Source organism: Oenococcus sp. (assembly GCF_047725585.1).
Taxonomy (GTDB): Bacteria; Bacillota; Bacilli; order Lactobacillales; family Lactobacillaceae; genus Oenococcus; species Oenococcus kitaharae_A.
Map to the genome: position 1 here is coordinate 228,598 of NZ_JBDNNF010000002.1, position 180,857 is coordinate 409,454.

Annotated in this window: 174 protein-coding genes, 2 tRNA genes and 1 other RNA gene (1 of these 177 running past the window's edge); 110 read left to right on the forward strand and 67 right to left on the reverse strand. The window is 42.3% G+C overall.

The annotated features are described in order from the left end of the window. Positions 1-141, reverse strand: the beginning of a protein-coding gene (locus ABF487_RS03580; protein WP_415634500.1) for an ArnT family glycosyltransferase. The gene continues 1,857 nt to the left of window position 1, outside the view; the window shows 141 of its 1,998 coding nt (coding positions 1-141); the start codon lies at positions 139-141; the stop codon falls past the left edge of the window. A gap of 209 nt (positions 142-350) precedes the next feature. Between ABF487_RS03580 and ABF487_RS03585 the strand changes: the two genes are divergently transcribed. Genes ABF487_RS03585 through ABF487_RS03615 form a run of 7 tightly spaced genes read left to right on the forward strand, consistent with a single transcriptional unit; the run spans position 351 to position 6,451 of the window. Then, the gene (locus ABF487_RS03585) at positions 351-1,013 is read left to right on the forward strand and encodes a VTT domain-containing protein (protein WP_415634501.1); all 663 of its coding nucleotides are present in this window, start codon (positions 351-353) and stop codon (positions 1,011-1,013) included. Beyond that, complete coding sequence (locus ABF487_RS03590; RefSeq protein WP_415634502.1) at positions 1,006-1,653, forward strand: phosphatase PAP2 family protein; 648 nt, start codon at positions 1,006-1,008, stop codon at positions 1,651-1,653. Before ABF487_RS03585 ends, ABF487_RS03590 begins: the two co-directional genes overlap by 8 nt. 32 nt (positions 1,654-1,685) lie before the next feature. Beyond that, complete coding sequence (locus ABF487_RS03595) at positions 1,686-2,372, forward strand: response regulator transcription factor (RefSeq protein WP_263778791.1); 687 nt, start codon at positions 1,686-1,688, stop codon at positions 2,370-2,372. 1 nt (position 2,373) lies between these two features. Beyond that, positions 2,374-3,786 (forward strand): sensor histidine kinase, encoded by a 1,413-nt coding sequence (locus ABF487_RS03600; RefSeq protein ID WP_263778792.1) that lies wholly within the window; start codon positions 2,374-2,376, stop codon positions 3,784-3,786. 28 nt (positions 3,787-3,814) lie between these two features. Next, entirely contained in the window at positions 3,815-4,300 is a 486-nt protein-coding gene (locus ABF487_RS03605) for an FMN-binding protein (protein ID WP_415634503.1), read from the forward strand. A gap of 5 nt (positions 4,301-4,305) precedes the next feature. Then, positions 4,306-5,151: an FAD:protein FMN transferase gene (locus tag ABF487_RS03610; protein WP_415634504.1), complete on the forward strand. Its 846-nt coding sequence runs from the start codon at positions 4,306-4,308 to the stop codon at positions 5,149-5,151. After that, on the forward strand, positions 5,144-6,451 hold the full coding sequence (locus ABF487_RS03615) for an FAD-binding oxidoreductase (protein ID WP_415634505.1): 1,308 nt from the start codon (positions 5,144-5,146) through the stop codon (positions 6,449-6,451). Before ABF487_RS03610 ends, ABF487_RS03615 begins: the two co-directional genes overlap by 8 nt. Before the next feature lie 30 nt (positions 6,452-6,481). Here the strand turns inward: ABF487_RS03615 and ABF487_RS03620 are convergent, their stop codons facing one another. The 5 genes from ABF487_RS03620 to ABF487_RS03640 form a co-directional block, all read right to left on the reverse strand. Next, complete coding sequence (locus ABF487_RS03620; protein WP_263778796.1) at positions 6,482-7,282, reverse strand: substrate-binding periplasmic protein; 801 nt, start codon at positions 7,280-7,282, stop codon at positions 6,482-6,484. After that, the gene (locus ABF487_RS03625) at positions 7,279-7,956 is read right to left on the reverse strand and encodes an amino acid ABC transporter permease (protein ID WP_415634506.1); all 678 of its coding nucleotides are present in this window, start codon (positions 7,954-7,956) and stop codon (positions 7,279-7,281) included. Before ABF487_RS03625 ends, ABF487_RS03620 begins: the two co-directional genes overlap by 4 nt. Then, positions 7,957-9,177, reverse strand: coding sequence for an argininosuccinate synthase (locus tag ABF487_RS03630; RefSeq protein WP_415634507.1), 1,221 nt, complete (start codon positions 9,175-9,177; stop codon positions 7,957-7,959). Between the two features lie 125 nt (positions 9,178-9,302). Then, positions 9,303-10,622: an argininosuccinate lyase gene (gene argH, locus ABF487_RS03635; protein WP_415634508.1), complete on the reverse strand. Its 1,320-nt coding sequence runs from the start codon at positions 10,620-10,622 to the stop codon at positions 9,303-9,305. A 212-nt stretch (positions 10,623-10,834) separates the two neighbouring features. Next, positions 10,835-15,358, reverse strand: coding sequence for a glycoside hydrolase family 70 protein (locus tag ABF487_RS03640; RefSeq protein WP_415634509.1), 4,524 nt, complete (start codon positions 15,356-15,358; stop codon positions 10,835-10,837). A gap of 328 nt (positions 15,359-15,686) precedes the next feature. Between ABF487_RS03640 and ABF487_RS03645 the strand changes: the two genes are divergently transcribed. The 21 genes from ABF487_RS03645 to holA all read left to right on the forward strand — a co-directional run bounded on the left by ABF487_RS03645 (position 15,687) and on the right by holA (position 33,054). Continuing rightward, positions 15,687-16,547 (forward strand): bifunctional 5,10-methylenetetrahydrofolate dehydrogenase/5,10-methenyltetrahydrofolate cyclohydrolase, encoded by an 861-nt coding sequence (locus tag ABF487_RS03645; RefSeq protein WP_415634510.1) that lies wholly within the window; start codon positions 15,687-15,689, stop codon positions 16,545-16,547. Next, a complete protein-coding gene (locus ABF487_RS03650; RefSeq protein ID WP_415634511.1) occupies positions 16,544-16,816 on the forward strand; it encodes an ACT domain-containing protein in 273 nt (90 codons plus the stop codon). The genes ABF487_RS03645 and ABF487_RS03650 overlap by 4 nt, the downstream gene beginning before the upstream one ends. Positions 16,817-16,827: 11 nt before the next feature. Further along, entirely contained in the window at positions 16,828-18,171 is a 1,344-nt protein-coding gene (locus ABF487_RS03655) for a PFL family protein (RefSeq protein WP_415634512.1), read from the forward strand. A 9-nt stretch (positions 18,172-18,180) separates the two neighbouring features. After that, positions 18,181-18,957 carry a pyrroline-5-carboxylate reductase gene (gene proC / locus ABF487_RS03660; RefSeq protein WP_415634513.1) on the forward strand — a complete coding sequence of 259 codons (777 nt, stop codon included), beginning with the start codon at positions 18,181-18,183 and terminating at the stop codon, positions 18,955-18,957. Beyond that, the gene (proB, locus tag ABF487_RS03665) at positions 18,944-19,744 is read left to right on the forward strand and encodes a glutamate 5-kinase (RefSeq protein ID WP_415634514.1); all 801 of its coding nucleotides are present in this window, start codon (positions 18,944-18,946) and stop codon (positions 19,742-19,744) included. Before proC ends, proB begins: the two co-directional genes overlap by 14 nt. Beyond that, positions 19,737-20,996 carry a glutamate-5-semialdehyde dehydrogenase gene (locus tag ABF487_RS03670; protein ID WP_415634515.1) on the forward strand — a complete coding sequence of 420 codons (1,260 nt, stop codon included), beginning with the start codon at positions 19,737-19,739 and terminating at the stop codon, positions 20,994-20,996. Before proB ends, ABF487_RS03670 begins: the two co-directional genes overlap by 8 nt. Positions 20,997-21,032: 36 nt before the next feature. Continuing rightward, on the forward strand, positions 21,033-21,785 hold the full coding sequence (locus tag ABF487_RS03675) for a glycerophosphodiester phosphodiesterase family protein (protein WP_415634516.1): 753 nt from the start codon (positions 21,033-21,035) through the stop codon (positions 21,783-21,785). Next, positions 21,775-22,545: a tRNA (adenosine(37)-N6)-dimethylallyltransferase gene (locus ABF487_RS03680; RefSeq protein ID WP_415634517.1), complete on the forward strand. Its 771-nt coding sequence runs from the start codon at positions 21,775-21,777 to the stop codon at positions 22,543-22,545. Before ABF487_RS03675 ends, ABF487_RS03680 begins: the two co-directional genes overlap by 11 nt. 71 nt (positions 22,546-22,616) lie before the next feature. Continuing rightward, complete coding sequence (locus ABF487_RS03685; protein ID WP_007746566.1) at positions 22,617-22,949, forward strand: MerR family transcriptional regulator; 333 nt, start codon at positions 22,617-22,619, stop codon at positions 22,947-22,949. Continuing rightward, entirely contained in the window at positions 22,949-24,292 is a 1,344-nt protein-coding gene (gene glnA, locus ABF487_RS03690; RefSeq protein WP_263778812.1) for a type I glutamate--ammonia ligase, read from the forward strand. Before ABF487_RS03685 ends, glnA begins: the two co-directional genes overlap by 1 nt. A 68-nt stretch (positions 24,293-24,360) precedes the next feature. After that, entirely contained in the window at positions 24,361-25,065 is a 705-nt protein-coding gene (locus ABF487_RS03695) for a hypothetical protein (RefSeq protein WP_263778813.1), read from the forward strand. Next, positions 25,065-25,991, forward strand: coding sequence for a hypothetical protein (locus tag ABF487_RS03700; RefSeq protein ID WP_263778814.1), 927 nt, complete (start codon positions 25,065-25,067; stop codon positions 25,989-25,991). The genes ABF487_RS03695 and ABF487_RS03700 overlap by 1 nt, the downstream gene beginning before the upstream one ends. Before the next feature lie 37 nt (positions 25,992-26,028). Further along, a tRNA-Arg gene (locus tag ABF487_RS03705) sits at positions 26,029-26,102 on the forward strand. Positions 26,103-26,109: 7 nt separating this feature from the next. Continuing rightward, positions 26,110-26,622, forward strand: coding sequence for a hypothetical protein (locus ABF487_RS03710; protein ID WP_415634518.1), 513 nt, complete (start codon positions 26,110-26,112; stop codon positions 26,620-26,622). A gap of 122 nt (positions 26,623-26,744) precedes the next feature. Beyond that, positions 26,745-27,047, forward strand: coding sequence for a 50S ribosomal protein L21 (gene rplU, locus ABF487_RS03715; RefSeq protein WP_263778816.1), 303 nt, complete (start codon positions 26,745-26,747; stop codon positions 27,045-27,047). Between the two features lie 10 nt (positions 27,048-27,057). Further along, a complete protein-coding gene (gene rpmA / locus ABF487_RS03720) occupies positions 27,058-27,375 on the forward strand; it encodes a 50S ribosomal protein L27 (RefSeq protein ID WP_263778817.1) in 318 nt (105 codons plus the stop codon). A gap of 49 nt (positions 27,376-27,424) precedes the next feature. Then, positions 27,425-28,513, forward strand: a complete 1,089-nt coding sequence (locus ABF487_RS03725) for a M24 family metallopeptidase (RefSeq protein ID WP_263778819.1) — start codon at positions 27,425-27,427, stop codon at positions 28,511-28,513. Position 28,514: 1 nt separating this feature from the next. Then, complete coding sequence (locus ABF487_RS03730) at positions 28,515-29,021, forward strand: phosphoesterase (RefSeq protein ID WP_263778821.1); 507 nt, start codon at positions 28,515-28,517, stop codon at positions 29,019-29,021. A 182-nt stretch (positions 29,022-29,203) separates the two neighbouring features. Beyond that, on the forward strand, positions 29,204-29,785 hold the full coding sequence (locus ABF487_RS03735) for a helix-hairpin-helix domain-containing protein (protein ID WP_415634609.1): 582 nt from the start codon (positions 29,204-29,206) through the stop codon (positions 29,783-29,785). A gap of 118 nt (positions 29,786-29,903) precedes the next feature. Then, positions 29,904-32,066, forward strand: coding sequence for a DNA internalization-related competence protein ComEC/Rec2 (locus tag ABF487_RS03740; protein ID WP_415634519.1), 2,163 nt, complete (start codon positions 29,904-29,906; stop codon positions 32,064-32,066). Then, positions 32,053-33,054 carry a DNA polymerase III subunit delta gene (gene holA, locus ABF487_RS03745; protein WP_415634520.1) on the forward strand — a complete coding sequence of 334 codons (1,002 nt, stop codon included), beginning with the start codon at positions 32,053-32,055 and terminating at the stop codon, positions 33,052-33,054. Before ABF487_RS03740 ends, holA begins: the two co-directional genes overlap by 14 nt. On the opposite strand, the gene ABF487_RS03750 is transcribed toward holA, so the two are convergent. From ABF487_RS03750 to lexA, 3 genes are all read right to left on the reverse strand, one after another. After that, positions 33,051-33,875, reverse strand: coding sequence for a CPBP family intramembrane glutamic endopeptidase (locus ABF487_RS03750; protein ID WP_263778824.1), 825 nt, complete (start codon positions 33,873-33,875; stop codon positions 33,051-33,053). The genes holA and ABF487_RS03750 overlap by 4 nt on opposite strands. A gap of 82 nt (positions 33,876-33,957) precedes the next feature. Then, positions 33,958-34,046 (reverse strand) — tRNA-Ser (locus tag ABF487_RS03755). Between the two features lie 50 nt (positions 34,047-34,096). Then, on the reverse strand, positions 34,097-34,735 hold the full coding sequence (gene lexA / locus ABF487_RS03760; protein WP_263778825.1) for a transcriptional repressor LexA: 639 nt from the start codon (positions 34,733-34,735) through the stop codon (positions 34,097-34,099). Between the two features lie 128 nt (positions 34,736-34,863). Between lexA and ABF487_RS03765 the strand changes: the two genes are divergently transcribed. Then, complete coding sequence (locus tag ABF487_RS03765; RefSeq protein ID WP_007746548.1) at positions 34,864-35,169, forward strand: DUF896 domain-containing protein; 306 nt, start codon at positions 34,864-34,866, stop codon at positions 35,167-35,169. A gap of 3 nt (positions 35,170-35,172) precedes the next feature. Beyond that, complete coding sequence (locus ABF487_RS03770) at positions 35,173-35,379, forward strand: YneF family protein (RefSeq protein WP_263778826.1); 207 nt, start codon at positions 35,173-35,175, stop codon at positions 35,377-35,379. Between the two features lie 30 nt (positions 35,380-35,409). On the opposite strand, the gene ABF487_RS03775 is transcribed toward ABF487_RS03770, so the two are convergent. Then, entirely contained in the window at positions 35,410-36,033 is a 624-nt protein-coding gene (locus ABF487_RS03775; RefSeq protein WP_263778827.1) for a lysophospholipid acyltransferase family protein, read from the reverse strand. Positions 36,034-36,053: 20 nt separating this feature from the next. On the opposite strand from ABF487_RS03775, the gene ABF487_RS03780 reads away from it, so the two are divergent. The 18 genes from ABF487_RS03780 to ABF487_RS03865 all read left to right on the forward strand — a co-directional run bounded on the left by ABF487_RS03780 (position 36,054) and on the right by ABF487_RS03865 (position 54,553). Beyond that, entirely contained in the window at positions 36,054-37,046 is a 993-nt protein-coding gene (locus ABF487_RS03780) for a methyltransferase (protein WP_415634521.1), read from the forward strand. A gap of 134 nt (positions 37,047-37,180) precedes the next feature. Beyond that, complete coding sequence (rpsB, locus tag ABF487_RS03785; protein ID WP_263778829.1) at positions 37,181-37,975, forward strand: 30S ribosomal protein S2; 795 nt, start codon at positions 37,181-37,183, stop codon at positions 37,973-37,975. Between the two features lie 43 nt (positions 37,976-38,018). Further along, the gene (gene tsf / locus ABF487_RS03790; protein ID WP_415634522.1) at positions 38,019-38,897 is read left to right on the forward strand and encodes a translation elongation factor Ts; all 879 of its coding nucleotides are present in this window, start codon (positions 38,019-38,021) and stop codon (positions 38,895-38,897) included. Between the two features lie 4 nt (positions 38,898-38,901). After that, a complete protein-coding gene (pyrH, locus tag ABF487_RS03795; RefSeq protein WP_263778831.1) occupies positions 38,902-39,633 on the forward strand; it encodes a UMP kinase in 732 nt (243 codons plus the stop codon). After that, positions 39,633-40,175 (forward strand): ribosome recycling factor, encoded by a 543-nt coding sequence (frr, locus tag ABF487_RS03800; protein ID WP_415625277.1) that lies wholly within the window; start codon positions 39,633-39,635, stop codon positions 40,173-40,175. Before pyrH ends, frr begins: the two co-directional genes overlap by 1 nt. Further along, positions 40,175-40,930 (forward strand): isoprenyl transferase, encoded by a 756-nt coding sequence (locus ABF487_RS03805; protein ID WP_415625278.1) that lies wholly within the window; start codon positions 40,175-40,177, stop codon positions 40,928-40,930. The genes frr and ABF487_RS03805 overlap by 1 nt, the downstream gene beginning before the upstream one ends. After that, entirely contained in the window at positions 40,927-41,727 is an 801-nt protein-coding gene (locus ABF487_RS03810; RefSeq protein ID WP_415625279.1) for a phosphatidate cytidylyltransferase, read from the forward strand. Before ABF487_RS03805 ends, ABF487_RS03810 begins: the two co-directional genes overlap by 4 nt. Continuing rightward, a complete protein-coding gene (locus ABF487_RS03815) occupies positions 41,724-42,995 on the forward strand; it encodes a M50 family metallopeptidase (protein WP_415633061.1) in 1,272 nt (423 codons plus the stop codon). The genes ABF487_RS03810 and ABF487_RS03815 overlap by 4 nt, the downstream gene beginning before the upstream one ends. A gap of 4 nt (positions 42,996-42,999) precedes the next feature. After that, positions 43,000-44,712 carry a proline--tRNA ligase gene (locus ABF487_RS03820; RefSeq protein ID WP_263778835.1) on the forward strand — a complete coding sequence of 571 codons (1,713 nt, stop codon included), beginning with the start codon at positions 43,000-43,002 and terminating at the stop codon, positions 44,710-44,712. A 4-nt stretch (positions 44,713-44,716) separates the two neighbouring features. After that, on the forward strand, positions 44,717-49,030 hold the full coding sequence (locus ABF487_RS03825; RefSeq protein WP_263778836.1) for a PolC-type DNA polymerase III: 4,314 nt from the start codon (positions 44,717-44,719) through the stop codon (positions 49,028-49,030). 67 nt (positions 49,031-49,097) lie between these two features. Further along, positions 49,098-49,292, forward strand: coding sequence for a 30S ribosomal protein S21 (gene rpsU, locus ABF487_RS03830; RefSeq protein WP_002817109.1), 195 nt, complete (start codon positions 49,098-49,100; stop codon positions 49,290-49,292). A gap of 55 nt (positions 49,293-49,347) precedes the next feature. After that, positions 49,348-49,797 (forward strand): GatB/YqeY domain-containing protein, encoded by a 450-nt coding sequence (locus ABF487_RS03835; protein WP_263778857.1) that lies wholly within the window; start codon positions 49,348-49,350, stop codon positions 49,795-49,797. Next, positions 49,794-50,780, forward strand: a complete 987-nt coding sequence (locus ABF487_RS03840) for a PhoH family protein (RefSeq protein WP_263778858.1) — start codon at positions 49,794-49,796, stop codon at positions 50,778-50,780. Before ABF487_RS03835 ends, ABF487_RS03840 begins: the two co-directional genes overlap by 4 nt. Beyond that, on the forward strand, positions 50,773-51,234 hold the full coding sequence (ybeY, locus tag ABF487_RS03845; RefSeq protein ID WP_415625282.1) for an rRNA maturation RNase YbeY: 462 nt from the start codon (positions 50,773-50,775) through the stop codon (positions 51,232-51,234). The genes ABF487_RS03840 and ybeY overlap by 8 nt, the downstream gene beginning before the upstream one ends. Next, positions 51,218-51,655 carry a diacylglycerol kinase family protein gene (locus ABF487_RS03850; protein ID WP_263778860.1) on the forward strand — a complete coding sequence of 146 codons (438 nt, stop codon included), beginning with the start codon at positions 51,218-51,220 and terminating at the stop codon, positions 51,653-51,655. Before ybeY ends, ABF487_RS03850 begins: the two co-directional genes overlap by 17 nt. After that, positions 51,656-52,585 carry a GTPase Era gene (era, locus tag ABF487_RS03855; RefSeq protein ID WP_415625283.1) on the forward strand — a complete coding sequence of 310 codons (930 nt, stop codon included), beginning with the start codon at positions 51,656-51,658 and terminating at the stop codon, positions 52,583-52,585. Further along, complete coding sequence (gene recO, locus ABF487_RS03860; RefSeq protein WP_415633057.1) at positions 52,585-53,355, forward strand: DNA repair protein RecO; 771 nt, start codon at positions 52,585-52,587, stop codon at positions 53,353-53,355. The genes era and recO overlap by 1 nt, the downstream gene beginning before the upstream one ends. A 37-nt stretch (positions 53,356-53,392) precedes the next feature. Next, positions 53,393-54,553 (forward strand): ArgE/DapE family deacylase, encoded by a 1,161-nt coding sequence (locus tag ABF487_RS03865; protein ID WP_415634523.1) that lies wholly within the window; start codon positions 53,393-53,395, stop codon positions 54,551-54,553. Between the two features lie 88 nt (positions 54,554-54,641). Here ABF487_RS03865 and pepI read toward each other — a convergent pair whose 3' ends face one another. Continuing rightward, entirely contained in the window at positions 54,642-55,520 is an 879-nt protein-coding gene (pepI, locus tag ABF487_RS03870; protein ID WP_415634524.1) for a proline iminopeptidase, read from the reverse strand. A gap of 427 nt (positions 55,521-55,947) precedes the next feature. On the opposite strand from pepI, the gene glyQ reads away from it, so the two are divergent. The 7 genes from glyQ to pepT all read left to right on the forward strand — a co-directional run bounded on the left by glyQ (position 55,948) and on the right by pepT (position 65,121). Further along, on the forward strand, positions 55,948-56,922 hold the full coding sequence (glyQ, locus tag ABF487_RS03875) for a glycine--tRNA ligase subunit alpha (RefSeq protein ID WP_415634525.1): 975 nt from the start codon (positions 55,948-55,950) through the stop codon (positions 56,920-56,922). Beyond that, positions 56,909-57,718 carry a hypothetical protein gene (locus ABF487_RS03880; protein ID WP_415625288.1) on the forward strand — a complete coding sequence of 270 codons (810 nt, stop codon included), beginning with the start codon at positions 56,909-56,911 and terminating at the stop codon, positions 57,716-57,718. The genes glyQ and ABF487_RS03880 overlap by 14 nt, the downstream gene beginning before the upstream one ends. Positions 57,719-57,721: 3 nt before the next feature. Next, complete coding sequence (glyS, locus tag ABF487_RS03885) at positions 57,722-59,794, forward strand: glycine--tRNA ligase subunit beta (protein ID WP_415634526.1); 2,073 nt, start codon at positions 57,722-57,724, stop codon at positions 59,792-59,794. 134 nt (positions 59,795-59,928) lie between these two features. Beyond that, entirely contained in the window at positions 59,929-61,791 is a 1,863-nt protein-coding gene (gene dnaG, locus ABF487_RS03890; protein ID WP_415634527.1) for a DNA primase, read from the forward strand. Beyond that, positions 61,784-63,139 (forward strand): RNA polymerase sigma factor RpoD, encoded by a 1,356-nt coding sequence (gene rpoD, locus ABF487_RS03895; protein WP_415625291.1) that lies wholly within the window; start codon positions 61,784-61,786, stop codon positions 63,137-63,139. Before dnaG ends, rpoD begins: the two co-directional genes overlap by 8 nt. 69 nt (positions 63,140-63,208) lie before the next feature. Next, positions 63,209-63,901: a tRNA (adenine(22)-N(1))-methyltransferase gene (locus tag ABF487_RS03900; protein WP_415634528.1), complete on the forward strand. Its 693-nt coding sequence runs from the start codon at positions 63,209-63,211 to the stop codon at positions 63,899-63,901. After that, positions 63,898-65,121 (forward strand): peptidase T, encoded by a 1,224-nt coding sequence (pepT, locus tag ABF487_RS03905; protein WP_415634529.1) that lies wholly within the window; start codon positions 63,898-63,900, stop codon positions 65,119-65,121. The genes ABF487_RS03900 and pepT overlap by 4 nt, the downstream gene beginning before the upstream one ends. Positions 65,122-65,134: 13 nt before the next feature. Here the strand turns inward: pepT and ABF487_RS03910 are convergent, their stop codons facing one another. Continuing rightward, positions 65,135-65,332 carry a YjzD family protein gene (locus ABF487_RS03910; protein WP_415625294.1) on the reverse strand — a complete coding sequence of 66 codons (198 nt, stop codon included), beginning with the start codon at positions 65,330-65,332 and terminating at the stop codon, positions 65,135-65,137. 77 nt (positions 65,333-65,409) lie between these two features. Between ABF487_RS03910 and ABF487_RS03915 the strand changes: the two genes are divergently transcribed. The 22 genes from ABF487_RS03915 to topA all read left to right on the forward strand — a co-directional run bounded on the left by ABF487_RS03915 (position 65,410) and on the right by topA (position 87,022). After that, the gene (locus ABF487_RS03915) at positions 65,410-68,295 is read left to right on the forward strand and encodes a DNA polymerase III subunit alpha (RefSeq protein ID WP_415634530.1); all 2,886 of its coding nucleotides are present in this window, start codon (positions 65,410-65,412) and stop codon (positions 68,293-68,295) included. 64 nt (positions 68,296-68,359) lie between these two features. Next, complete coding sequence (gene pyk / locus ABF487_RS03920; RefSeq protein ID WP_415634531.1) at positions 68,360-69,793, forward strand: pyruvate kinase; 1,434 nt, start codon at positions 68,360-68,362, stop codon at positions 69,791-69,793. Positions 69,794-70,047: 254 nt separating this feature from the next. Then, entirely contained in the window at positions 70,048-70,956 is a 909-nt protein-coding gene (xerD, locus tag ABF487_RS03925; RefSeq protein WP_263778877.1) for a site-specific tyrosine recombinase XerD, read from the forward strand. 19 nt (positions 70,957-70,975) lie between these two features. Then, on the forward strand, positions 70,976-71,725 hold the full coding sequence (locus ABF487_RS03930; RefSeq protein WP_415634532.1) for a segregation and condensation protein A: 750 nt from the start codon (positions 70,976-70,978) through the stop codon (positions 71,723-71,725). Further along, complete coding sequence (scpB, locus tag ABF487_RS03935; protein ID WP_415634533.1) at positions 71,722-72,318, forward strand: SMC-Scp complex subunit ScpB; 597 nt, start codon at positions 71,722-71,724, stop codon at positions 72,316-72,318. Before ABF487_RS03930 ends, scpB begins: the two co-directional genes overlap by 4 nt. Beyond that, entirely contained in the window at positions 72,319-73,029 is a 711-nt protein-coding gene (locus ABF487_RS03940) for a pseudouridine synthase (protein ID WP_415633046.1), read from the forward strand. Further along, positions 73,026-73,586 carry an ECF transporter S component gene (locus ABF487_RS03945; RefSeq protein WP_263778880.1) on the forward strand — a complete coding sequence of 187 codons (561 nt, stop codon included), beginning with the start codon at positions 73,026-73,028 and terminating at the stop codon, positions 73,584-73,586. The genes ABF487_RS03940 and ABF487_RS03945 overlap by 4 nt, the downstream gene beginning before the upstream one ends. A 26-nt stretch (positions 73,587-73,612) precedes the next feature. Continuing rightward, complete coding sequence (locus ABF487_RS03950) at positions 73,613-74,593, forward strand: LysM peptidoglycan-binding domain-containing protein (protein ID WP_415634534.1); 981 nt, start codon at positions 73,613-73,615, stop codon at positions 74,591-74,593. Continuing rightward, the gene (gene cmk, locus ABF487_RS03955) at positions 74,583-75,254 is read left to right on the forward strand and encodes a (d)CMP kinase (RefSeq protein ID WP_415625299.1); all 672 of its coding nucleotides are present in this window, start codon (positions 74,583-74,585) and stop codon (positions 75,252-75,254) included. The genes ABF487_RS03950 and cmk overlap by 11 nt, the downstream gene beginning before the upstream one ends. A 27-nt stretch (positions 75,255-75,281) precedes the next feature. Continuing rightward, entirely contained in the window at positions 75,282-76,610 is a 1,329-nt protein-coding gene (gene der / locus ABF487_RS03960; RefSeq protein ID WP_415634535.1) for a ribosome biogenesis GTPase Der, read from the forward strand. A 162-nt stretch (positions 76,611-76,772) separates the two neighbouring features. Continuing rightward, positions 76,773-77,048, forward strand: coding sequence for an HU family DNA-binding protein (locus ABF487_RS03965; protein ID WP_007746485.1), 276 nt, complete (start codon positions 76,773-76,775; stop codon positions 77,046-77,048). Positions 77,049-77,095: 47 nt separating this feature from the next. Further along, on the forward strand, positions 77,096-78,340 hold the full coding sequence (locus tag ABF487_RS03970; RefSeq protein ID WP_415625301.1) for a tetratricopeptide repeat protein: 1,245 nt from the start codon (positions 77,096-77,098) through the stop codon (positions 78,338-78,340). Continuing rightward, positions 78,337-79,536: a CCA tRNA nucleotidyltransferase gene (locus ABF487_RS03975; protein WP_415634536.1), complete on the forward strand. Its 1,200-nt coding sequence runs from the start codon at positions 78,337-78,339 to the stop codon at positions 79,534-79,536. Before ABF487_RS03970 ends, ABF487_RS03975 begins: the two co-directional genes overlap by 4 nt. Beyond that, positions 79,502-80,014: a dihydrofolate reductase gene (locus ABF487_RS03980; RefSeq protein ID WP_263778886.1), complete on the forward strand. Its 513-nt coding sequence runs from the start codon at positions 79,502-79,504 to the stop codon at positions 80,012-80,014. Before ABF487_RS03975 ends, ABF487_RS03980 begins: the two co-directional genes overlap by 35 nt. Positions 80,015-80,022: 8 nt before the next feature. After that, positions 80,023-80,871, forward strand: coding sequence for a DegV family protein (locus ABF487_RS03985; RefSeq protein ID WP_263778887.1), 849 nt, complete (start codon positions 80,023-80,025; stop codon positions 80,869-80,871). Then, on the forward strand, positions 80,872-81,774 hold the full coding sequence (locus ABF487_RS03990) for a GDSL-type esterase/lipase family protein (RefSeq protein WP_415625302.1): 903 nt from the start codon (positions 80,872-80,874) through the stop codon (positions 81,772-81,774). Beyond that, complete coding sequence (locus ABF487_RS03995; protein WP_263778889.1) at positions 81,759-82,343, forward strand: YpmS family protein; 585 nt, start codon at positions 81,759-81,761, stop codon at positions 82,341-82,343. The genes ABF487_RS03990 and ABF487_RS03995 overlap by 16 nt, the downstream gene beginning before the upstream one ends. Then, positions 82,340-82,570 (forward strand): YozE family protein, encoded by a 231-nt coding sequence (locus ABF487_RS04000; RefSeq protein WP_415625303.1) that lies wholly within the window; start codon positions 82,340-82,342, stop codon positions 82,568-82,570. Before ABF487_RS03995 ends, ABF487_RS04000 begins: the two co-directional genes overlap by 4 nt. Continuing rightward, positions 82,567-83,415 (forward strand): ribosome biogenesis GTPase YlqF, encoded by an 849-nt coding sequence (gene ylqF / locus ABF487_RS04005; RefSeq protein ID WP_415634537.1) that lies wholly within the window; start codon positions 82,567-82,569, stop codon positions 83,413-83,415. Before ABF487_RS04000 ends, ylqF begins: the two co-directional genes overlap by 4 nt. Before the next feature lie 4 nt (positions 83,416-83,419). After that, complete coding sequence (locus tag ABF487_RS04010; protein WP_263778892.1) at positions 83,420-84,052, forward strand: ribonuclease HII; 633 nt, start codon at positions 83,420-83,422, stop codon at positions 84,050-84,052. 25 nt (positions 84,053-84,077) lie between these two features. Beyond that, positions 84,078-84,965: a DNA-processing protein DprA gene (gene dprA, locus ABF487_RS04015; protein WP_415634538.1), complete on the forward strand. Its 888-nt coding sequence runs from the start codon at positions 84,078-84,080 to the stop codon at positions 84,963-84,965. A gap of 35 nt (positions 84,966-85,000) precedes the next feature. Then, on the forward strand, positions 85,001-87,022 hold the full coding sequence (gene topA / locus ABF487_RS04020; protein ID WP_263778894.1) for a type I DNA topoisomerase: 2,022 nt from the start codon (positions 85,001-85,003) through the stop codon (positions 87,020-87,022). 51 nt (positions 87,023-87,073) lie between these two features. Here topA and ABF487_RS04025 read toward each other — a convergent pair whose 3' ends face one another. Beyond that, positions 87,074-87,643 (reverse strand): hypothetical protein, encoded by a 570-nt coding sequence (locus ABF487_RS04025; protein ID WP_415634539.1) that lies wholly within the window; start codon positions 87,641-87,643, stop codon positions 87,074-87,076. 138 nt (positions 87,644-87,781) lie between these two features. On the opposite strand from ABF487_RS04025, the gene xerC reads away from it, so the two are divergent. Further along, positions 87,782-88,705, forward strand: a complete 924-nt coding sequence (gene xerC, locus ABF487_RS04030; protein WP_263778896.1) for a tyrosine recombinase XerC — start codon at positions 87,782-87,784, stop codon at positions 88,703-88,705. Beyond that, positions 88,698-89,585 (forward strand): aldose 1-epimerase family protein, encoded by an 888-nt coding sequence (locus ABF487_RS04035; protein WP_415634540.1) that lies wholly within the window; start codon positions 88,698-88,700, stop codon positions 89,583-89,585. The genes xerC and ABF487_RS04035 overlap by 8 nt, the downstream gene beginning before the upstream one ends. On the opposite strand, the gene plsY is transcribed toward ABF487_RS04035, so the two are convergent. Beyond that, on the reverse strand, positions 89,568-90,188 hold the full coding sequence (gene plsY / locus ABF487_RS04040; RefSeq protein WP_415634541.1) for a glycerol-3-phosphate 1-O-acyltransferase PlsY: 621 nt from the start codon (positions 90,186-90,188) through the stop codon (positions 89,568-89,570). The genes ABF487_RS04035 and plsY overlap by 18 nt on opposite strands. Positions 90,189-90,268: 80 nt before the next feature. Between plsY and parE the strand changes: the two genes are divergently transcribed. The 7 genes from parE (at position 90,269) to ABF487_RS04075 (ending at position 98,287) form a co-directional block, all read left to right on the forward strand. Further along, positions 90,269-92,290 (forward strand): DNA topoisomerase IV subunit B, encoded by a 2,022-nt coding sequence (gene parE, locus ABF487_RS04045; protein WP_415634542.1) that lies wholly within the window; start codon positions 90,269-90,271, stop codon positions 92,288-92,290. Then, a complete protein-coding gene (gene parC / locus ABF487_RS04050) occupies positions 92,290-94,719 on the forward strand; it encodes a DNA topoisomerase IV subunit A (RefSeq protein ID WP_415634543.1) in 2,430 nt (809 codons plus the stop codon). Before parE ends, parC begins: the two co-directional genes overlap by 1 nt. After that, positions 94,720-95,640, forward strand: coding sequence for a manganese-dependent inorganic pyrophosphatase (locus ABF487_RS04055; RefSeq protein WP_415634544.1), 921 nt, complete (start codon positions 94,720-94,722; stop codon positions 95,638-95,640). It begins immediately after the preceding gene. Between the two features lie 99 nt (positions 95,641-95,739). Continuing rightward, entirely contained in the window at positions 95,740-95,904 is a 165-nt protein-coding gene (gene rpmG / locus ABF487_RS04060; protein ID WP_007746456.1) for a 50S ribosomal protein L33, read from the forward strand. Then, positions 95,904-96,173, forward strand: a complete 270-nt coding sequence (gene rpsN / locus ABF487_RS04065; protein WP_007746454.1) for a 30S ribosomal protein S14 — start codon at positions 95,904-95,906, stop codon at positions 96,171-96,173. Before rpmG ends, rpsN begins: the two co-directional genes overlap by 1 nt. An 82-nt stretch (positions 96,174-96,255) precedes the next feature. After that, positions 96,256-97,005, forward strand: a complete 750-nt coding sequence (locus ABF487_RS04070) for a gamma-glutamyl-gamma-aminobutyrate hydrolase family protein (protein ID WP_415634545.1) — start codon at positions 96,256-96,258, stop codon at positions 97,003-97,005. Then, positions 96,995-98,287, forward strand: a complete 1,293-nt coding sequence (locus tag ABF487_RS04075) for an APC family permease (protein ID WP_415634546.1) — start codon at positions 96,995-96,997, stop codon at positions 98,285-98,287. The genes ABF487_RS04070 and ABF487_RS04075 overlap by 11 nt, the downstream gene beginning before the upstream one ends. Positions 98,288-98,326: 39 nt before the next feature. Here ABF487_RS04075 and ABF487_RS04080 read toward each other — a convergent pair whose 3' ends face one another. Next, entirely contained in the window at positions 98,327-99,643 is a 1,317-nt protein-coding gene (locus ABF487_RS04080; RefSeq protein WP_415634547.1) for a C1 family peptidase, read from the reverse strand. Positions 99,644-99,744: 101 nt separating this feature from the next. Here ABF487_RS04080 and udk point away from each other — a divergent pair, with 101 nt between their 5' ends. From udk to ABF487_RS04100, 4 genes are all read left to right on the forward strand, one after another. Then, entirely contained in the window at positions 99,745-100,380 is a 636-nt protein-coding gene (gene udk / locus ABF487_RS04085; RefSeq protein ID WP_415634548.1) for a uridine kinase, read from the forward strand. Between the two features lie 102 nt (positions 100,381-100,482). Then, complete coding sequence (locus ABF487_RS04090) at positions 100,483-101,364, forward strand: diacylglycerol/lipid kinase family protein (protein ID WP_415634549.1); 882 nt, start codon at positions 100,483-100,485, stop codon at positions 101,362-101,364. A gap of 114 nt (positions 101,365-101,478) precedes the next feature. Further along, positions 101,479-101,760, forward strand: coding sequence for a hypothetical protein (locus ABF487_RS04095; protein WP_415634550.1), 282 nt, complete (start codon positions 101,479-101,481; stop codon positions 101,758-101,760). Positions 101,761-101,770: 10 nt separating this feature from the next. After that, positions 101,771-102,568, forward strand: coding sequence for an alpha/beta hydrolase family protein (locus tag ABF487_RS04100; RefSeq protein WP_415634551.1), 798 nt, complete (start codon positions 101,771-101,773; stop codon positions 102,566-102,568). Positions 102,569-102,620: 52 nt separating this feature from the next. Here the strand turns inward: ABF487_RS04100 and ABF487_RS04105 are convergent, their stop codons facing one another. Then, positions 102,621-103,946 (reverse strand): MFS transporter, encoded by a 1,326-nt coding sequence (locus ABF487_RS04105; protein ID WP_415634552.1) that lies wholly within the window; start codon positions 103,944-103,946, stop codon positions 102,621-102,623. A gap of 545 nt (positions 103,947-104,491) precedes the next feature. On the opposite strand from ABF487_RS04105, the gene ABF487_RS04110 reads away from it, so the two are divergent. The 3 genes from ABF487_RS04110 to ABF487_RS04120 all read left to right on the forward strand — a co-directional run bounded on the left by ABF487_RS04110 (position 104,492) and on the right by ABF487_RS04120 (position 108,002). After that, a complete protein-coding gene (locus tag ABF487_RS04110) occupies positions 104,492-104,854 on the forward strand; it encodes a MerR family transcriptional regulator (RefSeq protein ID WP_415634553.1) in 363 nt (120 codons plus the stop codon). A gap of 24 nt (positions 104,855-104,878) precedes the next feature. Beyond that, the gene (locus tag ABF487_RS04115) at positions 104,879-106,048 is read left to right on the forward strand and encodes a DUF2075 domain-containing protein (RefSeq protein WP_415634554.1); all 1,170 of its coding nucleotides are present in this window, start codon (positions 104,879-104,881) and stop codon (positions 106,046-106,048) included. A gap of 277 nt (positions 106,049-106,325) precedes the next feature. Further along, on the forward strand, positions 106,326-108,002 hold the full coding sequence (locus ABF487_RS04120; RefSeq protein ID WP_415634555.1) for an ATP-binding cassette domain-containing protein: 1,677 nt from the start codon (positions 106,326-106,328) through the stop codon (positions 108,000-108,002). 202 nt (positions 108,003-108,204) lie between these two features. On the opposite strand, the gene ABF487_RS04125 is transcribed toward ABF487_RS04120, so the two are convergent. Next, positions 108,205-110,742 carry a M1 family metallopeptidase gene (locus ABF487_RS04125; RefSeq protein ID WP_415634556.1) on the reverse strand — a complete coding sequence of 846 codons (2,538 nt, stop codon included), beginning with the start codon at positions 110,740-110,742 and terminating at the stop codon, positions 108,205-108,207. 206 nt (positions 110,743-110,948) lie between these two features. On the opposite strand from ABF487_RS04125, the gene ABF487_RS04130 reads away from it, so the two are divergent. Continuing rightward, on the forward strand, positions 110,949-111,290 hold the full coding sequence (locus ABF487_RS04130) for a toxin-antitoxin system HicB family antitoxin (RefSeq protein ID WP_007746431.1): 342 nt from the start codon (positions 110,949-110,951) through the stop codon (positions 111,288-111,290). 9 nt (positions 111,291-111,299) lie between these two features. Next, positions 111,300-112,112, forward strand: a complete 813-nt coding sequence (locus ABF487_RS04135) for an SPFH domain-containing protein (RefSeq protein WP_415634557.1) — start codon at positions 111,300-111,302, stop codon at positions 112,110-112,112. A 31-nt stretch (positions 112,113-112,143) separates the two neighbouring features. On the opposite strand, the gene ABF487_RS04140 is transcribed toward ABF487_RS04135, so the two are convergent. After that, the gene (locus ABF487_RS04140; protein WP_415634558.1) at positions 112,144-113,058 is read right to left on the reverse strand and encodes a 1,4-dihydroxy-2-naphthoate polyprenyltransferase; all 915 of its coding nucleotides are present in this window, start codon (positions 113,056-113,058) and stop codon (positions 112,144-112,146) included. Between the two features lie 113 nt (positions 113,059-113,171). Here ABF487_RS04140 and ABF487_RS04145 point away from each other — a divergent pair, with 113 nt between their 5' ends. Beyond that, entirely contained in the window at positions 113,172-114,176 is a 1,005-nt protein-coding gene (locus tag ABF487_RS04145) for a polyprenyl synthetase family protein (RefSeq protein WP_415634559.1), read from the forward strand. On the opposite strand, the gene cydC is transcribed toward ABF487_RS04145, so the two are convergent. The 15 genes from cydC to uvrC all read right to left on the reverse strand — a co-directional run bounded on the left by cydC (position 114,156) and on the right by uvrC (position 132,905). Then, complete coding sequence (gene cydC / locus ABF487_RS04150; RefSeq protein WP_415634560.1) at positions 114,156-115,913, reverse strand: thiol reductant ABC exporter subunit CydC; 1,758 nt, start codon at positions 115,911-115,913, stop codon at positions 114,156-114,158. The genes ABF487_RS04145 and cydC overlap by 21 nt on opposite strands. Further along, on the reverse strand, positions 115,894-117,642 hold the full coding sequence (gene cydD / locus ABF487_RS04155; protein WP_415634561.1) for a thiol reductant ABC exporter subunit CydD: 1,749 nt from the start codon (positions 117,640-117,642) through the stop codon (positions 115,894-115,896). Before cydD ends, cydC begins: the two co-directional genes overlap by 20 nt. 11 nt (positions 117,643-117,653) lie before the next feature. Further along, positions 117,654-118,673 (reverse strand): cytochrome d ubiquinol oxidase subunit II, encoded by a 1,020-nt coding sequence (gene cydB / locus ABF487_RS04160; RefSeq protein WP_415634562.1) that lies wholly within the window; start codon positions 118,671-118,673, stop codon positions 117,654-117,656. Next, the gene (locus ABF487_RS04165; protein WP_415634563.1) at positions 118,670-120,115 is read right to left on the reverse strand and encodes a cytochrome ubiquinol oxidase subunit I; all 1,446 of its coding nucleotides are present in this window, start codon (positions 120,113-120,115) and stop codon (positions 118,670-118,672) included. The genes cydB and ABF487_RS04165 overlap by 4 nt, the downstream gene beginning before the upstream one ends. A gap of 21 nt (positions 120,116-120,136) precedes the next feature. Beyond that, the gene (locus ABF487_RS04170; RefSeq protein WP_415634564.1) at positions 120,137-121,309 is read right to left on the reverse strand and encodes an NAD(P)/FAD-dependent oxidoreductase; all 1,173 of its coding nucleotides are present in this window, start codon (positions 121,307-121,309) and stop codon (positions 120,137-120,139) included. Positions 121,310-121,452: 143 nt separating this feature from the next. Continuing rightward, entirely contained in the window at positions 121,453-122,871 is a 1,419-nt protein-coding gene (gene pepV, locus ABF487_RS04175; RefSeq protein WP_415634565.1) for a dipeptidase PepV, read from the reverse strand. Further along, the gene (locus ABF487_RS04180) at positions 122,864-123,784 is read right to left on the reverse strand and encodes a proline iminopeptidase-family hydrolase (RefSeq protein ID WP_415634566.1); all 921 of its coding nucleotides are present in this window, start codon (positions 123,782-123,784) and stop codon (positions 122,864-122,866) included. Before ABF487_RS04180 ends, pepV begins: the two co-directional genes overlap by 8 nt. After that, positions 123,781-124,440, reverse strand: coding sequence for a M15 family metallopeptidase (locus ABF487_RS04185; protein WP_007746412.1), 660 nt, complete (start codon positions 124,438-124,440; stop codon positions 123,781-123,783). Before ABF487_RS04185 ends, ABF487_RS04180 begins: the two co-directional genes overlap by 4 nt. Before the next feature lie 50 nt (positions 124,441-124,490). Further along, the gene (locus ABF487_RS04190; protein ID WP_415634567.1) at positions 124,491-125,252 is read right to left on the reverse strand and encodes a serine hydrolase; all 762 of its coding nucleotides are present in this window, start codon (positions 125,250-125,252) and stop codon (positions 124,491-124,493) included. Then, entirely contained in the window at positions 125,243-126,328 is a 1,086-nt protein-coding gene (locus ABF487_RS04195) for a dipeptide epimerase (protein WP_415634568.1), read from the reverse strand. Before ABF487_RS04195 ends, ABF487_RS04190 begins: the two co-directional genes overlap by 10 nt. 46 nt (positions 126,329-126,374) lie before the next feature. Beyond that, positions 126,375-126,902 (reverse strand): adenine phosphoribosyltransferase, encoded by a 528-nt coding sequence (locus ABF487_RS04200; protein WP_007746406.1) that lies wholly within the window; start codon positions 126,900-126,902, stop codon positions 126,375-126,377. Continuing rightward, positions 126,892-128,760, reverse strand: a complete 1,869-nt coding sequence (gene recJ / locus ABF487_RS04205; protein ID WP_415634569.1) for a single-stranded-DNA-specific exonuclease RecJ — start codon at positions 128,758-128,760, stop codon at positions 126,892-126,894. The genes ABF487_RS04200 and recJ overlap by 11 nt, the downstream gene beginning before the upstream one ends. After that, a complete protein-coding gene (gene rnz, locus ABF487_RS04210) occupies positions 128,753-129,733 on the reverse strand; it encodes a ribonuclease Z (RefSeq protein ID WP_415634570.1) in 981 nt (326 codons plus the stop codon). Before rnz ends, recJ begins: the two co-directional genes overlap by 8 nt. A gap of 7 nt (positions 129,734-129,740) precedes the next feature. Then, positions 129,741-131,057 (reverse strand): GTPase ObgE, encoded by a 1,317-nt coding sequence (gene obgE, locus ABF487_RS04215; protein WP_415634571.1) that lies wholly within the window; start codon positions 131,055-131,057, stop codon positions 129,741-129,743. Between the two features lie 18 nt (positions 131,058-131,075). Next, complete coding sequence (gene uvrC, locus ABF487_RS04220; RefSeq protein WP_415634572.1) at positions 131,076-132,905, reverse strand: excinuclease ABC subunit UvrC; 1,830 nt, start codon at positions 132,903-132,905, stop codon at positions 131,076-131,078. Between the two features lie 38 nt (positions 132,906-132,943). Between uvrC and ABF487_RS04225 the strand changes: the two genes are divergently transcribed. Further along, on the forward strand, positions 132,944-133,630 hold the full coding sequence (locus tag ABF487_RS04225) for a DUF1361 domain-containing protein (protein ID WP_007746395.1): 687 nt from the start codon (positions 132,944-132,946) through the stop codon (positions 133,628-133,630). 14 nt (positions 133,631-133,644) lie between these two features. After that, complete coding sequence (locus ABF487_RS04230) at positions 133,645-133,806, forward strand: hypothetical protein (protein ID WP_007746394.1); 162 nt, start codon at positions 133,645-133,647, stop codon at positions 133,804-133,806. Between the two features lies 1 nt (position 133,807). Here the strand turns inward: ABF487_RS04230 and ABF487_RS04235 are convergent, their stop codons facing one another. Beyond that, positions 133,808-134,212, reverse strand: a complete 405-nt coding sequence (locus ABF487_RS04235) for a MarR family winged helix-turn-helix transcriptional regulator (protein ID WP_007746389.1) — start codon at positions 134,210-134,212, stop codon at positions 133,808-133,810. A 108-nt stretch (positions 134,213-134,320) separates the two neighbouring features. Between ABF487_RS04235 and ABF487_RS04240 the strand changes: the two genes are divergently transcribed. After that, the gene (locus ABF487_RS04240; RefSeq protein WP_415634573.1) at positions 134,321-135,961 is read left to right on the forward strand and encodes an Rqc2 family fibronectin-binding protein; all 1,641 of its coding nucleotides are present in this window, start codon (positions 134,321-134,323) and stop codon (positions 135,959-135,961) included. 41 nt (positions 135,962-136,002) lie between these two features. Here ABF487_RS04240 and ABF487_RS04245 read toward each other — a convergent pair whose 3' ends face one another. From ABF487_RS04245 to ABF487_RS04255, 3 genes are read right to left on the reverse strand one after another with little or no spacing between them, the layout of a single operon-like run. Continuing rightward, positions 136,003-136,908, reverse strand: coding sequence for an RluA family pseudouridine synthase (locus ABF487_RS04245; RefSeq protein WP_415634610.1), 906 nt, complete (start codon positions 136,906-136,908; stop codon positions 136,003-136,005). Continuing rightward, entirely contained in the window at positions 136,883-137,299 is a 417-nt protein-coding gene (locus ABF487_RS04250) for an EbsA family protein (RefSeq protein WP_415634574.1), read from the reverse strand. The genes ABF487_RS04245 and ABF487_RS04250 overlap by 26 nt, the downstream gene beginning before the upstream one ends. A 23-nt stretch (positions 137,300-137,322) precedes the next feature. After that, positions 137,323-138,453: a THUMP domain-containing class I SAM-dependent RNA methyltransferase gene (locus ABF487_RS04255; protein WP_415634575.1), complete on the reverse strand. Its 1,131-nt coding sequence runs from the start codon at positions 138,451-138,453 to the stop codon at positions 137,323-137,325. A gap of 142 nt (positions 138,454-138,595) precedes the next feature. Between ABF487_RS04255 and ABF487_RS04260 the strand changes: the two genes are divergently transcribed. Continuing rightward, complete coding sequence (locus ABF487_RS04260) at positions 138,596-140,299, forward strand: NAD(P)/FAD-dependent oxidoreductase (protein ID WP_415634576.1); 1,704 nt, start codon at positions 138,596-138,598, stop codon at positions 140,297-140,299. A gap of 56 nt (positions 140,300-140,355) precedes the next feature. On the opposite strand, the gene rnpB is transcribed toward ABF487_RS04260, so the two are convergent. Then, an RNA gene (gene rnpB / locus ABF487_RS04265) (RNase P RNA component class B) lies at positions 140,356-140,729 on the reverse strand. 118 nt (positions 140,730-140,847) lie between these two features. On the opposite strand from rnpB, the gene pepF reads away from it, so the two are divergent. Beyond that, positions 140,848-142,644, forward strand: coding sequence for an oligoendopeptidase F (pepF, locus tag ABF487_RS04270; protein ID WP_415634577.1), 1,797 nt, complete (start codon positions 140,848-140,850; stop codon positions 142,642-142,644). Further along, entirely contained in the window at positions 142,634-143,215 is a 582-nt protein-coding gene (locus ABF487_RS04275) for a C39 family peptidase (protein ID WP_415634578.1), read from the forward strand. The genes pepF and ABF487_RS04275 overlap by 11 nt, the downstream gene beginning before the upstream one ends. Positions 143,216-143,226: 11 nt before the next feature. On the opposite strand, the gene ABF487_RS04280 is transcribed toward ABF487_RS04275, so the two are convergent. Further along, a complete protein-coding gene (locus ABF487_RS04280) occupies positions 143,227-143,793 on the reverse strand; it encodes a DUF1273 domain-containing protein (RefSeq protein WP_415634579.1) in 567 nt (188 codons plus the stop codon). Between the two features lie 22 nt (positions 143,794-143,815). On the opposite strand from ABF487_RS04280, the gene recU reads away from it, so the two are divergent. Further along, positions 143,816-144,418 (forward strand): Holliday junction resolvase RecU, encoded by a 603-nt coding sequence (gene recU / locus ABF487_RS04285; protein ID WP_007746374.1) that lies wholly within the window; start codon positions 143,816-143,818, stop codon positions 144,416-144,418. Then, positions 144,411-146,906, forward strand: a complete 2,496-nt coding sequence (locus ABF487_RS04290) for a penicillin-binding protein (RefSeq protein ID WP_263778957.1) — start codon at positions 144,411-144,413, stop codon at positions 146,904-146,906. Before recU ends, ABF487_RS04290 begins: the two co-directional genes overlap by 8 nt. 45 nt (positions 146,907-146,951) lie before the next feature. Here the strand turns inward: ABF487_RS04290 and ABF487_RS04295 are convergent, their stop codons facing one another. From ABF487_RS04295 to ABF487_RS04310, 4 genes are read right to left on the reverse strand one after another with little or no spacing between them, the layout of a single operon-like run. Beyond that, a complete protein-coding gene (locus ABF487_RS04295) occupies positions 146,952-147,653 on the reverse strand; it encodes a DnaD domain-containing protein (protein ID WP_415626160.1) in 702 nt (233 codons plus the stop codon). A gap of 1 nt (position 147,654) precedes the next feature. Continuing rightward, positions 147,655-148,962, reverse strand: coding sequence for an asparagine--tRNA ligase (gene asnS / locus ABF487_RS04300; protein WP_007746370.1), 1,308 nt, complete (start codon positions 148,960-148,962; stop codon positions 147,655-147,657). A gap of 18 nt (positions 148,963-148,980) precedes the next feature. Further along, positions 148,981-149,493 carry a hypothetical protein gene (locus ABF487_RS04305; RefSeq protein WP_415634580.1) on the reverse strand — a complete coding sequence of 171 codons (513 nt, stop codon included), beginning with the start codon at positions 149,491-149,493 and terminating at the stop codon, positions 148,981-148,983. A 40-nt stretch (positions 149,494-149,533) separates the two neighbouring features. Continuing rightward, the gene (locus ABF487_RS04310; RefSeq protein WP_415634581.1) at positions 149,534-150,994 is read right to left on the reverse strand and encodes an exonuclease domain-containing protein; all 1,461 of its coding nucleotides are present in this window, start codon (positions 150,992-150,994) and stop codon (positions 149,534-149,536) included. Between the two features lie 36 nt (positions 150,995-151,030). On the opposite strand from ABF487_RS04310, the gene mvk reads away from it, so the two are divergent. The 4 genes from mvk to ABF487_RS04330 are packed head-to-tail and all read left to right on the forward strand — an operon-like array spanning position 151,031 to position 154,731. Continuing rightward, positions 151,031-151,951 (forward strand): mevalonate kinase, encoded by a 921-nt coding sequence (gene mvk / locus ABF487_RS04315; RefSeq protein ID WP_415634582.1) that lies wholly within the window; start codon positions 151,031-151,033, stop codon positions 151,949-151,951. Next, positions 151,951-152,895, forward strand: coding sequence for a diphosphomevalonate decarboxylase (gene mvaD, locus ABF487_RS04320; RefSeq protein WP_415626162.1), 945 nt, complete (start codon positions 151,951-151,953; stop codon positions 152,893-152,895). The genes mvk and mvaD overlap by 1 nt, the downstream gene beginning before the upstream one ends. Beyond that, positions 152,888-153,640 carry a mevalonate kinase gene (locus ABF487_RS04325; RefSeq protein WP_415625342.1) on the forward strand — a complete coding sequence of 251 codons (753 nt, stop codon included), beginning with the start codon at positions 152,888-152,890 and terminating at the stop codon, positions 153,638-153,640. Before mvaD ends, ABF487_RS04325 begins: the two co-directional genes overlap by 8 nt. Next, a complete protein-coding gene (locus tag ABF487_RS04330) occupies positions 153,637-154,731 on the forward strand; it encodes an alpha-hydroxy-acid oxidizing protein (RefSeq protein WP_415634583.1) in 1,095 nt (364 codons plus the stop codon). The genes ABF487_RS04325 and ABF487_RS04330 overlap by 4 nt, the downstream gene beginning before the upstream one ends. 5 nt (positions 154,732-154,736) lie before the next feature. Here the strand turns inward: ABF487_RS04330 and ABF487_RS04335 are convergent, their stop codons facing one another. The 15 genes from ABF487_RS04335 to ABF487_RS04405 form a co-directional block, all read right to left on the reverse strand. Next, the gene (locus ABF487_RS04335; RefSeq protein ID WP_415634584.1) at positions 154,737-156,107 is read right to left on the reverse strand and encodes an RsmF rRNA methyltransferase first C-terminal domain-containing protein; all 1,371 of its coding nucleotides are present in this window, start codon (positions 156,105-156,107) and stop codon (positions 154,737-154,739) included. Continuing rightward, positions 156,100-157,065, reverse strand: coding sequence for a lysophospholipase (locus ABF487_RS04340; protein ID WP_263778970.1), 966 nt, complete (start codon positions 157,063-157,065; stop codon positions 156,100-156,102). The genes ABF487_RS04335 and ABF487_RS04340 overlap by 8 nt, the downstream gene beginning before the upstream one ends. Beyond that, entirely contained in the window at positions 157,058-159,379 is a 2,322-nt protein-coding gene (locus tag ABF487_RS04345; protein WP_415634585.1) for an ATP-dependent RecD-like DNA helicase, read from the reverse strand. The genes ABF487_RS04340 and ABF487_RS04345 overlap by 8 nt, the downstream gene beginning before the upstream one ends. A 65-nt stretch (positions 159,380-159,444) precedes the next feature. Continuing rightward, a complete protein-coding gene (locus ABF487_RS04350) occupies positions 159,445-159,783 on the reverse strand; it encodes a DUF1831 domain-containing protein (RefSeq protein WP_007746351.1) in 339 nt (112 codons plus the stop codon). Between the two features lie 35 nt (positions 159,784-159,818). Further along, entirely contained in the window at positions 159,819-160,493 is a 675-nt protein-coding gene (locus tag ABF487_RS04355; protein WP_415634586.1) for a 5'-methylthioadenosine/adenosylhomocysteine nucleosidase, read from the reverse strand. Positions 160,494-160,507: 14 nt separating this feature from the next. Continuing rightward, positions 160,508-160,819: a hypothetical protein gene (locus tag ABF487_RS04360; RefSeq protein WP_415634587.1), complete on the reverse strand. Its 312-nt coding sequence runs from the start codon at positions 160,817-160,819 to the stop codon at positions 160,508-160,510. 38 nt (positions 160,820-160,857) lie between these two features. Then, complete coding sequence (locus tag ABF487_RS04365) at positions 160,858-162,279, reverse strand: NCS2 family permease (protein ID WP_263778974.1); 1,422 nt, start codon at positions 162,277-162,279, stop codon at positions 160,858-160,860. A gap of 9 nt (positions 162,280-162,288) precedes the next feature. Continuing rightward, positions 162,289-162,942, reverse strand: coding sequence for a histidine phosphatase family protein (locus ABF487_RS04370; protein WP_415634588.1), 654 nt, complete (start codon positions 162,940-162,942; stop codon positions 162,289-162,291). A gap of 60 nt (positions 162,943-163,002) precedes the next feature. Beyond that, positions 163,003-163,911 (reverse strand): fructokinase ScrK, encoded by a 909-nt coding sequence (scrK, locus tag ABF487_RS04375; protein WP_415634589.1) that lies wholly within the window; start codon positions 163,909-163,911, stop codon positions 163,003-163,005. 114 nt (positions 163,912-164,025) lie between these two features. After that, complete coding sequence (locus tag ABF487_RS04380; RefSeq protein WP_415634590.1) at positions 164,026-164,802, reverse strand: matrixin family metalloprotease; 777 nt, start codon at positions 164,800-164,802, stop codon at positions 164,026-164,028. A gap of 90 nt (positions 164,803-164,892) precedes the next feature. After that, the gene (locus tag ABF487_RS04385; protein ID WP_415634591.1) at positions 164,893-165,432 is read right to left on the reverse strand and encodes a dihydrofolate reductase family protein; all 540 of its coding nucleotides are present in this window, start codon (positions 165,430-165,432) and stop codon (positions 164,893-164,895) included. A gap of 115 nt (positions 165,433-165,547) precedes the next feature. Then, positions 165,548-166,141 carry a type IV toxin-antitoxin system AbiEi family antitoxin domain-containing protein gene (locus ABF487_RS04390; protein WP_415634592.1) on the reverse strand — a complete coding sequence of 198 codons (594 nt, stop codon included), beginning with the start codon at positions 166,139-166,141 and terminating at the stop codon, positions 165,548-165,550. A gap of 149 nt (positions 166,142-166,290) precedes the next feature. Continuing rightward, the gene (locus ABF487_RS04395; RefSeq protein ID WP_415634593.1) at positions 166,291-166,620 is read right to left on the reverse strand and encodes an AzlD domain-containing protein; all 330 of its coding nucleotides are present in this window, start codon (positions 166,618-166,620) and stop codon (positions 166,291-166,293) included. Then, on the reverse strand, positions 166,607-167,314 hold the full coding sequence (locus ABF487_RS04400; RefSeq protein WP_415634594.1) for an AzlC family ABC transporter permease: 708 nt from the start codon (positions 167,312-167,314) through the stop codon (positions 166,607-166,609). The genes ABF487_RS04395 and ABF487_RS04400 overlap by 14 nt, the downstream gene beginning before the upstream one ends. Before the next feature lie 161 nt (positions 167,315-167,475). Next, the gene (locus ABF487_RS04405; protein ID WP_415634611.1) at positions 167,476-167,958 is read right to left on the reverse strand and encodes a DUF6622 family protein; all 483 of its coding nucleotides are present in this window, start codon (positions 167,956-167,958) and stop codon (positions 167,476-167,478) included. Positions 167,959-168,389: 431 nt separating this feature from the next. On the opposite strand from ABF487_RS04405, the gene ABF487_RS04410 reads away from it, so the two are divergent. Beyond that, positions 168,390-169,658, forward strand: coding sequence for an MFS transporter (locus ABF487_RS04410; protein WP_415634595.1), 1,269 nt, complete (start codon positions 168,390-168,392; stop codon positions 169,656-169,658). Positions 169,659-169,709: 51 nt separating this feature from the next. On the opposite strand, the gene ABF487_RS04415 is transcribed toward ABF487_RS04410, so the two are convergent. Both ABF487_RS04415 and ABF487_RS04420 read right to left on the reverse strand, forming a co-directional pair. Continuing rightward, complete coding sequence (locus ABF487_RS04415; protein WP_415634596.1) at positions 169,710-170,504, reverse strand: hypothetical protein; 795 nt, start codon at positions 170,502-170,504, stop codon at positions 169,710-169,712. Continuing rightward, complete coding sequence (locus ABF487_RS04420; protein WP_415634597.1) at positions 170,497-171,681, reverse strand: hypothetical protein; 1,185 nt, start codon at positions 171,679-171,681, stop codon at positions 170,497-170,499. The genes ABF487_RS04415 and ABF487_RS04420 overlap by 8 nt, the downstream gene beginning before the upstream one ends. Before the next feature lie 216 nt (positions 171,682-171,897). On the opposite strand from ABF487_RS04420, the gene ABF487_RS04425 reads away from it, so the two are divergent. Next, complete coding sequence (locus ABF487_RS04425; RefSeq protein WP_415634598.1) at positions 171,898-172,284, forward strand: MmcQ/YjbR family DNA-binding protein; 387 nt, start codon at positions 171,898-171,900, stop codon at positions 172,282-172,284. On the opposite strand, the gene ABF487_RS04430 is transcribed toward ABF487_RS04425, so the two are convergent. From ABF487_RS04430 to ABF487_RS04460, 7 genes are all read right to left on the reverse strand, one after another. Continuing rightward, positions 172,264-173,616 carry a 5-methylcytosine restriction system specificity protein McrC gene (locus ABF487_RS04430; RefSeq protein WP_415634599.1) on the reverse strand — a complete coding sequence of 451 codons (1,353 nt, stop codon included), beginning with the start codon at positions 173,614-173,616 and terminating at the stop codon, positions 172,264-172,266. The genes ABF487_RS04425 and ABF487_RS04430 overlap by 21 nt on opposite strands. Beyond that, positions 173,606-175,384 (reverse strand): McrB family protein, encoded by a 1,779-nt coding sequence (locus ABF487_RS04435; RefSeq protein WP_415634612.1) that lies wholly within the window; start codon positions 175,382-175,384, stop codon positions 173,606-173,608. The genes ABF487_RS04430 and ABF487_RS04435 overlap by 11 nt, the downstream gene beginning before the upstream one ends. Before the next feature lie 163 nt (positions 175,385-175,547). After that, positions 175,548-177,158, reverse strand: a complete 1,611-nt coding sequence (locus tag ABF487_RS04440) for a type I restriction-modification system subunit M (RefSeq protein WP_415634600.1) — start codon at positions 177,156-177,158, stop codon at positions 175,548-175,550. 17 nt (positions 177,159-177,175) lie between these two features. Continuing rightward, positions 177,176-178,771 carry a type I restriction-modification system subunit M gene (locus tag ABF487_RS04445; protein ID WP_415634601.1) on the reverse strand — a complete coding sequence of 532 codons (1,596 nt, stop codon included), beginning with the start codon at positions 178,769-178,771 and terminating at the stop codon, positions 177,176-177,178. Continuing rightward, positions 178,758-179,606 (reverse strand): Kiwa anti-phage protein KwaB-like domain-containing protein, encoded by an 849-nt coding sequence (locus tag ABF487_RS04450; protein ID WP_415634602.1) that lies wholly within the window; start codon positions 179,604-179,606, stop codon positions 178,758-178,760. The genes ABF487_RS04445 and ABF487_RS04450 overlap by 14 nt, the downstream gene beginning before the upstream one ends. After that, positions 179,603-180,166 carry a hypothetical protein gene (locus tag ABF487_RS04455; protein ID WP_415634603.1) on the reverse strand — a complete coding sequence of 188 codons (564 nt, stop codon included), beginning with the start codon at positions 180,164-180,166 and terminating at the stop codon, positions 179,603-179,605. The genes ABF487_RS04450 and ABF487_RS04455 overlap by 4 nt, the downstream gene beginning before the upstream one ends. 15 nt (positions 180,167-180,181) lie before the next feature. Next, on the reverse strand, positions 180,182-180,814 hold the full coding sequence (locus ABF487_RS04460; RefSeq protein WP_415634604.1) for a restriction endonuclease subunit S: 633 nt from the start codon (positions 180,812-180,814) through the stop codon (positions 180,182-180,184). Positions 180,815-180,857 lie beyond the last annotated feature (43 nt).

Sequence of the window (180,857 nt, forward strand, 5' to 3'; positions counted from 1 at the left end):
TCGCGACATCGAACCGACAGCTGCTGTATAGAAAGGATTGGCATTGCCAATGCGATTCAAATTAAAGAGATAAAGAAATGCTGCTAGGCATAAAATAATCAGTAAAATATAATCGATTTTTTTAATTTTTTCACGTTCCATCTCTGACTCACGAACATTCTAGCTTTTACTGCCTGGTTTTTCACCTATAATCTGCTGATGATTTATCAGATTTTGGCTGGATCAACAAAAATTGTAAATCTGATAAAATCTCATGAAACTTTCAGCTAAAAGCGGCTGAAGATCTGTGTTAGGCCCATTAGACTGAAGATATCAATCAGTTGATTGATCGAAAGGTTAGGTAACTGCGATTGGCAACAGCACTTTTTTTAAATCTTCTAAATGTTAACAAGCTGCTCCCAGGTTTGATGGGGCCATATAGTCTACTAATTTACAGTCTGCTTTTTTTAATTATTTTTGTCGAGACAGGTCTCGTCTTCGTGCCGTTTTTACCGGGCGATTCGATTTTATTTTTATCAGGAAGTTTAGCCGCTTTGGATGGTGGATTGAATTTGCCAGGGATCATCTGTGGTTTTATTATTGCGGCTATCCTCGGTGATTTTGTCAACTTTGAATTAGGGCGGCATTTTGGTCAACGGATTACGAAATCACCAAGACTAAAAAAGCTTATTAAAGAAAAAAGTTTGAAAGCCTCAGAACGTTTTTATGCTAAATATGGCAAGGCAGCTATTTTCCTTGGCAGGTTTGTTCCGATTGTGAGGACGATTGTGCCTTTTACAGCCGGCATGAGCAGAATGCCGTATCGCAGTTTTTCTAAATTTAATATTATCGGTGCCGTTTCATGGATTTTAATCATGACTCTCAGCGGTTTTTTCTGGGGCAACATCCCCGTTGTAAAGAATAATTTCCAGTTTGTGATGATTGCGATCATTGTGATTTCTCTCTTGCCGATTTTTCTGGCACAGCTCAGAGCACGTTTGACAGCTGCTAGAGGTGGCAGTCGGCATGATTGACCGTTTAACAAGGCTTGATAAAAGCCAATTATTAATCGGTTTTGGCGGATTTGCGATTTTGATGCTGACTGTGCTGGCTCAGAGCCGTCTTTTGAGGCAGCTGGATCTGCAAGGAATACGCTTGATCAGCTTTAATCACAATCCATCATTGATTACGATAGTGAACACGATTAGTTTCTTTGGCAGCCCGCCTGTTTCGATTATCTTGTCTTTTTTGATTATTGTTTTCGTACTTTGGCGCCGGCAGCGATACATTGAGGCTGTGTGGGCGACCATGCTGCTGTTATCAGGCAACGCGGTTTGTTTCTTATTAAAAGAACTGGTTAGGCGGCCGCGGCCTGTGATGATGCTGATCAAAGATACTGGATTTTCATTTCCTTCTGGCCATGTTTTCAGCACTGCTTTGTTTGTCTTTCTTGTTTGGCACTTTATGGTCGCGAACTTGAAAAAACAACGCATGCGGGAAATGGCTAGGATAGGATTAATTATCTGGCTGTTGATTATTGCCTTGAGTCGAATATATCTGCAGGTTCATTTTCCTAGCGACGTTCTGGCTAGCGTGCTGCTTGCTTTGGGCATGGCAGCCTTTACAAAACAAGGATTAAAACCCTTAAGCAGATCAGAACGTATTTCTGTTTGATAAATAATTTAAAATCATAAAAGGAGTTGATTGTGACAAAACCTGTTATTTTAATCATTGAAGATGAAGAAGCAATTGTCGCTTATTTAAAAACTGAATTACAGTTTGAGGACTATGATGTATTGACTGCCACTGATGGTGAAAGCGGCTTTGATATTTTTGAGCAGAATGCCGATCGTGTCAGCGTCATTTTGCTGGATTGGATGCTGCCGCGCCGAAATGGCTTGGAATTGCTGCGACGGATCAGAAAGTCAAAAAGCCAAGTACCGATTATTCTGATGACAGCCAAAAGTGATGTTGGTGATAAAGTCGCTGCCCTGGATTCAGGTGCTGATGATTATATTACCAAGCCCTTTGAAATTGAAGAATTGCTGGCAAGATTGCGAGTGGTGCTCAGACGCGAGCAGCAGCCGGCTAAGCGGCGTTTTCAGGTGGCGGATCTAATTTTGGATCTAGACGCGCATCGTGTATTTCGTGCAGGATTGCCAATCAATCTGACACAAAGAGAATTTCAGCTACTGACTTATCTGATTGAAAATGTGGGCAAGGCGGTTAGCCGGGACAATCTGCTGGACAATGTTTGGGGTGAAGATTTCGGCGGCCAATACAATACAGCAGATGTTTATATCAGATATTTGCGTCAAAAAATCGACAAAAATTTTCAACCTAAATTAATCCAAACCGTACGCGGTGTTGGTTATGTGTTGAGAGCAGATTAAAGTGACGAAAATCAGACAATCTTTTAAGAACTTTCTTGAAAAAATCAGGCCGTTAAAGAACAGCAGCGCGGCCATTATGACCTCTTCTTATATGTTTTTGCTGGTCATGATTACGCTGGGGATGGGTGTTTCGTTGCCAGCTGTGCTGGGTTATCAGTTGGTACAGAATCAGTCTCAAGAGGCTAGTCAATATTTGCAAAGTTTACAAAAGACAAATATTGATTCGGCTCACGACTGGCGGATTTGGATGCGAAACAACGTTTTTGATAATGAAACCATTTTTATCAAAGCCCAATCACACACAAACAAAGTTTTTTATTCCGAGCATGCTGCCCGAGTTGCTAACAAAAAGCATCACGCCTTGTTTTTTTCAAAACACTATCTGCTGGATATGAGAACTTGGTACGATTTTGACTCATATCATTTCTACTTCACGCAAAGTGCAACTCAATACGGCAACCATTTCACGGTCTGGATTAATTTATATAAAGTCGTAGATATTATCAAGATTACTTTGAGTACGGTTCTGATCGTGATTGCCTTATTGCTGATATTTGGTATTTGGCGTGTTTGGCAGCTGTCTCAGTCTTTAACGCGCTCGTTGAGTGAAGTCAGCACAGCTATCAAGCACAACAGCCAGGATCTGACAGGGGACGGCAAGGAACCTGATTACCGTTTGCCAGAGCCAGCCACGCCGATTGAAGTTCATGAATTGGCAAGCTCCTTTAATCAATTGCTAGACGCTTTATCAGAAAAGGAAAAGTTGGAGAAGCAATTTGTCTCCGATGCTTCTCATGAATTGAAAACGCCGATTGCCGCTATTAATGGGCACTTGAAATTGATTGCACGTCGTGGGAAACAACACCCGGAAATTATTGCTGATTCTCTGAAATATATTTCATCAGAAACGCAGCGGATGCAGCATTTGGTCGAAAATTTATTGAATTTATCGCATGCACAAGGAAATCCATTGGAGATCACACTCGTTGATATTGGCGCATTGCTGGCTGATATTAGCGATAATGCTGCATTTGGACAAACAATCAAGACTGATTTTCCAACAGACATTTATGTTAAGGCTGATTTGGAACAATTGCGGGAAATCCTGCTAGCTTTACTGGAAAATGCCAGCAAATATAGTCCGAAGAAATCTACGATCACCATTTCTGCCTGGCAGAAAGAGGGCCAGACACATATTTCTGTTGCTGACCAGGGGCAGGGGATTTCGCCTCAGGAACGAGAGAAAATATTTGAGCGCTTCTATCGGGTCGATACCTCGCACAGCAATCAGGTACCTGGTTCCGGACTGGGATTAGCCATTGTCAAAAAACTGGCCGATCGACAAAACATTCAGATTCGTATTTCAGATAATCACCCGCATGGAACAATTTTTGAACTGATTTTGCAGGGATAGTTTAAAAAAGTAGTGAAGGAAATTAAACATGTTAAAAAAACTAACTGCATTTATTATCAGTATTATTTTGGCAGTGGCCATTGCCATTGATGGCTATCTGCTCTTCTTTAAAAAAGCTGATCCCCGCACGGTGACAACACAGGCAAACACAAATAGCCAGGCGGTTCCAGCTTCATCATCATCTGTCAGCAGTAGCAGCAGCGGTTCGGCAGTGCCGTCATCTTCAGGTGCATACCGAGATGGGAGCTATACAGGCAGTGCGGTTCGTATTCGCTGGGGAAGAGTTCGGGTACGCGTTTTAATTAAAAACGGCAAAATTGCCAGTGTCAGTACGCTCGAATATCCAAATACCAATCCACACGACCAAAGAGTCAGCCAAATTGCTTTGCCAACTTATGAGAGTGAATCGGTTCAGGCTAATTCGTCTAAAATTCAGGCCGTCAGTGGTGCAACTGAGACTTGGCAGGGATTTACGAAGTCTTTGCAGAACGCTTTAAACCAGTCTAAAGGATGATACTCATGCCGCTATACTCAAAACAAATTCAAAATCGGACCATGCTGACTGTTGTGTTCCATGAAATGACGATTCCTTTTACGGTTCAGGTTATCGTCGCACAACCATCAACCAGGGCGAATAGACTTGTGCTAAAGCAGTCGTCAGCCATCCACGATTATATGAAACATATTGATCGGGTGTTTTCACCATTTCGCGAGGATTCTGAGCTGACAGCTTTTAATCAGGGAAGTTTGATGTTTGAGAACACTAGTCAGGACTTTCAAACCGTTTATGCCATCAGCAGCTGGGCCGAGGAAAAAACAAATCATTTATTTTCAGCCGATTATGCAGGCAGACAGCAATATGATCCGACTGGTCTCGTCAAAGGCTGGGCGATCGAACAGGCTGCTAAACACTTTTTATTTACACTGCTGGCCGAAGACGATTTTATTGCTGCAAACTTAATTGGCGGCGGCGATATGCAGTTTGCCACTCGTCCCGGTAGTGATTGGGTCTGGCAGCTGGCAATTGCCGATCCCTTCGATACCAAAAAAATCATGGCCAAGCTGGCCATGACATCTGGTGCCATTGCCAGTTCAGGGACGGTTGAGCGTGGTCAGCATCTGATTAATGTTGCTCAACACCGCGCGATTGGCACGCAAGCGAGCGATATTATCAGTAGCAGCGTGATTAGTCATTCTTTAACAGAGGCTGATATCTGGGCAACCGCAATCGCGACCACTAGTATTTCGGATCATAGTTGGCTGAAAGAACTTGATGGCTCTGGTATGAGAATCAGCTATGGCAAATCCGCTGAGCGTTGGCAGAATAATCGGATTGTCGATCAAAAGGAGTTAATTTATGCTTAAAAGTCATCGCTATTTATTAGGGTTGTTCTGGTCAGCAGCTATCTTCCTATTGCCTCTGCCGTTGTTACAGGCATTGGCTTTAGGCTTGCCAAGCTCCTCTTCAGCAATCCTCGGTATTCAGTTGGGCACAATTGCCTATATCTGGATGCTGTTTGTTATTTTTGTCAGCACTAAACCCAAATGGCTGGATCGTTTAATCGGATTGCCATCCATGTATTTTGTCCATGCTTTTCTTGGCTTGAGTTTAATCGTTTTAGCTTATTTGCATACCAAAATGTCGCCATCTGATGGTTTAATCAAGTTAACCGGAGACTTAGGCCTCTGGATCATGCTTGCCGTGGCTGCCTATTCATTGTTGTTTTTGAGTGATTGGCTAACGGCACGTGTCCAGTTTTTACGGACGATTGTGCGTTTCTTTGAAAAGAATCTATTTCATCATGAGGTCACGATCTGGCTTCACCGTCTAAATATTGTCGCAACATTCTTTGTCTTTATTCATGTTCTGCTGATTGGCTATATCATGCAGATCCAATCTTTTGCCTGGCTTTTTATCTTGTACTCGCTCTTTGTTTTTTCAGCCTATACGATCTTCTTTATTCGCAAATTCCGTGGCTATAGCCGGGCAAACGTGGCTCAAGTTAAGCACTTGGCATCGCGCATCACACAAATCACACTTAAATTCAACTCAGGCCATCAACGAATTTTAAACAACTACCGCCCAGGGGATTATCTCTTCATTGCTTTTCCAGAAATAGCCGACATGAAGGAACTGCATCCATTTTCTTTTGTTAATTTTGATGCAGCTGCTCGTGAGGTAACATTAGCAATTCGTGCGGATGGCGATTTTTCCAGCCGAATTGCCCAGTTGCGAGTTGGCGAGACTGCCAGAATTGATGGTCCATACGGCACTTTGGATGATCGCATGCGAGAATTAACAGCTGACGGCCAATCGGTGGTTATGCTGGCCGGTGGTACGGGTGCCTTTCCTTTGATTAACCTGGCCATGCAATATGCGAGCAGCAAGGAAATTTATTTTATTTGGACTGTCTCAGATGAAAAAGAATTAGTTTATCGGCAGCTGTTGCAAAAGATAGCTGCAGATAATCCGCGTTTCCACTACTTTGAATCCATACATCGCTTGAATTTGGACAAACTATCTCAGATTGTGCCAAACAGCGTTCGTGATCAAGCGACTTTTCTCATGTCAGGCTCCAATCGGATGATGATTGGTTATCGCGGTCTACTTCGCCAATACGGTATTCGTGCCCGACGTATTTATTATGAAAAATTCAACTTTTAAAAAACCAAGCATATGCTTGGTTTTTGTTTGTCATTGATATGCGGCGACTTTTTTGCCCATCCATTTTGTGGCGAGTTTTTTAAGCGTCCCATTCTTTTTATATAATTTTATTTTCTTGTTGATTGCTTTTTGAAGTTTTGGCTCCTTGTTCTTTGGAAATGCAATTGAGAACGTGTTTGGCTGACTCAGTTTTAATTCTTTATTTGTAAATACGTAGTAGCTATAGCCTTTGTGGCTTTTGATCAAATCTTGTGCTTTAGTTTGATCCATGATAGCACCTTGAACGCTGCCATTCCATAAATCTTGTGCAACAAGCGTACCTGTGTCTAGTGCTGTGACTTTTGCACCCATTTTTTTGACCTGATCGACATACTGTGTGTTAAAGACGGCTGCTACTTTCATATTTTTTAAATCTTTAGCGGATTTTATTTTGATATTTTTTGGATGAAGAATAGCAGTTTTGGCGTTGAAATAATGTGTTGAGAAATTGACATTCTTTGCCCGCTCAGGCGTTGCTGTCATGCCGGAAATAACCATGCCAGCACGGTTGGACTGCAGATAGCCGATCAAACCGCTGAAGTCAGTTTCTTGTAAGCTGAATTTAAATCCCAAATCTTTTGACAGTTTTTTCAACAGATCGATATCAAAACCGACGATTTTCGAATTACCTGCCGAATCGACGACTTTATTTTCAAAGGGTGGGAAATTTGGACTTGTCGCAACTTTGATCGTTTGTCCGCTGAAAGGTTTCTTGGCTTGGCTCGAAAGTGTGAATAGGGTGGTGAAGGCCAACAGGGCCGTAAAAATTAAGAGAGAAAAACGTTTAATCATTTTGATTTATTTAAATTCCTTTCGAGTTTGTTAGAAAAGTTAGTCAAAATCATGACGAGAATGTAGTAGATAATTGCAACGATGATGAAGGGTTCAAAGGCTAAGTAAGTACCTCCTTGAGCTGTCATGCCAGCACGCATGAGGTCCATCATACCGACTGTTGAGACTAAAGAAGTATCTTTTAAGAGACTGATTGCCTCGTTGACCATGGCCGGCAGGACAGATTTTAATCCTTGCGGGAGAACAACATAGAAGAAAGATTGTCTATAATTAAAACCTAGTGAGCGTGCCGCTTCTGTCTGACCGATGCTCACAGCTTGGATGCCGCCACGCAGAATTTCTGAGATATAAGCAGCTGAATTCAAAGACAAGGCGACCAAAGCTGAGGAAAAAGCATTGACGTTAAATCCGACAATTTGTTTAGCACCAAAGTAGATGAGAAATATTTGCACTAAAAGCGGGGTTCCGCGAAAAACAGATGTATAGAAGCGTGCAAACAAGCTCAGCCAAGGAACTTTAATTACTTTAACTAGGGCCAAAAGCAAGCCTAGTGCTAATCCGATCAATAAGGCTAAAATTGTTAATTGCAAAGTATTGAACAACCCATTGATAAAAATCTTGCGATATGGCCACATTTTTGCGAAATCTAAAGCCGCCAGACTAACCGGTATCATTTAAATTTCTTCTTTTTCTTTTGAATGAACGTGGTTCACTTGCTCGTAAACAGTCGCTGGCAGCGTGTACAGTTTCATAAAGCCGACTGCAGCCTGTTCGTCAAAGGAGTTGGCCGATGTATAAGTGGCCAGTTTCTCAGAGTAAAGAGAATTGTCTTCCGACTTTCTGGCAACAGCGGTGGCAGAACCTTTAAACAGCTTCATCTTGACAACGCCATTGACAACTTTTTGTGTTTCATCAATGAAAGTATTCAGTGCATCGAATAACGGTGAGACCCACATGGCGTTATAAATCAAGTTGGCAATCTTTTGTTCGATGATTGGCTTGAAGTGGGCAACATCGTGTTCCAAGGTGATATCTTCCAAGTCCTTATGAGCTGTCATGATGACAGCCGCTGCAGGTGCTTCATAAATTTCACGAGATTTGATGCCGACTAGTCGGTTTTCGACATGGTCAATCCGGCCGATACCGTGTGATCCAGCTAAAACAGACAATTTGCTGATCAAATCAGATAGTTTCATCTGCTGTCCATTCAAGGCGACAGGCAGGCCATTCTTGAATTCAATATCGACAAAATCGGCTTTATCTGGCGCATCCTCGACGGCAACAGTCAAAGCATAAGCATCAGCTGGGGCTTGATTCCAAGGGTTTTCCAAAATGCCGGCCTCGTTGGAACGGCCCCAAAGGTTTTCATCAATCGAGTAAGGGGAGTCAAAATTGATTGGCACGGGCACATCATGCGTATGGGCGTACTGGATTTCTTCTTCTCTGGACCACTGGAAATCACGAATCGGTGCCTCGATATGCATTTCCGGATCAAGAGCATGGATCGCAGCTTCAAACCGCACCTGATCATTGCCTTTTCCTGTCGATCCATGAGCAATCGCTACGGCATTATTTTCATGAGCAATCTCGACGAGTTTTTTGATAATTAAAGGCCGGGAAAGGGCAGAGAGCAATGGGTATTCGCCTTCATAAAGCGCGTTTGATTTGATAACCTTGCTGACAAAATCATCGGCGAATTCATCTTTAGCATCAATCACGATTGATTGAACGGCGCCGATTTTCAGAGCTTTTTCCTGAATGGCATCCATCTGTTTTCCGTGCTGGCCAACATCCAGTGAAACGGCGATGACGTCATATCCTTTATCTCCGAGCCAAGGGATAGCCACTGAGGTATCCAATCCGCCGGAATAAGCTAAAACAATTTTCTTTGACATAATAGTCTCCTTATAATGAAGCATTTTTAGTATTTTTTTGACAACGCCTATTTAATCAGGCTCGCTTGAATTTTCAGTTGGGCATCGTCGTCGTCGGCTAATCCAAGCCGCTAAGAGGGGAGAAATCATAACATCTCCTTTTTGATGCCTTTAGTCATCGACTGACTGACATCCAAATATTCATAGATATCGTCCTGAATGATCGGGCTGCATTGCTGCAATTCTTTTAGGGTCAAATCTTCCAATTTTTTATGAGCCTGTTCAGCCATCAGGACTGCTTGTCCCACGACGCCATGAGCGTCTCTGAAGGGCATGCCTTTTTGCACGAGGTAATCAGCCATATCGGTCGCATTGAGAAAACCATTCTTCACAGCGGCGGTTAATTTATTAGAATTGAGTTTCAGCGTCAGGACTATTTTTTTCATCAGCAGCAGCATGTGCTCAATCCGATCAAAGGCTGGTAAAAAGGTATCTTTATCCAGCTGCATATCTTTGTTGTATGCCAGCGGCAGACCTTTCATGAGGATCAGCATTTGGTTCAGCTGGCCGATGATTAAGGCTGAACTGCCGCGGACTAATTCTGCTGAATCAGCGTTCTTCTTTTGCGGCATCATCGAAGAGCCGGTCGAAAGCGAATCATCAAAGACCACATAATTGAATTCCTGACTGGCGAAGATAATTAATTCTTCGGATAGGCGGGAGAGATGCATGGCCATGATAGAGAAATCAGCTAGAACCTCGATGATGTAATCCCGGTCTGAAACGCCATCAATAAAGTTGTCAACGGGTTTTTTAAATCCAAGCAGGTCGGTTGTCAGCTGGCGGTCAATGTCATGCGTTGTTCCTGCAATTGCACCAGATCCGAGCGGGTTTTCGTCCATGACATCAATGGCGTTTAACAGCCGTTTTTTATCCCGTTTTAGCATTTGTGCATAGGCGCCGAGGTAATATTTGAAAGTCACGGTCTGCGCTTTTTGCAGATGTGTGTAGCCTGGCATAATTTGCGGATTAGCATTGCCTTTATCAATGAAAGCTTGAATCAAAAGGTCAATTTCTGAGATCACACCCTGCAGACGGTTTTTGATATACATTTTTGTATCAACGGCAACTTGGTCATTTCTCGAACGTGCCGTATGCAGTTTCTTACCGGCCGCGCCAATTTTTTCTGTCAGAACACTTTCGACAAAGCTATGAATATCTTCAAAACCTGTATCAGGTATTTTCAAACTGCCAGCTTTAATTTCACTGAGAATTTCTTTTAAGCCTGCGACAATGGCATCGGAATCTGATTGACTGATAATGGCTTGTTTGCCAAGCATCGTCGCATGTGCAATTGATCCTAAAATATCTTCTTGATACATCAGTTTGCCTTGTGGCAAAGAGTTATCAAACGCGGTCATGTCCGGATCTTCGGACTTTACAAAACGTCCACCCCATAATTTCATTTATCTATTCTCCTAAATTTTGAGTACAAAAAAACAACTAATTTCGTGCTGAACAAATGCACAAGAAAAGTTGTTTTATCGTCGGATAAGTTTAGAAGAGATAAATGAAGTTGTGAATGATTTCGCCTTCATGATGTAACTTGAGTTTTAGTATACATGCTTTTCAGAAGAAAACAATATTTTTTTAAAACTTTTTTCATTTTCTCGAAAAATTAAATGATTTGACCGTTTCCAAACTTGTCGTCAAAATAATAAGTCTGTTGTGTAACAGGATCCGTCTGCGAACCGCCTTTTAGTTGGATACCATCTTGGCCAAAATATTGGACTTGACCATTGATATTCTGAAAACCAGTGACCGGCTGGCCGCTATCATCGGCATAATACCAATGAATTTTGTCTGGGGAGAAGTAATCATTTGTGACCATTGCACCATTCGTACCGTTGAAGTAGTGTTTTTCGCCGCTATTAGGATCCTGGGCAAATCCGTCTTTGATCTGAGTGAAGTCATCTCGAAAATAATTAGTGAGACCGTTGATAACCCGCATGCCGCGCACCGCCTCACCATTTTCATCCAGATAGATCCAATTACCATCAGATCGGCGCATGAAACGATTTGTGATCATTTGTCCGCTGATATCGTCAAAATACTGCAAATGGCCATTGATCGTTTGAAAACCAGTCACAATCTGCCCTTGGCTATCAGCGTAGTACCAAAGATGGCTATCGCCTTGATAACTGCCGGCCGTATTATCGTCAGGTGTGAAACTGCTGGAGGCACTCGTATAAATGAAATCGCCTTTAACTAAATCGCCGGTGAGGGCATTGAAGTAAAAACGCTGACCAGATTGGTTCGTGTAAAAGGCGTCTTTCATCTGCTGACCATGATCATCGAAGTAAAGCTGACGACCATTGATTGTTTGCAAACCGGTAACAGCCAACCCGTCAGCACCAAAATAATAGTAGCGGCCATTTTCGCTGCCTTTGAATTCGTTAACAGCCATATTGCCATTGCCGCTCTCAAAGTAACGCATCCGGCCGTCGCTGCCCAGAATAAAGGCATCTTTAGCCTCTACGCCGCTGGATTTGAAGAATTGCCAATGGCCATCAATTTGAGCCAATTGATTTGCCAGCATGATACCGTTCTCGTCAAAACGGAAACTATTGCCGTTTGTATCAGTCACATACTGATTAGCAACTTGTCGGCCTCTTTGATCGTAGTAATAGGTCTCGCCACGGTCATTTTGGACAAAAACATTTTGTGCTTCAACGCCGTTAGGGAAGAAAAGATAGTGTTGGCCATTGATCGTTTGAGGCCCGGTCACCATATGGCCAGTGTTGTCAAAATAATAGTAGTTGCCGTCATCGCCTTGGACAAAAGCATTTTTGGCTTGATAACCACTGGTCGAGAAAAAGATAATGCCTTGATCATCTTGGGTAAAGCCAGTTTCACCAGGTTGATTAGTCAATTGTTTAGGCAGAAAAGCTTCGTTTTCATCGTTTGAAACAACTTTAAAGTATTGATCTGTGCCTGAATCGCGCAGGACGTAATAAGCACCGCGCCCCTGGATGTTGGAACCATTGAAGTATTTGGCCGACCATTCAGTAATTTTTTGACTAGGATCAATCGTTTGACCGGTTGAAATTTGTGTTTTCGTAAACAAATCTGGATAAAGCTGCTGAAGTTTCTCCAGGAAAGCGCCGCCGAATTTTGTTTGATACTGCCCGCCCCCATTTGTATAAGCCAAGTAAAGATCGTTTTGCAAATCGGATCCAGCGATCAGCTGACCATAGGAGTCAGTTCGGTTGACTGTAATAATTTCCGGGTTTTGCAGATTATAAATTTGGTCGGGTACCCAATCGGCCATGACCTGGATGTTGTTGGCATGCAGGGCTTTGATAGCCGCTCTTAAGTCATCGACATCGCCGTATTTTGTCGGCGTATCAAAGCCTACATCATAGCGGTCGGTAAAGGCATAGCCGTTTTGAATGATTGAATCAAGAAAACTGCTGTCGCTGCTGGATCTGTACTGCGGTGCCAATTGGAAGCTGGTGATTCCCCAATCTTTAAACAGACCGGCGTTCTCGGTGATTTTCACGTTCGTAAAATTGTCGTGCTGTTCAGCGGTCGGGATCGACTGGAAATTAGAAAAGCCTTCAAAAATCACGTTGCTGTCCAGTGCAGCGTTTGAATGATACACACTGCCATCAACACTAGCGGCCGAATCAGCTGTTGTTCTGGCATCTTGATTGTCAGCAGCACCGACAGGCACCCAAGCAGATAGGTAACCAGAAACTTCTGGATTCAAATAGCCGGCCAGTTCTGCTGCAGTAAAGATCAAATCACCATTTGCGTCTGTATATTTCACCGGTGCTTGAAGATCTGTATCAAAGTTCTCTAATCCAGACTCAGTAGTCAATAGTAGGGCGCGGAAAGCCTGATTTTTGTGGGCGGCACCCATGTGCAGGACAACCTGATCATTTTCAGCTAGTTTCAAATGAGAATTATTGCTGACGATCACGCCAATACCTTCTTGACGCGTTTGATTATCTCCTGAATCACTGGCTAACATAGCATTTTGGCCAAAACGAACACTGGTCAGAATGTCGTTTTGATCAACGGCCATGCTTTGTCCACCGGCGGCATATTTGACTCTGGCCTTTAAAAGGGTACTAATAGCATCAAAGTAAGGCGACTTGTTTGCCATGTAATCGCCATCGTCTGTGTACATATCACCGTAATAGACACGCGGAACGGTATCTTTGTTGGTTAAAAGCATTGCATATGCGCTGGGGATGTTATATTGTGTGTATTTTTTAACATCTGACTTCATGTCGGCGTTATAGACTTCAAAAGCTGCATTAAGCTGATCGGTCGTTGGAATCAAGCCGCTGCCGGAATTGGGATACAGATCTGAAATGATTTGCGCAATCACGGTTTGGACTTCCGAATCATGTGCGCGAACAAAAGAATAGTTGGCAACAGCCTCGTTATCCGTCGAGTCGTTGGCGCGGTTGACTAAGTAGTAATCCATAAAACGCTGCATCGTGCCGCGGATATTGTCCGGTTTGGTCAAAGACCAGATCAGCTGCGTGTGCATATAATCGTCCATGGTCAGCTGCGGATAGCCTTGGGCTTTCATATATTCGGGGTCGTTGTGACTCCAGTCTTCCAAAATAGATAGATGCTGATTGGTCGTTAAGTCGTTTGAACCGCTCTTAAAAGCATCTTTGAAATAAGCGGCTGCAATTTGCAATAAGTCAGCATCGACATTATCAACAGCGTCAATACGGATGCCGTCAAAGTTAGCATCAGGATCATCAGCGGTGATTGATCCAAAATTCAAGAGATAATAAAGCCAATTGAGCTGTTCGGCCTGGACAACAGGATTGGAGTTATCGACATCGTTGGCTAATAATAATTCAAAGCCGCCAAGAGAAGCATCTGTATCGTATTGTGGGGTTCCAGTTTGGTTTGTAGGTGTTCGGTTTAACAGCCGGAAGTTGGAATTTGAGTCCGGTGTCAAAGGGCTGTTCACAAAAGTCAAGGCGCCGCCTTGCAGATGATCGCTGCCGGGATCTTCGCTCTCGCCATTCCAAGAAGGCTGCTGGTTGATAAAAGTCTGCAGCAATGTTTTTAGCCAGTCTGTTGATCCTTGCTGACTAATCTTCTTTTCGATCTCGCCTTGTACAGATTGGGCTGCGTGATTCAATAAAAGCTGGTCGTCAGCGATTTTGAAATCTTGATCATTGGTAATGAATCCCTGAGTTTTCATGAAATTCAGATAGTTAACCTCAGTTTGCTTGTCGGGCCACCAAGTTGTCAGGATCGGACGGAACTCGTCAGCACGCGAGGCGCGCCAGTTAACACCATCATCAAGAATATCAGCCGGACGATACCAGGCCTCAGCGGTTAAATAGCCATCAATATTTGTAAAACTTTCGCTTTTGGCCGAGTAAACAGCATTATGAGCTGTGAAATCATCATTCTGCGCCGTAAGTCCTTCTTTAATACTGGACACATTCGTGTTGGTCAATGCACCGGTCGTTTTGTCAAAGTAGAGAACTTGATTGTCAAACACGCCGGAATAGCCTTTTCTTAAATAGCCGTCCTGATCAAAGTAATAGCTTTGTCCTTGGATCGTTTTAACACCGGTTGCCATCTGGCCATTTTCATCAAAATAGAAAATGTTGCCTTGCTTATCTGTAGCATAGTTATTGACTGTTTCCTTGCCATCTGCTTCGAAGTGATGCAGGTCATTATTAATGATTTTAAAGCCTGTTACAGCATTGCCGCTTTGACTATCGAAATAATAGCTTGAGCCGTCCACTGTTTCAAAACTGCCTTTAATCTGAATGCCTTGTTCATCAAAGAACTGCAAACTGCCGTCAATGGTCTGCAGGCCTTTGACAAATTGGCCGTCGCTGCCCATGTAAAACCAGTTTCCCGCCTGTTGAACGTAGTGGGGTACGATTGCTGCTGGAGTTGGGCTGACAGTTTGAGAGATCTCGTCTGTTTCCGGCTGTTCTGCGCTTTGCGATGTCGGCTCGCTTTGATCAGCGGCCGCTGTCAAAGGAGCGACTGATTGCGCAGTTGTGTCTTCCTGATTCAAGTCGTCTGCCTGAACCGTGATAAGATTTGAGCCAGCAGCCATCATAAAAACGGTCGTGCTGGCTACAATCCAATTTTTTCCTGATTTATAGAGCTTTTTTCGATCTATTCTTGCCTTTCTTTCCACTATAAAATTCCTCTTTTCCATTTATGGGCCGAATCAGCTTCAGCCGAGTCCCTTCATCTGGGCTTGAACCAGCAGGTTCCCATTTTTTGAACCACAAAGAGATGCAAAACTTAAAGGTCAAAGTATTGGACAGCTTTAATGAAAAGTAAAGACAGTCTTAATTTTTTGTTAAAAAAATAACTTAATTTTCTACAATGATTTATTAGTCAATTAATATTGAATCTATCTGTGCCAATTTCGGACGAGCTAATATTGTGGCGAGCCAGGCTTTGTTTGAAAAAATGACATTTCTCCCTTTGAGACTGGATTGATATGCGATAATTTACGCATGGTTCAAATACTGGATGGTAAAAGTGTTTCCAAAAAAATCCTTGAAAAGGTGAAAGCATCTGTCGAGCAGGCCGATTTTCCTGTCAAGCTTGCGACGATTTACGATCAAAGCGATGCCGGCAGCAGCATGTATGTGGCTATGAAAATCAGACGAGCCAAGCAGGTTGGTATTGCTTCTGAAGAATTCAAAATTGATGATTCTTGGAGAACGGCCAGTCTATTGACCTTGGTTAAGCGATTAAACGATGATCCGACTATTTCCGGTATTCTGGTACAATCGCCGCTGCCTGCCTCGATTAATGAATCCGATATTTTTAATGCGATCGCGATTCAAAAAGACGTGGACGGTTTGTCTGCTTTAAATCAAGGCTTGTTGTTTGAAAATGCTAGCCAGAATTACCTGATCCCTGCGACACCGGCTGGTGTGATCAAACTGCTTGAAAATTATGATTTTGATTTTGCAGGTAAAAATGCATTGGTCATCGGGAGATCAGTTTTGTTTGGCCGTCCAATGAGTATTGCCTTGACCAATCACGATATGACCGTGACATTGGCTCATTCCAAAACCAGTCGCGCGACTTTACAGAGATTGGCTGAATCCGCTGACTTGATTGTTGTGGCAGTTGGCAAGGCGAATTGGTTTGATCTGCCTAATTTAAAATCTTCGGCGGTAGTGATTGATGTTGGTGCCAATAAAGTTGCCGGTAAAGCGGTCGGAGATGTTGATTTTGAAAAAATTGCAGCTCAAGTGGCTCAGATTACACCGGTACCAGGCGGTGTCGGACCGATGACAATCGCCACTTTGATTCAGCACACATTTTTACTAGCGGCGTTACAGCAAAAAGGAGAAGTTAGATGAAAAGAGCAGTTGTGACTGTCATAGGAAAGGATCGCCCTGGGATTATTGCTGGCGTTTCAAAGACCTTAGCCGAAAAACAAGCCAATATCCTTGACGTTTCCCAGACTTTGATGGGGACTATTTTTACGATGAGTATGCTGATTGATATCACTGAGATTGATGCTCAATTTGATGACTTGCAGAACAGCCTCAGGCAGACCGGTGAGGTATTAGGCGTGACTGTCCACATTCAAAGAGAAGAAATCTTCAATTCAATCTCACAAATTTAGTCGAGGGACTCATGGATATAAAAAAAATTAATGAAACAATCCAGATGATTTCTGAAGAACATTTTGATATCCGGACTGTCACGATGGGTCTCTCTTTGTTAGATTGTATCGGTGCAAATGGTCAGCAGACGGCTGAAAAAGTTTACGAGAAAATCATTAAAAAAGCTGGTAATTTGGTGGCAACTGCAAGGCAATTGGAGCGGGATTTCGGTGTGCCGATTGTTAACAAACGAATTTCTGTGACGCCGATTTCGCTACTGGCCGGAAACTCTGATTATGCCGGATTATTAGCTGTCGCACATAGTCTGGACCGGGCGGCCGCTGCTGTAGGCGTTGATTTTATCGGCGGCTATTCAGCACTGATTCAAAAAGGCACAACACCGAGTGAAAAAATGCTGATTGAAAGTTTACCAGAGGTACTCTCAAAAACTAATTTGTTAATGTCTAGTATTAATGTTGCTTCGACCAAAGCAGGCATTAATCTGAATGCCATTCGTAAAATGGGCGAGACAATCAAAGATATTGCCCAACAAGATCCGCTGGCAAATGCCAAACTGGTTGTTTTTGCGAATGCCGTTGAAGATAATCCTTTCATGGCTGGTGCCTTCCACGGTGTTTCAGAAGATGATGCTGTCATTAATGTCGGTGTCTCTGGACCGGGTGTTGTCAAACGCGCTTTGGAAACGGTTCGTGATCAGCCGATTGACGTTGTCGCTGAAAAAATCAAGACCACGGCTTTTAAAATCACGCGGATTGGGCAGCTGATTGGTACTTTGACTGCACAAAAATTGGGCCTGCCTTTTGGCATTGTTGATTTAAGTCTTGCGCCGACCCCAGCGCGTGGCGATTCTGTCGCTGAAGTGTTAGAGGAAATTGGTTTAGAACAAGTTGGTACGCAAGGCACAACCGCTGCTTTAATGCTGTTAAATGATGCGGTTAAAAAGGGCGGCGTTATGGCCAGCCAACGGGTAGGTGGTTTGAGCGGCGCCTTTATTCCTGTTTCTGAGGATGCTGGTATGATTGATGCAGCAGTCGCTGGTACTTTGACAATCAGCAAGTTAGAGGCAATGACGGCCGTTTGTTCCGTTGGCCTTGATATGATTGCTATTCCGGGCGATACACCTGCCACGACCATCTCAGCTATGATTGCTGACGAGGCGGCCATTGGCGTACAAAACAATAAGACCACGGCTGTGCGTGTGATTCCAGTTCCAGGTAAAGGCGTTGGCGACGAGATTGATTTTGGCGGCCTGCTTGGCCGCGCGCCGATTATGCCTGTCATCAATCGGTCTTCAGAGAAATTTATTAGTCGAGGAGGGCACATTCCTGCTCCGATTCATTCATTTAAAAATTAAGGAGGTTATATGATTTACGGTTTTTTGGGTGCCGGGCATTTAGCTGCGACAATGATTAAGGGGCTAATTAAAAGCGGTGTCTCTCCGGAAAAAATTTTGGTTAGCTCGCCGCATTCCGCACAACGATTATCTACTGAGATTGGTGTTGTTTCCGTTTCTGAAAGTGAACTGATTGAAAAATCGGATCTGCTTGTTTTTGCTTTCTTGCCGCAGCAGCTCAGTACAATTATACAGACAATCGGTACAGACAAGTTTTCTGACAGATTGATTGTTTCTCTATTGGGTTCCACGACTGTTTCTCAGCTTCAAAATCTTCTGCCCGCTGCCAGAATTGTGCGCGCCATGCCTAATATCAACGCTGAATTTAACAGGTCAACCACAGCTGTTGTGGCGGCACCTTCTGCAAGTGATCACGATAGACAGTTGGTGGACACATTTTTTGCCAAGATCGGGTCGCTAACAGAATTGCCTGAGGAATTGTTCCTGGCTTTTTCTGCGATTGCCGGCTCCGGTCCTGCTTTTGCTGCTTTGTTCTTAAAGGGACTGCAGCTGTCCGGAATCAAGCTTGGGCTTTCAAAAAAAGATAGTCTCAAAATTGCGGCCGATATGGTATTGGGATCAATGGCCGCCATTCAAAAAGGCAGTCAGCAGCCTGATCAGGTTATTAAAGCTGTGGCATCGCCCGGCGGCAGCACTGCTTTAGGCGTTGCTTCTTTTGAAGCTGACAATTTTGTGGGCGTGATTGAAAAAGCGATTAAAAAAACGGCTGGTTATGGTCAAAAATAGGGGCAAAGGTTGGAAAAGGATTGTCGTTAAGGTTGGCACATCGACGATCGTTTTAAAAAACGGCAAGATCAATCTGCCTGTTATCGGTCAACTTGTTCAGACGCTTTGTGCCTTAAGGAATTCCGGTAAAGAGGTGATCTTTGTGACCTCTGGTGCGATTGGTGTTGCTTTGAATCAACTTGGGCTTAAAAAACGACCGGCTGCCATCCCGGAACAACAAGCTTTGGCTGCAATTGGACAGGCAAATCTGATGGCCATTTACAACCAGACCTTCGCTTTTTATCACCAGCTGACCGGTCAAATTCTACTCACTTACGATGTTTTTGATAATCCAAAGATGCTGGATAACATGTTAAACGTCTTGGGCGAACTACTGCAATTGAACGCTATTCCGATTATTAATGAAAATGATGTGATTGCCGTTGATGAGATGGACCATAAGCATTCATTTGGCGACAATGACCGTCTAGCTGCAATGGTCGCTAACGCCATTGATGCCGATGCCCTGATTATTTTGTCGGATGTGGATGGCCTTTATGATAAAAACCCGCATCTTTTTTCTGATGCTAAAAAAATTTATCAAGTTAGATCTGTTGATGATCACATTTTGGCGCTTTCTTCAGGCAAGAGTGATTTAGGGAAAGGCGGCATGCAGACTAAACTAAAAGCGGCTGAGTTATTATTGAAGCATAATAAAGAAATGCTGCTGTTATCAGGCTCTCAACCGGCAGATATTTTGGCGGCGCTTTCTGGTAAGGAAATCGGTACTTTGTTTAGCCATGAATGACATATTACATACGCAAATGATTGACATTGGGCAGCGAGCCAAAACAGCGGCACTTGCTTTGGTTCGTTTGAATTTCGCCCAGAGAAATGCAATTTTAAGTGCTTTTGCAGACACAATTTTGGCAAACAAGGCAGAAATTCTGCGAGTTAATCAGCAAGAATTAGACGAGCATCATCATGATTTAACACTAGCTATGCAAAACAGACTGGCGCTGGATTCAAAAAAAATCACCAATATCATCGAATCCTTGCAGGCACTTATTAGAATAGATGATCCGCTCGCTGGCAGAGACCAAGAATGGCAGGCCGCGGCTGGGTTTAAAATTTTGAAAAAAATTGTGCCGCTGGGCGTGGTTGCCATGATTTATGAAGCTCGGCCGAATGTCACGATCGATGCTGCAGCACTAGCGATCAAGTCGGCTAATGCAGTCATTTTGCGTGGCGGTAAAGAAGCAATCCAGACAAATAGCTTGTTAGCACACATCTTAAGAGAGACCATCTCAAAGCTCGGTTATAATCCAGACATGGTTCAGTTGATTTCAGATAGCAGCCATGCTTCTGTCGATGAGCTTCTGCATGCTAGAAGCTTCGTAGATGTTTTGATTCCTCGAGGATCACGCCAATTTATTAATCATGTAGTTGAAAATGCCAGTGTGCCTGTGATCGAAACCGGTGCTGGCAATGATCATATTTTTGTTGATGAATCGGCAGACCAGCAGCAGGCTATTGGAATTATTCTCAATGCTAAGACACAAAGTCCAGCTGTGTGCAATGCTGCCGAAAAGCTCTTGATCCACAAAAATATCGCTAAAGAGTTTCTTCCAAAAATTGTTAGTGCATTAAAAGCGGCCGGTGTTGAAATCCGTGCTGATGCACAGGCATTGCAGCTGGACCCGACTCTTATTCCAGCGAGTGCTGAGGATTGGGATATAGAGTATAACGATCTGATTATGGCTATTCACATAGTGGACAGCCTTGACGAGGCCATTTCCTGGATTAGCAAACATACGACTCATCACACTGAGGCAATTCTGACTCAAGATCCCGCACATGCCGCCGCTTTTATGAATGATATCGATGCCGCTGTAGTGATGTTAAATGCATCCACACGTTTTACAGATGGTTTTGAATTTGGTTTTGGATCGGAAATTGGTATCAGCACACAAAAGCTCCATGCCAGAGGCCCAATGGGCCTTAAAGCATTGACAAGTTACAAGTATGAAGTTTTCGGCCACGGCGAGACACGGAAGTAATTTTTCAAGAAAAGTAATCAATGGTATCCTGATTTGGTGAACACTTTAGTCTTTGCGCATCGTGGTTATAAACTGGTTGCGCCGGAAAATACGCTGCCAAGTTTTAAGGCCGCTTTAAAATACCCGATCGATGGTTTGGAAATTGATTTACATATGACTGCCGACGGCGAATTGGTTATCATTCACGACGAGACAGTCGATCGGACTTTTAATGGGCAGGGTTATGTTAAAGACATGACTCTAGCGCAATTACGAGCTTTGGATTTTGGCAGCTGGTTTTCTGAACATTTTAAGGGCATACAAATTATGCGTTTTCAAGATTTTCTTGATTGGCTAGCAGATATTAATTACAAAGGCGTGTTATTAATTGAATTGAAGACGGATCATGTTGATTATCCAGGCATCGAAGAACGTGCCTTAGAAGCAAGCCGGCAACATCAAGGTGCATGGTCGGTCATATTTCAATCCTTTAACCCCAAGACTTTACAGAGGCTTTACCAGCTGGATACCCATTTACATATCGACCGTCTCTCTTTTGTTCCAAATCCAAAAGACTTTTTGGCTTGTCATGCAGACAGAATCCAACATATCAATTTGGACCTGCGTTTTGCACTGAATCGCTTGCTTCTGAAGTATTTTAATAAGGGCCAAAAGTTCGTACCGTGGGTAGTGGACGATCAGCGTTATCTTGAAAGAGCCTTTAGGCAGCCCCTATCAGCAGTTATTACGAACCAAGTTGCCCGTGCAACTTTATTACGGGATAAAATCCAGGGAATATATGAATCCTGACAGCAAACAAAAGATTGTCGTTGTTTTAGGGCCTACTGCTAGCGGAAAGACGTCCCTTGGTATCAAAATCGCTCAAGCTCTAAAAACAGAGATTATTTCGACAGATGCGGTTCAGATTTTTCGTGGACTTGACATCGGCAGTGCCAAACCAACAGCTGAAGAACTGTCCGAAGTTAAACATTCCTTCATCAATATTAAGAATGCAGATGAAAGTTATAACGCGCACGAATTTATGATTGACGCGCGACAAAAAATTGCGGCACTTTCGAGAAATGGACAGCTTCCCATCCTAGTCGGCGGTTCCGGCTTTTTTGTACAAACAGTAATTGGTGATCGGCGCTTGGCTGATCAAGATCATCCGATAGTCCCGCCAAAAGCCGGCATTGAGAATCGCCTCTATCAGGCCTTACTGATTGGGTTGACAATGCCGAGAGAAATTTTATATGACCACATTAATCGGCGTGTCGATTTGATGTTTCAGCAAGGGCTTTCTCAAGAAGCTGAGAAGCTGCTGATACAGCCGGGGGATTTTCAGTCGAAAAAAGCGATTGGTTATCGCGAGTTCAAGGATTATTTTTTCGGAAACCAGTCCCTGGACCGGACAAAAGAATTGATTAAACAAAATACACGCCATTATGCCAAACGGCAATTAACTTTTTTTAAGAACCAGTTTCCGGATATTCAATGGTTTGATGCGGTACAAACTGCCAAAAATAGCCAAAAAATCATTGATCTTGTTAAAAAATTCAACCAGTCATAGACCAATGTCAGTTTTCCTAACATTTTTCCCGAAAGGCAGCTATAATTTTAGTTAGATATTCTTAGTAAGAAATGATTGATGAGCGATTAAAAAAAGATTTAGCGATTTTGCCGATCAGTACGGTTCGCGCACTGACGAACCTTTCTGATAGACAAATTCGCTATTACGAAAGTCAGGATTTGCTTACTACGAAAAGAGGTAAAGGTGGACAAAGGCGTTTTTCTTTAAATGACGTCGAGCGTTTAATCGAGATTCGTACGATGATGGAGTCTGGGGATAGCCTGAAGGATATTCATAGTCTTTATGAGACGAACCGCGTGAATAGCCGGCGTGATGAGAAGAAAGATTTTGTTCATTCTTTGGAAAACGAATTTTTGAAAATCGGAAGGTTGGAAAAGCATTAATGGCAAAATTAACGAAAGCAGCAATAAAAGAGGCAGTTAAGGAAGAAGGTGTCGATTTCTTAAGAGTCATGTTCACAGATGTCTTCGGCATGATTAAAAATGTTGAAATTCCCGTCAGCGAACTTGACACGGTTCTTGACAACAATTTATTGTTTGATGGATCTTCTATCGATGGTTTTGTTCGAATTGAAGAGTCTGATATGTACTTGTATCCCGATTTGGATACCTTTAAGATTTTGCCGGACACAATGACTGGCGAGCATGATGGCAAGGTTGCGATGATTGTCGCAAATGTTTACACAAGCAGTCGTGAAGTGTTTGAGGGCGATCCGCGTAATAATTTGATTCGTGTGCTTCGTGAGATGAAAGCAGACGGCTTTTCTGATTTCAATGTTGGTACTGAGCCAGAGTTCTTCTTGTTTAAAGTCGGTGAAGACGGCAAACCAACGATGGAGCTCAATGATAACGGCGGTTATTTCGATTTGGCACCTCTTGATCTTGGGGAACATGTCCGTCGTGAAATTGTCCTGACTTTGGAAAAGATGGGATTCGAAGTTGAAGCTGCTCATCACGAAGTTGCTCCAGGACAGCATGAAGTTGATTTCAGATATGCAGATGCTGTCACAGCTGCCGATCATATCCAGCTTTTCAAGCTCATCGTCAAGACAGTCGCACGTAAATACGGCTATTATGCTACTTTTATGCCAAAGCCAATTGCAGGTATTAATGGTAATGGTATGCACACGAATATGAGTCTCTCAAAAGACGGCAAAAACGTTTTTGATGATCCCACAGATAAATTAGGTTTGTCTGAGACTGCTTATCATTTCTTAGGCGGCCTGTTGACTCATGCTGAGAATTTTGTCGCGATTACCAATCCGACAGTCAATTCTTTCAAGCGTCTAACACCAGGATTTGAAGCACCCGTTTATATCGCTTGGTCCGCTTCTAACCGTTCACCGATGGTTCGTATTCCAGCATCTCGTGGTGCAGCCACACGTCTGGAATTACGAATGGTAGATCCAACAGCCAATCCATATTTGGCTTTTGCAGTCGTTTTGGCTTCTGGCCTTGACGGTATTGAAAAGAAAATTACGCCTGAGCATTCTGTTGATAAAAATATTTTCCGCATGGATGCCGATGAACGACAAAAGGCCGGGATTAAAGATTTGCCGGATACTTTGCTTGCGGCCGTACAGAATTTAGAGCAGGATGAAGTTGTTACAGCTGCTATTTCCAAGCGTATTGCAGATACTTTTGTCGAAGCTAAGAAGCTCGAATATCAGTCCTATCGCGCATCTGTCTCGAAGTGGGAAATCGATCAGTATCTGGAAACGTTCTGATTGTTTAAAAGAAAATAATATTTATTAAACGTCTGTTCAAAGGCGTTTTTCTTTGCAAAAATTAGGGTATGACAAAACAGTTGAATCTTCATTTAGTAGCGGAAAATAAAATTCCACTTTTGAATAATCTCATTAATAACAAGATTGATTATTTGACATCAATTAAAAAAGCAATCTCTGAAAGTGATTATTTGTCAATTTATGAGTTACTTGATTCGGCGCGTTTTAACGAGAAAATTAGACATTGGCAGCACGCGGATCCAAATTATTTTTTGAGCAACATGACCGAAACAATTCAACCTGAATTGGCCGAATTTTTGGTTCCTAAACTGCTTGCTTATCTGCAGATTTATTTTCCCTTCTTCTTCTTTAGAGAGGTCAAGACCGGCGTTTATGAGATCTTATTTGGCAGGTGGCCATCGGCGCGCACTTTTGGTATTTTGGATGTTATTCGGATTGAGTTCATCTTTAACGACCCGGTCATAAATGAATTGCGAGATTTCATGGATGACCCGTCTTTTGTTCAAAATAGGGATGACCAATTGAAGGAGCTTCATCGGGCGAACCGGATTTATGCAGGCAAGCCGGGGATTGTTTCCGAACAGAGTATGCAGGAAAATCAGACCGAAATTTTACGCCTGCAAAAGACTCAGGCAGTTTTGGAACTTGAGCAGGAACAGATTGAGAAACATTTTGGCAGTTTTTCGCACTTTTTAGAGCAGGCAGGCCATCTGTATGTTGACTATCTGAATTTCTTGAATAAGGAAAATTAATGGCAAATCAGGATAATTCGTTCGCACAATTAGCAATATTTCAGCAGCATCTTGACCTTGACAGCAGTCGTGTTGCTGCTTTGAGCCATGCTTTGAAACGCTTTTTAAGTGCACAGAACCCGGTTGACAACATTCGCACGATCAGAGATCTGATGCAGGTACAGCTCCAGTTCGGCCCATTGGCTGAATTTGCACCTTTGTTTCGATTTGACGATGGTTTTTGGCTGTCCGAACTATTTATCAAACTGCTTTCTTTTAAAGACAATGATTTTTTTTCGACACTGGATGGCCAAAATAAGTTATCGGTCGGTTTGCGTTCTCGTATTTTGCCAAATTTTGAATTTATCTTTGTGCCGGCTGCAATAGCGGCTGGGGGTTTTTATCTGCAAGAGGCCAATTTACAGATCAGAATTCTATATTTTGATATTTGCCATCAGCGTCTCTTTATCGAGCCTAATGGTCTTTTGGCTCTTTTTACATCCGAGATTGGTCAAGGGCTCAGTACTAGACAGCTGGGGTTAACCATCCAAACGTTGAATGATCTGGCAGAAGTATTGCTCGAAGACCAGTTCGTGCTGGATTTAAATTTAATTCAGATGGAGAATGATGCCCAGCTGGAAATAAATAAAGCGGATTTGCCAGTTGCCGTCAGCGACAAACTTTTTATTTTAGCACAAGCAAATCAGGTAGATATTGTTGCGTTGGATGACGGTTTTTTGTTAAACTTGAACAGCAGCTTGAAATTATATTTTACAGAAGTTGTTGATCGCATTGGCCATGCCCAGTGGCGGTTTCGAGTATCCGATAAGGATGATTCTGAGACATTTTTATCTGTCTTGTTAAAATATGCTTGGTTTCGGAATTGGTATTGGGATAATATTCAGGATTTGCAAATTGCCTATCGCGATGAGTTTTTCTTGGGTTAGTGTGAAATGGTCGCATTTTTGACTATACTAAAAGTACGCGGAAGTGGCTCAACTGGATAGAGCATCGGAGTTCTAATCCGCAGGTTGTGGGTTCGAGTCCCACCTTCCGCATTAAATTATGAAAAAAAGTTTTTGGATTTTAGCATCGGTTGTTGTGGTTCTGCTGGTTGCAGCGTATTTTTTGTATCCGCGGGCTTCTTTTGGCGGTGTTCAGATGTCTGAGAAACAGTACAGACAGGTTCAGCGTTCAAAGGAAAATATTGATACCTTACTGACGGATCTTGGCAAATATCGGCCAACTCAAAGCTCGACGGTCACAAAAATTAAGCAAGATGTTGATCGCCTGATCTCTGAAAACGGCCAAAACTTATCGACTGCGGATTTTGATAAATTAGAGGCTGCTGCGGGTGACAAAGGTGGTATACTGGCCACAATTGAAGCGGCTCAAAAAGGCCGGTATTTGATTGACGGTGATATTGCATCGGTACTCCACGCTAAATTTTCCGTGATTGTTCAGCAATCCGCTAAATCTGCGACCGAGTCGGATTCACAGGCGGCCCAAGTTGCTTCACAGATTCAAAAAGATTTGAGTGTCGATTCCCGGCTTTATAAGTTAGGGATCAAGAGCTAAACGTTGACCTGAAAGGGTCTTTTTTGATACAATGAACGAGTTGTTGCAAAGCTTCAACCACTCTAAAGCGGTAATTAAGAGACCTAGTCCACCGCCACGGTGAGTATAAGAGGAGGCCGTTAATGGCTAATAAGTACGCAGTTATCGAGACTGGCGGCAAGCAGTATCGTGTAGAAGCAGGGGACGCTATCTTCATCGAGAAACTTGAAGCCAACGAAGGCGATAAAGTTGTTTTTGATAAAGTTTTGCTCGCAAATGGCGAATTTGGCGATCCATATGTAGCTGGTGCACAGGTTACTGGCACTGTTGCTAAACAGGGCAAAGAGAAAAAAGTTGTTACCTTTAAGTACAAGGCTAAAAAGCACGGCCATGTTAAAAAAGGTCACCGTCAACCATATTCTAAAGTATTGATCGAGAGCGTTTAAGGAGGACGACATGTTTGAGAAGTTAGAAAATCTAATTAAATTAGCCCACCATAAGGGAGGCGGATCATCTTCCAACGGTCGCGATTCTGCAGGACGTCGTCTTGGTGCAAAGCGTGCTGATGGACAGGATGTTTTGGCCGGCACAATCATTTACCGTCAACGTGGTACACATATTTACCCAGGTAATAATGTTGGTCGCGGTGATGATGATACTCTTTATGCTTTAACAGATGGCGTTGTTCGTTTTGAACGCAAGGGCAAGGCACAGAGACAAGCATCTGTTTATTCTAGAGAAGAATATCAGTCAAAATTAGAAGCAGTTGATTAAAATTTTTTGTGAGTAGCGGTTTACCGCTATTTTTTTTAGGCAGGTATCTATGAAATATGATTTTGAGAAAAGAATAGAGAAATTAAGAAAGTTATTCGATGTGTTGAAGGTAGATGCCATGACAATTTATCAGGGCACTAATATTGAATATCTGACAGGCTTTGATGCAGGCTCAGGCGAGGGCATGTTCAGCTTGGACCGGACGCACGCGCTGCTTGTTACTGATGGCCGTTACGAAGAAGCCTTGACCGGAAATTTGCCTGATGGGGTTGACCTAAAAATTACGAGAGATTATTACGGTGATACTGCTAAAGCACTGAACAAGTGGCAAGCAGACACGGTAGGTTTCGAAGAGAATCTTCCCTTCAACGTTTTTGATTTTCTGGATAGCGAATTAGATTCTAATTTCGTCCCAACACCTGCGCCAATAGAAGCTTTGCGCGAAATCAAGGATGCTGATGAGATTGAAAATCTTCGTCAGGCGACTCGGCGATCGGTAGCTGCGTTTAACCAATTACTAAATTGGATCAAGACGGGACAAACTGAAAGAGAAATTGCAAACCAACTGGATTACTTTGCGCGTAAAGAGGGGCTTGAAAAAACTAGTTTCGATACAATCGTTGCTTCCGGGGAAAATTCTGCCAAGCCTCACGGCACCGCTAACGAACGTCGAATTAGACAGGGTGATTTGCTGACAATTGATTTTGGCTACTACTATCACCATTACACTTCTGATATCACAAGAACACTGGCCGTAGGACCCATCAACGACAAATTGCGAAACATTTACGAAATTGTTAAAGAGGCCCAAAAACGTGCTATTGCAGCAGTTAAACCTGATGTTTCACTCAGTGATGTTGACTTGGCTGCTCGTGCTTACATCTCGTCAAGGGGGTTTGATAAAGAATATAATCACGGTGGCGGCCATGGCGCAGGACTTGATATTCACGAAGGCCCGGCAGTGTCTCCTAGGTCGACAGACGAAGCCGTGATCGGCCAGATGCTGACAATTGAACCAGGAATATATCTTTCCGGACTAGGCGGCGTGCGTATTGAGGATGATATTCTAGTTACCAAAAACGGCTTTGAAAACCTCACTGGCGGTATTACACGCGACTTAATCACAATCGAGAACTAACATGACTATTAGATTAGATTATTTAGTATTTTATATTGGCAACATTAGTTATGGTTTTGACTATGTGTACACAAAAAGAATTAATGGGCACGCTTTTTATGTCCGCCGACAGCCGCAAGAAGAGATTGCAGATATTTTGGACGAAAATTTTGATTTCTATAATCCGCATATCGCTGAGGATACACATGCAGCTTTTAACTGGAAATATGACGAAAAATTCACGGATTTAAGCCGTGTTTGGGATCACTATTCAGATGTAGTACTAGGTTTTATAGAGCCTTGGGAAGCTGATTATCGTGCGCCAGTCGATTATAATTCCGATAAGAATGTCGAGTGGGGTATTCGTTTTCACTCACGAAACTTAAAGGGCGAACAACTAATTTATGGTGTTAATGCTTATCCTGAGCGCTTTGACGATTTCGTTAATTATTTACGATCGTTCGACCCAGAAACACCCACCAAAGTACCGGACAATCTGCCTTACACACAGGGGCGCTTCGCTAATTAATTCATAAAAACACATCTCAACTCGTACAAATAAGTATGAGCGATTTTTTAAAAACATATATCACTAAAATCAAAGGGATAAACCCTAAAATTCTATGGACATGTACTGGGCTAGTTTTAGTCTTTAGTACGTGTTTTTTGTTTTATCTGATTCCGAATTCTAAAGCTGAACATGACTCTGTGATGATATCATCGAGCTCGGCGCAGGCATATTCCGCGCTGAGCTCAAGTACTAACTCAGCCGAGGTCCAGCGAAAAAATGAAAAGAAGCAGCCAGTTCAGGATCGATTGGTTTTCTTTGTTGATGTTAAAGGCGCGGTTTTGCATTCACAGGTAGTCAGAATGACAAGCGGGGAAATTATCCAATCGGCCATTAATCGAGCTGGCGGTGCCAATGCAGATGCTGATTTGAATCAGTTGAATTTAGCTGCAGCAGTTGTTGCTGGGCAGGTCATCTATGTTCCAAAGAAGGGCGAGGAGATACCGGAACAGTTTGCAGCCTCATCTGTTAATTCCAATGCCTCTGCCAGTGCAGGATCTTTGGAAGTAAATGCTAGAAATTCGAGTGATACCAAAATTGATTTAAATCAGGCTGATGCCGAACGTTTGCAAACTATTAGCGGAATCGGTGAGAAAAAAGCTGATGATATTATCAAATATCGTGATGAACATGGTCGTTTCAAGACGGTTGAGGATTTGAAAAATGTTGCTGGTTTTGGCGATAAGACTGTTGAAAAATTGAAAGACTATGTCACGGTTCAGTAAATCAGTTCTGCAAAATGGCTTGATTTTGTCATTACTGCTTGCTGCAATAAGTGGTGTTTTTTTCAATTGTTGTCTTTTAACTGTTGGATTGTTATTAGCTGTTATTGTTAGAATTCTGATGGGAAAATCTGTGCAAACAGTGATTGCAGCTTTATTAGTTTCTCTATTATTTTTGCTGCGATTTTCTTGTTTTCAATCCGCTTTTGAAGCGAAAACATTGCCTAATAGTGATCAAGCAAGCTTACGTTTACGTATTTTCGCTGATGACATAACCATTGATGGCGACCAGCTTAGGGCAAGAGCCTTTGATCAGCAGCATAAACAAAAGATTCTGCTTTATGTAACTGTTGGATCTGAGGATGAAAAACATTTTTGGGAAGCCAACCAAAAAAATTTGAATTGTTTGGTTAATGGACGAATTTCTAAACCCATGCGGTCAACTAATTTTCGGCAATTTGATGTTCGCAGTTACTTTCATACACAGTCGATCAGCAATCAGATCAGTAGGACTCGTTTTGAAAAAATATCTGTTTTTCGGTCGGCCAATCCATTTGACTGGATTATTTCGACCACACATCATCTGCGAAAATTACTCATTAATCAGTTGAACCAGCTCCCCAGCCCATTGTCGGATTATGCTAAGGCACTTTTGATAGGTGATTTAGATAGTGATTTTTATGATCGCTATCCAGGCGTCACGAACCTGGGCCTGATTCATTTATTTAGTATTTCCGGCTTTCAGGTCAGTTATTTTGCAGTTCTTTTAAAAAAATTTTTGAGAAAACTCCATATGACTAAAGATCACAATACAATCATGACTGCTTTTTCCCTACCGATATTTTTTATTTTTGCTGGAGGAGTTCAATCCTTGGTTCGCCCCGTTGCCTCAGCTGAATTATCTTTGGGGGCGACTTTGATGAAAGTACGCGTAAGCAAAGAGCTTATTTGGTCTGGCACATTGATGATCGGACTTTTCGTATCGCCGATGATTTTGTTCAATATTGGCGGTCAGCTTTCTTACTTGCTCAGTTTTGCATTGATGTACACCTATCGGCTTGGATCTTTTAAAACGAGTCTATTTATGAGCTTAGTTAGTATGCCAATTGTGTTGGCTGCAAAATATTCTTGGCATCTTCTTAGTATGCCGGCAAATTTTATTGCTATTCCTCTTTTTGGGATCTTCATTCTGCCACTAATCTTTTTAGCTATGCTGGTACAAATTATTTTTCCGGCCGCTTTAGGCTGCTTGAATTTTGTGATTCAGCTTTTTACTGAGAGTGTCGAATGGCTGGCACTTTTGCCAGGTCAAATATATTTTGGCAAACTAGCTGACTTTTTAGTTATTCCGTTAATCTGCTTGATATTCGTACTTTTTGACGAGAAAAAGATTCGTCGGCGCATCGCGACAGCGCTGTTTTCCGCAATTCTAGTCACTAGTTTCCTTATCATTCATTTGCCTAAAGAGGGTGAATTAATGACTTTTGATATCGGCCAAGGGGATTCTGCATTTCTTCGCACGCCTCGTAATCGGCAGACTGTTCTCATTGATACGGGCGGTCGAGTTGGCTTGCCTAAAAAACCCTGGCAGATTACAAAGGGTGGCGTTAACCAGGGGCAATCTATCATTGTCAATTATCTGCAGTCAATTGGCGTCGGCCATCTGGACTATTTGGTGCTGAGTCATGGGGACATGGATCATATCGGTAATGCAAAAGACATTTTGAAATTAATGGCTGTTAAGCGTTTACTGATTCCGGCTGGAATGCGGAGTACTGATCCCTTTAAAATTCAGCTTCAGCCTTTTATTAAAAAGGGAACAGAAGTTATTGAAGTAACCAATTTATCCAATCTGTCAGGGTTTCCTTTTAAAATATTGCATCCCTTTGGGCAAGGTAAAGCTGAGAATGAGGATTCCATCGCACTGTGGACGACTTTGGGTCCGCTAAGATTCTTCACTGCTGGAGATTTACCGAAAGAAGGTGAGATTCAGATCGATGAAAAGTTTCCGGGACTAAAAGTTGATCTGCTAAAATTGGGGCATCACGGTTCCAATACCTCCAGTGATGCGCAGGTCCTGAAAAAATGGCAAGTGAGCTACGGCTTGATTTCAGCGGGTCGGCATAATCGCTATGGTCACCCCAAAGCAGAGGTCATTTCTTTGATGGATAGACTTCATGTTCATGTTTTTAACACCCAGACTAATGGTGCAATCCGTTTTCGTTATACTGAGCATAAGGGCTTTTTTGAGACTTTTACGAGAGATTTTGATGACACCGAATGATTTTAGTACACAATTAAAAAAACAAGGCATTCTTCCAGCTGTTCTTTTGTTTTCTGGCCAGGAGGTTTTTTTAGCCCAGCAAAGTCTTAAAAAAGTCGAGCAGTCAATTGAGACAAATTTTCGAGCTTGGGATTTTGTTAGAAGTGATATGAGAGATCAGTCTGTGCCGGTTGTTTTGCAAGATGTCTCGACGATGTCTTTTAGCGGTGAACGGCGTTTCGTTATCATGGATCAACCTGTTTTTTTGTCTTCTAAAGGCAGTTTGGAAAAACAGGATGAAAAAAATTTTTTGAATTATCTTCAGAATCCTGAATCGGAAAATACGTTAATCGTCAATACAGTCGGTATCGATATTGATAAACGAAAAAAAATTGTCAAAGCTCTTCTCAAAAGCGGGGAAAAGGTTAATTTTGAGCCATTGCCTGAGAGAGAGGTTTTTAAAATTGTCAAACGGCATTTGTCACTAGCTCATGTTTTAATGGCTGACGATGTTATTAACTACTATCTGCGCCGCTTAGCCTTTGACCTGCGATTGGTCATGACTAATTTGGACAAACTAATACTTTTTGGTGTTTCAGGGAAAGCAATTGGGCAAGAGGAGATTGATCAATTAGTCACTGCTGAATTGAATGAATCTGCTTTTGATCTCGTCACTGAGATTAACCGGCGCCATTTGGATAAAGCCTTGCAACTGTACGTTAATCTTATTGATCGAGGAGAGGCACCTATTCGAATCAATGCGCTGCTTCAGTCCCAGTACCGCCTTTTGATTCAGGCTAAAGCTCTATCAATCAATGACACACAACTTGCTCAAAAACTTAAAATACATCCGTATAGGGCAAAATTAGCTAATCAAGCTGTCAGTGTCCAAACGATGCCGCAATTGTCGAATGCCTACTTGGATTTAGCTAAAATTGATTTTCGACTCAAGTCGACAACATTAGATCCAACGATGTTATTTGAAATGTTTCTTTCAAACAATGTTTAGAACCATTTTTTAGATATCTCGTTCAGATTCTCCTTCTTGAATAGGCGAAATGTGTAGTACAGAAAAATGATCAGTAGTATGGCTTGAAAAGCAAACTGAGTCGCGGTTACTTTGGGATTACCCAAGCCGAAAATGGCTTGCGGATTGGCTGCAAAAGCTAAACCATCGATAAGAGCGTGTATCAGGATCGTGACTGATAGATTCTTACTGAATATGTAGGCGGAGGCGAAAATGAGCCCGAGTGCAAACACATAAATCATTTGAATTGCTGTCACGGCTATACTGGCCGAAAAAAGATTAATCAAATGCAGGCCAGCAAAAAACATCGCTGACAATAAATTGGCTGCTAAGAAACTAAATGTACGGCTTCCTTGAGATAACAGGTTTCCCAGCATTAGTCCACGCGCGGCATACTCTTCAAAAATGCCGACCGAGAGCGAAACTGCTAGGGCAGTAAAAAGTTCGAAGGGGCTTAAATGGTGACTTTGGCTTGAAAACACGAGCAAGTTTATCAAAACGAATAAGATACTAGGGGAAGCTACTTTTAGTCCAAGAAAGAAACTGTGATTAAAAAAAGAAACTCTGATTTTAAAAAAGAAATGATTAAACAAGAAAATGAACAGAATGGCAAATGACTCGCCTAGAATTGCCAACCAGCTTAACAAAAAAGGATCCCGATTTACCGCAAGCGTACTGTTATAAAATAACAAGCGGTAAACAGAAATAAGAATTGAGCCCAGGATTGAACCAAGGATCAAAGAAATAATCGTCGAGAAAAAAATTAAAAAGGATTTTAAGAGTACGTCTCTTTTACTTTTCACTTCAGTGCATTGCTCCCTTTTTAAGTAATAGACAAATATTGGCTCAAATAATATCTGATTTGTCTGTTTGAGAGAAATTGGAAGGAGACACGGGGATTCGAACCCCGGCGCCGACTCTACATCGGTTCGGCGGATTTCGAGTCCGCTGCATTACCGCTCTGCCATATCTCCGAGCTACAAAAACCATTCTAACAAATAAGCGGCTTTTTCAGCAATAAAGTTTAATAAATTGAATTACGATACAGACCAACAACTTTGCCCAAAATGGCAACGTTATGAACAATAATCGGCGCCATCGTGTCATTTTCAGGCTGTAAGCGATAGTGCCCAGCTTCTTTAAAGAAACGCTTGACTGTGGCTTCGCCTTCGCCATTACCAAAGTCACTGGTCATGGCCACAACAATATCACCATTGTCTGCATAATCTTGTTTGCGGACGAAAACCATATCGCCATCTAAGATACCGATATTGATCATCGACGTTCCTGAAACTCGCAAAACAAAAAGATCACCTTCAAAACGTTCAAGATCATCCGGAAGGGGGAGAAACTCGGTGGCATTTTGTTCGACGGCCAGGATAGGCATACCAGCGGTCACAATTCCGATAACCGGTACTTTACCGGGTGTTACGGGGACACCGAGAGCCCTAAGGCCCTTTTCGGTAATTTCGATAGCACGCGGTTTGGTTGGATCTTTGTGTAACAACCCATGCTTTTCCAGACGTTCGATATGACCGTGAACAGTTGAAGTAGATGAAAGCCCAACCGCTTCGCCGATTTCACGCACAGTAGGGGGATACCCTTTTTCGTTCTGTTTTTCGTATATATAGCGGAGCACACCGAGTTGTTTTGTTTCAGTCATTTGAATCCCTTCCTGCTAAGATATTGCTATATGCAATTATAACCAAACATTTCAAGTAAAACAAACACATGTTCGTTAAATTTAAGAAAATCATTATTTTTTGTATAATGCAAGTATGGAGATTTCTGATGACAGATAATTCAAGATCCGAAGAGGAACATAATGAACCGAAATTCATCGTTGACGAAGATGAGCAGGCTGCAAATGAGGCTTTGAGAGCGAGAATTAACGAATTGGCTGCAAAGCAAAAGACGGCTCAAGGATTGACTGAGTCAGAGAAAGAAGAGCAGAAAACACTTCGAGCAGCTTTTTTGGCAAATTTTCGTAAAGCTTTTCGATCTCAGGTTGAAATGATGCAGATTTTCGATAAGAATGGTAAAGAAGTTACTCCTAAAAAGGTAATTGATATTCAAAAAAAGAAAGGATTGAGATAGAAAATGGACTGGATATGGTTTGTACTGATTGGACTGGTTATTGGTTTTGCAGCGGGAATGATTGTTTCTCGTTTTACACTGAAAAGTTATCTTAAAAAGAATCCACCAATCAATGAGCAGATGCTTCGTCAGTTGGGTGCTTCGATGGGCAGAAATTTGAGCCAAAAGCAGATCAACCAGATGATGGCGCAAATGAAAAAAAATTATTAAAAAAACAAACCCAGTTTGAGGTTTGTTTTTTTATTCTTGATTCTTTTTTTCCGGATGCTGGTCAACATAATGCCAATCTTTATCAATTTGCTGATCAAGTTGGGCAAACGCAGCCTGCATTTTCGGAATTGTTTCTTCAATTGAATCTTTTCGGCCGACCTTGATAACTGGTCCGAAGGCAATCGTCGTTGATCCCCGCCGAAAGAGGCCTTTAAAGCTTAACGGTCCTTGGTAGACAACTGGCAGAAGACTTTTACCGGACATCTTTGCGATTAGTACCGCTCCACCTTCTAGCTGAGATGAGTGTCTGGAACCCGAAGGGAAAATCATGAAATTGCGACTGCCGCTTTTCAATTCTTTGACGGGAATTTTAATCGCTGATGGGCCTGGATTTTGTCGGTCAACGGAGAATACGCCAACTTTTTTAAGAGCCCAAGCGAAAAGTTTGTTTTTAAAAAGCTCCTTCTTCCCCATGAAAATAAATTTCTTGGGCAAAAGAGCGATCGCAAACCACAAGGGATCCCACCATGTGCGATGTGGTGCGACAAGAATGAATTGTTCATTTTCAGGGATATTGGCGCGGCCTTGAATGTTCAGTTTGCCATTTATTATCCAGCGAATAGCTTGAATGATTCGAAAAAGGAACACGTACATGACTATTATTATATAGAGAAATGGCAAAAAACATCTTACAATCACAGGAAAAAATTGAAAACGTCACAGATTCACTCAAAATTATTCAGAACAATTCTCTGCCTAAGTTCGGGATTGATGCTTTGATTCTGGCTGATTTTATTGATGGAAGCCATTCTCAAAAGCAGAAAGCTGCTGACTTTGGATCCGGCAGCGGCATCATCGGGTTGGCTTATGCACGCAAAAGCAGCGGCAAAATTTCTTTGATTGAAATTGATTCAGAATTATGCGAGTTAGAAAAAAGATCAGTCCAATTGAATAATCTTGAAGATCGGGTTCAAAGTTTCCGAGCGGATGTCAACCAGCTTGCTGACATTTTTCAACTGAATTCGCTGGATTTGATTATGTCCAATCCACCGTATTTTGACGAGAGAAACTATGCCTCTAAAAGTCCCGATCCGTCCCGATCCCTTGCAAGACACGGTTACAACTTTAATTTACAAACGCTTTTTACACAGTCAAAAAAATATTTGAAATCAAAGGGCAAACTATATTTTATATACCGTGCTGAAAAAATGGCTGATATTTTTAGTGTGGCAATTGAAAACGGATTCGGCATTAGCAAAATGCGTTTTGTCTATGGCAAGGCCGACAGTCCAGCCAAAATGATTCTTGTTAAAGCTATCAAACAGGCCAGCAATGCGAAAATTCAAATTGAGAAACCGCTTGTTATTTATACTCAACGGGATAATTACGTGCCTGAAATTAAGGAGCTGCTTCAAAAAAGAGACTACTATTTTTACGTGATTCAGACTGCAGATAATTATCTTTACGCAGGAACGAGCGATGATGTTGACCGCCGTTTCGCTGCTCACCAGGCAAAGAAAGGCGCAAAATTTACCAAAGTTGATAAACACCACCCTTTGACTTTGGTCTATCGCGAGAGGTTTTCAAGCAAACACGAAGCCCTGAGCTTTGAAAGCCGCTTTAAACGCTTTACCCGGGCGGAGAAGGAACGGTATATAGGCTTGTAATTACCCCGCTATTCAGGTAAACTATTAAACGGCATTCGCCAATACACAGCGGGAATAGATGCTTTGCCTGTTGCTCTTAGGAGTCGGCAAAGCAGTAGAAGTTTCTGCAAGGACAAAAACATTAGGAGGCCAAAATGGCTGCAATTTCAATGAAAGAACTTTTAGAGGCCGGCGCGCACTTCGGTCATCAGACTAGGCGCTGGGATCCAAGGATGGATGAATATATCTTTACCTCTCGTAATGGTATTCATATCATCGATTTACAAAAAACTTTACGTATGGCAGATGATGCCTATAACTGGGTCAAAGGCGAGGCAGCCGATGGCGCAAACTTCTTGTTTGTCGGGACTAAAAAACAAGCTACCGAAGCAATCGAAGAAGAAGCAAAGCGCGCCGGCGTTGCCTACGTTAATCATCGTTGGCTCGGTGGTACTCTGACTAACTGGAATACGATCAAAACACGTATTAACCGGTTAAAGGAACTGAGAGCTGCTGAAGAAGATGGTTCATTTGACAAGCTTCCTAAGAAAGAGGCTTCTCAGTTGGGTAAACAAAAAGCAAAGTTGGAAAAGTTCCTTGGTGGTATTGCAGACATGGAAGACATTCCTGATGTTATGTTTGTGGTTGACCCAAAAACAGAAGAAATCGCTGTTAAAGAAGCACGCACGTTAAATATTCCAGTCGTAGCAATGATTGATACTAATGGAAACCCAGATTTAGTTGACGTTAAGATCCCTGCCAACGATGATGCGATTCGTGCGGTTAAATTAATCACTTCAAAGATGGCAGACGCCATTATTGAAGGTCGCCAGGGACAAGATGCTGGCGAGGCTTCCGTTGAAGAAGGCTTTGCTGATGCTGCTGACGAGCAGGCGGCTTCAAGTCAGCCTGTTGATACAGAAGACAAAGAAGTTTCATCAAACAACTAAAAATAAGTCGCCTTTTTAGGCGATTTTTTATGAGGTAAAGAAAATGGCACAAATTACTGCAGCACAAGTTAAAGAACTGCGCGAAAAAACCAGCGCAGGCATCATGGATGCAAAAAAAGCACTCGTTCAGGCTGATGGCGATATGACAAAAGCTATCGATCTATTGAAAGAGCGGGGCGTGGCTAAGGCAGCAAAAAAAGCGGATCGTGTGGCTGCTGAAGGCATGACCTATGTTGCCGAAGAAGACAATCGTTCAGCGATTGTTGAATTGAATTCGGAAACTGATTTCGTTGCCAGCAATGATCAATTTTTGGCACTTCTGCACACGGTAGCAGCAACGATTCTCAAAAATAAGCCGGCAGATCTAAAAACGGCTTTGGCCCTGCCGCTTAACGGTGGGACGCTTAATGACGAAATCGTACAGACTTCTGCACACACTGGCGAAAAGATTACGCTTCGTCGCTTTAGCTTGATCGAGAAAAAAGATGACGAAGTTTTTGGTAATTATTCACATCTTGGCGGTCAGATTTCAGTCATTGCTTTGTTAAAGGGCGGTAACGCTGCAGTTGCAAAAGATATTGCGATGCATATCGCAGCTATTGCACCGAAGTATCTTAGCAGAGAAGATGTGCCAAGCGAGGTTGTTGAACACGAAAAGGCAATCCAAATGAAGGCCGATGATTTGGGCAGCAAACCTGACAGCATCAAAGAAAAGATTGTTGAAGGCCGTTTGGGCAAGTTTTTGGATGAGCTTGCATTGCTGAACCAGCCCTTCGTCAAAGGTGATGGCGAAACAGTTGCAGAGTATTTAAAGCAGCAAGGTGCTCAAGTTGAATCTTTTGTCCGTTACCAAGTTGGAGAAGGCATTGAGAAACAAGAAACGAGTTTAGCTGAAGAAATTGCTAAACAGATAAACGGGTAATTCTATGGCTGAAGTAGAATTTCATCGTGTATTGCTCAAACTTTCAGGGGAAGCTCTAGCCGGTCAATCAGGAATCGGGATTGATTTGCCAACAGTTCGACGTGTTGCAAACGAATTAGCTGATATTAAGAGGACATATCCGGAAATCCAAATTGCGATTGTCAATGGTGGTGGCAATTTGTGGCGTGGGGAACCAGCTGCTGAAGCCGGTATGGATCGGGCAAGAGCCGATTATATTGGTATGCTGGGTACAGTCATGAATGCCTTATCTTTAGCTGATAGTTTGGAACAGGCAGGTGTGGATACGCGTGTTTTGACAGCAATCGAAATGAGACAAATTGCTGAGCCTTACATTCGCGGACGTGCAATTCGTCACTTAGAAAAAGGCCGAATTGTCATTTTTGGTGCTGGGACCGGATCGCCGTATTTTTCAACAGATACAACAGCAGCGCTTCGAGCCGCCGAAATTAATGCTGATGCGATCTTAATGGGCAAAAATGGGGTTGATGGCGTTTATAATGCTGATCCGCGCAAGTTTGCCGATGCAGTGAAGTTCAGCGAGTTAACCTATGATGAAGTTTTGCAAAGAGGCCTCAAGGTTATGGATTCGACCGCTGGTGCTATGGCCAAGGATACCGATATGCCTTTGGTTGTATTTAATTTAAACGAGCCTGGCAATATTAAGAAGGCCATTGAAGGACAAAATATCGGAACAGTAATTAAAGGATCCAGATAATGATTGATCTAGCAGATTTAAAAAATAGAATGGCAAAGGCCAGTAAAGCTTTTCAAAATGAGTTGGTCAACATTCGTGCCGGTAGAGCAAATCCAAATATGCTTAATAAAATCCAAGTTGAATATTATGGTGCCCCGACGCCATTAAATCAACTCGCTAGCATACAAGTTCCGGAAGCGCGGATATTACTGATTACCCCTTATGACAAAAGCTCATTAAAATCCATTGAACAGGCTATTTTTGCCAGCGATCTCGGTCTAACACCCCAAAACGATGGCAATGTGATCCGTTTGACGATCCCTATTCTGACTGAAGATGGCCGTAAAGATTTGGTCAAACAAGTCAAAGCAGAGGCTGAAAAAGCAAAAGTTGCCAGTCGAAATATTCGTCGAGACTTTATGAATGATTTAAAAAAAGACAAGGATTTGTCCGAAGATCAGCGCCATAAAGCTGAAGAGGATGTCCAAAAAGTAGCCGATTCTGAAATAAAAGATATTGATCAAATTGCGGATAACAAAGAAAAAGAATTAATGGAGATTTGATGGTTTTTTTTAATGCAGCGAGTTCTAAGGAAAACGATCAGCTGATTCCCAAGCACGTTGCAATTATTATGGACGGTAATGGGCGCTGGGCTAAACGTCAACATCAGGCGAGAGTTTTCGGACATAAAGCCGGTATGGAAAATGTGAAGAAGATTGCGCTTGTTGCTAATCAACTGGGAGTCAAAGTATTGACTCTTTTTGCATTTTCGACGGAAAATTGGGGCAGGCCGGCTACAGAGGTGAACTATTTAATGCGCTTGCCAATAGATTTTTTTAATCTATTTGTACCCGAGCTAATTGAAAATAATATCAAGGTTGAAGTGATCGGTGAAGTTGATGGCCTACCTGACAAAACACGGTTAGCTGTCGAAAAAGCCATTGTAGACACCTCACAAAACACTGGCATGATTTTAAATTTCGCTTTTAATTACGGTGGCAGAAGAGAAATTGTGGATGCCGCACAATCAATTGCACGCCAAGTCCAAAAAGGGCTTATTCAACCGGACCAGATTAACGATCAACTGTTCCAAGAAAATCTCTTAACGAGCCAATTGGGAGATTTGGCTAATCCTGATTTAATTATCCGAACATCCGGAGAGAAAAGAATTAGCAACTTTCTGCTTTGGCAGGCGGCCTACTCTGAATTTGTTTTTTCAGAAAAATTGTGGCCAGATTTTTCTGGGGAGGATTTTAAATTAGCATTGGCCAGTTTTGGAAAACGTGATCGGCGCTTTGGTAAGATAAAAGAATCATGAGAACTCGAATTATTACAGCAATTGTTGCTCTGGCCATTTTCGTTCCTTTCGTTGTTTACGGGGGTATTCCTCTAACTATCCTGATTTCCTTATTAGGCGTAATTGCAGTAGGCGAACTGCTATTCATGAAAAAACGGCTGCTTGTCAGCTTTGAGGCCCTGGTCTCATTTGTAGCTGTTGTGGTCACTATTTTACCGAATAGTTTCTGGCGCTTGCTACCCGCTCCGACTTTCTTAAATCCAAGAACTTTAATATATTTGTTTATTTTCTTATTACTGTTGACAACGGTCTTGTCAAACAACAAGTTAAGTTTTGATGACGCTGGTGCTTTGTCACTGGGTGTTTTATATATAGGTTTTGGTTTTCATTTCTTTTTACAGGCAAGGGCTGAAAATTGGATGGCATTCGTTTTTGGACTGATTATCGTTTGGCTGACGGATAGTTTCGCGTACATAATTGGCAGGAAATTAGGCAGACACAAACTGATACCTAAAATTAGTCCTAACAAGACTTGGGAAGGTTCTATTGGGGGAACTGCTGTAGCAACGATTGTGGCAATTATTTTTGCAGAAAGTACCCATTTTGCAACTCATTTTTCACTGTTTGAAATTGTACTGGCTACTCTCATTCTTTCGATTGCAGGCCAATTTGGAGATTTGATTGAATCAGCCTTAAAACGGTATTTTGGTGTCAAAGATTCCGGTACTCTCTTGCCGGGTCACGGCGGTATTCTCGATCGTTTTGATTCCATGCTGATCGTCATGCCGATTATCGTTTTGATTGGACTAACAGCATGAATTTAACTTCGATTGTTGCTTTTATCTTAGTTTTTGGACTGATTGTCACTGTTCATGAATTTGGTCATTTCTTTGCTGCAAAAAAATTTGGTGTTGTAGTTTACGAGTTTTCAATAGGCATGGGTCCCAAAATTTTTGGAAAAAATTGGCATGGCACCAACTATGTCTTGCGGATTTTGCCTGTTGGCGGGTATGTTTTAATGGCAGGTGCTGATCAGCAAAATGAGTATCTTGAGGATTTACGACCAGGAAAATTAGTGAAACTTAGATTTTCTGATGATACACAACAAATAGTTAATCAAATCGATATTTCGGATTCGCCAGCTGATTCTAGTACGCAGCTGATGAGAATTAAGGAACTGGATATTAACCAGGCTTTTGTTATTTCCGGAACTATCAATGAGAGCCAAAATTTAGATGCGAGCTACCATTTGGCCGAAGAAACACAAATCAAAATTTCTGAAGATCGTATATTCGAATTAGCTCCCAGAAATCGACAATTGCCAAATATCGCAATCTGGAAACAAGCAATTGTTAATTTTGCTGGACCTTTGATGAATTTTTTGCTTGCTTTTGTTTTATTTATTGGTTTATCAGCTGCATTGCCTCGTGTGCCATTATCCAATGGACAAATTAATCCAATGGCTGGTTATCCTGCTGCAAAACAGGGCCTCAAAAAGGGTGATGTGATTACGCGAATCAATACTCGATCAGTACATAGTTGGAATCAATTGACACAAGCAGTAACGTCAGTGGGAGATCGACCTATTAAGGTGACTTTTAGAAGGGGCAATCAACAGCTGACTGTGTCTATCCAGCCTCGCCGGGCGGTTGAATCGGGACAGACAAGATATCTGCTGGGTGTGGAGCAGGATACAGGATCAAGCTTAACGCAGCGAGTTAATTATGCTTTTTCAAGTTTTTACCAAGGAGCAACAACGATTGGATCTGCATTTTTGCACTTGATCACACATCCTAGCTTAGACCAGTTAGGAGGTCCTGTGGCAATTGCACAAACGACCAGTAGTGCGGCTGCCGCTGGATTCCTAAGCGTTGTAAGTCTCACGGCGTTTCTAAGTTTGAACATTGGCATTTTTAATTTGATCCCAATTCCAGTCTTAGATGGCGGGAAACTTCTGCTGAATTTAATTCAAGCTATTCGCAGAAAACCTCTGTCTGAGAAGACTAATCAAGTTGTCATGATCTCGGGTGTTGTATTTATAATTTTATTAATGATCGCAGTTACGATTAATGATTTATTGAGGTAAAGAAATGAAACAATCCAAAATGTTTATACCCACTGAGAAAGAAGTTCCCAGTGACGCACAAGTGCAAAGCCATATCTTGATGCTTCGTGCCGGATTTATTCGACAGTTAGCAGGTGGCATATTTGCTTATCTGCCATTAGCAGACCGCGTGATTAACAAAATTGAAACCATTATCCGGCAGGAAATGGACAAAATCGATGCCAATGAAATGCTGATGCCGGAAATGATTCCGGCTGAGTTGTGGAAGAGCTCGGGTCGATTTTATACATATGGTCCTCAAATGTATCAACTCAAGGATCGGCAGGCTCGTGACTTTATCATGGCACCAACACACGAAGAGACGTTTACACGGATTTTTGCTGATGAGATCAAATCTTACAAGAAATTGCCTTTGATTGTGTATCAGATTCAACAAAAGTTCCGAGATGAGCTGCGTCCAAAAAACGGTTTGCTAAGAGGCCGTGAATTCATTATGAAAGATGCCTATTCTTTTTCGGCTGATCAAGCGGGTTTGGATCAGGCTTACGATGCAATGGAAGCGGCTTACAAGACGATTTTCAAACGCGTAGGGTTAAACTATCGTGAGATCATTGCTGATGCTGGTGATATGGGCGGTAAAGCGTCGGCTGAATTTCAGGCAATTGCTGACACTGGTGAAGATGTTATTGCTTATTCCGATCAAGGCAACTATGCGGCAAATATTGAAATGGCGGAAACTTTTTTTGAAAGCAAAAAACCGTCTGAAGCAGCTGGAGAACTTCACTTGGTCGATACCCCGAATACTCGGACGGTTAGCGATGATGCTAAACTGCTGCAGGTCTCTGAGCATAAAATTGCTAAGATGATCGTTTTCAAGGCTGATGATCAATTGGCGGCAGTTTTGCTGCCGGGAGATGACGAGGCTAATGAGATTAAGGTTAAGAATTTCTTGAATGCAGATTCTTTGGTTGAGGCAAGTGAAGAAGATGTATTGAAGACGTTTGGAGCTCATTTTGGTTCGCTTGGCCCAATAGGCGTAACTTCCACAAAATTACGTATTCTGGTTGATCAAACAATCGGCAATGAGGCAAATTGGTTTGTTGGAGCGAACCAAGACGGCAAGCACTATGCTAATTTCAATCTCGACCGAGATTTAACGAATTTTGAGATCGGCAGTTTTCGGACTGCTAAGGAAGGTGAACTTGCGCCTGATGGGAAGGGCAAGTTAATTTTCACAAAGGGAATTGAAATCGGACATATTTTCAAACTTGGTACATTTTATACAAGCAAAATGGGTGGCCAAATTCAAAACGACCAAGGAAAGTTAACTGATATGATCATGGGTTCATATGGTATTGGTGTTTCACGTCTCTTGTCAGCAATTTCTGAACAATCAAATGACGACAAAGGCTTTATTTGGCCAAAATCCGTAGCACCTTTTGATGTACATGTCATTATTATGAATACGAAAGATGCGAATCAACAAGCGCTAAGTGCAGAAATTGAAACAAAGATACAAGCAGCCGGATTTGAGGTATTGGTGGACGATCGCAAAGAACGGCCAGGTGTTAAATTTGCTGATTCAGATTTAATCGGCATCCCAATCAGAGTTGTAGTAGGCCGCGATGCGCCTGATAAATTTGTTGAAGTTAAGGCAAGAAGCGAGGAAACCTCCGAAAAAATTTCTGCAAATGATCTTGTTTTGTATCTAAAAAATAAATTTAGTGAACTAAAATAACAGCATGAATGAAAATGACTCTAAATTAAAAATCCTTTTGAAACAAATCGGACATGGCGAAGATCAGCTATCTGAGAAATTAGATGGCGCAGCACTTCAAAGTGTTTTAGTTGATCCAGATGAACGACAGTGGGTTTTTATTTTTACTTGTGACCATTTTCTGCTTCCCACAGTTTTAGGCCGTCTGATTATCGATACCAAGGATATTTTTCTGAAAGAAAATATACATTGTATTTTTCAATTCAAAGTTGCGGAGAAAGTTGGCTTGGCCCAGTTGGGCGAATATTGGCATCTTGTCCTTTCTATTTTGGATAAAAATACGCCTTTCACAAACGAAATTTCAGCTGGTATCAATTTTGCAGATACTGGGAGTGGTATTGAAGCACTGCTAACGACACAAGCTGGCGTATCCTACTTTAGAAATTTGCATGCAGATATTATCGATACCTATAAGAAATTAGGTGTAGATCTTCCTTTCACTTTTAATGTTGATAGTGAAATGCAGGCTGAAATTCAAGAACAGTTCGAAACATCTCAGGCCGCTGAAATACACGAATCGGCCGCCTCAGTTGCACAATCAGCGGCACCGCAAATAAGTACGAACGTCCTTTTAGGCAATGCCATCCCAAATTCGAGTAAATTGACACCCATCGATCAAGTATCCGACGGGGATAATGTTGTTGTCGAAGGGTACGTTTATAAATCGGATTATCGTGAGACGCGACGCGGCGGCGCAATTTTAACGATTGAAGTGACAGATTATACGAATTCGATTTCAGCAAAAGTCTTCTCGCGGAATGCAAAAGATAATGCAGTATTGAAAAATATTCCTTCACAGATCTGGGTGAAAATTCGTGGTCGTGTTGCCGTGGATGATTTTATGGGCGGTGAGCTATCTTTGAATATTAACGATTTACAAACTGTTAAAAAAGAAGCCGACAGTGACCCCATTCCAGAAGGAAAAGAGCATCGTATTGAGTTGCATGCCCATACGACAATGACGGCTTTAAACGCTGTCAATTCAGCTAGTCAATTATTTGACCAGGCTGCACAATGGCATCAACCTGCTTTGGCTATTACGGACAATGCGGATGTACAAGCTTTTCCTGAAGCAGCTGCGGCCAGCGCCAAGACTGGTGTTAAGGCAATTTATGGTTTGGAAGCTAATTTTGTTGCTGATGGTGAACCAATCGCAATTAATACGCAGCATGAAAAATTAGACGATTCGGAATATACCATTTTCGATATTGAAACAACTGGTTTGTCGGCTGTTTCAGATAAAATTATTCAGTTATCTGCGGTCAAAATGAAACACGGTACCGTGTTGGATACTTTTGACGAATTCATCAACCCGGGTTTTCCTTTATCTGAACAAACAATCAATCTGACAGGAATTACTGATGATCTTGTTAAGGACAGCAAACCCGAGGCCGAAGTACTGCGCTTGTTCCAGGATTTTTATAAAGGGACCATCTTAGCTGGACACAATGTTATCCGTTTTGATTATGGCTTTGTTAATCACGCCTTAGCCCAACATCAGCTGCCTAAAATTGACGCCCTGGTTTTGGATACTTTGAATCTGGCTCGTTGGCTGTATCCAAATTTCGGTCGCTACACCCTAGATTTCTTGTCCAAAAAATTCAATGTTAATTTGGAACACCATCATCGTGCGATCGACGATTCAACGGCTACTGGCATGCTGCTGCACCTGTTTTTAAAAGAAGCCGAAGAGAAGTACGATGTCGTCTACGATGAACAATTAAACGAGCATACAGATGATCATGACAGCTGGCGTCAAACACGGCCGACTCATTTGTCAATTCTTGTTCAAAATCAGACCGGCTTGAAAAATTTATATAAATTGGTTTCCGAGTCGAATGTCAATTACTATTATCGTGTCTCACGTGTGCCTAAAAGCCTGTTGACAAAATATCATGAAGGACTGTTGGTTGGGTCAGGTGATGTTTCTGGAGAATTGTTTGATACGCTTGCGCGTGAAGGACTTGACAAGGCTAGTGAACTAGCTGACCGGATCGGTTTTGATTATATCGAAGTACAACCCTTGGAGAATTATCAGCCGCGGATTGAGTCGGGATTTATTAAGGATGATGAGACGCTACGGCAAATTATTCGTGATTATGTCAAATTAGCTGATATGTTGAAAAAGCCATTAGTTGTTACCGGCGATGTACATTATGTTGGCGAGAAAGACCGCATTTATCGGACAATTCTGCTGAATTCCAAAATTGCTCGGTCATCAGCAGGCGGTGAAACACGCTATCGCTTAGCCGATTTATCGATGAAAAAAACGCAGCATCTGTTAGATGAATTTAGTTTTCTTGGTGAAAACAAGGCGTATGAGATTGTTGTCGAGAATAGCCACAAGATTGCCGATAGTATCGATGATGTTCAGCCTTTGAAAAAGGGGCTGTCAACACCGAAAATTGAGGGGTCAGAAGAAATTCTGAGACAAAAGACTTTTGCGCGTGCCAAAGAAATGTATGGCGATCCATTGCCGGATATTATCCAAAAACGACTGGATCGTGAGTTGAACGCGATTATTGGTAACGGTTACGCGGTTATTTATGTCATTTGTCAGCGTTTGGTCGATAAGTCTAATAAAGATGGCTATATCGTCGGTTCGCGTGGATCGGTTGGCTCGTCACTGGTTGCGACGATGATGGGTATTACTGAAGTCAATCCTCTACCACCGCATTATCGTTCCAGAAATGGTAATTATACTGAGTTCGTTGATGATGATACGATTTCATCAGGTTTTGATTTGCCGGAAAAGCGCAATCCAATTGATGGGACACTCCTAATTGGCGATGGGCAGAATATTCCATTTGAGACCTTCCTAGGTTTTAAAGGCGACAAAGTCCCAGATATTGATTTGAATTTCTCTGGCGATTATCAGCCAATCGCACATAACTATACAAAAGTCATGTTTGGTGAAAACAATGTTTTTCGTGCCGGGACAATTGGTACCGTTGCTGAAAAAACAGCTTATGGCATGGTGAAAAATTATGAGGAATCGGAGCAGATTCATTACCGTAAGGCTGAAGAAGACCGCTTATCTGACGGTATTACGGGTGTTAAACGAACAACTGGCCAGCATGCCGGTGGTATTATCATTATTCCAGCTAATCATGACGTCTATGATTTCACGCCAATTCAGTTCCCAGCTGATGACACAAAGTCTAACTGGAAGACGACCCATCTGGATTACCATTCCATTCATGATAATGTTTTGAAAATGGATATTCTGGGTCATGATGATCCAACCTTACTGCGAGCATTACAGGATATGTCCGGCATTGATCCAAAAACGATTCCTGTTAATGATTCAGGCGTTCTATCTTTGTTTACATCGACAAAAGCACTTGGCGTGACTGCAGAGGAAATTATGTCCAACACAGGCACTTTGGGTATTCCAGAATTTGGAACCAACTTTGTTCGCGGTATGCTTGAGCAGACAAAACCGCATAATTTTGGTGAACTACTGCAGATTTCCGGATTGTCTCACGGAACCAACGTTTGGAATGGTAATGCTGATGAATTGATTAAAGCCGGGCAGGCCAACATCGGTACTGTTATCGGAACCCGTGATAAGATCATGACTGATTTAATGTCCTTTGGCCTCGACTCGTCTGATGCCTTTCAGATTATGGAAAAAGTGCGTAAAGGCAAGGGCATTTCCGATGAACACATGGCCATTTTAAAAGCACATCCAAAAGTACCAAACTGGTATATCGAATCGATGCAGAAGATTCAATACATGTTTCCTCGTGCACATGCCGCAGCCTATGTGACCTCGGCGCTGCGTATCGCTTACTTTAAGGTCTATTTCCCGGCTATTTATTACGCAGCTTATTTCTCTGTCCGCGCTAAAGATAAGACGCTGGATGCTGTCGGGATTACGCAAGGGAAAAACAAAGTTCAAGCGCTCGTGAAAAGCTACCGCAGCCGTTACAATGATTTGAATAAAGAAGAATCGAAAACACTTGCCATTTATGAGATTGCCAATGAAGCCTGGCAGCGCGGCATCGAGTTTAAAATGGTTGATCTCTACGAATCTGAAGCTTTTGATTGGAAAATCAAGGGAAACCAAATTATTCTGCCATTTATCACATTGCCTGGCCTGGGCGATAACGTGGCTAAAGCCATCGTTGCAGCTAGAGCCGAACACGACTTTATTTCTAAAGAAGATTTGGCTAAACGCGGCTCTGTTAACAAGACTTTGATTGATTTCATGGATCAGAATCATATGCTGGATGGCATGACAGATGCCAACCAAATGGATTTGTTTGCCATTTAAGCTCAAAAATGTCATAATTATTAGGTCATACGCAAGTAAATCGGACACGAAAGGAGGGGGATATAACATGGCAAGTATTATTGTTCGTCATAATGAATCGTTTGATGATGCACTTCGTCGTTTCAAGCGCGGTGTCGCAAAAGACGGTACCCTTCAGGAAGTTCGCAAGCGTGAGTTTTATGTCAAGCCTTCTGTGGCTCGCAAGTTAAAGAGCGAGGCCGCACAAAAGCGTGCTCGTAAGCGTGCTCGCAACGATCATTAATTTGGAAACGGCCGCAAGGCCTTTTTTAATATAATTACTAATAACTAGGAGTGAAATGAGTTTAACAAGCGATATTCAAGCAGCCATCATTACAGCCATGAAAGCCAAGGATAAGGAAACGCTCAGCGTTTTACGAATGACTAAGGCTGCAATTTCAAATAAACAGATCGAATTAGGGCATGACCTGTCTGATGACGAGACTTTGGCCGTTCTGGCAAGTGAAGTCAAGTCTAGAAATGATTCAATTACCGATTTTAAAAAGGGCAAACGGCAGGATTTAGTCGAAAAAACTGAAAATGAAATTAAAGTTCTGGCCAAGTATATGCCTGTACAATTAACTGAGGCAGAATTAGATAATCTTGTTTCTCAAACAATTCAACAGCTGAATGCGACTGGTTTGCGAGATATGGGTAAAGTAATGGGCGCCCTTTCAACTAAGACTAAGGGTCGCGCAGACGGTGCTAAAGTTGCATCGCTCGTGAAAACAAAATTAGGAGCTCAATGAGTCAGATAATTAACCGCGAATTTCCTTTAGAAAGTCCCGAACAACTGCAAAGTATCGTCGGCAATCAAGACAAGTTTCTCACGATTTTAGAAGAGGGCTTTAATGTCGAAATCAGTCAGCGAGCCAATTCAATTATTGTTAAGGGACCAGAGGAACACGTCCAAGCCGCACAAGACGTGATTTTAGTTTTGGTCAAATTGATAAAACGGCATATTCAGATCGGGCCATCAGATATTGCCAGTGCTATCACTATGCAGAAAAAGGGCACTTTGGAGTATTTCACAGAGCTTTATTCGGATACGTTAATTAACGATGCGAGAAATCGTCCGGTCCGTGTCAAAAACATTGGACAGCGTCAGTATATTCAATCGATTAAAAAGAATGAGATTACTTTCGGCATCGGACCGGCTGGAACAGGTAAGACCTATCTAGCTGTTGTTATGGCAATTTCATCTTTGAAAAAAGGAGATGTTGACCGCATCATTATCACGCGTCCAGCTGTTGAGGCGGGGGAATCCTTAGGCTTTTTGCCTGGTGATTTAAAGGAAAAAGTCGATCCCTATCTTCGCCCGATTTATGATGCTATGGACGCTATCATCGGATCTGAACAAAGCAGCCGTTTATTAGAGAGGGGGATTGTTGAAGTAGCACCCCTAGCCTATATGCGTGGCCGTACCTTGGACAATGCTTTTATTATTTTGGATGAGGCGCAAAATACGACGCCGGCACAAATGAAAATGTTCCTCACGCGGCTCGGATTTAATTCGCGTATGCTGATTAATGGTGATATCTCACAAATTGATTTGCCTAAGGGGTCAAAACAGTCTGGTCTGATTCAGGCTCGTCGGATCTTAGAAGGTGTTAAATCAATCGGCATGGTTGAATTTACGCATGATGATGTTGTGCGTCACCCATTGGTAGGATTAATTGTTGATGCCTATGAGCGAGATGAAAAGAGAAGGGAACAGAAAAAAGATGCTTGATGTTGTTGTGCTAGACGACAAACAAGAAGAAGTGAACAATGATGATGCGGCTCTCGTGAAGGATGTTTTGCAGCATGCAGCAGTCTTTATGAAATTGGATCACGATTATGAGATGTCTGTGAACTTTGTCAACGATGAAGAAATTCACAAAATTAATAAACAATATCGTGATACCGACCGCGCCACAGATGTGATCTCTTTTGCTCTAGAAGAGGCGGACCGCATTCACATCGAAGGTGTCCCCGAGGAACTTGGCGATCTTTTCATAAGTTTGGATCATGCTAAACATCAATCAGAAGAATATGGTCACAGTTACAATCGAGAGTTGGCTTATTTGGCGGTACATGGTTTTTTACATCTTTTAGGTTATGATCATACTAAAAGCCAGGCAGCAGAAGACGAAATGTTCGGTTTACAGGATGCGATTTTAGAGGAATATGGGCTTACAAGATAAAAAACCGTTGTGGCCAAACAGAAAAACATATCAACGCAACAAGAATTTTTTTGCTGCGCTTTTTAATGCATTTAACGGGATCTGGATCATGCTGAGCCGGGAACGGAATTTTCGTATTCATATCGTGATTGCACTTGCTGTTTTGTGGATTGGTATTCAGTTTCATCTATCACGTTCAGACTGGCTGTGGGTGACGATTGCCGTCTCTTTTGCGATCATTGCAGAAATTTTGAATACAATCATTGAGGCAATTGTTGATTTAACTGTAGGCGACCGTTATGATGATCTTGCAAAATTAGCCAAAGATGTCGCAGCAGCTGGTGTTGTGTTTGCCGTTATCATTGAATTTGCAATCTTGGCCATTATTTTGCAGCCTTATCTCTGGCATTGGCTTGGCATACATAATTTATTTAATTATTAAATGGAGACTAATTTGGAAAAAGACTTTAAATCTGGCTTTGTGGCAATTATCGGCAGACCGAATGTCGGCAAATCAACTTTACTAAATTATATCGTTGGACAAAAGATTGCCATTATTTCAAGCAAGGCACAAACGACACGCAATAAAATAGCCGGCATTTATACAACCGACAGTGCTCAAGTTGTATTTTTGGATACACCAGGTATTCATAAGCCACATAACAGCCTAGACCAGTATATGGAGAAGGCAAGTCTTGGTGCGCTGAACGAGGCTGATGCGGTTTTGTTTGTGGTAGACGCGTCTGAGAAACGCGGTCTTGGCGATGACTTTATTATTAATCGTTTAAAACAAATTAAGAACACACCGATTTACTTATTGGTCAATAAAATCGACCTCATCAAGAATAAGAATGATCTGTTTAACACGATTAACAGCTACAACGTTAATGCGATCGATTGGTCAGAAGTCTATCCTATTTCGGCTTTATCCGGCGAACAGGTTCCGGATTTGGTTGAAAATATTATTAGCAAATTGAATCCCGGACCACAGTATTTTGATAAAGACCAAGTCACTGATCATCCGGAAAGGTTTTTAGTTTCAGAATTAATCCGAGAAAAAATTCTGCAGCTCACAGAACAAGAAGTCCCTCATTCAATTGCGGTTGTGATTGATTCGATGAAAAAAGATGGTGAAAATGCCAAACTGCACATTCAAGCTTCAATTATTGTTGAACGTGCTTCGCAAAAGAATATTATTATCGGCAAGCAGGGACGCATGATTAAAAGAATTGGTCAACTTGCTAGAAAAGATATCGAATTATTGCTTGGTGATAAAGTTTATCTGGAAACTTGGGTTAAAGTCGAACCCCGTTGGCGCGAACGGCCACAAGCACTACAGGAACTGGGCTATAATTCCAAACAAGACAACTAATGGATGATAGATTTTCCGGCATCGTTATTGGCGTGCGCGACTATTCGGAAAATGATTCGCTCATCAGAATCATCAGTCCAGGGATCGGTATCAATACCTATCTCTGCCGCGGCAGCAAAAAAGCCAAGAGCCAAATGAAAATTGTGACTCAACTTTTTGCGCACGGTGTTTTTTTTGGCAGATTACCCAAAAATAAGGGTCTTGGTTACTTAAACTCGATTGATCAAGCCGGTTTGTACCAACAGATTTCATTAGATATTCTTTTAAACGCCTATGCCAGCCATATTGCCGAACTGCTGACGGCTGCTTTTGAGGAGCACGATCCAATTGATCATTGGTACCAAATGCTCGTCGCCGGTCTTGAAAAGATTAATTCAGGTTTGGATCCTCAAATCATGGCTAATATTTTTGAAATTCAATTGTTGACTGTTTTTGGCGTTCAACCCAATCTGGTTGATGACCCAATTGATCATACTCGACAAGGCGAATTCGACTTCTCAGAAAAATATAATGGCATATTGGCCAAACAGCATTTTGCTATGGATGAGCATCGTTTGCATGCCGATCCAGCTGCTATTTACTATCTAAGGCTGTTTTCTCGTTTGGACCTTGAAAAAATCCATTCAATCAAAGTTTCGGACAAGATTAAGCGTAGCCTGCAGCGTGTGATTAATTTAATTTATGATCGTCAAATCGGCTTGAAAACACGGGCTCGCAGTTTTATCGAACAAATGAACGGCTTAGAGATTAAACGCACAAATAATGACTGAACTGATACAATAATCTGAAAATGAAGGGAATTATTATATGGTTTTAGCAGATTCAAAAAAAATTGAGATTTTTCAAAAAATTGTTCAGTTCAAAACGGATAACAGAAACGAAGCAGCTGTGGCTTCCTACATTAGCGACTTATTTTCAGGCTATGATAATGTCCAAAGTCATTTTATCCAGGCTGATACAGGCAGAAAGTCATTGGTTTTGACGATTAAAGGTAAAAAACCCGGCAACAAGGTACTGGCATTTTCCGGCCACGAGGATACGGTCTCGGCTGGTGATTTGTCGACTTGGACACATGACCCATTTAAGGCTGAAATTCAGGAGAATATCTTGTATGGCCGTGGTGCCGATGATATGAAAGGTGGATTGTCGGCATTGACATCTGCTGCTTTAGCGATTGTCACAGCCGGATCGAATTTTAGCGGCAGCCTTAAATTAATCGGGACAGTTGGTGAGGAGACTAGCGAAATTGGTGCCAAACAAGTCACGCAAAGCGGTGCCTTAGATGATGTGACGGCTTTAATTCTCGGTGAACCGCGTAAGGAATTTCAGATCGGCTACACAAACAAGGGCGTGATCGATTATCGTGTCTTTGCCACTGGAAAAAGCGCTCATTCTTCCAGACCTGAAAATGGCATCAATGCCATTAACGCTTTACGCCAAGTAATGGATCGATTCGATACATACTTTAAGAGTTTGACACAAAAAAATGAGATTTTAGGTTCATTTACAAATGCCTTTACAACGATCGAAGGTGGCAAACAGTTGAACCAGATTCCTGATTCTGCTGTTCTAGGCGGCAATATGCGGACAATTCCTGAAGTCAGCAATGATGAGATTATTCAGTCACTAGACAAAATTATCGACCAGTTGAATCAGACTTCAGCTGCAAAGCTGAAATTAGAAATTGTTTTTCCGGAACTGCCTTTGCCGGTTCAGAAGGTAAGTGATTTTACACGTTTAGCTCAAAAAGTGATTCAGGAAATCAGCGGTTTTCCTGGGAGTTTGGTAGCTGGTTCGGGTGCTAATGAAGCCTCTGAATACATCAAGGGAAATGCCAAATTCCCAATTTTGATTTTCGGTCCGGAATCCGATGATTGTGCCCATGCTGTTGATGAGCATTTGGATTTGAAAGTTTATCTCCAGGCGGCTGCCATATATGAAAAAATCGCTATAGATTATTTGCAATAAAACACTAAATAAATCATGAAACAACGACCCTTAAAGAATCAAAAAGCCCACAATCCGTTCATTGCAGATCGTGGGTTTTCAATAATCTCTAATCGTTTGCTTTTAACCAATTATCCAGCACAGAAATAAATTCATCGTGCTGATCCAATAATGCTAAGTGACGGCTGTTTGCGAACAAATGCCACTTCGCTCCGGGAATATGGTCGTAAACAGACTTAGCAATCAGTGGCGTGCACAAATCATCTGTTCCATTTGTGACTAGTACTGGTACGTGAATTTTATGCAAGTCATCGGTCACATCATAGTCGCTGATAGTGCCGTTTTCCGTAAATTCGTTGGGACCTTCAGCAATCAGGCTGGCACGTTTCCCGTTAGTTTTTCGGCGGAGCGGTTCCGGTGAATTTTCATCCGGGTCATCCCAACAATAACGTTCCATGTAACGTTCGTTGGCAGCCAGATATTTTGGCCCAGAAAAGTTACCAGTCCGTTCGGCTTGGGCAATCGCTTGGCGGTCTTCGTAGCTCAAGTAGGAAATTAATCTATGTTGTTCTTGCGTCCAAAGTTTGATAGAAGCTGGCGAGCCATCAATCATGACACTCTTGACGCCAGTCTGGTCGTACTGAGCGAGGTAGAGCATTTCCAGCATCCCGCCCCAGGATTGCCCCAGCATATGTAATTCATCTAGATGCAGGTATTTGCGCAGGGCAATCAGTTCTTGGACCCATGTCTCTTTGACATAGACGGATTCATCCTCCGGCAATGAAGACTTGCCGCAGCCGACTTGGTCGTACATGATCAGTTGCCGGTCACTAGTTTCAGCGTAGTCGTCCAGCAGTTCGAAATAGTTATGCGAGGACCCGGGGCCGCCGTGAATCAGCAGCAAGGGTGCCTTGCCGTTGGTTTCGCCGACTATGCGGTAGTAAGTCTTGAATCCGTGAAAGGGCATGTAGCCTTCTTCAATTTTCATGAAATCGATCCTCCCTTGATCAAAATGTCGTTTCATGTTTGACTCTACGCTTCCAAGCGCGTCAAGCCAAGACTAGAACACGGGATAATCTTGTTTTTCGCCATCAAGGTTCAAACGGGAAATGTTGCAGACTTAGCTGCCTACTACATTCATAAAAACGATGTCAATAAATTGGCTGTAGGGCTTATTAGGCTGCTATTCACCATTGTTTTAATTTTTTGAAAATAGTATTATTTGTTTGTATTCAAACATGTGTTGAGGCATTGTGGCGATTGTTGAGTGTGTTTGGAAGTAAAGTGTCGTCATTTTTGGCGGAAGTCAGGTGGAACCGCGTGCAAGCGTCCTGGCAGCATCAATGTGCTGTCGGGATTTTTTTTGTTTTCAAAGTCAGCCGCTGGCATCATAATTGAACGAGGAGTAATCGTTAATGACAAAAAAATTATCAATGCAGGATGTAATTCTCACACTTCAAGGATATTGGGCAAGTCAAGGCGCAAACCTCATGCAGGCTTATGATAATGAAGTTGGTGCAGGGACACAAAGCCCCTATACATTTTTAAGGGCAAACGGGCCGGAGCCTTGGCACGCCGCTTATGTGCAGCCTTCGAGACGTCCTGCTGATGGCCGGTATGGCCAAAATCCTAATCGCTTATTTCAGCATCACCAATTTCAAGTCGTGATGAAACCTTCTCCGGAAAATATCCAAGAGCTTTATTTACAAAGCCTGGAAAAATTAACGATCAATCCTTTGGAGCATGATATTCGTTTTGTTGAGGATAACTGGGAAAACCCGTCCATGGGTGCTGCAGGAATTGGTTGGGAAGTCTGGCTCGATGGCCAAGAAGTCAGTCAATTTACCTATTTTCAGCAGGTCGGGTCAATTCCCGTGGATTCAGTGACAGCTGAAATTACTTATGGTCTGGAAAGGCTGGTCTCATACATTCAGGACGTCCCATCTGTTTATGATTTGGAATGGGGAAACGGTGTTTTGTATGGCGATATTTTTAAAGAACCAGAATATGAACATTCAGTTTATTCCTTTGAACAGTCTGATGAAAAAATGCTGCTGACCAATTTTGATCAATTCGAAAAAGAGGCTAAACGCCTGTTGGACTTGGGACTAGTTCATCCGGCTTATGACTATATTTTAAAGTGCAGTCATACGTTTAATCTGCTTGATGCCAGAGGGGCTATTTCCGTTACCGAAAGGGCCAGTTACCTGCACCGAATCCGCAGCATGGCCCACAGTGTTGCCAATGAATTTATTTTGGCACGGGCCAAGCTGTCTTTTCCACTGTTAAAAGATCAGGATTTGAGAGAAAAGTACATCGGTAAAAAGGGTATTTATACAAAAAAGTTAGCCAAAAGAGCCAGTCAGGAGCAGCACCATGGTGGAAAATGAGAGTCGTTTCAGTGCTGAACAATTAGCTGCGCTTATCAGGCATAATGTTGATCATCCGTCCAAACAGGATTGGTTTACTAAACAAGATCTATTAGCTGCCTTGCTGTTCGGCCATTTCTTTTTGGAAGTTAATTTTCGATATAAAACGGCTGCTGGAAGAAGTTATTTGCTGCTTTTTACAAGTGAGCAGCTTGCCAAACGCGTTTTAAAGGATGATTTTAACCTGAATTTCCCGCTTACTAAAGAATTAATGCTTGATCAGGCAATTCAGATTGTCAAAAACGAAGGTTTGAACGGTATCATTTTTGATCACACGCTGATTGATTACAGTCTAACAGCAGAGGATTACGAAACGTCTATCCTGCCAAGGGCGGACTTATTGGAAAAAAGTCTCCACAACGACGCCATTTTAAAGCAGCTTGGCATTAATGACGGTACGGCTTTGACGGAAAACGCGATCAATCGTTTAAGTTTTATTGTTCCTGGGCATCTTTTTGAAGAACAGGAGCAGGAGCACCATTCATACCTCACTTTGCACAATGGTGCAGATGAGAGCAATTGGATTCCGGTTTTCACTGATTTGGCTAAATTAAAAGAGTGGTCGCAAGAACCCTTTGCCAAACATTTTTATGATCCCGACATTACCGTTTTTGCCTTAACAAAAAATGACTTGCTTCAATCAGAAAAAATAGGTGATTTTTATTTAGATGACCATATCGCGGCTAATGGCATTGTGATTGACGCGCCAATCCGTGCCCAGATGGGTCAAATTGTGCAGCTTAAGGAGGAAGAATAAACAATGGCTGATTATTTATTAGAAATTGGTCTGGAAGAAATACCGGCTCATCTTGTTACAAGTGCCGAAGATCAGCTCGTTTCCCGCAGCGAGGATTTTCTTAAAAAACATCTGTTGCACTATGATCGCGTGCAGGCTTTTTCTACACCGAGACGATTAGCTATTTTGGTTAGAAATTTAGCTGATTTTTCTGATTCAACAGATGAAGAACATCGCGGCCCTTCCTTGAAGGTCGCTAAAGATTCTGATGGCGCTTGGACCAAAGCGGCACAAGGCTTTGCTCGCGGCCAGAAAATGTCGCCTGATGATTTCACGGAGCGGGATGGCTATGTCTATCTCACAAAGCACATAGACGGCGTTGCTGCGTCTGAAATCCTGAAGAGTATCGCGACTGAAGTTGTTGAACAAATGAAGTTCTCGACTTATATGCGCTGGGCTGACTATAAATTGGAATATGTGCGTCCCATTCGTTGGCTTGTGTCGTTGCTAGATAAGGCCGTTGTTCCATTCACGGTTCTGGATGTGCAGGCTGGACGTGTGACACGCGGTCACCGTTTCCTAAATACTGGTGAGGTGATAATTGCACAAGCTGATGATTATGAAAAGGATTTAGCCGACGCTTTTGTGATTGCCAATGCCCAAACCCGAAAAGAAACGATTAGAAAACAGATCCATGAATTGGCTGATCAGCATGGCTGGCATTTGCACATTGATCAAGATTTGCTGGAGGAAGTCAATAATATTGTTGAATATCCAACAGCTTTTGCGGGTAGTTTTTCTGAAAAATACCTCTCGCTGCCAGATATAGTTTTGATCACCAGTATGCGTGACAATCAGCGTTTCTTCTATTTAACAGATGAGCAAGGTCAGCTGCTGCCGCACTTTATTTCTGTCAGAAATGGCAATGGCGACCACTTGGATAACGTCATTTCTGGTAATGAGAAGGTGTTAATCGCCCGTTTGGAGGATGCAAAGTTTTTCTTCCAAGAGGATCAGAAACATTCAATTGATTTCTTCATGGCGAAGGCGAACCATTTGATTTTTCACGCAAAAATCGGCATTGTCGTCCAGCATATGGCGCGTGTTTCCAAAATTGCAGCCTTGTTGGCTGACAAAATGGGTTTTTCCGAGTCAGAGACGCAAGACTTGCAGCGAGCTAGTCAAATCTATAAATTTGATCTCACTACCGCAATGGTAGGCGAATTTTCCGAACTTCAGGGAACAATGGCGGGAATTTACGCTGGACTCTTCGGTGAGAATGCCGTTGTTTCACAAGCACTTTCTGAACAATATTTACCGAGCTCTTCTGAAGGCAGCCTGCCACAAAGCCGAGTGGGTGCTTTATTGGCACTATCTGATAAGTTAGACAGTCTCTTTTCCTTTTTTGCTTGCGGCTTGATTCCCTCTGGCTCCAACGACCCCTATGGCTTGCGGCGAGCAGCTTTAGGCTTAGTTCGGATTATCGCCGATCAAAAGTGGCGTTTTTCTTTGAAAGAACTTCTCACGGATTTAAGCGGCTTAGTCCTTGCTAAACAGGGAGCTTTTGCGGAAATACAAGATCAGAATTTAACCCGAATTAATGGACAGCTTAACGCTTTTATTGTTGACCGAATTCGCCAGCTTTCCGATGGCAGCCGTTATGATTTGCTAGATGCTGCAACCAGTAAGATCGAACAAGGTGACGTGGAATTGATTTTAAGACGGATTAGTTTTTTGGCTAGCCACGCCGACGATACGAATTTCAAAGCAGTCGTCGAAGCTTTAGCGCGTGTACAGAGTTTGGCAGAAAAGAATCCTAGTCAAGAAAAAGTCGATCCGGACTTGTTTGTTAATGACTCGGAGAAGGCCTTATATTCTGCCAGCCAAGCATATTTCGCTGATCAAATTTCGCAATTAGATGATCAAGCTGTTTATAATTACTTTGCTTCTTTGAAAGACCCGATCAACGATTATTTTGACAGTAATATGATTTTGGACAAGGACCCGCAGATTAAAAAGAACCGACTTGCGCAGATCCATTTATTAAATGAGCAGATCTCCACTTTTGGTGATTTTAGAAAAATTGTCACGAAATAAGGTTGTCAGCCAGATCATTTTGAGTTTACATAATCTGGTATTTTCACTTAAATAAGCTGCTGAGCGCCCGTGGTAGCGCGTTTTTGTTTACTTGACAAAGTCAAGTATTCAGCATATAATTTAGTCTCGATCTAATGGCAGCTTTAATTCCTAAAGAGACAATTGAACAGGTTAAAGATGCCGCTGATATCGTTGACATTGTTGGCCAATATGTGGATTTGAAGAAAAAAGGTAAATATTATTGGGGACTTTGCCCTTTTGTAACTGAGAATACGGCCAGTTTCACAGTGGATGAAGAAGGGCAGCGGTATAAGTGCTATTCCTGCGGTCGCAGCGGCAATGTTTTTGACTTTTTATCTGAAAAAAAGGGCCTATCTTTCCCTCAAGCTGTGATGGAAGTTGCTTCTGGCCTAGGTATTCATATTGACCAAAAATATACAGAAAATGCTGGTAGCCGTTTTAGCGAACAAGAGCAGCGCCTGATTGATCTCAATAAGCAGGCAGCTGAGATTTTTAATCACCTGCTTTTAAATACAGACTTGTCTGGACAAGCATTGCATTATCTTGAAAAAGATCGCCATCTTGACCGTCAGACGATGACTGATTTTCAGCTCGGTTATCTCCCTTCAGATTGGTCTTTACATCATTTTTTTGATGAAAAGAAGATTCCAATGGAGGAACAACTGACTTCAGGGTTGATTTCTCAGTATGACGATGGCAGTTTTCACGATGTCTTTGCTAACCGCGTCATGTTTCCACTAAAAGATAGTTATGGCAATGTTGTTGGTTTTTCAGGCCGTACACTAGACTCGACTAACTCTGCCAAATATATTAATTCCAAAGAAACAGCGATCTTCAAAAAATCCAGGTTGCTCTATCATTTTGACCAGGCAAAGCAGGCAGCCAAACTTTCTCAGCGTTTCTTATTGCTGGAAGGCTATTTGGATGTGATCGCGGCACACAAAGCCGGGATTGATTATGGTATTGCGTCGATGGGTACAAGCCTGACTAAAGAACAGCTGCAATTAATTTCTCGCAATAGTCCTAAATTGACAATCGCCTATGATGGTGACTCAGCCGGACAGAACGCAACTTGGCGTGTGATTTCCGAGACTAGGCAATTTCCTCATCTTCAAGTCGATATTGTCACGATTCCTGCTGGCAAAGACCCCGATGAATATTTGCAGGAGAAGGGACCAGAAGCACTCAAACAAATTTTCGAGCAAGACAGTAGTTCCATCAATGATTTTGCGTTGGAATATTTAAAACGCAATCGTAATTTGAGTAATACAGCTGACTTAAGTGCTTATACGACTGATTTGCTGACCTTTTTGTCAGACCATCCTGATCCGATTGCTAATGATCTAACGTTAAAAAAACTGTCTGACCAGTTCGGGCTTAGCAGATCTGTGCTGGATCAATCCCTCACACAGCTCACCAAGAATAGTCCGAAAACTCGGATCATCAATCTACAACGATTTGCCGAGCCTGAGCTTGGATCTGGCTCGATGCCGGTAGGCACCACAACGACGGTACGTGATCCAATCAGCGGGCAGCAATCGATGATCGAAAGAAAAATGATTGTATCGGCTGTTTATCATGAATCCGTGTTTAAAGAGATCGAGAAGAATCAGGATTTTACCTTTCAAAATCCTGAAAATCAGCTTTATTATTTCCTTATTAAGGGCTTTCGCAGCAGACACCCAGGGATAGAATCAATTGGATCGGCACTGATGGAGAATATGACTGCAGCAGAACAAGAAAAATTTGCGCCCCTGATCAGTCATCAATTAGCCCTTTACTCGACAGCTAACATTGATGCGATCGATGATTATATCTGGCAGCTGACCGTGAGAATTCCCTTTGAGAAACAGATTTTGAGTCTAAAATCGCAAATACAGACGGCAATCAATTTAAATCAAAGCGACCAGATCAAAGAATTGAATGTTAAATTGGCAAAATTAATGAAAAAAAAGGCGGAGAACAAATATGACTAAAAAAATTGTTGTTTCAGAGAAAAATACTGTTGCAGAAATTCAAGAGGCTTTAACTCAAGCCGATGTCAATTTTTTGAAAAAGGATAAAAAAGCGGTTTTATTGCACTTGGCTCAGAAAAACAATCAAAAGGCAGACCGTGCAGAAAAAAAGACTCATACTGCAGCAGACAAAAACAAAATTGTGAAAATTGCCGATCAGCCCGCTGGCCTAAATCAGGCTCAAGCCTCTGCAGATTTTGATGAAAAAGCCTATGAAAAAGCCTTAAAAGCCTTTATCAAAAAGAACAAAAAAGCAGGCCAAGTTGTTTATGACGAATTAGAAGAAAAGATGGCCAAACCGTTTTCTCTGGATGCTGAGAAAATTGATAAATTGATTGAAAAAGTTGAAGATGCCGGTATTTCAATTGTTGATGAAGATGGCAACCCTTCTGAAAAGTCTCTGAATACGAAGACGAATAATCCAAGCAAAGAAGAACTATCAGCGGCTTCTTCAGCACCTAAGGGTGTTAAAATCAATGATCCTGTACGTATGTATTTGAAGGAAATCGGACGTGTTTCACTGTTAAATGCCACTCAAGAAGTCGAGATTGCTAAGAGAATCGAAAAAGGCGGCGCAGACGGCCAAAGGGCTCGTCAGGAGCTGGCCGAAGCCAACCTGCGTTTAGTTGTGTCAATCGCAAAGCGTTATGTCGGTCGCGGTATGCATTTCCTTGATTTAATCCAAGAGGGCAACATGGGTTTGATGAAGGCTGTTGAGAAGTTTGATTATACCAAGGGCTTTAAATTCTCCACTTATGCCACTTGGTGGATTCGTCAAGCGATTACACGTGCCATTGCCGATCAGGCAAGAACAATTAGAATTCCTGTTCATATGGTCGAGACAATTAATAAGCTGATCAGGATTCAGCGTACGCTCATCCAAGACCTTGGCCGTGACCCAATGCCTGAAGAAATTGGTGCGGAAATGGAATTAACAGCTGATAAAGTGCGTGAAATTCAAAAAATTGCTCAAGAGCCGGTTTCTTTGGAAACACCTATCGGAGAAGAGGATGACTCCCATTTGGGCGACTTTATCGAAGATAATGAAGGCGAATCGCCAATTGAGTCCACTTCTGATCAAATGCTTAAGGACCAGTTAGAAGAAGTCTTGGGTACTTTGACGGAGCGCGAAGAGAACGTGCTGCGTTTGCGTTTTGGTTTGGAAGACGGTAAGACTCGGACTTTGGAAGAAGTCGGCCGTGTCTTTGGTGTCACTCGTGAGAGAATTAGGCAGATTGAAGCCAAGGCTTTGCGCAAGCTGCGTCATCCGAGCCGTTCCAAGCAGTTAAAAGATTTCATGGAAGAATAAAGTTTCTCATGATTTTAAAAACTGAACTCAGCGTTCGGTTTTTTATTATTTTCTTGAAAGGATTTGTTTATGGCAAAATTGTCGGATCGCTTAATGGCAATCTATCGTTTGATCCCAAATGGCGCTCGTGTTGCTGATATTGGCACGGATCATGCAGCAATTCCGATTGCGCTTTTGGAAACAGCTAAATCATCTTTTATTATTGCTTCTGATTTGAGAAAGGGTCCTTTGTTTTCAGCCCAAGAACAGATTGATCTGGCAGATTTAGATAGTCCTCAGCAGATTGAGCTCCGCCTTGGAAGCGGACTTAGTGTGCTCAAAGAAGATGATGATATTGACACGATTGTCATGGCCGGTATGGGTGGCGAGCTCATTGCTAAATTAATTGAAAAGGTACCGACATTTTTGACAGACAGTCTTCTAATTTTGCAGGCGAATAACGAAGAATACACAGTCAGAGAAGCGATTATTCAGCAAAAACGTACCATCATTGATGAAAAAATTATTCAGGAAGGCCGACATTTTTATGAGATTATTGTTTCCTGTGCTACTGACAAGCCCAAAACTTTAACGAACCGTCAGATTAAATTCGGGCCCTTTCTCCTAGAACAAAATTCGGCTATTTTTCGTCGAAAATGGCAAAAGAAACGTGAGCATTTAGCCAATATTAAAAAAATTCTCGAAGAATCAAAGCAGCAGGGAAGTTTGCGATACGATAGTTTGCAAGAAGAAATAAAAGAGATTGATGAGGTATTGATGTGAAGTACGAAAAATTAGTAGACCGTTTTATTGGCTATGCCAAGATAAATACACGATCTAATGAAGCGTCAAAGACGGTTCCAAGTGATCCAAAAGAAGTTGCTTTTTTAAAGAAACTAGCCGAAGAATTAACACAAATCGGCCTATCTGATGTCCGTACAATGCCTGATGTCTACGTCTTTGCTAAATTACCAGCAAGCAAAGGCAAAGAAACGGTTACACCAATTGGATTTATTTCGCATGTCGATACAGCCGATTTTAATTCTGAAAATATTCAGCCGCAAATTCATGAAAATTATGATGGTCAATCAGCGATTAAACTCAGCGATAGTGTCAGTTTGGATCCGGCTGTTTTTCCTAACCTTCACAACTATAAGGGCCATACGCTGATTACGACAGACGGCACAACTTTATTGGGCGCGGACGATAAAGCGGGGGTGGCTGAAATTATCACAGCTATGTCTTATTTGCTGAATCATCCAGAGATTTCGCATGGTGAAATCGAGATTGCTTTTGGGCCTGATGAAGAAATAGGTATCGGCGCTGATCACTTCGATACGAAAAATTTTGGCGCCGAATTTGCCTACACAGTCGATGGTTCAATCAAGGGGGAATTGCAGTGGGCGACTTTCTCTGCCTCTGCGGCGACAATCAAGGCTAAGGGTACACAGGTTCACCCCTCATCAGGCTATGGCAAACTAATTAATCCGATTGTTGCCATTATTGATGCCTTTAATCTACTGCCAAATGAGCGGCCGGAAAATACACGCGGCGATGAAGGCTACTATTATCTGTTGGATCTTAATGGCGATGGCGATTCAGCTGAGGCACATTTGATTATTCGCGATTTTAAGCGCGATGGCCTAAAACAGCGCAAACAAATTCTTGCAGATGCTGTTAAACAGGTAAATGCACAATATTCACATCCTGTTTTGGATCTGAATCAATACGATCAATACTACAATATGGCTGATATTTTAAAGGATCATCTGGAGTCGGTCAAATTGGCAGAAGCAGCTTATAAAGAATTAGGCATCGCACCCAATGAGGCACCAGTCCGCGGTGGTACCGATGGTTCTAAAATCACATTTTTGGGTATGCCGACACCGAATATCTTTACCGGAGCTGAGAACCTGCATGGCCCATTTGAATTTGCCTCGGTTCAGGACATGGAATTGGCTGTTGACGTGATCCTCAAGATCATCGCGTTGCAGTCTAAATAAAAACACCGATTTATTATTGATCGGTGTTTTTTTTCGAATTGTCGGCTGATTGAGAAATTGTCGTGATAAGAAACGCGGCTGCTTCACCAATAACTAGAAAGATAATTGAAATTTTCCACGGTATATAAGCCTGTTTTGAAAGTTCGCCAACAATAAAGCCCAAAACATTACCTAAAATAACCGACCAAATACCCACTGCAATATATTTCATGAACAAAGTGTAAGACTGTTGCGTAAAAAATACAAATATACGAACAAAGTTTCGCACATTCGCGATATTATTTACTTGTGAGCTATACACCTTTACAAGTTTTTAGCGAATACGATCTGTTGAGAAATCCCAATAAGACCGACCTGCTCATTAGTGCTTTAAAAAATAAAGGATTTAAGGCGGCAGTTTTGGCAAACCATAATTACCTTTATGGTGCTGAAAAATTTCGTCAAGCAGCGATTTTAGCTGGAATCAAGCCAATAATCGGGTTGACAATCAGTCAAACTGATTTTGGCGAACTTATTGCGATTGCAAAAAATTTTCACGGTTATCAGAATCTAATGAAAATCAGCAGTTATCTAGCTTTTCATCCAGATGAGACATTTGAACTGAAAGATAGCAGCCTGTCACTGACAGATATTGCTTTGATTTTTGAAGACGATCAGCATAAAGCGTCTTTATCCAATGCGGACTGTTTTACGAGAAAAGAGCTCGGTTATTTTCCAATTGATTGGGTCAATGAAACAGATGCGATTGTTGCCACGGCGCTTCGGCATATCGATGAAAATGCCCTGAACTTCAATGGACAGGCAGAATTGACTGGCCATAGCCTCCAGGATGCAGACTTTTATGTGTCTCAACTGCCTTCGGATATTTTGCAAAATAATATCAATTTTTTCAATTCTGTGCGGAACGACTGGCCTGAAAATGTGAAGCACCTTCCCATTTTTCCATTGCCGCAAGGCGAGACGGATCCTAAAAAGTATCTTTCAGAATTAGTCAAATTAGGTTTGCAAAACCGCTTTTTAAATCGGAAAATCCCCGACAATTATAAAGAGCGAATTGATTATGAATTGAAAGTTATTTTCCAGCTTGGTCTGGCAGATTATTTTTTGGTGGTCTGGGACATCATCAATTTTGCTCGTCACCACAACATCCAGCTTGGTGCTGGTCGAGGGTCGGCTGTCGGGTCATTAGTTGCTTACGCTTTATATATCACAACGATTGATCCAATCGAGTATGATCTCTATTTCGAACGTTTTTTGAATCCAAAACGTGTACAGCTTCCAGATATTGATATTGATGTACCGGGCAATCGCCGTCAAGAAATTGTTGAATATCTGCAAGGCAAGTATTCAATCGATCATTTTTCTCAAATCGGTACTTTCGACACTTTCAAAAGGAGGCTGGCGGTTCGAGATAGTGCACGGATTTTTGCCAGCAGTGAAGGGAGTTTGAAACGTTTTTCTAGATTTATGGCTTCAAATGATGATGCTTTAGAGAATGCGGATCCAGAAAATCTACCAGACGGTATTTCTGATTTGCCTCATGCAAAAGAAATTATTGCACTGGCTAAAAAGATATCCGGACTACCGCGTCACATCGGTATTCATGCCGCCGGAATTGTTTTAAGTCCGGAAAAATTAGTTAATTATGTCCCTTTAAATCGTGTTTCCGATACGACGGTGACACAATTTGATAAAGATGATGTCGAGGCAATCGGCTTAGTTAAATTTGATTTGCTGCGTTTAACTAACCTCGATATGATTGCCGATATGCGTGCGCTAATCAGAAAAAATACTGGTCGGCGAATTAATCTGGACCATGTGCCGTTGGATGATATTAAAGTGCTGACCATTTTTAGGACACTGCAGACAAATGGCATTTTCCAATTTGAGTCTGATTCGGCCAAAAGCGCTTTAAAACAGGTATCTGTCAGCAGTTTTGATGATATTGTAGCAGTTAATGCATTGAATCGGCCAGGGCCGTCGGAAAATATCCCGGCTTATGCAAAGGGCAAGGCCGATTCAAGAGAAATTCATATTATCGATGAAAGTTTGCGAAATATTCTACAGCCGACTTATGGTGTGATTATTTATCAAGAGCAGGTCATGCAGATTGCACAAGTTTATGCTGGTTTTTCTTTGGGGGAGGCCGACGTTTTTCGAGCAGCAATCGGGCACAAGAATGAGAGCGTTCTGATGGCTCAGCACGATGCTTTTGTTGCTGGTGCCCTAAAAAAAGGTCATGAGAGTCGGCAGGCAGAAGAAATTTTCGCTTATATCGAGCGTTTTGCTAATTATGGTTTTAACAAAAGCCACGCGGTTGCTTACAGCAAACTCGCTTTTGAAATGGCTTTTGTCAAAGCCTATTTCCCATTAGAATTTTTCTCTGTATTGCTGAACTTTGATAGTAAAACGGCCTACCTGCAGGATGTTAAAAATAGTGGCATTCCGCTTGCCGGTCCAGACATCAATCATGCTCAAAGCGGCTTTTCCAGCGGCGACAATGTGATTTACACCGGGCTGGGCAAAATTAAGGGGTTGAACAGAAAAGTTGTCGAGCAGATTTTAAACGAACGTGACAACGGTGGTCCTTTCCCAACCTTAATTGATTTTTTGCAGCGGATGTCGGGCAGTGATTTGAGTGAAAACGATATCATACAGCTGGCCTATGCCGGGTCTTTGGACCATTTTGGCTATACACGTCAAGAACTCGTCGAAAATGCTGCTTCTCTGATTACGGCCATGCAGTTTGGCGGCAGTCTTCTCAGTGAGACGAAATTGAACGCCGCAAAAGAAATGCCTCTATTGCAGCGTTTACAGCAAGAGAAAGCTGTTTTGGGTTTTTCGATTTCTGGTCATCCAATTGATAGTTTGAGAAAAGAAATTCTTGCTAAGGGCTACACGCAGGTTAGCGACTTAAAGGCAGACACCGAAGTGAAGATGGCGGTCATGGTGGATTCTATCAGAACTACTCGCGATAAGAATGGTAATCAAATGGCTTTTGTCTCTATTTCAGATGGCAGCGGCGAAAGTTCCTTAACTGTTTTTGCTCGTGAATATGCGAAAGCCGCACCAATTTTAAAGAATGGCGCTTTAATTGCATTTATAGGAAAAACGCAGCTTAGACGGGATGAAATTAACATTATTGCAAATAAAATCAAGCAGATCGGCGACTGATTTGTGAAGAAAATGTTAAGATAAAAAGTGTTTTGTCAAATGAAAATCAAAATAGGAGCATTAAATGAAAAAGACAAAAATTGTTTCCACCTTAGGACCTGCTTCAAATGATCTTAAGACTATTTCCGCGTTGATTAATAATGGGATTAATGTTGCCCGTTTTAACTTCAGCCATGGTGACCATGATGAACATGCCAGCCGAATGGCTTTGGTTCACGAGGCTGAAAAAAGGACTGGTAAATTGATCGGTTTCATGCTCGACACGAAGGGTGCTGAAATCAGAACAACTGTCCAGGACACACCAACCGGAAAAATCGAATTCAAGCAAGGCGATAAGCTGCGCATTTCAATGAATGAGAAATTAAAGGGTACCAAAGACAAAATCGCCGTTACTTATAAGGGATTGTACGACGATGTCAAAGTTGGCGGAAAAGTTTTGTTTGATGACGGAATTATTGAAATGACTGTCACAGACAAGGATGTTGAGAAAAGAGAGCTGATCGTCGAAGTTGATAACGATGGCGTTCTTGGTGGCAGAAAAGGTGTGAACGCACCCGGTGTTGCTATCAACCTGCCTGGTATCACTGAAAAAGACAAATCAGATATCGAATTTGGTCTGGAGCAGGGCATTGACTTTATCGCTGCTTCGTTCGTGCGTAAAGCCGAAGATGTTCTTGATATCCGCAAACTGCTGAAGAAGCATCATCAAGAAAAGCATGTCATGATCTTCCCTAAGATTGAATCTCAGGAAGGTATTGATAATTTTGAATCAATCATTGAAGTTTCTGATGGGTTAATGGTTCCTCGTGGCGACATGGGTGTTGAAATTCCTTATGAAGAAGTGCCTGTCATTCAAAAGAAAATGATTCGTTATCTGAATCGTTTGGGCAAACCTGTCATCACAGCAACTCAGATGCTGGATTCTATGATTGAGAATCCTCGTGCTACTCGTGCTGAGATCAACGATGTCGAAAACGCTGTTTGGGATGGCACTGATGCGACCATGCTTTCTGGTGAATCTGCTAACGGTTCATGGCCTGTAGAAGCTGTTAAAACGATGGCGACATCTGATGAATATGCCGAAGACCATGTTCATGATGATGGTAACCGTATTGATTTGCACAATGAACCAAAAACAAGCGACACTGAAGTTTTGGCTCAAGCCGCTGTCGATGCAGCTCGCGAGGCTGGTGCTAAGGCCATTGTGGCTTCGACTGCCTCTGGATATACAGCACGTTTGATTTCTAAGTATCGTCCAGACATGCCGATTCTGGCCATCACTTATGATGAATTGACTGCCCGTTCATTGACAATCAATTACGCGGTTTATCCAGTTGTCGAAGAAGCACCTGAGACGACCGACGATATGATTGAATTAGCCAAGAAAACGGCTCACGACAAGAAATTAGCTAAAAAGGGCGACACAATCGTTGTTACAGCTGGTTTGCCTATTAAGACGCCGGGAACTACCAACTTAATTCACGTTGTCAAACTTTAAAATTGCTGACGAAAGAATTTTTCTTTTGATCACATATTAAAAAGAGTGGTTAGACTTTCTAGCCACTCTTTTTTTGAATACAAGATCTGTTTAAAGTTGTATGCAATCATTCGTTTATCTTCCTTCAGATTCGTCTCGTCCGGATTGAATTACGGCAAAATAAATGACCAACTGCAGGAGACTGCCGACTATCGATCTACAAAAGGGCATTGAATTAAGAGTTTTTAATATTGTTTAGACTGTATGATGAGATTATGTCAACTAACAATAAAGCGATGAGTGATTTATTAAACGACTATAGTGCGTATCTTCGCAGTGAACGGGGCCTGCTGGAAAATTCTGTCAAAAGCTACCATCAAGATCTCTCAGAATTTACTGATTTTTTATGTCGTCAGCATTTGAGTTTGAATTCGGTTGATCGTTTTACAATTCTAAATTGGTTAAACGAGCAAAAAAAAGCTGGTAAATCAAATAATTCGATTGTCCACATGGTCAGTTCATTGAGAAAATTTTTTGCCTACCTAACTTTAGACAAACATTTGGCACAAAATCCAATGGAAAAAGTTACCACGCCCAAAAAGAGCAGTCATCTGCCACAGGTACTTTCCGCTGAAGAAATAGAAAAGTTATTGGCAGTGCCGGATATTTCAACGAAGCTCGGCCTAAGAAATCGCGCTATGCTTGAAACTATGTACGCAACTGGTTTTCGTGTTTCTGAAATTTGCAACCTGGAAATGGCTGATCTTCATGCTGATTTGGGCTTGGTCACGACGGTTGGAAAAGGTGAAAAACAACGCATTGTGCCGATTGGCGAAATTTCACTGCTCTATATTTCTAAATATTTAAAAGAATCACGCCCGCTGCTGACGGCCAAAAAGGAGAGTCCTTACTTATTTGTTAATAATCACGGTTCACAGCTTTCGCGTCAAGGCGTTTTTAAATTGATGAAGCAGTTTGCAAATCAGGCTGGTATCACTAAAGACATTAGTCCGCATACGCTTCGGCACTCTTTTGCTACTCATTTACTGGAAAATGGTGCCGATTTAAGAATTGTACAGGAATTACTTGGGCATTCGGATATTAGCACTACGCAAATTTATACGCAGGTCAGCGAAAAACATTTGCGCGATCAGTACAATAAATTTCATCCGCGCGCTAATTGACCTGATTAATGATGATAAAATGATGTTTGTGCCTCAGGAAAAACTAACAATCTCACTCAGCGATTTTAATGGTCCATTGGACCTGCTGCTTCACCTGATCCGCACGCAGGAGTTGGATATTTTTGACTTACCGATTGCAAAGGTGACTGATCAATTTTTACAGTTTATTCATCAGCAATTGACTCCTTCGTTAGACTCAGCAGGCGAGTATCTATACATGGCAGCCAACTTAATCAAAATCAAGTCGCGTTTTTTGCTTCCAACAGTCAATCAGGAGGCGGACCAAGAAGCTGAGAATGATCCTCGTTTGGAACTTGTTCAAACACTGCTTGAATATCAGCGTTATCAAGATGTCGTTGGCCAGATGTCTGAACTCCAGCAGCATCGTGCGCTTTCTTACACACGGCCTGTTGCACAAATACCAAGCGGCATTACGGTAGCGCCCTTATCTCCCGGAGTGACCCTGCAGGATCTTCAGCATGCTTTTTTAAGCATTTGGCAGCGTCGTTTACAAGAGAATCCAAAAAAAAGGCGAATCGAAAGGGAAACATTTTCTATCTCAGATAAAATTCATCAAATTAAAGAGCTGTTTCGAGATCGACTCTCAGATTTTCAGGTCGCCTTTGACCAGCTTTTCAAAGCTAAGCAGGATCCGGATGAAATGATTACGACTTTTTTAGCAATTTTAGAATTGGCCAAAGATCATTTTCTGCACATCAGCCAGAATGAGACGCAAGAAATATACATTGCTAAGAGGCTGGCTGAATGACGTATTTTGATGAGACAGCCGCATTAAAGGCCTTGATCTTTGTCGCAGGAGATGACGGCATCAGTTTAACAGATTTAAGCGATGTCACTGGGTTTGACCGCTCAGCAATTCAAGATTTATTGGCTTCGTCAGAAGAGAATATGGCAGCGGATTCCAAAAACCCGTTGCGGTTAGTCAAAAATGAGGATACTTACCGTTTAATCACTAAGGCAGACTTTGCACCTTTATTAAGCAAATATTATCAATCGCCAGTTGCTAGCAGCTTATCCAAGGCTAGTCTCGAAGCACTAACCATTATTGCTTATAAGCAGCCGGTCACACGACTAGAGGTCGATAAAATTCGTGGTGTCAATTCGTCCGGTGCTATCTCGCGTCTGCTTTTTCGAGACTTAATTCAGGAATCGGGCCGAAAAAATGAGATCGGCCGGCCGATTTTATACACAACAACCGTTTTTTTTCTAGACTATTTTGGTTTAAAGAATCTAAGCGACCTGCCAGCTCTGCCAGACCTTCAAAATCCCGATGATCTGGATATTGAAGATCAAGCTAATCTATTTTCTCAACGAAAATTTTTTGAAGAAGGGAAAAAATGAATGAATGAACCGCAAAGAGTTCAAAAACGTATCGCGCAGGCTGGTATTGCCTCGCGACGCAAGGCTGAACAGTTAATCATTGATGGCCAAGTAGCAGTCAATGGCAAAACGTTAACTAAGCTAGGGCGAAAGGTTACGGATCAGGACATTATTTCCGTGAATGGCCAAGTCATTAATAGCGAAAAGTTTGAATATTATCTGCTCAATAAACCCGCTGGTTATGTTTCTTCAAATAAAAGCTATCCGAATCAGCCTAGTGTTATCGGTTTGATTAACAGCCAATCACGCTTATTTTCAGTCGGACGGCTGGACCAGGACACGACAGGTGTGCTTCTCCTTACAAATGATGGATCACTGACTCAGAAATTAACACATCCAAAACACCGTATTAAGCGAATTTACGAAGCATTAGTTAAAGGTGTGCCGACCGAAAGCGAGTTAGCGGATTTGACCAAACCAATGAGATTTGACAATGAAATTTTTTTCCCGCAATCAGGCAAAATCATCGAGCAGATTAATCCGACACAAAGCCTATTGGAAGTGACTGTTGCCGAAGGAAAAAATCATGAAATAAAAAAAATCCTGCAGCATATCGGCCATCCGGTCATCAAATTGCATCGCAAAATGTTTGCCGGCATATCTTTGGGTCAATTAGAATCCGGGAAGTACCGAACGCTAACTCAGAAAGAGATTGAGAAATTAAAGCAATGACGAATAATAGAAGCGAACTTAGAAAATTAATGATTACAGTGCTGTTTTCCGCTGCAAGTTTTATTTTGATGGTGTTTCCGCAAATACCGATTATTCCCCAGGCTAGTTTTTTGGAATTGGAGCTTTCAATTATTCCTCTACTTCTTTTAAGCTATTTTGTTGGCCTTAAATATGGTCTTTTCGGTTTGATTTTACGTTCTTTGCTCCATTTAATTTTATTGAATAAAGGCGTTGCAACTTGGATCGGATTGACAACCAATATCGCAGCTGTGCTTGCTTTTATGCTAGTTTTTGTATGGTTGAGAAAACAGAATATTTGGCTGGCAGTCATCACTGCCACGGCAGCTTTGACAATTGTTGCGGTCATTGTAAACGTCGTCTTTGCGATTCCATTGTATGCACGATTTATGAATTTTGATATTAATAAAATTTTGGGCTTTTGGCAGTACATTTTGCTAATGGTTGTACCATTTAATATCATTCAAGGCTTGGTGTGGAGTGCTATTTATTATCCCATTGAACATTTCTTTACAAAAATTTTCAAGAATCGGCTATGATAGAATAAATTCTGTACGAGGTAGACATGAGCGACTTTCAACCATATGATCCAAATGAAGATAATAGTGAAAACGGTCAAAATAAGCGGAAAAGGCAGAGCAGTGCTGCGCCCTTTCAGCCATTAAATGACCGTTTTCCGGATAGCACTGCCAACGAAAATTCGCAAAGTTTTCAGCCGTTTTCACCAACTAGTTTTTCTAGTCAGCAAGGTGATGACAGCTTTGATTTTAGTGCGGCTGAAAAAGCATCGAGTTCCGATAGTTTTCAATCTTTTGATCAGCCATCAGCAGGATCGCCTTTTCAGCAGTCTGCTTCGGATTTTGATACAGACAAGCCATCGGAAACATATTTTCAGCATTCCGAACCAGCGACGAGTCAAGCCCCGGATTCTTTTAGAGGATATGAACAGCCGAATCAAGGGTTTACTAACGGCCAGCAGGAGCCATATTCGCAGTTCGATGCACAAGAGAACGATCATGATTTCGGCCGGCCTGTTAATAGCTATAATCCAAATAATTACAGCGGTAATCAACCAAATCAGCGATCAAGGCAGACTGCTTCCCGCAATACAAATCCAATTCCCAAAGGGGCTGCATCTCGCCTGAGCCGTAATTCTGTGGTTGCTCTCGTCATTGCTACTCTAATTATTCTGCTGGCGATTCCGGTAATCGGTTCAGTTGTTGGTGGACGTAAAGCAAATAATGATACTGGTACACCTTCAGTTGTGACCAACTCCAGCAGCAGTTCAACAAGCAGTCAAACTACGAGCAGCTCTTCTACAGCTAGTTCATCTGCTCCGGCAAGCTCAAGTTCGTCAGCTGCTCAAACTAGCACTAGCAGTAGTGCTGCAACTACCACGAGTTCATATACCGTTAAGGCAGGCGATACGCCTTATGCGATTGCAAAAGCGAATAATATGACAGTAGCCGAACTTTACCAATTAAATGGGTTGGCTGCAGGTGCGACCTTGCAGCCGGGACAGGTTTTGAAGGTCAATGGCAACTAAAATACAAATTGCTATTGATGGACCAGCTGGATCTGGCAAATCAACAATTGCCAAAATTATTGCGTCGAAATTTAATTACATTTATGTCGATACCGGTGCTATGTATCGCGCAGTAACGCTTTTTGCTAAATTAAATCAAATTGCATTTGAGGATGAGCAGCGCATTGCCGAATTAGTGGGCACAATCGCCTTAACTTTCGTACCAGCAGATCCAGTTCAACGAGTCATCTTAGATGGCAGGGATGTCACAGCAGACATCCGGTCAGAAGAGATTACAAATAATGTTTCACTTGTCTCTTCGTATGCAAAAGTGCGCGAGGAGATGACCGAACGACAGCGCCAGATGAGTGAAAATGCCTCAGTTGTCATGGATGGCCGTGATATAGGAACAACTGTCCTGCCAAAGGCACAAATTAAAATTTTCTTAGTGGCTAGCGTGGATGAACGTGCAAGACGGCGTTTTAAAGAGAATCAGGCAAAGGGCATGCCAACTAGCCTCGAGGATTTAAAACAGGAAATTATCGCACGGGATTATAAAGATTCTCATCGTTTAATCAGCCCATTAAGAAAGGCTGCAGATGCTATTGAGATTGATACAAGCACTCTGTCGATCGATCAAGTTGTCGAAAAAATTTCTCAAATTATTAAAACACGTGCATAGGCGCGTGTTTTCTGTATGCTTATATAGATGAGTAAAAAATATACAATTGCGATCGTTGGTCGCCCTAACGTTGGCAAATCCACTCTTTTCAATCGAATCGTTGGCAGCCGAAAAGCGATCGTTAACGATATCTCTGGCGTTACCCGCGATCGTTTATACGAAAAAGCAGAGTGGAATGGTGTCCAGTTTTCGCTAATTGATACAGGCGGTATTTCTGCATCTGAAGACGTTTTTGTTCGGGAGATCAAGGAACAGGCTGAATTAGCCATTGCAGAAGCGGATGCCATTATTTTCGTTGTAGATGGCCATAGCAGCCTGACACAGGACGATCAGCTGGTTGCCAAAATCCTTTATCGGTCTAAGCAAAAAGTTTATCTAGTTGTCAATCATCTAGATAATGCTGAACAGCACGATTATATTTACGATTTCTATGCACTTGGTTTAGGCGATCCGTATCCTGTTTCGGCTGTCCACGGAAACGGTGTCGGCGATCTTTTGGATCAAATTATTGATGATTTCAAGCAAAGCGATAACAGTACTACGGCGCCAACTGATGACGATGATCAAATTCGAATCGCAATTATTGGCCGGCCGAATGTTGGTAAGTCCTCTATTTTTAATGACTTAATTCAGCAGAACCGAGCGATTGTCAGCGATGTTCAAGGTACGACACGTGATGCTGTTGACGCACAGTTTCAAGATGATCAGGGTCAGCGTTTTGCCATCACGGATACAGCCGGTATCAGAAAATCGGGCAAGATTATTGAAAGTACTGAAAAATATGCTGTTTTGAGAGCTCAAATGGCTGTTGAGAACGCAGACGTTATTTTAGTGGTGATTGATGCGTCTGCCGGTATTCAGGACCAAGACAAGCATATTGCCGGCTTAGCGACTGATGAAGGACGTGCCGTCATCATCGTTGTCAATAAGTGGGATGCGATCGAAAAGGATGACCATTCCATGCAGGAATTCACAGCGTCCATTCGAGAAGAATTTAAATTCTTGGATTATGCACCGATTCTTTTCGTTTCTGCCAAAACAAAGCAGCGAATCCAACAGATTCCGGATATGGTTGTCCAAGTCGATAATAATCACAAAATGCGCATCCAATCCTCAATTTTGAATCAGACTATTTTGGACGCCTTAGCGCTGCATCCGACACCTACTAAAAACGGTAAACGACTTCGCGTATACTATGCAACACAAGTTGCTGTTGCACCACCGACTTTTGCAATTTTTGTTAATGATCCAAAATTAATGCATTTTAGCTATGAGAGATATTTAGAAAATCAGATTCGAGAAAATTTTGATTTTGCGGGTACACCGATTCGTTTGCGAATTCGTGCGAGAAAATGAATCGCATTTTCCTTCGTTTTCTATGACAAATTGGTTACAATTCGCGCTATGACGGGCTTTTCAGACCGTCTCTTGATATTTGACAGCTATTTTGTGTTAAATTCTTAATAGTGAAATGCATGGTAGTCGTGAATTTTACTAAATTTATAAACAGGAGAAACTATGGCAAATAAGCAAGAATTAGTCGATTCAGTTGCAAAAGCAACCGACCTCACTAAAAAAGATGCAACCGCTGCTGTTGATGCAGTCTTTGATTCAATCGCAAGTTTTTTGAAACAAGGCGAAAAAGTTCAATTGATCGGCTTTGGCAATTTTGAAGTTCGTGACCGCGCAGCTCGTACAGGCCGCAACCCGCAAACTGGTGCGGAGATTAAAATTCCTGCATCAAAAGTTCCAGCTTTCAAGCCTGGTAAGGCACTGAAAGATACTGTTAAGTAAAAACTCAAACCAGCCGATCGGCTGGTTTTTTATTATAGAATTAATTTATGACAAATTTTTCCAAACAAATTTTAGACAATATCGCAAACGCCAAGTTTGATAACCGACCGCTCATGGAAAAAGCGCTGCAGGCTGACTCGCTGGATACCTTGTCAGAGCTAACGAGCGAGCTGATTGAACAGGGTTTTACTGATGATGCACGTTTTGTTTTGGAAAATTTAAAACAAAATCACAGAGGTAATGATCAGATAAATTTAAATCTCGCAGAAATCTATATCGAAGACGGCGATGATGATCAGGCATTGTCCCTGCTGGAACTGATAAATAAAAATAGTGATTTATATCTTTCAGCCCAAATTGATAAGGCGGATCTTTATGAATCAGAAGGCCTGACCGAATCGGCGGAGGGTGTTTTGTTGGATTTACAGACAACGAGCGACAATCCTTTGGTCCGTTTTGCTCTTGCGGAATTTTATGATGCAGAAGGAGAGAGCGGCAAATCGGTACAGTTATACGATTATCTGATCAATCAAGGACAAAATCAGATTGCCGACATTAATCTACATGCGCGCTTAGCAGTGGCGCTAACTTCGAATGGTGAATTTGAAGAGGCCGTTTCTGAATTTGAAAAAATCGGTGTGAAAAATCTTTCTGCTAAAGAACTTAGCAATTTAGCCCAAGCTTATATGCAGACTAAAGAGCCCGATAAAGCAGAGGCTGTTTTAAAAGAGAATATGGAGAATGAGGAAGCAACTTTAGCTGATTATTTGAATCTCTCGGATATATATGAGCAGCGGGCAGATTATGAGCAGCAGATTCGTACACTGCAGTTGGCCAAATCCATCGATCCATATGATCTACAGACGCGTTTTCGCTTGGCTCTGGCACAAAGCCATTTGGGGCACTTTGATGACGCCGACAAAGAGCTGTCAGAAATCATTAAAAAAGACCCCTCAAAGACGGAAGCGATCAGTTTGTTAGCAAGCAACCTACTAGAGATAAAACGATACTCAGAGGTGATTTCTCTGCTAAATCAGCATCTGGAGGACGAAGAAATCGATCAGCATTATTTTTGGTATCTTGGTATGGCCTATTTCAACACAGACCAGCAGCAGCAGGCTGAAAAAAATCTCCTCCAGGTGTCGGACTATTTTGATGATCAGGCTGGTTTTTTGAAAGATGCTTTCTTTGTATTCAGAAATACTGATTTGCAGCGTTCTCAAAAGTTTTTGGCAAAATATCTAAAACTTGTTCCTGATGATTTTGATATGGAGAATTATTTAGCCGAATGAAACTTGAATTATCAGAAAAATTCAAACGAGCTGTCCCGGTTCTCGATGAATTAGAAAAACATGGCTACCAGGCTTTTTTTGTTGGCGGATCTGTTCGAGATGCCATTTTGGGACGTCTAATCAATGATATTGACATTACGACTGATGCGACCCCATCAGAGATGAAAGAAATCTTTAAAACGGCCGATCACTATGCGGGTGAAAAACACGGGACTGATCTTGTTTTTTTTCAGCATGAAAATTATGAAATCACGACTTTCCGAGTTGACGGTCAGTATTTGGATAATCGGCATCCAGACAAAGTCTTCTTTACTAGAAAATTAGTCGATGACCTTGCTAGACGAGATTTCACAATCAACGCATTTGCGATGAATCAGCAGGGTCAAGTGTTTGATTATTTTGACGGGCTCACCGATCTTGCAAATCAGACAATTAAAACCGTGGGAGAAGCTGACCAGCGATTCTCGGAAGATGCGCTCCGCATTCTGAGGGCATTTCGTTTTTCCAGCCAGCTTAATTTTGCTATTGACCCGTCAACTTTGGCTGCGGCAGGGGATATGAAAGCCAATCTTCAGACGATTGCAGTCGAGCGTATATACTCAGAATTCACAAAGCTTCTTTCCGGTACCAATCCGGGCCGATCACTATCGCAAATGTTTCAAATCGGCATCGTAAATTTTCTGCCAGGCCATCAATTGCTAGAGTCGACTCAAGGTGTGTTTACCAACTATCCGGGCAGCGGACAGAGTGAAGATGCAGTTAATTGGGTAAAATTCATTTACCTCAGTCATTTAAAATCAAATAAATTAGTTCATTATCTCAAGCAATGGAAAATGAGCCGCCATTTGGAGACACAAATACTTGCTTCAATCAATTTTTTGTCCAAAAAAGATATTGATAATCTAGATCTCTATGAAATAGGCAAAACAATTCACATTGCACTGCGGGCGGTTCCTAGACCTGATTCTCAACAATTATTAGATCGTTTTGCGAATTTGCCCATGCACAAAGATAATGAGTTACAGCTGGATGGTCAAGATTTGATGACTTTAAAGATTCCAAAGGGTCCAGTCTATGGGCAAATTCTTTCCGATCTGAAGAATAAAGTTCTTTTGTCCGAAATTAAAAATACACGGGAAATTTTACTAGAAGAGGCATTACATGATTACAGCGATTTGGGCACAATCGAAAAATAACGTGATTGGTAATCAGGGAAAACTGCCTTGGTCGCTGCCGGATGATTTAAAATTCTTCAAACAGCAGACAACAGGCAAGGCAATTGTGATGGGGAGAAAAACTTTTGAGTCATTTGGTTCCAGGGCATTGCCAAATCGTTTGAATATTATCTTGACACATAACCAAAATTTCTCTGTGGCTGATGACAAAATCAAAATTGTGCATTCTCCCAAAGAGGCTATAGAGCTTGCCAAAAAAGCAAATCTGCCTTTATATGTGATTGGTGGTGCGGCTGTTTACCAGACTTTTTTAGAACAGACTGATTGTTTGCTTGTCACTCTGGTTAACACGGAAATTGCTGGAGATACCTTCGCGCCTCAAGTGGATCCCGAAATATTTTATTTAGCATCACAAAAGCATCATGATATTGATAACAAACACGCGTATTCTTTTGATTTTCTAACGTATTTACGGAAAGAGGCATCTGATCAAGTATAATTTTCTATATGCCAATGATTAAAATTGTGACGGATTCATCTGCTGCATTAACAGATGAAGAAATACAAAAGTACGATATCAGCGTTGTGCCGCTTCAAGTAACAATTGATGATGAAAATTATTTAGAGGGTGTTGATATTACCCGCGAAGCGTTTTTCAAAAAAATGGAGACTGAAAAAAAGCTTCCTAAGTCAAGCCAACCAGCTGTTATTAATTTTTATGATGCTTACGAAAATATTTTAAATCGCTATCCCAGCGCTCAGATATTGAGTATTCACATGAGCCTGGGTTTATCAGGAACCGGCCAGACAGCTGCGGCCGTCGCCAAAGATTTTCCGGGGAAAGTTACTTTTTTGGACTCGCATTCGATTGATCGCGGTTTATCATTTCAGGTTTTGACAGCCGCAAAAATGGCCGAGGAAGGCAAAACAATTTCAGAAATCGAACAGGCGCTTGCGAAGATTAAGAACCAGACACGTATTTATCTCAGCCTAGAATCGTTGAAAAATTTGATTGCCGGTGGTCGGATCAGCCGTGCCAGCGGTTTAGTCGGTTCACTTTTAAATATCAAAGTCGGAATTGAATTTATCGATGATTCCATTAAGACGATTTCTAAGGGCCGAGGTGAAAAGTCCATCAATCAGTTTTTTGACCAGGTTATTGCAGGCATGCAGAAATTGCACAAAATTTCTGAAATTGGTATTTCACACGTCGATGCTGATATTAAAGCCAGCGAAATGGCCAAACGTTTGCACAATTTGTTTCCCGACACACCGATTGTGAAAATGGGCACCGCACCAATTATTGCGACGCATACCGGTATCGGCACACTTTGCATTCTGTATTATGGTGAGTAATTGCGGCATTTTTTAAAAATTTGTCTGGCTTTCTTTTTTGGAATTTTGGTCATTACAGTGTTGGGCTTTTTTTTCGTATCCAAAAATCAGACTGATAATTCAATACGCAGCAATGATAAGCAACATATTTTTGTCGTTTTTTTAGGTGACTCATTAACTTATGGTGTCGGCGATCAAGCTGGAGAACAAGGCTATACAGGCAGAACGATCAAATTATTGGAAAAGACTTTTCCAGAATATCGTTTCAGCTTCGAGAATTTTGGCAAACCTGGTGATCGATCAGATCAAATTTTAAAGCGCCTGAATGGTTCGGTTCAACAACAAGCAGCAGTCAAAAAAGCCGATGTGCTGGTTATGACAGTTGGTGGTAATGATTTAAGACAGCAATTTCTGCGATATGCGAATGCTGAGGACCCAAATAAACTGAGTCGAGACATTCAAAAGGGGCAGGAAAACTACGAGCAATCACTGTCTCGTTTGTTGAACCGCATCCATGATTTACGAACGCAAACGCCTTTGTTTCTATTTGGAAATTACAATCCGATCTTCGTGAATACTGCCAGCCGAAGTGATATTAATCAGGATGTTCAGGGCTATAATTCGATCAACAAAAAATTAGTTGAGTCGCAGCGGGATGGTCATTATCTCTCAGTTTTCCGGCAATTGACCTACGGTCAATATCAAAGCAGGACACAAATCAGGCAATTGGCTAAAGAGGACCGTATTTACAATGGGCAGTTGGCCAATCCGCTTCAGTCTGCTTTATTAAGGGGCAAAGATAAAATAAAAAATAATTACATTTCGTCTGCTGACCATTTTCACCCAAATAACTTGGGGTACGATTATATGTCAAAGACGCTATTTAATTCGATGCGAGATTATAATCAATGGCAAAAGAAGTAAAAAAAAGAAGAGGTGCTTGGTTTTGGGCTTTTTGGGTCTTATTACTGACACTGCTGCTATCAATCGTACTTGTTCTAACGGCACTTTTCCGTGCCGGAGATCAAAGCGGATTTTCAAGCCAGCCGCTTACACAAAGCCAGGCTAGTTTTGATGTTGTACTGACACGGACGCAGGTCAATGCTATTTCTGCGAAATTTTTAAAAGAGCAGAAAATCAAGAATTTATCTTTAGATGTTGGTACACAGCAGGCAGACCTCTATGGCAGTGTTAAATTTTTGGGAAGCAACATCAATGTTGGTGTTGCATTCACTCCAAGCGTGGCAGCAGACGGCAGTATCCTTTTAAGAGCCAAAAGGCTGGTAGCTGGATCGATGCCTTTACCAATTTCTTTTGTATTGCGTTATATTGATTCAGCAGCCAATTTACCAAAATTTGTGAACATCAATGCCACTAAGAAAACCATTAGAATTGATGTTAGCAGGATGAAGACTGGTAAACTTTTGGCTTTCAAAGCTAAAACAATCGATTTAAAGAAGGACAAAATTATTTTTCAAGGTGATCTAAAATGAGAAGTCGGAGTTTTTATCAATGGTTAATGACGCAAAGAAAGCCAGAGGACGCCGATGAAGTACAGGAATTTGCCAACGCGGCTTTTTATGATACGGCTTTTCCAAAACAATCACAGGATTTTGATGAGATTTCCAAATACCTGGAAGAAAATGGCAGTTATTTGATGAGTATGCAGATTTTCGACGAAGCGTGGCATCGTTTTTTGGCATCAGAGGAGGAATTATGACACAACAAATTCAGTGGTTTCCCGGTCATATGGCCAAGACGATCCGTGAAATCGGCGAACAGATGAAGCTGGTTGATTTTAGTTTGGAAATTGTTGACGCTCGTGCGCCTGAATCAACACAAAACCCTCGGATTATGGATTCAATCTCTGTTAAACCGGTTTTTTTGATTTTAAATAAGATTGACTTGGCCGATGCTCGCCAGGTCCACAAATTCGTTGCTGCCAACAAAAACAAGTTTGCCGGCATTTTGACTACCGATGCAAAAATGGGCTTATTATCAAAAGACTTTCTTCGTCAGCTCAAAACGAATCCAATCTATGCCAAAATGGTTGAAAATAAAAAAACCGCCAGTCTAAAAGCGCTGGTTGTTGGAACACCAAACGTTGGAAAATCCACTTTTATCAATCATTTAGCTGGCAAAAATATCGCCCGTACGGCCAACACGCCAGGCGTGACGCGTTTTCTGTATTGGATTAGAACTAAATATGATCTTGATTTTTTGGATACACCAGGTCTATTATGGCCAAAATTCGAAAATCAGGAAATTGGCACCAAAATCGGCATTCTCGGCGGTATCAAAGATACGTTATTAGCGCCGGATGATTTGGCTCTGTGGTTGATTTCTTTTATCCAGAAAAATTATCCGACTGCTATTGCGACAAGGTACAAAATCAGTCATTTTCCACTTGATAATCCGATCGCTGCGCTCATGTCAATTACGAGTCAGCTAGGCATGCGCCAAGATTTTGAAAAAGCCAGCCTAAAAATTATTAATGATTTTCGTTCTGGCAAGTTTGACCAAATTTCACTTGATTTTTACGGTGATGATTATATTGAGAATTGAGTAAATGAAGATAGCCGATATACGCGCTGATTTTCCAGCGCGTTTTCAATTTGAAAATGAATTAAGGATGGCTGGTTTTCCAATCATTGCCGGAATTGATGAAGTTGGCCGCGGTTGTGTTGCGGGGCCGGTGATTGCCTGTGCCTGCATTCTTCCGGCCGATTTTTCACTGTCCGAAACTTTTGACTCAAAGAGCCTCACTAAAATTAGGCGTCTTGCGATTGAAGCGGAGCTGAAAAAGTCGGTTTCGGACTTTGCATTTGGTGAGGTACCGGCCGCTGAAATTGATCGAATTAATATTTATCAAGCAGCTAGGCTGGCGATGAAAAAAGCTGTTTTGGCACTGCACACTGAACCATCCGCTTTAGTGATTGATGCAATGTCTGTCGATTTGCCCCTTAAACAAGTCAAAATCATCCATGGCGACCGATTATCTAATTCGATTGCAGCGGCTTCGATCCTTGCAAAGGGTCATAGAGACCAAATCATGGCCAAAATGGCTGAAAAATACCCTGGTTACGGTTTTGAACGTAATGTTGGGTATTTGACAAAGGAAGGCAGGAAAGCGCTTTTAGAGTACGGAATCACGCCAATACATAGAAAAACATTTGCACCAGTTTCAAATCTATTGAAATAAAACGTAATACATAGCAGGAGGCAACATGAAACTCAGAGAATACCTGCTGCTTTTGCATACTGTTTTAACGACGCCGAAGCAGGAACATTTTATTTATGACTATCTCGTTAATAATCAGATCGCGGAGAAAGATTTGCCGCTGAGGCGGACCGAATTTACAGATTTATTAATGAAATATGACAACTATCATTTTTTGCAAACATCTGTCGTGAATGATTACATGACGTTAGCTGAAAATTTTGTGAATTTCAAAGAGAAATATGCACAATTACCATTTCTAGCCATCTGTGATAGTCAATATCCCCGACAATTGAGAGAATCCTACGAAGCACCTGTCATTCTGTTTTATCAAGGTGATCTTGCATATCTGTCTGCGCCTTTGCTGACGATTGTCGGCACTAGAACCATGTCGGACTACGGGCGAAAAACATTAGAGGCATTTATTCCGGAATTAACTGCTGCCGGTGTCACAATCGTTTCGGGACTGGCAAAGGGCGTTGAAGCTTATGCGCAACAGTTGGCAATAGCTGAAAATGGCAGGACTATCGCAGTGATCGGAAACGGTTTAGACATCTGTTATCCTGCTGAAAATCGCAGCCTGCAGCATCAAATTGGTGAAAAGGGGTTATTACTTTCGGAATATTTTCCGGAGGTCAGACCTAAACAACACCATTTCCCCGCTAGAAACCGTATTTTGGCAGCTTTGTCATCTGCAACCCTCGTCATCGAAGCACAAGAACGTTCCGGCAGCCTGATCACGGCCGCATATGCGACACAGGAAAATAGGAACGTACTAGCAGTCCCTGGCAACATTAATGGCGGCTGTTCTGCCGGAACTAATCAGCTAATTGCGGCTGGTGCGCGTCCCGCTTTAAAACTTGACGATATTTTAAATGAAATTATCTGTTACTAATTTAGATACTTGACAGCTAGTGTAGACTGATATTCGTGGCAACTAAAAAAACAAAAGCAAAAAAACTAGTCATCGTTGAAAGCCCGGCCAAGGCACGCACGATTGAGAATTATCTAGGCAAAGACTACGAGGTTTTGGCCTCAATGGGGCATATTCGTGATCTTCCTAAATCTCAGCTTGGCGTCGATACGAACAATAACTATGAACCGAGATATATTAATATTCGCGGCAAAGCGCCGCTGATCAATTCGTTGAAAAAAGCTGCTAAGGCTGCCTCTACCGTTTACGTGGCTTCTGACCCGGATCGTGAAGGCGAAGCAATCGCTTGGCATTTAGGACATATCCTTGGTCTTCCTGAGGATGGCAAGAATCGTGTCACTTTTAACGAAATTACAAAGCCTGCCGTTAAAGAGGCCTTTAAGCATCCCCGCAGTATCGAACATGATTTGGTTGATGCGCAGCAGGCGCGACGTGTCTTGGACCGTTTAGTCGGTTATTCGATCAGTCCGATCCTTTGGCAGAAAGTTAAACGTGGTTTATCAGCGGGTCGCGTGCAATCAGTTGCGCTGGGATTAATTCTCGATAAAGAGAAAGAGATTTCAGCATTCGTACCTGAGGAATATTGGAGTCTAGCGGCAATATTTAAAGCAGGCAGACAAGAATTTTCAGCTGATTTCTATGGTTTGAATGGCAAAAAAACCAAATTAGAAAGACAGTCTGCTGTCGCTGAAGTTCTCAAACAGATTGATACAAAAAAAGATTTTGAAATTAGCGACCTGCAAACCAAAGAGTCGAAAAGGAATGCACCAAATCCGTTTACAACTTCAACTTTGCAGCAGACAGCTAACTCGCAGTTGAATTTTCATGCCCGGAAAACCATGCAGATTGCACAGGGCTTGTACGAAGGAATCAGTTTGCCGAAAATCGGTCACGTGGGCCTGATTACGTATATGCGTACCGATTCTACTCGCTTGTCGCAAACGGCACAGGAAATGGCGAAGGACTTCATTTTGGCGGAATTCGGTGAAAATTATTATCATCGCCATAACTTGGTCAAAAAATCAGATTCGATTCAGGATGCCCACGAAGCTGTCCGGCCGACAGATGTTAAGCGCACGCCGGAGTCTTTGAAAACGATTCTCACGCGCGACCAATACCGCCTTTACAATCTTATCTGGTCACGCTTTGTCGCTAGCCAAATGAGCGAACAAAAACTTGAAAATCAATCACTTATGATTGTCCAAAAACAAGCAACATGGCGAGCAACTGGCATTAAGGTTCTATTTGACGGCTGGACGAAAGTGATGAAGACGTCATCGACGAAAAATAATATTCTGCCAGCTTTAAAAATCGGTGATCACGTTCAAATGGTTTCCAATCTGCCTGAACAGCACTTTACTCAGCCACCGGCGAGATATACTGAAGCAACTTTGATTCGCGCTCTAGAGGAACTTGGCGTCGGCCGTCCTTCGACTTATGCGCCAACAATGGATACGCTGCAAAGGCGCGGTTATATTGGTTTTGATCAGAAGAAAATTGTGCCAACCGATTTGGGTGACATCGTTCAAGGTGTGGTCGTTAAATCTTTTCCAGAAGTGACTGATAAAAAATTCACCTCCAAGATTGAGAGCGAGTTGGATAAAGTCGAGACTGGCAGTGCAAAATGGCAAAAAGTGATTGATGAATTCTATCGACCCTTCAGTAAAGAAGTTGATGCAGCTGTTGAAAACTTAGAAAAAGTCCCAATCTATGACCGGATCGCGCCGGAATTGTGTGATAACTGCGGCGGTTTGATGGTCATTCGGCGATCAAGGCGAGGCGAGTTTTATGCTTGTGCACGTTTTCCTGATTGTCATGGCACTAAATCGATTGTTGAACAAATTGGCATGAAATGTCCGAAATGCGGTATTGGCGATGTGGTCGTCAAACACACAAAACGCGGACGTGTCTTTTATGGTTGTTCACGTTATCCGGAATGCGACTTTGCAAGCTGGACAAAACCAAAACCGGCTGAAGATAGTGATGACACACAGACAGAAGTAAAAAGCAGTAATTAAAAACCTTTCATTTTTAAATGAGAGGTTTTTTCTAGCAGACATGGTGCGTGATCACCAGTTGCTGTTTACAAAGGCTTGTGTCGCAGTAATGACAACATAGATCGTCAAGCCTGTAAACAGAGTGACAACTAAAATCCTGATCGAGTGTCGTGCTGCCCTTGCTACTGGCTGCGTCATATTTTGATTGACAAATGAATCAAGGATTGACAATTGTTTTTTGACTGCCGGTTCAAGTTGGATGGCAAGGTGTTTTTCGATTAGGGCGAGTGTGCTGCTCAATGCTTTTGTGTGGACTGAAGCCCAAGAGGCAAAGAGATTAATTTGTCTAGCGATATTTGCCAGACTGTTTTTAAAATATGCCGATCTTGCCCAAAAGGCTGAAAAACTCGTGACAGTCATCGGTAGGGCTGCAAAAGCTGGCGCAGATACCTGGGTAGCGGCAGCTAATTGTGCATTATGTTTCATCCGATCCGTAAAATTCACTTGTGCGATCAGGCAATGGTCATATAGGTCAACAGTCTTTTTCCGAAAAAAATGCAGCTTTTTAAGTGCGCTATTTTTCCACAATTCGCTGCTTAAACGAATGTTTTCTACTGGATTAATTGATGAAATTTCTGTCATGATTAAGCCTCTAACAGAATCTTATCGGTGTATGTCCAATCCATAAAGGCCAATTAAAAACGCTTAATGACTTTTACTAATTCATAAGATAACGGGACAAAAACGCACAATAACAAACTGGCATTTATAATAGTCTCAATGACGGATTATGCAGAACAAATGACGCTTTACCGCGACTATCTATTGTCAGAACGTCAATATTCAAAGAAAACCGCACAGGCTTATCTTTCTGATATTCAAGAATTTGTCCATTTTTTTGATCAAAATGGGGGATTTAAGCAGTTTTCCAAGATCGATAGATTTGATGTCCGTATTTTTTTGAATCACTTGTATGAAATGCATCTTGCTAAAAGCACAATCGCACGAAAGATATCAAGTCTGCGCACATTTTACGGTTTTTTACTTGATAATGATTTTCTAACTCAAAATCCCTTTTTTGGAATTGAATTTAGATCAAAAAATAAAAAACTGCCTCAATTCCTGTACCCCAATGAAATATTGGATTACTTGCGCAGTGCCGGCAGTCCTAAGGATTCGCAGCATTTGCGGGATCTGGCATTGGTAGAACTTTTATATGCGAGCGGCATGCGAATCTTTGAGCTGACGAATTTGACATTTTCGCAAATTGATTTGGCAAATCGCATGCTGAATATTATCGGAAAAGGGAACAAACAACGGATTATTCCTTTTGGAAAGCCGGCCGCTCAAGCGCTTCAAAAATATTTTCCCTGGCGGCAGGAACAAATGGCAAGATTCGGCCAGCAGCACGATTTTGTCTTCATTAATACTCGAGGCCGGCAGATGACTGAAACGGGTGCTGAATATATTCTCAAACAAATTTCTCAAAGATCGACACTCACCGGCTCAGTTCATCCCCACATGCTGCGCCATTCCTTTGCAACGCATATGTTGAACAATGGTGCTGATATCCGAACTGTCCAAGAGCTGCTGGGGCATGCTAGCCTGTCGACAACACAAATCTATACACACATCACGACAAAAAACCTGCAGGAAAGCTACGAAAAATTTTTCGATCGGGCTAAAATAAAACATGATGACTGAATATAAACTATCTAACAATTTTCTCAAGGTGACAATTTCCTCGGCTGGTGCCGAAGTCACTTCCGTCAAAGCTGCCAATGGCGGTTACGAGTATTTATGGCAGGCAGATCCGAAAGTTTGGAAGCGGCACGCACCTATTTTGTTTCCGATTGTTGGACGCCTTCAAGATGACAGCTACCTTTATGAAGGCAAACGATATCATATGTCCCAGCATGGCTTTGCGCGTGATTTTGACTGGCAGCTTATAGCGCAAGACGATGAAAGTTTAACCTTAGGTTTTCAATCGAACCCCGAAACATTGGTAAAATATCCCTTTGATTTTGCACTGGAAGCTCATTATGAGCTGGCCGGTTTTCAGTTGCGAGTCTCTTATCAGGTCGCTAATCGCAGTGACCGCCTCATGCCTTTTTCTATTGGCGGGCATCCTGCCTTCAATGCCGATTTCAACGATGCACAGACAAGTGTGACCGCTAATGAGCAGACCTTTACACGTTACGTATTGGCTGGCAATTATTTGAATCCTCAGCCGATTGGCAAATTTAGTTTTTCATCCGTTCACAAAATTCAAAGATCCGATTTCATTAATGACGCGATCATTTTAAAAGCCGATAAACCTTATACCGAGTTGTTTTTACAGGCAAATATGAAAAAAGAGGACCCAAGCCAAAGAAGTGCGCGGATCGCCGTTGCGGCTGAAAATGTTGATTTCTTCGGAATATGGTCAAAAAGTTCACAAGGAGCGAATTTTGTGGCTTTGGAACCATGGTGGGGAGTGGCAGACACAACTGACAGTGATCAGCAGATTGATCACAAGTTAGCAATCAAAAAACTGCCAGCAGGTGAAAAACAGCTTTTCCATTATTCAATGAGTTTTCTTTGATGACCAGAAGGGGAAACCGAAGGGTATTTTAGATTCAGTCCCGCATTTGATGCGTTTGATATTTTCCCGATGTGCATAAATTGTGACAGCACAGGCAATCACACAAATAACTGATAGAAACAGATCGCCAATAAAAAACGAATAAACTGTGCCTAGAACAAAACTCGTGATTGATGCAAGGCTCATGGTTGATGTCAGTAGGAGTGTGAGAAGCAAAATCACAGCGCAAACCAGCAAGAATTGCCAATTATAGCCCAGCATAACACCTGCAGTAGTTGCAACGGCCTTGCCGCCATGAAAATTCATAAAAATAGAGAAACAGTGTCCAAGTACGGCAACGAGACCGAAAATTAACGGATTGACGCCATGAAAACCCAGCATCCCTGGCAATAAAGTCGCAATAGTTCCCTTTGCAATGTCTAAAATCATGACAACGATGCCAGCTTTGATTCCTAAAGTACGGAAGGCGTTTGTTGTCCCAATATTTCCGGATCCCATATCGCGGATGTCCTCATGATAAAAAATTTTTCCAATCCAATAGCCGGACATGATAGAACCAATCAAATAGGCTAGGATTATATAGATTATTGCTTTGAAAATCACTCAATAAGTATAGCGTGCTTTTTGTTTGACTTGCAAAAAATAACTCAAATAGTGTATCTTTACAAACTGATAGCGAATGAATGTTCGCACGGGTGGCTATGACGCAAAAAAACACAAACACATACGACGAATCAGATATTAAAATTTTAGAGGGCCTAGAGGCTGTTCGTGTCCGGCCCGGCATGTATATCGGCTCGACTGACAGCCGAGGCCTGCATCATTTAGTATGGGAAATTGTTGACAACGCTGTTGATGAAATCCTGGCTGGTTTTGGCGACAGTATTCAAGTCACAATACATAAGGACAATTCGATCACGGTTGTTGATCACGGTCGTGGTATGCCAGTAGGGATGCATGCATCGGGCCAGCCGACGCCCGAAGTCATTTTGACTGTTTTGCATGCTGGCGGAAAATTCGGCCAAGGCGGCTACAAAACATCCGGCGGCCTGCATGGTGTCGGTTCTTCTGTCGTGAATGCCTTATCTGAAAGTCTCACCGTGGAAATTAATCGTGATGGCTACAAGTATCGTGAACACTTTATTAATGGCGGGCATCCGGACGGCAGCCTGAAAAAGATTGGTAAAACACGCGACCAGACCGGCACGACAATCACTTTCAAACCAGATCCAAAGATTTTTTCGACAACCACATACAAGTTTCAAACAATTTCTGACCGTTTGCGCGAGTCAGCTTTTTTGCTAAAGGGTATCCGTATCGTTCTGACTGATGAACGAACAGAGCCAGCAACGGTAGAAGAATTCTGCTATAAGGACGGTATTAAAGAATTTGTCAGTTATTTAAATGAAGGAAAGTCGGTTATCGGCAACATGATGTATTTCGATGGCAGCCAGCAAGGAATCGAAGTCGAAGTTGCTGCTCAATATAATGATGGTTATTCCGAAACACTGCTTTCTTTTGTCAATAATGTCCACACACCGGATGGCGGAACTCATGAGACTGGTTTTAGAACAGCTTGGACAAAAGCTTTTAATGACTACGCCCGTAAAATTGGTCTTTTAAAAGAAAAAGATGCCAATTTTGAAGGTTCGGACGTCCGTGAAGGGCTTGCAGTCGTGATTAATCTTCGTATCCCTGAAGATATTTTACAATTTGAAGGTCAGACCAAAGAGAAATTAGGCACGATGGAAGCCCGCTCGGCCGTTGATTCTGTGTTATCTGAACAATTAGGCCGTTATCTGATGGAGAACGGCGATTTTGCTCAAAATCTCGTCCGAAAAGCGCTGCGTGCTCGTGAAGCTAGACAAGCCGCACGAAAAGCACGTGATGAATCACGCAGCGGCAAAAAGAAAAAAGGCAAGGAACATTTGCTGTCTGGTAAATTAACACCTGCTCAATCTAAAGATGCCTCTAAAAACGAACTTTTTCTCGTCGAAGGAGATTCAGCCGGCGGTTCAGCCAAACAAGGACGGGCTCGTAAATTTCAGGCCGTGCTGCCTTTAAGAGGTAAAGTTCTGAATACAGAAAAAGCCAGTCTGGATGAATTGCTGAAGAATGAAGAAATCAGCACAATGATTTATACAATCGGTGCGGGTGTCGGGTCTGATTTCAGTTTGAAAGACGCTGCCTATAATAAAGTGATTATTATGACCGATGCCGATGATGATGGTGCTCATATTCAGACCCTGCTGCTGACTTTCTTTTATAAATATATGCGGCCGCTTGTCGAAGCTGGCCGTGTTTACATTGCGCTGCCGCCTTTATATAAAGTCACAGCCGGTAGTGGCAAACGCAAAACTGAAGATTTTGCCTGGACCAACGAACAATTAGCCGGCCTGACAAAAAAAGCTGCCCGTGGTTATGCAATCACACGTTATAAAGGATTAGGCGAAATGGATGCCAGCCTGCTTTGGGAAACAACAATGGATCCTGACCATCGTACCTTGATCCGTGTCAGGATTGAAGATGCTGCTTTAGCTGAAAAGCGGGTCACGGTGTTAATGGGAGACCAAGTAGCACCGAGAAGAAAATGGATTGAAGATAATGTCGCTTTTTCTTTGGACGAAGCTGGGTCAATTCTAGATACAGTCAATGGCAACGATGGAACCTACCACCCGGAGCTTAACGAAAAGGAGCCTATTTAATGGCAGATGAAAGCCGAATTCAAGAATTAAGCCTCGAAGATGTCATGGGCGAACGCTTCGGCCGTTATTCCAAATACATTATTCAAGAACGTGCCTTACCCGACATCCGCGATGGCTTAAAACCAGTCCAGCGGCGAATTTTGTTTGCCATGAATGAGGATGGCAACACCTTTGAGCATGCTTATCGAAAATCTGCTAAGGCCGTCGGCAACGTGATGGGTAATTATCATCCCCACGGTGATTCGTCAATTTATGATGCTTTGGTCCGTATGAGTCAAAGCTGGAAAATGCGCGAACCTTTAATCGACATGAACGGTAATAATGGGTCAATCGATAATGACCCGCCAGCCGCCATGCGTTATACCGAGGCACGTTTATCTAAAATTGCTGGCGAAATGCTGTCTGACTTGGATCGGCAGGCTGTCGATATGGTCTTAAATTTTGATGATACGCGCTACGAGCCGACTGTTTTGCCCAGCCGTGTCCCAAATCTGCTAGTCAATGGCGCTTCTGGTATCTCTGCGGGCTATGCAACGGAAATTCCACCACACAATTTAGGTGAAATCATCAGTGCTTTGATTTATTTACTGGCGCATCCCGCAGCTTCATTGGAAGATTTAATGCAATTTGTCAAGGGTCCCGATTTCCCAACTGGCGGAATTATTCAGGGCTTGGACGGGATTAAAGATGCCTATACAACCGGCCATGGCAAAATTTATATTCGTGCTCGGACCGAGATCAAAAAATTGAAGGCCAGCAAACAGCAGATTGAAATTACCGAATTGCCCTACGAAGTCAACAAATCGGCATTAGTCGCTAAAATTGATGAAATCCGCGTCAACAAAGATGTCAATGGCATTAGCGAGGTTCGTGATGATACCAGTCGAGAAGGACTTTTAATTGTCATTGAATTGGCCAAGGATGCTGATGCGAACGGCATTTTAAACTACTTGTTTAAGAAAACCGATTTGCAGGTTGCTTATAACTTTAATATGACAGCTATTGCGCATCAGCGCCCTGTCTCTGTTGGATTAAAACAGGCTTTGGCGGCTTTTCTAGAATTTCGAAAAGAGGTTATCTATCGCCGGACTGATTTTGATCTGAAAAAGGCCCAGACACGGCAGCATATTGTCGAAGGCCTGATCAAAATGCTGAGTATTTTGGATGAAGTCGTGGCCACAATTCGTGCTTCAGAAAGCCGCAAAGACGCTAAAGATAATCTAGTTAAAAAATTCGATTTTTCTCAGGCTCAAGCGGAAGCAATTGTCACTTTGCAGCTTTATCGTTTAACAAATACTGATGTGACGGCTTTGCAGCAGGAACACGATCAACTAACTGAGCAGATCAACGAGTTTAATCTGATCTTAAATGAACCGCGCGAACTCAATAAAGTTCTGAAAAAAGAGCTGCAGGAGATCGATAAAAGCTATAGCAATCCGCGAAAGAGTGAAGTTCAAGCAGAAGTTGCACAGCTCAAAATCAAGACCTCGGTTATGATTGCTGATGAAGATGTCGTGGTTCAAATCACAAAGAACGGTTATGCCAAACGTGCTTCCTTTCGTTCTTACAAGGCAAGTGATGAAAATGGACTGACTGATGACGATTATGCTGTTTACCTGGCTAAAGTAAATACCTTGAGTCATTTATTCATTTTCACGAATAAGGGCAACATGATTTACCGGCCGGTGCATGAATTAGCCGATACGAAGTGGAAAGACGTTGGCGAGCATCTTTCTCAAGAGATTTCCGGCCTTGCTCCCGATGAAAACATTGTCCAGGTTTTCGATTTGCCTGACCTAAAAGGGCAGGGCAGCTTTGTTTTGACCAGCAGCGATGCCTTTATCAAACAGGTCAGTCAGCAGGATCTTCTCCCGACCAAATACTATAGAAAGCGTGCCAGCAAGGCGATTACGATCAAAGGCGATAATAAACTCGTTTCGGTTCAATTAGCTGCGACACAGGATTTCTTAGTAATTATGGCCAGCCAAAAAGGTTATCTGTATAAGTTCCCGTTGAGTGAAATAGTATTCATGACTGCTAAATCCAGCGGCGGCAAACCTGCCAAGATTAGTAAAAAAGATTCAATTATGGCGATGGCATTGATATCTAACTCAGATCTCCTGGCTTTGATGAATGACAGAGGCCAGCTGAAAATTCTAAATCCCTTGGAAATTCCGATTTCTACAAGCGATACAGTTCAGCGTGCTGAAACGATTTTCATGTCAGAGGACTTAATCGCTGGTATGGCAGCAATTGCTGATAAGGGCAAAACACAGCTGCAGGCGCTTACGTCCGACAATCAGGTCATTGATTTCTTTGCAAATGCCGATAACTTGGGCGGATTAGACGATGACTTTAAAAGAAAAGTCAAAGTCGAAAAAAATAGTATGATTATAAAAGTGAGATTAAAACAAGAGGTTATAGATTAAATGGCGAAAGAATTAGTTTTTGGGCATCAGAATCCTGATACAGATGCAATTGCAGCCGCGATTGCAGCATCTTATTACTTGAATAAAAAAGGGATGGACACAGAGGCTGTCGCACTTGGCCAACCTAACGACGAAACAAAATTCGCTCTGGATTACTTTGAGGTACAAGCACCACGTGTGATTGAAAAGGCTGACACCAAAGAAGTTGTCTTAGTTGATCATAATGAGGCAGCACAATCAGTTTCTAATATTGCTGATCTGACAGTCACACATGTCTTTGACCACCATAAGATTGATTTCAAGACGAGCGCACCGCTGTTTTATCATGCTGAAGCACTCGGTTCGACATCGACGATTCTGTTCACTTTCTTTGAGAGAGATGGGATTGAGATTCCAAAGCCTATTGCAGGTATGATGCTGTCAGCTTTAATTTCGGATACTTTGCTGCTGAAGAGCCCGACAACGACGGATGTTGACCGCAATGTTACTGGCAAGCTGGCTGCTCGGGCAGGTGTTTTGGATATTGATGATTTTGGTATTCATTTATTGAAGGCGGGCACAAATCTTTCTAAGAAGACTGATAAAGAATTAATAGATGGCGATGCCAAAAGCTTTGAGCTAGCTGGCAAGACGCTGAGAATCGGCCAAGTAAACACAGTTGATATTCCAGAAGTCCTGACACGCAAGGACGGCATTAAAAAGGAAATTGAAGCTGAGATTGCTAGTGATGGCTACAACGGCTTTCTGTTTGTTATCACAGATATTCTGAATTCAAACTCCAAAGCACTTTATTATGGTTCGGATGAAGATAAAATTGCTGCCGCCTTTGGTCAAACACTCACGGCCAATTCATTGGATCTTCCTGGTGTCGTTTCACGGAAGAAACAAGTCGTACCACCGATCACCGAGCAGTTCAAATAAGCAAATTAATTGAACTTGCACTTTACAAGTAATTTTAGCTTGTGTATAATATTTGCTTGTACTGATTGACTTTCGTTAAATAGAATTTTAGGAGAAAAAATGGCAGGAAAAGGACAAAGAGATCACGTCGTTCTTGGGAACGACAAGACGGGCGAACGCATTTATTTGACGAGCAAGAATCGTCGCAATACGCCTGACAGACTCGTTTTGAAGAAGTATTCACCAAAATTGCGTCAAGTTGTTGAATTTAAGGAGGTGAAGTAATGGCTAAAAAGTCTAAGATCGAAAAAGAAAAGAAAATCGAAGCCACAGTTGCTAAGTTCGCTGCTAAGCGTGCCGCATTAAAAGCTGCCGGTGACTATCAAGCATTAGCAAAGCTTCCTCGTAATGCATCACCAGTGCGTGCACATAATCGCGATTTGACCGATGGTCGTCCACATGCATATATGCGTGGATTCGGTTTGAGTCGTTTGAACTTCCGTCAACTGGCACATAAGGGTCAGTTACCTGGCGTTCGTAAAGCAAGCTGGTAATTTTAAAAAACACCAATTTCTTTTAGGAATTTGGTGTTTTTTATTTATTTTCGAAACTTCCTTTGTTAGAATTACTCACAATATGAAAAAACCAATTATTGCAATTACTTCTGATATTTCTCGATCCCAATCAATGTCTTCTAACGATCAGGCCATTGATTACGCACCCAGGGATATCGTACGAGCCATTAATCAAGTTGGCGGCATCGCTACTATTCTGCCAGCGCCAACTTCAATCCATGAAAATGATATTGGCCAGCTGGTCGATGCTTTTGATGGCTTATTAATTCCAGGTGGACCCGATATTGATCCGAGATTCTTCGGAGAAGACCCGATCCCTCAATTAGGCGGGACATTTTATGAACGCGATCAATTTGAAATGAGCTTGATTCAAGCAGCCGTGAAAGCTGGCAAAGCAATTTTCGGTATCTGCCGTGGTATCCAATCAATCAACGTCGCTTTAGGCGGCAATCTTTATCAGGACTTGGCAGCTCAGTATCCAGATCTGAAAATTAAACATCGTCAGTCGCCGACAGAAGGCTCTTTCCCTACTCATCGCGTCACGATGGAAAAGGGAAGCGAATTGGCTAAAATTCTCGGCCAAGAAGGTTTTGTCAACTCTCGCCATCACCAGGCTGTTAAGGAACTCGGTGCAGGCCTGAAAGTGACAGCAAAGGCACCTGACGGCGTCATCGAAGGCATTGAAAGTCTTGATTCCGATCAGATTATTGCTGTCCAATGGCATCCTGAAAGTATGTGGCAGCGTTTCCCAAAACAACTGGCATTATTTCAAAATTTTATAGATCAAGCAGGAACAAGAAGTGGCAGATAAAACAACGCAAAAACAAAAATTAGGATTTTGGAGTATCGTCCTATTCGGCATTAATGGGATTATCGGGTCCGGAATTTTCCTGCTGCCAAGCGCACCCATGAAATTAATCGGTGTAGCTAGTATTTTAGTCCTGCTGTTGGATGCCGTACTAGTTGCCACGATTGCACTCTGTTTTGCTCAGGACGCGAATTTTTTCGATAAAAACGGCGGCCCTTATCTCTACGCAAAAGAAGCTTTTGGTAATTTTGTCGGTTACGAAGTAGGGTTTGTTACTTGGGCCATCCGAATTATTGCTGAAGCAACAGCTGCGGTTGCTTTTGCTACCGTTTTAGGCTCTTTCATACCAGCGCTATCCAGTAATACGGCACGTATGATGACAGTGGCCGTTCTGTTGCTGCTACTGGCTCTGATTAATATTTCCGGCGTTCAGCTGACTAAGATCGTCAATAATTTTGTCACAATTAGCAAACTGCTGCCACTATTGCTCTTTGTTGCAATTGGTTTGTTCTTTATTAAGAGAAACAATTTCACGCCTTTTTTTCCTAATGGCAGTTATACATCTGGCAGTTTTGGACAGGCCGCTTTGACCATGTTCTTTGCTTTCACGGGTTTTGAAGGTATTTCAGTCGCTGCAGGCGAGATGAAAAATCCACAAAAAAATTTGCCGCGTGCAATCATTCTGATTATTTCAGTTGTGACACTGGTGTATGTGCTGATTCAAGTGACTGCAATCGGCATGATGGGTTATGGCTTGGCAAACTCAGCCACACCTTTGATGGATGCACTTGGTCACGCAATCGGCACATTGGGACGTGATTTAATTGCTGCCGGATCCTTGATATCAATCGGTGGTCTGCTGGTAGCTTCGTCATTTATTACACCAAGATCTGGTGTTGCCTTGGCTGAAAACAAAATGATGCCATCTTTATTGGCTAAAAAGAATCGCAAAAACGCCCCTTACGTCGCGATTATTGTATCAACGACTATTTCCTTGATTATTGCCTTATTTAACTCGACATTTGCTAATTTGGCGCTGATTTCAGCCGTCTCGCGTTTTGCCCAATACATTCCAACAATTATCGCGGTTTTTGTCTTTGCCAAGACGAAAAAAGGGCAGGCACATGCCTTTCAACTGCCGCTCGGTCCTGTGATTCCAGCTGTTGCTCTGATTATCAGCCTGTGGCTATTGATTCAGACAAATCTGCAGCAGCTCTTTTGGGGATTAGGCGCTTTGGTTGTTGCTGTGCCATTTTATTTCCTAACCGCCTATCATAAGCATTAAAAAACCTCATCTAATCATGAGGTTTTTTATAAACAAATTTCAGCTTAAAGGATCCCAGGCTGGCAAAACGGTTGGCTGCTGTTTCAAAACAGCTTTTAGTTCCTCAGGCAGAAGATCCTTATGTACCACAACTTCATAGACATAGTCTTCAAACCAATCAGGACTCATGACGAAGTAGCCTTTATCGCCTAATTTATCTCCCCAGCTATTTTCGACTTTCCATTTTGCTGCTTGACCATCAATTAAATCAACGCCAGTTAAAGTCATGGCATGCGAGACCGTTCCTTCACCGCTGGTTAATCTCTGCGCTTTGGTCATATTCAGATCAACTTGAAAGAGGGAAGATTCGTCAAATAAATGTCCATCCAATAAACCGCTCTGACGATCCATCTGCTGAAGAACGTCGTTGCCAAACCAAACAGTTTCACCACTTTGAAGCTGAGCAACTGCTGTTTTTTCCAACACATCAATCGGCACATTTAAAAATTCGATATCCCGGCCGCCTAGGACATTGTTCTGACTGGGAAGGCTGTACAACTGGTTAAATGCCTTATCAGGCGAATTGGTCACAACGGCATAATCATCAAAATCAACCTTAAAATATTTTTTGAAGAAATCCTGTGGCGTTAAAGCGGCTTCGCGATGATATTTTTTGTCATCGTCACGGTATTCTAAATCAAAAGTCTTGGCTGGTTCGCCAAAAGAATAAGCAGCCATGCGATAAACTTCCTGCAGCATTTTCTTTTCGGCCTGATCCAATTCATCTTCGCTGCTGCCGGACTTAGCCATATTGCGCAGTTGAAAACCATCCTTGATCAATTTTTTATTCATGGCTTCTTGAAAATCGCTCGTGTTATCCGTATTGAAAGTCTCTGGCATCGCATAAGCCGGCATAACACCGTACTTTTCGACTAACGCCGCCGCCATGGACCATTGACCGCCATCTTCCCCAGGCTGATTAAACAACATATGGACAAAACGGTCATCCATGGCTTTATCAACAGTCTGCCCGACATTGTGATAAAAAATATTGGCTCGTTCAATCTTGTCCCAGAAAAACAAATAATTCTGTGACAGCTCAAAGTCTTTGACCTTGTAATTTTTGGCAAACTGATGCCGCAGGGTATTTAATAATGAAAATTCCCAGCAGCGGCCGCTGCGTTTTTGATTAGTCACTTGTCCAGTCTCAACCTCGACCGAAAAGGTGCTGTTCAAACGTGCGGCAGCTTGATTATCAAAGCTGCTATTGCGAATGCCGTTTTTTGTAATTGTTCTTGTTAGGACGCTAGCTCTGTCGTCTTGAGCCAGGGATTCTCGTAATTCATTTAAATCATCATTTGTTAAAGCTGATGCCATTTATTTACCTCTTTTTTTAATTTTTATCTTAAAACAAAATCGTGCGATCGATCACAATTATGATTGACAGATATAGCTCAGAATAGAACAATAGTAAAGTAATGCAGACATCTGAGAAAAATAAGGTCACAATTATTGGTATTTCCGGCGGTTCCGGTTCCGGGAAAACGTCCATTGCCCAAGATATTTACGAACATCTTAAAGATCAATCGGTGGCCATTATTCCACAAGACGCTTTTTATAATGATCAAAAAGACATGACAATGGCGGAACGGAAAAGTGTCAATTACGATCATCCAGATGCCTTTGATATGGATTTGCTGTACGAAGATCTGCTAAAACTGAAACAGAATCAAACTATTGATCTGCCGATTTATGATTATGAAAACTATACCCGTTCAGCTAAAACACTGCCCATGCCGCCGGCTAAAGTGATCATCGTTGAAGGCGTCCTGTTGTTCGTCGATGAACGTATCCGCGATCTGCTCGATATCAAAATTTTTGTCGATACGGATGACGATATTCGTTTTATTCGCCGCCTAAAAAGGGACATGATTGAGCGCGGCAGATCGACTGAATCCGTGATTAATCAATATTTGAAGACCGTCAAACCAATGTATCATCAATTTGTCGAGCCAACCAAGCGCTACGCTGACGTGATTATTCCAGAAGGAAAGAGTAATCGCATCGGCATTGATTTGTTAATTAACCAGATTAAAGCAGTTCTGCCTAATTGATGGCGATACTGCCAGCGAATATATTATGATAAAGACCCTACCTCTAAAGGGGAAATAAATCTGACACTTGGCGATTCTGGCCGAGTTTTCGAGGAAGATACGATGACAAAAAAATATGGTATTTTTTTCAATGCAAATGCTGGTAAGGGAAAAGCCAAACAAGTTGCACAAAGATTAGCAATTTCCTTGTCCGGCCAGAATATCCAGTCAGCTTTTATTACTGGCAAAGATATCGATGATGCAATTTCAGCCATTAAAAAAGCTTCTAACGAGGTTGATGCCATTATTGTTATCGGCGGTGACGGCACATTAAATCTGGTCGCTACAGCTTTTTTGCGAGGTGGGAAAACGATTCCGGTTGGCTTGATTCCAAGCGGGACAGTCAATAATTTTGCAAAAACTGCCCAAATTCCCAATGATGAAAAATCGGCCGTTAACATTATCTTAAAAGGCCGCACGAAGGCTTTTAGTATCGGTTCTTGCGGTGATGACAAAGCGATCATCAGTTCTTTAACCTTCGGCAGTCTGGCCGACCTTTCCAACGATGTCCGCCAAGAAGACAAGAGAAAATGGGGAAAAATCGTCTATTTTTGGCAAGCTATGAAAAACCTGAATAAATCCGGGTCGCAGCAGATTGAATTTAAAAGTAACAGTTTTCAGGCTGATTATAAAATTTGGATGTGTCTGATTACGGCCAGCAGCAATGTTGGCGGACATAAGTATATCGACCAGCCTTTAAAAGGCTTGCATGCAACGATTCTCCACAACATGAGCCTGCTTAAAAGTCCCAGCTATTTTTATTTTGCACTGACGGGCAATATTCGCGAATCAGAAAGCCTAACTTATTTTGAATTGCGGGACATGATGATAACAAGTAAAAATACCGATCATCCTGTACAGACGAGAATCGATGGTGATCCCGGACCAAAATTACCAATACAACTGCTCTGGCACAAGGATTTTCTGCAAGTGTTTACGGATTGATACATCCGAAAAACAGCTCATAAGTTTAAGATTGTTTACAAGGAGAAATCTCCGATTCAAAAACAGTAACATAAAATTTTAATTTTGCTTTGGAAAACAGAAGGGAGTTTTTTAATGCAAACCGTCGGAAAAATAGGCATCGCGACTACTGTATACCTCGTGGCTTTTATTGTCGATTATATTGTGACGCTCTTTCAAATTACCAAAGGGGCTACGATTACAAACTTGATGGGTTTAAAAGCCAGCAGCCAAGCGACAAAGGAGATTAGTTTTGCGCTGACTTGGCAGTCTTTGATCATTTATTTATGTTTTGTCATCACCTGGCTACTGGCCGCTTTTATCATTAATAAAATCATTCATCAGTCTACTGCAGTAGAACCAAAGAAATTGTCTTGACACTGGCATTATGATCGTTAGCAAAAAAATTTATTACGGCAAGGCCCCGTCACAATTCGGTTTGTTGAGTCTGCCAGAAGAAAAGCATGATAAATACACAACAATTGTTATGATTCATGGCGGTTTTTGGCAATCTTTTGCTGACCTCACGCAGCTTCAGACACTAACAAATGGTCTGAATCAACGCGGTTATGCGGTTTGGAATATCGAATACCGGCGGATCGGCGAAACAGGCGCAGGATGGCCAGGCACTTTTAACGACGTCATTGATGCCATTAATTTTTTGACGGAATTGGCTCATAGCTGGCCGATCGATAAGCAGAGTGTCATCATTCTCGGTCACTCGGCAGGCGGCCATTTAGCTTTATGGGCTGGCCTGCGATACCGGAATCAAGCGCTAGACCATTCTGATAATATTCATCGTTTATCAGTCAAGCCTAGGATGGTTGTCAGTCTGGCCGCTGTTTCTATTTTAGAGGATGCCTGGCAACGTGATACAGTTTTAGGTAAACATAGTCCTGTCACAGACCTGATGCGAGGAACACCACTCAATAAAAATGTTGACTATCAATCGGCGTCTCCTTTTGATCTGCTGCCAATGCAGATTCCGCAAATTCTCGTACAGGGTCTAAAAGATGATTACGTACCAAGCGGTATGACGATAAAGTATGCTGAAAAAGCCGAAAAACTTCACGACAATATCAAATTGATTTTAGATTCAGATGCAAACCATTTTGATCTCATCAATCCATACGCGAGCGTTTGGCAGAGGACAATAACCGCTATTAAAGAAACTTTAAAAGCATAAGAAATATGGCGACTCAATAGTTGCCATATTTCTTAAGATCGTTTGTTTAAAATTAAGATCTCACTCTCTCATGGCTCAAATGATTCGCTAAAGTAATCAACAAAATGACAACGCCTAAAATCGCGACAACTAGGCCGATTGCATGGAGCCCCGGATCACTGACTGCCTGATGGAAAGCAATCCCAGTGACCGAAGACGCACTGATCGAGCCTAAATAAGTGAATGTTCTTAATAAGCCAGAAGCAGTGCCGACTCGTTGCGGATTCGCTTGTTTGAACAGAGCCAATTGACCGCCGCCCATAGCAGCTCCTAAAGTAATTCCGAACACAGCAGTCACTATCAGAGACAAGTAAAGTGTATTGCTGCCTCCCAACAAAGTCAGCAGAATACCACCAGCCACAGTAGATGTACCAGTTGCGATAAAAGACCCAAGAACAAGACCCTTTCTAGAAATCAAAGTGGAAACGATCGCCGACACAATCCCCATTGGCACAATCATCAAACCAGCTGTATCAGCAGGATAAGCATGTGCATCTTCGAGCCACTGAGGCAGACTGTACAAAATAATATAAGCACCCAGCATGGCGATCATCGTCCTTAAATATGTCAGCATTAATTGTGTATTAGAAAGCAGTTCTTTGATGTCGAAAAATGGGGTCTGCGTGTGTAATTCCCAGAAGACGAACAGAAAACCCGCAATCAAGAAAACGATAAAACTTATCCATTGGGGTGAGGGGATTGAGATCAAAAACAGCAGCAAGGCTGAAATCATGACAGCAAATCCTAAAATGCCAATAATATCAATGCGCATCAACAAGTTTTTAATGCTTTGATGACCTAAAGGTTCATCTGCTTCAACACCAATAAAGATAAACAGAATTGTTAGCAAGGCAAAAGGTACGTTAATAAAGAAAATCATGCGCCAGCCTAAACTTGCTACGAGCACACCACCAATTGGCGGGCCAACGGCAATAAAAGTAAGGCCTACAACGGCCAAAGCTGCGAGAACACCACCCGGTGCATTGATCATACCAGCTTTTTTAGCGCGAGCACGAACCATAAACATGGCCGATGGATAACCGGCTGATGTTCCGATGCCAATAATGACTCGGGACACAATCAGAGAAATCAAATTGTGACTTAGTCCGCCTAAAATGCCGCCTAAGAGAACCATGATCACGCCTGACAGAAATGTTTTGCGCGGGCCAATTTGTTCAGACAGTTTGCCGGCAGTCGGTTGGGCAACAGCACAAGCTAAGTAGGGTGCCGAGACAAGTAAAACCGTTTGAGCAACTGCGATATGAAAACTATGAGCAATTGGCACAAGCGCTGTGGAAATTAATGTATCGTTGATTGGATTTAGAGCCGCTCCCAGCAAAAGGGCAGTAATGAAAATCCCGGAAAACGGTTTTTGAGAAATCGAAGCTGATCGATGATCTCTGCTAGTCGTATTTGAGCACCTTCTTTGATCGAAACAATTAACTAAAAGTAAATACTGAGGCTTATTCTAGTAGGAAGAAGTGTCATTTGTCAAAATGATAATCATTATAGAACAGTATTTAATGAAAAGCTGTAAAAAGTAAATATAAAAGTAAGGATATCAGCAGCCGCAAAAACAAGTGACTGATATGGATTTTCTTATTCATGAGTAAACCATTTAATATTGCGACAGCAATCAGTGTAAGCAGCCCGATTCTTAGAAAAATAGGATTTAATTGAAAGCAGGCCAGCAAAATCCCAGATATCAGATTTGCGCCAAAAAGCCAGATCGGCATTTTCGATCGAGCCGAGAAAGTCGCGATTATCATAAGTGCCGCGTACAGATAGATAAGAATGTCAGTTATAATTGCCAAGAGCGATACTCCTTTTTTGATAAAATAATTGAAACACAAGGGGTCGACCCCCTGACAAGAGGGAATCATCATGCAATTAAGAGAATTCATGGCTGCCGTGGGCGCAACACGTGATACGGTTCGTTTTTATATTGAAGAGGATCTGCTAACGCCAAGTAAATCTGCTGGTAAATACGTCTTCACCAGCCAGGACATTATCGCTTACGATGAAATCATGCAACTAAAGCAACTTGAATTTTCAATCGAATTAATTAAAAAAATCAAGCAGCAGCATGATATCAATTGTTCAACTAGCGAACAATGGCAGCAAAATTTAGCCTTAGTCGAAAAGGAAATCCAAAAGGCAGAACATGAGCTCAAAAGAATTGAACAAAGAAAAGAAAAACTAATTAGCGTGTCAAATCAGCTAAAAGACTTGCTAATGGCGCAATAATCAACAAACAGGAGCGAAAATGCATTGAATAAAATTCTAAAAGACCAATTTATGATTGACCACTTATCTGATAGCCAAAACAAGACTATCTCGGACATGAATACTTTCATCAGTAAACATCTCAGTGGCAAACAGCATGCCGTTGCCATTATTGAAGGAGCTGCTGGGACTGGCAAGTCAGTTGTTTTAATGCGTCTGGTCACGAAATACATGACCGATAAACGTTATAGGACAGCACTGGTCGTCAACCATCCTGAACTGTTCAAGGCCTATCAAGATTTTGCAGACGACATACCCGGCATGGCCGAAAAAGATATTTTACGCCCAACGCCGCTGATTAATCATGCTGAGAAAAATCATTGGAAATACGATGTCATTTTCGTTGATGAGGCGCATTTGCTTTATTCCAAATCGGAGCCTTATGCGCATTATCGGGGCCAAAATCAGCTGACAGATCTGATGAATTTAGCCAAAATTGTCGTGGTTGTTTATGATTTTGCGCAAGTTTTCCAGTCAAAAATGTATTGGTCCAAAGAATTATTAAGGCAAACGATTGGCGATCATCCTTATCAGCTGTTTAATATGGACTTCCAGTACCGCATGGTCGCTAGCGACGACCAAGTCCGCTGGATGGATGATTTGACTGCCGAAAAAACTCTCAAACCATTTCCGACAAACAGTAACTTTGACTTCAAAGTGTTTTCAACTGCTGGTGCCTTGTATGAGCAAATCAAATCAAAAAATCAGGAGGTCGGCTTAAGCAGGGTGGTGGCAACTTCAGGTTTTCCACGCATTGACGGCCGCCACAATGTTGAAATGGATACTTTTTCTCTGCCCTGGGATGAATGGAATCCGCAGCGGACACATTGGGCTAAGCGGACATCTTCAATTGCGCAAGTCGGGACGATTTACACGCTCCAGGGCTTTGATTTGAATTATGTCGGTATGATTATCGGGCCATCTTTCGGCTATGACGCAAAGACAGACAGTATGACGATTATCCCAGAAAAATATTCACACAAAGAAATTTTCAAAAAACGCCAAGACATTCAATTCACGAGAGCAGAATACAAAGATTTTATTGCTAACGTCTTAAATGTGCTAATCAAACGCGGCAAATACGGCATGTATCTGACAGCCTATGATGACGCTTTACGCAAGCGTCTCGTGGATTTGTATGAGAACCGAGACTAGCGGAAAAGGATTCTAAAAAATGACAAATAAAATCAAATACATTGTCGCAGCAATGATCAGTGTAGTTAGTATGTTTTTTCTAGACAATAACAAGGCATCGCTACCGAACCATGTGCTTGGATTCTGTTATCTAGTATTTATTGTGATCATTGGGTATTGTGCATATAAATTTTTTGATAAACGCAATAATTAACTGTTTTGATTGATCTAGAATCGATAAACTTGTAGAACTTGGCGCAAAAGATATTTAAAATCACTTAAAAACAAGGGGACTAAAATGAGAAAAATGATCATTAAAAATTGGCGACGCGTTTTCGTTATTATTTTGTCATCCAGTCTTTATGCGATTGCTAGTATCACTAGCGCTAGTTACTACGGATATATTGTCGAACATGCTCATAACAAAGAAATAACGCTATTTTTCATGATGATAGCGGCTGGCATTACTGTTGTGCTGCTTCGATGGGTTTTCGATGTCTTGAATCAAACTTTAATGGTTAGGTTTGTCGGCAAAATCATTTACGAAATTCGAGAGAAAATGATTGCGTCCATCATTTCTAAACAAGTGTCAGATTTCAAAACGAAGGAACTCAGCTCGTACACTTCCAGTTTATTAAATGATGTCGAACTGATTGAGCGGGATTCGATTGAACCTTTTTTTGATTTTATTTCCCAGTTAGTCATAGTGGCCATTTCGTCAGCAGCAATTCTATATCTTCAACCGGTGGTTTTTGTCGTGATAATGATTGGGTCAGTTATCGTGTTTGCTATCCCGACACTCATGAGCAAAAAATTGCAAAACAAACAATCCCGTTTTTCTGCAGAGTCTGAAGCCCTTACTGAATCTGCGACAGATATTTTGAATGGTTTTAGCACAGTAAAATCGACACAATCGACAGATCAATTTTTAGAAGGTTTTAAAGAGACCAACAAGCATTATACCGGGGCTAAAATTTCATCGGGACAATGGATTATGTCAAATTATGCAACGTCTGCCATGTTAGGCATGCTAGTTCAATATGCAGCGGTACTTGCAGCAATTTGGTTTATCATGCAGGGCGTTATTTCGGTCGGCATTATGCTCACGATGGTGCAAACCATGAATACACTTGTCTATCCTTTGATTGATATTTTTAGACTAATTCCTCAAATGAAGAGTGCTAAGCCGATTATAGAAAAAATCAAAAATTTATCCGTCCTCGGGCAATCTGATCAGAACTCAATTCCAAAATTAACCTTCAAGAAAGATATTTGTCTCACAAAAGTTTCTCTAAAGCTTCAAGGAACAAGTATCCTTAATGACATCTCGCTGACTTTAGATAAAAATAACAAATATCTCCTAATTGGTGATAGTGGTTCAGGCAAGTCGACCTTGGCGAATATTGTGTCAGGATTCATCAACAACTATACAGGCAAAATAACAGTCGATGGCAATGAGATTGCCAATAACGAAAGCATGTTCAGCATTGTCTCGCATGTGGATCAATCACCATATCTTTTTAACAAAACAGTCGAGGAGAACATTGTTTTGGGCAAAAAGATGAATCATAAAAAATTTGAAGAGGTATTAAAAATCAGTGCTGCAGATCTTTTTTTGGCAAACAAATCTCGACTAAAAAATAAATCCACTCACAATGGTGACAATTATTCAGGTGGCGAACGGCAAAGAATAGCAATTGCTAGAGGGCTATATCAGCAAAAGCCGCTCTTGGTACTCGATGAAAGTTTGTCAGGTCTTAATGCAAAACTGGCTCATCGAATTGAGAAAGACATTCTCGCCTTGAAAGATTTAACGTTACTGTATATCACGCATAAATTCGATATGAGTTTGCTTTGCAGCTATGACAAGATTATCTGGATTAAAGAAAACAAAATTTACCAGATGGCATCGCCAGAAGTTTTACTATCGGATCAGGAATTTCAACAATTCATAGATGCAACCGGGAAAGCGTAATAGGGTTTTACTGAAACTACTATTTGTTACATACAAACTTCTGGAAGTTTTACATTTGCAACGGACAAATATATTTTAGTTTACATAATATATATTATTCAAAGTTATATTCAAGTGACCAAACGTCGCACTGCTTGGCTTGCAATTCCTATTAATCAACTAAATAAAAAACGCCCTGAGGCGTTTTCAGAAAAACTTTAAATCAATCCTTAATTGCTTTAGCTACAGCCGCGTGAACAGCATCTTTTTCTGCTTCAATTAAGTCAACACGACTAGCGATCACCTTTGTATCCATGACAATCTCACGTGTAAGACCTGGTGTGTTGATTTTCGGCTCCAGAAAGGCTTTGAACTCAGCCAAACGATCGGCCGTCTTGAAGACCATGGCAGTGACCGTAATATAAGTCGTAAACTCCATATCGCCGCCAACTGTTTTCTCCAGCCAGTCCCAATCATTCCTGAACCAGTCCCAGGCAGCCTGCTGAGCATCATCGTTATCCAAAGCACCGCGATACCATCCGCGAAGATCCTGTGGCTTGATTGTATCGGCATCTTCAAATTTGCCAATTAAAGCTGCAATTAAGGCTGGATCAGAGACACTCGTCAGTGCGGCTCGCAAATCTGATTTGTAGCTGCCGTCAGAGGTATTACGATAAGCAGCGAAGAAGTCGTTGAACAAACTTTCGCTGGCAAAATTCTTCATCTCATTTCTCAGGACGAAGAGACGAATATCAGCTGGCAAAGCAATCAAATTATCAGCATTCTTAGCAAACAGATCATGAGCCGAGGCAATTGCTGCCGGATTTTTCGCATACAAAACGGCACTCAGTACATATGGCCGGGTCAACTGGTCATCATTGGATTCACCGGGTTTTGGCATCCAGCCCAAACGTGTTACCTGCTCACTCCCAAGCTGATTGAAAAAGGCCTGCAAATCTTTTTCTTCATCTGAACCAGCTGAGACAAATTTCTTTAAATTATTAGCCAGCCGGTACAAAGCTGCATTGACCAGCATGGCATGACTGTCAGAAAAATGAGTCAAAAGCGGGACAAGGTCAGCGTAAGAAGCTTGACGACCATCGGCCAACAGACGCAAATCCTGTAAAATCTGCAATTGTGCAATGGCGTCTAAGGATTGTGTATCGGACAAAATGTCGTCCAGCAAAGTCTGATCGTATTTGACAATGAAATGAGAATTGTTGCCGACATTCAAACGGAAAGGCTTGCCTGATTCAGCACGCAAAGCAGTGTAATCACCAATTTCAAGCGCCTTTTCAGTCATCAGCGCTGGCACAGCATCGTAATTACTATTCAAAGGAATCTGCCATTGACGGCCGGCTTCTTTGTGTTCGCCAATGAAAAACTGCTGCTGAGACAAAGTGAGTTTGCCATCAACAACGCTTGCTGTAACAACTGGGTAACCAGGCTGTTCCAACCAAGAATTCATGACAGCACTAACATCAATACCAGATGCATCGCCGAGAGCTGCCCAAAGATCAGCACCGGTCGCATTGCCATAATGATGTGCAGCAAAATAATTCTTCAAACCTTTTCTTAAGGCTTCATCGCCAATCAGAGCACGCGCCATCACAAGCATACGGGCACCTTTGGCGTAGACAATCGCACCATCGAACAAGGCGTCTATCTCAGCCGGATGCTCAACTTGGACATGCACGGATTGAACACCATCAGTCGCATCTCGCTGCAGTGCGGCTGGTAAATCAGAAATTTGGAATGTTTCCCAAATATGCCAATCAGGTTCTAAAGCATCAATAGCCACATATTCCATCATGTTGGCAAAACTTTCGTTCAGCCAGAGATCATCCCACCACTTCATTGTGACGAGATCGCCAAACCACTGGTGAGCCAATTCATGAGCGACAACCGTGGCAACCAGCTGTTTGACTTCAAGCGAGGTATTTTTCGGGTCCAATAGCAGGTAGGCTTCACGATACGTAACAAGTCCCCAGTTCTCCATCGCACCGGCAGAAAAGTCAGGCAAAGCCAACTGATTCGATTGTGGCAATGGATACGGTGTCTGGTAAAAGTCTTCGTAAAATTCAATCGAGCGTTTAGCAATATCCAAAGCAAAATCCAATTCATCGGATTTGTGTGCTTTAGTCCCATAAACGCCGATTTTCACGCCGCTTTTAGTCCTCGTTGTCTTGCTCTGCAGATCTCCGAAGGCAAAAGCGATTAGATAAGTCGACATACGGACTGTCTGATCAAAATAATGGATACCATTTTCAAAACGTTTTTCAGGCATATTGGCCAAAATCGTCTCGCCGGGCTGCTCATCGAACTTAATCGCAAGGCTGAAAGTCGCCTTGGCTTCTGGCTCATCGACACATGGGAATGCCTGACGAGCAAAATTCGTCTCGAACTGCGTGCCGATAATCTGCTTTTTTTCACCATTCAACTCATAATATGATGGATAAATACCCATCATTGTATCTGTCAAATTTGCTGAATAATCAACTGTCAGGCTAGTCTTACCTGCTTTTGGCAGCGAAATAGCAATCGCATCAGTGTCTTTATCCAGCGTAAAAGGCAGCTCTCTCCCCTCGCTTTTGACTGAAGCTACCGCCAAATCCTTGCCATGAAGCGAAATGGAATCAGCCTTAGCTTCACCAGTGACGGTTACCTGGCCGTTGATCTTTTTCGTGCCGCGATTGATATCCAAAAAGATATCATAGTGATCCGGCTGGAATGTTTCAAAAAAATGTTTAAACTCTGTCATCTCTCACCTTTCAGAACGTGCTGCTAACAGTGCTGATACGGCTCTAGGCTATTTATCAAAAACACCGTCATGCTATAACATTTAGTGTAATCCAAGAAAGATATGATTGAGCGAAAAAACGTTTTTAAAGCTTCAAAAGATGCTACAATATTTATATCATTATGATATCAAAACGATATTTACAATGACGGTCAGGAGGTATCTAAGTGGTTGAGAAGAAATCTGGCAATATTGCGCTTCGAATAGATCCGGAACTGCATGAGAAAATCACGCGGTTGGCCGCAGCGGATCAGCGGAGTGTGAATTCCTATATTACAAAAGTCCTTGAGAAAAATGTTGAAAACAGTTCTTTTGAAGATCGACAATTTGTCGGTACGACTGTGCCAGGCAGGAAAATAAACGACAAAAACGGCCTTGTCGATGTTTCCGGTATCTATTACCGCTACTTGATCGAGGATAACCAAAAAGTCGATAAAACGGCTAATTACGTTATTTTAGAAGCGAGCGGCAATGTTTTAACGCTAAGAAAAATTGAAGAAACAAATTAGGAGAAACACATGGCAATATTTTTCAAGATCGTACCGCAGAACAATCGCGGTCTGGTGGAAACTTTGGGCAAATACCGCAACAGCGTCGAACCCGGAATTCACTTTTATATTCCTTTTTTTCAGGGAATTAAAAAAGTCAGTTTGGCAATGAACCCGCTCAAACTGCCGAATTATTCGGTTATCACAAAAGATAACGCAGATGTATCGGCTAGCGTCACTTTGAACTATCACGTGACCGATGCAGTGAAATACGAATATGAAAACACGGATTCGGTCGAATCAATGGCACAATTGGTTCGTGGACATCTTCGTGACATTATCGGACGCATGGACCTCAATGAAGCGCTCGGCGCAACGGCTCGGATTAACCAAGAATTGGCAACAGCCATTGGTGATTTGACAAACACTTACGGCATCAATGTTGACCGAATCAATATCGATGAATTGACCCCTTCCCGTGCCATTCAAGAAGCCATGGACAAACAGCTGACGGCCGATCGTGAGCGTGTTGCCACAATCGCACAGGCTGAAGGTGAAGCCAAATCGATTGAATTAACGACTAAAGCCAAAAATGATGCGATTATGGCCACTGCCAAAGCTGAGGCAGATGCAACCAAAAGCCGGGCCGATGCCGAAAAGTATCGTATCGATACTGTCCAGGCTGGTTTAAGAGAAGCCGACGACAAATACTTTCAGAATCAAAGCATTAACGCTTTTTCCGATTTAGCCAAATCTAATTCGAATACGATCGTTGTTTCGAGCGACCAAGTTGCCTCTTTGGGGCAGATTCCAGCTGTTGGCAAATTGCTGAATAGCCACTAAAAATAAAAGCACCGCTATCTGGGGTGCTTTTTTATATGTGCAGCAAAACGCCTAGTGCGACAGCAACAGTACAGCTTAAGGATAGAATCAAGAGATTTTTCACTGCTAGGATGAATGTCTCCTTTTTGACTTGTTTTGCATTAAAAGCTTTGAGGTTGCGCCAAATAATCGGGATCACAAGCAGGGTCAGCAAAGACATTTTCGGCAGTAGATTCAGCCAAACAGCACAGATAAGAGAAACAAACCCCAGTAAATATAAAAGATTAAAGAGAATCAGTGCTCGCCGTTTGCCAAGATAATAAACAATCGTCCGGCGATTTAAAGCCAAATCTTCTTTCTGATCACAAATATTGTTTGCCAGAAGCAACGCCGCAATCGCCAAAGCAAGCAAGCCAATCGGCAAAAACGCCTGCCACACAATCAGCCAGCTTAGCGATTTTTGCGGTGCCAAATTCAAATAAAGCGTGATTAAAAAAATCATATAGCCCATTGTAAATCCCGAAAAGAATTCACCTAACGGAAGTGCCGACAAGGGTTTGGCGCCTCCTGCATATAAATAGCCGACGACAAAACAAAAAATCCCCAGAATCAACAGCAGCAAGCCAGACCTGCTGACCAGCCAAATACCCAGCAGGGCACTTATCGTGACAAAACTGGCCATTAATCTGCCAACGGCTTTGATGGACAAATGATTGACACCAATCACATTGGTTTTCAGACGAAACTCATCAGCATGATGACGCTGCGCTCGTTTATAATCCTGATAATTATCATTGATGTCGACTGCCATATTAAACAGCAGCATGGCAATAAAAAATATCAGCGAGCTGATTAAATTGACCTGCTTGAAATGATAAGCGCTGTACAAAAGGCCCAGCAAAAAAGGAAAAATGCTGGCCGTCTTGGCTTTAATCTCAACTAATTCCAAAAAAACTTTCAAATTCATATCTCTAGCCTCATGACTATTATATTAGACAGCCTGCCGCGACTCGGGTAAGATAGTACTAGAAATTACTGCTTTGTTCAAATGCAGCCCAACTAGTAAAAGTAAGGAGAAACATGGCAACACTTTTTCAGGGATATCATTTTGCCAGCCAGGATGCAAAAGCAGTCAGAGATATATTGGCCAAACAGCGTTTTCCAATTAAGCCTTATCAGGATAAAGTCGAAAACATGCTCAAACAGAATGGCAAAATGCTGCGTGCCACACTTGCCAACCTTTTTGGACGCTATGGCCTGCACCTTTCAAACGGTCTTAATCGAACCACTCTAGCAGATGTTCATCAAGGCGCAGCCGCCATCGAAGTCCTGCACCTAGCGACTTTAGTCCACGATGACGTGGTTGATGATGCTGATCAGCGTCGCGGATTAACGACCTTACAGCATTTTTTTGGCAATAAAGACACCATTTATCTCGGTGATCAGCTTTTTACAAAATATTTTCAGCTGTTGATTGCGGTTTCCCCGTCAAACGATTTTATCCGCTATCACGCAGATATGATGGAAAAAATTCTTTCCGGCGAATTGATTCAAGATCGTATGCGCTTCAATCAGAATATCCAGTTAGCTGATTATTATCAAGCCATTCAAGGTAAAACAGCTGCCCTATTCAGTCTGTCGGCTGTGTCGGGCCTCTGGCTAGGATCTGGTATTCAGCATTTGCAAGATGCCAAGACGACTTTTCAGGCGGCATATCAATTCGGCGAAAATCTCGGCATGGCTTTTCAGATGATCGATGATCTGCAGGATTTGGATATGACCGCAAAGACCGGCAAGCCCAAGTTCGAAGATCTCAAAGAGGGTGTCTACACACTCCCGATTATCTTAGCTTTAGCTGATGCTGATTTTCAGGCAATTTTAAAAAACGACCATCCTGGTCTTAATCAAGTGATCGGATTTTTCCAAAGCCATTCAGAATATTTTCAAAGCAGCCGGGAAATTTGCCAGCATTTCCTCTTAGAAGCTCAAAAAAATCTTGATTTCTTTCAGCCGGAAGATGAGATCAAAGAATTGCAAAAATTGATCAAACAAATCCAATCTCAGTTAGATTCTGCCCAAATCTAAATCGTAGAGTTTTTTAAAACGTGGTTCGGTCTCATAAAGGCTTCGTGGACTGCCAGACATGGCTGCTTTGCCTTTCTCTAAAAAGATGATCCGATCGACTTTTTCAAGACCTGCTAAATGGTGTGTAATCCAAAACATTGTCTTGTCTTTTTGATTGCGAAAAATCGTCTGCATCAAACTGTGCTCAGTGACCGGGTCAAGACCCAGTGTCGGTTCATCCAAGAGCAGAATTGGCGCATCTTTTAACAAGATACGCGCCAAAGCGATTCGCTGCCGCTGACCGCCAGACAGTAAATGGCCGCTCTCGCCCACTTGAGTTTCGATTCCTGCAGGTAATTGCTGAATCAAATCTGTCAAACCAGCTTGGTTCAGAGCTTTAATGACCTGCTGGTCATCGGCTTGTTCATTGCCTAATCGAACATTATTTAAAATTGTGCTGTTGAAAATAAAGGGTGCTTGATTGAGATAAGCAAAATTTGCAGCACGTTTTTGCTGCAGCTGGTCGACCGGAACTTCATCAAAACTTATTTCACCTTGGTCAGCTTGTAAATCACCGATCAAAAGCTGCAATAAGGTCGTTTTGCCTTCACCGCTAGGACCTAGAATCGCAATTTTTTCGCCACGATTAATGGTTAAGGAAAAATGGTCAAGTAAAGGATTTTTTTCATCGCCGTATGTAAAAGAAACATTTTGAAAACAAATTTTGTCAAAATGAGATTTATTGGATTGTGTGACGGCTGCAGGTAGCATCGTTTGCCGGCTAAGCTGATTCAAGCTGTTTAACGATGAAAAATACAAAGGCAGATCAGCTGCAGCTTTAACGACTGGCACAAAGGTATCCATCAAAGGAAAGAAAGCCAGAATGACTGAGGCAGCAAAATTGGCGGTATTTTGGCTGTTGGTGAGATGCTGACTGCTCCAAAACAAAAGTGTCAGAGCAGCTAAAGCAAAAAACAGTTCTGAAAGCAGCTTCATATTATTCTGGTGCTGGTCATTACTGTTTTTAATTCTGCTTAACTGTTGATTGCCCCGGCCAACTGTTTGCAAAAAATCTGCTCGATGCCCAGAAATCTGCCAATCAGTCAATCCAAAAAGTGCCTCTGCCGAGTCTTGATACTGTTTTTTAGTTAAAGATTTTTCCTGCTGATCTTTTTCCCACGCTAAGGACAAAGCGACCACCGGCAAAAGCAGCAAGACAATCAGCATCAAACAAACGACTAATATTGCCCAGCGCCAGTCAACAACAGCCATGACAGCTGCCAGCAGAAAGAAAAGCAGGTAAGCAATGCTGATTGGGAAAATCGTTCGCAGGTAAAAATTCTCTAAATGATCCAAATCATCGGCAAATAAGCCTAATAAACGGCCAGTTTGAAAATGCCGCGACAAAAATGACCCTTGTCTTTCCAGGCGGCTGTAAAGATCAGCACGTAGTTTAGAAACGATCCGCAGAACCCAGTCGTGGCTTTCAAGCCGCTCGAAATATTTGAACACTGGTCTTCCTATACCAAAAGCCCGCGTCAGAACAACCGGTACATAGACAACAAAAAGATTATAGGGATGACGTGCGGATTTGCTAATTAAAAATCCCGAGGTAAACATGAGCGCCATCGCACAAAAAATGGTCATCAATGCAATCAGTAAAAGCAGGCCAAGGCGCAATCGATCCTTTTTGAGATATTGAATGAACCAGTGGTCTTGTTTTAATAAACGCATCGTTTTAGATATCCGCTGCCGCATGCAAATCTCCTTCCGTCGCCAAACTGTCAGACATATTTTTTAACTCACCAGGCTGATTGATGAGATCGTCCAGCCTTCCTTGCTGCACAATGCGGCCGGCTTTCATCACGACAATCCAGTCCATTTGTTTCAGCCAATGCAGACGATGAGTGGCTAAGATCAGCAATCGATGATCGGTCAGTGGCAGAATCGTTTGTTTCAATGCATATTCGCTTTCAATATCGAGGTGGGCACTCGGTTCATCCATTAACCAGATACGCCGTTTGGGATCCAATAAAGCCCGCGCCAAAACAATTCGCTGTGCCTGCCCGCCGCTAATACCTCGATGAGACTCTCCCACTTGGGTGTCTAAGCCATTTGGGAGGTTTTCCAGAAACGGACTTAAGCCTGCTTGATCTGCTGCTGCCAGAATACGTTGACGGCTTGCTTGTGGATCATAGAAAGCGATATTTTTTTCAATGCTTGCCGAAAACAGATAAGGATCCTGCGGCATGTAACTCAATTGCTTTTGCCAACTGTCAGCATTCAAGCTCATTAGCGATTGGCCATCCAGATTAAATGCAGGATTTGGCTGATCCGGCTGTAAAAAACCAGCCAAGAGATTCAGTAACGTCGACTTCCCTGCCCCGGACATCCCGACAATTGCGATTTTAGAAAAACCGTGAATCGTCAAATTAAGATCTTGGACTGCATCAGCATTTTCAGCATAGCGATAGGACAAATGAGACAGACTTAATTGCGATTCTTGTGACCAATCAGCTGGCCGCATCACTATTCTCTTTGCTGCCTGCATTTCTAAAAGTGCGGACAATTCATGGAGTGCATTCTTACCGTCTAAATTAGCATGATAATCCTCACCAAATTGGCGCAGCGGCAAAAAGAAATCTGGGGACACGATCAAAACTGCCAGAGCTGGCGCCAAGGGCAGCTGCCGATTAATTAAAGCAATCCCTAACATGACCGCTTCAATCGCGATGGATAATGTTGTAAAAAAATCTAAGGCAAAAGAAGATGTGAACGCCACTTGTAGGACAGACATTGTTTTTTTGCGGTAGTCTTCACTAGCTGTTTTAACACTTTGACTGTATTTTTGACTAACAGCCAGCATTTTCAATGTCTCCAGTCCGCGAACTGCGTCAAGAAAATGATTATTCAAAGCGGCAAAGTCAGCATATTGGGCATCAGCTTTTTTTTGAGCCGCCAAACCTAAAATTATCATGAAAAATACAATCAGAGGCAAAGAACAAAATAAGATCAGACCGCTCTGCCAATTCTGCCAAAAAACATAGATCAGAATCAGCCAGGGAATGGTCATCAAGTCTGTAAACCGTGACAAAATCGTTTCCAGATAAATTCTGATTTGGTCGACCCGTTCATAGCTTAAAGTCAGCAAATTACCGCTGCCCAAATGATCAACGATTGCTGGTCCTTGAAGCAGAATTTTGGCATCGATTTGTTGTTTCAAATAATAAGCTGTTTTTGCCGCAAAACTGCTTAATTGCCGTGTTTGCAACCAGTCAAAGAATTGGCGCAGACAGAAAAAAATGAAAAAAAACAGCGTGGCAAAATACCAGGCTGAATTGATCTGCAAGCGCCAAGCGGCTGTCAGTGCCTGTGTTAAAAACGCTGCTTGTCCAACAATTGTCAGCCCCTTTAAGAGGGCATAAATGGTTGAATAGATCAGGCGGCGTTTAATTCCAGGCAGTTTCCAAAGATGCTCATCAATCATGTAAAAGCGGCCTAGTAGGTCTCGCTCCCATTTGCCAAATCTACCTTGGTCCGACGCTGAATCCAATAACTCCAAGCGAAATAAATCAGAACAATCGGCAGCAATACAAGCAGTACACCAGTCATAATGGCCAGCGTTAATGGCGACGCAGAAGCATTGTGGATTAAGAGGTCGTTTTTGCTTTGCGTTGCAATCATGACCCGAGGGAAAATGCCGTTAAATATAAAAGCCATAATCAAAATTAGACTTAAACCCGAGGCCAGAAAGGCATGCCCACTATGACCGAAACGCGCGCTAATATGACCCCAAACCGTCAGCAGCACAATCACAATTAGGATGACGCTACTGCTAATCGCATGGCGGGCAAAGAAATCAGTTTGAAAAATAGCGAGTAAGGCAAAAAGTACCAATACCGGGTAAACCAGCCAGTACAGCTTATCCGCCATATTCATCGCACGCGCATGCAGGTCGTTTTTCGTTTTCAAACTCAAATAATTCAGGCCATGGATAAAACACAAATATGTCACTGCTAAGCCGCCAACGACCGATAGCCAATTAACGACGACACCAAATCCAGCCCAGACGTTCCCTTGTGCATCCATCGGGACGCCTTGAATCATACTAGTCAGCATCATGCCCAGCAAAAAAGGTGCAAACAAGCAGCCGATAAAATTAGCCCAAAGCCAAGTCGACCGTTCAAATTTTGTCTGTGCATGAACGCCGAACTCAAAGGACACGCCTCGGAAAATCAATGCGATCAAGATCAAAAACAAGAGAATGTAATAACCTGAAAATAGGCTTGCATACCATAGTGGAAAAGAGGCAAACATAGCTCCGCCGGCTGTGATCAGCCAGACTTCGTTGCCATCCCAATGCGGCGCAACCGACCGTAAAACTTGTTGGCGTTCTTGGTCATCCACTGCGAAGAAGCGAGTTGCCATCCCGATCCCGAAATCAAAGCCTTCAAAAAAGATAAACCCCGCAAACAGGATGCCGATCACGACAAACCATAGAATTTGTAAAAATGTCATGAGTTAAAAGCCTCCTTATCAAGCGGATCCACTGGCTGCGCATAAGCGCTATCCTCATCTTCCTCTTTATCCGGCCCATCGATCAGCGTTTTCCTTGCGTAATAAAACATAAACGCACCAATAAATGAAAAGAGCAGGAAATAAACAATATTCGTAAAGAGCAAGGCTCCTACGGTGCTTGTTGGTGAAACGGCATCGGCAATTGTCTGCAGCCCATATACAACCCATGGATAACGGCCCATTTCCGTAATAATCCAACCGCAGCTGTTAACGACAAAGGGCACAAAAGTCATGATGCCCAAAACCCATAGCATCCATTTACTTTTTGACAACAAATCTTTTTTGGCACGGCTAAAGAAAAGTCCTAGCAAACTGATCAAAAAGACCAGCATGCCGCCTCCGGCCATGACACGAAAACTCCAAAAAAGTGTTTTCACTGGGACATAGTAATCCATGTTTTTACCGAATTTTTTGTCATACTTAGCATGCAGCTCTCGGCTGACCGAATTCATACCGGTCACAGAACCCGTCAATTTGTGATACGACAGCAAAGAAAGCATGTATGGCACATCAATCGACGGGTTGACTGCTTTTTTCTTTGTATCAATCAAGGCAATAACCCGCCAAGGGGCGGGACTGCCAGTATCTTTGTAAACTGCTTCTGTGGCAGCAAACTTCATTGGCTGGTCTTTAATAATAAACTGCGTCTGCATATCACCCGTGGCAACGGCGAGTCCAGAAGAAATCAAACCGACCAGCAAAGCAATTCGAAGGGATTTTATATGAAAATCATGATTCTGTTTCCAAAGCAGGCCAAAGGCAGCCATGCCAGCGACCACCATTGCGCCAGTCGTGAAGGAGGCAAAAACAACATGTGGAAATTCCCGCCAAAGCTGTGGATTAGCCAGAACCGACCAAAAATTAACCAGCCGAACATGGCCAGTCACACGATTAATCATAAAGCCGGTCGGATGCTGCATAAAACTATTGGCAGCCAAAATCCATAAAGCAGACAAAACAGAGCCGATCCAAGTCAGCCACATGAATAAGGCATGCAGGCCAGGTTTGAATTTATCCCAAGTAAACATCCATATACCCAGCATCGTCGACTCCAAAAAGAAAGCCAATAAGGCTTCAATCGCGAGTGGGGCGCCGAAAATATCGCCCATAAAACGAGAATAATTGGACCAGTTCATCCCAAACTGGAATTCCTGGATAATCCCTGTGACAACGCCAACAGCAAAACTCAAAAGAAAAATTTTGCTCCAAAACTTTGTCATTTTTAAATAGACGGGTTTCTTAGTGTGGACGTAAGCCGTCTCCATGATGGCAACAATTAACCCAAGACCCATCGAAAGCGGTACGTACAAAAAATGAAATAAGGTCGTCATCGCGAATTGAAAACGTGAGAGCGAGATAACATTCATGAGGACATAAGACATATGATTCGGCTTCCCTTCTCTTTATTTGCTCTCCAGCATCGTCTTAAAATGTGCTAATTCCAGTACCGAGCGATCATTGACAATGCGCTTCAAAGGTGCGACTTTTAGGCCCTTTAAGTGCCAATGACCGGCCAATAGCAGTTCGGCAACACCGTTGAAGGGTCCCAAAGAGCAGACAGTACCGAGATTATTGAAGACAAAGGGTGCTGTTGGTTTTCCCTGCAACTTGGCCACAATATTTTTAGCTGCAAGCGTCGCTTCTGCAATCGAGATCTGTCCAGTAGTCGGATAAAAACGGCCATCGGGACTTGGCACAGCTGAAACATCCCCGATCACAAACTCATTTGTATCATCAGGCAATGACAAATCAGTCGACACAGCCACACGATTGCGGTGCTGCTGGTAGCCAGAATCGGCGATGACGTGGCTGCCCTTGACACCGGTCGTCCAGATAATGGTGTTAGCAGTAAAACTCAGATCCTTGCTTAAGACACTATTGGCCGTAATCTCAGTAATTGGTGTGTTCGTATGAATTTCAACACCGTGTTTTTCCAAGTAATCAATCGCATATTTTGCAAGGTTGGGACGCAGCATAGGCAGAATCTTCGGTCCGGCCTCAACACAATAAATCTTGATTTTGTCCCTTGGCAAATCGTATTTTTTAATTAGTTCGGGCAGACGATAGACCAGTTCACCCAAATATTCAATTGAAGTAAAGCCTGCACCACAGACAATAATATGTAAATCGTTCTCATCCTGACTTTTGCTGTAGTTGGCAAGCGTCTTTTCAAGATGTTTCCTAGCCGCTAAAGCTGATGGCACATCGATCAAAGGCAAACCAAATTCGTCAGCCCCTTTAATGCCAAAAGTCTCCGATTCAAATCCCAAACAATTAACCAGGTAGTCATAACTGATGGCTTGAGAATTTTTTAGCTGAACCTGCCGTTTTGAACGATCGATCTTCAGTACTTCGTCCTTAACAAAATGAACTTTTGGACTGATAACATCCATAATTTTAAAGGTAATATCATCAGGTTCTTTTGTACCGGCCGCAATTTCGTGCAATTGTGTTGATTCGTAGTGGTAATCATTTTTGTTTACCAAAACGATTTGGGCATCCGCCTTTAACCGTATCAACTCTTTAACCGTACGTAATCCGGCATAGCCCGCACCCAAGACAACAATTTTTTTCATAAACTCGTCTCCATGATAAAATCCCAAGATTTTTGATTTGCAGGATTGACCTAAAAGCTGAGAAACCGCTCCAAATCAATTAAACCTTATAATCATTTCTATTTTAGTCCAATTTATCAAAAGCTAATTCACAATCTCACAAATTAGTCCAGCATGGCTAATGCCTTGATGGAGCGAATCAGAATTTTCATGGCTGGCTCGTAGTTCGACAGATGAAAATATTCATTTTTTTGATGTGCAGTCGATGATTGTCCGATAAAACGCGTCCCATAGCAAACCCCTCGCGGCATCAGGCGGCCAAAAGAAGCACCAGCCGAAACATTTAGATGCGTCTCTTTGCCAGTCACCTCTTTGTAAATACGAAGCAGGCTTGTGACGACCGGATCTTGACTTGATAACAGATGCGGGGCCATACCGTCTCCTTCTGCTTTTGCAGTGATCCAAGGAAAACGGTCGGACACCAGACGGGCAGCCTCGTGTTCATGAAAGCCAACCGGATAACGCAAATTCAAGTTAATGGCCGCTTGATGACCGGCTTGCCAGTCGATGATACCGGCATTCAGAGTGGTCTTACCCATGTCTTTGGTTGTGACCCCGATACCCAGCTGTTCGCCAAAATAATCCTGATGCAGGACATGACCGAGAAAATCCAGCCAGCGCGCCGCCGTCTTTTCAAACGAATATTGGCTAAGAAACAAAGCCAAATATGTTGCTGCGTTTTTACCCTCATCAGGCACAGAACCGTGTACCGAAAAACCGTTTAACACAAAATGACTGTTTGTTCCTTCTTGGGTCAAACTGCCAGTGATACCTTGATCAGCCAAGAATTTCTGAAAATCGATCTGCACTGTGGACGCATCTAAATTAAGGACATCAGCAGTAGCAACGCCTGGAACGATATTAGATGCTTTACCAGCTTGAAAAGACAGTAATTGCGGTTCATTTTTGTCTGTCTGAATCGAGTGGCTATCAGACAAAAGATCCAAATGCGCTATGCCTTTTTCAGCATTCTCGACAATAAAATCACCATCTGGTGAAAAACCTAAATCCGGCCGGCCTTCAGCAGCAAAATAGCTGGTCATATCATCCCAGTCGTTTTCTTCGTCCGTGCCGATAATCAGACGCACTTTGTTTTTAAATTGACCAGCCTGATCCTTTAAGGCTTTTAAGGCATAATAAACCAGCATATCCGAGCCCTTCATATCATCAGCGCCACGGGCATAAAGACGACTACCGACAATTTTCGGCACAAAAGGATCGCTATCCCATAATTCGCGGTCAACAGGGACAACGTCCACGTGAATTAAAATTCCGACGGTTTGCTTGGCATCCTTTGGCCCGATTTCGATATAACCAGCTTTGTTTGCCACATTGCCGGTGCGATCAAAACCATCTCTTTTAGCAAATGCGAGCATCTTATCTAGTGCGGCTTTCGGGCCGGGGCCAAAAGGATGCGCTTGATCGGCGTGCTGATCATCACGAATCGAATTAATAGCTAATAGTTCCTTTAAATCTGTCAGCCAAGCATCATGATTTTCTTCAATAAAAGCCATTTCAGACATTGTCAACCTCCACCTCTCTGATAAATGCGCCTAAATGCTTAAAAAATTCTGCTGGATGATCTTGCGCATGCGAATGACCACCGTCTTTTGTCACTGCCAGACGGCCATGCTTGAGATGTGCCAGCGATTTCTTTGCCGAAGCAATCGGCATTGTATCGTCTTCGCCGGAAGTCAATAAGACGGGCAAATTAATCTCGTCCAAGCGCTGAGAAACATCCCAACCTTTCATTGCACCTGTCACGACAAATTCATTATTACCTTGAAAGTGATTGTAAACAGGTTCAGCCATCATCGCCATCCCCTGATCCGGGTCATAGTTCGGATCACGGTTCAAATGGGCTTTATACAGCGCCACCAAATCCTTGTGATAACGCGGATCGGCAAAATCACCGGATTTTTCGATGCCCTGCATGTAAGCTACTTCTTGTTCACCAAACATGTCCAAACGTTCCTGATTAATCTGGTCGACATAATCGGCAATGTTATCCGTCATGGAAAACACAATCCCAGCCTTTAAATGTTTGGCAAAATCCGGACGCAGCATGTACTCGTAAGTCAGCATCCCGCCCCAAGAATGGCCAATCAGATAAAAATTATCTAGGCCGAAAAGTGCCCTGACTTCATCAACTTCCTGAACATACCGGTCTAGTGTCAAATATTTATCAACTTCTGTCTGCTTGGAAAAATCTGGTGATTCGCTGTGAAAGGATCCTAATTGTTCATAAGCATAGATTTCAGCATCCAAACCGCCAAATTCCTGCAGCTGGTCAGCCCAGGGAATGAACTCGTTGGCATCATCGCCAGGCCCGCCGTGCAGCGCGAGAATCTTTATTTTTGCATCAGGATTGCCAAAACGGGCACCCCAGAGATCAAAACCGTTTTTCAAATGAAGAATCTGTGTTCGATGTTTCATGAGTTATATTGTGTCGGGATCGTTAATTTGTCCCTTTTTTCCTTTTTTAAGAGTGTGATTAATTCTTCCAAACTGAGATTTAATGCCTGCATATATCGAGCATTTTCAATCCCTACAAAACGAAAGTGCCAAGATTTATATGCGACACCGGTCTGAGCCTCTTTGTCCTTTGGAAAACGAAGAATAAAGCCATACTTGCTGCAATTAGCGATCAGCCACTGCTGCGAGGATAGCTGGTCAGATGCTGTCGATAGGCCGCCCATTTCATCGAGAAAGCTTTTATCGATCAAATCGACTGCCAATCCCGTGTGGTGTTCAGAAGCACCAGGCTCGGGCATTGTTTGCAAAAGCTCGGATGCTGCCTCAATGCTTGTTAATCCTTGTTTTTTCAAAAGTCTGATTTGTCGATCATACCGCTGTTTTTGCTGGGCAATAGATTTGTAGCCGCAGACCAGTGTGATTTTAAACATATGCCGTTCTGCATCACTGATCAAATGCATCAGATTGTCTAAAATGCCCTTGTCAAAAGATTGCCGGCCGATTTTAAAACGATCAAAAACCAGCTCAGACCGCAATTGATGTTGGCGATTCACAAGTCTCAAAAAAGGATTATTTAAATAAGCTTCCTGCGGAAGATCAATTTTAATTTTTGGCATACAAATATTCTTTCACTGTAAATTACTTTTAACTTGAGTATACGCCGCAGCTATTTTAATGATGCCCAGACTAAAGAACCCAGTTCGGAAAACAGATTAATAATGCTAAGGCGGCTCTGCTGCTGGGAATCATACTGGGTCATTAAAATCATTGTGGCTGTCTGATTGCCCTTTTCAAACAAAATCGCATCGTGGTCAATGCCGTCATCTTCACCGCTTTTATTGTAAAACTTGGCTCGCTGGTCACTGGATTCAGCAAAAGATATTTCAAATTTATCCAAAGACTGCTGATTTAAAAGTGCACGCTTGGTCAAAGGAAAGCGCATCAGTACAGTCAAAGCAGCAGCTAGATCATAGACGTTTGTCAAATTATCTTCGGAATTTTTAAAATCCATAAATTTTCTCGCTAGAATGGTTTTCGGATAACGACTGCTAATCCAATCGCGTAATGGCACAAGACCGGCAAATTCGATTAAAGTATTGGCTGCGCGATTATCCGACAGGCTTAACATCATCGTGATTAAATCCGCTAGCGAAAAATTATCTGCCTGCAAAATCGACGTGATGCCTGCACCAAAAATCAGTGAATCTAATTTAGTTGTCTGTTCGGTCAACTCCTGCTCAGAATAATGTGTCATGTAAAAATCTGCAATCATGAGTTTGATCAGGCTTGCACTAGGCAGGGTACGGTTAGCGTGATAAGTAAATTGTTTATCTTCAAATGCCAAATAAAAAGAAAAATTGGTCGTCGGGCTGACGCCTTCCAAAATATCTTCAATTTCCTGGCTGATTTGCGAAAAGTTCATTGCCATGGCAGCTCCTTTAAAGCATCATTTGCCACAAATTGCTCATTAAAACGATAACCATTGGCTTCATCTGTCAGCCAGCCTTTAAAAATCTCCGTCTGAAACATCAGAGCGGAATCCAAATCAATAAAACGGACATTGGCATAGGACGACGCCATAGCTGCAGCAAAAGCAATGCCGATATTTGATTCAATCATGCAGCCGACCATGATCGGCAGGTCTAGCGATTCAGAATAATCCAGCAGTGCCTTGGCTTGAGAAATACCTGCGGTTTTTTCCAATTTAACGTTATAACCAGTGAAATCAATACCAGGACGTAATTTACGGGCATCATTAAAATCATGAATCGACTCATCTAAAATAATCGGAAAATGACTGCTGCTGGTAAGATCGGCGTAGCCATCTTCATAGCCGACCGGCAAAGGCTGTTCAATACAAGCAATCGGTAAGTTAGCCGCAGCAGCCAATTGATCAAATTGACGCGATTTAGCGATATTCCAAGCTTGATTGGCATCAACTCTAAAAACAACTTTTGGGAATGCTTTGGCCAGCTGCTGGAGCTTTGCAACTTCTTCTTGAATCGGACTGTCGCCCAATTTGATTTTCAAAGTCGAAAAACCCGCTCTGATCAGTTTTTCTGCTTGAGCTGCCATGCTGCTTTCATCATTAATACTTAATGTGTAGTCTGTTGTAATATGCGTTTTCGGACTGCCAAAAAAATGCTGCAGACTCGTCTGCCGGTCTTTAATAATCAGGTCCAAAGCCGCCTGACTAACTGCGTTTTTAGCAGCTGTATTGCCTATTAGCAGCTTGCTGACGAAATCATCAAATTTGCCGATATTTTCAAAATCATGCTGCACAATTGCTGGGAAAATAACTTTCGTTAAGACACCAAAAATACTGGCATCGCTGTCACCTGTCACGCGCAAGGAAGGAATCGCCTCCCCATAACCCTCGTGGTTCTGGTCTGATTTTAATCGGACAATCCAGCCGTTAGCTTTGTCCTGGGCATGCAGAGCAGTTTTGAAAACGGTTTTTAACGGTACTTCATAATGGGCAAGTTTGCATTCAATGATCTTCATGTAATCTAGGGTACTAAAAAACCAGCCTGATGGCTGGTTTTATTAATCAATATTCCAATAAAGCGATGAACGGGATGTTTTCTGTTTCCATGATTTTTTCGCGGCCGTGCAGATCTTCGAGTTCAATAAAGAATCCGCAACCGACAACGATCCCGCCTAATTGTCTAATGAGGTCAATCGTAGCCGTAATCGTCCCACCGGTCGCCAAGAGATCATCGACAACGAAAACTCTCTGCCCCGGTTTGATTGCGTCAACATGCATCTGCAGTTCGCTGTGGCCATATTCCAATCCGTAACTGGAACTAACTGCTTTGCGCGGCAGTTTGCCATATTTTCTAGCCGGTACAAAGCCAATACCCATCTCGTAGGCCATCGGGGATCCGATCACGAATCCTCGTGCTTCTGGACCAGAAATAATATCCGGTTTTAAGGGGCTGGCGAAATTAATCAGCTGATCAATTGCTTGCTTATAGGCAGGACCGTTACCGATGAGTGGATTGATGTCCCGAAACATTATCCCCTTTTTCGGAAAATCCGGTGTGGTCGCAATATAATCATGTAAATCAATATCCATTTTCAGCTCGCTTTCGATATGTGTCAGACTCAGATAATTCAGCATGCCTTGCTTTTGGATTAACAAAAACAACGCCATTAACAATTTTAACAAATCCTAATTCCAAAAAAACTTTTTGATAGAAATCATTTGGTGAATAAGTCACATTTCTTGTTGAAAAATAGCTATAAATGCGAGCGAAAACGCTTCGATCTGGAACCGCCTCTTCACTACGAATATCATTGGCGATAATCTGCAGTGTCTGACGGTTGCACCATTCATTGACCGAAAGTGTCCCCACAATGGCAATTGCTTCGCCAATTTGTAATTTACCAATCAGATCCGGACGGTTGAAAAATAATATCTCACCCTGAAAATCACTCACAGTCAGCTTGAAATGCTTTTTGTCAGCACCAAGGATTTGGATATTCTGCAGGTGAAGATGCTGAAATTCAAAAACAGGTTCTGGATTTTCCTGGCCAAAAGGCGCTAATTTCTCGAGGCGCTGATAGGCGGCTAGCGAAACCTGCTTGGCATCAATATCTGCATCAAGCAGGATTTTATCTTTCGGAAAATCAAAGCTGGTGCCATTTAAAATATGATCCAATTTGGGTAAATCAACTGCTGGCAAACCGAGGCCCGCTGCTTGTTGGTGCCCACCAAAAGACAGGTATAAACTCTTGCCTTTTTCCAGTAATGTGTAAAGATCAAAATCACCGCAGCTCCGGCCGGATCCCTTGGCAACACCATCTTTAATTGAGAAAACGAGTGCCGGACGGTTGAATTGTTGGGCTAAACGGCCCGCAACAATGCCAATGACCCCTTCGTGCCAATTCTCACCAGCAGCAATGATCACATCGGAACGGTCCATATGTACTTGTTTTGCAGCGGCCTCATAAACTTTATCGGACTCAGTCCGTCTTTTCTGATTACAGCGTTCAACTTCTTTGGTCAGTTTTGCAATCATAGTTGGATCCTGGCTTGTTAACAACTCAACGCCCATAGAGGCATCAGTCATGCGCCCTAATGAGTTCAGCCGCGGCGCAATTTTAAAAGCAATATCCTGAGCAGATAAATGTTTAATGGGCAAGGCTGCCTTTTTCATGATGCTTTGCAGTCCTGGATTGCTGCCGGATTTCAGCAAGGCAATCCCTTTTTTGATCATGGCACGATTTTCACCTAATAAGGGCATCACATCAGCAATCTCTCCAATTGTTGTCAGTGGCAGATACTTCTCCGCCTTCTCCGGCCCAATCAAATAGCCGGCGATCTTGTATGCAAGGCCAGCAGCTGAAAGTCCTTTGAAAGGATAATCGGGAGACAGGTCAGGATGAATAATCACTTTTGCATTCGGCAGCTGATCGGGAATCTGATGGTGATCAGCAATCAAGACATCGACACCTTGCGAATTCGCCAGATCAACAGCTTGGTTGCCGCTGATACCATTATCAATTGCAAAAATAACTTGAGCCCCTTCGTCAATCAAACGCTGATAAACAAGTGGATTAGGGCCATAGCCATCTTTGAATCGATTTGGAACATAGTAATCAGTTTTGGCACCTAAGGATTTCAGCAAATCATATAAAATGGCCGTACTTGTCATACCGTCCGCGTCATAATCGCCATAAATGACAATCTGTTCGTGACGGCTGATGGCCAAATCCAACCGTGTCTTCAGCTGCTCGATTTGTGCCAATCGGCTAGGTGCAATCAAATCGTCTGCGTCTGCAGCCAAAAAATCATGAATATCACTGAGCGTAGAAAAACGGCTGGCCAAAATCCGGCTGGTCACTTGATCGAACGAAAAATGCGTCATCACCGCATTTTCAAACTCGTTGTCGACTGGTTTTTTGACCCAAGGATATTGATTATCAAGCATGAGCTTTAACCAATTTCTCCGTGACAGGGACCTTAGCAGGAATCGGAAAGACAGCTAAGTCGTGAGCAAGATCTGTGTTCTTAAAAACAGCTCTGGCCTCATCCAATAAATTATCAGCAGCTCTGCCCAAGTAGCGTGCCGAAATATGCGTCAAAATTAAATGTTTAGCCTGAGCTTTTTTCGCATTTTCAGCCGCTTGGACACAAGTGGAATGGCCGTGTTTTTTGGCCATGGCTGTGTTTTGTCCATCATAGGTCGATTCATGAACCAGCAGGTCGGCGTTTTTGGCAGCTTCAATGATTGCTGGGTTGGATTTAGTATCCATAACAATTGTCACAATCCTGCCAGGCCGATCAGGCCCGATGAAATCAGCACTCTTCAACACGCGACCGTCGGGCAGGCTAATATCCTGACCAGCTTTAATTTGTCCAAACAAGGGACCGGATTTTAAGCCAAGGTTTAATAGCTTAGCCACCTGAAGTTCGCCGACCGCGTCAGCTTCAACAATACGATAGGCATAATCTTCAATGCCGTGGTTCATCGCAAAAGCCATTACTGAAAATTGTTTATCTTGAAAAACAACGCCTGGATGCACCTCGACAAAATCCACGCGGTACTGCAGACGGACTTGTGCTGCTTTCAGTGCAGAAAAAACGTATTGCCGCAAACCAGCTGGCCCATAAATGGTCAAATCACTGGGACGGCCCTGATCAATTGCTTCGGATCCTTGAAAATTTCGCGAAGTCAAAAAACCCGGCAGACCAAAAATATGGTCGCCATGCATATGACTGATAAAAATCTTCGTGATCTTGCGCGCTCTTGTATTTGATTTTAATAGTTGATGCTGTGTTGCTTCACCAACATCAAACAGCCAAACTTCATTTCTCTCGTCTAAAAGACGCAGCGCAATTGACGTGACGTTTCGTTGTTTACTCGGTTGTCCAGCACCTGTTCCTAAAAATTCTATTTCCATATCTTAATTACTCATCAAACTCAAAAGAAAAATCCACACCGTCAATATAAACCATATCGCCGTCTTTAGCACCGCTTTGCCGCAAGCGCTCATCAACACCAAAGTTGCGCAGTTGGCGCGCAAACCTGCGCAGCGATTCATCGGTGGTCTTATTGGTCATCTTAGCCAGTTTGCTAATGCGATCGCTCACAATTATCCAGTCGCTGCCATCCTGCTCGATTTGAAAATCAAATGCCTTGTCATCTTTGAATTCATAAAGCTTTTCGCCACTTTGATTCTCGGCATCCTGATTGGTTTTTGCAATTGTCTTAGGTGTCCGATCCAAAAGATCCGCGACCTTCAACAATAACTGGCGCGTTCCCTTCTGCATCGCAGAGGAAATTTCTTCGACAGGTTGATCAATATCATGTGCAGCTAAATCTGCCTTGAACTGCTGCAGATTAGCCTGTGAACTCGGCAGGTCCATTTTCGTCGCCACGATGATCATCGGGCGCTGTAAAAGAGCCGGGTCGTAAGTCACTAACTCGTGATTAATCTGCTGGTAAGCTTCAAAAGGCGAGATACCCAAACCGGATTCTTCACTCATATCGATCATATGCAGCAAGACACGCGTACGCTCAACATGCCGCAAGAACTCAAAGCCGAGACCAACACCCTTGGAGGCACCTTCGATTAACCCTGGCAAATCTGCAATTGTAAAATCTCGGCCGTCAGGTAATTGCACCATCCCCAGATTGGGATCAATCGTTGTAAAATGGTAGGCCGCGATTTTGGGCTTGGCTGAAGTAACGACGGACAAAAAAGTTGACTTGCCAGCGGATGGGAAACCAACCAGGCCAACATCTGCCAGAACTCTTAATTCCAGCTTAACCTTCAAAACCTGTCCGGGTTCGCCGTTTTCAGCTATTTCCGGCGCTGGATTGGACGGTGTGGCAAAACGCATATTACCGCGTCCGCCGCGTCCGCCTTTGGCTACCATAAAAGTCTGCCCGTTTTCTGTCATATCGGCCAGCTGCTGATTATTTTCTGCATCCGAAACAATTGTTCCAGTCGGTACCTTGATATACAAGTCATCAGAGGATGCGCCGGTCATGCCTTTCGTGCCGCCTTTTTCACCGTGTTTAGCACGAAAATGCCGGTTATATCGAAAGTCCATCAAAGTCCTTAAACCTTCATCGGCAATAAAATAGACGTCACCGCCTTTACCGCCATCACCACCAAAAGGGCCGCCCAATGGAACGAATTTTTCATGACGAAAAGAGATGATTCCATCACCGCCGCTGCCGGCTTTTATTTCAATTGTTGCTTGATCTACGAATGCCATCTAATCTATTATACAGGTCTATTCTTTTTCAAATTTTCGCTTTGCCTTGACAAAGACTTTTTTATTCTCAGATCGCACCATAGCGGTCACAGAAACCTTGACCAAAGCTGCCGTCTTAGCGCCAATTCCCAGCGACTGCAATTCTTCTAGCGAGGCATCAGCGATCTTAGGCAGGGATCCGAAACGGCGCATTAGTTTAATCCGCGACTTCGGGCCGATACCGGCAATCTCATCTAAGCGTGAAGACAAATTCGTCTTTGTCCGCAACTGCCGATGAAAAGTGATCACAAAACGATGCACTTCATCTTGGATACGCTGCAGCAGATAAAAGCCTTGCGAATGCGGGTCCAAAAAAAGATGCTCTCCTTGTGAATTCAGTAAATCAGCCGTTTGATGCTTATCGTTTTTAACCATAGCCGCAACAGGAATCTTAATATTCAGCTCTCTAAGTGCGCGTTCAGCCGCATGCAGCTGGATCTCGCCGCCGTCCATGAGAATCAAATCCGGGTACATCTGCCCCTCATCACGCAAACGCGTATAACGGCGCGTAATCACTTCAAGAGTCGCCTGGGCTTCGTCCTGCCCAGTCGGGGTCTGCAGCTTGTAGCGGCGATAAAGGTTTTTGTTGGGCAGGCCGTCTTCGAAAACAACTAAGGCCGAAACGTAATTAGTCCCTTGCGTACTGGAATGGTCGAAAGATTCAAAGCGATGGCCTTGCGGCAGTTTCAACGCATCTGTGATTTCTTTCATGGCACCCGTGGTTTTCTGCTCATTTAATTCCATCAGACGGAATTTGTCTTCCAAAGTGATACGGGCATTTTTTTCGGCCAAAGCCAGCAGATCGCGCTTCTCGCCCCGGGCTGGGACACGAGCCGGCACTTCCATCGTCTCTGTCAAAAGCTGCGTGTCAACACCCTTAGGAACAAGAATTTCTTTAGGTTTTTGCGCATTTCTCTGGCCGTAAAACTGCTGAATATAGGATTCCAATTCTTCTGTCGCCGAATCAACCATCGCAAAAGTCTCTTTTTGTTGGCGGAGCAGACGTCCCTGGCGTAGGAAAAATGTTTCAATCGTCATCCAGCCTTTATCCATATAGAAGTTAAACAGGTCGCGCGGCGTGTGATCGTTTTGCAGTACCCGCTGATTCTCGACCGTCTGGTCAATGAACTTCAAACGGTCGCGCAAATCAGCCGCCAGCTCATATTCCATGCGGTCTGAAGCACCCTTCATTTTCTTTTGAATGTCATGAATAGCTTTTTTCGTATCGCCATTCAGAAAACGTGTAATGGCAGCCACATTCTTGGCATATTCTTCTTCGGGAACCTCACGAAAACAAGCACCCAGACACTGTCCCATCGAATAATAGAGGCAAGGCCGGCCTTGAAAACCATTGCAGCGGCGGAGCGGATATGTGGACTCCAGAAAATGCAGTGTTTCAGAGGCCGCATAGACGTTAGGATAGGGACCGAAATAAGTTCCATGATCATGTTTTAACGTATTGGCTAAAATCAGGCGCGGGTCTCGCTCGTTTGTAATTTCGATATAGGGATAAGAGCCGGAAAACTTCAAACGAATATTAAAATAAGGCCGATAGCGCTTGATCAGCGTATTTTCCAACAAAAAAGCTTCTTTATCGGAATTGGTCACAATAAATTCAAAGTCATGAATGTTGGCCACCAATTCAGCCGTTTTGCCTGTGTGCTCGGATTTGAAATAAGATCTGACACGATTCTTCAGATTTTTGGCCTTGCCGACATAGATAATTTTGTCATTCCTATCTTTCATTTGATAGGAACCCGGCTGGTCGGGAAGCAGTCTTAATTTTTGTTCGATTAACTCGGAAGCCACGATAAAATTATAAACAAATCTAAGTTAGAATGAATTTAATGTTAAATGAGTTGAAAAACAAACGTAATTACCGCCTCACCTTTGGCCTGATTTTTACCTATCTGGTGCTTGGCGTTGTTGCCTTCTTTTTTGCGGATTATATTCCGCTTGTGCGTGCATATCTATGGAATATTTTCCTCGCTTTGCTGCCACTGGTTTTCGCACTGATCATTGATTTTCTCCATGACCACAAAGCACCTATTTTTATCACCTTGATTATCGGGCTGGCCTGGCTGTTCGTTTTTCCAAATTCGCCCTATATGATCACAGATCTGGCTCATTTAAATCTCTACCGCGTCTCTTATGGCTTGAATATCTCCACTTTTCATTCGGCCTGGTTTGGTGTTTTATTTGCCACTTTTTCAATTATTACAGGTGTACTGATGGGGATGCTGTCTCTTTATATTGTCGATGAAATTATCAGAAAACGGTTTAATACACCGTTGGCCTGGCTGTTTTCAGTGATTGTCAGCGGATTAGCTGGTTTTGGCATCTTTTTAGGCCGTTTCCCAAGATTTAATTCTTGGGATATTCTCAGAAGGCCGCGCTTTTTATTGTCAAATATTCTTCGGCAGCTAAACGAGCATACTTTAGGTTTTGTCATCTTGTTTGCCACAATGACATTAGCTTTATACTGGCTGTTTTACTTAATTTTCAATGATGGGCGCAAAACAGATAAAATTTAATTAGCGAGGTTGCCATGGCTAAAATTCAAAAACTAGAAAATGATCAATATAAAGAGTTAGAGAAATACTTTGTCATGCCTGAAGATAATGAACAGGCTGAGTTACGCAAGAAAGCATTGGGCCAAAAAGACCGTGTCAAGAAAACACGCCGCGTGGACGACAAAGAGAAAAAATAAATCAAAAAGAATTTTCAAGTTTCTCTAAAAGCTGCTCGAGCAGCGAGCGGTCGTTTTGATTCCAATTCTCAAAAGCCGCGGCATCCAGACGTGCCAATTCAGCGGCAATTTTCTTCACATCATCCAAGCCCCGTTCAGTAACGGAGTAAATCAACTGGCGCTTGTCCCGCCCGGTCGCAATTTTATCTAAAAGGTCTTTATTGACGGCCGATTTAAGCTGTCGGCTCAAAGTTGAGGTATCAAGGCTGGTTGCCTGCGAAATTTTTTCCTGCGTATCCAGCCCAGACTCAATCAGCAATAGCAGACGGTGTTCTGCAATTGTCAAGCCAAAAGATTTCATCAATTTGACGAGTTTTTCTGTATATAGCGCATCCGCATTTCTTAAACTTTCCAAAGCTGTCTTCATAATTAGTCTTTGTATACTGCAACAAATTATAAACACTGATTTTGTACTATACAAGCGAACATAAAATCAATTTAAGAAAATCTTTGGACTTTGTTTTAGACTAGGCTTATGGCTTTTGATGGACTTTTTCTGCACGCAATGACAAAAGAATTGAATAAAGAATTGGCTGGCGGGCGGATTTCCAAGATCGCCTTCCCTTTCCCTTACGAAATTATCTTGACAGTCCGTTCTTTTGGCAAGAACCGAAAACTGCTGCTTTCTGCACATCCGGTCATGGCACGTGCTCAAATTACGCAGGTTGATTTTGAAAACCCGATTACTGCGCCGAACTTCGTCATGGTCTTAAGGCGTTACTTGCAAGGCGGCAAAATTATTCAATTCAAGCAGGTAGAAAACGACCGTATCTTGGAGATTTTAGTTGCAAACGCTAATGAAATCGGCGACGCTGTTTCTTATCGGATTGTGCTGGAAATCATGGGCAGGCATTCGAACATTTTCTTGTTGGATGCCGAGAATAAAATTGTCGAATTAATCAAGCATGTACCGGCTTTTGAAAACCGCGTCCGTGTCTTAATGCCCGGTGCTCAATATGAGCGGCCGCCCAAGCAGGATCTGATCGATCCTTTTAAATCAAGCGAGTTTACTTCCAGCGATCCCAAAGTTCTTTTCCAGCATTACCAAGGCATGTCGGCTTTGTCAGCACAAGAAGCGGCGCAGGCAGCCTATCTGCCCGACTGGTTCAAAAAATTTGATCTGGCTGAGCCAACGATGACAAAAAACGGCAGTAAAAGCGAATTTACTGTTTTCCCATACCAGACACTGACCGGGGAGAAGAAACAGTTTTCACTCTTGTCAGATCTCTTGGATAATTTTTATGCTGAATCAGCCAACGAATCCCGTGTGCATGCATTATCGTCTCAAATTGACCAGGTTGTCAAAAACGAACTGCATAAAAACCGCCGTAAGCTCACAAGGCTGAACGGTGATCTGATGAAAACCGATCAAGCCGAAGACGACCGAATTAATGGCGAACTTTTAACCGCCTTCCAACAGCAGGTCACACATGGTGCAAACACCGTCACGCTGAAAAACTATTATGACGGCCAAGACAGAAAAATCCAGCTGGATCCAAAAATTTCTGCGAATGCCAATGCCCAAAAATACTTTACTAAATATCAAAAACTGAAAAAATCAGTTAAACATCTCAATCAGCAAATCGCTCTAACTTCGGCCGACTTGAATTATTTTGAAACGATTGACGAACAGCTCAAAGACGCCTCCCCCAAGGATCTTGACCAGATTAAACTTGAATTAGTTAATCAAGGCATTCTCAAAGACAAAAAGACAAATAAAAATCCGGCCAAGAAAAGAAACAATGCCGCCAAACCGGATCAGTTCCTTTCCAGTGACCAAACAGCAATCGAAGTTGGCAAAAACAATTTCCAAAATGACGAACTCAGTCTGAGACGTGCAAGAAAAGACGAAATCTGGCTTCATGTAAAAAAAATACCCGGTTCTCATGTGATTATTCATTCTAGCCAGCCGAGTGAGCAAACTCTAGTCGAGGCCGCTGAATTGGCCGCCTATTTCAGCAAAGCCAAACACTCTGCCAATGTGCCGGTTGATTATCTGCCAGCTGGAAAATTGCATAAACCCAATGGTGCAAAACCAGGATTTGTGATTTTTGAAGGCCAGCAAACGATTTATGTTACACCAGACGCAGAATTAGTAGAAAAATTAAAAGTTTAAAAAACGTTAATTCCATTGTCCTGCAATTGAATTAACGTTTTTTAATGCGACATATTTCTCAATTTTGTCAGCATATTTTGAAACTCTTCAGGTAAAGGTGCCGTGAATACAAGCTCTTTTCCTGTGTGTGGTTGCGTCAAAGCCAGGCTTGCTGCATGCAGGAATTGGCCCTTTCCTGGCAATGTTTTTTTTGGGCCGTATAGCGGGTCTGCCGCGACTGGATGGCCGATAAAAGCCATGTGTACTCTAATTTGATGGGTGCGGCCAGTCTCTAAGACGGCCTGAATCAAAGCGAAGTTGTCAAACTGTTCCAATACCGTAAAATGTGTAACCGCTTCTCGCCCGCCGGCAACAACAGCTTGTTTTTGACGGTTCTTAGGATCACGGCCAATCGGTGCATTAATTGTGCCGCTTTTTTCGGAAAAGCGGCCATGTACAATCGCGAGATATTTTCGTCCTGTTTTATGTAATTTTAATTGTGCGGATAATTTTTCGTGGGCAAAATTATTTTTTGCAACCATTAAAAGGCCGCTTGTATCTTTATCAATACGGTGCACGATCCCGGGACGAAATTCGCCGTTGATTGTTGACAGAGGTGCGTGAGCCAAAAGTGCATTAACCAAGGTGTGGTCAGCGTGTCCAGCACTTGGGTGCACAACCATCCCGGCTGGTTTGTTGACAACCAGCAGATCATCATCCTCATAAACAATATCAAGCGGTATGTTTTCAGCCGTTAAAGATAAGGGCTTGCTTTGGGGAAACGTGACCTGAATCTTGTCGTCAGGGTTTACTTGATACTTAGAAGCGCGGCTTTCCCCGTTTACTGTGACGTAACTTTCTTTAATTAGCTGATCAATCCGGCTGCGGGAAGCATCGGTAATTTTCTCGGAAAGGACTTTGTCCAGGCGGCCCTTCTCATCTTTAATTGTGACTGTCAGTGTTTTGATGGTTTTGCTGCTCGATTTTCTGGAAATAATTGATCGCTTTTTTGCTGGTCCAAATTCGGTAATGCTGATCTTCAAAATTGAATTCAACTAGTCTTTTCTTTAAGTCCAGCCGCGTGATCACCAAATTCTTAATATCAATCTCTAAATCATTACCGACAAAAATGCTTTGAAACAAAATATGGTCATCATCGATCAATAATCGTAAGCGTAGAAAATAGAAGAGCAAAGCCAGCACAAGTACTGCCCAAATAACAAAAGCCGTGAATGCCAGACGTGAAAATTCCAGCTGGACAATCAGAGTGATGAAAACAAAGATACCCAGCCAAATGAGACTCATCTGGCCTTTAAAATTTAAATCCTGGTAAAAAGTAATTAGACGCTTCTTTTTCATTGTGTTCATTATAAAACAAACGCTTAGCGAATTTTTTTGCCCCAAAACTGGTAGAGGTCTGTCCGAATTGGGCCGTTATATAATTTACGTTTTTTAGTTGCGCGCTGACCATAAAAATGTTCAAAATCTTCATCGCTAGTGAGGATATATTTGCTCCAAGTCGGCATATTATTATAAATCTCACCCATCTGCCCATAAAGCAACCGTGCATCTTCCAACTCGCCTAAACGCTGGCCATAGGGCGGGTTAGCAACGATAATGCCGTTCAATTTATCAGTGGACCAATCCTTAACAGCCAGCTGCTTAAAGGTGATGTCGTTATAAAGGCCAGCCTTTCTCGCGTTTTCCTTGGAAATACGGATCATGTTGCCGTCAATATCATATCCGCTGATATCCAGTTCCTGATCATAATTTGTAAGGCTATCAGCTTCATCACGCACATCGTCACTGAGTTTTTTGTCAAACCAGCCCCAATCTTCAATTTGGAAACGACGATTCATGCCCGGAGCGATATTTTTACCAATCATGGCTGCTTCGATTGGAATTGTCCCGGAACCGCAAACTGGGTCAACAAAGGGATTGTCGGTAAACCAATTAGTAAGCAGTATCAAAGCTGCGGCAAAATTTTCCTTTAACGGTGCACCACCATGTTCAGTCCGGTAGCCGCGTTTAAACAAAGATTCACCGCTGGTATCAATCATAATCCGCACATTATTTTTATCGATTCGAATATCAATACCAACATACTGACCTGTTTCCGGCAAGTCGTCATGTCCCGTCTGAGCTCTTAAAGCTTCAACAATCGCCTTTTTCGTGATTCGCTGAATGTCCGGCACACTGAAAAGCTGTGAATCATGGCTGTGTGCTTCAGCGACCGGAAATTCATCATCCCAATTGATAAATTCACTCCAAGGCAGAGCTTTAACTGATTCAAATAAGTCGTCAAAACGCAAAGTATGAAATTCGCCGACTAGAATTTTGACACGGTCAGCCGTTCGCAGCCAAAGATTTGTTTTTAAAATATCCCGCTGCGTGCCGGAAAAACGAACAAATCCGTTTTCCGTTCTAGTTGCATAGCCTAAATTTTTCAGTTCTTTAGCAACCAGAGATTCAATCCCTTGTCCGCAAGTCGCGATTAAATTAAAATTATCCATCGCCTTATTCTACTCGATCAGGGCAACAGTTAAAAATAGACTCTTATTTTTTTGTTAAAGGGTCTCGGATGTTGTCAGCAGAATTCAAAAAAATATATTCAAAGATTACAATTTAGGTATCAGCTTTTTGGGGGTTTACAGCTTGGCAAATAAAAAAATTGTGATTGTTGGCACGGGTTTTGCGGCAGTGTATGCTGCCAAAAAATTAGCAAGGCATTTTAAAAAACATTCAGGCATTGATCTGATCATCATCAGTCAATCCTCTGATCTGGCCTCTTTTGCGACCTTACGCGGTATTGCCACCGATCGCCTCTTGGTCGGTAAAAGCGGTTACGATCTGCAAAACATTTTTCATGCCGGTAAGAATGTGCAAATCGTCACGGACCAGCTTTTGTCTGTCGACTTTGCCAACAAGAAAATTATCACCAGCAACGGCCCCTTTAGTTACGACTTTTTGATTTTATCAGCTGATGACGCGTCAGAAAAAGAGCCGGTACCGGGAATTAGCCAGGCCGCTTTTCGCCTGACAAACACTGACCAGGCTCTCAGTCTGAGAAACAATGTACAGACAAGCATTCATTTGGGTGCTGTTGCCACTGACCTGGAAAACCGCCGTTCGCTGCTGTCTATTTCTGTGATCGGAGCCGGTTACAAGGGTTTGCAGATCATGGCTGATTTAATCAATTGGCGAGACAGGCTGGCTTTAGAAAATAAAATTGACCCTGCTGAAATTCAGCTGTCATTAATCGATAAACAAAAAGATCCGCTTGATCGTTTTCCGGAAAAACTGAAGCAAAAAATTACCGCATATTTAAAGGCAAGTAAGGTCTCGCTTCTATCAAATGCCGAAGTGGTTTCGGCCGGCCTCGGCTATGTTGATTTATTCGATGGCAAAAAACTGTTTGCCTCAACTGTCATTTGGTCCGCCGATGATCCGAATAATTGGCTGAATGGCATTTTTGGCTCGCAATCGAGCAATGCCGGTCATGTCTCAATCAAGCCCACAGGCCAATCCTTAGCTGACCCTGCTATCTATGTCATCGGCAGTCATATCAGCATTAATGACCAAGGCGACAATCAAGAACCATTGTCGCTGGCTGGCGACGAAATCGCTATCAAGCAATCTGTTAAAACAGTCACGAAAAACGTCGCATCAGCGATCAAGCATAAAGACAAGCTTCGGCTAATGAAAGATAAACCGGTTCAGCAAACACTGTCTTTAAAAAAGAAGCTGACTATCGCGACAACAAAAAGCGGCAAACAAATATCCGGATTGCATGCACGCTGGATACAAAAAAGAAATGTTCTCGCCTTTTTCTTACATATCGGCAGCTTTTATTATCAATGGCAGTGGCTGACTAAAAGGGCCGTTAATCGAAACATCCTTCAAGGAACCAGACGTGCTGTGTGGGGATTGGCAGCACGCCTATTTCTCGCTTTAATTTGGCTGGTTGCCGGACTTTGTCTACTCGCTCAATCACAAACGGCACTAGCTGATCATTTACCGACATTTGTGCTGGGCGATTTTTTGCTGCGGCCCAATTTTGATTCAGGCTTGCATGCTGTTGTGACGATTTTGATCTTCACAATTTCAGTCAGTCTATTCTTAGGATTTTTCACATGGCTCTCAGCCTTGATATCAATTCTTCTGCTAACCTTTTTAATCCTGAATCACGCTTTTATCTGGTCGTATATATGGGTCTTTCCGATGACACTGGCCATCATGAACGGATCGGGTCGCATTTTAGGCCTTGATAAATATTGGCTTCCGTGGTTGGGTAAAACATACTATCGCCTGCGTTACGGCCGTCCTAAACTGCTTTACCGAGATGAAAACATCAAATAACCTCTTGCGGGGCTTTTTTTGACAAAAAAACCGCATTACTGCGGTTGCCTCGGCAAATCTATAGGCCATGTTATGTTCCGAATACGGTTGGCAGCCGTATTCTTCGACAATCATCTATCTACCGATATTTTGCAACATCGGTGTCAATTTTTACTTCATTTAGCTAAATTGACCGCCCCTACCAAAAGTTTGGGTTGCCCGCTTGCAGGGTTTACGTCGTCTCACTTCCCCAGTTTCCCGGTTCTTCGTCGCTATAGCACTTTTATAGGATAATCACGCATGCCAAAGTTTAGCGCTTTTTCCAGCCGTCGGATAACACGAATGCCACCCACCTTCGCTTATTAGGCTCGGTACAAAAACTCCAATCATCGCAGATCGGACGGGCATGGACCTTCCTCACGAGTCTTTCATCGCGCAATTGTCCGATTTGCCTTTATTAATTATACACGTGCCTGTTCATCCGCATCTTTTTTTGTGATTGTTTCTATTTGGTGCAGTGAGCTTTCGTGCTAGACTTTTCATAAAAGTTTTAGGAGGAAGTAAGTTAAATGGCTGAATTAAAAGCGCGTTCGGAGTTTGATGAGAAGGAAAAATGGGATTTACGGCCTTTGTTTGCCGATGAAAATGCCTTTTTGAGAGAAATCAGCGACAGTCTGGACCAGATCAACGAATTCAAGAAAAATTTTCAAGGGCATCTCAACACTTTTGATGATTTCGATAAGGCCCTCAAGATTTATGAACAGATTGCAATTGATATCGATCATATTGCAAACTATGGTTTTATGCCGCAGACTTCAGATTTTTCCGATGAAAAATACGGTGAAATCGCGCATGCTGCACAGGATTACACGACCAAAGCAAGTGTTGAGCTCAGCTTTTGGGATGATGCACTCGTCAAAGCTGATGACAGTGTCCTAGATGAGATTGGCCAAAATCCAAGGTACGCGGCCTTGCTTCGACACACGAAAATCACAAAAAAAACATATCTGGGTGATGCTGTTGAAAAAACTATTTCTAATTTGCAGAATGCTTTGAATACGCCTTATGACGTATACACAAAACTGCGTGCCGGCGATTATCATATGGCTGATTTTACGGCTCATGGCAAGTCATATAAAAACTCATTTGTTACCTATGAGAACTTCTATCAGAATGACACCGATGCCGAGATTCGAGAAAAGTCTTTTCGCTCATTTTCGGCTGGCTTGAGCGCCAATGAAAATGCTGCTGCAGCAGCCTATCTAAATCAAGTGATTAATGAGAAAACCTTGGCTACTATGCGTGGATATGACTCGGTTTTTGATTATTTGTTAGCACCTCAGGAAGTTGATCGCAGCATGTTTGACCGCCAAATCGATTTAATCATGAATGATTTTGCGCCGGTCGCTCAAAAGTATTTAAAACATGTTACCCAAGTTAATCATTTATCCAAAATGACTTTTGCCGATTGGAAACTGGATCTGGATCCTGATTTGAATCCTGAAGTCAGCATCGAAGATGGCTATAACTACGTCATGAATGCCACTGCCCAATTGGGCGATGAGTACACGGAGACAATCAAGCCTTCCTTAAAAGACCGCTGGGTGGATTTTCCAGCCAACATAGGTAAAGATTCTGGTGGTTATACGGCCTTCCCCTATGGCACACATCCCTACATTCTAATGAGTTGGACTGGGCGCCTGTCAGATGTCTATACATTGGTACATGAAATCGGCCACGCCGGGCAAGGTAGCTTGTCAGCCAAGAATCAAAGTTATTACAACTATGAACCTTCGACCTACTTTGTCGAAGGCCCCTCAACTTTTAACGAATTGCTGCTGTCTGATTATTTGGAAAATCAATCAGATGATCCACGGACAAAACGTTTCGCCCTGGCTCACCGCTTAAGTGACACTTATTTCCATAATTTCATTACGCATCTAACTGAGGCCGCCTTCCAGCGCGAAGTCTACACGCTGATTGACGAAGGCAAATCCTTTAATGCCGATCGTTTGAATCAGATTATGAAAGGCGTTTTGTCTAAATTCTGGGGCGATGCAGTTGAAATTGATGATGATGCAGCTTTGACTTGGATGCGCCAGGCTCACTACTACATGGGCCTTTATTCTTATACCTATTCAGCTGGCTTGACGATCTCGACACAAGGCTTCATTAATTTGAAAAAAGATCCCGAAAAGGGCCGCAAAGCTTGGCTGAATTTCCTGAAATTAGGCGGTTCTAAAGCGCCAATCGAAGCTGCAAAAGTCGCCGGAGTTGATGTCACTACGGATGCTGCTTTGAAAAACACGATTCAATTCTTATCTGATACCGTTGATCGGATTATTGCTTACACAGATGAAATCTAGTTGGAAAAATACACAACCGGGAGAGGAAAAATATTTCGTCCTCGGCGTTGAAAACATTGATCAAAATGCCTATTCAGCTATTAACGGTTGTGAAGCAGCTAGTTTGCTGGCTGCTTTGCATTTTGTCGGCAAAGCTCGTGAATTTGATTATCCGGCTTTTTTGGACACGATGCCGATCGATCCGGACGGTAATCCCTATAAAGGTTTTGGCGGATCGCCTTTTAAAAATACGCCCGGCAAGCTAGAAGCTATATTTATCGATCCCTTAGTCAAATGGGGGTCTCTTTTTGGATCGTTAACAGCGTTGCCAGGCGCCGAACTGAATGATTTATTGAAAATTGTAAAATTCGGATGGCCGCTACTGACCTATGTTTCGATTGGCTTTGCACCTTTTGGTGAAGAAGATTTTTCATTCGGCCATGAATTGACAAATAACCATGCAGTTGTCCTAGATGGGTATTCAGAGAGTTATGTCCATCTGTCAGACCCGATAGATGGTCAATATTGGCTGTTAAAAAGTCGTTTTAAAGAACGCTATGATGTCAGAAAATGGGCAGTCAAGATCGCATAAAACGTTTTTACCTACCATTCTCTGCGTTCTTCTTCCATCTCCTCTGAAAGGTCAGTCAGCATATCGAAATCAATCAATTTTAAAGTATAGTCAGGATGTTTACCCTGGTATTCTTTGATAGCTTTGTAATCGTAATCAGCTTTGCCCGTATTCTCCGGGTCATAGACCATTAAGGCTTCGTCTGTGTGTGTCAGCATAAACTGCTGGAAATTGCGCAACTGAATCGGGCTCTTATAGCCTTCCTGAGTTAGTGACTGAGAAAAATCAACTTGGCTTCGCAAATTCAATAAAGCACTTTGATGTTCGGGGTTCCATTGTGAACCGAAATCAGAAAAAGGCAGCATAATCGCGATTTTCAGTGTAGGAAAAGTCTTTTTTAATTCAATAGCCGTCTCACTGGCCCACTGTTCGGCCCCCAGCTGGCCGCTTGTAATCAGCCATTCTAAGTCATTATTTTCGATTTCATCGACAAGATCATCTTTGATTGCACGCTTAACCACCTGAACCTTGGGATCCTGATCATTAAAAGCGCCGAGTTCAAAACTGCGATATCCTGTAATCCATAGGCGTTTTTTCATGCCTTTATTCTACAATTGTTGTATGATTAATTATCCCAGCGGCGTCAATCCTAAAAGATCGCCAAAAACGCAGGCAAGTAAAAATGTTTCCTATGGCAAACGCGGCATGGGACTCGAAGAATTGATCAACGAAGCTAACAGCTATTATCTCAGCAAGCATCTAGCTGTTATTCATAAAAAACCGACACCGATTACAGTTGTCCACGTTGATTACCCAGACCGCAGTATGGCTAAAATTACAGAAGCCTATTATGTACAGCCTTCCACGACTGATTATAATGGCGTCTTGGACGGCCATTATATCGACTTTGATGCCAAAGAGACAAAAAATAAGACCAATATGCCGCTGAAGAATTTCCATCAGCATCAAATTACTCATTTGAAGAATGTCCTGGAAAACGGCGGCATCGGTTTTTTCATTCTTGGTTTTACAACGCGGTCTGAATTTTATCTTTTTCCGGCCTCGATTTTAATCAAAATTTGGGATGAAGCCTTGCGTGGCGGGGAAAAATCCGTCCCCTACAGCATCATTTCTCAGCAAGGATTTCAAATAAACAGTAAAATGATACCTAGCCTTGATTATTTACCGGCTTTGAAGCGTTTTCTAAAATATTTAAATGTCTGATAATTCTTACAATCCAAATAATTTTCACAATAATTACGATGGCAGAATCAGCGGCCCGAATGAGTCTGATCGTGATTTGAATCAAAATCCGATCAACGAAAAAGACGCTGAAAAAATGTTTCCTGATACTAATGGACGTCGGCCGATTAGTTTTGGCAGGAACAAAAATAAAAACGGCAGCTGGACTGCAAATGAGCCGAAAAGCAGCGATTTTCATTTCGATGCTTTTTCGCCGGCAGATCAGCCAGCAACCAGACCCGAAAAAAAAGCGAGTGCAAGCAATTTGAATAAATCAAGAAATGATCGACGCCGCCCCTCTAAAGGCCGTCCTAAAAAAAAGCGGTCAAAAATTAAACTTTTCGGTAAAATCGCTGCTTGGTGTGTCACAATTGCGGCTTTGGGAATACTGGCCGGTATGGCTGTCTTCTTTACCTATGCTGCCGGCGCCCCACCCATTACCGAAGCAGATCTAGCCTCTGAAAAATCAACAGGTTTTTATGACGCGCAAGGCAATGAGTTTTATCAGATGTCACAGCAGGAACGTGACTATGCTGATCAGTCTGAAATTCCTGAAAGCCTCATGCATGCGGTCGTGTCAATAGAGGACCGACGTTTTTACAAGCACCATGGTGTCGACCTCTACCGTACTGTCGGCGCACTTGTGTCAAACTTAAAGGGCAAACTGACAGGACAGTCAACAGGCCTTCAAGGCGGTTCTACTTTGACGCAGCAGCTGGTCAAACTGTCTGTCTTTTCAACAAAAGCCTCTGATCAGACTCTGAAAAGAAAAGCTCAAGAAGCTTGGCTGGCCTTAAAAGTCGAGCGTAATTTTAGTAAAAACCAAATTCTGACTTTTTATATTAATAAAGTCCCAATGGGCAATGGTATCTACGGCATGAAGACGGGTGCGGAATACTACTTTAATAAGAGTTTGAAAGATTTGGACCCGGCTCAGACAGCTATTTTAGCTGGCATTCCGCGTTCACCTGTCTATTACGACCCTTACGTCTATCCAGATAATCTCAGAATCCGGCGCAACGAGGTACTAGCCAGCGAAGCACAGATGGGTTACCTGACCAAGGCTCAGGCCGATCAGGCAATGGCTGAGCCGATTCAGCAAGGGTTGATTCCTAAAGACCAGCATACGCAGGATTCGACAAGTTCTCACTTAATGGATAGTGCCTATATCAGTTCTGTTCTTAGTGAGGTGCGGCGCTTGGGATATGATCCTGAAAAAGACGGCCTAAAAATCTATACAGCTCTGAATCCGCGTTTGCAGCAGCGCCTGTATACGGTTTTAAACGGCGGTACCGGTGTTCCTTGGCAGAATGGCATTCAAGCAGCCGCTACAGTGACGAACCCTAAAAATGGCCGTGTTGTCGCACAAATTGGCGGCCGCAACAATACTGTGATGTTCGGCCGCAACCGTGCCGTCCAGACAAATCGATCTTCCGGATCAACAGCTAAGCCTATCGTTGACTATGGCCCAGCCATTGAGTACCTTAATTGGCCAACCTATCGAACTGTTCAGGATAACCATTACAAATATCCAGGAACTAATATTGATGTGCACGATTTTGACGGGCGTTTTCTCGGAAATATGACCATGAGACACGCCATTGCGATTTCGCGTAATATCCCGGCTATTCATACATTGATGGATGTCGGCATGCCCCGTTCATCAGAATTTTTGAACAAAATTGGTATTCCTTACAAACCAAGCCAGCTAACTGGTTCTTCGGCTATCGGTATTGATGTCTCAACTGAGCAGGAAGCAGCCGCCTTTGCTGCATTTTCAAATGGCGGTACTTACTACAAACCGCAATATGTCGAAAAAATCATTACGGCGGACGGCATTACCCATAGTTATGACAATCCAGGGGAAAGAGCTATGAAGGAATCAACGGCTTTCATGATGACCAACATGTTGCAAGACGTGCCTGAACCAACTGGATCAGCCCCAGGTGCTTTAATTCCAGGTCTCTATCAAGCTGGAAAATCAGGGATTGTCGGCTATGATTCAGCTATCAACCAGCCATCAGGCGCAGAATCTGATGTGTGGTTTACAGGATACACAAAAAACCTGTCTGCTTCTTTCTGGGTTGGATTTGATGAACCGAACAAGCCTGGAAATTACATCCCGATGTACTCTGAGTCCTCAATGCCCGAAAGAGCCTATCACGACTTCATGATTGTGGCTTCACAAGGTTATGAAAACACGGATTGGCAAGCGCCAAGTACGGTTCAGCGAGTTACACGCGGCGGTATTACGGAATACGAAGTCAAAGGTGCTAAATGGAGCAATGGCGGCTTGCCAAACGCATTCCAGAATACACCGTCTTCTTCGTCTTCTAGCGCACCAGTCGTCGTAGTCACACCGCCTGCTTCTAGTTCCAGCAGTTCGTCATCATCCAGTGATTCATCGAGTTCGAATTCGACTAGTTCATCAAGTTCTTCCGGTTCGGGGTCAACGCCACCGGGACCTTAAAAAGAATAAATAAAAAGTCCGCTTTCTGCGGGCTTTTTTTAATACTTATTCGCCAATCTTTTTCAGGGGAATTTTGATAGTCGGGCTTTTTTTAGTTTGCGGCAGTTTGGCTCCGTGTGGCATCTCAGCAAATTGCTGACGATGATGCAGGTTATCAGCTTGAGCCTGTGCTTTTGTCTGCACGTGGCTGTTCTTCCAATTCAGGAGTATTTTTTCGATATAACGCAGATTTAATATCTGAGCATTAACAGCCTGGCCTAGCGCCGTAACGATTAATTCAGGGCTAAATTTGTCCTTTTTCAGCCATTCAGAAATGGTTTGCAGTTCCATCGGTGTCAGTAGACGACCAAACTCGCGTTGGAAAAGCTGATAAAGCTGTTTTTTTGTCCCCGTTTGATCCAAGCTATTGTCCAGTGAAGAGAAAGCTGCCGTATCGTCAGCCCCACTACCAATGAGTTTTTGAAATAAATTCGTGAAATCATAGGCATCATTGTCCGCGGACAAAGCGATGAAGTGATGCGTCAGCAGTTTTTCAATATCGCGCTGAACAGCCTGCTGAGAAAAATTCGTCCTCGCCGAAATACGCTGAGCATCCGGGAGTGCCACACCTTCTTTTTGAAAAGCCATTAATTGAATCAAGACAACAAAATCCTCATTGCTCAGACCGAGCTGATGGTAGTTTTGAAACAGCCTCAATGGGATTTCGACGTTGCCTTGAGCCAAGAAATTTTTTAGTCCGTCGTCCATATTAGGGATGCAAACGATTCAGGGTTCTTGGGAACGGAATTGTCTCACGAATATGGTCTTCACCGGCCACAAAACGAATAAAGCGTTCCAGGCCCAGACCAAATCCGGAATGCGGCACAGAGCCGTACTTCCTTAAGTCAAGATACCAATCGTATTCCTTTAAGTCCAAATGCTGATCAATCAGGCGCTGTTTGAGATAATCATAATCGGTATCCCTTTCAGAGCCGCCGATAATCTCGCCATAACCCTCAGGAGCCATCAAATCAGCCGAAATCACGACATCATCGCGTGTCGGATGACGTTTCATGTAGAAAGCCTTGATAGCTTTAGGAAAGTTCACAACGAAGAAAGGTGTCTTGTAGTAGTTAGCCAAAAAGGTCTCTTCCGGCGAACCAAAATCAACACCCCATTTGATATCAAAGTCATTGTCCTGCAGCAGTTTGACGGCGTCGTCATAGCTGACACGCGGAAAAGGCAGCTTTGTGTAACTGCGTAATTTGTCGGCATCACGGCCCAGCATTTCTAGTTCAGTCTGGCAATTGTCAACAACTCGCTGAATCAGATAAGCAATCATCCGTTCCTGAACATCCAAAGACTGTTCTTGGTGCATCCAAGCCATTTCGGCATCAATCATCCAAAATTCGGTCAAATGGCGGCGCGTGGAAGATTTTTCTGCACGAAAAGTCGGCCCAAAATCATAAACCTTGCCAAAGGCCATTGCGCCAGCTTCAACATATAGCTGACCGGTCTGAGACAAATAAGCTGTCTGGTCAAAATAATCAACAGGAAAAAGCTCAGTAGTCCCTTCCGGCGCTGAATCGGTCAAAATAGGCGAATCAAATTTCAAAAAACCGTCCTGATAAAAGAAATCATAGATGCCACGAATAATTTCATCGCGAATTTTCAAAGTCGCATAGGGCTTTTGATGACGCAAATATAGATGGCGCTGGTCAAAGAGAAAATCAGTGCCGTGTTCCTTAGGTGTAATCGGATAACCTTCCGACTCGCCGACCATGTCGATCGCGGAAACGGCCATTTCATAGCCGAAACTGCTGCGGGAATCTTCGTGAATCTCACCCGTCACATAAAAACTGCTCTCCTGCTTGAGATGTTCGGCTAATTTAAAAAGCGCCTCGTCCACATCTGCTGAAACGACGACACCTTGCATAAATCCAGTGCCATCGCGCAGCTGGAGAAAAGCAATTTTTCCGCTTCCCCGCTTTTGTCTCAACCAGACACCGATTTTAACTGTCTGTCCGACAAAATGAGGGACATCCTCAATTCTGATAACTTTTATTTCTTCTGACATAAATGCTCCCTGAAAACACTATAAACCTTCGATCACACGATAAACCTTGCCGCTTTTCAAATCAATTGTCAGATAATTAAGCGACTGATTCTGTCCTTCATAACTCAATTCCAATACCGGCCGCTTTTTGTAAATCGATGGTGCAAAAGAATAAACGTTGTGGACACGGTATTTTTTGTAAATCCGATCCAACCGGCTGTTAGATACCTGCTGGTTCACTGGTATCCGGCGAACCAGCTTCTCTTTGCTATTAAAAATGACCAGATACTCTTTTCCCTGGCTATTATCGCCGTATATCGAATAATAATTGCCGTTGCGGTCCGACGCTTTATAAGTCCTAACACGTGTAATGCCGGCCTCAGATTGTGCCAAAGAGGAAAAACGCGTAGCATCATCTCTACTAGGCAGCAGAATAATGAAAAGATAAACAGATATCAAAACCAGCAAAAAAATACCGATACCGACAATAATCGCAAGTCGGTGGGCTTTATTTGATCGTTCTGCATTTTGGATTGTCGAATAGTTGTTCAAAAGGTTTTGACTTAAATTATATAAAAAAACAGCGTGAAATTCATTGTTTCAAAGATAAAATCGTGGCAGCCAGATCGGGAAATTCCCGACTTGAATACCAATTTTTCAAATAATCTTTCGCCTGGGTAAACATAATACTCGTCTTATCGATGTTCCCAGCCAGATCAGCCAGATCAGAAACACCTTTATCGATATCGAATATCAAATAATCATAGTAGGACAGAAACTCATGCTTAGTCACGAGAAAACTTGCCAAATCGGTGATCGCGATATCCGGAAACTCGTAATCATGCGTGCCAGCTTTGAAATAATCAAAGGTATCCGGTGACGTCTGATCGGCAAATAGGCTGTACAAAGCTTCTGGAAAACCATTAACGATTTCATTCAAGTTGCCGCTTTTTGTCTCTGTCAGCCAGACCAGCAGCCTCAGCTTGGCCAATTGTTTTGTCGGGCTGTCTTCAATTGCCAAAGCTTCCCTGAATTTGCTCAAGCTGATAAAATCTTTGCGGCTGATTGGGTTAGCAAACAAACTGCGCTTTTCCGGCATCAGCAGCTGGGATTTTTCAAACACGAGCTTTTTTCTTTGTGGGTCCTCTTCGATAATCAAGACTTTGGCACCCTTTGCCGCTAATTTTTCGGCCAGCAGCAGATAAGCATTGCTTTTGCCAAAACGTGGCCTTGAGAAGACAGAAAAAGTTTTCGAACTGCCCTTTTTGAGTTTGGAGAGAAAAATATTGGCAAAGCTTTCCTGACGCGGCCTTAAAACAGCTGTCACAGGTGTCTTGCGAGTCAAAAAACGCCGTTTTCCCGTGAGCCATGTATGCAGATCATCTGCCTTTGCCCGGTGTACTTGTAAAAGATCCAGTTCTTTATAGTGACTGCCCTTGAATTTTGGCTGGCCCTTAACCAGACTGAAAAGATTTTCCGTATTGCCGATCAGTGTTGAAGATGAGGCCGATAGATTTTTCAAAGTATTTTGCGAAAGCGACGCCATCCGGTCATGCAGTTTTAAAAACAATTGCGCCGTCGCATAAGCATCCTGATCGGCGCGGTGGTGTCTGGGAAGTGTGATGCCAAGATTTTCAACCAACTCGTCCAACTTATAACTTGGCATCGTTGGAAAGAGAATCTGCGCCAGTTGAACCGTATCGACTGATTCCAGACGCAAACGCCGCATCTTAATTCGCGAAAATTCACCATTCAAATAAGGAAAATCATAGTGAACGTTATGTGCAACAAAAACCGTGCCGGCCAGCTGCTCATGAATCATTAAAGCTAGATCCTCAAAGTAGGGCGCATCTTGAACATCAGCGTTTTGAATCCCAGTCAGTTCGACAATCTGTGGCGGAATCCGGACGCCTGGATTGACCATGGTCTGAAAGTTATTGATGATTTTCCAATTTTGTACAAAACTAATGCCAATTTGAATGATGTGGCCGCCCTCTTTGAATGGCGCGGTCGTCTCGAGATCCACAATTGCAAAAGTTGATTTTTCATCCATCTACAAAATTTTACCTTTTTTACTACAATTAGTATTATGAATTTCGGATTTGGACAGTCACACGCAAAAGCACATCTCTTAGGAGAACATTCGGTTGTTTACGGTTATCCTGCAATTATCGCGCCATTATTGAGTTTGAATTGCAAGGCAGAGGTTATCAGTTCTGACCAGACATTAATTGAAACAGATAATTTTTCTGGCACCATGTATCAATTGAATTACCGTTTTTCCGGCATCTACAGCCTATTGACCGAACTGCTGAAATTTTTCCAGCAGCCTGATTTATCCTTTAAACTACATATCAAATCAAATGTCCCTTCAAAAAAAGGCCTCGGGTCTTCAGCGGCCTATTCAGTCGCCATCACGAAAGCCTTTTTTGACTTTTTTGATTATCAATACAGCGACGAGGAGGTCTATAACTTTTCTCAGATTGCAGAAAACAAAAATCATGGCAAATCATCGGGCGGCGATACTTATGCAGTTATGGCGGACGGGCCGATTTTTTTTGACAGCAGCAAAGATGCAACTATTTTAAAGCTGGATACTGAAGCCTATATCGTTATCGCCGATTCTGGAACAGCCGGCCTCACTTCACAAGCTGTCAAATTAGTCGCCGATAATTATCATAGAGATCCAAAAAAATATGGCAGCTATTTTAAGGAAATGGGTGCTATTGCTGAAAGCGGCCGTGAAGAAATCATTGCCGGTGATTTAGTGGATTTCGGAGATTTGATGACCCGCAATCAAAAACTGCTTGCACAACTAGGTGTTTCAACACCCTATCTGGAACGATTAATTAAAATCGCCATTAAAAATGGTGCACTTGGAGCTAAATTAACCGGCGGCGGCCTAGGCGGCAGCATCGTGGCTTTAGCAAGTGATAAAGAGACCGCTAATCAGATTAAGAGCGCCTTGTCACAATCCGGTGCGACCGGCAGCTGGATTTCAAAAATATAATGACTCAAGCACGCGCCTATACAAATATCGCTTTAATTAAATATTGGGGAAAATCGGACATCACTTGGAATCTGCCAACCAGCAGCTCAATCGGCCTGACTTTAGACCAGCTGTATACCGATACGCGTGTTGACTTAACCGATGATCTCAAACAGGATCTGTTCATCTTAGACGGTCAGCTCGCCAGCAATCCTCGAATTAGCAAAGTACTGGATTTTGTGCGTCAGCAGACTGGCAGCCACAAGTATGCCAAGATCACTAGTGAAAATCACGTGCCGAATTCAGCTGGATTAGCTTCTTCTGCCTCAGCTTTTGCAGCTTTTGCATTAGCAGCCAGCGATAGTTACGGCCTGCCGACTGATCGTCCGTCCCTTTCTCGTCTGGCACGCCTGGGATCTGGTTCAGCCAGCCGCTCTGTCTATGGCGGCTTTTCGATTTGGTATCAAGGGTATGATCATCAGAGCTCTTTTGCACAAAGTATTTTAGACCCGGTCGACTTTGGCATTCGTGTCATCGATGTTTTGACAGACAAAAAGACAAAAAAAATCCCTTCCAGCCAAGGCATGCAGCGTGCCCAAAGCTCGCCTGACTACTCAAATTGGCTTTCACAGAGTAAAATGCAAATCAGGGAAATGATAGCTGCAATCAAAAACAAGGATATTGAAAAAATCGGCCTGATTGCTGAACGAAACGCCATGGGGATGCACGCACTCAATCGCAGCGCTGATAAGCCTTTTGACTATTTTGCCGGCGAGACTTGGGCCGTGATCAATGACATACATCGCCTTTACCATGCCGGTATTCCAGCATTTGCAACGATTGATGCCGGGCCAAACGTTAAAGTGATTACTGATAGCCGGTCTTGTCAAAAAGTCGCTGACCAGTTGAAAAACTTTGGCGAAATTTTAATTCAAAAGCCCGGTCCAGGAGTCGTTCATGTCTGAAATGAGAGTGCCTGGCAAATTAATGTTGGCCGGCGAATATGCTGTCACAGTTCCAAAACATTTGGCGCTGGTGTTTTCGATCAATCGTTTTATCTCGCAGACCAAGTCCGAACTCGTCAACCGCCAAGGTGTTAAATACGGCCTTGGTTCTTCGGGTGCCTATGCCGTGCTGAAAACCAAAAGCGACAATCTGCTGCCCCTGTCTGATGACGAGTTGTTTTATAAAGCATTGGCTTTTTCACGCCAGCAGCAGCCTCAAAATTCCGGCGCCGATATTGCTGCCTCGACTTATGGCGGCCTGCTGCTCTATGAAAACGGCCAGCTGCCGATCCAGGCGCGTTTTCCAGAATCCTGGCACCTGCTGGTTGGCTGGACCGGGCAACCTGCTATAACCAGCGAACTTGTCAAAAACAACCAATTGTCACAGAGCTTTATTCAAACTTCCGACCAAATCGTGCGAAACATGTTTACAGCCATCAAAGATCGGAACTTTGCTGCTTTTAGCCAACAGATGCATTTAGCAGAAGACAATCTTGAAAAGTTGACTGGCGTCATGACACAAAAGATCGTCCAAGGTATTCGTGCCGCCAATCGGTGCGGGTACCAGGCTAAAATCTCCGGAGCTGGTGGTGGTGATAATATTATTGCCTTTACAGAAAAAATTGATGATATTCCTAAGATTCAGCAAGAATGGCGGCGAATCGGCATTGTCCCGCTGGATTTACACGTATACTATAAAAAATGACCGACAAAACACAAAAAATTGAATCTGCTCATGCTCACCGAAAAGACGAACATCTTAGTTTGGCCATTTGGCAGTGGCGAAACAACCGACCCTTTAACGATTTGCGTTATCTGCAATTGGATCGGCCGATTCTGCCTAACGTCGCTGTTAAAGACGTTGACACCTCCGTTACACTTTTCGGCCACCGATTCCAATGGCCTTTTTATATTGAAGCTATGACCGGCGGCAGTCTGAGAACAGGCGCGATCAACCAAAAATTATCCCAAATAGCTAAAAAATACGATTTAGCCATGGCTGTTGGATCTGAATCGATCGCTATTAAAGAAAAAGAGACACGCAAAAGTTTTTCGATTGTGCGAGAAGAAAATCCTGAAGGTTTTATTTTCGCCAATATCGGCGCTGGCCATTCCGCTCAAGATGCCAAAGAGGCCATTAAGATTGTTGATGCGGATGCTTTGGAAATCCACGTCAACGCGGTTCAAGAGTTGTCAATGAATGATGGCGACCGGGATTTTACGAAATGGCAGTCCAATATCACACAAATCATTGACCAGGTATCAGTACCCGTGATTATTAAAGAAGTTGGTTTTGGCATGTCGCAAACCGCTATTGAAACCTTATCAGCATTGCAACCTGCAGCTATCAATGTTGCAGGATCCGGCGGGACTGATTTTGGCCGGATTGAAGAAAGACGCAACCGTACTCCTTTATGGCAATTATTTGCTGATGGCCTGGATCCTGAAGATGATGATAGTGAAAACGACACTGACGACCCAGAAATGGCAGATGTCCTGACAAGTAATGATTACTTGGGAATCAGTACGTCTGATTCATTGCGTTTCGCTAGACAAGCCGACACGCAAACACCGATTATTGCTAACGGCGGCATCACAAACACACCAGAACTGTTCAACGCCTTGGCACTCGGTGCCAAAATGGCCGGTGTGGCTGGTTATTTTCTTTTTCAACTGAGCAAACATCAATTAGGCGAAACGATTGAAAGCTGGCAAAAACAACTGCCGCTGCTTTATGCCATGTATGGTGTCAAAAAAAGCAGCCAAATCGCTGCCTTAAAAGAATTGAACAGATAATTGATTTAATCGTGCAGGGTTGTTCGCAGCCCTTTGGGATAAAAGTTTTTAATCATATGATCTGAATAATGACCGAATGCAAGGCCGTTATTTTTTTTCGTGACAAGAACCCAGCCCTTTTGTAAAGGCACTGTCAGATTCGCAATCACATCGCCATGGACATAAGCTTTTAGCTGATCATCAGATAACTCAAATCGGTTAATTTCAGCACTATCAGCGGGAATTAAGCTCATTGCCAAGGATTGCGAAGGTACAAAACGATTTTTTTTCAGTTGGCCCAATTGCAAACCCAAACGCAAAACACGTAAACCCTTAATCGATGGACAGTCTTCAGGAAACAAATATACGTAATCTGCAAATTCAAATAAACGATCTAAGGGAAAGCTCAGATGGCTTTCTTTGAAAAAAGTTCGGATGACGGGCAGATCTTTTTTATTCAGATTGCTCTTGAGAAGTTTCGTTTGACTGTCAGTTGGCTCGTCAGCCGCTTTGACCAGTTTGGCGACAAAATGACCCTCGCCTTGAAGCTTATCCGGCCACAGGCGCGCTGTTTTTTTCAACTCAGGATTATTGTCAGCCCAATTCGGGCGTCCGTCCTCGATCCCTTCCGGCTTATTTATCGGTAGAAGCTGCAAATCCGGATATTCTGAGAGCAGCCAGGCAATCACCTGCTCGTCTTCTTCCGGAGCAAAAGTACAAGTGGAGTAAATTAATTGGCCGCCAGGTTTGAGCATCAATAAAGCTGATTTTAAAATCTCTTTTTGCCGATGAGCGCATTCGTCATTATAATCCGGATGCCAATAATCGATGGCATTCGGGTCTTTTCGGAACATTCCCTCTCCAGTGCAGGGCGCATCCAATAAAATCTTGTCAAAATAATTGGGAAACAAATCGGCTAACGCGTTAGGTTTTTCACAGGTAACCAGACAATTATTAATCCCCATGCGCTCGATATTCTGGCTCAAGATTTTGGCACGTCCAAAATTAATCTCATTAGCGACCAAAAGTCCCTGATTCTGCATATCAGCTGCCATTTGTGTCGTCTTGCCACCAGGAGCGGCTGCTAAATCTAAGACGCATTCATTGGCCGCAGCATCGACCACACGAGCAACAAATTGGGCACTGGCTTCTTGCGAATAGACCACACCGGTTAAAAAAGCGTCGGATTGACCGGAAATCTTGCCATAACGGCCGTTTTCCGGATTCCAAGATACTGGGTGCTTCTTAGATAAATCGCCGTAATCTTGCAGGTTTTTTAAAGGATTCAGGCGAAAAGCAGCAACCGGTTCAGATTGAAAAGAGGCCAAAAAAGACTCGGCCCGATCGCCTAGCAAATGCTGATATTTAGTAATAAAAGCGGCAGGCAATTTAAGCATTAATGGCCTCTTTAATCTTCGGAAGTAAAATGTCTGCGGCTTGCTGATGGCCGAGTTGGTTTAGATGGACACCGCCGTCGCTGGTCGGAAACTGCCAAGATGTATTTTTGATTAATGTGTAATTCGGATCATAGGATGTGACAACCGATTCAAAGACTTGTTTGAAATTACCATTAAAGGGTTCGACGATGATGATTTTGGCGTCGTGAAAACGTTTTTTTAATTCCCGGAGAAACATTTTCAGCGCAAAGGTAAATTCCTGCTGGTCGGCATCGCCGTCATTGGTTCCCAAATTCACGACCACGCCAGCAATATCATCCCTTTGATCGATCGGGCGCGGCAAAGTCTCAGATAACAGCCAAAGAAAATCCATGGCAGTCGGCGGATAGATTTTGGCATGTTGTGTGATACCGCAGCCACCATAAGCGATCCGGACATTATTCAAATTCAAGGCTTCAGAGACTAAGAAATCCCAGCTTAAATCGGGGCGGTGTGCCGCTGTCGTCTTGTCCGCCAGAATTTTCTGCCCGTTAATAATCGAATCCCCAACAAAAATTAGTTTTTTACGATTTGGCACAGCACCTGTCAGCTGACCATTATGCGTAACCCCTTGCAAACAAAAATAGTCAGTCAGCGTCCATGTCCGTGCTTTTTCATAGCTGATTGCTTGTGTCATGATACGGATTAAATGGTCTTCTTTTGGATCCAGTGACAAAATAATCGGATCAGCTGTCAGTTTTTCGGATTTAAAAACACCGCCATCAAGTGAAATCAGAATACGCGAACACTGGCCATCACGCGTCTTAGCAGCCCAGTCTAGGACAATTTGAGAACATTCATGGCTTTTTAAATAAATCTCAGCACCCAGATTTGTGGTTAGAATGTGTTGATGGTCAGGATCTTCAATCCAACTACCCAAAAAAGCATGTGATTCAATTGTGAGAGGAAAATTAATCATTTTTTAAAAAATCCCTTGGTGTGATGTCTGCCATGCCGATCATCGGATCAATCCGGCCGCTATCTATCAGCTGCTTACTTAATGTGAAAAGCCTCGGTGCAGCAGTCGGAGCTGCAGGTTCTGCCTCTATATTTGTTTCTTTTTGAGCGACTAACGCTTTTTTACCACCCAGAAGGCTAACCAAATTTGTCTGCCGCATCGGTGTCGGATTGTTAATTGCATCCGTGAAAGCCGCTTGACTGCCGATCATAATTAAAGACTTTTCGGCTCGCGTAACGCCTGTATAGAATAAATTACGTGTCACAAAATTATTAAAGGTGCTGGTCAAGACAAAAATCACATTTTTAAATTCACTACCCTGTGATTTGTGGACCGTAGATGCATAACTGAGCCGGAGCTGCTTGATTTCGTTTTCTTTATAAGTGACGAGACTGCCGAGAAAATCGACCGATAGAAAACGTGAGCGGACCGGGCCTTGTAAATGGGCAGCTGTCACATAACCAATATCGCCATTATTGACACCTTTTTCCGGATCGTTTTCCTGCTGCATGACACGATCGCCCGGCAGAAAATCCGCCGACAAATCAACTTGACCGTCACTATCGATCAGAAAAGGCCGCGCCAATTGGTTCAATAAATCCACGAGACGGTTGGTCGGTGTGATAATCTGCAAATCTTCTTTTTTAATTCCCAAGCGCATGGCTGCTGACAAAATCCGATTGATGCCGCGATCCAACTGGTACTCTTCCAAAGCAAAAAAAGACACATCTTTGCTATTTTGAAACATAGCTGGATTAACGATACCTTGTTTCATATCCTGCGACAATAAATCGATGCCGGATCCCTTAGTCTGCCGGTGATTAGTCTGCAGCTGAATTGTGGCAAATTTCTCACTTAAAATTAGATCATTTAAAATCTGACCGGCACCGACTGACGCCAATTGGTCCTTATCGCCGACTAATAATAGCGTACAGTGATTGGGCACGGCACAGAGAAAATGCTGAAACAGTGCCAAATCGACCATCGACATTTCATCAACTACGATCAAGCCCGCCTGAAGCTGATTGCTCTCGTCAAAATCAAAGTAGCCATCAGCCGTTGCACCCAGCAAACGATGAATCGTGACAGCTTCTTTACCGGTCACTTCTGTGATTCTTGCAGCGGCGCGACCAGTCGGTGCTGCCAAAAGAACTGTTTTCTTATGATCCTCTTCATCATTCTCTTGGGATTTAGATGCCGCAGCATGCCATTGATGAATCACTTCTTTGATGACGGTCGTCTTGCCAGTCCCAGGACCACCTGTCAAAATGGTAATCCGATTTTGGAAAACGGATTTAACCGCTGCTAATTGGTCTTTGTCTAAAGCAGCATCGGTCTTGGCAGCTAAGGGCTGCTTGTCTTTGGCTTCAGGAAAGGAAATCAAACGTTTTAAATCTTTGACAACTGCCCTTTCCAAATTGTAGCTTTCGACAAGGCTGATGCGGTCATCAATCAAAACGATGCGTTTTTTTGTCTTCAAAAGCTGCAGATTCTCTGAAATCTCTTTATCAAAGAATCCAGGGTCACTATGTAATAGAGCTGCCACGGCTGCAAACAGCTGTGTTTCAGTCAAATAAGTACCGCCGTTTTCCTGTTGATCACTCAATAAGGCATAAACGATCGCACCTTGGATCTGGGCCTTTTCGTCCTGGAAATTGTCGACTCGTGCCACCTGTTCGGCGCTATCAAAAGTAAAACCTTCAACTTGGCCGATAAATTGATAGGGATTTTCGGCCAGCATGGTCGTAAACATCAGGCCATATTCGTCAAAAAGCCGCTCGATCAAGGACTGGCTAAGGCCATATTTGCCCGTCTGACTGAAGGCCGAAGTTTTTTCCTGATTTTCCAGCAGTCCCTTTTTCAGGGTTGCCAGCTGCTTTTTTGTCAAAGAGAGTGTCTGCAGCTGACTATCATCGCTGTTCAACAACTCGATTGTCTTGCTGCCCAAACTATCAACAACTTTTTCAGCTGTCGTCCGACCGATTCCGGGAAATAAATCCGAACTCAAAAAATCGACCAAACCATCATTATCATTGGGCAGCACCGATTGATAATCCACGACTTTGAATTGCTTGCCATATCGCGGGTGTTCAGTCAGCTGGCCGGAAAACTCGTAGGATTCGCCAACCTTTAAATCAGCGATCTCACCAGTCAGCGTGATCATAGATTCTTCCCAATTGAAATCACTGTCAGAAACCTTCGCCGAAAAAACAGCATAGCCACTATCGCTGCTGACAAAAAAAGACCGTTTTACACTTGCTGTTAATTCAGGCACGTAAACAAGTTTAACGCAAAAAAACAAGTGCTGTTGCGCACTTGTTCCAGAAATAAAATAGATTTTTAAACGGTTTCCAACACATTTCTGTCGATCAGCTGCTGAATTTGATAACGGTACTGTTCAACTAAAGGCTGATCCTGATCGTTTGAGAAAATATCAACATTTAAAGCCTCATTAGCTGTCAGGATCGAAACTTTAAAGCCGGAAACATCCTTAGCAAAGACAAGCTTCAATTTTCGCGAACCCGCAGTGCCCTTTTCAGGCTCCAAGAGTGTCGTCTTGGTCAAAGCGCCTGCATTATTCGGGAAAAATCCCAAATCGCGCAATGTAAATGCTTTAATGGACGGACTGATGCGATATGTCTGATCACCTTTTACTGAAACTGTCTCTGAAAATGCCATAACCCAATTATATCAGCTGACAGGCAGCAAGCATCTTATAAACCTTGAATAAAGTTCAACAATAACTTGGCTGACTTGCGGCCGGCTTCGAGCAAAAACTGATCAAAACTTTCTTGTGCCCCATCATCGGCTGAATCAGAAATGGCACGCAGGACGATGAAAGGTACACCGAAGTCATAAGCAATCTGAGCTACCGAAGCGCCTTCCATCTCGACAGCCATGGCATCAGGAAAATTAGTCACAATCTGTGTCTTCATATTTCCCATGACAAAGGAATCACCAGAAACAACCAAGCCAGTCTTGGCTTCAGGATTGGCTTCTTGAAAATCAGCTACCAGCATGGCATCTGATTCGTAATAAAGGGGCTTCCCTGGCACAAATCCGACTGATCCAGCAAATTTTGTGTTATACACATCATGGTAAGCCAGGCGCTGAGCAATCACTTGGTCTCCAATATGCAGACCACTCGCCAATCCGCCGGCAGAACCGGTATTAACGACAATATCCGGCTGATATCGATCCAAAAGAACACCAGTCGCCATGGCAGCTTGTGCCTTGCCGATACCGGATTCAGTCAGAATCACATCTTTTCCAAACATCGTGCCCTGAGAAAAATCTTGACCGCCGATTTGGTCACTCGAAATGCTGTCAATCGCTGCCAGCAGGTCGCGTTTTTCCTCTTCCATGGGTGTGATAATGCCAATTTTCATGTGATGCGTTCTCCTTAAAGAAAAATAAAATACAGATACAAAATGATGATCAATATAGCCAGCACAGCAATCGCAATGTTCAGACGATATTTGAGCCGATGGATTAAGCCTTCGCGAGTCAGCTTACCGTTTGAACCTAACTGAAACTTGCCGTTATGCGTTAATTTAAATTCCTGCTCATATTCAGGCTGGACTGGAACGATTTTTTCCGGATGTGTTTTTGCGTATTGCCGTTCGACTTCTTTTCGCCGGCGCAAACGCTCTTCGACATCTGTCTTCGCGTTCCTTTTGCTGACCCAATTGTTCAGTCTGCTTTTTAGCGACATAAATTAATCATACAAGCAAGCCATGGCAAAATGAAGCTTTAGCTAGCAAAACGGAAGGCAATCAAGATAAAGTTGACCAGGAACATGAGGCTGATGATCAAAACAACCGGATTGATTTGTTTGAACTTGCCGACTGTAATCTTGACCAGAATATAGAAGATAAAACCAGCCGCGATTCCATAAGAAATCGAGTAGGACAAAGCCATGAAAATCGAGGTGAAGAAGGATGGCACGGCAACTTCGAAATCATCCCACTGGATTTTCCGTAACTGACCCATCATCGAAATACCAACAACAATCAAAATCGGTGCGGTTGCTGAAGTCGGAATGACCGAGACAAAGGGTGCCAAGAAGATTGTCAGCAGAAAACCAATGGCAGTCACAATGTTGGACAAACCAGTACGTCCACCGGCAGCAATACCAGAAGCAGACTCAATGAAAGTCGTCGTATTGGAAGTGCCCAGAACACCTGCAGCTGTCGTTGTCACAGTATCAGCCAGCAAGGCACGATCCATACGTGTTTTGAATCCGCTTTTATTTTCAGCGAATTCTTTTTGATCAGCGGCAGTAAAAATCTGAGTCTGTTCGCCGATACCCAGCAAGGTACCAATGGCATCAAACAAACCAGTCAAGCCCATGGCAAAGACTGTTGCTAACGTCAAAAGAAAATCATGCCAATTATTGAAAAGTGTTGGCATACCCTGGCCACCAAAACCAGAAAAGATCAATTTTGAAAACTGAGAAAAAGTCTGTGAAAGTGATTGTGTCCATTCAATATGGGTGCTGGTAACGCCCATAGGAATACCGATAATCGTGGTCACAATCATGGAAATCAAAAATGCACCTGGTACTTTGCGCAGCAAAAGCACAATTAAAATCAAAACACCTAGAAGAGACAAAATGACGGCCGGCTGGTTAAAGTTGGCCATCTCGGGCGTAACACCGCCGTTTCCAACCATGGAAGGTGTTCCCCAACCTGTAATAATATTGGCTTTATCAATAATAAAATTGATGAAACCGGCGTTTTTCAAACCGATGTAAGCCACAAAGAGACCAATACCACCAGCGATGGCAGCTTTTAACTCTTCAGGAATCGCCTTAACGATTGCCCGACGGCCGTGACTTAAAGTAATCACCAAATCAAAGACACCGACCAAAAAGACAACTGCCAGAGCCTGCTGCCACTTAAAGTGGAAACCGAAGACAATGGTATAGGTAAAGTAGGCTTGCATCCCAATTCCTGGAGCAAGTGCGAAAGGCAGATTGGCAAATAGGCCCATGAAAAGCGTTCCGATCGTTGAAACAATGATCGAAGCTAGGAAAATGCCTTGTTTGGGCATGCCAGTCTGACCTAAAATCTGTGGATTTAGAAAGAAAATATAGACCATTGAGAGAAAAGTCGTAATCCCTGCGATTATCTCTGTCCGGACATTCGTGTGATATTTTTCAAGCTGAAACATGATTCTCCTTTAAATTAATGTTGTGCTTCCCTTGCTGTCGACATTTTCCAAATATGCTGCCTCATTATAGGCGGCAATATCAAAATGCTGGTCGTCACTGGTCTGGATAATTGAAGTCGAAGTATTTTTCAAGCTCGTAAGGTGTTCGTTGCCGGTCAAAGCCTTAATACCAAGCTGACTGATCGATCCATGCGAAAAAATCAAGATATTCTGACCGTCCGAAACCGTCTGAAGGCGGTGAATAATGCCCGCTTTAAAACGCTTGCGGGCTGCCGTGAATTTTTCAATCCCGAAAGCCAGCAATCTCGGATCGTCGCGACGATGAATCAGAGCGTCAAAAAGCTCTGGGTAGGCAGTCTTGACTTGCGTTCTTGTCAAGCCTTCCCAGTCCCCAAAACCGACTTCCCGAAAATCCTCGTCGTCAACAATCGGCGCCTTGCCATATTTTTTCGTATGCGATAATGTCAGCTCGGCCGTTACCCTCGCTCGCCTGATCGGACTGGTGTAAATGGCTGCAAAATCGAATTTATCGAGAAACACAGCCAAATCCTCACAATCTTTTTTACTCGACTCCAAAAGCGGCGAATCACCGTTTGCACCCTGAAAACGCGATTCCAAATTCCATTCCGTCCGCCCATGTCTCACAATAAAAATCCGTTTCATAGTATTTAGAATACAATTAAACTTACCGAAATAGGAACTGGAAAAACGAAAATTTGACGCTTAAGCCCTTTCATTAGATTTTTCAGCATTTCGCAAGGCAAACATCGCCAAAGCAAAATCACCATAAGTCGCCGAACCGTTATTCTCGATCGCTGGGTGAACAATGTAATCATCCAAAGCCGGCACCGTCAAATAATCGTTATTCATCAGCTTAAACTGCTGGCGTGTCTTTGCTAAAAGGCCTGGACGGCTGGAGACAGAACCGCCGAAAATAATTTTGTCCGGACGAAAATCCAGTGTGGCAGACCAAGCTGCCTGTGCCAAATAATAGGCAATAATCTCCCAGACCGGATCATCATCGGCAATATCTTCGCCCTTAATACCGGTTCTGGCAGCTAACGAAGGGCCGGAAGCTAATCCTTCAAGACAGTCGCCATGAAAACGGCAAACGCCAGGAAAATTAATGTCATCGGGATGTTTCCTCAATAGAATATGGCCCATTTCCGGGTGAGAACGGCCGCCAACAAATGAACCGCCCTGAATCACGCCTGCACCAACACCGGTGCCAATCGTGAAATAGACTAGTGTCTCCTCTTTGGGTACGCCGCCGAATTGATACTCGCCGTATGCAGATGAATTGACATCGGTTGTGAAGAAAACCGGGACATTGATGGCGGCTTTCAGACTGCCGACAAAATCAAAATCAGACCAGCCGACTTTGGGTGTTTTTGTGATAAAACCATAATCCGGCCTGTTTTCTTTGATACCAATCGGCCCAAAAGAGCCGATTCCGATCGAAGCGACGTTGAACTTTTGGAAAAAGGCAATCGTTTTTCCCATTGTCTCGGCAGGATTCGTCGTCTTAAAAGTCTCCTGATCGATAATATTAAAATCATCCCCGGCCACAGCACAGACAAATTTTGTGCCGCCAGCTTCGATCGAACCCAGTAATTTATCTTCGGTTAACATAACTACTTCCCCAATTTTTAGATTTAACAAAACTATTCTACCCGACTTTTATCTGGATGTTGTTAAACGCTTAATAATTTTTTTGGGCAAACAAAAACGGGTCTCAAACCGGCTTTAACTACGTGTATAAATTGCTCTCAAACCTGCCAAATCACCAGGTGACAGCTGGCTTTTCCCTTGGTCGATCGGATACATGACCGAATCGCGACTGCTGCTATGCCCCAATCCTAGTGCATGCCCTAATTCGTGAACAGCCACGGATAGCGAGAGCGACTGCTGATAGCTCATATTCAGGCTGGCCATGCCATGGTTATAAGCAGTATTTGCGATACCATAACGCTGAATAATCTGCGGGCCGCCACGGCCGAGCTCGATCGTTCCGAGTTGTGAGACCGGGCCGTCATCTTTACGGTAATCCGTAAAGATGACACTATTCTGCGTACCAGTCGCGTTGCCCGGAATCAGGCTGACAATCCCAGTCGCATTATAGATATTGGCAGCTCTTTGAAAAAGCTGTTGAGCAGCTTGCGGCAAACCGGGCTGGAAGCGATAGTAATAAACATTGCTTAAAGGCACCCCAGCAACAATCGACTCGACAGGTGTGGCATTTGGATCGGCAGGCACTTCTGTACTTGCTGAATTCTGGCCGCTTGCTTGGCCAGTGGACCCTGAATCAATCGTCGGCAGGCTAGGCAGATTGAATCCCTGACCCTTCTGCCCCAGTGCTAGCGTCAGCCGTTTCCAGGAATCATTGAGCTGAGAAGCGATCGAATCTGTCGACTGGCGGACAACTTGATTGCCGTTGCCTGGCAAAGTAATGTAATTCTGATGTACCAGAAAAGTACCAGCTGCCAGTCCGGCAAGCAGAATAATTGTTAATTTATGTCTCACTAATAATCTCGTCCATGGCTTTAATTACAGCCCTTTATACGCTATGAAAATAAAACTGACATAAAAACAGATTCCTATTTCTTTTTTAGGTTACTCTCTTTTCAAATGCAGTTCTGTCAACTGGTCAATCCGTTTAATGCCGATCAGCGACAGGCGTTTTTCATAGTCTGCTTCTTCAAATAATCGCTTACCCCGGCCAATCAAGATAGGTGCGATTTGGATCCAAAATTCATCAATCAGGTCTTGTCGAACCAGTTGCGTCACGATTGCACCGCCGCCGACAATCCAGATATTTTTGCCCTTAGCTGATTTCAAATCGCTGACAATAGCTGCGGGATCGCTAGAAACATATCGCCCGCCATCAGCAACTGAACCAGCCTGACTGCGTGAAAAGACGATTTTCTCTTTTCTAGGAAACATGGGCGTGTCCCCAAGTATTTTGTGCGTCTCCTTATAAGTTGTATTGCCCATCACGACCGTGTCAATGCCAGCCTCGAAATCCGCAATACTGTATGCTGGATCTAATTCCGTGTCAAACAGCCACTGCAGACTATCATCTTCTCGAGCTAGAAAGCCATCAAGACTCATCGCACCGTAGAAATAGACTTTTCTCATCGTTTTGGAGGTCACGAGTCTATTTTACCAGCAGTGAAGTTAAGCTGTAGCCGTATAAAAAATACTTTCTTCGCCATGGCGAGGTTTCGCACATTTCTTAAAAATTGGTCCTTGCTGGCAAACGAAATTCTCACAATAAAACCGCCATATAATTTTCGATCTCTTCCTTTACTTTGAATAAGTCTGCATACTCAATTAATCTCAAAAGATTTTTTTTTGGCATTACAGCGTAGTTTCTCATGGCTTGTCCCAAGGTTTCAGCGTCAGTTTGATCTCTTTTCCTGATAATATCGCACAAAGTTCGTTCGATATTATAAGTTTTGACAAGATGGCCTCCCGGACTCTTAACTTTTTCAATGCCAATGCTATAAAGCCGTTCAATTTGCCGATACATCTTCACTTGGGTATTCTGGCTTGCAGAATGAGGATTCGACATCGGAAAATTCATTTCGTAGATTTCAGGAGTTCGATCAATCATACCGTGCAAAAAAAGAGCTGTGTCTTTGAAATAAATTCCCTTAGGGAAACGGTACTGTAATCCAGCTAAATTATCACCAAATTCTTTTGGATCGATGAAAACCCCAGGATCTAATTTTTCGATCTGATTGGCTTGTGCCATCCGATAAAGAACTTTCTTAGAAAGACCAATGGATTCAACATCTGCGATCGTTACCTGTCCATGGTGCTCGCGTATAAAACGCCATATGATATCAGCCTGCGTCATCAGCATTTCTCCTTTTGTATTTTGTCACTATTATGTACATATTATATCATATAGTGTACATAATAGTGACATTTATGCTGCGCTTGTGCTTGCGGGCAATCATTCATCAACACTGAAATGATACCTGTCAGGCAGCATCTCAAAGTTAATTAAAAGCCGAAAATCCGTAACAGCATTAAGGAAAGTACACCGACTAGCACGATTATCAAAAGACTTTTACTTAAAATTGCCGATAGAAAGGCCGGCACGGATGCCAAAGCATATGGGAGATTGATTTTAGGCAGCTGCCCCATATGTGCAGTAAAGAGGCTGCTAAACCAAAGCGTTGTCATAATCACGATTGGGACAAAAGACAGAAACTCCACGACTTGTTTTGACAATTGAAAATGTTTCAGCAAAACAAAAGGAATGATACGGGAAAGCCATGTTGCCAGGCCGCAGCCCAACATTGTCAATAAAATAACGTTAGAAGAAGGCATGTTTGACTAGTACTCCCAAAGCACATCCGACTAGTGCTGTGACGACAATCACGAGGCTGGCCGGTAGAATAATCATGGAAACATAGGTCAGCAGCATCGTCATTAAGATGGCTAGCAGCTGCAATTTTTTGGACATCGATTTGTCTGCGAGAACCTGCAAATATAATAAGCCAATAAACATCGCCAGCAGCGCAAAGTCCAAGCCAAACCTCCTCGGACTGCTGATAATATTGCCTAAAAGCGCACCGGCTAAAGTCGACAGCACCCAAGTCAAATAAGCAATCCAATTAGAAGTATTCAGCCATTCAAAAGACAAGCGGTTTTGCGTGTAATTCAGTTTATTCATACTCAAAGCAAAGCTTTCATCAGTCAGCAAACTGCCAATCTGTAAATTCTTGGACATGGAATCTTTTTTAAAAAAAGCAGACAGGGTCGTACTCATTAAAATCATTCGGGAATTCACAAGAAAAGTTGTGAGAACAATCGAACTGACCGGATTGAGCGCTGTCAGCATACTCACGGTCGTAAATTGAGCTGAACCTGCATAGACAAAAGCTGACATCAGCACAACAATCCAGACTGCCAAGCCTGACGTCCGGCCAATCACACCAAAAGCCAAACCAATCCCGATGTAGCCAAAAATGGTCGGCAGAGTGTCTTTAACTGCAGCTTGCCAAGTAAGCTGATCATTCATTTCTGCCCTCCCAGTCTAAAATCACTATCAATGCTTGAAAATTCATAATGTAAGTCCTCAGGCATTTGCCTGTTTATACATTCAATCCACGCGTGAAAAAATGAACTTGGGTTCATGCTAAACAAGGTCATCCGAAAAGTCAAGCGATTGTCAAAATAGATTCAAAGTGCCAGCTGCCTTTTGGCTTGCATGCTTTTAAATATGCCGCCAAAGAAAAGACCGATCGTAAAGCCGCAAATGCAACCGTAAAAAATGTTAAAGGGCAAATTCGCATACAGTCCAGGCTGCGTTGCCAGGACAACGTTTAATAGGTACTTAACCAAAAAATTAGACAGCATAATGATTATCGGTAGAGGGCTGCCCTCTTGGATCAGCAGCCCATCGTGATTAACGTGAAATCGGCGATTTTTATACAAATAATAACTAAATAAAAATCCCGGAACTAACGCACCGACATAGAAGCTTAATAACACATTTGGGCTTTGAAAACGTTCGACGATTGTATTGAGGCTCCAGATGATGAAAATCGCCGGCATAAGACAAGACCGTCCTACAGACACAGGACTCTCGGTCATTAAAGCCCTACCGCGCTTGATTAAAATGAATAACACAATCCACACCCAAAAAGGTGTGTGGCGAATGATTTAAAAAATAATTTGCAGAATAGCTGCCATGCTTGAGTTCTCCTTTAAAAATCCCTTGATTTGCTATGCTAATTGTTAGTAATACACGCTTATATTTGGGTGCGTGCCTGGCCATGAGCCTGGAATCATCATAGGAAAAATTTTCAGAAAAAGGACAACCATTTTGTTAAGCGGTGCTTTTAAGCCTTTAAGCGGCAACTTTTTTGTTATGAGTGTTGCTTATCACCAGTCTGCATAAAACCCGTCATTTATTCAATCGATAAATGGCGGGTTTTCATTTTGAAAGCTTTTGATTGTTTTAAATTAAATTAGTTCTATCCCCTTTGGGCTATAGAATTTTTTGCAAAATCATTCAAGCATGGAAAGCTGAAATACTACTTCTTTAATTATAAATAGTTATAGAATGAGAATAACTGTGAAAGAAGGTTCTCATGAACTCTGAAATAATCAGGGCGTCAAAAATTCAGATTAATAAAGCTGTGATTTCTGACTTCCTAAGGGGCACTAGTATCGAAATGTTTTCCTTCGTGCTTGGCCTCTTCATTTTAAGAGAAACAAATTCCGCTCTAGGCTTCGCGCTGACCGAATTTTTAGGCCCGGTTTTGGGAATTATTTTCGCACCGGCCATGGGCAGCTTGATTGATTCTCACAAACACAAACCCTTAATTATCGTATCTCAAATTTCGAGTATCGCTCTCTTGCTGATCTTTCTTTTTGTATTCTTATTTTTGCCGACAGCTCGCTTCATTGCGATTATTTTGATCAGCGGCATCCTATCGGTTATTAATGATTTTCAAAATACTTCCTATAAAAGTTCGACAATCAACATGGTTGGCCCGGCCTTCTTACAAAAACTGACAGCTTTAGAAGATATTGCCAGCAACATCTCTAGCATCGCAGGCCCAATTCTAGCGGGTTCCATCTATGCCTTTGTATCGATTCCCTTCTTTGTGGCAACAGAAATTTTAGTCGAAATCATTGTTATCTTTCTCATCTTTTCGATGGACTTTGAATTAACTAATAAGCAAGTCATTGAAGACAGCAATCAAAGCGAGGGTGGCCAATCAAACTGGCAGCTATTTAAATTAGGCATCAGTTATATTGCCAACCATAAAAATTTAAGTTTCATCATGATCGTGGTCATGCTGGTCAACTTCTTCATGACTTGTTTAATCATCGGCCAACCATTCATCTTGATTCATTATTTTCATGTCAGCAACTTCAATTATGGCTTGCTGAGTGCGATGACCAGCATTGGCATGATTGCATCAGGAATTACTTTGAGCTTTCTGCCCGAAGTCAAAAAGCCAGTCAAATATACCTTTGTTTTCGGCCTGCTATTTGGTGTGACGATCTCTTTGATGGCAGTTCCGGTCCTGTTAGACAACCGTTTCTCTTTATTAGCCTTAATTGTCTATGCGCTTATCTCATTAGCACTTGGAACAATGCTTTCGGCAGCGAACATACCCATTAGTATCTATTTTAAAAAATATATCCCAGAAAATTATCAAGGACGTGTCATGACAGTTTCAAATGTTCTGGGGCAATTTTTGAACCCTGTCGGATTAGTGATTTATGGTGTTATTTTCGATCACGCTCAAGCCGCTGACATTTTCTTTTGGAGCGGCTTAATTTCCATGATCATTGTTTTATTGTACTCATCCGGACTGAGAGGAAAAGCTCAGGAGACCACGAATTAATCGGATAATAAGAGTTGATTTAGCAACATCAGAGAGAACCATAGCTAATATCTAGACAATCAGTTGTCTTAATGCAGTAATCACTTTTTCTTTTGCCTTATTCGGATTTCCCCTGAATCGTTCCAACTTTCTTTGAATGATTTCGTGTCCAAGATCTGGTTGATTTTCTAGCCAATCAATATAATCTGCCAGATCTCGTTTGACTTGTTCGGAAACTGAATCAGCCGGAATGGTATCGTCATCAGTTAAAATATTTAGTAAATTTAAAATATCTTTTTTATGTTTCATTTTGTCTCGATGGTTAACCCGCTCACCCTCTTCCTGCCGTTTGACAATGTCCAATTGTGCTTTTGCCTTGAAAAGAATCAGATAGGCTGGCTTCAATACAGGACCATCAACATATTGTGAGATTTCAATGCCATTTTTTAATATTCCATAATAGCCATCATCTAATGAAATAGCAGATAACGAATCGTCTTCATCAGGGAGTGGAATCTCAATAGTATTTGGATCTTCCAAAATAATATTGGCCGAAACTCGAGAAAATAACTCAATCACTTCTGGCACTTCCGAGTTTTTAACCGTTCGAAAACGATAATAATATTTTCTCTCTTCACTTTTTCGCCCATCGAGTAAATAGTGATATTCCCGTAAAAAAACTTTCAAATGGTTCAAAAAATCTTGGTCTGCCTTTTCAAAAATAACAATAATGTCAAAATCGACCGTTGCGCGTGTAATCTGTCCCGCAGCTTCCAATAGTATCGAGGCAGCCTGCCCACCAATTAGAACATAATTATTCTGATAGTTTTTAAAAAAATCGAAAAATTTTGGATAATGATTAGCCATATTTTCTCCCTTCAAAGGTCGCTTCTATTAAATCTTCTAAAATGCCAGTAACGCGTGAGTCGTTTTTTTCCGTATTCGCCAAATATAGGCTTATGGGATCAGGTATTCGTTGATCATTCCAAAGGCTTTGCCTCCGTAGCCAATTACTAATACGATCAGGATCATCTGACCAACGCTCGATCCGAATATTACCTGGTGCATTTGACGAACCGATAGAACTGTTCTTAAATATTTGTTTAGTCTCTCTATCAAAGACATAGTTAAACAATTGTTTGCTGAACGCATAAGAAAGTTGAGACATGTCTGACTCAAGATCCGTAATTTTAGCAATTGCGGTGAGACCAGAGAAACTTGCACCATCCAGCGTGCTAATATCGTTGAAAGTAGAAAATTTTTGTCGGATCACAGTAAACATGAGTTGTCGATCAGCAGTAATGCTCAGTTTAACTGGGCTTCTCATAATCTCAATAACTGAATAAAACAAATCCATACCCAGTTCTTGAAATGCATAAGTTTTTCGAGTCTGGCTACCAATGCTTTGAATCACATTAGCAGATTCCAAATCCAAAAGTGCACGATTCATAGTTCTGATTGTCTCAAATCCAGCTACCTTTGCCAATTCCTCAAAAAGTTGTTTGCCACCTGTAAACATATAACCTGATTTATTAAAAACAGAGTTGGTATTAACAAATAGTTGCCGTTTAGCAAAATTACTAGCATAAATTAGTACTGTTAACAGTTGTGTTGCTTTCTGAGATAATTTCGAATTTTTAACAACTTTGGGAGGCTCAGACGGCAGATTAGTTTCCAACATACGTAGGGCCATGAAAGGCAGGTAATAATCATGTCTGAGTGAGATAAACGAAATACGGTTTTTCGTAAGCAAGGTTTGGAAACTGCGGACAGGATCACGTAGCACAATTACAGCAGTTCCTAAGCCAAGGACTTTAAACTGGTCTACCCAAAATTTGAGGAAATCAATTTTTAAATTTTTTTCCTGATGTGGAAATAATAATATGATTCTATCAGAGCTAATTTCAGCTGTTAAAAGATCCATGGTGTATTTAATAGACCCGGGTATCTTACCTTCAAAAGCCTTTAAGTCCTTCAATTTGTAACCAATATCTTGTTGGAGTTGGTCAACCAATATATCAAGAATATCATCCGTTGCTTGCAAGATTCATCGCCTCATCTCGTACATTAATCAGTATTTCTAATCATATAAATATGTCTCATTATATCATTAGGACAAAAAAATGTCCTAATGATTGATTAAGACATTTTTTTGTCCTAATGATTGATTAAGACATTTTTTTAATATGTAGCTTGTGTATTCTGGTACTCATCTATACTATGGTCTTGTTAGAATTCAGAATCCCGAGGGCTATCTCTTATGGCAAAGGTCTCAGTGAAATCCAGAATTGAACACTTCCAAGACTTTGGCAATCATTTGCCGCACGCGAAAGTCTATTATCGCGAAGATTGGGAAACACTTTATTTTGATCTGGCTGGCAAAATGTTTGGCGTCATGTCACCTCATGCCACCGACGACACGGCAATCACGCTAAAGGGCCGGCCGGAAGCCAATGCCGCGCTGTGCGAGATGTACCGTGATATCAGTGCCGGCTACCATATGAATAAAAAATACTGGATTTCCATCAAGCTGTCGACCAACGAACTTTCAGACCAAGAGATAGAGAAAATGATCGAAAACTCCTATTCGCTGGTCTTTGGCAACTTGCCTTTATCGGTCCGGAAGTCATTTGCTAGAGGCGACTGATGATTCAGCGATCAGTCGACCTAAAAATTCTTTCTCCGCTTGAGAGATGTCTTTCTTAAAATCTTCATAGCGATAGCCATTATTCGTAGAACAAGGAATTTTCAATCCTAATTTCGTAACCTCGATATCATTTCGAGGTTGCACATTGTTTGTATATGTAGATCCAGAATTTAGTGTCAGGTTCAAAAGCCCTATTCCATCAGTATTCTTTTCCGGGTAGAGATAAAAACCATGTCTTGCGTCAAATCTCAGCATATAAGCCAAAACTTGTAAATAATCTTTATTGTGGATATTCTCAACTGGCTTATACTTCGCATCAGCTATGACGACATTTTGCGACCCTTTACTCAGAAAATCCGGATAAATCAGACCTTGCTGACGAATATCGGTCGAAAAAAGTTCTTGAGCTCCCTTATGTCCTTTGTTCATTGGATGATCAAAATCCGAACCGATCAGGGTATTGATATATTCTTCCCAAAGCCAAGCACCGTCGAATAAAACACCGTGAAAATGCTCAGGGCCTGAACCAATTTGATGTTTTTCATGTCGCAAAATCATCAGGCACAAGCGCTGAAGCGTACGATACTCACGAAAATAAGCATGTCTGACAGGATTATCTTTGTTCGTAATAATTTTATTTCTGTTCTGATAGCCATAGCTGCCAGTTATCGAAACGACTAGATCAACTTGATCTTTCACTTGACGCAGCAAGTGATTTCCGTAAGGCTGGCTTTTAATGTATTCGATCGTGTGTCTGACCAATTCCATGAGATCGTTGTCGTAAGAAAATTCTCTCTGACTATAAGCAACTCGACCAATAAAAGGCGAATTTTGTCGAACATGGCGGGCGATATCAATGACACCACGGACATTGCTATTATTGTACTCATGGTGAACATAAGTCTTATAGACACCCTTTCGCATCGCAGTTTTTAGATAATAAGGAAACAAAAATACGAACCAATCAAACACACGATTTTCTTGATTCGCAGCTGTATTCAAACTCAAGATGTTTGGTAAATCTAAAACTTTTTCCAAGAGATACTGAAAAAAATGGTCTTGTTGATCCACTGAAAAACGTGATTCAATGACTAGCCGTTCATGCCCTAAGCCTATAAATCCCATCACATTACTGGAACGATAGCAGTCATCAACTTTTTGCAGGACAATCTCATCTTTTGTGATATCTTCTGTGTCCTCAACCAAAGCAGGGAAAACAAATATCCCCTCTTTTTCAAGTTGTCCCAGAGTTTTATCACCGATTCGATCCACAATCCCGCTAATTGGTTGAAAAGCAGCTGCAGGGTTACGAGTATTATCCTTAATTTTCAAGATTATTCTCACCTTGATCAGCAGGTTGTTCTGCATTATCTTGAGAAACACTCTGGTAACCCTGCGTATAGGCTGCTTCGAATTTTTGCATGATGCCTTCTTCATCGTTCATGCCACGAACATAGTCTTGGAGAAGAGGCTGTAAGTAATCGTTCCAAAGTGCGTCAAAGGTCAAATGTTTCAATTTCAAAAAGTATGCGCCACCAATGGCGTAATTTTCGTTTAAGCCTTCTACATTAACGATCGCATCATTCAAAGATTGCATGCATTGAATTGCCATTTGCCGCTTTGGTTCATCCAGTTCGTCCAGCATTCCAATGTTGTCTTGTGCCTTAATTTTGATAAAGCGAAAACGACGCCGCATCGCAAAATCAAAACTATCAACTGAACGATCAATATCATTCATTGTCCCGATAATATAGACGTTCTCTGGTATCGAGAACTTGCTTTCCGGATCATCATGTAAATTCGCATATTGTGTCAGTACCCCACCAGCGGTTCCACGATAACCTGGGTCAATCGCAAAAAACAATTCACCAAAAATTTTAGAAATTTCACCGCGATTAATCTCGTCAATAATAAAGACGTAAGGCTTCTGCGTCTGTGACACAGCGACCTTCGCAGGCTTACTCCTTTTGGACTTAATGTCCTCATAAATAGCTAAATCATAAGAATAGTTTTGCGTAGCATTGAGCTTATCAAAGAAGTTAGATACATCTTTTACTTGAGAAAATTTCTGATTTGATTCCAGCATCCTTGTTAATTCATTTAAATTTAAGCTTAATCGATTGGATACCTGATTTTCTGGAATGGAAATGTTAATGTGCTTGTCATCTATGCTCGTCATGTAAAATTTGGTGCCACGAACCGTCTGTAGAGTGTCACTCCCAAATTCAACATTGGCGAAATAATCTGCGATAATAGTTTGAACTGATGCTGTTTTTTCAATGTCCTCTTTCGATTTTTGGGAATTATCGAAGTTTTCTTGTGCCTGAGAAACGAATTCCTTGAAGACGCCATCTTGCAATTCAAATCCCATAGAACCATCTTCATTCGTTTTTGGCCGCAAGCCTTCGACAAAATCTGTGTAATCATAGCTGGGATGAAATTGGACAAAGCCTATACGGGATTTCTCCTCATCAGTCAAATCTTTTGTTGCTGTGCTTCGGCCGTCGGAAACAATATCAGCTGCAATTTCATTTGCCAGATATGTCTTGCCTGTTCCCGGAGCACCTCGGAAAATAATGTTCTTGGACTCCGTCAATTTCGTCAAATAAGGTTTTAAAAACTCATAAGATTTTGAAACATTTGTTGTATTTACAACTTTGGCTGATTCTTCATTATTTTTGTCAGCATAATTCAGAACAAACACATCATCTGCATTGCCAAATCTTTTTAAGCACTCCTGGACAAAGAGTATTGTTGAAAAGACATTCCAGCAATAAATGACCATTTGACTGCCATCACCACAATGGTAGGTAAAATGTTCAAGTGTATTGCGGTATTTTTTAAATTCTGCAACGCTTGGATAAATACCTCTAATTACTTCACTTTGCGGATTGTATTGGCAAATTGGAAAATTTGACTTTTCGTCAGCAGGTAACAAAACGAGTTGCTTTTCAAAAATCTGGCAGGCCAAACGAGGCAAAATTTGATTTGATTTGCTTCTCTCACCTTTCTCCTTATGCCTGTGCTCAATTTCTCCGTGAGCAGGACGATAATAAGCATCCAGAAATTTGTAGTTGTCCCCCTGACCGATATCATCCATCGTAAATCTTTTATCCGTAGAAACAACGTCCTGTGCGGTAACCGTCAACTCGAATCTTTCATCTCGAGTTGACGAAGGATCTTTAGTGCCTGCATTGATTAGATTTTCTGAAATTGCCACTAACAAATATCTCCCTAGTACTTAAAAACATAAATCTATTAATTTATTTTATATCTTTTTTCACGCCCAATAATGTCAAGTTCTTATTGATTTCAGTTTGCAGCGCCGATATTTGTTTGTCATATTTTTCTAATGACTGGTTGACTTGATTCAAATTAATAGGCACTTCTTTTTCAAAAGTATCCACATATCTCGAAATGTTCAAATTATATTCATTTTTACGAATTTCTTCCATTGAAGCGAGATGTGCATATTTGTCCGTATTCTGACGATTATGATATGCTTCGACTATTTTGTTAATATCGGAATCTCTCAAATAATTTCTATTTTTACCCTTGGCAAAATCATCTTTCGCGTCAATGAACAAAATATCGTTTGTGTCACGCTTTTTCTTAAATACAACAATAGTGACTGCAACAGATTTTTTGTGAGGCTCTGAAAACATTATGTTTTCAGGCAATCCAATTACGGCATAAACACGATTCCCACTATGATGCTCAATGAGATTTTTGCGAATTGTTCCTGCAGCGTTCCCACGAAACAAAATTCCGTGTGGCAGTACCATAGCCATGGTACCTTCTTCGTCGAGATGATAGAGACCATGCAAAACGAAAGCATAATCCGCCGTTTTTTTTGGCGCCAACTTTCCATATTCATTAAATCGCGGATCTTTCATTCGAGAATCTGAATTATCCCATTCGGCGCTAAACTTAATATCTGAGACCACCGCATCAAATGTTCTGGGGTGGTCTGTACCGTTTGTATCAGGGCCATCTGGCCAATCACTGGATAATGTATCGTGATTTAACAACTTTGTATTTTTGTATGACATACCCCCGAGCAATAAATTCATTCGGGATAAATTATAGGTAGTTAATTCTTTCTCAGTACCATAAAGTTTGACTGCTCCGGGACGTGTCCCACCTGGCACTTCGTCTTTTAATGCGAGTAGAGTTGAACCAGACCCAGATGCCATGTCATACCCAGTAAATGTTTTGTCCGATGGCGCTAATCCGTCTGTCACTAATTTACTTAATAATGTTGAAACAGAATGTGGAGTATAAAATTCCCCACCACCTTTGTCAGATTTATTAGCAAATTGTTCGATTAATTCTTCAAATAAATGATGAAAATTATCAGCGGAATTCTCAAAATCAAATTCATCAATCATTTTTACCAATTTAGTCAGTGACATAGCTTTGCTAGTAGTACTGTCTCCAAGGCGAGAATTTCTAATGTCAACATCATCAAAAATTCCATCAAAGTAACTTGTAGCATCCTTATTCAGTTTTGCATTTTTGTTGAAATTATCAAAAATTTCCTGATAGTCACCGGCTTTTAAAGTATCGTCATTGATTTTTGTAATCAAAGATTTCCAGGTATCTGTCGGAGAAATTGCATAACCCAAGCTGGAAGAAATATCATCTAGATAATCATCTAAATCCGAGTCAACTGCCTCACGCAGATAGGCCTCGTTAATCGTTTCTTTGCCATTGATATCTAATACATTGTTTTTAAGCAGATACTGTTCCTGATTAAAAGAAAGATAACGATAGAACAAGAATCCCAGCACATAATTCTTATACTCAGAAATGGTCATCCCGTCAGTTTTGCTGGCCTCGATGCTGTCCCATATATCATTAAAATCAGTCATCATAATTTCCTCTGGTCCTAGACGCCCAGAATCTTTAATTGCTTTTCAATCTCATTCTCCAGATCAGCAATTTCTTCTTTGTCTTGCTTAAGTTGTTTTTTAACTTTCTGCAGATCAATTGGTGCATCTTCTTCAAAAGTATCCACGTAGCGTGGGATATTCAAATTAAAGTCATTTTCTTTTATTTCATTCAAACCTGCAACATGTGCGTATTTATGAAGATCTTTGCGTGCTTTATAGGTGCTGATTATCTTATCGACATTAGCGTTCGTTAAAATATTTTGGTTTTTATCTTTTTCATAGTCCTGTGAAGCATCAATAAAAAGAACATCTTTGTTCTTACGATTCTTCTTAAAGACAAGAATCACAGTGGGAATACTTGCACCGTAAAACAAATTAGCCGGTAATCCAATCACTGCATCGAGGTAGTTTTTTTCAATCAGAGTTCGACGGATTTTTGCTTCCGCCGCTCCTCGAAATAATACACCATGTGGCAAAACAATCGCCATCGTGCCAGTTTGACTTAAATGATAAATGCTATGCAAAACAAAAGCATAATCAGCCTTGGAGGCAGGAGCTAATTTCCCATATTCACTAAAACGAGGATCTTTTAACTTAGAGTCACTATTGTCCCACTTAGCAGAATATGGCGGATTAGCGACAACTGCATCAAAAGAACGGGGATGGTCATTGCCTTTGATATCAAGTCCGTCGGGCCAATCACTTTCCAATGTATCGGCATTATGCAAAACCATATTGGTATATGCTACATCATGCATCATCAAATTCATACGAGCCAAATTATAAGTGGTTGTATTTAATTCTTGACCAAAATATTTGATCGCACCTGATTTGTTGCTGTGAGGTAGTTCATTTCCCACAGTTAGAAGCAGCGAACCAGATCCCATAGTAGGGTCATAAACTGTAAATGATTCACTCGTTTCAGTGATACCATTAGTTACTAATTTTGCTAATACCTTACTTACCTGGTGAGGCGTATAAAATTCTCCGCCTTTCTTTCCTGCTGAAGCAGCAAACTGACCAATCAAGTATTCATAGATCGTGCCAAGAATATCCTCTCCATCCTCGCCTTTGTAATCGATATCATCTATCAACTTAGCGATGCGGTTCAAAGATTTGGCACGATCGTTAGTTGATGATCCTAAACGTGAATCACCTAGGTTAACGTCATTAAATACACCTTGAAAATCCTGTAAGGCACTTTTATTCAGCACAGCATTTTTATTAAAATCATCAAAAAGCGTCTGGTAGTCGCTCGGGATGACTGTACTGTTGTTTATTTTATTAATTAAAGATGGCCAAGTATCTGCTGGTGCGATCGCATAACCGAGACTTGATGAAATATCTTCAAGATAATCATTCAGATCACTGCCATTGGCTTGCTCAGTATATGCTTCGTTAACCGACTGTCCTGGTACTATATCAATAACATTATTTTCAACCAAATATTTTTCTTGATGGTCTGATAAATAACGGTAAAACATGAAGGCTAAAATATAGTTTTTATATTCAGCTGCGTCCATATTACCTCGGAGTTCATTGGCCATAGCCCATAATTTTGAAGTAATAGATTGTAATTTATTGTCTGCCATTTTTTGTTTCTCCATTTGTTTTCGAGATTGCTTTTGCAGAACTAGCTTCCATTTTTTGTCGAGTCATCGGATTTTCATATAGTCTTCCCAAAGCTAGCTTTAAAAAAAGGTTCAATTGTTTTTTAGTGTTGATAACGAATTGTCCATTATCGACTTGAAAATCAAGATCTGGATAGTTAAGATACTCCTCAAACATTCGGTTTCGAAATTCGACATCTGAGAAATTGATTTCGCTATCGTCTTTAATCGCTGCTAACATTTTTAAATTTCTGGTGCCAAGATCATTAAAGTTCTTACCTACAGAAACCAACGACATTTCTTTAAATTGATGTACTTCATCAGAAGTCGCTACCCGATAAAATTCCTCAATATCTTTAAACATTGATCTGATTGTCGAAAAATACTTAAAATATAATTTGCCTTCCGAATAATAAGCATCAACTTTCGAGGTGAGCTCAATCCCGTTGTCGATAGTGTTTATTTCAGCTTTTTTATCCAACGGTTTTCTCAGAATGGAGGCTTTCACCATACGTTTTGATGGCGTGATTTTTTGGAAAATAATGCCATTAGTCTCCTGTTTAGCAATGACATCAATTTTTGAAAAATCCTTGTCTGAAATTTCATTCAAAGAAGCCGAATTACTGAAACAATCTGCGTAATCGTTGATCATTTGTTTATGCGGTTCATCTATTTGAATATAAAACCACTCATCCTCTTCCCTTGTCTTTTCAGCATCGAAGGGAATAGTATCAATCATGTCTGGGGTACTTATATCCTTTAACTCAATTGACAACTTTCTATATTCAGATTCCTCACCGATTCTTACTAAATTCATTTATTCTCCTTTATTTCAATAAACGTAAAATTATTAACTCTAACCAATTTATTAAGTTTTTTATTTTTATTCTGAAGCTTAAAATCTCGACGATAACTGTATATTGTGTAAACGTTACCATGTTCATCTTGCACCCGATAGTAGCGGTAGAGTATCAACCAAACTATATTGAAGTAGTATGAGCGTTCCATCAATAGCCACCATACGAAAAACATCATAACTGTAACTAAAGCCTGATAGATAAAGGCTAGTTCACCAAGACTTAACATGATAATAAACAAACCTAAATATGTCGGAATCGTCTCACTTTCTATAGGTTGAACATTAGCCACCGTCATACTATCTTCGCCGTTTTTATCCATTCCATGGGCTAAACACACAATCAGGATTACAGAAAAAACAATAGTGAAGACAGTCAATAAAACAAATTTCGCAAGACTGAACCAGCCACCTCTCAATGATGGAAATAAATTTACCGTTAATAAGAATAATAGTAATCCAGGAGAAAATGATGAAAGTGAGAGCAAAAAACTTTTTATGAATTTATTAGTAGCGTTCATACTATTCGTCTCCATTTATATAAACATTTGTTGTAATAGTGCTTTTTTCTCGCTTTGAAGATGCTCCAGTTTACGCTGGTTCACAGTTATCAGATCATCTAACGACTTGAAGAAAGAGCCAATTTGAACCTGCTCATTGACTGATGGCATTTTAACTATGAATTGGGAAAACTGTGAAATCCAATGACGCTCATGGTTTTCTGGTATATAGTGAATATTTTTTAAAATATTGTAAGCAAAATAGAAATCATCGTTTTTATTTTGAGTGGATAATAATTTCATCGCAGAACTCTTTACCTTAAAAGGAAAATCTACATAATGAGAGCCCGTCGTAAAGTCATCAAAAATAACCACAGGATTATCAGATGAGGCTTGTTTCACGCCCTGACATTCATCCGTATATCCCAAAACAAAACTCTGTCCAGCTGTCAAAACAGGTATTTTAAAATTGTTATCGTAATTTGTATTTTTAACAATATATGGAGTTGGCTGTTCATAATTGAAAACGTCTTGTAGCTTACGCTTTTCCCAAGCTCCACTGAATCCAGGGAAACGAATTTCTGGAACATCAGCTTCATCTTCCGGAAACATTTTTTGTAGTAACCCGGTCTTCAGTTTTTTAATATCTGAAAGTTTACGCTGGTTCACAGTTATCAGATTATCAAGTGTTTTTAAGAACGTACCAATTTGG

Excerpts from the sequence above, each read along its gene's own strand:
- ABF487_RS03590 (WP_415634502.1), top strand. The coding sequence starts at position 1,006 with ATGATTGACCGTTTAACAAGGCTTGATAAAAGCCAATTATTAATCGGT.
- ABF487_RS03605 (WP_415634503.1), top strand. The coding sequence starts at position 3,815 with ATGTTAAAAAAACTAACTGCATTTATTATCAGTATTATTTTGGCAGTG.
- ABF487_RS03610 (WP_415634504.1), top strand. The coding sequence starts at position 4,306 with ATGCCGCTATACTCAAAACAAATTCAAAATCGGACCATGCTGACTGTT.
- ABF487_RS03615 (WP_415634505.1), top strand. The coding sequence starts at position 5,144 with ATGCTTAAAAGTCATCGCTATTTATTAGGGTTGTTCTGGTCAGCAGCT.
- ABF487_RS03620 (WP_263778796.1), bottom strand. The coding sequence starts at position 7,282 with ATGATTAAACGTTTTTCTCTCTTAATTTTTACGGCCCTGTTGGCCTTC.
- ABF487_RS03625 (WP_415634506.1), bottom strand. The coding sequence starts at position 7,956 with ATGATACCGGTTAGTCTGGCGGCTTTAGATTTCGCAAAAATGTGGCCA.
- ABF487_RS03630 (WP_415634507.1), bottom strand. The coding sequence starts at position 9,177 with ATGTCAAAGAAAATTGTTTTAGCTTATTCCGGCGGATTGGATACCTCA.
- argH (WP_415634508.1), bottom strand. The coding sequence starts at position 10,622 with ATGAAATTATGGGGTGGACGTTTTGTAAAGTCCGAAGATCCGGACATG.
- ABF487_RS03645 (WP_415634510.1), top strand. The coding sequence starts at position 15,687 with ATGGTTCAAATACTGGATGGTAAAAGTGTTTCCAAAAAAATCCTTGAA.
- ABF487_RS03650 (WP_415634511.1), top strand. The coding sequence starts at position 16,544 with ATGAAAAGAGCAGTTGTGACTGTCATAGGAAAGGATCGCCCTGGGATT.
- ABF487_RS03655 (WP_415634512.1), top strand. The coding sequence starts at position 16,828 with ATGGATATAAAAAAAATTAATGAAACAATCCAGATGATTTCTGAAGAA.
- proC (WP_415634513.1), top strand. The coding sequence starts at position 18,181 with ATGATTTACGGTTTTTTGGGTGCCGGGCATTTAGCTGCGACAATGATT.
- proB (WP_415634514.1), top strand. The coding sequence starts at position 18,944 with ATGGTCAAAAATAGGGGCAAAGGTTGGAAAAGGATTGTCGTTAAGGTT.
- ABF487_RS03670 (WP_415634515.1), top strand. The coding sequence starts at position 19,737 with ATGAATGACATATTACATACGCAAATGATTGACATTGGGCAGCGAGCC.
- ABF487_RS03680 (WP_415634517.1), top strand. The coding sequence starts at position 21,775 with ATGAATCCTGACAGCAAACAAAAGATTGTCGTTGTTTTAGGGCCTACT.
- ABF487_RS03685 (WP_007746566.1), top strand. The coding sequence starts at position 22,617 with ATGATTGATGAGCGATTAAAAAAAGATTTAGCGATTTTGCCGATCAGT.
- glnA (WP_263778812.1), top strand. The coding sequence starts at position 22,949 with ATGGCAAAATTAACGAAAGCAGCAATAAAAGAGGCAGTTAAGGAAGAA.
- ABF487_RS03695 (WP_263778813.1), top strand. The coding sequence starts at position 24,361 with ATGACAAAACAGTTGAATCTTCATTTAGTAGCGGAAAATAAAATTCCA.
- ABF487_RS03700 (WP_263778814.1), top strand. The coding sequence starts at position 25,065 with ATGGCAAATCAGGATAATTCGTTCGCACAATTAGCAATATTTCAGCAG.
- ABF487_RS03710 (WP_415634518.1), top strand. The coding sequence starts at position 26,110 with ATGAAAAAAAGTTTTTGGATTTTAGCATCGGTTGTTGTGGTTCTGCTG.
- rplU (WP_263778816.1), top strand. The coding sequence starts at position 26,745 with ATGGCTAATAAGTACGCAGTTATCGAGACTGGCGGCAAGCAGTATCGT.
- rpmA (WP_263778817.1), top strand. The coding sequence starts at position 27,058 with ATGTTTGAGAAGTTAGAAAATCTAATTAAATTAGCCCACCATAAGGGA.
- ABF487_RS03725 (WP_263778819.1), top strand. The coding sequence starts at position 27,425 with ATGAAATATGATTTTGAGAAAAGAATAGAGAAATTAAGAAAGTTATTC.
- ABF487_RS03730 (WP_263778821.1), top strand. The coding sequence starts at position 28,515 with ATGACTATTAGATTAGATTATTTAGTATTTTATATTGGCAACATTAGT.
- ABF487_RS03735 (WP_415634609.1), top strand. The coding sequence starts at position 29,204 with ATGATATCATCGAGCTCGGCGCAGGCATATTCCGCGCTGAGCTCAAGT.
- ABF487_RS03740 (WP_415634519.1), top strand. The coding sequence starts at position 29,904 with ATGGGAAAATCTGTGCAAACAGTGATTGCAGCTTTATTAGTTTCTCTA.
- holA (WP_415634520.1), top strand. The coding sequence starts at position 32,053 with ATGACACCGAATGATTTTAGTACACAATTAAAAAAACAAGGCATTCTT.
- lexA (WP_263778825.1), bottom strand. The coding sequence starts at position 34,735 with ATGACTGAAACAAAACAACTCGGTGTGCTCCGCTATATATACGAAAAA.
- ABF487_RS03765 (WP_007746548.1), top strand. The coding sequence starts at position 34,864 with ATGACAGATAATTCAAGATCCGAAGAGGAACATAATGAACCGAAATTC.
- ABF487_RS03770 (WP_263778826.1), top strand. The coding sequence starts at position 35,173 with ATGGACTGGATATGGTTTGTACTGATTGGACTGGTTATTGGTTTTGCA.
- ABF487_RS03775 (WP_263778827.1), bottom strand. The coding sequence starts at position 36,033 with ATGTACGTGTTCCTTTTTCGAATCATTCAAGCTATTCGCTGGATAATA.
- ABF487_RS03780 (WP_415634521.1), top strand. The coding sequence starts at position 36,054 with ATGGCAAAAAACATCTTACAATCACAGGAAAAAATTGAAAACGTCACA.
- rpsB (WP_263778829.1), top strand. The coding sequence starts at position 37,181 with ATGGCTGCAATTTCAATGAAAGAACTTTTAGAGGCCGGCGCGCACTTC.
- tsf (WP_415634522.1), top strand. The coding sequence starts at position 38,019 with ATGGCACAAATTACTGCAGCACAAGTTAAAGAACTGCGCGAAAAAACC.
- pyrH (WP_263778831.1), top strand. The coding sequence starts at position 38,902 with ATGGCTGAAGTAGAATTTCATCGTGTATTGCTCAAACTTTCAGGGGAA.
- frr (WP_415625277.1), top strand. The coding sequence starts at position 39,633 with ATGATTGATCTAGCAGATTTAAAAAATAGAATGGCAAAGGCCAGTAAA.
- ABF487_RS03805 (WP_415625278.1), top strand. The coding sequence starts at position 40,175 with ATGGTTTTTTTTAATGCAGCGAGTTCTAAGGAAAACGATCAGCTGATT.
- ABF487_RS03810 (WP_415625279.1), top strand. The coding sequence starts at position 40,927 with ATGAGAACTCGAATTATTACAGCAATTGTTGCTCTGGCCATTTTCGTT.
- ABF487_RS03815 (WP_415633061.1), top strand. The coding sequence starts at position 41,724 with ATGAATTTAACTTCGATTGTTGCTTTTATCTTAGTTTTTGGACTGATT.
- ABF487_RS03820 (WP_263778835.1), top strand. The coding sequence starts at position 43,000 with ATGAAACAATCCAAAATGTTTATACCCACTGAGAAAGAAGTTCCCAGT.
- ABF487_RS03825 (WP_263778836.1), top strand. The coding sequence starts at position 44,717 with ATGAATGAAAATGACTCTAAATTAAAAATCCTTTTGAAACAAATCGGA.
- rpsU (WP_002817109.1), top strand. The coding sequence starts at position 49,098 with ATGGCAAGTATTATTGTTCGTCATAATGAATCGTTTGATGATGCACTT.
- ABF487_RS03835 (WP_263778857.1), top strand. The coding sequence starts at position 49,348 with ATGAGTTTAACAAGCGATATTCAAGCAGCCATCATTACAGCCATGAAA.
- ABF487_RS03840 (WP_263778858.1), top strand. The coding sequence starts at position 49,794 with ATGAGTCAGATAATTAACCGCGAATTTCCTTTAGAAAGTCCCGAACAA.
- ybeY (WP_415625282.1), top strand. The coding sequence starts at position 50,773 with ATGCTTGATGTTGTTGTGCTAGACGACAAACAAGAAGAAGTGAACAAT.
- ABF487_RS03850 (WP_263778860.1), top strand. The coding sequence starts at position 51,218 with ATGGGCTTACAAGATAAAAAACCGTTGTGGCCAAACAGAAAAACATAT.
- era (WP_415625283.1), top strand. The coding sequence starts at position 51,656 with ATGGAGACTAATTTGGAAAAAGACTTTAAATCTGGCTTTGTGGCAATT.
- recO (WP_415633057.1), top strand. The coding sequence starts at position 52,585 with ATGGATGATAGATTTTCCGGCATCGTTATTGGCGTGCGCGACTATTCG.
- ABF487_RS03865 (WP_415634523.1), top strand. The coding sequence starts at position 53,393 with ATGGTTTTAGCAGATTCAAAAAAAATTGAGATTTTTCAAAAAATTGTT.
- pepI (WP_415634524.1), bottom strand. The coding sequence starts at position 55,520 with ATGAAAATTGAAGAAGGCTACATGCCCTTTCACGGATTCAAGACTTAC.
- glyQ (WP_415634525.1), top strand. The coding sequence starts at position 55,948 with ATGACAAAAAAATTATCAATGCAGGATGTAATTCTCACACTTCAAGGA.
- ABF487_RS03880 (WP_415625288.1), top strand. The coding sequence starts at position 56,909 with ATGGTGGAAAATGAGAGTCGTTTCAGTGCTGAACAATTAGCTGCGCTT.
- glyS (WP_415634526.1), top strand. The coding sequence starts at position 57,722 with ATGGCTGATTATTTATTAGAAATTGGTCTGGAAGAAATACCGGCTCAT.
- dnaG (WP_415634527.1), top strand. The coding sequence starts at position 59,929 with ATGGCAGCTTTAATTCCTAAAGAGACAATTGAACAGGTTAAAGATGCC.
- rpoD (WP_415625291.1), top strand. The coding sequence starts at position 61,784 with ATGACTAAAAAAATTGTTGTTTCAGAGAAAAATACTGTTGCAGAAATT.
- ABF487_RS03900 (WP_415634528.1), top strand. The coding sequence starts at position 63,209 with ATGGCAAAATTGTCGGATCGCTTAATGGCAATCTATCGTTTGATCCCA.
- ABF487_RS03910 (WP_415625294.1), bottom strand. The coding sequence starts at position 65,332 with ATGAAATATATTGCAGTGGGTATTTGGTCGGTTATTTTAGGTAATGTT.
- pyk (WP_415634531.1), top strand. The coding sequence starts at position 68,360 with ATGAAAAAGACAAAAATTGTTTCCACCTTAGGACCTGCTTCAAATGAT.
- xerD (WP_263778877.1), top strand. The coding sequence starts at position 70,048 with ATGTCAACTAACAATAAAGCGATGAGTGATTTATTAAACGACTATAGT.
- ABF487_RS03930 (WP_415634532.1), top strand. The coding sequence starts at position 70,976 with ATGATGTTTGTGCCTCAGGAAAAACTAACAATCTCACTCAGCGATTTT.
- scpB (WP_415634533.1), top strand. The coding sequence starts at position 71,722 with ATGACGTATTTTGATGAGACAGCCGCATTAAAGGCCTTGATCTTTGTC.
- ABF487_RS03940 (WP_415633046.1), top strand. The coding sequence starts at position 72,319 with ATGAATGAACCGCAAAGAGTTCAAAAACGTATCGCGCAGGCTGGTATT.
- ABF487_RS03945 (WP_263778880.1), top strand. The coding sequence starts at position 73,026 with ATGACGAATAATAGAAGCGAACTTAGAAAATTAATGATTACAGTGCTG.
- ABF487_RS03950 (WP_415634534.1), top strand. The coding sequence starts at position 73,613 with ATGAGCGACTTTCAACCATATGATCCAAATGAAGATAATAGTGAAAAC.
- cmk (WP_415625299.1), top strand. The coding sequence starts at position 74,583 with ATGGCAACTAAAATACAAATTGCTATTGATGGACCAGCTGGATCTGGC.
- der (WP_415634535.1), top strand. The coding sequence starts at position 75,282 with ATGAGTAAAAAATATACAATTGCGATCGTTGGTCGCCCTAACGTTGGC.
- ABF487_RS03965 (WP_007746485.1), top strand. The coding sequence starts at position 76,773 with ATGGCAAATAAGCAAGAATTAGTCGATTCAGTTGCAAAAGCAACCGAC.
- ABF487_RS03970 (WP_415625301.1), top strand. The coding sequence starts at position 77,096 with ATGACAAATTTTTCCAAACAAATTTTAGACAATATCGCAAACGCCAAG.
- ABF487_RS03975 (WP_415634536.1), top strand. The coding sequence starts at position 78,337 with ATGAAACTTGAATTATCAGAAAAATTCAAACGAGCTGTCCCGGTTCTC.
- ABF487_RS03980 (WP_263778886.1), top strand. The coding sequence starts at position 79,502 with ATGATTACAGCGATTTGGGCACAATCGAAAAATAACGTGATTGGTAAT.
- ABF487_RS03985 (WP_263778887.1), top strand. The coding sequence starts at position 80,023 with ATGCCAATGATTAAAATTGTGACGGATTCATCTGCTGCATTAACAGAT.
- ABF487_RS03995 (WP_263778889.1), top strand. The coding sequence starts at position 81,759 with ATGGCAAAAGAAGTAAAAAAAAGAAGAGGTGCTTGGTTTTGGGCTTTT.
- ABF487_RS04000 (WP_415625303.1), top strand. The coding sequence starts at position 82,340 with ATGAGAAGTCGGAGTTTTTATCAATGGTTAATGACGCAAAGAAAGCCA.
- ylqF (WP_415634537.1), top strand. The coding sequence starts at position 82,567 with ATGACACAACAAATTCAGTGGTTTCCCGGTCATATGGCCAAGACGATC.
- ABF487_RS04010 (WP_263778892.1), top strand. The coding sequence starts at position 83,420 with ATGAAGATAGCCGATATACGCGCTGATTTTCCAGCGCGTTTTCAATTT.
- dprA (WP_415634538.1), top strand. The coding sequence starts at position 84,078 with ATGAAACTCAGAGAATACCTGCTGCTTTTGCATACTGTTTTAACGACG.
- ABF487_RS04025 (WP_415634539.1), bottom strand. The coding sequence starts at position 87,643 with ATGACAGAAATTTCATCAATTAATCCAGTAGAAAACATTCGTTTAAGC.
- xerC (WP_263778896.1), top strand. The coding sequence starts at position 87,782 with ATGACGGATTATGCAGAACAAATGACGCTTTACCGCGACTATCTATTG.
- ABF487_RS04035 (WP_415634540.1), top strand. The coding sequence starts at position 88,698 with ATGACTGAATATAAACTATCTAACAATTTTCTCAAGGTGACAATTTCC.
- parE (WP_415634542.1), top strand. The coding sequence starts at position 90,269 with ATGTTCGCACGGGTGGCTATGACGCAAAAAAACACAAACACATACGAC.
- parC (WP_415634543.1), top strand. The coding sequence starts at position 92,290 with ATGGCAGATGAAAGCCGAATTCAAGAATTAAGCCTCGAAGATGTCATG.
- ABF487_RS04055 (WP_415634544.1), top strand. The coding sequence starts at position 94,720 with ATGGCGAAAGAATTAGTTTTTGGGCATCAGAATCCTGATACAGATGCA.
- rpmG (WP_007746456.1), top strand. The coding sequence starts at position 95,740 with ATGGCAGGAAAAGGACAAAGAGATCACGTCGTTCTTGGGAACGACAAG.
- rpsN (WP_007746454.1), top strand. The coding sequence starts at position 95,904 with ATGGCTAAAAAGTCTAAGATCGAAAAAGAAAAGAAAATCGAAGCCACA.
- ABF487_RS04070 (WP_415634545.1), top strand. The coding sequence starts at position 96,256 with ATGAAAAAACCAATTATTGCAATTACTTCTGATATTTCTCGATCCCAA.
- ABF487_RS04080 (WP_415634547.1), bottom strand. The coding sequence starts at position 99,643 with ATGGCATCAGCTTTAACAAATGATGATTTAAATGAATTACGAGAATCC.
- udk (WP_415634548.1), top strand. The coding sequence starts at position 99,745 with ATGCAGACATCTGAGAAAAATAAGGTCACAATTATTGGTATTTCCGGC.
- ABF487_RS04090 (WP_415634549.1), top strand. The coding sequence starts at position 100,483 with ATGACAAAAAAATATGGTATTTTTTTCAATGCAAATGCTGGTAAGGGA.
- ABF487_RS04095 (WP_415634550.1), top strand. The coding sequence starts at position 101,479 with ATGCAAACCGTCGGAAAAATAGGCATCGCGACTACTGTATACCTCGTG.
- ABF487_RS04100 (WP_415634551.1), top strand. The coding sequence starts at position 101,771 with ATGATCGTTAGCAAAAAAATTTATTACGGCAAGGCCCCGTCACAATTC.
- ABF487_RS04110 (WP_415634553.1), top strand. The coding sequence starts at position 104,492 with ATGCAATTAAGAGAATTCATGGCTGCCGTGGGCGCAACACGTGATACG.
- ABF487_RS04120 (WP_415634555.1), top strand. The coding sequence starts at position 106,326 with ATGAGAAAAATGATCATTAAAAATTGGCGACGCGTTTTCGTTATTATT.
- ABF487_RS04125 (WP_415634556.1), bottom strand. The coding sequence starts at position 110,742 with ATGACAGAGTTTAAACATTTTTTTGAAACATTCCAGCCGGATCACTAT.
- ABF487_RS04135 (WP_415634557.1), top strand. The coding sequence starts at position 111,300 with ATGGCAATATTTTTCAAGATCGTACCGCAGAACAATCGCGGTCTGGTG.
- ABF487_RS04140 (WP_415634558.1), bottom strand. The coding sequence starts at position 113,058 with ATGAATTTGAAAGTTTTTTTGGAATTAGTTGAGATTAAAGCCAAGACG.
- ABF487_RS04145 (WP_415634559.1), top strand. The coding sequence starts at position 113,172 with ATGGCAACACTTTTTCAGGGATATCATTTTGCCAGCCAGGATGCAAAA.
- cydC (WP_415634560.1), bottom strand. The coding sequence starts at position 115,913 with ATGCGGCAGCGGATATCTAAAACGATGCGTTTATTAAAACAAGACCAC.
- cydD (WP_415634561.1), bottom strand. The coding sequence starts at position 117,642 with ATGATTGATGAGCATCTTTGGAAACTGCCTGGAATTAAACGCCGCCTG.
- cydB (WP_415634562.1), bottom strand. The coding sequence starts at position 118,673 with ATGACATTTTTACAAATTCTATGGTTTGTCGTGATCGGCATCCTGTTT.
- ABF487_RS04165 (WP_415634563.1), bottom strand. The coding sequence starts at position 120,115 with ATGTCTTATGTCCTCATGAATGTTATCTCGCTCTCACGTTTTCAATTC.
- ABF487_RS04170 (WP_415634564.1), bottom strand. The coding sequence starts at position 121,309 with ATGAAAAAAATTGTTGTCTTGGGTGCGGGCTATGCCGGATTACGTACG.
- pepV (WP_415634565.1), bottom strand. The coding sequence starts at position 122,871 with ATGTCTGAAATGGCTTTTATTGAAGAAAATCATGATGCTTGGCTGACA.
- ABF487_RS04180 (WP_415634566.1), bottom strand. The coding sequence starts at position 123,784 with ATGAAACATCGAACACAGATTCTTCATTTGAAAAACGGTTTTGATCTC.
- ABF487_RS04185 (WP_007746412.1), bottom strand. The coding sequence starts at position 124,440 with ATGCCAAAAATTAAAATTGATCTTCCGCAGGAAGCTTATTTAAATAAT.
- ABF487_RS04190 (WP_415634567.1), bottom strand. The coding sequence starts at position 125,252 with ATGGCAATGAACTTTTCGCAAATCAGCCAGGAAATTGAAGATATTTTG.
- ABF487_RS04195 (WP_415634568.1), bottom strand. The coding sequence starts at position 126,328 with ATGAAGATCATTGAATGCAAACTTGCCCATTATGAAGTACCGTTAAAA.
- ABF487_RS04200 (WP_007746406.1), bottom strand. The coding sequence starts at position 126,902 with ATGGATATTGATTTACATGATTATATTGCGACCACACCGGATTTTCCG.
- recJ (WP_415634569.1), bottom strand. The coding sequence starts at position 128,760 with ATGCTTGATAATCAATATCCTTGGGTCAAAAAACCAGTCGACAACGAG.
- rnz (WP_415634570.1), bottom strand. The coding sequence starts at position 129,733 with ATGGAAATAGAATTTTTAGGAACAGGTGCTGGACAACCGAGTAAACAA.
- obgE (WP_415634571.1), bottom strand. The coding sequence starts at position 131,057 with ATGGCATTCGTAGATCAAGCAACAATTGAAATAAAAGCCGGCAGCGGC.
- ABF487_RS04225 (WP_007746395.1), top strand. The coding sequence starts at position 132,944 with ATGTTAAATGAGTTGAAAAACAAACGTAATTACCGCCTCACCTTTGGC.
- ABF487_RS04230 (WP_007746394.1), top strand. The coding sequence starts at position 133,645 with ATGGCTAAAATTCAAAAACTAGAAAATGATCAATATAAAGAGTTAGAG.
- ABF487_RS04235 (WP_007746389.1), bottom strand. The coding sequence starts at position 134,212 with ATGAAGACAGCTTTGGAAAGTTTAAGAAATGCGGATGCGCTATATACA.
- ABF487_RS04240 (WP_415634573.1), top strand. The coding sequence starts at position 134,321 with ATGGCTTTTGATGGACTTTTTCTGCACGCAATGACAAAAGAATTGAAT.
- ABF487_RS04250 (WP_415634574.1), bottom strand. The coding sequence starts at position 137,299 with ATGAAAAAGAAGCGTCTAATTACTTTTTACCAGGATTTAAATTTTAAA.
- ABF487_RS04255 (WP_415634575.1), bottom strand. The coding sequence starts at position 138,453 with ATGGATAATTTTAATTTAATCGCGACTTGCGGACAAGGGATTGAATCT.
- pepF (WP_415634577.1), top strand. The coding sequence starts at position 140,848 with ATGGCTGAATTAAAAGCGCGTTCGGAGTTTGATGAGAAGGAAAAATGG.
- ABF487_RS04275 (WP_415634578.1), top strand. The coding sequence starts at position 142,634 with ATGAAATCTAGTTGGAAAAATACACAACCGGGAGAGGAAAAATATTTC.
- ABF487_RS04280 (WP_415634579.1), bottom strand. The coding sequence starts at position 143,793 with ATGAAAAAACGCCTATGGATTACAGGATATCGCAGTTTTGAACTCGGC.
- recU (WP_007746374.1), top strand. The coding sequence starts at position 143,816 with ATGATTAATTATCCCAGCGGCGTCAATCCTAAAAGATCGCCAAAAACG.
- ABF487_RS04290 (WP_263778957.1), top strand. The coding sequence starts at position 144,411 with ATGTCTGATAATTCTTACAATCCAAATAATTTTCACAATAATTACGAT.
- ABF487_RS04295 (WP_415626160.1), bottom strand. The coding sequence starts at position 147,653 with ATGGACGACGGACTAAAAAATTTCTTGGCTCAAGGCAACGTCGAAATC.
- asnS (WP_007746370.1), bottom strand. The coding sequence starts at position 148,962 with ATGTCAGAAGAAATAAAAGTTATCAGAATTGAGGATGTCCCTCATTTT.
- ABF487_RS04310 (WP_415634581.1), bottom strand. The coding sequence starts at position 150,994 with ATGGATGAAAAATCAACTTTTGCAATTGTGGATCTCGAGACGACCGCG.
- mvk (WP_415634582.1), top strand. The coding sequence starts at position 151,031 with ATGAATTTCGGATTTGGACAGTCACACGCAAAAGCACATCTCTTAGGA.
- mvaD (WP_415626162.1), top strand. The coding sequence starts at position 151,951 with ATGACTCAAGCACGCGCCTATACAAATATCGCTTTAATTAAATATTGG.
- ABF487_RS04325 (WP_415625342.1), top strand. The coding sequence starts at position 152,888 with ATGTCTGAAATGAGAGTGCCTGGCAAATTAATGTTGGCCGGCGAATAT.
- ABF487_RS04330 (WP_415634583.1), top strand. The coding sequence starts at position 153,637 with ATGACCGACAAAACACAAAAAATTGAATCTGCTCATGCTCACCGAAAA.
- ABF487_RS04335 (WP_415634584.1), bottom strand. The coding sequence starts at position 156,107 with ATGCTTAAATTGCCTGCCGCTTTTATTACTAAATATCAGCATTTGCTA.
- ABF487_RS04340 (WP_263778970.1), bottom strand. The coding sequence starts at position 157,065 with ATGATTAATTTTCCTCTCACAATTGAATCACATGCTTTTTTGGGTAGT.
- ABF487_RS04350 (WP_007746351.1), bottom strand. The coding sequence starts at position 159,783 with ATGGCATTTTCAGAGACAGTTTCAGTAAAAGGTGATCAGACATATCGC.
- ABF487_RS04355 (WP_415634586.1), bottom strand. The coding sequence starts at position 160,493 with ATGAAAATTGGCATTATCACACCCATGGAAGAGGAAAAACGCGACCTG.
- ABF487_RS04360 (WP_415634587.1), bottom strand. The coding sequence starts at position 160,819 with ATGTCGCTAAAAAGCAGACTGAACAATTGGGTCAGCAAAAGGAACGCG.
- ABF487_RS04365 (WP_263778974.1), bottom strand. The coding sequence starts at position 162,279 with ATGTTTCAGCTTGAAAAATATCACACGAATGTCCGGACAGAGATAATC.
- ABF487_RS04370 (WP_415634588.1), bottom strand. The coding sequence starts at position 162,942 with ATGAAACGGATTTTTATTGTGAGACATGGGCGGACGGAATGGAATTTG.
- scrK (WP_415634589.1), bottom strand. The coding sequence starts at position 163,911 with ATGTTAACCGAAGATAAATTACTGGGTTCGATCGAAGCTGGCGGCACA.
- ABF487_RS04390 (WP_415634592.1), bottom strand. The coding sequence starts at position 166,141 with ATGACGCAGGCTGATATCATATGGCGTTTTATACGCGAGCACCATGGA.
- ABF487_RS04395 (WP_415634593.1), bottom strand. The coding sequence starts at position 166,620 with ATGCCTTCTTCTAACGTTATTTTATTGACAATGTTGGGCTGCGGCCTG.
- ABF487_RS04400 (WP_415634594.1), bottom strand. The coding sequence starts at position 167,314 with ATGAATGATCAGCTTACTTGGCAAGCTGCAGTTAAAGACACTCTGCCG.
- ABF487_RS04410 (WP_415634595.1), top strand. The coding sequence starts at position 168,390 with ATGAACTCTGAAATAATCAGGGCGTCAAAAATTCAGATTAATAAAGCT.
- ABF487_RS04415 (WP_415634596.1), bottom strand. The coding sequence starts at position 170,504 with ATGGCTAATCATTATCCAAAATTTTTCGATTTTTTTAAAAACTATCAG.
- ABF487_RS04425 (WP_415634598.1), top strand. The coding sequence starts at position 171,898 with ATGGCAAAGGTCTCAGTGAAATCCAGAATTGAACACTTCCAAGACTTT.
- ABF487_RS04435 (WP_415634612.1), bottom strand. The coding sequence starts at position 175,384 with ATGGATGATATCGGTCAGGGGGACAACTACAAATTTCTGGATGCTTAT.
- ABF487_RS04440 (WP_415634600.1), bottom strand. The coding sequence starts at position 177,158 with ATGACTGATTTTAATGATATATGGGACAGCATCGAGGCCAGCAAAACT.
- ABF487_RS04445 (WP_415634601.1), bottom strand. The coding sequence starts at position 178,771 with ATGGCAGACAATAAATTACAATCTATTACTTCAAAATTATGGGCTATG.
- ABF487_RS04450 (WP_415634602.1), bottom strand. The coding sequence starts at position 179,606 with ATGAATTTAGTAAGAATCGGTGAGGAATCTGAATATAGAAAGTTGTCA.
- ABF487_RS04455 (WP_415634603.1), bottom strand. The coding sequence starts at position 180,166 with ATGAACGCTACTAATAAATTCATAAAAAGTTTTTTGCTCTCACTTTCA.